This window comes from Actinoplanes sp. NPDC049598 (assembly GCF_040675435.1).
Taxonomy (GTDB): Bacteria; Actinomycetota; Actinomycetes; order Mycobacteriales; family Micromonosporaceae; genus Actinoplanes.
In genome coordinates, this window is record NZ_JBFAOX010000002.1 from 336,041 (window position 1) to 558,532 (window position 222,492).

Annotated in this window: 222 protein-coding genes, 1 pseudogene and 1 riboswitch (2 of these 224 only partly in view); of the genes and pseudogenes, 120 read left to right on the plus strand and 103 right to left on the minus strand. The window is 71.9% G+C overall.

Translation table 11 applies throughout. The features are described from left to right. The 3 genes in view from AB0J66_RS07415 to AB0J66_RS07425 are tightly spaced (at most 59 nt apart) and all read left to right on the plus strand, a layout consistent with a single transcriptional unit that may run on beyond the window. On the plus strand, positions 1-1,211 hold the 3' portion of the coding sequence (locus tag AB0J66_RS07415; protein WP_364656783.1) for a glycosyl hydrolase family 18 protein. Its footprint begins 169 nt before the window's first position; only the last 1,211 of its 1,380 coding nucleotides appear in the window; its start codon lies off the left edge, out of view; the stop codon is at positions 1,209-1,211. Between the two features lie 59 nt (positions 1,212-1,270). Further along, positions 1,271-1,777, plus strand: coding sequence for an LURP-one-related family protein (locus AB0J66_RS07420; protein ID WP_364656785.1), 507 nt, complete (start codon positions 1,271-1,273; stop codon positions 1,775-1,777). A 57-nt stretch (positions 1,778-1,834) separates the two neighbouring features. Continuing rightward, positions 1,835-2,470, plus strand: coding sequence for a hemerythrin domain-containing protein (locus AB0J66_RS07425; RefSeq protein ID WP_364656788.1), 636 nt, complete (start codon positions 1,835-1,837; stop codon positions 2,468-2,470). Here AB0J66_RS07425 and AB0J66_RS07430 read toward each other — a convergent pair. Further along, positions 2,460-6,080 (minus strand): BTAD domain-containing putative transcriptional regulator, encoded by a 3,621-nt coding sequence (locus AB0J66_RS07430; protein WP_364656790.1) that lies wholly within the window; start codon positions 6,078-6,080, stop codon positions 2,460-2,462. The genes AB0J66_RS07425 and AB0J66_RS07430 overlap by 11 nt on opposite strands. Before the next feature lie 319 nt (positions 6,081-6,399). Here AB0J66_RS07430 and AB0J66_RS07435 point away from each other — a divergent pair, with 319 nt between their 5' ends. Next, positions 6,400-7,344, plus strand: coding sequence for a patatin-like phospholipase family protein (locus AB0J66_RS07435; RefSeq protein ID WP_364656793.1), 945 nt, complete (start codon positions 6,400-6,402; stop codon positions 7,342-7,344). Positions 7,345-7,436: 92 nt separating this feature from the next. Here the strand turns inward: AB0J66_RS07435 and AB0J66_RS07440 are convergent, their stop codons facing one another. After that, on the minus strand, positions 7,437-7,958 hold the full coding sequence (locus AB0J66_RS07440; protein ID WP_364656795.1) for a hypothetical protein: 522 nt from the start codon (positions 7,956-7,958) through the stop codon (positions 7,437-7,439). Positions 7,959-8,021: 63 nt separating this feature from the next. Continuing rightward, the gene (locus tag AB0J66_RS07445) at positions 8,022-9,467 is read right to left on the minus strand and encodes an MFS transporter (RefSeq protein ID WP_364656798.1); all 1,446 of its coding nucleotides are present in this window, start codon (positions 9,465-9,467) and stop codon (positions 8,022-8,024) included. A gap of 72 nt (positions 9,468-9,539) precedes the next feature. Here AB0J66_RS07445 and AB0J66_RS07450 point away from each other — a divergent pair, with 72 nt between their 5' ends. The 7 genes from AB0J66_RS07450 to AB0J66_RS07480 all read left to right on the plus strand — a co-directional run bounded on the left by AB0J66_RS07450 (position 9,540) and on the right by AB0J66_RS07480 (position 16,675). Continuing rightward, positions 9,540-10,148, plus strand: coding sequence for a helix-turn-helix domain-containing protein (locus AB0J66_RS07450; RefSeq protein ID WP_364656800.1), 609 nt, complete (start codon positions 9,540-9,542; stop codon positions 10,146-10,148). A gap of 9 nt (positions 10,149-10,157) precedes the next feature. Further along, entirely contained in the window at positions 10,158-12,890 is a 2,733-nt protein-coding gene (locus AB0J66_RS07455; RefSeq protein WP_364656803.1) for an AAA family ATPase, read from the plus strand. 34 nt (positions 12,891-12,924) lie between these two features. Continuing rightward, positions 12,925-14,370, plus strand: a complete 1,446-nt coding sequence (locus AB0J66_RS07460; protein ID WP_364656806.1) for a BTAD domain-containing putative transcriptional regulator — start codon at positions 12,925-12,927, stop codon at positions 14,368-14,370. Between the two features lie 57 nt (positions 14,371-14,427). Next, entirely contained in the window at positions 14,428-15,216 is a 789-nt protein-coding gene (locus tag AB0J66_RS07465; RefSeq protein ID WP_364656808.1) for a hypothetical protein, read from the plus strand. Between the two features lie 12 nt (positions 15,217-15,228). Beyond that, the gene (locus AB0J66_RS07470) at positions 15,229-15,504 is read left to right on the plus strand and encodes a hypothetical protein (protein WP_364656811.1); all 276 of its coding nucleotides are present in this window, start codon (positions 15,229-15,231) and stop codon (positions 15,502-15,504) included. Beyond that, positions 15,501-15,845, plus strand: a complete 345-nt coding sequence (locus AB0J66_RS07475; RefSeq protein WP_364656813.1) for a hypothetical protein — start codon at positions 15,501-15,503, stop codon at positions 15,843-15,845. Before AB0J66_RS07470 ends, AB0J66_RS07475 begins: the two co-directional genes overlap by 4 nt. A 227-nt stretch (positions 15,846-16,072) precedes the next feature. Further along, positions 16,073-16,675: a TetR/AcrR family transcriptional regulator gene (locus tag AB0J66_RS07480; protein WP_364656816.1), complete on the plus strand. Its 603-nt coding sequence runs from the start codon at positions 16,073-16,075 to the stop codon at positions 16,673-16,675. Here AB0J66_RS07480 and AB0J66_RS07485 read toward each other — a convergent pair. Next, positions 16,652-17,614: an NAD-dependent epimerase/dehydratase family protein gene (locus tag AB0J66_RS07485; RefSeq protein WP_364656819.1), complete on the minus strand. Its 963-nt coding sequence runs from the start codon at positions 17,612-17,614 to the stop codon at positions 16,652-16,654. The genes AB0J66_RS07480 and AB0J66_RS07485 overlap by 24 nt on opposite strands. Before the next feature lie 43 nt (positions 17,615-17,657). After that, entirely contained in the window at positions 17,658-18,125 is a 468-nt protein-coding gene (locus tag AB0J66_RS07490) for an alpha/beta hydrolase (protein ID WP_364656822.1), read from the minus strand. 162 nt (positions 18,126-18,287) lie between these two features. Here AB0J66_RS07490 and AB0J66_RS07495 point away from each other — a divergent pair, with 162 nt between their 5' ends. From AB0J66_RS07495 to AB0J66_RS07535, 9 genes are all read left to right on the plus strand, one after another. Further along, the gene (locus AB0J66_RS07495) at positions 18,288-19,043 is read left to right on the plus strand and encodes an SDR family oxidoreductase (RefSeq protein ID WP_364656824.1); all 756 of its coding nucleotides are present in this window, start codon (positions 18,288-18,290) and stop codon (positions 19,041-19,043) included. A gap of 79 nt (positions 19,044-19,122) precedes the next feature. Continuing rightward, entirely contained in the window at positions 19,123-21,894 is a 2,772-nt protein-coding gene (locus tag AB0J66_RS07500) for a BTAD domain-containing putative transcriptional regulator (protein WP_364656826.1), read from the plus strand. A 48-nt stretch (positions 21,895-21,942) separates the two neighbouring features. Next, positions 21,943-22,935, plus strand: coding sequence for an NAD(P)-binding domain-containing protein (locus AB0J66_RS07505; RefSeq protein WP_364656829.1), 993 nt, complete (start codon positions 21,943-21,945; stop codon positions 22,933-22,935). Positions 22,936-22,969: 34 nt separating this feature from the next. Further along, complete coding sequence (locus tag AB0J66_RS07510) at positions 22,970-23,947, plus strand: DUF4331 family protein (RefSeq protein WP_364656832.1); 978 nt, start codon at positions 22,970-22,972, stop codon at positions 23,945-23,947. Between the two features lie 20 nt (positions 23,948-23,967). Next, positions 23,968-24,561, plus strand: a complete 594-nt coding sequence (locus AB0J66_RS07515) for a sigma-70 family RNA polymerase sigma factor (protein WP_364656834.1) — start codon at positions 23,968-23,970, stop codon at positions 24,559-24,561. Positions 24,562-24,584: 23 nt separating this feature from the next. Next, on the plus strand, positions 24,585-25,529 hold the full coding sequence (locus AB0J66_RS07520; RefSeq protein WP_364656837.1) for an alpha/beta hydrolase: 945 nt from the start codon (positions 24,585-24,587) through the stop codon (positions 25,527-25,529). A 12-nt stretch (positions 25,530-25,541) separates the two neighbouring features. Further along, positions 25,542-26,264 carry an alpha/beta hydrolase gene (locus AB0J66_RS07525; protein ID WP_364656839.1) on the plus strand — a complete coding sequence of 241 codons (723 nt, stop codon included), beginning with the start codon at positions 25,542-25,544 and terminating at the stop codon, positions 26,262-26,264. Positions 26,265-26,328: 64 nt separating this feature from the next. Beyond that, positions 26,329-27,210 (plus strand): alpha/beta hydrolase, encoded by an 882-nt coding sequence (locus AB0J66_RS07530; RefSeq protein WP_364656841.1) that lies wholly within the window; start codon positions 26,329-26,331, stop codon positions 27,208-27,210. A gap of 4 nt (positions 27,211-27,214) precedes the next feature. After that, a complete protein-coding gene (locus tag AB0J66_RS07535) occupies positions 27,215-27,697 on the plus strand; it encodes a sigma-70 family RNA polymerase sigma factor (RefSeq protein ID WP_364656844.1) in 483 nt (160 codons plus the stop codon). Between the two features lie 9 nt (positions 27,698-27,706). Here the strand turns inward: AB0J66_RS07535 and AB0J66_RS07540 are convergent, their stop codons facing one another. The 3 genes from AB0J66_RS07540 to AB0J66_RS07550 form a co-directional block, all read right to left on the minus strand. Beyond that, the gene (locus tag AB0J66_RS07540; protein ID WP_364656847.1) at positions 27,707-28,912 is read right to left on the minus strand and encodes a pyridoxal phosphate-dependent aminotransferase; all 1,206 of its coding nucleotides are present in this window, start codon (positions 28,910-28,912) and stop codon (positions 27,707-27,709) included. Positions 28,913-29,010: 98 nt separating this feature from the next. After that, positions 29,011-32,547: a S8 family serine peptidase gene (locus AB0J66_RS07545; RefSeq protein ID WP_364656849.1), complete on the minus strand. Its 3,537-nt coding sequence runs from the start codon at positions 32,545-32,547 to the stop codon at positions 29,011-29,013. Positions 32,548-32,650: 103 nt separating this feature from the next. Then, positions 32,651-33,202, minus strand: a complete 552-nt coding sequence (locus AB0J66_RS07550; protein WP_364656852.1) for a class I SAM-dependent methyltransferase — start codon at positions 33,200-33,202, stop codon at positions 32,651-32,653. Positions 33,203-33,219: 17 nt separating this feature from the next. On the opposite strand from AB0J66_RS07550, the gene AB0J66_RS07555 reads away from it, so the two are divergent. Continuing rightward, a complete protein-coding gene (locus tag AB0J66_RS07555) occupies positions 33,220-34,155 on the plus strand; it encodes a phosphotransferase (RefSeq protein ID WP_364656853.1) in 936 nt (311 codons plus the stop codon). Here the strand turns inward: AB0J66_RS07555 and AB0J66_RS07560 are convergent. Further along, the gene (locus AB0J66_RS07560) at positions 34,116-34,574 is read right to left on the minus strand and encodes a hypothetical protein (protein ID WP_364656856.1); all 459 of its coding nucleotides are present in this window, start codon (positions 34,572-34,574) and stop codon (positions 34,116-34,118) included. The genes AB0J66_RS07555 and AB0J66_RS07560 overlap by 40 nt on opposite strands. A 123-nt stretch (positions 34,575-34,697) precedes the next feature. On the opposite strand from AB0J66_RS07560, the gene AB0J66_RS07565 reads away from it, so the two are divergent. Together AB0J66_RS07565 and AB0J66_RS07570 are read left to right on the plus strand one after the other, a co-directional pair. Beyond that, a complete protein-coding gene (locus tag AB0J66_RS07565; protein ID WP_364656859.1) occupies positions 34,698-36,080 on the plus strand; it encodes a sensor histidine kinase in 1,383 nt (460 codons plus the stop codon). Continuing rightward, complete coding sequence (locus tag AB0J66_RS07570; RefSeq protein WP_364656861.1) at positions 36,077-36,727, plus strand: response regulator transcription factor; 651 nt, start codon at positions 36,077-36,079, stop codon at positions 36,725-36,727. Before AB0J66_RS07565 ends, AB0J66_RS07570 begins: the two co-directional genes overlap by 4 nt. 56 nt (positions 36,728-36,783) lie before the next feature. Here AB0J66_RS07570 and AB0J66_RS07575 read toward each other — a convergent pair whose 3' ends face one another. From AB0J66_RS07575 to AB0J66_RS07585, 3 genes are all read right to left on the minus strand, one after another. Further along, the gene (locus AB0J66_RS07575; RefSeq protein WP_364656864.1) at positions 36,784-37,227 is read right to left on the minus strand and encodes a hypothetical protein; all 444 of its coding nucleotides are present in this window, start codon (positions 37,225-37,227) and stop codon (positions 36,784-36,786) included. Positions 37,228-37,949: 722 nt separating this feature from the next. Continuing rightward, entirely contained in the window at positions 37,950-39,125 is a 1,176-nt protein-coding gene (locus tag AB0J66_RS07580; protein WP_364656866.1) for a site-2 protease family protein, read from the minus strand. 67 nt (positions 39,126-39,192) lie between these two features. Beyond that, on the minus strand, positions 39,193-40,215 hold the full coding sequence (locus AB0J66_RS07585) for a LacI family DNA-binding transcriptional regulator (RefSeq protein WP_364656869.1): 1,023 nt from the start codon (positions 40,213-40,215) through the stop codon (positions 39,193-39,195). Between the two features lie 137 nt (positions 40,216-40,352). On the opposite strand from AB0J66_RS07585, the gene AB0J66_RS07590 reads away from it, so the two are divergent. The 5 genes from AB0J66_RS07590 (at position 40,353) to AB0J66_RS07610 (ending at position 47,630) form a co-directional block, all read left to right on the plus strand. Then, entirely contained in the window at positions 40,353-41,615 is a 1,263-nt protein-coding gene (locus AB0J66_RS07590) for an extracellular solute-binding protein (protein ID WP_364656871.1), read from the plus strand. A 61-nt stretch (positions 41,616-41,676) separates the two neighbouring features. Then, positions 41,677-42,555: a sugar ABC transporter permease gene (locus AB0J66_RS07595; RefSeq protein ID WP_364656874.1), complete on the plus strand. Its 879-nt coding sequence runs from the start codon at positions 41,677-41,679 to the stop codon at positions 42,553-42,555. Continuing rightward, positions 42,552-43,391, plus strand: coding sequence for a carbohydrate ABC transporter permease (locus AB0J66_RS07600; protein ID WP_364656876.1), 840 nt, complete (start codon positions 42,552-42,554; stop codon positions 43,389-43,391). Before AB0J66_RS07595 ends, AB0J66_RS07600 begins: the two co-directional genes overlap by 4 nt. Before the next feature lie 41 nt (positions 43,392-43,432). Further along, complete coding sequence (locus tag AB0J66_RS07605; protein WP_364656878.1) at positions 43,433-44,662, plus strand: glycosyl hydrolase; 1,230 nt, start codon at positions 43,433-43,435, stop codon at positions 44,660-44,662. A 1-nt stretch (position 44,663) separates the two neighbouring features. Beyond that, entirely contained in the window at positions 44,664-47,630 is a 2,967-nt protein-coding gene (locus AB0J66_RS07610; protein WP_364656881.1) for a glycoside hydrolase family 38 C-terminal domain-containing protein, read from the plus strand. On the opposite strand, the gene AB0J66_RS07615 is transcribed toward AB0J66_RS07610, so the two are convergent. The 7 genes from AB0J66_RS07615 to AB0J66_RS07645 all read right to left on the minus strand — a co-directional run bounded on the left by AB0J66_RS07615 (position 47,631) and on the right by AB0J66_RS07645 (position 54,922). Continuing rightward, complete coding sequence (locus tag AB0J66_RS07615) at positions 47,631-49,223, minus strand: methyl-accepting chemotaxis protein (RefSeq protein WP_364656883.1); 1,593 nt, start codon at positions 49,221-49,223, stop codon at positions 47,631-47,633. It abuts the gene before it with no gap. Further along, entirely contained in the window at positions 49,220-50,281 is a 1,062-nt protein-coding gene (gene chvE, locus AB0J66_RS07620) for a multiple monosaccharide ABC transporter substrate-binding protein (RefSeq protein WP_364656885.1), read from the minus strand. Before chvE ends, AB0J66_RS07615 begins: the two co-directional genes overlap by 4 nt. 81 nt (positions 50,282-50,362) lie before the next feature. Continuing rightward, positions 50,363-50,902, minus strand: coding sequence for a GNAT family N-acetyltransferase (locus tag AB0J66_RS07625; RefSeq protein ID WP_364656888.1), 540 nt, complete (start codon positions 50,900-50,902; stop codon positions 50,363-50,365). Positions 50,903-50,978: 76 nt separating this feature from the next. Further along, positions 50,979-51,827 carry a hypothetical protein gene (locus AB0J66_RS07630; protein WP_364656891.1) on the minus strand — a complete coding sequence of 283 codons (849 nt, stop codon included), beginning with the start codon at positions 51,825-51,827 and terminating at the stop codon, positions 50,979-50,981. Between the two features lie 70 nt (positions 51,828-51,897). Next, positions 51,898-52,347, minus strand: coding sequence for an RICIN domain-containing protein (locus AB0J66_RS07635; RefSeq protein WP_364656893.1), 450 nt, complete (start codon positions 52,345-52,347; stop codon positions 51,898-51,900). 145 nt (positions 52,348-52,492) lie between these two features. Continuing rightward, the gene (locus tag AB0J66_RS07640) at positions 52,493-54,103 is read right to left on the minus strand and encodes a bifunctional diguanylate cyclase/phosphodiesterase (protein WP_364656895.1); all 1,611 of its coding nucleotides are present in this window, start codon (positions 54,101-54,103) and stop codon (positions 52,493-52,495) included. Positions 54,104-54,106: 3 nt separating this feature from the next. Then, positions 54,107-54,922: an SAM-dependent methyltransferase gene (locus tag AB0J66_RS07645; protein WP_364656898.1), complete on the minus strand. Its 816-nt coding sequence runs from the start codon at positions 54,920-54,922 to the stop codon at positions 54,107-54,109. A 407-nt stretch (positions 54,923-55,329) separates the two neighbouring features. Here AB0J66_RS07645 and AB0J66_RS07650 point away from each other — a divergent pair, with 407 nt between their 5' ends. Next, on the plus strand, positions 55,330-56,367 hold the full coding sequence (locus AB0J66_RS07650; RefSeq protein WP_364656900.1) for an excalibur calcium-binding domain-containing protein: 1,038 nt from the start codon (positions 55,330-55,332) through the stop codon (positions 56,365-56,367). Between the two features lie 132 nt (positions 56,368-56,499). Here the strand turns inward: AB0J66_RS07650 and AB0J66_RS07655 are convergent, their stop codons facing one another. Further along, complete coding sequence (locus AB0J66_RS07655) at positions 56,500-56,844, minus strand: DUF2255 family protein (protein WP_364656903.1); 345 nt, start codon at positions 56,842-56,844, stop codon at positions 56,500-56,502. Between the two features lie 206 nt (positions 56,845-57,050). Here AB0J66_RS07655 and araB point away from each other — a divergent pair, with 206 nt between their 5' ends. The 5 genes and pseudogenes from araB to AB0J66_RS07680 all read left to right on the plus strand — a co-directional run. Further along, entirely contained in the window at positions 57,051-58,682 is a 1,632-nt protein-coding gene (gene araB, locus AB0J66_RS07660; protein ID WP_364656906.1) for a ribulokinase, read from the plus strand. Further along, positions 58,679-59,365: an L-ribulose-5-phosphate 4-epimerase gene (locus tag AB0J66_RS07665; protein ID WP_364656908.1), complete on the plus strand. Its 687-nt coding sequence runs from the start codon at positions 58,679-58,681 to the stop codon at positions 59,363-59,365. Before araB ends, AB0J66_RS07665 begins: the two co-directional genes overlap by 4 nt. Beyond that, a complete protein-coding gene (gene araA / locus AB0J66_RS07670) occupies positions 59,362-60,840 on the plus strand; it encodes an L-arabinose isomerase (protein WP_364656911.1) in 1,479 nt (492 codons plus the stop codon). The genes AB0J66_RS07665 and araA overlap by 4 nt, the downstream gene beginning before the upstream one ends. A 98-nt stretch (positions 60,841-60,938) precedes the next feature. Next, a complete protein-coding gene (locus tag AB0J66_RS07675; protein WP_364656912.1) occupies positions 60,939-61,259 on the plus strand; it encodes a hypothetical protein in 321 nt (106 codons plus the stop codon). Next, positions 61,157-61,618, plus strand: a pseudogene (locus AB0J66_RS07680) (alpha/beta hydrolase fold domain-containing protein); the annotation flags it as partial. The gene AB0J66_RS07675 and the pseudogene AB0J66_RS07680, both read left to right, overlap by 103 nt. On the opposite strand, the gene AB0J66_RS07685 reads toward AB0J66_RS07680, so the two are convergent. Then, entirely contained in the window at positions 61,584-62,219 is a 636-nt protein-coding gene (locus tag AB0J66_RS07685) for an isochorismatase family protein (RefSeq protein WP_364656915.1), read from the minus strand. The pseudogene AB0J66_RS07680 and the gene AB0J66_RS07685 overlap by 35 nt on opposite strands. A 69-nt stretch (positions 62,220-62,288) precedes the next feature. On the opposite strand from AB0J66_RS07685, the gene AB0J66_RS07690 reads away from it, so the two are divergent. Both AB0J66_RS07690 and AB0J66_RS07695 read left to right on the plus strand, forming a co-directional pair. Next, positions 62,289-62,867 (plus strand): TetR family transcriptional regulator, encoded by a 579-nt coding sequence (locus tag AB0J66_RS07690; RefSeq protein ID WP_364656917.1) that lies wholly within the window; start codon positions 62,289-62,291, stop codon positions 62,865-62,867. A gap of 91 nt (positions 62,868-62,958) precedes the next feature. Continuing rightward, on the plus strand, positions 62,959-63,660 hold the full coding sequence (locus AB0J66_RS07695) for an alpha/beta hydrolase (protein WP_364656920.1): 702 nt from the start codon (positions 62,959-62,961) through the stop codon (positions 63,658-63,660). A 26-nt stretch (positions 63,661-63,686) separates the two neighbouring features. On the opposite strand, the gene AB0J66_RS07700 is transcribed toward AB0J66_RS07695, so the two are convergent. Beyond that, on the minus strand, positions 63,687-64,118 hold the full coding sequence (locus tag AB0J66_RS07700) for a heme-binding protein (protein ID WP_364656923.1): 432 nt from the start codon (positions 64,116-64,118) through the stop codon (positions 63,687-63,689). A gap of 143 nt (positions 64,119-64,261) precedes the next feature. Between AB0J66_RS07700 and AB0J66_RS07705 the strand changes: the two genes are divergently transcribed. From AB0J66_RS07705 to AB0J66_RS07735, 7 genes are all read left to right on the plus strand, one after another. Beyond that, complete coding sequence (locus AB0J66_RS07705; RefSeq protein ID WP_364656925.1) at positions 64,262-65,902, plus strand: glycoside hydrolase family 13 protein; 1,641 nt, start codon at positions 64,262-64,264, stop codon at positions 65,900-65,902. Positions 65,903-65,913: 11 nt separating this feature from the next. Beyond that, entirely contained in the window at positions 65,914-66,327 is a 414-nt protein-coding gene (locus AB0J66_RS07710; protein ID WP_364656927.1) for an ATP-binding protein, read from the plus strand. After that, positions 66,324-66,623 carry an STAS domain-containing protein gene (locus AB0J66_RS07715; RefSeq protein WP_364656929.1) on the plus strand — a complete coding sequence of 100 codons (300 nt, stop codon included), beginning with the start codon at positions 66,324-66,326 and terminating at the stop codon, positions 66,621-66,623. The genes AB0J66_RS07710 and AB0J66_RS07715 overlap by 4 nt, the downstream gene beginning before the upstream one ends. Then, entirely contained in the window at positions 66,620-68,185 is a 1,566-nt protein-coding gene (locus tag AB0J66_RS07720) for a SpoIIE family protein phosphatase (RefSeq protein ID WP_364656932.1), read from the plus strand. Before AB0J66_RS07715 ends, AB0J66_RS07720 begins: the two co-directional genes overlap by 4 nt. A gap of 185 nt (positions 68,186-68,370) precedes the next feature. Next, entirely contained in the window at positions 68,371-69,084 is a 714-nt protein-coding gene (locus AB0J66_RS07725) for a DUF6082 family protein (protein ID WP_364656934.1), read from the plus strand. 271 nt (positions 69,085-69,355) lie between these two features. Then, on the plus strand, positions 69,356-69,490 hold the full coding sequence (locus tag AB0J66_RS07730; protein WP_364656937.1) for a hypothetical protein: 135 nt from the start codon (positions 69,356-69,358) through the stop codon (positions 69,488-69,490). 154 nt (positions 69,491-69,644) lie between these two features. Further along, complete coding sequence (locus tag AB0J66_RS07735) at positions 69,645-72,350, plus strand: AAA family ATPase (RefSeq protein WP_364656939.1); 2,706 nt, start codon at positions 69,645-69,647, stop codon at positions 72,348-72,350. Here AB0J66_RS07735 and AB0J66_RS07740 read toward each other — a convergent pair. From AB0J66_RS07740 to AB0J66_RS07750, 3 genes are read right to left on the minus strand one after another with little or no spacing between them, the layout of a single operon-like run. Continuing rightward, the gene (locus AB0J66_RS07740; RefSeq protein ID WP_364656941.1) at positions 72,340-73,050 is read right to left on the minus strand and encodes an SDR family oxidoreductase; all 711 of its coding nucleotides are present in this window, start codon (positions 73,048-73,050) and stop codon (positions 72,340-72,342) included. The genes AB0J66_RS07735 and AB0J66_RS07740 overlap by 11 nt on opposite strands. Positions 73,051-73,074: 24 nt before the next feature. Further along, positions 73,075-74,502 carry a DHA2 family efflux MFS transporter permease subunit gene (locus AB0J66_RS07745; RefSeq protein ID WP_364656944.1) on the minus strand — a complete coding sequence of 476 codons (1,428 nt, stop codon included), beginning with the start codon at positions 74,500-74,502 and terminating at the stop codon, positions 73,075-73,077. Beyond that, positions 74,499-74,804, minus strand: a complete 306-nt coding sequence (locus AB0J66_RS07750; protein WP_364656946.1) for a muconolactone Delta-isomerase family protein — start codon at positions 74,802-74,804, stop codon at positions 74,499-74,501. The genes AB0J66_RS07745 and AB0J66_RS07750 overlap by 4 nt, the downstream gene beginning before the upstream one ends. 128 nt (positions 74,805-74,932) lie before the next feature. On the opposite strand from AB0J66_RS07750, the gene AB0J66_RS07755 reads away from it, so the two are divergent. The 8 genes from AB0J66_RS07755 to msrA all read left to right on the plus strand — a co-directional run bounded on the left by AB0J66_RS07755 (position 74,933) and on the right by msrA (position 79,765). Continuing rightward, the gene (locus tag AB0J66_RS07755; RefSeq protein ID WP_364656949.1) at positions 74,933-75,670 is read left to right on the plus strand and encodes an SDR family NAD(P)-dependent oxidoreductase; all 738 of its coding nucleotides are present in this window, start codon (positions 74,933-74,935) and stop codon (positions 75,668-75,670) included. A gap of 26 nt (positions 75,671-75,696) precedes the next feature. Further along, positions 75,697-77,013, plus strand: a complete 1,317-nt coding sequence (locus tag AB0J66_RS07760; RefSeq protein ID WP_364656952.1) for an NAD(P)/FAD-dependent oxidoreductase — start codon at positions 75,697-75,699, stop codon at positions 77,011-77,013. A gap of 70 nt (positions 77,014-77,083) precedes the next feature. After that, positions 77,084-77,260, plus strand: coding sequence for a hypothetical protein (locus AB0J66_RS07765; protein ID WP_364656955.1), 177 nt, complete (start codon positions 77,084-77,086; stop codon positions 77,258-77,260). 17 nt (positions 77,261-77,277) lie between these two features. Next, entirely contained in the window at positions 77,278-77,697 is a 420-nt protein-coding gene (locus AB0J66_RS07770; RefSeq protein ID WP_364656957.1) for a TIGR03618 family F420-dependent PPOX class oxidoreductase, read from the plus strand. A gap of 156 nt (positions 77,698-77,853) precedes the next feature. Further along, positions 77,854-78,438, plus strand: a complete 585-nt coding sequence (locus AB0J66_RS07775; protein WP_364656959.1) for an alpha/beta fold hydrolase — start codon at positions 77,854-77,856, stop codon at positions 78,436-78,438. After that, positions 78,435-78,698, plus strand: coding sequence for a hypothetical protein (locus AB0J66_RS07780; protein WP_364656961.1), 264 nt, complete (start codon positions 78,435-78,437; stop codon positions 78,696-78,698). The genes AB0J66_RS07775 and AB0J66_RS07780 overlap by 4 nt, the downstream gene beginning before the upstream one ends. 55 nt (positions 78,699-78,753) lie before the next feature. Next, the gene (locus tag AB0J66_RS07785; RefSeq protein ID WP_364656963.1) at positions 78,754-79,023 is read left to right on the plus strand and encodes a LysE family transporter; all 270 of its coding nucleotides are present in this window, start codon (positions 78,754-78,756) and stop codon (positions 79,021-79,023) included. Positions 79,024-79,258: 235 nt separating this feature from the next. Beyond that, positions 79,259-79,765: a peptide-methionine (S)-S-oxide reductase MsrA gene (msrA, locus tag AB0J66_RS07790; RefSeq protein WP_364656966.1), complete on the plus strand. Its 507-nt coding sequence runs from the start codon at positions 79,259-79,261 to the stop codon at positions 79,763-79,765. A 13-nt stretch (positions 79,766-79,778) separates the two neighbouring features. Here msrA and AB0J66_RS07795 read toward each other — a convergent pair whose 3' ends face one another. Then, entirely contained in the window at positions 79,779-80,255 is a 477-nt protein-coding gene (locus tag AB0J66_RS07795; protein ID WP_364656968.1) for a DNA polymerase ligase N-terminal domain-containing protein, read from the minus strand. 52 nt (positions 80,256-80,307) lie between these two features. On the opposite strand from AB0J66_RS07795, the gene AB0J66_RS07800 reads away from it, so the two are divergent. Further along, positions 80,308-81,030, plus strand: a complete 723-nt coding sequence (locus tag AB0J66_RS07800) for a TetR/AcrR family transcriptional regulator (RefSeq protein ID WP_364656971.1) — start codon at positions 80,308-80,310, stop codon at positions 81,028-81,030. On the opposite strand, the gene AB0J66_RS07805 is transcribed toward AB0J66_RS07800, so the two are convergent. Next, the gene (locus tag AB0J66_RS07805; protein WP_364656973.1) at positions 81,027-82,022 is read right to left on the minus strand and encodes a Ku protein; all 996 of its coding nucleotides are present in this window, start codon (positions 82,020-82,022) and stop codon (positions 81,027-81,029) included. The genes AB0J66_RS07800 and AB0J66_RS07805 overlap by 4 nt on opposite strands. 145 nt (positions 82,023-82,167) lie before the next feature. Here AB0J66_RS07805 and AB0J66_RS07810 point away from each other — a divergent pair, with 145 nt between their 5' ends. Both AB0J66_RS07810 and ligD read left to right on the plus strand, forming a co-directional pair. Further along, on the plus strand, positions 82,168-82,473 hold the full coding sequence (locus AB0J66_RS07810) for a hypothetical protein (RefSeq protein ID WP_364656976.1): 306 nt from the start codon (positions 82,168-82,170) through the stop codon (positions 82,471-82,473). A gap of 75 nt (positions 82,474-82,548) precedes the next feature. Continuing rightward, a complete protein-coding gene (gene ligD, locus AB0J66_RS07815; RefSeq protein WP_364656979.1) occupies positions 82,549-83,718 on the plus strand; it encodes a non-homologous end-joining DNA ligase in 1,170 nt (389 codons plus the stop codon). A 7-nt stretch (positions 83,719-83,725) separates the two neighbouring features. Here the strand turns inward: ligD and AB0J66_RS07820 are convergent, their stop codons facing one another. Both AB0J66_RS07820 and AB0J66_RS07825 read right to left on the minus strand, forming a co-directional pair. Then, a complete protein-coding gene (locus AB0J66_RS07820) occupies positions 83,726-85,666 on the minus strand; it encodes a beta-galactosidase (RefSeq protein ID WP_364656981.1) in 1,941 nt (646 codons plus the stop codon). Between the two features lie 17 nt (positions 85,667-85,683). Continuing rightward, positions 85,684-86,658, minus strand: a complete 975-nt coding sequence (locus tag AB0J66_RS07825; protein WP_364656984.1) for a substrate-binding domain-containing protein — start codon at positions 86,656-86,658, stop codon at positions 85,684-85,686. A 155-nt stretch (positions 86,659-86,813) separates the two neighbouring features. Here AB0J66_RS07825 and AB0J66_RS07830 point away from each other — a divergent pair, with 155 nt between their 5' ends. Beyond that, positions 86,814-87,200 carry a hypothetical protein gene (locus tag AB0J66_RS07830; protein WP_364656986.1) on the plus strand — a complete coding sequence of 129 codons (387 nt, stop codon included), beginning with the start codon at positions 86,814-86,816 and terminating at the stop codon, positions 87,198-87,200. On the opposite strand, the gene AB0J66_RS07835 is transcribed toward AB0J66_RS07830, so the two are convergent. The 4 genes from AB0J66_RS07835 to pdhA form a co-directional block, all read right to left on the minus strand. Further along, entirely contained in the window at positions 87,197-87,637 is a 441-nt protein-coding gene (locus tag AB0J66_RS07835; protein ID WP_364656989.1) for an RDD family protein, read from the minus strand. The genes AB0J66_RS07830 and AB0J66_RS07835 overlap by 4 nt on opposite strands. Before the next feature lie 203 nt (positions 87,638-87,840). Then, positions 87,841-89,070 (minus strand): dihydrolipoamide acetyltransferase family protein, encoded by a 1,230-nt coding sequence (locus tag AB0J66_RS07840; protein ID WP_364656991.1) that lies wholly within the window; start codon positions 89,068-89,070, stop codon positions 87,841-87,843. Further along, a complete protein-coding gene (locus tag AB0J66_RS07845; protein WP_364656992.1) occupies positions 89,067-90,059 on the minus strand; it encodes an alpha-ketoacid dehydrogenase subunit beta in 993 nt (330 codons plus the stop codon). The genes AB0J66_RS07840 and AB0J66_RS07845 overlap by 4 nt, the downstream gene beginning before the upstream one ends. A gap of 85 nt (positions 90,060-90,144) precedes the next feature. After that, positions 90,145-91,197, minus strand: a complete 1,053-nt coding sequence (gene pdhA / locus AB0J66_RS07850; protein ID WP_364656994.1) for a pyruvate dehydrogenase (acetyl-transferring) E1 component subunit alpha — start codon at positions 91,195-91,197, stop codon at positions 90,145-90,147. A 122-nt stretch (positions 91,198-91,319) separates the two neighbouring features. Here pdhA and AB0J66_RS07855 point away from each other — a divergent pair, with 122 nt between their 5' ends. From AB0J66_RS07855 to AB0J66_RS07865, 3 genes are all read left to right on the plus strand, one after another. Continuing rightward, positions 91,320-91,778: an Lrp/AsnC family transcriptional regulator gene (locus tag AB0J66_RS07855; RefSeq protein WP_364656996.1), complete on the plus strand. Its 459-nt coding sequence runs from the start codon at positions 91,320-91,322 to the stop codon at positions 91,776-91,778. Between the two features lie 44 nt (positions 91,779-91,822). Continuing rightward, positions 91,823-92,446 carry a hypothetical protein gene (locus tag AB0J66_RS07860; protein ID WP_364656998.1) on the plus strand — a complete coding sequence of 208 codons (624 nt, stop codon included), beginning with the start codon at positions 91,823-91,825 and terminating at the stop codon, positions 92,444-92,446. A gap of 62 nt (positions 92,447-92,508) precedes the next feature. After that, positions 92,509-92,658 (plus strand): hypothetical protein, encoded by a 150-nt coding sequence (locus tag AB0J66_RS07865; RefSeq protein ID WP_364657000.1) that lies wholly within the window; start codon positions 92,509-92,511, stop codon positions 92,656-92,658. On the opposite strand, the gene AB0J66_RS07870 is transcribed toward AB0J66_RS07865, so the two are convergent. The 3 genes from AB0J66_RS07870 to AB0J66_RS07880 form a co-directional block, all read right to left on the minus strand. Then, positions 92,655-93,545, minus strand: a complete 891-nt coding sequence (locus AB0J66_RS07870; protein ID WP_364657002.1) for an LLM class flavin-dependent oxidoreductase — start codon at positions 93,543-93,545, stop codon at positions 92,655-92,657. The two genes, AB0J66_RS07865 and AB0J66_RS07870, sit on opposite strands and share 4 nt — an antisense overlap. Before the next feature lie 61 nt (positions 93,546-93,606). Continuing rightward, positions 93,607-94,269 carry a carboxypeptidase-like regulatory domain-containing protein gene (locus tag AB0J66_RS07875; protein ID WP_364657003.1) on the minus strand — a complete coding sequence of 221 codons (663 nt, stop codon included), beginning with the start codon at positions 94,267-94,269 and terminating at the stop codon, positions 93,607-93,609. Positions 94,270-94,321: 52 nt separating this feature from the next. Beyond that, complete coding sequence (locus tag AB0J66_RS07880; RefSeq protein WP_364657006.1) at positions 94,322-95,269, minus strand: WYL domain-containing protein; 948 nt, start codon at positions 95,267-95,269, stop codon at positions 94,322-94,324. A gap of 62 nt (positions 95,270-95,331) precedes the next feature. Here AB0J66_RS07880 and AB0J66_RS07885 point away from each other — a divergent pair, with 62 nt between their 5' ends. The 8 genes from AB0J66_RS07885 (at position 95,332) to AB0J66_RS07920 (ending at position 101,162) form a co-directional block, all read left to right on the plus strand. Then, positions 95,332-95,883 carry a DinB family protein gene (locus tag AB0J66_RS07885; protein ID WP_364657008.1) on the plus strand — a complete coding sequence of 184 codons (552 nt, stop codon included), beginning with the start codon at positions 95,332-95,334 and terminating at the stop codon, positions 95,881-95,883. Continuing rightward, positions 95,880-96,341: a VOC family protein gene (locus AB0J66_RS07890; protein WP_364657010.1), complete on the plus strand. Its 462-nt coding sequence runs from the start codon at positions 95,880-95,882 to the stop codon at positions 96,339-96,341. Before AB0J66_RS07885 ends, AB0J66_RS07890 begins: the two co-directional genes overlap by 4 nt. Before the next feature lie 94 nt (positions 96,342-96,435). Beyond that, positions 96,436-97,737 (plus strand): phenylacetate--CoA ligase PaaK, encoded by a 1,302-nt coding sequence (gene paaK, locus AB0J66_RS07895; RefSeq protein WP_364657013.1) that lies wholly within the window; start codon positions 96,436-96,438, stop codon positions 97,735-97,737. Positions 97,738-97,742: 5 nt separating this feature from the next. Continuing rightward, on the plus strand, positions 97,743-98,420 hold the full coding sequence (locus AB0J66_RS07900) for a hypothetical protein (RefSeq protein ID WP_364657014.1): 678 nt from the start codon (positions 97,743-97,745) through the stop codon (positions 98,418-98,420). Continuing rightward, positions 98,417-98,926, plus strand: coding sequence for a hypothetical protein (locus AB0J66_RS07905; protein ID WP_364657016.1), 510 nt, complete (start codon positions 98,417-98,419; stop codon positions 98,924-98,926). Before AB0J66_RS07900 ends, AB0J66_RS07905 begins: the two co-directional genes overlap by 4 nt. Then, a complete protein-coding gene (locus tag AB0J66_RS07910; RefSeq protein ID WP_364657019.1) occupies positions 98,923-99,972 on the plus strand; it encodes an amidohydrolase family protein in 1,050 nt (349 codons plus the stop codon). Before AB0J66_RS07905 ends, AB0J66_RS07910 begins: the two co-directional genes overlap by 4 nt. A gap of 53 nt (positions 99,973-100,025) precedes the next feature. Then, positions 100,026-100,310, plus strand: a complete 285-nt coding sequence (locus tag AB0J66_RS07915) for a hypothetical protein (RefSeq protein WP_364657021.1) — start codon at positions 100,026-100,028, stop codon at positions 100,308-100,310. Positions 100,311-100,376: 66 nt separating this feature from the next. Further along, entirely contained in the window at positions 100,377-101,162 is a 786-nt protein-coding gene (locus tag AB0J66_RS07920; protein ID WP_364657023.1) for a hypothetical protein, read from the plus strand. Here AB0J66_RS07920 and AB0J66_RS07925 read toward each other — a convergent pair. From AB0J66_RS07925 to AB0J66_RS07935, 3 genes are all read right to left on the minus strand, one after another. After that, the gene (locus AB0J66_RS07925) at positions 101,144-101,818 is read right to left on the minus strand and encodes a transglycosylase family protein (RefSeq protein WP_364657025.1); all 675 of its coding nucleotides are present in this window, start codon (positions 101,816-101,818) and stop codon (positions 101,144-101,146) included. The two genes, AB0J66_RS07920 and AB0J66_RS07925, sit on opposite strands and share 19 nt — an antisense overlap. A gap of 2 nt (positions 101,819-101,820) precedes the next feature. Beyond that, positions 101,821-101,977, minus strand: a riboswitch (cyclic di-AMP (ydaO/yuaA leader). A 184-nt stretch (positions 101,978-102,161) separates the two neighbouring features. Beyond that, positions 102,162-102,527: a hypothetical protein gene (locus tag AB0J66_RS07930; RefSeq protein ID WP_364657028.1), complete on the minus strand. Its 366-nt coding sequence runs from the start codon at positions 102,525-102,527 to the stop codon at positions 102,162-102,164. A 57-nt stretch (positions 102,528-102,584) separates the two neighbouring features. Next, positions 102,585-103,337 (minus strand): (2Fe-2S)-binding protein, encoded by a 753-nt coding sequence (locus AB0J66_RS07935; protein ID WP_364657029.1) that lies wholly within the window; start codon positions 103,335-103,337, stop codon positions 102,585-102,587. Between the two features lie 66 nt (positions 103,338-103,403). On the opposite strand from AB0J66_RS07935, the gene AB0J66_RS07940 reads away from it, so the two are divergent. Continuing rightward, positions 103,404-104,300, plus strand: a complete 897-nt coding sequence (locus AB0J66_RS07940; protein WP_364657031.1) for an LLM class F420-dependent oxidoreductase — start codon at positions 103,404-103,406, stop codon at positions 104,298-104,300. 402 nt (positions 104,301-104,702) lie between these two features. On the opposite strand, the gene AB0J66_RS07945 is transcribed toward AB0J66_RS07940, so the two are convergent. From AB0J66_RS07945 to AB0J66_RS07955, 3 genes are all read right to left on the minus strand, one after another. Then, entirely contained in the window at positions 104,703-105,806 is a 1,104-nt protein-coding gene (locus tag AB0J66_RS07945) for a helix-turn-helix domain-containing protein (RefSeq protein ID WP_364657033.1), read from the minus strand. A 40-nt stretch (positions 105,807-105,846) separates the two neighbouring features. Further along, positions 105,847-106,821 (minus strand): alpha/beta hydrolase, encoded by a 975-nt coding sequence (locus tag AB0J66_RS07950; RefSeq protein ID WP_364657035.1) that lies wholly within the window; start codon positions 106,819-106,821, stop codon positions 105,847-105,849. Between the two features lie 111 nt (positions 106,822-106,932). Then, the gene (locus AB0J66_RS07955; RefSeq protein ID WP_364657037.1) at positions 106,933-107,739 is read right to left on the minus strand and encodes an SDR family NAD(P)-dependent oxidoreductase; all 807 of its coding nucleotides are present in this window, start codon (positions 107,737-107,739) and stop codon (positions 106,933-106,935) included. A gap of 82 nt (positions 107,740-107,821) precedes the next feature. On the opposite strand from AB0J66_RS07955, the gene AB0J66_RS07960 reads away from it, so the two are divergent. Next, entirely contained in the window at positions 107,822-108,730 is a 909-nt protein-coding gene (locus AB0J66_RS07960; RefSeq protein WP_364657039.1) for a LysR family transcriptional regulator, read from the plus strand. A 15-nt stretch (positions 108,731-108,745) separates the two neighbouring features. On the opposite strand, the gene AB0J66_RS07965 is transcribed toward AB0J66_RS07960, so the two are convergent. Both AB0J66_RS07965 and AB0J66_RS07970 read right to left on the minus strand, forming a co-directional pair. Further along, positions 108,746-110,842: a DUF6055 domain-containing protein gene (locus tag AB0J66_RS07965; RefSeq protein WP_364657041.1), complete on the minus strand. Its 2,097-nt coding sequence runs from the start codon at positions 110,840-110,842 to the stop codon at positions 108,746-108,748. Positions 110,843-110,917: 75 nt separating this feature from the next. After that, on the minus strand, positions 110,918-111,511 hold the full coding sequence (locus AB0J66_RS07970; RefSeq protein ID WP_364657043.1) for a TetR family transcriptional regulator: 594 nt from the start codon (positions 111,509-111,511) through the stop codon (positions 110,918-110,920). Between the two features lie 74 nt (positions 111,512-111,585). Between AB0J66_RS07970 and AB0J66_RS07975 the strand changes: the two genes are divergently transcribed. Continuing rightward, positions 111,586-112,524: an LLM class F420-dependent oxidoreductase gene (locus AB0J66_RS07975; RefSeq protein ID WP_364657046.1), complete on the plus strand. Its 939-nt coding sequence runs from the start codon at positions 111,586-111,588 to the stop codon at positions 112,522-112,524. Here the strand turns inward: AB0J66_RS07975 and AB0J66_RS07980 are convergent. After that, entirely contained in the window at positions 112,502-112,828 is a 327-nt protein-coding gene (locus tag AB0J66_RS07980; protein WP_364657048.1) for a TetR/AcrR family transcriptional regulator C-terminal ligand-binding domain-containing protein, read from the minus strand. The genes AB0J66_RS07975 and AB0J66_RS07980 overlap by 23 nt on opposite strands. 65 nt (positions 112,829-112,893) lie before the next feature. Between AB0J66_RS07980 and AB0J66_RS07985 the strand changes: the two genes are divergently transcribed. Beyond that, a complete protein-coding gene (locus AB0J66_RS07985; protein ID WP_364657051.1) occupies positions 112,894-113,121 on the plus strand; it encodes a hypothetical protein in 228 nt (75 codons plus the stop codon). A gap of 57 nt (positions 113,122-113,178) precedes the next feature. Then, positions 113,179-113,610, plus strand: coding sequence for a DUF3253 domain-containing protein (locus AB0J66_RS07990; RefSeq protein WP_364657053.1), 432 nt, complete (start codon positions 113,179-113,181; stop codon positions 113,608-113,610). On the opposite strand, the gene AB0J66_RS07995 is transcribed toward AB0J66_RS07990, so the two are convergent. From AB0J66_RS07995 to AB0J66_RS08010, 4 genes are read right to left on the minus strand one after another with little or no spacing between them, the layout of a single operon-like run. Continuing rightward, positions 113,587-114,837: an Nramp family divalent metal transporter gene (locus AB0J66_RS07995; protein WP_364657056.1), complete on the minus strand. Its 1,251-nt coding sequence runs from the start codon at positions 114,835-114,837 to the stop codon at positions 113,587-113,589. The two genes, AB0J66_RS07990 and AB0J66_RS07995, sit on opposite strands and share 24 nt — an antisense overlap. Before the next feature lie 14 nt (positions 114,838-114,851). Beyond that, positions 114,852-115,262, minus strand: a complete 411-nt coding sequence (locus AB0J66_RS08000; RefSeq protein WP_364657059.1) for a TCP-1/cpn60 chaperonin family protein — start codon at positions 115,260-115,262, stop codon at positions 114,852-114,854. Beyond that, the gene (locus AB0J66_RS08005) at positions 115,208-115,981 is read right to left on the minus strand and encodes an MFS transporter (RefSeq protein WP_364657062.1); all 774 of its coding nucleotides are present in this window, start codon (positions 115,979-115,981) and stop codon (positions 115,208-115,210) included. The genes AB0J66_RS08000 and AB0J66_RS08005 overlap by 55 nt, the downstream gene beginning before the upstream one ends. 49 nt (positions 115,982-116,030) lie before the next feature. Beyond that, positions 116,031-116,609 carry a helix-turn-helix domain-containing protein gene (locus AB0J66_RS08010; protein ID WP_364657064.1) on the minus strand — a complete coding sequence of 193 codons (579 nt, stop codon included), beginning with the start codon at positions 116,607-116,609 and terminating at the stop codon, positions 116,031-116,033. Positions 116,610-116,693: 84 nt separating this feature from the next. Between AB0J66_RS08010 and AB0J66_RS08015 the strand changes: the two genes are divergently transcribed. Next, a complete protein-coding gene (locus AB0J66_RS08015; RefSeq protein WP_364657066.1) occupies positions 116,694-117,575 on the plus strand; it encodes an SDR family oxidoreductase in 882 nt (293 codons plus the stop codon). Between the two features lie 126 nt (positions 117,576-117,701). On the opposite strand, the gene AB0J66_RS08020 is transcribed toward AB0J66_RS08015, so the two are convergent. Genes AB0J66_RS08020 through AB0J66_RS08040 form a run of 5 tightly spaced genes read right to left on the minus strand, consistent with a single transcriptional unit; the run spans position 117,702 to position 123,050 of the window. Continuing rightward, the gene (locus AB0J66_RS08020) at positions 117,702-119,330 is read right to left on the minus strand and encodes a tannase/feruloyl esterase family alpha/beta hydrolase (RefSeq protein ID WP_364657069.1); all 1,629 of its coding nucleotides are present in this window, start codon (positions 119,328-119,330) and stop codon (positions 117,702-117,704) included. A gap of 9 nt (positions 119,331-119,339) precedes the next feature. Further along, positions 119,340-120,350, minus strand: coding sequence for an amidohydrolase family protein (locus AB0J66_RS08025; RefSeq protein ID WP_364657072.1), 1,011 nt, complete (start codon positions 120,348-120,350; stop codon positions 119,340-119,342). Beyond that, on the minus strand, positions 120,347-121,318 hold the full coding sequence (locus AB0J66_RS08030) for a VOC family protein (protein WP_364657075.1): 972 nt from the start codon (positions 121,316-121,318) through the stop codon (positions 120,347-120,349). Before AB0J66_RS08030 ends, AB0J66_RS08025 begins: the two co-directional genes overlap by 4 nt. Further along, complete coding sequence (locus AB0J66_RS08035) at positions 121,315-122,364, minus strand: PrpF domain-containing protein (RefSeq protein WP_364657078.1); 1,050 nt, start codon at positions 122,362-122,364, stop codon at positions 121,315-121,317. The genes AB0J66_RS08030 and AB0J66_RS08035 overlap by 4 nt, the downstream gene beginning before the upstream one ends. Continuing rightward, positions 122,361-123,050 (minus strand): 4-carboxy-4-hydroxy-2-oxoadipate aldolase/oxaloacetate decarboxylase, encoded by a 690-nt coding sequence (locus AB0J66_RS08040; protein WP_364657080.1) that lies wholly within the window; start codon positions 123,048-123,050, stop codon positions 122,361-122,363. Before AB0J66_RS08040 ends, AB0J66_RS08035 begins: the two co-directional genes overlap by 4 nt. A 143-nt stretch (positions 123,051-123,193) precedes the next feature. On the opposite strand from AB0J66_RS08040, the gene AB0J66_RS08045 reads away from it, so the two are divergent. From AB0J66_RS08045 to AB0J66_RS08060, 4 genes are read left to right on the plus strand one after another with little or no spacing between them, the layout of a single operon-like run. Continuing rightward, the gene (locus AB0J66_RS08045; protein ID WP_364657083.1) at positions 123,194-124,153 is read left to right on the plus strand and encodes an ABC transporter substrate-binding protein; all 960 of its coding nucleotides are present in this window, start codon (positions 123,194-123,196) and stop codon (positions 124,151-124,153) included. Further along, positions 124,150-124,950: an ABC transporter permease subunit gene (locus AB0J66_RS08050; protein WP_364657086.1), complete on the plus strand. Its 801-nt coding sequence runs from the start codon at positions 124,150-124,152 to the stop codon at positions 124,948-124,950. Before AB0J66_RS08045 ends, AB0J66_RS08050 begins: the two co-directional genes overlap by 4 nt. Then, positions 124,947-125,714, plus strand: coding sequence for an ABC transporter permease (locus tag AB0J66_RS08055; RefSeq protein ID WP_364657089.1), 768 nt, complete (start codon positions 124,947-124,949; stop codon positions 125,712-125,714). The genes AB0J66_RS08050 and AB0J66_RS08055 overlap by 4 nt, the downstream gene beginning before the upstream one ends. Positions 125,715-125,716: 2 nt before the next feature. Beyond that, the gene (locus tag AB0J66_RS08060; RefSeq protein WP_364657092.1) at positions 125,717-126,502 is read left to right on the plus strand and encodes an ABC transporter ATP-binding protein; all 786 of its coding nucleotides are present in this window, start codon (positions 125,717-125,719) and stop codon (positions 126,500-126,502) included. Here AB0J66_RS08060 and AB0J66_RS08065 read toward each other — a convergent pair. The 13 genes from AB0J66_RS08065 to AB0J66_RS08125 form a co-directional block, all read right to left on the minus strand. Continuing rightward, positions 126,499-126,843: a cupin domain-containing protein gene (locus tag AB0J66_RS08065; RefSeq protein WP_364657095.1), complete on the minus strand. Its 345-nt coding sequence runs from the start codon at positions 126,841-126,843 to the stop codon at positions 126,499-126,501. The two genes, AB0J66_RS08060 and AB0J66_RS08065, sit on opposite strands and share 4 nt — an antisense overlap. A gap of 153 nt (positions 126,844-126,996) precedes the next feature. After that, positions 126,997-127,650 carry a response regulator transcription factor gene (locus tag AB0J66_RS08070; RefSeq protein ID WP_364657097.1) on the minus strand — a complete coding sequence of 218 codons (654 nt, stop codon included), beginning with the start codon at positions 127,648-127,650 and terminating at the stop codon, positions 126,997-126,999. Next, a complete protein-coding gene (locus AB0J66_RS08075) occupies positions 127,647-128,756 on the minus strand; it encodes a histidine kinase (protein ID WP_364657099.1) in 1,110 nt (369 codons plus the stop codon). The genes AB0J66_RS08070 and AB0J66_RS08075 overlap by 4 nt, the downstream gene beginning before the upstream one ends. Then, positions 128,753-129,265 carry a hypothetical protein gene (locus AB0J66_RS08080; RefSeq protein WP_364657101.1) on the minus strand — a complete coding sequence of 171 codons (513 nt, stop codon included), beginning with the start codon at positions 129,263-129,265 and terminating at the stop codon, positions 128,753-128,755. Before AB0J66_RS08080 ends, AB0J66_RS08075 begins: the two co-directional genes overlap by 4 nt. A 66-nt stretch (positions 129,266-129,331) precedes the next feature. Then, positions 129,332-131,476, minus strand: coding sequence for an FxSxx-COOH system tetratricopeptide repeat protein (gene fxsT / locus AB0J66_RS08085; protein WP_364657104.1), 2,145 nt, complete (start codon positions 131,474-131,476; stop codon positions 129,332-129,334). Further along, positions 131,473-132,165 (minus strand): response regulator transcription factor, encoded by a 693-nt coding sequence (locus AB0J66_RS08090; RefSeq protein ID WP_364657359.1) that lies wholly within the window; start codon positions 132,163-132,165, stop codon positions 131,473-131,475. The genes fxsT and AB0J66_RS08090 overlap by 4 nt, the downstream gene beginning before the upstream one ends. Positions 132,166-132,262: 97 nt before the next feature. Next, positions 132,263-133,582: a sigma factor-like helix-turn-helix DNA-binding protein gene (locus tag AB0J66_RS08095; protein ID WP_364657107.1), complete on the minus strand. Its 1,320-nt coding sequence runs from the start codon at positions 133,580-133,582 to the stop codon at positions 132,263-132,265. A gap of 68 nt (positions 133,583-133,650) precedes the next feature. Continuing rightward, positions 133,651-134,073: a hypothetical protein gene (locus AB0J66_RS08100; protein WP_364657109.1), complete on the minus strand. Its 423-nt coding sequence runs from the start codon at positions 134,071-134,073 to the stop codon at positions 133,651-133,653. A gap of 31 nt (positions 134,074-134,104) precedes the next feature. Beyond that, positions 134,105-135,790, minus strand: a complete 1,686-nt coding sequence (locus AB0J66_RS08105; RefSeq protein WP_364657111.1) for an alpha/beta hydrolase — start codon at positions 135,788-135,790, stop codon at positions 134,105-134,107. Beyond that, positions 135,787-136,095 (minus strand): hypothetical protein, encoded by a 309-nt coding sequence (locus AB0J66_RS08110; protein WP_364657113.1) that lies wholly within the window; start codon positions 136,093-136,095, stop codon positions 135,787-135,789. The genes AB0J66_RS08105 and AB0J66_RS08110 overlap by 4 nt, the downstream gene beginning before the upstream one ends. A gap of 37 nt (positions 136,096-136,132) precedes the next feature. Next, the gene (locus AB0J66_RS08115; RefSeq protein WP_364657115.1) at positions 136,133-136,294 is read right to left on the minus strand and encodes a hypothetical protein; all 162 of its coding nucleotides are present in this window, start codon (positions 136,292-136,294) and stop codon (positions 136,133-136,135) included. Between the two features lie 31 nt (positions 136,295-136,325). Beyond that, complete coding sequence (locus AB0J66_RS08120) at positions 136,326-137,927, minus strand: LuxR C-terminal-related transcriptional regulator (protein WP_364657117.1); 1,602 nt, start codon at positions 137,925-137,927, stop codon at positions 136,326-136,328. Positions 137,928-138,151: 224 nt separating this feature from the next. Next, entirely contained in the window at positions 138,152-138,571 is a 420-nt protein-coding gene (locus AB0J66_RS08125; protein WP_364657120.1) for a MarR family winged helix-turn-helix transcriptional regulator, read from the minus strand. A 58-nt stretch (positions 138,572-138,629) separates the two neighbouring features. On the opposite strand from AB0J66_RS08125, the gene AB0J66_RS08130 reads away from it, so the two are divergent. The 7 genes from AB0J66_RS08130 to AB0J66_RS08160 all read left to right on the plus strand — a co-directional run bounded on the left by AB0J66_RS08130 (position 138,630) and on the right by AB0J66_RS08160 (position 145,424). Further along, complete coding sequence (locus AB0J66_RS08130; RefSeq protein ID WP_364657123.1) at positions 138,630-139,589, plus strand: zinc-binding dehydrogenase; 960 nt, start codon at positions 138,630-138,632, stop codon at positions 139,587-139,589. A 60-nt stretch (positions 139,590-139,649) separates the two neighbouring features. Further along, on the plus strand, positions 139,650-140,675 hold the full coding sequence (locus AB0J66_RS08135; RefSeq protein ID WP_364657125.1) for a M15 family metallopeptidase: 1,026 nt from the start codon (positions 139,650-139,652) through the stop codon (positions 140,673-140,675). 67 nt (positions 140,676-140,742) lie between these two features. After that, positions 140,743-141,423, plus strand: a complete 681-nt coding sequence (locus AB0J66_RS08140) for a response regulator transcription factor (RefSeq protein WP_364657127.1) — start codon at positions 140,743-140,745, stop codon at positions 141,421-141,423. Further along, the gene (locus tag AB0J66_RS08145) at positions 141,416-142,717 is read left to right on the plus strand and encodes a HAMP domain-containing sensor histidine kinase (protein WP_364657130.1); all 1,302 of its coding nucleotides are present in this window, start codon (positions 141,416-141,418) and stop codon (positions 142,715-142,717) included. The genes AB0J66_RS08140 and AB0J66_RS08145 overlap by 8 nt, the downstream gene beginning before the upstream one ends. Positions 142,718-142,805: 88 nt before the next feature. After that, positions 142,806-143,765, plus strand: a complete 960-nt coding sequence (locus AB0J66_RS08150; protein ID WP_364657133.1) for a hypothetical protein — start codon at positions 142,806-142,808, stop codon at positions 143,763-143,765. A 23-nt stretch (positions 143,766-143,788) separates the two neighbouring features. Beyond that, entirely contained in the window at positions 143,789-144,874 is a 1,086-nt protein-coding gene (locus tag AB0J66_RS08155; protein WP_364657136.1) for a MerR family transcriptional regulator, read from the plus strand. A 61-nt stretch (positions 144,875-144,935) separates the two neighbouring features. Beyond that, a complete protein-coding gene (locus tag AB0J66_RS08160; RefSeq protein ID WP_364657138.1) occupies positions 144,936-145,424 on the plus strand; it encodes a hypothetical protein in 489 nt (162 codons plus the stop codon). On the opposite strand, the gene AB0J66_RS08165 is transcribed toward AB0J66_RS08160, so the two are convergent. Then, positions 145,411-146,472: a LacI family DNA-binding transcriptional regulator gene (locus tag AB0J66_RS08165; protein WP_364657141.1), complete on the minus strand. Its 1,062-nt coding sequence runs from the start codon at positions 146,470-146,472 to the stop codon at positions 145,411-145,413. The genes AB0J66_RS08160 and AB0J66_RS08165 overlap by 14 nt on opposite strands. A 218-nt stretch (positions 146,473-146,690) precedes the next feature. On the opposite strand from AB0J66_RS08165, the gene AB0J66_RS08170 reads away from it, so the two are divergent. The 4 genes from AB0J66_RS08170 to AB0J66_RS08185 are packed head-to-tail and all read left to right on the plus strand — an operon-like array spanning position 146,691 to position 151,326. After that, positions 146,691-148,046 (plus strand): extracellular solute-binding protein, encoded by a 1,356-nt coding sequence (locus tag AB0J66_RS08170; protein ID WP_364657143.1) that lies wholly within the window; start codon positions 146,691-146,693, stop codon positions 148,044-148,046. 2 nt (positions 148,047-148,048) lie between these two features. Further along, positions 148,049-148,981, plus strand: a complete 933-nt coding sequence (locus AB0J66_RS08175; protein ID WP_364657146.1) for a sugar ABC transporter permease — start codon at positions 148,049-148,051, stop codon at positions 148,979-148,981. Continuing rightward, entirely contained in the window at positions 148,978-149,829 is an 852-nt protein-coding gene (locus tag AB0J66_RS08180) for a carbohydrate ABC transporter permease (protein WP_364657149.1), read from the plus strand. The genes AB0J66_RS08175 and AB0J66_RS08180 overlap by 4 nt, the downstream gene beginning before the upstream one ends. Positions 149,830-149,838: 9 nt before the next feature. Next, complete coding sequence (locus AB0J66_RS08185; RefSeq protein WP_364657151.1) at positions 149,839-151,326, plus strand: alpha-N-arabinofuranosidase; 1,488 nt, start codon at positions 149,839-149,841, stop codon at positions 151,324-151,326. Here the strand turns inward: AB0J66_RS08185 and AB0J66_RS08190 are convergent. From AB0J66_RS08190 to AB0J66_RS08205, 4 genes are all read right to left on the minus strand, one after another. Further along, positions 151,319-152,818: a GGDEF domain-containing protein gene (locus AB0J66_RS08190; protein ID WP_364657153.1), complete on the minus strand. Its 1,500-nt coding sequence runs from the start codon at positions 152,816-152,818 to the stop codon at positions 151,319-151,321. The genes AB0J66_RS08185 and AB0J66_RS08190 overlap by 8 nt on opposite strands. A gap of 24 nt (positions 152,819-152,842) precedes the next feature. Beyond that, on the minus strand, positions 152,843-153,421 hold the full coding sequence (locus tag AB0J66_RS08195) for a sugar O-acetyltransferase (RefSeq protein WP_364657155.1): 579 nt from the start codon (positions 153,419-153,421) through the stop codon (positions 152,843-152,845). 24 nt (positions 153,422-153,445) lie between these two features. Beyond that, entirely contained in the window at positions 153,446-154,465 is a 1,020-nt protein-coding gene (locus AB0J66_RS08200) for a YbhN family protein (protein WP_364657158.1), read from the minus strand. Positions 154,466-154,537: 72 nt separating this feature from the next. Then, a complete protein-coding gene (locus AB0J66_RS08205; RefSeq protein ID WP_364657160.1) occupies positions 154,538-155,023 on the minus strand; it encodes a DinB family protein in 486 nt (161 codons plus the stop codon). A 75-nt stretch (positions 155,024-155,098) separates the two neighbouring features. On the opposite strand from AB0J66_RS08205, the gene AB0J66_RS08210 reads away from it, so the two are divergent. Beyond that, positions 155,099-155,773: a hypothetical protein gene (locus AB0J66_RS08210; RefSeq protein ID WP_364657163.1), complete on the plus strand. Its 675-nt coding sequence runs from the start codon at positions 155,099-155,101 to the stop codon at positions 155,771-155,773. Between the two features lie 308 nt (positions 155,774-156,081). Further along, complete coding sequence (locus tag AB0J66_RS08215) at positions 156,082-156,417, plus strand: hypothetical protein (RefSeq protein ID WP_364657165.1); 336 nt, start codon at positions 156,082-156,084, stop codon at positions 156,415-156,417. Positions 156,418-156,429: 12 nt separating this feature from the next. Here AB0J66_RS08215 and AB0J66_RS08220 read toward each other — a convergent pair whose 3' ends face one another. Beyond that, positions 156,430-157,071, minus strand: coding sequence for a hypothetical protein (locus AB0J66_RS08220; RefSeq protein WP_364657168.1), 642 nt, complete (start codon positions 157,069-157,071; stop codon positions 156,430-156,432). Between the two features lie 76 nt (positions 157,072-157,147). Here AB0J66_RS08220 and AB0J66_RS08225 point away from each other — a divergent pair, with 76 nt between their 5' ends. The 3 genes from AB0J66_RS08225 to AB0J66_RS08235 all read left to right on the plus strand — a co-directional run bounded on the left by AB0J66_RS08225 (position 157,148) and on the right by AB0J66_RS08235 (position 158,684). Then, positions 157,148-157,747 (plus strand): class I SAM-dependent methyltransferase, encoded by a 600-nt coding sequence (locus AB0J66_RS08225; protein WP_364657170.1) that lies wholly within the window; start codon positions 157,148-157,150, stop codon positions 157,745-157,747. A gap of 310 nt (positions 157,748-158,057) precedes the next feature. Next, positions 158,058-158,258, plus strand: coding sequence for a hypothetical protein (locus AB0J66_RS08230; RefSeq protein ID WP_364657173.1), 201 nt, complete (start codon positions 158,058-158,060; stop codon positions 158,256-158,258). A 3-nt stretch (positions 158,259-158,261) separates the two neighbouring features. Next, complete coding sequence (locus AB0J66_RS08235) at positions 158,262-158,684, plus strand: DNA-binding protein (protein ID WP_364657176.1); 423 nt, start codon at positions 158,262-158,264, stop codon at positions 158,682-158,684. A gap of 154 nt (positions 158,685-158,838) precedes the next feature. Here the strand turns inward: AB0J66_RS08235 and AB0J66_RS08240 are convergent, their stop codons facing one another. The 3 genes from AB0J66_RS08240 to AB0J66_RS08250 all read right to left on the minus strand — a co-directional run bounded on the left by AB0J66_RS08240 (position 158,839) and on the right by AB0J66_RS08250 (position 161,526). Beyond that, a complete protein-coding gene (locus AB0J66_RS08240; RefSeq protein WP_364657179.1) occupies positions 158,839-160,050 on the minus strand; it encodes a WD40 repeat domain-containing protein in 1,212 nt (403 codons plus the stop codon). Positions 160,051-160,272: 222 nt separating this feature from the next. Further along, on the minus strand, positions 160,273-160,665 hold the full coding sequence (locus AB0J66_RS08245) for an ester cyclase (RefSeq protein ID WP_364657181.1): 393 nt from the start codon (positions 160,663-160,665) through the stop codon (positions 160,273-160,275). Positions 160,666-160,674: 9 nt separating this feature from the next. Beyond that, positions 160,675-161,526 carry a helix-turn-helix transcriptional regulator gene (locus AB0J66_RS08250; RefSeq protein ID WP_364657183.1) on the minus strand — a complete coding sequence of 284 codons (852 nt, stop codon included), beginning with the start codon at positions 161,524-161,526 and terminating at the stop codon, positions 160,675-160,677. Between the two features lie 86 nt (positions 161,527-161,612). On the opposite strand from AB0J66_RS08250, the gene AB0J66_RS08255 reads away from it, so the two are divergent. Beyond that, complete coding sequence (locus tag AB0J66_RS08255) at positions 161,613-162,371, plus strand: SDR family oxidoreductase (protein ID WP_364657185.1); 759 nt, start codon at positions 161,613-161,615, stop codon at positions 162,369-162,371. A 12-nt stretch (positions 162,372-162,383) separates the two neighbouring features. Here the strand turns inward: AB0J66_RS08255 and AB0J66_RS08260 are convergent, their stop codons facing one another. Next, positions 162,384-163,979 carry a peptidase gene (locus AB0J66_RS08260; RefSeq protein ID WP_364657187.1) on the minus strand — a complete coding sequence of 532 codons (1,596 nt, stop codon included), beginning with the start codon at positions 163,977-163,979 and terminating at the stop codon, positions 162,384-162,386. A 118-nt stretch (positions 163,980-164,097) separates the two neighbouring features. Between AB0J66_RS08260 and AB0J66_RS08265 the strand changes: the two genes are divergently transcribed. After that, on the plus strand, positions 164,098-167,304 hold the full coding sequence (locus AB0J66_RS08265) for a BTAD domain-containing putative transcriptional regulator (protein ID WP_364657190.1): 3,207 nt from the start codon (positions 164,098-164,100) through the stop codon (positions 167,302-167,304). On the opposite strand, the gene AB0J66_RS08270 is transcribed toward AB0J66_RS08265, so the two are convergent. From AB0J66_RS08270 to AB0J66_RS08290, 5 genes are all read right to left on the minus strand, one after another. Beyond that, a complete protein-coding gene (locus AB0J66_RS08270) occupies positions 167,305-168,114 on the minus strand; it encodes an ABC transporter permease (protein WP_364657193.1) in 810 nt (269 codons plus the stop codon). Next, entirely contained in the window at positions 168,111-169,076 is a 966-nt protein-coding gene (locus AB0J66_RS08275) for an ATP-binding cassette domain-containing protein (protein ID WP_364657196.1), read from the minus strand. The genes AB0J66_RS08270 and AB0J66_RS08275 overlap by 4 nt, the downstream gene beginning before the upstream one ends. Positions 169,077-169,130: 54 nt before the next feature. Further along, positions 169,131-170,252: a 5-methyltetrahydropteroyltriglutamate--homocysteine S-methyltransferase gene (locus AB0J66_RS08280; protein ID WP_364657199.1), complete on the minus strand. Its 1,122-nt coding sequence runs from the start codon at positions 170,250-170,252 to the stop codon at positions 169,131-169,133. A 77-nt stretch (positions 170,253-170,329) separates the two neighbouring features. Further along, entirely contained in the window at positions 170,330-174,499 is a 4,170-nt protein-coding gene (locus AB0J66_RS08285; RefSeq protein WP_364657201.1) for a WD40 repeat domain-containing protein, read from the minus strand. Positions 174,500-174,545: 46 nt separating this feature from the next. Continuing rightward, a complete protein-coding gene (locus AB0J66_RS08290; protein ID WP_364657204.1) occupies positions 174,546-174,962 on the minus strand; it encodes a CU044_2847 family protein in 417 nt (138 codons plus the stop codon). A gap of 191 nt (positions 174,963-175,153) precedes the next feature. Here AB0J66_RS08290 and AB0J66_RS08295 point away from each other — a divergent pair, with 191 nt between their 5' ends. The 5 genes from AB0J66_RS08295 (at position 175,154) to AB0J66_RS08315 (ending at position 180,236) form a co-directional block, all read left to right on the plus strand. Continuing rightward, on the plus strand, positions 175,154-175,420 hold the full coding sequence (locus AB0J66_RS08295; RefSeq protein ID WP_364657206.1) for a DUF6412 domain-containing protein: 267 nt from the start codon (positions 175,154-175,156) through the stop codon (positions 175,418-175,420). Positions 175,421-175,453: 33 nt separating this feature from the next. Then, a complete protein-coding gene (gene yidC / locus AB0J66_RS08300; protein ID WP_364657209.1) occupies positions 175,454-176,239 on the plus strand; it encodes a membrane protein insertase YidC in 786 nt (261 codons plus the stop codon). Continuing rightward, positions 176,226-176,867 carry a transcriptional repressor LexA gene (gene lexA / locus AB0J66_RS08305; protein ID WP_364657211.1) on the plus strand — a complete coding sequence of 214 codons (642 nt, stop codon included), beginning with the start codon at positions 176,226-176,228 and terminating at the stop codon, positions 176,865-176,867. The genes yidC and lexA overlap by 14 nt, the downstream gene beginning before the upstream one ends. A gap of 90 nt (positions 176,868-176,957) precedes the next feature. Then, the gene (locus AB0J66_RS08310) at positions 176,958-178,145 is read left to right on the plus strand and encodes a GAF domain-containing SpoIIE family protein phosphatase (protein WP_364657361.1); all 1,188 of its coding nucleotides are present in this window, start codon (positions 176,958-176,960) and stop codon (positions 178,143-178,145) included. A 39-nt stretch (positions 178,146-178,184) separates the two neighbouring features. Beyond that, complete coding sequence (locus AB0J66_RS08315; RefSeq protein ID WP_364657214.1) at positions 178,185-180,236, plus strand: PAS domain S-box protein; 2,052 nt, start codon at positions 178,185-178,187, stop codon at positions 180,234-180,236. A 17-nt stretch (positions 180,237-180,253) separates the two neighbouring features. On the opposite strand, the gene AB0J66_RS08320 is transcribed toward AB0J66_RS08315, so the two are convergent. Beyond that, positions 180,254-181,081, minus strand: coding sequence for a class I SAM-dependent methyltransferase (locus tag AB0J66_RS08320; protein ID WP_364657217.1), 828 nt, complete (start codon positions 181,079-181,081; stop codon positions 180,254-180,256). A 41-nt stretch (positions 181,082-181,122) separates the two neighbouring features. Between AB0J66_RS08320 and AB0J66_RS08325 the strand changes: the two genes are divergently transcribed. Both AB0J66_RS08325 and AB0J66_RS08330 read left to right on the plus strand, forming a co-directional pair. Then, positions 181,123-181,563: a helix-turn-helix domain-containing protein gene (locus AB0J66_RS08325; RefSeq protein ID WP_364657219.1), complete on the plus strand. Its 441-nt coding sequence runs from the start codon at positions 181,123-181,125 to the stop codon at positions 181,561-181,563. Between the two features lie 82 nt (positions 181,564-181,645). Further along, positions 181,646-184,045, plus strand: a complete 2,400-nt coding sequence (locus AB0J66_RS08330; protein WP_364657222.1) for a transglycosylase domain-containing protein — start codon at positions 181,646-181,648, stop codon at positions 184,043-184,045. Here AB0J66_RS08330 and AB0J66_RS08335 read toward each other — a convergent pair. Beyond that, a complete protein-coding gene (locus AB0J66_RS08335) occupies positions 184,020-184,676 on the minus strand; it encodes a helix-turn-helix domain-containing protein (protein ID WP_364657225.1) in 657 nt (218 codons plus the stop codon). The two genes, AB0J66_RS08330 and AB0J66_RS08335, sit on opposite strands and share 26 nt — an antisense overlap. Positions 184,677-184,762: 86 nt before the next feature. On the opposite strand from AB0J66_RS08335, the gene AB0J66_RS08340 reads away from it, so the two are divergent. Then, the gene (locus AB0J66_RS08340; protein ID WP_364657227.1) at positions 184,763-185,554 is read left to right on the plus strand and encodes an NAD(P)H-binding protein; all 792 of its coding nucleotides are present in this window, start codon (positions 184,763-184,765) and stop codon (positions 185,552-185,554) included. A gap of 61 nt (positions 185,555-185,615) precedes the next feature. Here AB0J66_RS08340 and AB0J66_RS08345 read toward each other — a convergent pair whose 3' ends face one another. Further along, complete coding sequence (locus AB0J66_RS08345; RefSeq protein WP_364657230.1) at positions 185,616-186,146, minus strand: hypothetical protein; 531 nt, start codon at positions 186,144-186,146, stop codon at positions 185,616-185,618. A gap of 103 nt (positions 186,147-186,249) precedes the next feature. After that, positions 186,250-186,456, minus strand: coding sequence for a hypothetical protein (locus AB0J66_RS08350; RefSeq protein WP_364657233.1), 207 nt, complete (start codon positions 186,454-186,456; stop codon positions 186,250-186,252). Between the two features lie 37 nt (positions 186,457-186,493). On the opposite strand from AB0J66_RS08350, the gene AB0J66_RS08355 reads away from it, so the two are divergent. After that, positions 186,494-186,808: an EAL domain-containing protein gene (locus AB0J66_RS08355; protein WP_364657235.1), complete on the plus strand. Its 315-nt coding sequence runs from the start codon at positions 186,494-186,496 to the stop codon at positions 186,806-186,808. Between the two features lie 28 nt (positions 186,809-186,836). On the opposite strand, the gene AB0J66_RS08360 is transcribed toward AB0J66_RS08355, so the two are convergent. From AB0J66_RS08360 to AB0J66_RS08370, 3 genes are all read right to left on the minus strand, one after another. Then, complete coding sequence (locus tag AB0J66_RS08360) at positions 186,837-187,481, minus strand: ATP-binding cassette domain-containing protein (RefSeq protein ID WP_364657236.1); 645 nt, start codon at positions 187,479-187,481, stop codon at positions 186,837-186,839. 37 nt (positions 187,482-187,518) lie between these two features. Continuing rightward, positions 187,519-188,352 (minus strand): ATP-binding cassette domain-containing protein, encoded by an 834-nt coding sequence (locus tag AB0J66_RS08365; RefSeq protein ID WP_364657239.1) that lies wholly within the window; start codon positions 188,350-188,352, stop codon positions 187,519-187,521. Positions 188,353-188,522: 170 nt separating this feature from the next. After that, complete coding sequence (locus tag AB0J66_RS08370) at positions 188,523-191,252, minus strand: hypothetical protein (RefSeq protein WP_364657242.1); 2,730 nt, start codon at positions 191,250-191,252, stop codon at positions 188,523-188,525. A 206-nt stretch (positions 191,253-191,458) separates the two neighbouring features. Between AB0J66_RS08370 and AB0J66_RS08375 the strand changes: the two genes are divergently transcribed. The 5 genes from AB0J66_RS08375 to AB0J66_RS08395 are packed head-to-tail and all read left to right on the plus strand — an operon-like array spanning position 191,459 to position 197,424. Then, positions 191,459-192,619, plus strand: coding sequence for an aldose epimerase family protein (locus tag AB0J66_RS08375; RefSeq protein WP_364657244.1), 1,161 nt, complete (start codon positions 191,459-191,461; stop codon positions 192,617-192,619). Between the two features lie 53 nt (positions 192,620-192,672). Further along, a complete protein-coding gene (locus tag AB0J66_RS08380; RefSeq protein WP_364657247.1) occupies positions 192,673-193,803 on the plus strand; it encodes a sugar ABC transporter substrate-binding protein in 1,131 nt (376 codons plus the stop codon). Then, positions 193,796-194,776, plus strand: a complete 981-nt coding sequence (locus AB0J66_RS08385) for an ABC transporter permease (RefSeq protein ID WP_364657249.1) — start codon at positions 193,796-193,798, stop codon at positions 194,774-194,776. Before AB0J66_RS08380 ends, AB0J66_RS08385 begins: the two co-directional genes overlap by 8 nt. Continuing rightward, the gene (locus tag AB0J66_RS08390) at positions 194,773-195,516 is read left to right on the plus strand and encodes an ATP-binding cassette domain-containing protein (protein ID WP_364657251.1); all 744 of its coding nucleotides are present in this window, start codon (positions 194,773-194,775) and stop codon (positions 195,514-195,516) included. The genes AB0J66_RS08385 and AB0J66_RS08390 overlap by 4 nt, the downstream gene beginning before the upstream one ends. 15 nt (positions 195,517-195,531) lie before the next feature. Continuing rightward, complete coding sequence (locus AB0J66_RS08395) at positions 195,532-197,424, plus strand: hypothetical protein (protein ID WP_364657364.1); 1,893 nt, start codon at positions 195,532-195,534, stop codon at positions 197,422-197,424. On the opposite strand, the gene AB0J66_RS08400 is transcribed toward AB0J66_RS08395, so the two are convergent. Together AB0J66_RS08400 and AB0J66_RS08405 are read right to left on the minus strand one after the other, a co-directional pair. Then, complete coding sequence (locus AB0J66_RS08400) at positions 197,417-198,961, minus strand: alpha-amylase family glycosyl hydrolase (protein WP_364657253.1); 1,545 nt, start codon at positions 198,959-198,961, stop codon at positions 197,417-197,419. The two genes, AB0J66_RS08395 and AB0J66_RS08400, sit on opposite strands and share 8 nt — an antisense overlap. A 14-nt stretch (positions 198,962-198,975) precedes the next feature. Next, positions 198,976-199,125, minus strand: coding sequence for a hypothetical protein (locus AB0J66_RS08405; protein WP_364657256.1), 150 nt, complete (start codon positions 199,123-199,125; stop codon positions 198,976-198,978). A 53-nt stretch (positions 199,126-199,178) separates the two neighbouring features. On the opposite strand from AB0J66_RS08405, the gene AB0J66_RS08410 reads away from it, so the two are divergent. From AB0J66_RS08410 to AB0J66_RS08420, 3 genes are all read left to right on the plus strand, one after another. Continuing rightward, the gene (locus AB0J66_RS08410; RefSeq protein WP_364657259.1) at positions 199,179-200,492 is read left to right on the plus strand and encodes a VanW family protein; all 1,314 of its coding nucleotides are present in this window, start codon (positions 199,179-199,181) and stop codon (positions 200,490-200,492) included. A gap of 175 nt (positions 200,493-200,667) precedes the next feature. Then, entirely contained in the window at positions 200,668-202,026 is a 1,359-nt protein-coding gene (locus AB0J66_RS08415; RefSeq protein WP_364657261.1) for a gluconolaconase, read from the plus strand. Positions 202,027-202,062: 36 nt separating this feature from the next. Beyond that, the gene (locus AB0J66_RS08420) at positions 202,063-202,662 is read left to right on the plus strand and encodes an NAD(P)H-dependent oxidoreductase (RefSeq protein ID WP_364657263.1); all 600 of its coding nucleotides are present in this window, start codon (positions 202,063-202,065) and stop codon (positions 202,660-202,662) included. Here AB0J66_RS08420 and AB0J66_RS08425 read toward each other — a convergent pair. Both AB0J66_RS08425 and AB0J66_RS08430 read right to left on the minus strand, forming a co-directional pair. Further along, a complete protein-coding gene (locus AB0J66_RS08425; protein WP_364657266.1) occupies positions 202,659-203,270 on the minus strand; it encodes a DUF2461 domain-containing protein in 612 nt (203 codons plus the stop codon). The genes AB0J66_RS08420 and AB0J66_RS08425 overlap by 4 nt on opposite strands. Further along, the gene (locus AB0J66_RS08430) at positions 203,267-204,163 is read right to left on the minus strand and encodes a M48 family metalloprotease (protein WP_364657269.1); all 897 of its coding nucleotides are present in this window, start codon (positions 204,161-204,163) and stop codon (positions 203,267-203,269) included. The genes AB0J66_RS08425 and AB0J66_RS08430 overlap by 4 nt, the downstream gene beginning before the upstream one ends. A 242-nt stretch (positions 204,164-204,405) precedes the next feature. Here AB0J66_RS08430 and AB0J66_RS08435 point away from each other — a divergent pair, with 242 nt between their 5' ends. Next, on the plus strand, positions 204,406-205,878 hold the full coding sequence (locus tag AB0J66_RS08435; RefSeq protein ID WP_364657272.1) for an arabinofuranosidase catalytic domain-containing protein: 1,473 nt from the start codon (positions 204,406-204,408) through the stop codon (positions 205,876-205,878). Positions 205,879-205,925: 47 nt separating this feature from the next. On the opposite strand, the gene AB0J66_RS08440 is transcribed toward AB0J66_RS08435, so the two are convergent. Continuing rightward, the gene (locus AB0J66_RS08440; RefSeq protein WP_364657274.1) at positions 205,926-206,651 is read right to left on the minus strand and encodes a zf-HC2 domain-containing protein; all 726 of its coding nucleotides are present in this window, start codon (positions 206,649-206,651) and stop codon (positions 205,926-205,928) included. A gap of 49 nt (positions 206,652-206,700) precedes the next feature. After that, entirely contained in the window at positions 206,701-207,642 is a 942-nt protein-coding gene (locus tag AB0J66_RS08445) for a DUF1996 domain-containing protein (protein WP_364657276.1), read from the minus strand. A gap of 143 nt (positions 207,643-207,785) precedes the next feature. Here AB0J66_RS08445 and AB0J66_RS08450 point away from each other — a divergent pair, with 143 nt between their 5' ends. Then, entirely contained in the window at positions 207,786-208,265 is a 480-nt protein-coding gene (locus tag AB0J66_RS08450) for a MarR family transcriptional regulator (protein WP_364657279.1), read from the plus strand. Next, entirely contained in the window at positions 208,262-209,905 is a 1,644-nt protein-coding gene (locus AB0J66_RS08455; RefSeq protein ID WP_364657280.1) for an MFS transporter, read from the plus strand. The genes AB0J66_RS08450 and AB0J66_RS08455 overlap by 4 nt, the downstream gene beginning before the upstream one ends. 55 nt (positions 209,906-209,960) lie before the next feature. On the opposite strand, the gene AB0J66_RS08460 is transcribed toward AB0J66_RS08455, so the two are convergent. The 3 genes from AB0J66_RS08460 to AB0J66_RS08470 form a co-directional block, all read right to left on the minus strand. After that, on the minus strand, positions 209,961-210,095 hold the full coding sequence (locus AB0J66_RS08460) for a hypothetical protein (RefSeq protein ID WP_364657283.1): 135 nt from the start codon (positions 210,093-210,095) through the stop codon (positions 209,961-209,963). 56 nt (positions 210,096-210,151) lie between these two features. Further along, entirely contained in the window at positions 210,152-210,583 is a 432-nt protein-coding gene (locus AB0J66_RS08465; protein WP_364657285.1) for a MarR family transcriptional regulator, read from the minus strand. A 355-nt stretch (positions 210,584-210,938) separates the two neighbouring features. Then, the gene (locus tag AB0J66_RS08470; RefSeq protein ID WP_364657287.1) at positions 210,939-211,403 is read right to left on the minus strand and encodes a universal stress protein; all 465 of its coding nucleotides are present in this window, start codon (positions 211,401-211,403) and stop codon (positions 210,939-210,941) included. A 74-nt stretch (positions 211,404-211,477) separates the two neighbouring features. Here AB0J66_RS08470 and AB0J66_RS08475 point away from each other — a divergent pair, with 74 nt between their 5' ends. Together AB0J66_RS08475 and AB0J66_RS08480 are read left to right on the plus strand one after the other, a co-directional pair. After that, entirely contained in the window at positions 211,478-212,086 is a 609-nt protein-coding gene (locus AB0J66_RS08475; RefSeq protein ID WP_364657290.1) for a TetR/AcrR family transcriptional regulator, read from the plus strand. Between the two features lie 43 nt (positions 212,087-212,129). Next, positions 212,130-213,218, plus strand: coding sequence for an MBL fold metallo-hydrolase (locus AB0J66_RS08480; protein WP_364657293.1), 1,089 nt, complete (start codon positions 212,130-212,132; stop codon positions 213,216-213,218). A gap of 83 nt (positions 213,219-213,301) precedes the next feature. On the opposite strand, the gene AB0J66_RS08485 is transcribed toward AB0J66_RS08480, so the two are convergent. Beyond that, a complete protein-coding gene (locus tag AB0J66_RS08485) occupies positions 213,302-213,976 on the minus strand; it encodes an NADPH-dependent F420 reductase (RefSeq protein ID WP_364657295.1) in 675 nt (224 codons plus the stop codon). Further along, positions 213,976-214,995, minus strand: a complete 1,020-nt coding sequence (locus AB0J66_RS08490; RefSeq protein ID WP_364657298.1) for an LLM class flavin-dependent oxidoreductase — start codon at positions 214,993-214,995, stop codon at positions 213,976-213,978. Before AB0J66_RS08490 ends, AB0J66_RS08485 begins: the two co-directional genes overlap by 1 nt. A gap of 69 nt (positions 214,996-215,064) precedes the next feature. Between AB0J66_RS08490 and AB0J66_RS08495 the strand changes: the two genes are divergently transcribed. Further along, entirely contained in the window at positions 215,065-215,526 is a 462-nt protein-coding gene (locus tag AB0J66_RS08495; RefSeq protein WP_364657301.1) for a MarR family transcriptional regulator, read from the plus strand. Here the strand turns inward: AB0J66_RS08495 and AB0J66_RS08500 are convergent. Together AB0J66_RS08500 and AB0J66_RS08505 are read right to left on the minus strand one after the other, a co-directional pair. Beyond that, positions 215,512-216,663, minus strand: coding sequence for a class I SAM-dependent methyltransferase (locus AB0J66_RS08500; RefSeq protein ID WP_364657304.1), 1,152 nt, complete (start codon positions 216,661-216,663; stop codon positions 215,512-215,514). The two genes, AB0J66_RS08495 and AB0J66_RS08500, sit on opposite strands and share 15 nt — an antisense overlap. 26 nt (positions 216,664-216,689) lie before the next feature. Then, on the minus strand, positions 216,690-217,448 hold the full coding sequence (locus tag AB0J66_RS08505) for a hypothetical protein (protein ID WP_364657307.1): 759 nt from the start codon (positions 217,446-217,448) through the stop codon (positions 216,690-216,692). A gap of 261 nt (positions 217,449-217,709) precedes the next feature. On the opposite strand from AB0J66_RS08505, the gene AB0J66_RS08510 reads away from it, so the two are divergent. Both AB0J66_RS08510 and AB0J66_RS08515 read left to right on the plus strand, forming a co-directional pair. After that, the gene (locus tag AB0J66_RS08510) at positions 217,710-218,729 is read left to right on the plus strand and encodes a substrate-binding domain-containing protein (protein ID WP_364657310.1); all 1,020 of its coding nucleotides are present in this window, start codon (positions 217,710-217,712) and stop codon (positions 218,727-218,729) included. 52 nt (positions 218,730-218,781) lie between these two features. Next, positions 218,782-220,746 carry a right-handed parallel beta-helix repeat-containing protein gene (locus tag AB0J66_RS08515; protein WP_364657312.1) on the plus strand — a complete coding sequence of 655 codons (1,965 nt, stop codon included), beginning with the start codon at positions 218,782-218,784 and terminating at the stop codon, positions 220,744-220,746. 31 nt (positions 220,747-220,777) lie between these two features. On the opposite strand, the gene AB0J66_RS08520 is transcribed toward AB0J66_RS08515, so the two are convergent. Continuing rightward, entirely contained in the window at positions 220,778-221,218 is a 441-nt protein-coding gene (locus tag AB0J66_RS08520; RefSeq protein WP_364657314.1) for a hypothetical protein, read from the minus strand. 221 nt (positions 221,219-221,439) lie between these two features. On the opposite strand from AB0J66_RS08520, the gene AB0J66_RS08525 reads away from it, so the two are divergent. Further along, a protein-coding gene (locus AB0J66_RS08525) for a pyridoxal phosphate-dependent aminotransferase family protein (RefSeq protein ID WP_364657316.1) crosses the window boundary here: on the plus strand, positions 221,440-222,492 show its 5' portion. Its footprint extends 171 nt past the window's final position; the window shows 1,053 of its 1,224 coding nt (coding positions 1-1,053); it begins with the start codon at positions 221,440-221,442; its stop codon lies off the right edge, out of view.

The window sequence follows — 222,492 nt, forward strand, 5'->3', positions numbered from 1 at the left end:
GCATCCAGTACTCCAAGCTGACCCACATCAACTACTCGTTCGCCCTGCCGAACGCGAACGGCACCCTGCAGGCGATCGACAACACCGCCAAGCTCCAGCAGCTGGTCACCCTCGGCCACCAGAACAACACCAAGATCTCGCTGGCCATCGGCGGCTGGAACGACGGCAACGACTCCGCCTTCGAGTCGCTCGCCGCGAACTCCGGCACGCGCACGACGTTCGTCAACAACGTCATGAACACCGTCCGGCAGTACAACCTGGACGGCATCGACATCGACTGGGAGTACCCGGACCCCGGCACCTCCGGCAACAACTACACGGCGCTGATGCAGCAGCTCAGCACGGCCCTGCACAACGAGGGCAAGCTGCTCACGGCCGCGGTCGTCAGCGAGGGCAACACCGCCAACGGTGTCCAGCCCGCGGTCTTCGGCTACGTCGACTGGCTCAACATCATGGCGTACGACGGCGGCAGCCCGCACGCCAACTACGACTGGTCCATCGCGTCGGCCAACTTCTGGAAGAACCGGGGCCTGCCCAAGGCCAAGACGGTGCTCGGGGTGCCGTTCTACAGCCGTCCCGGCTACCTGACGTACGCCCAGCTGGTCGCCCAGGACCCGGCCAACGCGAACCGGGACTGCACCCCGTCCGGCGAGTGCTACAACGGCCTTCCCACGATCCGCCGCAAGACCCAGTGGGCCCTGGCCAACGCCGGCGGCATCATGAACTGGGAGCTGTCGCAGGACGTCACCGGCGCGAACTCACTGGTCAGCGCGATCTACGAGACCGTCGTGGGTGGCGGCGGCACCCCCACCACCCCTCCGCCGTCGGGCCGCACCGGGCGGATCACCGGCGTCGCCGGCAAGTGCGTCGACATCGCCGCCGCCAGCAACGCCAACGGCACGGCCGTCCAGCTGTACGACTGCAACGGCACCACGGCGCAGAACTGGACGATCGGCGCCGACAGCACGATCCGCGGGCTGGGCAAGTGCCTCGACGTGGCCTCGGCCGGCACGGCCAACGGCTCGCTGGTGCAGATCTACGACTGCAACGGCACCAACGCGCAGAAGTGGACCGCCCAGTCGAACGGGACGCTGCTCAACACCGGCAGCAACAAGTGCCTGGACGCGTCGAACAACAGCTCGGCCAACGGCACCCGCCTGCAGATCTGGGACTGCTTCGCCGGCGCGAACCAGCGCTGGGTCCTTCCCTGACAGTAGAGACGCAGCGCGGCCCGCTTTCGCCGTGGCGGGCCGCGCCGCACACTTGAGCCATGTATGTGATCAAGGAACGTTTCTTCTCCATCGGCGACGACTTCGACGTGGAGGACGAGAACGGCAACCGGGTCTACCACGTCGACGGCAAGGTCTTCAGCGTCCGCAACCGGGTCGTCATCGAGGACACGAACGGCGACGAGGTGGCCTCGGTCCACCGCCACCTCGTCGCGCTGCGCCCGACGTACGAGATCCGGATCGGCGGCGAGAAGGCGGCGGAGGTACGCAAGAAGCTGTTCACCCCGTTCCGGGACAAGTTCACCATCGACGTGCCGGGCCCCGACGACCTGGAGATGAAGGGCAACCTGCTCGACCACGAGTACGTCATCGAGCAGGACGGCCGCGAGGTGGCCGCCGTCTCCAAGCGCTGGCTGACCATCCGCGACACGTACGCCGTGCAGGTCTCGGCGGGCGTCGACCCGCTGTTGATCATCGGTAGCGTGCTCGCCCTGGACCTGGCGCTGGAGCGGGACAAGGACAAGAAAGACGGCGACTCGGACGACTGACCGGCGCTTTAAGTGACTGTTAGGTGGGCAGCAGGCGGCACCGGAGACGGTATCGGCATGAACAACGAACCGACCGGGCTCCTGCTCGCCCACCGCGCCATGCTCAAGGACCTCGACCGCCTGGCCGACCTGACCGCCGCTCTCGCCGCTTCCGGTTCCCGGCTCGACCGCAAACGGGCCACCGCGATCGCCGACTACCTGAGCGACTTCTGCGACAGCATCCACCACCACCACAGCGCCGAGGACGACGTGCTGTGGCCGGTGCTGGAGCGGTCGGCCGGCGCGCACGTCGACCTGACCGAGCTCACCGACGACCACGCCGTGCTCGACCCGAAGCTGACCCGGGTCCGCACCGGCGCGGCCCAGCTCCGCGACACTCAGGTCGTTCCGGCCGAGCTGGCGGCCGACATGAAGGATCTGCGCGACACGCTGCACGAGCACATCGCCGACGAGGAACGCACGATCGTCCCGCTGATCAAGACGTACGTCTCGGACGGCGAGTGGAACCGCGTCGAGGCGTCCATCCGCAAGCGCGGCGCCAAGATGACCTTCGAGGTGCCGCGGATCCTCGCCGTCAGCACCCCGGCCGAGCTGGCCGAGGCCCGCAAGGAGGGCGGCCTCCCCGTCGCCCTCATGATCAAGCTGTTCCCGCTGTCGTTCCGCAAGCGGGAGCGCCTCGTCTTCAGCTCCTGAGCCGCTCCGTCAGTTCAAGGGCACTTCGGCGGTACGCCGGGTCGCCGGTCAGCGCATACAGGGCGGCGTCGACCGGCCCGGCGTACAAGGTCCCGGAGTCGAGCCCGGCCACCCGCCCGGCGAACGGCAGCAGCTCGGCCGCGATCCGCCGGCCGGTCTCCTCGTCGCCGAGCCGGGCCGCGGCCAGCCCACGCAAGGTGGTGAAGCCGAGCCAGTAGTAGTTCCGGTCGATCTCCCCGCGGCGCTGCCAGACCTCCCGGGCGGCGGCCAGGTCACCGGCATCGACCAGGGCCAGTACGAGGGCGTCGGTCACCCGGCCCGGATAGACGGCCTCGATCGCGGTTAGCTCGTCGCGCAGCGGGGCGAGATCGCCGCGGGCCACCCCGGCGCCGATCCGCCCGACGGTGGCCATCGCCGCCCCGTTGAGCGCCCCGTGCTCGGCTAGGCGCCGGCTGACCTCGGCGTACCGCTCCAGCGCCTGGTCGATCCGCCCGGCCAACAGCTCCAGCAGCGCCTCGAAGATCCCGACGACCGCGAGCAGCCCGCTGAGCTGCCCGGTCGTGGACCGGGCGACGGCCCGCCGCATCTCGGCCCGCGCCCGGTCCAGCTCGGTGTGCGCCGCCGAGTCGAGGAAGAGCAGCCAGTGCGCCACCGCCTCGTGATCGATCTCCCCGGCCGCCACCGCGGTCGCCAAATACTCCTCGGCAACCGCCCGCCGCTCCTCCCGCAGGTCCGGCCCGAGCGCCGCGTAGGCCCGCGCGTTCAACGCCGCACAGAGCAACCGAGCGGGCCGGGCCGTTTCGCGGGCCAAGGTGAGAGCCTCCGCGCTGACCTCGGCCGCGGCCGCGTCGTCGTAACCCTCCAGCTCGCGGAAGAGCGCGAGCAACAGCCGCACCCGAATCTCGCTCGGATGCGGCCTCGCCAACTCGCGCCGGATCGCGGCGATCGTGGCGGCGGACGGCTCGCGGCCGTCGCGGGTGGTCCAGATCAGCGGGGCGTCCCACGCCGTGAGCACGTCGAGGTTGTCACTCCGCAGATAGATGGTGCGGGCCCGAATGATGTCACCAGCACGAGCGTGCGCGGTCACCGCCGCGGCCAGAAGGGCGGACTTCTCACCGGTGGCGCGGCTGCCGGCCAGCTCGTGCAGCCGCAACGCCTCGCGCCACTGGGCGGCCGCCTCCCGCCAGGACCCGGCCCGCTCGGCATGCCGGGCGGCGTCGATCGCATATCGCACCGCGTCACTCGCCGTAGCCGGGTTCGCGGCCGCCGCGGCATGGCGTGACAGCGTCGCCGCCTCGACCGTGCCATCGAGCACCCGCAGCGCCCGCTCGTGCAGCCGTGCCCGCCTCAGCAACGGCGTGTCCTCGTACAGCGTGTCCCGAACCAGAGCGTGGGTGAACCGCACCCGCCCCGGCACCGGCTCCTCGAGCAGCCCGGCCAGGACGGCCACCTCGAGCGCGTCGAGCAACTCGTCCGGGTCCCGCCCCGCCACGTCGGCCAGCACATCGAGGTCGGCCTCCCGGCCCAGCACCGCCGCCTGCCGCAACGCGCTCGTCACCGCGTCCGGCAGCCGCGCCACCCGCCGGCGCAGCACCTCCCGCACACCCTTCGGCACCGCGGTCTCCGCCGCCGTGGCTCCCTCGGCCGCGATCAGCCGCGCCAGCTCACGAACGAAGAGCGGATTCCCCTCCGTACGCTCCGCCACCAGCGCCAGCAGCTCCGGCCCCGCCTCCTCGAGCCCGTACCGCCGCGCCAGCTCGGCCACCGCCGCCGGCTCCAGCCCACTCAGCGTGAGATGAGCCGACGTCACCGACAGCAAGGCCCCGATCGTCGCCTCCAACTCGTCACCGAGGTCGCTGCTGCGATAAGTGAGCAGCACCAGCAGCGGCGTGCCCTGCGCCACCACCTGCCGTACCAGCTGCAGGGTCAGATCGTCCGCCCGATGGACGTCCTCCAGCAGCACCACGGTCCGCGCCCCGGCCAGATCCGCCGCGATCCGCCGCCCGAGCCGGAACGCGTTCGGCTCGTCCCCCTGCAGCAGATCGACCCCGAGCGCCTCCGACCACGCCCACCCCGGCGGCGCCCCGTCCACTTCCGGGCAGCGTCCCGTCCGGGCCCGCCACCCGGCCTCGACCAGCCCCGCCACCGCCACCTCGGCCAACGTCGTCTTCCCCGCCCCCGCGTCCCCGCCGACCAGCACCACCCGCGCCACCCCGGACGCGACCTCTCCGGCCGCGCCGGCAATTGCCGCGAGTTCCGCTTTTCTTCCCCAAGCTGCTGTACGGACCCCCGCGCCCCCGGACCCACCAGCAGAACCCCACCGAACAGCGGCCGAATCCAGCACAGCCGCGACGGGAGCGACCAGATTCGGCCCGGACGCGTCGGAGGGGGCCGGGCCTAGCGCAACCGAAGCAGGCCCGCCCGAATCCGGCGCGGCCGCGACGGGAGCGACCGGGCTCGGCCCGGCCGGCACGAGAGGGGCCTGGCCTGGCGCGGCCGAAGCCGGATCGCCCGAGACCGGCGCAGCCGCGACGGGAGCGACCGAGTTCCGCGCGGCCGGGACGGAAGTGCCGTGGCTCGGCGCACTCGATGGAGAAGTGCCGTGGCTCGGCGCACTCGATGGAGAAGTGCCGGAGCTCGACGCCGAAGCGTGAGTACCGAGGCCGAGCGCGGCTGGAGTGGCGGAGTCTTCGGTCGGACGGGTGGAAGGGTGCGACGGGTTGGCATCCCCCGCCGGGGTGTGTTCGGCTGCATCAGGCTCCGCCGAAGCCGCCGCGCTGCCGGCGGATGTGGGATGTGTGGGCGGCGCCGCGGGCCGGGGTTGCGGACTCGGTCCGGCCAGGGTTGCGGCGTGGGTCAGGATGTCGGCCTCGAGAGTGCGCAGCTCCCGGCTCGGGTCGACGCCGAGCTCCTCGGCCAGGTGGTCGCGGGTGCGGCGCAGGGTGGCCAGGGCGTCGCCCTGACGGCCGGTCCGGTAGAGGGCGAGCGCCAGCAGCCGGACCGCGCCCTCGCGGGCGGGATGGTCGCGCAGGTGCCGCTCCAGCTCGGCGATGACCAGGGCCGGACGGCCCAGCTCGAGGTCGGCCTCGGCCCGCGACTCGACAGCCAGCAGGCGCAGCTCGGCCAGGCGGGCCGCCTCGGGCGCCGCCCACGGTTCGTCGGCGACCTCGGCGTACGCGTCGCCCTGCCAGCGGGCCAGCGCCTCGCTCAGCAGGGCATGCCGGTCGGCTGGACCGGCCGTGGATGCCCGCCGGACCAGGTCACCGAAGTGCCACGCGTCCACCGCCTCGGCCGGCAGCCGCAGCGCATAGCCCGGCGGCGCACTGACCAGGACCGACGCCGGTGTGCGCCGGGCCCGCGCCGGTTCTAGCGCACGGCGAAGATGGGAGATGTGTACTTGGAGTGAGGCCAGGCCGCGGGCCGGGACGTCGGCGCCGCCCCATAGATCGTCCACGAGCCGGTCGGCCGAGACGACCTCACCACCGGCGACGGCCAGCCGCGCGAGCACCGCCCGCTGCCGTGGCCCACCGAGATCGGCCACCACGCCGCCGACGTCGGCCCGCACAGGCCCGAGCACGAAGAGCCGGACGGCCGGTGCGAACTGTGCCACGTTGCCCTTTCCGCGGTTGACCTGTTCAGGGACAAGTTACCGGCCGCCCCGCGCCGGGCGGCCCACCGTTCGGCTCGCCTCGCGAATCCACTCGCAGGAGGCGCCCCGAGCAGCGCCCGAATGAAAGCCCCCCGCGCCGGGCCGCGCCGTCCCGCCGCCAGGCCTGCTTCAGCCAGTTGGCGCACGTGATAGTGATTACCTGGAGTCTCATGATCGGCCACCCTTCTTTGGTCTCTCACGTGGAAAGACGCCTCGACGAGGGCGATGTGCTTACCTCCGGAGTCGGTTCTTGAGAAAAATGCTTCGCTAGCATCGGGGCATGTCCGGGGGACGGCGGGTGGCACTGGCGCTCGGGTCCGGTGGGGCGCGGGGGTTCGCGCACATCGGGGTCGTGCAGGTGCTCGAGGAGCGCGGCTTCGAGGTGTGCTCGGTGGCCGGGTCGTCGATGGGCGCCCTGGTCGGGGGCGTGATGGCGGCGGGCCGGCTCGAGGAGTTCACGGACTGGGCGGTCAAGCTCAAGCAGCGGGACATCCTCCGCCTGATCGACCCGAAGTGGGCGCTGCCGGGGGCGATGGCGGCCGACCGGCTGATCAATCATCTGAACGACTTCCTGGGTGACGCGGAGATCGAGCATCTGCCGATTCCGTACACGGCGGTGGCGACCGACATCAACGCGCGGCGTGAGGTGTGGTTCCAGAAGGGGCTGCTGCGGTCGGCCATCCGGGCTTCGATCGCCATTCCGGGGCTGATCACGCCGGTGGTCATCAACGGGCGGCTGCTGGCGGACGGTGGGCTGCTCAACCCCGTACCGATCGAGCCGACCGCGGCCTCCGGGGCCGATCTGACCGTGGCCGTCTCCCTGCAGGCCCCTCGCCCGCAGGGCGAACCGGCGTCACCGATCCGGGCCGCCGCCGCGCCGCACTGGTACGAGGACTGGCGCGACCGTCTCCGTCAGGTCTTCCACACGCGGAACGGCACCGCCGAGGCCGCCGCCATGCCGGTCCTGCCGGAAGCGATGACGCTGACCGAGAAGACGGAGGATCCGCTGCCCGGCGGGCTGCGCATCGCGGATGTGCTGTCGTCCTCGCTGGACGCCATGCAGGACATGATCGCCCGTTATCGGATGGCCGGCCTGCCGCCCGACGTCCACATCGCCGTCCCGGTCAGCGCCAGCCGCGTCATGGACTTCCACCGGGCCGGCGAGATGGTCGCCCTCGGCCGCCGGCTGGCCACCAAGGCGCTAGACGACGCCGCTCTTCACTAGAGCGTCGACCGTGCGGTCGACGTCGTCCTCGTCGGTGGACCAGTTCGAGACCGAGATGCGGATGGCCGCGGCCCCGTTCCAGGTGGTGCCGCTCATCCAGGACGTGCCCTCCGCCTGAATACGGCGCAGCGAGCGCGTCCCGCTCCCCCGACGCGGCGTGCTGCAGATAGCTCGCCCGGACCCCCATGGCCGCCCGGTGCTCGTCCGGGTGCACACAGATGACCAGCCCGGAGTCGTACAACGTCCACCAGCCATCCCGCCGCCGTCTCCTCGACGACGCCGGCGGCCGGCCCGAGCACGTACAACCCGGCGTTCTGATCCCAGGTCGAGGTCAGCCAGTCGGCGGCCAGCGCGGCCGGCGTCGCCCCGCCGATCACGAAGCCGAAGAACCGGCCGCTCGACGAGGCCATCACCCCCGGCGAAGCCGCGGCGACGAGGTCGGCCACCACCTTCTCCGGCCGCAGCGACCCGGTCTGCAGCTTCCCGCCCAGCGCCGCTCGCAGCGACTCGAGCGACGCCGAGGGCCGCACCGGCCGCTCCGGTAGTCCACCCAGGTACGCGGTCGCGTGATCGAAGGCCACTCCGAGCGGCCCCTGCCAGTCCGGACGCTCCATGACGCCAAGGCTAGGACCGCGATGGCCCCGGGCCGGCCGACAAGCGGGTGTCCGACATCAGAGCTAGGACCGGGCGGGCTCCAGGTCGGCGGTCGTCGGCGCGACCGGTACGGGAGCGGGCTGGTCGCGCTTGATGAACAGCAGGACCAGCGCGCCGCCGATGGCGAAGACGATGGCGCCCAGCACATAGCTGATCCGGAACGCGTTCTCGGTCGGCAGGGCGGCGGCGCCGACGAGGCGGGTCTGCCCGGCCAGGATCGTGATCACCAGGGCGCTGCCGATGGTGCCGCCGACCGTGCGCATGATGGAGTTGACCGAGTTGGCGATGCCCGTCTCGGCCGGCTGCACGTGGCTGACCAGCAGCGCCGGCATGGACGCGTAGGCCATGGCGATCGCGCAGCTCGCCACCACGAAGGCGGCGATGGTCTCGACCTTGTTGTCGTGCAGGAAGGTCAGCGAGGCCAGACCGGCCGCGCCGATGCCGCAGGCGGCGGCCAGCACGATGCGCGGCCCGAGCTTGCCCACGAGCACGCCGGCGAGCGGCCCGACCACGACGCTGGCCGCCGCGCCCGGCAGCAGGTAGATGACGCTGGTCTCCAGGACGGTGGCGCTGAACCCGAAGCCCGTGTACGCGCTCGGGCTCTGCACGAAATAGCTGGTGGCCAGCTGCAGCGCGAACATCGCGAAACCGACCGCCATCGCGGCCAGGTTGGTGACCAGGATCGGGCGGTGGCGCAGCATCTCGACCGAGACGAGCGGCGCGGCCGTACGCCTCTGGAGGAAGTAGAAGCCGACGAGGATGATCACGGCCGCCGCGAAGAGGACGAGCACGCGGGCCGAACCCCAGCCCCAGGTGTGCCCCTGCGAGATCGGCAGCAGCAGGCTGACCAGCCCGGCCGCCAGGACCACGGCGCCGAGGTAGTCGACCCGGCCGCCCGCGCCCGAGCGCCGGGGCAGGGTGACCGCCAGCGCCAGGGCGATCGCGCTGATGGCGGCGGTGAGCCAGAAGATCCGCCGGTAGTCGGCGTCGCCCTGGGTGAGCAGCCCGGCCGCGACCAGCGCGACCCCGCCGCCGACGCCGAGGGTGGAGGCGACGACGGCCATGCTGTGGGTGAGCTTGGCCGGCGGCAGCTCGTGGCGCAGCAGGCTGATGCCGAGCGGGAACAGGGCGAAGCTGGTGCCCTGCAGGACGCGGGCGACGATCAGCCCGCCGATGTCGTGGACCGTGGCCGCGAGCACGCTGCCGGCCAGGGTGACGGCCAGCGTGGCGATGAAGACCGGCTTGATGCCGAGCACGTGGCCGAGCCGCCCCAGCAGCGGCGTACAGGCCGAGGCGGCGAGCAGCGTCGCCGTGGACACCCAGCCGACGGTGGTGGCGTCCGCACCGAGCTGAGCGGCGATCTGCGGCAGCACCGGCACCGGGATGGACTGGATCAGGGCCAGCAGGAAGCTGGCGGCCGCAGCCGCCAGAAGCAGCAGGCCAGGCCGTACGCGTACATGTGAGGTCACGTCCGGCTACGCTATCAACGCAGTGACCACAAAACTCGACACAGCGTCGATGATCACAGGAGGAGGGCCCTGATGAGCCAGGTGACGCGGCGCCGGACCGGCCCGTCCAAGGGCGATCGGCGCGAAGCCGCGATCCTCGACGCCGCCCGGGCGCTGTTCTCCGAGCGGCCGTACGAGTCGGTCACCATCGACGACCTCGCGGGCGGCGCCGGTATCTCGCGGACGAGCTTCTACTTCTACTTCCCGACGAAGACCGCGGTGCTGACCGCGCTGATGTCGCACGTGTGGGACGAGCTCGCCGCCTCGCACGTCTGGTTCGACGCCGACGGCCCCGCCCCCGAGCTGCTGCGCGTTCAGCTGGAGACGTCCGCCACACTCTGGCGGGCCAACGCCGGCATCCTCTCCTGCGCCGCCACTGCCGTCGCCACCTCCGGGGAGCTGCGCTCCTTCATCGGCCGGATCAAGGCGCGGTACGACGAGCGGGCGGCCGAGAAGATCCGCCGTGACCAGGACAACGGCACGGCCACCACGGCCATCCCGGCCCACCGGCTGGCCGAGATGATCTCGGCTATTCGCGACGCCCGATACGGGCAACTGGCCGGCGCCTCCGACGCCGAGCTGCGCGAGGCGGTCGGCGATCTCGCCGAGGCGATTGATCGTCTGGTCTACGGACGGGCTTAAAATACCTGGGTGACTGGGGAGCGGAGCATGATCGGCCGAGAGACCGAACTCCGCCTGACCCGGGGTCTGCTGGCCGAGGCGGCCGCCGGCAACGGCACCGCGCTGCTGATCCACGGACCGGCCGGGGTCGGCAAGACGGCCCTGCTGCGAGCCGCGCGGGCCGACGCGCTCGAGCGCGGCTTCACCGTGCTGTCGACAGCCGGCGTCGAGACCGAGCGCTGGTTCCCGTTCGCCGCGCTCAACCTGCTGCTGCAGCCCCTGCTCGGCGAGATCGAGCGGCTTCCGGCCGGGCACCGGGCGGTGCTGCGGGCCGCCTTCGGCGCCGACGACGTCGAGCCCGACGTCTACCGGGTCGGCCTGGCCGTGCTCGAGCTGCTCGCCGACGTCGCCACCCGGAGCCCGGTGCTGGTGGCCGCCGACGACCTCCAGTGGATCGATCCGTCCACCCGGGACGCCATGCTGTTCGTGGCCCGGCGGGCGCACGGTCATGCCCTTCTCGTCCTCGGCGCGACCCGGCCGGACGGCACCGGGCGGGTCGGCTCCGGCTACACCCCGGAGCTGGCCCTGGCCCCGCTCGACGGCCCCGCCGCGGCCGAGCTGCTCGACGCCGGCGCGCCCGCCCTTCCCCCGCACCTGCGGGCGCTGATCCTGGACCGGGCCGCCGGCAATCCGCTGGCCCTGATCGAGCTGCCCAAGGCCGTGCCGGACACCCCGGCCAACGCCGGTGACCTGCCGTTGACCCAGCGGCTGGAGAGCGCGTTCGCCGCGCGCACCGACTCGACGAGCCCGTCCAGCCGGGCGCTGCTGCTCGTGCTCGCGGCCGAGCCGACCGCGTCGCTCGATCGCCTGCTGGAGGCGGCCCGGCAGGTCACCGGCTCGATCGTGACCATCGACGCGCTGCAGGAAGCGGTGGACGCGGATCTGATCGCGATGACCGCGGACGGTCCCGCGTTCCGCCACCCGCTGATGCGTTCGGCGATCTACAACCGGGCCCGCGTGACGCATCGGCTCGCCGCCCACCGCGCGCTCGCCGCCGTGCTGGCCGATCAACCGGACCGCCGGCTCTTCCACGAGGCGGCAGCCGCCATCGGCCCGGACGACGATCTCGCCGACCGGCTCGAACGGTCCGCGGAGGCGGCCCAGGCCCGGGGCAAGGTCGCTGCGGCCGTTCCGGCCCTGCAGCAAGCGGCTTCGCTGGTACGGGATCCGCGCCGCCGGACGGGCCTGCTGGTGCGGGCGGCCGAGCTGTCGGGCCAGCTCAGCGATCGCCGCCGGACCCGGGCGCTGCTGGCCGGGGCCGACCCGGCCGTGATGGGCCCGGTCGAGCGGGCCCGCCTGCTTCTCGTCTCGGACAACGCGGCGTTCGAGCCCGACGAGCCGCAGCGGCGCATCCACGACATGGTCACCGCGGCCGCCGCCGCAGACCGCGCCGGTGCCCACGACGTGGCCGACAACCTCCTCTGGCGAGCCGCTTCCCGCTGCTACTTCCAGGACGGTGACGCCGGCACGAGGGCGGAGCTCGCCGCCGCGGCGGACCGCAGGGACGTGGGACCGGACGATCCGCTCCTGCTGGCCGTGCGGGCCTACGCGGAGCCGTACCGCTTCGGCGCGGAGGTGCTCGACCGGATCAGCCACCTCGACCCGGACCGGCACGACGGGCGGATCCTGCACTACCTCGGCAGTGGCGCCATGGGCTTCGGCGACTTCACCCACAGCACCCGGTTCCTGGCTCAGGCGGGCGCCGTCTGGCGGGCCCAGGGCCGGCTCGGGCTGCTGGCCCGCTCGCTCGCCGGCTCCTGGCCCCGCTTCTACCTCGGTCAGCTCGACCGGGCGCGGGCCGACGCCGCGGAGGGCGTCGCGCTGGCCAAGGAGACCGGCGAGGCGATCGTGCTGCTGGGTGTGCGGTCCGTCGCCGGTCTGGTGGCGGTGACCCGCGGCGAGCACGCCCAGGCCGAGGAGATGGTGCGGGAGCTGCGCGCGGACCCGCTGCTGCCGGGCATGCCGTTCGCCTCCTCCATCACCCGGCAGGTGGAGGGGCTGCTCGCCCTGCTCGGCGGGCGGGTCGAGGAGGCGTACGACCTCCTGGCCCGGGTCTTCGATCCGGGCGATCCGCACTTCCACTCGGTGGGCCGCTGGCTCGTCGCCCCCGATCTGGCCGACGCCGCGCTCGCCGCGGGCACGGTCGAGCAGGCCCGGGCGCTGGTCGCGGAGCTGCCGGCGCTGGCCCGCAGCCTGCCCACCGAGATGATGACCATGGCGTACGCCTACACGAGCGCCGTCCTGGCGCCGGACGACGAGGCGGAGCAGCGGTACGCCGACGCGTTCGCCACGCTGCCGGCCGGGGTGCAGCTCGTCCGGGCCCGGCTGCACCTCAACCACGGCCGTTGGCTGCGCCGGCAACGGCGGCAGGTCGACGCCCGGGTGCCGCTGCGCACCGCCCGCGACGAGTTCGACCGGCTCGGCGCCCGGCCCTGGGCCGAGCTGGCCCGTGACCAGCTGCGAGCGACCGGTGAGTCGAGCGGGCGACGCCACGAGAACCTGAGCGACCAGCTCTCGGCCCAGGAGATGCAGATCGCCACGCTGGCCGCCGAGGGCCTGACCAACCGCGAGATCGGCCAGCGGCTGTTCATCTCACACCGCACGGTCGGGGCGCACCTCTACCGCATCTATCCCCGTCTGGGGGTCAGTGGCCGCCGTCACCTGGCGGCGGCCCTGGGCGGCGCGGCGCAGTCATCGTACTGATGTTTTCCGCACCCCCGGCCGACAGGCTGAGGAGGTGATCCGCTTTACGATCCTCGGCCCGGTCGTCGTCCGCGACGGCGACCGGGAACTGCCCGCGGGCGCCGGCCGCCAGGGCACGGTGCTGGCCCTGCTGCTGGGCCGGGCCGGCTCGGTGGTCGGCCAGTCCGAGCTGGTCGAGCTCGTCTGGGGGGACGAGCCGCCGGCCAGCGCGGCCAATGTGCTGCACCGCTCGATCGGCCGGCTCCGCCGCCTGATGGAGCCGCACCTGCCGATCCGCTCGGCCGGCTCGCTGCTGTCCCGGGTCGGCGACGGTTACCTGCTGCGGGCCGACCGGTCCACTCTCGACCTGCTGGCCTTCCGCGATCTGGTCGCGGCGGCGCCGACCGGCCCGGATCCGGTCGAGCGTTATCTGCAAGCCCTCGCCCTGTGGCGCGGGCCGTGCGCCGAGGGCCTCGACCCGAGCCCGGTCTTCGAGAGCATCGACGGCGAACGGTCACGGGCGGCCCGGGACGCGGCCGACGCCGCCCTGCGGGCCGGCCAGGCGGCCCGGGTGCTGCCGGCGCTGCGCGAGGTCGCCCGCGACCAGCCGCTGGACGAGCCGTTGCAGAGCCGCCTCATGCTCGCCCTGGCCGCCGACGGGCAGCGCGACCGCGCCCTGGCCATCTTCCACGCGGTCAGCGAACGCCTCGGGGACGAGCTCGGCATCGACCCCGGCGCCGAGCTGCGCGCCGCCCGCGACAGCTTGCGCCGGCGACCACCGGCCAAGCCGGCCCAGCTGCCGTCCGACCACCCGTTCCTGCTGCCCCGCCGGGCCGACGAGGCCCACGCAGAGATCGAACGCCGGCGGGCCACCGGTCCCGCCGTCCTCTCGATCGACGGACGCCCCGGCGTCGGCAAGTCCACCCTCGCCCTCCATCTGGCTCACCGCCTGGCCGTCACCTGCCCCGACGGCCAGCTGTACGCCGACCTGCGCACCCCCATCGCCCCGGCCACCGTCCTGCGCGGTTTCCTCACTTCCCTGGGCGAGCGCCCCCGCGACCTGCCGGACGATCTCGACGCGCTGACCGGCCGCTGGCGTTCCGTGCTCGCCGGCCGCCGCATCCTGCTGGTCCTGGACAACTGCGAGTCGCTCGACGCGCGTCTGCTCCCGTACACCCCGGGCAGCGTCGTCATCACGACCAGCCGCACCGGCGGCGACTTCCACCTGACCCTGCCCAGCTTCGCGGAGGCCACCGCCATGCTGCGCCTGCGGCTCGGCGCGGACCGCGCCACCGCCGAACCGGCGGCGGTGGCCGAGATAGTCGACTACTGCGGCCGGCTGCCCCGCGCCTTGGCCGAGGCCGCCGTCTTGGCTGCGGTCGAGCCCGATCTCCCCTTGGCTCATATCGCCGCCGACCTCGCGCCCGAGTCTCCCGCACACCTCGGCACGCAGCCTCCCGCACACTTCGCCGCCGGGCGTCTCGCCGGCCTCGCCGGCTGATCCGGCCGCCCGCAACTCGGTTGCCGCCGCCCTTCGCCGGCGGCGAGGATCGCGGCCATGACCGGCATCGTTCTGCGCTTCCCGCCCAGCCTCACGCCGGAGCGACGTGAGTTGCTCACCGACCTGGCCGACCGCCACGAGGCCTCCCACGGCGACAATTTCCTGGGGCTGGTTCTCTCCGGGTCGGCGGGCCGGGACCTGGCGACCGAACGATCCGACCTCGACGTGTTCGTCGTCCTGGGCGATACCGGCGGCCAGGGCCCGCAGACGAGCCGCTCGGCCGCGCTCGACGAGACTCAGGTGGCGCTCGCCGACCTGGAGCGGGTGCCGCCGTTCGGCTCCGGCGGGTGGTGGTTCCGCTGGTCGTTCGCGTGGGCGCCGGTGCTGTTCGACCGGTCGGGCGGGCGGCTGGCCGCCGCGATCCGGCGGCAGGCCACGGTCACGGCCGGCGAGGCGGCGGCGATCCTCGTCGAGCCCGACCGGCTCGACGGGTGGCTCAACTTCGCGTACCGCGCCCTGAAGAACCACCGCGACGGCCGCGAGCTGGAGTGTCGCCTGGACGCCGCCGAGTCGGTGCCGTGGCTGCTGGACGTCATCTTCACGCTGGAGGGACGGGTCCGGCCCTACAACAAGTACCTGCCGTGGGAGCTTCGCCGGCATCCGCTGGAGCACTGGCCCGCTGAGGAGTTGCTGCTCCTGTTGACCGCCACGCTGGAGGGAGACGCCGCGGCCGTTCGCGCGACGTTCCGGCGGGTCGAGGCTTTGTGCGCGGCGTTCGACCGGTCGCGGCCCGAACCGGTTCTCACGCCGATAATCGCGGACTGGGATGACGTATTACGCGCGTAGTACGCTGGCGGGGTGCCGTACGAATGGGAAGACTGGGCACTGGCCGCCCTGCTCGGCATCGAGGCGTACGAGGTGCGGCAGGCGCTGGATGCCCGCGGGCGGTGGCCGCGGCGGGCGGTCAGCGCCACCGGCGTCCCGGTCCTCACCGTGTGGAGCCGGACGGCGTCGGGGCGGCCGCTGATCGTCGCGGTCTACCAGACCACCGGGTTCACCTGGAAGATCATCGGGGCCCGGGGCATGACGGACGAGGAGCTGACCGAGTTCAGCGGGTGGGAGAAGGCGCGATGAGTCACGACAACGACGTACCGCAGACGCCCGAGCAGGTCGCCGCGTTCATGGCCGGGCTGTCCTTCGAGCCGCCCCCGGCCCCGCAGGAGGAGCAGGCCCTGCTCGACTCCTTGCCACCGGCCGGATCCCCGGTCATGGTGGTGCGCTCGCTGCGCCTGCCGACCGAGCTCGATCAGGCCGTCGCGGCCGCGGCCAAGGCGGCCGAGGTCCCCAAGACGACCTGGATCCGCCAGGCGATCGAAATGGCCCTGGCCGTGCAGGCCGAGGACGACCAGCCGATCTCCCGCTCCGAGGCCCTGCGCGCCCTCACCCTTCTGCGCCCGGCCCGCCACGTCGCCTGACCGACCCGACCGTGACCGGCCACCCCGCGCCGCCGAAATCCGGAGCCGCGCGACCGGCCACCCCGCGCCGCCGAAATCCGGAGCCGCGCGACCGGCCACTCCGCGCCGCCGGGACTGCACTCCCGCATGGCCCGCCAACCCGCGCCGCCCGGACCGCACTTGCGCATGGCCCGCCAACCCGCGCCGCCGGGGCCGGAGCCCGTTCGGCTGGGCCGTATGCTGACCCGATGCCCGCGGAGCAGCCGAAAGTGCGACGCAGCCGGCTGTCGCCCGAGCGGGAGCGCGAGCTGCTCGACACGGCCCTGCGGCTGGTGCGGGAGCGCGGCTACGACAAGGTCACCATCGATGACATCGCCGAGGCGGCGCGGGCCAGCGTGGCCACGCTCTACCGGCGGTGGGACTCCAAGGCCAAGCTGATCATCACGGCCATCCAGGTGACCAAGCCGGAGTCGGCGGCCGGCATCGACACCGGCAGCCTGCGGGGTGACCTGCTCGCGGTGGCCGAGCGCGCCGCCGGCCCGATCCGGCTGCGCGATCCCGGCACGGCGACCATGACCGGGCTGGCCCGGGACGCGCTGCTCGACCCCGAGCTGATGCGGGCCATGCGCGACATCCTGGTCGAGCCGGAGGTCGAGGTGCTGCGCGCCGTGCTGCGCCGGCACGCCGAGGCGGGCCGGATCGCCGCGGACAGCCCGGTTCTAGACATCGTGGACCGGCTGATCTTCGGCCCTCTCCTGTTCGAGCAGCTCTTCGCCGGCGACGCCCCCGGCCTGCCCGAGCACATCGTCGACGATGTGCTGCTCCCTCTACTCATCCCGGGCGGGAGCTGAGAAGCCGCCGAGGCTCCCGGCGGGAGCTGAGAAGCCGCCGAGGCTCCCGGCGGGAGCTGAGAAGCCGGCGAGGCTCCGGGCGGTGTCGAGGAACATCTCCGCGGCCGGGCGGGGGTGCCAGTCGAAGGTCGTGACGGCCTTCGCGTTCGTGGTGTGGCGGGGGCGGTCGCCCGGGCCGACGGGCAGGTCACCCCGGCCCAGCAGGGCGGCGACCGATGACAGCGTCACCTCGTCCGGGCCGCAGGCGATGTAGCGCTCCCCCGCCGCGTCCGGACGGGTCATCGCGAGCAGGTGCAGGTCGGCCAGGTCGCGGACGTCCACCGGGGTGATCGTGATGTCGGGGACGCTGGTCATCGCGCCGGTGAGGATGCCGGCGACCAGGTCGACCGAGCTCGACCAGGCCGGGCCCAGCACCGGCCCGAAGATGCCGGTCGGGTTGAGGACCGTCAGCTCGGGGCCGCCGCGGGCGGCGAAATCCCAGGCGGCCCGCTCGGCCAGGGTCTTCGACTTGACGTACGGCGAGACACCCGGCCCGGCCACGTCGGTCCAGTCGCGCTCGGTGAAGACCCGGCCGGTGTCGCCGTGGCCGTAACCGACCGCCGCGAACGACGAGGTGAGCACCACCCGGCGTACGCCCGCGGCGCGCGCGGCCCGCAGCACCCGCAGCGTGCCCTCCCGGGCCGGGACGATCAGGTCGTTCTCGTCCTCGGGCTGGGCGGCCGGGAAGGGCGAGGCGACATGCAGGACGTACGAGGCGCCGGCGACCGCGGAGTCCCAGCCGTCGTCGGAGAGCAGGTCGGCCCGGACCGACTCGACGCCCTTTAGCGGGCGACTTCGCACGGTCGTACGGACGCGGTAACCGGCGGCGAGCGCGCGCCGCACGACGTATGAGCCGACGAAGCCGGAGCCGCCGGTCACCAGGACCAGTTCGTTTGTCATACCCCGACGTTAGCGAGAACGCGTTGTCGATAACCAGTTCTCTTTATGTGGCGTCGGTTACCACGTCGATGAACTCGGAGACGGCACCGGTGAAGGCGACCGGCTGGTCGAGATGCGACCGGCTGCCGCTGTCGGGGAGCACGAGCAGGGCCGACCCGCGGATCCGCCCATGCAGCAGGGCGGCCCGGGACGGGCTGCAGACCGCGTCGTGGGCGCCGGTGACGATCAGCGTCGGCAGGCTCAGGGCGGTCAGGTCCTCGCCGTCGGGGGCCGGCGAGTAGAGCACCAGCCCGGCCACGGTCGTGGGGTGGTCGAGCGCGAACCGCAGGACGACCGGGCCGGCGGCCGCGTGACCGAGCAGGATCACCGGGTGGCCGGCGAATCCGGTCACCAACCTCAGGAGCTGGCCTTCCGGGTCGGCGTAGACGACCCGGACGTGCTGCTCGACACCGCCCAGGCTCAACCGCTCCGAGCCGGGGTGCACGACGCACACGGGTTCCTTCGTTCTCATGTCCTGCTGCCCTTCGCTTCGGTCGGCCGGTGGGGGGAGCGGCCACCCGCGCACAACGACGACGGGCGGCGCCGGTTCACCGTCACTCGTTAGTCACCGAACCCGCACCCGTGCTCCCTAGCTTCAGTGCCGACACAACGAAGACGAGGAACGGAGCAGGACATGAAGATCGTGGTCATCGGAGGCACCGGCCTGATCGGCTCGAACGTCGTCCGGCGGCTGGCCGGCCAGGGGCACGAGGCCGTCGCCGCGGCGCCCAACACCGGCGTCAACACGCTCACCGGCGAGGGCCTCGCCGCCGCCCTGGACGGCGCGCAAGTGGTCGTCGACGTCTCCAACTCACCGAGTTTCGCCGACGACGCGGTGATGAGCTTCTTCCAGACCTCGACCGGCAACGTGCTCGACGCGGAGGCCGCGGCCGGTGTACGCCACCACGTCGCGCTCTCCATCGTCGGCGCCGAGCGGCTGCGCGACAGCGGCTACATGCGGGCCAAGGTGGCCCAGGAGGAGCTGATCAGGGACGGTCACACCCCGTACACCATCGTCAAGGCGACCCAGTTCTTCGAGTTCGTCAAGGCCATCGCCGAGACCGGGGCCGACGGCGACACGATCCGGCTCACCCCGGCCAAGCTGCGCCCGATGGCCGCCGACGACGTGGCCGCCGTGGTGGCCGAGGTGGCGCTGGCCGAGCCGGCCGACGGCGTGGTCGAGGTGGCCGGGCCGGAGGCGATCCCGCTGGACGAGCTGGGCCGGCAGATCCTCAAGGTCGACGGCGACCCTCGGACGGTCGTGGCCGACCCGAAGACGGCCTACTTCGGCGCGGTGCTCGACGACAACTCGCTCACCCCGGACGCCGGCTTCCGCACCGCCCCCACGCGGTTCGCCGACTGGCTGGCCAAGCGGGCCGCGGGCCGGTGACGTAGTCACTCGACTGATGTTTTCACCCGGCTGTACGGACGAGAGTGGAGGACGTCCGATACGGCGAAAGGGTTGATCGATGGGCACGACGCCGGTGCGATTCACCGTTCTCGGTCCCGTCCGGGCGTGGCGGGGCGGCACCGACCTGGACCTCGGCGGGCGGCAGCAGCGGCTGGTCCTGGCCCTGCTGCTGGCCCGGGCGGGCACGGTCGTGGGCCTCGGTGAGCTGGTCGACGCCATCTGGGAGCAGGACCCGCCGACCAGCGCGGTCAACGTCGTGCACCGCTACATCGGCACGCTGCGCCGGCTCATCGAGCCCGACCTGCCGGTCCGGGCCGTCGGCGACCATCTCGTGCGGCACGCCGCCGGCTACCAGCTCAAGGTCGGCGAGGACATGCTCGACCTGCTGCGGTTCCGCCGCCTGGCGGCCCGGGCGCGCCAGGAGCCGGAGCCGGGCCGGGCCGTACGGCTGTGGACCGAGGCCCTCAAACTGTGGAACGGGCCGTGCGCGGCCGGCCTGGAGCGGGGCCACCCGACGTTCGTGGCCATCGACGGCGAGCGGTCGCAGGCCCTGCGCGACGCGGCCGACACGGCGCTGGCCACCGGGCAGGCCCGCGAGATCCTCCCGGCCCTGCGGCAGGCCGTCGGCTGGTCGCCGCTGGACGAGCCGCTGCAGGCGAGGCTGATCGCCGCGCTGACCGCGGACGGGCGGCAGGCCGAGGCCGTCGAGGCCTATCAGGACGTCCGCCGCAGGCTCGCGGACGAGCTCGGTATCGACCCCGGTCCGGAGCTCGCCGAAGCGTACGACCGGTTGTTGCACCAGAAGGGCGGCCCGGCGCCGCAGGAACCGCCCAAGGCCGTTGTGCCCGCGCAGCTGCCACCCGATCAGCCGTTCTTCAGCGGACGCGAATCGGTGCTGTCCCGGGCGATCGACCTGGTCACCGAGGGTCATCGGCGGGGCCGGGCGGCGGTCGCGCTGGCCGTGGACGGCATGCCCGGCATCGGCAAGACCACCTTCGCCGTGCATCTCGGGCACCGCCTGGCCGGGTCCTACCCGGACGGGCAGCTCTTCGCCGACCTGCGGGGCTTCACCGCGCAGGGCACGGCGATGACGCCGGACGAGGCGCTGCGCGGCTTCCTGGGCTCGCTCGGGGTGCCGCAGGAGACGCTGCCGGCCGAGCTGCACGCGCTGGCCGGTCTCTACCGCAGCCTGCTGGCCGGGCGCCGGGTGCTGGTGGTGCTGGACAACGCCCGCGATTTCGAGCAGGTGCGGCACCTGCTGCCGGCCGCGCCGGGCAGTCTCGCCGTGGTCACCAGCCGGGTCCGGATCACCGGCCTGGTCACCACCGGCGGCGCCCACCCGGTGCCGCTGGACCTGCCGTCGCCCCACGAGGTACGTGAGGGCCTGGCCAACCGGCTCGGCGCGCGCCGGATCGAGGCCGAGCCTGAAGCGGTCGATCAGATCATCGCCCGGACGGGCCGTCTGCCGCTGGCCGCCTCGGTCGTGGCGGCGCGCGCGGCCGCCCGGCCCGACCTCCCCCTGAGTGACATCGCCGGCGAGCTGGCCGCGGCCGGGGCCGGGCTGGACGGTTTCGGCGCCGACGAGGACACCGACCTGGCCGCCATCTTCTCCTGGTCCTACCGGGCGCTCACCCCCGGCGCGGCGCACCTGTTCCGCCTGCTGTCGCTGCATCCAGGGCCGGACGTGTCGGTGGCCGCGGCCGCCTCGCTGGCCGCGGTCGGCCCCCGCGCGGCCCGGATCCTGCTGGGCGAGCTGGCCACCCACATGCTCACCCAGTCGCGGGCGGGCCGGCACCACACCCACGATCTGCTGCGGGCGTACGCGGCGGATCTCAGCGCGCGGCAGGACAGCCCCGAGGAGCGGCGCGAGGCGCTGGGCCGGCTGCTCGACCACTACCGCGCCGGCGCATACGAGGCGCAGGAGCTGCTGTCCCGGGCCCTGCCGCCGCCGGCCCCACCCGCGCCCCGGGCGGGCACGATCGTGCCGTCGTTCACCGGCCCGGCCGACGCGATGGCGTGGTTCGACGCCGAGCGGCGGGTGCTCGACGCGATCGTCGACAGCGGCCCGCCGGACGTCGCCTGGCACGTGGCCCTGACCCTGCAGACCCACTTGCACTTCACCGGCCGGTTGCCGGCCTGGGAGGCCACCATGCGGCGCGGGCTGGCCGCCGCGGAGGCCGACGGCGACCTCGCGGGGCAGGCGCATCTGCACCGCAGCCTGGCCGGCGCGCTGTTCAACGCCGACCGGGACGACGAGGCGCCCGAGCACCTGACCCGGGCGGCCGCGCTCTTCGAACGGCTGGGCGACCGCAACGGCGTCGCGATGGTCGAGCTGAACTGGGCCTACATCCGTCAGGAGCAGGACGAGCATCACGAGGCGGTACGGCACAGCGAGCGCGCGCTGGAGATGTTCCGTGCCACCGGCAACCGGGGCAACCAGACCCGGGCGATGCGCACGCTGGCCGGCAGCACGGCCCGCCTCGGGGACACCCGGGCCGCCCAGGAGCTGCTGCGCGAGACGCTGTCGATCTCCTGGGACCTGGGCGACCCGCTCGGCGCCGGCCACAGCTGGGACCTGCTGGCCACCCTCTACCGCGAGATGGGCCGGCCCGAGGAGGCGATGGCCCGCTGGGAGGAGGCGGCCGGCGCCTACCGGAAGGCGGGCAGCCCGGCCGCCCTGGCCGAGGTGCAGCTCGCCATGGGCGACGCCTGCCGGGCCGCGGGCGACGCCGGGGCGGCCCGGGAACACTGGCGCGGGGCGCTGGAGGCGCTGCCGGAGCCGGTCGGCCCGGTGGCCCGGCAGCTGCGCGAGCGCCTAGGTGACAGCTGACACAGCGATGCCGTGAACGGTGATCCGCACCGGTCGTTGAACGGGAGCATGGCAACGATCGGTGTGGTCACCCAGGGCGAGCGGGGCGCAGCCTTCGCCCGCAATCTGACCGGGCACGGCTACCGCGTCGCGGTGGCCGACCAGCACGGGGCGCCGGAGATGGTGAAGGCGCTCAACGGTCCCCGCATCGTGTTCCTCCTGCAGGAGTACGAACTGGCCGAGCTGCTGCCGCTGCTCGGCGAGGGAGACGTGGTGGCCGACGGCTGCGCGGCGCGGTCCTCGGACACGGGACGGCGGGCCGCGTGGATGCGCGGCGCCGGGGTGCCGTTCGCGGGCTGTGCCATCACCGGACGCCCGCGCACGATCGAGCGCGGGCCGTCCTATGTGGTCGGCGGCGACCGGCCGGCGTACGACCGGATCCACCCGATCCTGGCCGCGACGGCGGCACGTTTCCAGAACGTGCCGTGCGTGGCCTACGCGGGCGCGGGCAGCGCCGGGCACTTCGCCGGCCAGGTGTACGAGGAGCTGGCCGGGGCCGAGGCGGAGCTCGCCGCCGAGGCGTACGCCCTGGTGGCTGACCGGAGGATCCTGGCCGCGTGGCAGGCCGACGAGATGATCACCGAGGCGGCCGTGCCCAAGGACCAGCCGGCTCCGGTGCTGCCGCTCAGCGTCACCGTGGCCGAGGTCCGGGCGGCCTGGAACGCGGCCCGGGTCGTGGCCTACGCGCGCGGCTTCGAGCGGTTGCGGGTGGCCGGCGCGGCGTACGGCTGGGGGATGGATCTGGCCGCGGTGGCCTCGGCCTGGCGCGGCGGCACGGCCTTGGCGGGCCGGCTGCTGACGTACGCGCGGGAGGCGCTGCCGGCCGGGCCGCTGCTCGACGACCCGTACTTCGCCCTCAGGATGCGTGAGTGGCAGCCGGCCTGGCGCAAGGTCGTGTGTGCCGCGACGAGGGCCGGCGTGCCGGTGCCGGCCCTGGCCACGGCGGCCGAGCCGCCGGTCACTGCATCGTCAGTCGATGTACACCCCCGGTTCCTACGGTGACCGCGACACCGCAGGAGCAACGGAGGGAAACCCCATGTCGCACCACCTGGACTCGCCGCAGGCCCGGCAGGATCCGCGCCTGAACGTCACCGACCAGTACGTCTTCGACGACCTGGACGCCACCGTCTTCATCATGAACGTGCGGACCTCGCTGGCCGGGGACGCGACGCCGGACGGCTTCCACCCCGAGGCGCGCTACGAGTTCCGGATCCATCTCGACGACTCCCCGGCCGAGAGCCTCGTCTTCGGCTTCACCTTCGCGGACGGCGCGGTACGCGTCACCCGGGACGGCGCCGAGATCGCCTCGGGCCCGCTGGGCACGCCGATCGACGGCGCCGAGGGCCTGCGGGTCTGGGCCGGGCGGGCGTACGACCCGTTCTATCTGGACCTCTCGCAGCTGGCCGCGGTCGACCGGCTGGTCATCGAGGGCGAGGACGCCGAGATCACCGGCTACCTGCCGGGCAAGGCCACCAACACGTTCGAGGGGTCCACGGTCTGGAGCGTCGTGCTGCGCGTGCCGCACCGCGACCCGCAGCTGTTCCCCGACCGCATGATCCGGGTGTGGAGCGCCTCGCTGCTGGCCACCGACGCCGGCGGCTGGCGCCAGACCGGCCGGGCCGGGCTGCCGATGATCTGGCCGATCTTCCGCGACGCCGCCGGCGATGAGGCGAGCGCGGCCAACGGCACCCACCCGGGCGAGGACTGGGCCCGGTACGGCGGGCAGGTGCGCGGCCTGGTGGCGGCGACCGTCCGGCGGCTGGGCACCTCGGCCCGGCCCGAGGCGTACGCCCTGGCCGTCGCCCTGCGCCTGCTGCCCGACAGCCTGCCGTACCAGATCGCCACGAGCGCCATCTTCGGCTTCACCGACTTCAACGGGCGGCACCTGAGTGACAACGCCCCCGAGGTGATGTTCTCGCTGGCCACCAATTCGGCGGTCAGCACCGGGCTGTCGGCGAGCCGGGTGAGCGACGAGTTCCCGTACGTCACTCCATCGGCACTCGACACGCACTGAGCCTCCCTAGCGTTCCCGGCATGCGAGGAACCATGACGATCGACGACGGACTGCACGACTTCCTCGACGTACGCGATCGGCTGCTCCGCATCGCCCGGGGCATCGCCGGCCCGGACGCCGAGGACGTCGTGCAGGACGCGTGGCTGCGCTGGAACGGCACGGACCGCACGGTCGTCCGGGACGCGCCGGCCTTCCTGAGCCGCACCACGACCCGCCTGTCACTGACCCGGACCCGGACGGCCTACGCCCGGCACCAGAGCCCGGCCGGGCTCAGCCCCAGCGACCGCGGCCACTCGGGCGACGACCCGGCGGCCCGGGTGGTCGAGGCGGACGAGCTGCGCGGCGCGATGGCGCTGCTGCTCGCCCGGCTCGGGCCCCGCGAGCGGGTCGCCTATCTGCTGCGGGAGGCCTTCGCGCTGCCCTACCGGCAGATCGCCGGCCTGCTCGGCGTCACCGAGGCGCACGCGCGCCAGCTCACCCGCCGGGCCCGGACCCGGCTCACCGGCTCCGGCGACCACCAGGTGTCGCCGGTGGACCAGCTCGACCTGCTCACCGCGTTCGCCGAGGTCTCCCGTACGGGCGACCCGGCGCCGCTCATCAGCCTGGCCGCATAGGCCGTCACAGAAGGAGCACCGAAGTGTCCGACATCGTTCTGGAGCCCGCCGCGCAGGCCTTCGGCGAGGCCGCCGCCCAGCCGCCGCTGCTCTACCAGCTCTCCCCCGTCGAAGCGCGCAAGGTCCTCGACGGCGTGCAGGCCGGCCTGACCGATCTCCCCGCGGTCGACGAGAAGTGGATCACCGTGCCGGCCGAGGTGGGTGACGTGCGGGTCCGCATCGTCAAGCCGGTCGGCGCGACCGGCCCGCTGCCGGCCGTGCTCTACATCCACGGCGGCGGCTGGGTGCTGGGCAACGCCGGCACGCACGACCGGCTGGTCCGCACGATGGCCGTCGGCACCGGCTTCGCGTTCGTCTTCGTGGAGTACACGCCGTCGCCCGACGCGCACTACCCGGTCGCGATCGAGCAGGCGTACGCCACGGCGCAGTGGATCGTCAAGGAGGGTGCGGCCGAGGGCCTGGACGCCTCGCGGCTGGCCGTGGCCGGCGACTCGGTCGGCGGCAACATGACCGCCGCCGTCAGCATCCTGGCCAAGCAGCGCGGCGACGTGGCCTTCAGGCACGTGTCGATGTACTACCCGGTCACCGACGCCCGGATGGACACCGGCAGCTACCAGCAGTTCGCGAACGGCCCGCACCTGACCGCGGCCGCGATGGCCTGGTTCTGGGACAACTACGCGCCCGACAAGTCGGTCCGCTCGGAGATCACCGCCTCGCCCAACCAGGCCTCGATCGAGGACCTGAAGGGCCTGCCGCCGACCTTCCTGCTCGTCGACGAGGCCGACGTGCTGCGTGACGAGGGCGAGGCGTACGCGGCCAAGCTGCGCGCGGCCGGCGTGCCGATCACGACCGTCCGCTACGACGGCACGATCCACGACTTCATGATGCTCAACCCGCTCAAGGACACCCGCGCCTCCCGGGCCGCCACCGCTCAGGCGATCGCGGCCATCAAATTCGGTCTGGCCTAAGGAGCCACTGTCATGTCTGAGAAGCCCACAGTCGTTCTGGTCCACGGCGCCTTCGCCGACTCCACCGCCTGGAACCCGGTCATCTCCGAGCTGGCCAAGCACTACATCGACGCCGTCGCCGTGGCCAACCCGCTGCGCAGCCTGGCCGGCGACGCCCAGTACGTGCGCGACGTCGTCAACGGCCTCGGCACCCCGGTGATCCTGGTCGGCCACTCGTACGGCGGCATGGTCATCACCGAGGCGGCCACCGGCCTCGACCCGGTACGGGCGCTGGTCTACGTGGCCGCGTTCGTCCCCGACCACGGCGAGTCCGCCTTCTCGCTGTCCGGCAAGTTCCCCGGCGGCACCCTGGGCGAGGCGCTGGTGACCTTCCCGCTGTCCGGCGGCGGCACCGAGCTGAAGATCGATCCGGCCAAGTTCCCCAGCCAGTTCGGGGCCGACCTCGAGCTCGAGGACGCCATCCTGCTCGGCCGCACCCAGCGCTCGGTGACCCAGAAGGCGCTCACCGACGAGCTGGTCACCGACAAACCGGCCTGGAAGACGCTGCCCACGTGGGAGGTCTACGGCGACGGCGACCGCAACATCCCGGCCGCGGTCTTCCGCTGGCAGGCCGAGCGGTCGTCGCCGCGTGGCGTGCGCGAGGTGGCCGGGGCGTCGCACGCCATCGCCACGTCCCGCCCCGGCGAGGTGACCGCCGTGATCGAAGAAGCGGTCGCCTACACCGTCGCCAACTGATCCCTGGGGCGCCCGCCGTCAACGGCGACGGCGGGCGCCCCGGTTCCGCCGGAGGAGGCGCCCCATGTCGGGATTCGAGGGGTACGAGCTGGAGCAGATCACGGTCGGCGATCAGGCGCTCCGGGTTCGCCGCGGTGGTTCCGGGCCGCCGCTGCTGTTGCTGCACGGCTACCCGGAGACCCATCTCGGCTGGGCCGGCGTCGCCGGGGAGCTGGCCCGTGACTTCACCGTGGTGGCGCCGGACCTGCGCGGCTACGGCGGGAGCTCGAAGCCGGAGCCGGACGCAGAGCACCACGCGTACAGCAAGCGGTCGATGGCCGGCGACGTGCTGGGCCTGATGGCCAAGCTCGGCCACGACCGGTTCGACGTGGCCGGGCACGACCGCGGCGGCCGGGTCGGCTACCGGCTGGCGCTGGACCACCCGTCGGCCGTACGGCGTCTGACCGTGCTCGACGTGGTGCCGACGGGTGACGTGTGGGCCCGCGCGGACGACCGGTTCGCGCTGGTCTACTGGCACTGGGCGCTGCTCGCGCAGCCGTACCCGGTCCCGGAGATCCTGATCGTGCACGACCCGGACTGGTTCTTCTTCGACATCCAGTTCGGCGGGGCGCTGCGCAAGCTTCCGCCGGCCACGCTGGCCGAGTACTCACGTTTCGCCAACGACCCGGACGTGGTCCGCGCGATCTGCGAGGACTACCGGGCGGGGGCCACCGTGGACCGGGCCGCCGACGACGAGGACCGGGCGAACGGGCGCCGGATCACGTGCCCGGTGCAGGTGCTGTGGAGCGCCGGCGGGCCGGTCGGCACGTGGTACGACCCCCTCGCCGTCTGGCGTGGGTGGGCCGGCGACGTGGTGGGTGAGGGCCTGGCCGGCGGGCATTTCCTGCCGGAGGAGAACCCGGCGGCCGTTCTCGCGGCACTGCGACGATTTCACGGGGCCGGGTGACGGCATGGACGCCGAGGCCCGCATGACGGCCCTGCACGCGGAGCACTCCCGCGACGTGTACTCCTTCATCCTCCACCTCACGCGGGGCGCCCGGCAGACGTCCGAGGACCTCACGCAGGAGACGATGGTGCGGGCCTGGCGTCACCTGCACGGGCTGCCGCCCGATGTGGAGGAGGAACGCCGCTGGCTGTTCACGGTGGCCCGCCGGCTGGTCATCGACTCGGTGCGGGCCCGCCGCCACCGCCCGGTCGAGGTCGGCGTGGCCGACCTGACGTGGGCCGCCACCGGCTCGGACGAGACCGGCGACACCGCCCTGCTGCACGCGGCGTTCGCCGGGCTCAGCACGGCCCACCGGCGCCTGCTGCAGGACGTCTACCTGCGCGGCGAGCCGATCGAGCGGATCGCCGACCGGCTCGGCGTGCCGATCGGCACGGTCAAGTCCCGCACGCACTACGCCCGCAAGGCGCTGAAGGCGGCGCTGACGTGACGGTGACCGCTACTGCTCATAGGTGGAGAGGAAGGTGCGCAGCCGGCCGACGGCGTCGTCGAGCACGTCCGTGGCGGCCAGGAAGACCAGGCGCAGGTGGTCCGGTGTGCCGAGGTTGAAGCCGGTGCCGTGGGAGACCAGGAGGTGCTGCTGCTCCAGGAGGTCGATCACCAGCCGCTCGTCGTCGTGGATCTTGTGAACCTCGGGGTCGAGACGGGCGAACAGGTAGAGCGCCCCGGCCGGCTTGACGCAGTCCACGCCGGGGATCGAGACGAGCTCTTTCCAGGCGTGGTCGCGCTGCTCCAGCAGGCGCCCACCGGGGCGGATCAGCTCCTCGATGCTCTGGTAGCCGCCGAGCGCGGTCTGGATGGCGTGCTGGGCCGGCACGCTGGGGCAGATCCGCATGTTGGCCAGCAGTTGCAGGCCGTCCAGGTAATCGGAGTCGGCGCCGGTGAAACCGCTGGTCGCGAGCCACCCGGAACGGAAACCGGCGGCCCGGTGGGTCTTGGAGAGCCCGCCCATGCTGACCACCGGCACGTCCGGGGCGAGGGCGGCCAGCGTGTGGTGCCGGGCCCCGTCGTACACGATCTTGTCGTAGATCTCGTCGGTGAAGATCAGCAGCCCGTGCCGCCGGGCCAGCTCGACGATGCCGAGCAGGGTCTGCTCCGAGTAGACCGCCCCGGTCGGGTTGTTCGGGTTGATCACCACGATGGCCCGGGTCCGCTCGGTGATCAGCGACGCCATGTGCTCCAGATCGGGTGCCCAGCCCGCCGACTCGTCGCAGCGGTAGTGCATCGCGCGGCCGCTGCACAGGTTCACCGCGCCGGTCCAGAGCGGATAGTCCGGGCTCGGCACGAGCACCTCGTCACCGGTGTCCAGCAGCGCCTGGAGCACCATCATGATCAGTTCGGAGACCCCGTTGCCGAGCAGCACGTCGTCCGGCTGCACGCTGGTCACGCCGAGGCTCTGGTAGTGCTGGGCGACCGCGACGCGGGCCGAGTAGACGCCTCGCGCGTCGCTGTACCCCTGAGCGGCCACGATGTTCTGCACGACGTCGGCCACGATCGGCTCCGGGGTGGCCAGCCCCCACGGCGCCGGATTGCCGATGTTCAGCTTGAGGATCCGGTGCCCGGCAGCCTCCAGCTCCTGCGCCCGGCGCAGCACCGGGCCGCGGATGTCGTACCGGACACTCTTCAGCCGCTGCGCCTGCCGCATCGGACCCCCTCCGCGAAACGTCGTGTCCCGACGATCTTAGGGGCCGCTCCCTCCCGGCGACCGGCATCACGGTCGCCGGGAGGGAGCGGGCCGGCGTCCTAACGCAGGCCGAAGGCGCGGATCACCGTCTGGGTCACCTGGCCGGTGACGGTCGCCCGCACGCTGACGTAACTCGCCGATCGTGGGGCGTCGAGCCTGCCCCGCGACGTGCGCCACGTACGGCCGTCGTCAAAGGAGACCTCGACCTTCACCGCCGTACGCAACGGCGTGCCGTCGAGACGGCTCGCGGTCACGGCCAGCGCCGCCTGACGGGCGGCCCGGCCGGCCAGGTCGGTCGCCACGGCGTAGTCGAGCTGGGTGAGCTCGAGCGGCTCGATCTCCACGTCCTGGTCCGGGTCGACGGCGGGGGCGACGAACGACCACTCCGTCCTGGTCTTCGTGCTGTACGGCGTCTCGGTGCCGTCGTTGGCCGTCTCGGTGACCAGCCGCAGCGGCACGGCGCCGTAGCCGATCACGGCGTCCAGTCCGTCCCCGTCGACCCGGGCCAGCTCGGTGCCGCCCTGGTAGAGCGCGGTGGTCTGGGTCAGGCCGGCGTACAGGACGCCCTGGTGGTGCGGGTCGCCGTCGCCGAAGGCGGGCAGGCCGAACGAGACGACCAGCTCGCCGATGCGCGACGGCGGCATGTACGTGCCCTGCGCGAACAACCGCGGCCGCCCGACCGGGGCGAACCAGGCGACCTTCGTGGTGCGGCCGGCCGGGTAGGAACGGGCGTCGGAGTAGGTGGTGCGGTTCTCCGAGCCGGCCTGCTCGGCCCAGGTGCCGGCCGAGACCCAGTCGGTCCGGTGGCCCTGCAACGGGATCACCAGCGACGGGCCGTACAGGTAGGAGCCGGGGCGGTCCGGTCGCACGTCACCGCGGGCCATCCGGCCGGTGCCGGGCCGCAGACCTCGGAAGTCCTGCTCGACGCGGGCCAGGTCGCGCGGCCGGGGCTGCCAGCTCAGGGTGGCCGGCACGGATCCGTCGTACCAGCGGCTGAGGTCGTAGAGGTAGCGGGCGACGGGGTGCGACTCGACGGTGATGTCGCCCTTTCCGATCCGGGCGATGAGCTGCTCCCCCTCGTCCGGCGCGAGACCGGCGACGGGCAGCGGGGTGACCGGGTCGCCCACCTCCCACCACGCGTCGAGGCGGCCCCGGCCGGTGTTGACGATCAGCAGCAGCGTGGCGCCGGCCGCGGCGGCCGCGGCGGCCTGCGCGATGGAGGTGTCGACGCCGGCGTAGCGTACGACCGCGACCTTGCCCTTGGCCCGGGCGAAGGACTCGCCGGGCCGGACGAGCACGACCCGGCCGCGGCGGAGGCCCTCGGGCAGCTGCGGCGAGCCGGACTGGATCAGCAGGTCGTCGAACTGCTTGCCACCGACGTTGACCGACAGCGGCGGCTGCACGGCGCTCCAGCGGGTGCCGAAGGTGAACGAGCCCTGGGTGACCTTCTTGCCGGTCGGATTGGCCCAGATGCTGTCGTACTGCGGGCCCACGGTGTAGTCGTCGCCGAACGGGAAACGGTCCGGGTAGGAACGGAACAGGTCGACCCGCAGCTGGGCCATGCTGGTGCGCTCGGGCGTGGTGGCCCGGGCCGGCACGAGCCTGGCGCCGTCGAGGGTGAGCGTGCGGGCGGCGCTCAGCACCACCTCGGGGGCGACCAGCACGGCGCGGCCCAGCGAGCGGGGCCCGCGGAGGCCCGGCACGTCGGCGTAGAACCACAACGACCAGGTGCTGGTGGGCAGGCGCATCGTCACCGAGCCGGTGGCTTCCACCTCGTACGCCCGGGGTGTGGTGTTGTTCTTGACGTCCTTGATGATGAGCAGCCCGGCCAGTGGCCTGCCGTCGGGGCCCTTGGTGTTGACCGTCAGGTCGGCCCGCTCGCCCTCACGGTTGACGCCGACGGTCGTGCGCACCGTCTGATCGCCGCCGGTCGCCGTGACCGAGCCGATGGCGTACGTGTCGTCGGGCATCGCGTCCAGCGGCGCGACCACCTTGGCCGTGGCGGCGCCGTGGGCGGGAACCGTGACCTGCTTCTGCGGCAGGGTGAAGGCGGTGCTGGACGAGGTGAGGCCGAGCGTGACCGCGCGGTCGCCCAGGTTCGTGTAGGTGATGGTCTGCTCGGCCCGCTGACCGGGCGAGTACGGGTACGTCAGCGCGGCGAACGTCGTGCCGGTGGCGAACAGCGTGCCGTGCACCGCGGCCACGGTGTCAACGCGGCCGGCCCCGCCGAACTCGATCGGCGAGCGCGGAGTGGCCCGGGAGGTGCTCATCAGCGCGTCCTTGAGCCGCGCGCCGGTCCAGTCCGGGTGCTCCGCGGCGAGCAGCGCGGCCGCGCCGGCGACGTGCGGCGTGGCCATCGAGGTGCCGCTCATCGTCTGGTACGGGCCCTCGCCCTCCGGGGCGTACTGCGAACGGGCGGCCAGGATGTCCACGCCCGGCCCGCTGATGTCCGGCTTCGGGGCGTTGTCCTCGGCCCGCGGGCCACGGCTGGAGAAGACCGCGAGCCGGTCCTGGCTGTCGACCGCGCCCACGGTGAGGGCGTCGTCGGCCGCGCCGGGCGCGCTGACTGTCTGGGCGTCGGGGCCGCTGTTGCCGGCCGCGATGACGAACAGCGCACCGGTCTGTTCACTGAGCCGGTTGACGGCGACGCTGAGCGGGTCGGTGCCGTCGCTCGGGCCGCCACCCAGGCTCATGCTGACGACCTTGGCCTTGGCCGTGCGGGCGGCCCATTCCATGCCGCCGATGATCCAGGAGTCCTGGCCCTCGCCGGCGTCGTTGAGCACCTTGCCGATGTGCAGCTCGGCCCCGGGCGCGACACCCCGCTCCTCACCCGCGGAGGCGGCGCCGGTGCCGGCGATGGTCGAGGCGACGTGGGTGCCGTGGCCGTGCCGGTCGGTGACCTCCTCGCCCGGCACGAAGCTGGCGGTCTCGGCGATCCGCCCGGCCAGGTCCGGGTGCCCGGTGTCGACGCCGGTGTCGAGGACGGCGACGTCCACCCCCTGACCGGTGTCGCCGCCGGCCCAGACCTGCGGGGCGCCGATCTGGGCGACGCTGTCGGCGAGGGTGGCCCGGGCCTTGCCGTCGAGCCAGACCCGCTTCATCGAGGTGCCCTTGCGGGCAGCCGCCAACGTGCCGAAGAAGTCGGCGGTCCGGTCGTGGGCGACGGTGACCGCGGCGCCGCCGATGCTGGCCAGGGTCCGCACCGGGGTGACGCCGGCCGGCTGTTTGCCGGTGGGGGCGACGCCGCCGGCGTACTCGACGATCAGGGGTGTGGCGTCGGTGTGCGCGTCGTCGTAACCGTCGGCGATGAGCTTGGTGACGTTGAACAGGTCCTCGTCGAGCAGACCCGATGCCACGTACGGCATGGCGGCGTCGGGATAGGCGTACGTCTCACCGCCGTACGTGCTGATCCGGACACCGCCCCGGGCCCGGGCGACGCTGACCGACGTGCCGGTGACGGTGAGCCGGTCGCCGGTGATGAGGGTGACGGACGTCGCCCGCCCCGGGGGCGCGGCGACGGGAGCCGGCGCGGGGTGACCGGCCGGCGCCGTCGCCAGGGCGGCGGTCGTGACGACCGCCAGGAATGAGTGGAACAAAGCGCAACTCCTGTGGATCGAGGGGTTGCGGTGAAGCATGTGGATATTTGGTTACGCCGTCGTGAGAAATCGCCTGACCACAAAGCGACATGACACCTGTGCGTCAGAGCCGCGGTTTCAGCCAGCCCAGGTAGAGGCCCTTTCCGACGGCGGCCGTCCCGCCGATGAAGCTCTCCTCGGCCAGCGCGAGGAAGTCGGCGGCCGCGTCCGGATCGTCGACCACCAGGACGCCACCCGGCCGGAGCACGCGAGCCGGGTGCGGCCACCAGCCGGCGTACCGGGTGTGCTCCGCGTCCAGGAAGAGCAGGTCGATCTCGGCGTCGGCCCGCCCGGCCAGGTAGGCGCCGCCGTCGGCGATGACCCGCTCGACCGAGACGCCGGCCGCGGACAGGTTGCCGGCCACACCGGGCCACTCCTCGACGTCGACCGTGGTCACGTGACCGCCGGTGTCGCGGGCGCCCTGAGCGAGCCAGATGGCCGACCAGCCGTTCCCGGTTCCGATCTCGACGACGTCCCGCGCCCTGGCGATCCGGACCACCGTGGCCAGCAGCTCGGCGGTGGCCGGGTCCAGGTTGCTCAGGTGACGACGGCGGTCCGGTTCGGCCGCGTCGTGCTCGGCGCCACGGCGGTAGAGGTCGTCCAAAAAGGAATTCACGGCGATACCGTACCGGGATGGATGCCGCGCAGATCGCCGCCCTGTACGACCTCGGTCGCGCCCGCGCGTTGTCGGACGGGCCGGTGGCGCGCGGCCGGCAGGGTGAGGTGTGGCGGCTCGACACGTCGGACGGGCGCTGGGCGGTCAAGGTGCCCTTCCACGACGCCGGCGAGGGTGGGGCGGCCTTCCAGGAGGCCGCATGCGCCGCGGGTGTCCCCGCGCCGGTCGTCCGCCGCACGACCGACGGCGCGGTCGTGGCTCGGGTCGGCGGGCGGACGGTCCGGGTGTACTCCTGGGTCGAGCTCGGGCGGCCCGACGCCATGGTGGACCCGGAGCTGGTCGGGGCGACGGTGGCCGCGATCCACCGGGTTGTCCTGCCCGCGGCCGGGCCGGTCGAGCCATGGCATACGGCCCCGGTCGGCGCCGACCGGTGGGACGAGCTGATCGGGTCGCTGCGGGCGGCGGGCGCACCGTTCGCGGACCGGCTGGCATCCTTGCGGGACGAGTTGGTGGCGCTCGAGGGATGGCTCCGGCCGCCGTCGGCGCTGCGGATGTGCCATCGCGACCTGTGGGCCGACAACGTGCTCCCGGCGCCGGGTGGTGGGTTGTGCGTCATCGACTGGGAGAACAGCGGGCCGGCGGAGCCGCTTCAAGAGCTTGCCTGCGTGCTGTACGAGTTCGGGCGCACCGACACCGGGCGGGCGCGGGCGTTGATCTCCGCCTACGAGGCGGCGGGCGGGACGGCCCGGTTGACCCGGCCCGCGGACTTCTCGATGCTGATCGCTCAGCTCGGGCACATCGCCGAGACGGCCGCCGCGGACTGGCTGGCGCCCAACGTCCGCAACCCCGACCGGTCCGGCGCGGCGGAGTGGATCGGCGAGATGCTGGACGATCCGCACACCCGCGGGCAGCTTCAACTCCTGCTGCGCGCGATCCGGCCCCACGGCTTGTAGACCGACAGCACGGTGGCCACGCTCAGCGCGGTCAGCGAGACCGTCGGCGGGAAGATGAGGCTGCTCGTGTCGAGGCCCTCCTCGTAGGCGCGGATCTCCGGCATCATCGGCCGCAGCAGGACCAGGATCAACGTGCACAGAACCAGGTTCAGTACGAGTTTCACGGCGACCCACCAGTAGCGGACCAGGCCCCACTTCGTCTCCAGGCCGAGCAGGACGCCGGTGATCAGGCAGATCAGGGCCGAGGTCAGCATCGGCCAGATCACGAAGGTGCCCAGCGCCCGGTAGGCCAGCGCCCGGCTGTCCCCCTCCTGGACAGCGCCGGCGCCGACCAGCACGGCGACCATGACGTCGACGCCGATCCAGATCCCCCCGGAGAGGATGTGCAACAGCAACCAGAGTTTGCGTCTTCGCACCATGCGGTCCAGCTTGTGGCTTTCGGCGAGCCGTCACGTCCGTCGCGCGGCGGCTTCCGGCATACGACAGCGAACGTACGACCCTGGGTTGATGTGCACCCCGGCCACATGCGGCAGGGTGGACGCATGTCGAGGATCCAGCGCCTGCGAGACGTGGCCGTTCCGGTCGCGTTGCTGGTCATCGGGCTGGTCACATTGCCGCTGCTGCACGGCTTCTCCGGTTCTTTCACTCCGATCGGCCCGCTGGCCGCCGCGTTGGTCGTCATAGCGGCCACGGTCACCGCGCTGCGCCGCCGCTGGCCCGGGCCGGCGCTGATCGCCGCCGCCGCCGCCACCTCGGCCTACCTGATCAGCGGCTATCCCTATGGGCCGATCCTGATCTCGTTCGGCGTCGGCGTCTATTCCGTGGCCCGCCTCCTGCCGCTGCGCCCCGCCGTCCTGTGGTCGTCGGCCGCGCTGGCCATCATGCTGGTCCACACGGTCACCGGGCCGCTGGGCCTGGCCGGGCTGGCGCCGGGCGCGGCCTGGGTGATCGTGCCGTTCACGGTCGGCGCGGCCCGCCGGCTGGTGGTGGAGGCGCAGGTCCGCGAGCGGGCCGCGACCGAGCGGCGGATCGCCGACGCCGAGCGGCTGCGCCTGTCGCAAGAAGTGCACGACGTGGTCGGCCATGGACTGGCCGCGATCCAGATGCAGGCCGACATCGCGCTGCACCTGCGCGACACCCGTCCCGAGATGGCCCACGAGGCGCTGACCGCGATCAGCGCCGCCAGCTACGAGGCCCTCGAGGAGCTGCGCGCGACCCTGGCCGGCGTGCCGCCCTCGCCCGGCTTGTCCGGGGTGGAGGAGCTGTGCGCCCGCATCCGCACCGCCGGCGTCTCGGTGACCCTGACCGTCTCCGGCGCGCCCGCCCCGCTGTCCCCGGCCGCCGACGTGGCGGCCTACCGCGTGCTGCAGGAGTCGCTGACCAACGTCGTCAAACACGCCTCCGAGCGCCGCGCCACAGTGACCATCCACCACACCCCCGAAGCCGTCGACCTGCACGTCACCAACCCGGCCCTGCCCGTGCCCCACCACGACGGCTTCGGCCTGACCGGCATGCGCCGCCGCGTCGCCCAGCTGGGCGGCCACCTGACCGCCGCCCCGTCACCCCCAGGCACCTTCACCGTCCACGCCACCCTCCCCTCCGGCGCCGACCCCACCCCACCGCCGCCTGTCCTCTCCCCCACCGTCCGGCAGTCGTCCCCCACCCCACCGCCGCCTCCGCTGTCCCCCGCCACCCGGCCGCCGACCCCCGGTGACGCGCCCCCCGCATCACCGCGGCCTCCGGCGTCCCCCGCCCCACCGCAGCCTTTGGCGTCCCCCGCCGCTCACGAGCCGCTCCCCTGCGACACGCCCTTTGCCCCGCCGCAGCCTCTGGCGTCCCCCGCCGTCGGGGAGGCGCCAGCCTGCGACGCGTCCCCTGCCTCATCGCCTCCTCTGGTGTCTCCTGCCGTTCGGGAGGCGTCGTGATCTCTGTGCTCATCGCCGACGATCAGGATCTGGTGCGGCTCGGGTTGCGGGCGCTGTTCGAGAGCTCGGACGGCTTCACGGTCGCCGGGGAGGCCGCGGACGGGCTGGCCGCGGTCGGCGAGGCCCGGCGCACCGGCCCCGACGTGGTGCTGATGGACATCCGGATGCCCGGCATCGACGGCCTCGAGGCGACCCGCCGCATCGTCGGCGACCCGGCGCTGCCCGCCACCCGGGTGATCGTCCTGACCACGTTCGAGCGCGACGAGTACGTCTTCGACGCGCTGCGCTTCGGGGCCAGCGGCTTCCTGCTCAAGAACACCAAACCGGCCGCCCTGCTCGACGCCGTCCGCACGGTGGTCGACGGCGGCGCGCTGCTGGCCCCGTCGGTCACCAAGACCCTGATCCGCGAGTTCACCGACCGCGAGATCCGCCCGACCTCACCCCACCCGCAGCTCGACCGCCTCACCGACCGCGAACGCGAGATCGTCACCCTGGTCGCCCGCGGCCTCAACAACCAGGAGATCGCCGAACACCTGGTCGTCAGCCCCGCCACCGCCCGCACCCACGTGAGCCGCTCCATGATCAAGCTGGGCGCCCGCGACCGCGCTCAGCTGGTCGTCTTCGCCTACCAGTCCGGCCTCGCCTGACGCCCGGCCGAACTGCCCGGCCAAGCCGCCCGGCCGCCGGATCGCCGGCATTCGGCTCAGTCGCCGGGGGCGGTGACCCAGCGGCCGTCGGAGTCGACGGTGATGCGGTAGGAGCCCTGCACGCCGCCCTCGAAGTCGACCAGGCACTGGTAGGCGCCGGCGCCCTGGGAGTCCACCGACGCCGCCACGCGGGTCGCGTCGGTCGCCTTCAGCACCTTGCCGTCGTCGTTGGTCACCTTGGCCTGCGCCACGATCGGCTCCTGCAGCCATTGCGGGGTGATCGGGTCGCTCGCGTTGACGAACGCGAGCACGCTGACGATGACGCCCACAAGCCACGTGACGCCGAGCGTCACACCGAAGGCGACCCAGTAGCGGGTGCTGGAAACACCCACCGCGGCGGCCTTCTTCGCCTTGGACAGGGCGATGAACGCCCCGAGCGCCCCGATGACCGCAGTCCCGACGATGACCCAGCCGAGCCCGGGCGGCTTCCCGACCGACATCACCGAGCGGTAGCCCTGCCGCGGATAGCCCCCGGCATAGCCCGGCCGCCCGGCCGGCTGCGAGTATCCGGGATACCCCGGCGGCGGGTAGCCGCCCGGCAACGCACCCGCCGTTGCGTAACCAACTTGAGGCGCACTCAACTCCGGATAGCCAACCTGCGACACACCCGCCGCTGCGTAACCAACCTGCGAGGCACTTGAACCCGGGTGGCCGACCTGGGAGGCAACCGAGCTCGTATATCCGAACTGCGACACGCCCGACTCCGGGTAGCCGATCGGCGACACACCCGCCGCCTCACCGAGCTGCGGCGTACCCGCTGCGGTGAAGCAGGCCTGCGACGCACTTGACCTTGGATGGCCGAGTTGTGGCGTGTTCGGCTGGGCAATGTCCGAGCTCGGATACCTCGGCTCGGGCGGCCCTTCCTCGGCATGACCGCGGGCCCATCCGCCTGGCTCGGGGCTTGGATATCGGTGCTCGGGGACGCCCGCATACGACGCGCCCGGCTGCGGGTAGGGCGACCGGTAGTCGTGGGCCGTTGGATCCGGGGCCGGCGCCGCTGAGGGTGGCACGTAGCCGTACGACGGGAGGCCTGAGGGCGGGGCCTGACCCCACGGGTCGCCGGGCTGTGGTTCGGCTGTCATGGCTTCCGTCCCCGAGGTGAGCTGCTCCGTCGGCGCAACTGATCGGATACGGGATCGGCAGCTGAGGGTTCCGGCGCGGGTCAGGACAGGTGGATCGGGTTGACCAGGTCGGCGGTGACGGTCAGGAGCATGACGGCGCCGCCGAGGATGACGGCGGCCATCGTCACAGGGAGCAGCCGGGTGTAGTCGACGGGGCCGGCGGCGGTGCGGCCGCGCAGGCGGCGGATGGTGTCGCGGATGCGCTCGTACCAGGCGACGGCGATGTGGCCGCCGTCGAGCGGGAGCAGCGGCAGCAGGTTGAAGACGGCCATGAACAGGTTGAGGCTGGCCAGCAACAGGACGAAGACCTCCCACAGGCCGCGCTGGACCGCCTCCCCGCCCAGGCGGCTCGCGCCGACCATGCTGATCGGGGTGTCGGGGTGCCGTTCGGCGCCGCCGATGGCCTCGATCACCGACGGGAGGCGTTGCGGGAAGGAGGCCAACTGCCCGGCCGTACGGGTGATGAGGTCCCCGGTGAAGGCGAGCGTGGCCCCGGTCGCGGCGAGCGCGTCGTACGTCAGGTACGCCGGCGGCGGCTGCGCCGTCGCGCCGATCATGCCGACCTCGCCGGCCGCCGTCGTCACCCGCGCGACGTCGACCGAAAGGGTCAGCGCCTCGCCGCCCCGTCGCACGCTGACCGTCGTCGGCCCGCTCGCGGCCCGAACGGCGCCCAGCACGTCACTCCACAGCGGGGTGGGCGTGCCCCCGACCGCGACGATCCGGTCCCCCGCCCGCAGTCCCGCCGCCGCAGCCGGGCACGACTGCGCGCCACCGCCAGGCTGGGTGGGGGTGAAGCAGCTGGTCGAGGCCACGATCGGCTCGTCGACCGGGTCGAGGTTGGGCAGGCCGCTGCTGATCGCCATGGTGTAGAGGACGGCGAGGGCGATCAGTACGTGCACGACCGAGCCGGAGGCCATGACGACCGTTCGCTTCCAGGTCGGGAAGCGCCACATCGCCCGCGGCCGTTCCTCATTGGTCAGCTCGTCGAGCGCGGTCAGGCCCGCGATGTCGCAGAAACCGCCGATCGGGAGGGCCTTCACCCCGTACTGCGTCTCGCCCCTCCGGAAGGAGAAGACCGTGGGGCCGCGGCCGACGAAGAAGCGGCGCACCTTCATGCCGAACACGCGCGCGGTCACCATGTGCCCGGCTTCGTGCAGCGCGACCGAGACGGTCAGCGCAAGCAGGAACAGCACCACTCCGACGAGGTAAGCCGCCATGCGCGGCATCCTACGAGGCCCAGGCACGCCCGAGCCGGGGAAGGGCGCGCCTCGGCGGGAGGAAGCTTCAGCCGGCTGGGCGGGCGGTGCTGCTGCGTACGACCAGGCGCGGGGTCTCGGTCTGTACGCTGCGCCGCGACGCCGGGTCGGCGATGGCCTCCAGCAGGGTGGTCGCCACCTGGGCGCCCAGGGCGTGGGTGTCGCGGGACAGGCAGGTCAGGGCCGGGTGGACGATGCGGGTCAGCACCGAGTCGTCGAAGGAGACGATGGACAGCTGTCGGGGCACCTCGATGCCCATCTCCAGGGCCACGCCGAGCCCGGCCGCGGCCATGAGGTCGCTGTCGTAGACGATCGCGGTCGGGCGGTCGGCCCGGGACAGCAGCGCCCGGGTCGCCGCGGCGCCTTGCGCGTCGCTGAAGTCGGTCGGGACCGACTCGCCCGCGTGCAGGCCGCGGGCCTCGACCTGTGAGTGCAGGGCGGCGGCGCGGCGGGCGGTGTGCTGGTAGACCGGCGGGCCGGCCACGTGGGCGATGCGCCGGTGGTCGAGCGCGGCCAGGTAGTCGACGATCGTGGTCATCGCCTCGGCGTCGTCGGCCCAGACGCTGGGCAGTTGGTCGGGTTCGCCGGGCAGGCCGAGCGTCACCGCGGGCAGGCCGAGCTCGCGAACGACGGCTATGCGGGGGTCGTCGAGCTGCAGGTCGACCAGCACCAGGCCGTCGACGCGGTGCTCGGACGCCCAGTGCCGGTAGAGGTCGATCTCGGCGGGAGTGTCGCGGACGAGCTGCATCTGCACGGCCGAGGAGCGGGCGGACAGCACGTCCTGCATGCCGTACAGGATCTGGGTGTAGAACTGCTCGGAGCCCAGGGTGCGCGGGTCGCGGGCGAGCACGAGCCCGACGACGCCGGCCTGGGCGCCGCCGAGGGCCCGGGCCGCCCGGTGCGGCCGCCAGTTCATCTCGCGGGCGGCCTCGAGGATGCGGGCGCGGGTCTGCTCGCTGACGCCGGGCCGCCCGTTGAGCGCGAACGACACGGCGCCCGGTGACACCCCGACGCGCTTGGCGATGTCCGCGATGGTCGGCCTGATTCCCACGGCGCGCACGCTACCCCAGCTATAGCGATTTAGCCAGTTAAACCGAGCAAAACAAAATGAACAGCAGCTGTTGACTATAGCGCTTTAGTTCCACACGATGATGTTTCGCCGACGTTTCCGGCTCAGGAGCTTTCATCATGCGAATCGCCAAAGCAGCCGTCGCCACCGTGGCGGCTCTGTCCCTCGGACTGACCGCCGCCTGTGGTGGCGGCGACGGTGACGACGCCAAGAGCGACGCCATCACCGGCAGCATCACGCTGCAGACCTGGGCTCTGACGCCCAAGTTCACCGACTACCTCAACGAGGTCATCGCCGGCTTCCAGTCGAAGTACCCCGGCACCAGCGTCAAGCTGCTCGACCAGCCGGGCGACGGCTACTCGGAGAAGGTGCTGGCCCAGGCCTCCTCCAACTCCCTGCCGGACGTCATCAACCTGCCGCCGGACTTCGCGCTGCCGCTGGCCCGCCAGGACCTGCTGACCGACGTCAGCAAGGACAACGACCTGACCAAGACGTACGTGCAGGGCGCGGTCGACGCGTACAAGTTCACCGGCCTGGACGGTGTCTACGGCTACCCCTGGTACCTCAACACCGATCTGGACTACTGGAACGCCCAGCAGTTCACCAAGTGCGGGCTCGACGCCGACAAGCCGCCGGCCACCACGCAGGAGCTGTTCACGCAGGCCGCGACCATGAAGTCGAAGTGCCCCGAGGACTTCCTGATGAGCCGCAAGCCGGACGTCTCCGACTTCGTCCGGGCCGGCATCAAGATCACCGCCGACGACGGCAAGAGCTTCGTCTTCAACACCGACCAGGCGGCGGCGCTGGTCGACCAGTACCGCGACGCGTACGCCAAGGGCTACATGCCGCCGAGCGTGCTCAACAGCGACTACCAGGGCAACTCGAAGCTGTTCACCCAGGGCAAGGTGGCCTGGACGACCGGCGGCGCGACCGGGCTGGCCGACTTCGAGAAGGACAACCCGAGCCTCAAGGGCCACATCGCGGTCAGCAAGGCGCTCGACACTCCCCCGCTGTACGTGCAGGGCATCAGCGTCTCGGCCAAGAGCAAGCACCCGGCCACGGCCAAGGCGTTCGCCGAGTGGATCACCAACGCCGACAACCAGAACAAGTTCGGCCACATCGTCAACGTCTTCCCGTCGACGATCTCGTCGGCCTCGGACGACTACTTCGGCAAGGACGACGGCACGCCCGGCGGCAAGGCCCGGGCGCTCGCCTTCGCCGAGCTCAAGGACGCCAAGAACCTCATCCCGTACGAGGTCAACTCCGACATGCAGACGCTGCTCGACCAGCAGATCGCGCTGGCGGTCAAGGGCGACGAGACGAGCAAGAAGGCGCTCGACGACGCCGTGGCCCGGATGAACCAGCTGCTGAGCAAGCAGTGACAGCCGGTGGCGGCCGGCGGGTCCCCCCGATAGCGCCGGCCGCCACCCCAAGGAGACCTTTGTGAAGACACACCGTTGGTTCACGCCGTGGGTGCTCACCCTGCCGGCCCTGGCCTTTCTGCTGGTGTTCAGCGTCTGGCCCTCCATCAACACCCTGCGGCTCTCGTTCACCGACGCCAAGCCGCTGGGCGGTGACACCGACTTCGTCGGCGTCGAGAACTACACCGAGCTGCTGCACGACAGCCAGGTCTGGACCGCCCTGCTCAACAGTGCGATCTACATGGCGATCTGCCTGCCGCTGCTGACCGTCCTGCCGCTGCTGCTGGCCGTTCTGGTCGAGCGCAAGCTGCCGTTCATCGCCTTCTTCCGGACCGCCTTCTACGTGCCCGTCATCGCCAGCGCGGTGGTGGTCGGCCTGATGTGGACCTGGTTGCTCGACGACCGCGGCCTGATCAACAACCTGGCCGAGTGGCTGCACGTCATTCAGGGACCGGTGCCGTTTCTGACCGACCGCTGGCTGGTGCTGATCAGCGCGATCAGCCTGACCGTCTGGAAGGGGCTCGGCTACTACATGATCGTCTATCTGGCCGCGCTCGGTAACGTCCGCAAGGACCTGCACGAGGCCGCGGCGATCGACGGCGCCGGGCCGGTGCGCCGCTTCCTGACGGTCACGGTCCCGGGCGTACGGGGGACCATGTTCCTCGTGGCCGTCCTGGTCAGCGTCGCCGCGTTGCGCGTGTTCTCCGAGCTGTACATCCTGACCGGCGGCAAGGGCGGCCCGGGCGGCCAGGACCAGTCGCTGGTCATGCTCATCCAGCAGTACGCGGGCGGTTTCTACGGCAACCTCGGGTACGCCTCCGCGCTGAGCGTGCTGCTGTTCGTCGTCACCGTGGTCCCGATGGTGGTCCTCGCGCGCCTGAACAACCGGGGTGAATCGTGAAGAAGATCGGCGAGCCCTCGACCGGCGAGAAGGTCCTGCGCTACGTCCTTCTCCTGGTGGTCCTGCTCATCACGGTGGGCCCGTTCCTGTGGCAGCTGTCCACCTCGCTCAAGGGCGCCGGCGAGGACATCTACACGTCCACCCCGAGCTTCATCCCGCGCGAGCCCACGCTGAACAACTACTCGCAGGTGGCCGACGCCATCCCGGTCTGGCGCTACATCTCCAACTCGCTGCTGGTGGCCCTGCTGACCGTGGGCGGCAACATCCTGTTCGCCACCGCCGCCGGCTACGCGATCGCCCGGCTGCGCTTCCGCGGCCGCAAGATCGTGCTCGGGCTGTTCCTGGGCACGCTCATCCTGCCCGGCGAGGTCACGATCATCTCCCAGTACGTGACCGTACGGGACTTCGGCCTGGCCGACTCGCTGATCGGGGTGGCCCTGCCCGGCATGGTGGCCGCGCTCAACGTGCTGCTGATGTTCAACGCGTTCCGCTCGCTGCCGCAGGAGATCGACGAGGCGGCGATCGTCGACGGCGCCACCGTCCCGCAACGGCTGCTGCGGGTCTCGCTGCCGGCCGTGCGCGGAACGCTCGCGGTGGTCGCCATCTTCTCGTTCATCCAGGCCTGGGACGACTTCCTGTGGCCGCTGATCGTGCTGACCTCGCCCGAGAAGTACACGCTGACGGTGGGCCTGCAGTACCTGTCCGGCACGTTCACCCAGGACCAGCGGCTGATCGCGGCCGGCACGATGATCGCCTTCATCCCGATCGCGATCCTGTTCAGCGCGCTTCAGCGCTACTTCTTCAAGGGTGTCGAGGAGGGCGGCGTCAAGGGCTGACCACCGGTTTCCGCCATGATCACTCGACGAGAAAGCGCACCATGAGATTCGGCGTCAACTACACCCCCTCGGCCGGCTGGTTCCACTCCTGGCTCGACTTCGATCCCCGCGCGGTGAGGAGGGACCTCGAGGCGATCGCCGGGCTCGGCGTGGACCACATCCGCCTCATGCCGCTGTGGCCGCACGTGCAGCCCAACCGTGGCCTGATCCGCCCGCGCGCGCTCGAGGACGTGGTCACCGTCGTCGACGTCGCCGCCGAGTGCGGCCTGGACGTCAACGTCGACGGCCTGCAGGGCCACCTGTCCAGCTTCGACTTCGTGCCGGCCTGGCTGTCGAGCTGGCACCGGCGCAACATGTTCACCGACCCCGACGTGGTCACCTCGACCGCGCACTACCTGCGCCGGCTGACCGCAGCCGTGGCGGATCGGCCGAACCTGCTCGGCGTGACCATCGGCAACGAGGTGAACCAGTTCGCCGCGGCGCCGCACCCGTTCCCGCACCCGGTGACCGAGGAGGGCGCCGGGGTGTGGCTGTCCCGCCTGACGGCGGCCATCCGGGACGAGGTCCGCGGTTCCGCGCTGGTCACCCACGCCATGTACGACGCCGCCTGGTACGACGACACCCAGCCGTTCGGGCCCGCGCACGCGGTGGCCCACGGCGACGAGACGGTCGTGCACTCGTGGGTCTTCAACGGGGCCGCGCAGACCCACGGCGGGATGGGCGCGGGATCCGTACGGCATGCCGAGTACTTGTGCCGTCTGGCCGCGGCCTGGCACACCGACGCGGCCCGGCCGGTATGGCTGCAGGAGGTGGGCGCGCCGACCAACGTGGTGGCCGAGCAGGACGCCCCGGACTTCCTCGAGGCCACCCTGCGGCACGTCGCGCGGATCCCCGAACTGTCCGGCATCACCTGGTGGTGCTCGCACGACGTCTCGCGCGACCTGCTCGACTTCCCCGAGCTCGAGTACGACCTCGGCCTGATCGCCAGCGACGGCCGGGTCAAGCCGACCGGTGAGCGGTTCGCGACGACGATCGAACAGATCCGCAAGCAATCTCACACGGTGGAACAATCCGTGGCGCTGGTGCTCGACGACACCGAGCCGGGCTACCGTGCGGCATCCGGGCCCACCCGCGAGTTCTACCGCTCCTGGCTGGAGCTCGCGGGCGACGGCGCCGGCCCGCAGATCGTCCTCGCGTCCCGGGCCGGCGACACCGGCCTGCTCACCGCCCGGGGCATCACCGACCTCCGCCGTCCCACCGAAAGGCGCTGACATGCACGACGACATCCCGCTCACCGTCGGGCGCGCGACCCGCGTCCTGGCCGAGCGCATCCGGCCCGCCGTCCACCTCGGTGGCGTGCCGCTCGAGGTCGAGTTCCACGCCCTGCCCGGCGAGCCCGTCCCGCCCGCCGAAGGCCTGGCCCTGTCGTACGAGCCGTACACCGTCGGCACGCCGTGGGGCCCGGCCTGGAACACCACCTGGTTCCGGCTGCGCGGCACCGTGCCCGCCGAGTGGCGCGGCAAGCATGTCGAGGTCGTGGTCGACCTCGGCTTCGACGCCAACATGCCCGGCTTCCAGTGCGAGGCGCTGGTCTACCGCCCCGACGGCAGCCCGGTGAAGTCGCTCAACCCGCGCAACCAGTGGATCCCCGTCGACGGGGAGACCGTCGAGTTCTACCTGGAGGCCGCGGCCAACCCGGTCCTGCTCGACTACCACCCGTTCCTGCCCACGCAGGAGGGCGACATCCAGACCTCCTCGCCGCGGCCGCTCTACACGACCCGGCGCATGGAGCTGGCGCTGTTCGACGAGCCGACCTACGAGCTCGCCCTGGACATCGAGGTGCTGCTGGAGCTGCAGGCCGTGCTGCCGGCCACCGCCCCGCGCCGGATGCGGATCCTGCAGGCCCTCGACGACGCGCTCGACGCCCTCGACCTGCAGGACGTCGCCGGCACCGCGGCCGCCGCCCGGGCTCAGCTGACCGAGGTCCTCGCCGCGCCGGCCGAGCACAGCGCGCACCACCTGTCGGCGATCGGGCACGCGCACATCGACTCGGCCTGGCTCTGGCCCGTGCGCGAGACCATCCGCAAGGTGGCCCGGACCGCGGCCGGCATGACCGAGCTGATCGACCTGGACCCCGACTTCAAGTACGGCATGTCCAGCGCCCAGCAGTACGCGTGGCTCAAGCAGCACCGCCCCGAGGTCTTCGAGCGGGTCGTCAAGGCCGTCGGCGAGGGCCGGTTCATCCCGCTCGGCGGCATGTGGGTCGAGAGCGACACCGTGATGCCGACCGGCGAGGCGCTGGTCCGCCAGTTCACGTACGGCCAGCGGTTCTTCCGCGAGGAGTTCGGCGTCGAGTCGCAGGGCGTGTGGCTGCCGGACAGCTTCGGCTACTCCCCCGCGCTGCCGCAGCTGATCCGCCGGGCCGGCTTCCAGTGGTTCTTCACCCAGAAGATCTCCTGGAACCAGGTCAACCGGTTCCCGCACCACAGCTTCCTGTGGGAGGGCATCGACGGCTCGCGCGTGTTCACCCACTTCCCGCCCATGGACACCTACAACTCGCAGCTGTCCGGGGCCGAGGTGGCCAAGGCGACCAACCAGTTCCGGGAGAGCCGGGTCGCGTCACGCTCGCTGGCCCCGGTCGGCTGGGGCGACGGCGGGGGCGGCACCACCCGGGAGATGGCCGGCCGGGCCCGGCGGCTGCGCGACCTCGAGGGCAGCGCCACCGTGCAGTGGGAGCACCCCAACGACTTCTTCGCGAAGGCCCGGGCGGAGATCGAGCACCCGGCGGTGTGGGTCGGCGAGCTCTACCTGGAGCTGCACCGGGCCACGCTGACCAGCCAGCACAAGACCAAGCAGGGCAACCGGCGCAGCGAGCACCTGCTCATCGAGGCCGAGCTCTGGGCGGCGACCGCGGCGGTACGGGCCGGGGCCGAGTACCCGTACGACGAGATCGACGCTCTGTGGCGCGACGTGCTGCTGCACCAGTTCCACGACATCCTGCCCGGTACCTCGATCGCCTGGGTGCACCGGGAGGCCGTGGCCGCGTACGACCGGATCCGGGCCTCCGCCTCGGCCCTGATCGAGGCGTCCCAGGCCGCCCTGATCGGCGACGGCAGCGCGTCGATCGTCCTGAACGCGTCGCCGTTCCCCCGCGACGGCGTGCCCGGCCTGGCGGCGGCGGTCGCGTCGTCCCCCTCGGGCGAGGTCACGATCGACGGCAACGTGCTGTCCAACGGGATCGTGTCGGTCACCGTCTCCGACGAAGGCCTGATCACCTCCGCGGTCGACCTGGCCAGCGGGCGCGAGACGATCGCGGCCGGGCAGGAGGCGAACCTCCTGCAGCTGCACCAGGACTTCCCGAACCAGTGGGACGCCTGGGACGTCGACCGCTTCTACCGCAACCGGGTCACCGACCTGCGTACGGTCGTGTCGCTGGACTTCTCGCAGGACGCCGAGGGCGCGCACGTGACCGTCGTGCGGGAGTTCTCCCAGTCGCGGGTCAAGCAGACCCTCACGCTGGCCCCCGGCAGCCGGACGCTGCGCATCGACCAGGAGACCGACTGGAACGAGACCGAGAAGTTCCTCAAGGTGGCGTTCCCGTTCGCCATCCAGGCCGAGCACGTGGCCGCCGAGACCCAGTTCGGTTACCAGAAGCGGGTCACCCACACGAACACCAGCTGGGAGGCGGCCAAGTTCGAGGCCTCCATGCACCGCTTCGTGCTCGTCGAGGAGCCCGGTTTCGGCGCCGCCCTGGTCACCGACTCCACGTACGGCTACGACCAGACCCGCGACGTGTCGGAGGAGCACGGCGTCACCACGACCGTACGGCTGTCGCTGCTGCGGGCCCCGCGCTTCCCCGACCCGGCGACCGACCTCGGCCCCCAGACCTGCTCGTACGGGCTGGTCGTCGGCGCCGACGTCGCGGCGGCGACCGAGGCGGGCCTCGCGATGAACTTCGCGCCGCGGGTGGCCACCGGTGACCACGGTTTCGAGCCGCTGGTCTCGGTCGCCGGCGACGGCATCGTCGTCTCGGGCGTGAAACTGGCCGACGACCGCAGCGGCGACCTGATCGTCCGGGTCTACGAGTCGCGCGGCCGCCGGGCCACGGGCACGCTGAACGTCCACACCGACGTGCGTTCGGTCCAGGCGGTGTCCCTCCTGGAGAAGCCGCTCGGAGCGGGTTCGCTCTCCCTCGAGCTCACGCCGTTCGAGGTGCGCACGCTCCGGTTGTCCTTGTAGTCACACCCTGAAGTGGCCCACCAGCGTCTGCAGCCGGTGGGCCATTTCGCTGAGGTCGTTGACGGCGTCGCGGGACTGGGTGACGCCGTCGTTGGTGACCCGGGAGCTGCCGGCCAGCCCGTCGATGGTGGCCGCGATGCCACCCACGCCCTCGGCGGCCGCCGCGACACCGCGGTTCATCTCCGAGGTGGTGGCGGTCTGCTCCTCGACGGCGCTGGCGATGGTGGTCTGGAAGTCGTTGATCTGCGTGATGACCGAGGTGATCTCGCTGATCGCCTCGACCGCGCCGGCCGTGTCGGCCTGGATCTGCTGCACCCGGGCGGAGATGTCCTCGGTGGCCCGGGCCGTCTCCTGGGCCAGTTCCTTGACCTCGCCGGCGACGACGGCGAACCCCTTGCCGCTCTCGCCGGCCCGGGCCGCCTCGATGGTGGCGTTGAGCGCGAGCAGGTTGGTCTGCTGGGCGATCGCCGTGATGACCCGGATCACCGTGGCGATCTCCGCGCTGGAGTCGCCCAGCTTGCCGACCTGCTCCGTGGTCCGCTCGGCGATCGAGACGGCCTGGTTGGCCACCCGCGCCGCCTCGGCCGCGCTCTGCGCGATCTCGGTGATGGCCACGCCCATCTCCTCGGCGCCGGCGGCGACCGTCTGCACGTTGTGCGAGACCGTCGCGGCGGTCTCGGCCACCAGCTCGCTCTGCCGGGCGGTCTCGGCGATGGCGCCGGTCATCGACTCCGAGGTCGACGACATCCGGGCCGACGCCCCGGAGACCTCGCCGGCCGCGCCGGTCACCGCGCTCACCACGCCGCGCAGGTCGGCCAGGGCGGTGTCGAGGTCGTGGGCCATCAGGCCGACCTCGTCCCGGGTGGTCACGTCGGCCGAGACGGTCAGGTCGCCGCGGGCGAGCCCCTGCAGGGCCGTGCGCACCCGGACGAGCGGCTTGGTCACGGACAGGACGACGATCCAGGCCAGGACGATCACGGCCAGCGCGGCCAGACCGACCGCCACCCACATCACGTGGTTGCCGTTGGCTCGCTGGGCGGCCGACGACTTCTCGGCGGCCGCGACGACCCGGGCGAACTCGTCCCGCGCGTTCTCCAGCACGGCCGACACGAGGTAGTTGTCGACGCCGATCTGCGCCCAGCCGAGCCGGGCGGTCTGCGGGTCGCTGCCGGCGCCGGCCACATAGCGGTCGATCACGTCGATGTACTCGGTGTACACGTCGGTCAACTTCGCCACGGTCGAGCTCTGCGCCGCCGGCACCGCGATGCCGGCCAGGCTGGTGAGCAGCTTCCTGGTCCGGTCGATCTGATCGCCGAGCTTGTCCGCCTCGGCGGCCGGGTTCTCGCGCACGATCGCCTCGAGGCCGCTGGATTTGAGCTCGCTGGCCATCCGGTCGAGCTGCAGTACGTACGTGCCGGCGAGGTTGAGTCGTTGCAGGCGCTCGGCGGTGCGGTTGGCCTGCGACGACGACCACGTGCTGACGGCCAGGCAGGTGATCAGGCCGAGCACGCTCACCACGACGAGGCCCGTCAACTTCACGGCGACGGGCCGGTCGAGGAACGCCGCCGCCATCCGTGTCTGAAAGCGGCTCACGCCAGATCCGATTCCTTGTAGTAGCCCCCGTCGATCAGGACGGTCTTCAGATTGCTCTTCTCGACGCTGACCGGCTGGAGCAGGAACGCCGGAACGACCTTGACCCCGTTGGCGTACGTCTTGCTGTCGTTGATCTCCGGGGTCTCGCCGGTCAGCACCTTGTCGGTCATCTGCACCGCCACTTTCGCGAGCTCGCGGGTGTCCTTGTAGACGGTCTCGGTCTGCACGCCGGACTTGATGAGTTTGACCGAGTCGAGTTCGGCGTCCTGCCCGGTGACCACGGGGACCTTCCGGCCGCGTTTCTGGAAGGTCTCGATGATGCCGCGGGAGATGCCGTCGTAGGGCGAGAGGACCGCGTCGAACGTGACATCCCGATCGAGCAGCTTCGCCATCCGCGCCGCGGCGATCTTTCCGTCCCACTGCTGGGTGGTGACTTGGGAGAACTGCGTCTGGCCGCTCGGCACCTCGAGGGTTCCGCTCTTGAGGTACGGGTTCAGGACGCTCATCGCGCCGTTGAAGAAGAACCGCGCGTTGTTGTCGTCGGCCGACCCGGCGAAGAGCTCGACCCGGTACGTACGTTTCGCCTTGGCCAGATCGAGGTGCTTGGCGATCGTCTGGCCCTGCAGCACGCCGACCTTGTAATTGTCGAAGCTGGCGTAGTAGTCGACGTTGGCCGAGTCGCGGATCAACCGGTCGTACGAGATGACCGGGATGCCCTTGTCGTGGGCCTCCTGCAGCTGCTGTTTGAGCTGAGTGCCGTCGATCGAGCCGATGACCAGGGCCCGGTCGCCCTCGGCGATCATCGCGTCGAGCTGGTCCTGCTGCGTTCCGACGTCGTTGTCCGCGTACTGCATGTTCACCTTGTAGCCGAGCGCGGCGAACTGCTTGACCATGTTGTCGCCGTCGGCGATCCAGCGGGCGCTGTCCTTGGTCGGCAGCGCGATCCCGACGGTGCCGGGGTCGGGCGCCGCCACGCTCTCGATCTCGTCGCCCGCGCACGCGGACACGCCCGCGAGCAGCAGCACGACAGCGACAATCGCCGTACGGCGCCTGACCATCCCGGCCTCCCGACGTTGGGCTCGTTGCCCTGTTCGGCCGGTTCCCGCCTTTCCTGAGCGCCGATGATTTTCCTGGGACGCCTATTGGTGGCGGCGCTCCCGGATCACATCGACGCCGCTCTCGCCGGCGGCCTGCGGCTCCCGACGCTCCCGCCCGACCTCGGCGAAGCCGGCCTTGGCGGCGACCGCGGCCGAGGCGCCATTGGCGGCGTCGTGCCGGATGACCAGCCGCTCGATGCCCGGCAGGCCGAAGGCCACCTTGCTCAGGGCCCGGACGGCGGCGGTCATGTAGCCACGGCCGGTGAACGAGGTCCGCAGCCAATAACCGATCTCGAGGGCGCCCGGCTCCACCCGCTCGGTCATCAGACCGATCGAGCCGATCGCCTCGCCGTCGGCGGTCAGGATCGCGTAGTTGAACTGCTTGCCCTCGTCGCGCCCGATGGCCGACCGCGCGATGAAGTCACGGGCCGCGGCCACATCGTACGCGTCGGTCGCGAAGGGCAGGAACGGGCTGAGCTCGACAACTGACGCCCGGACGGCCGCGGCCAGGTCTTCCGCGTGCTCGGGCGCCCAGCTCCGGAGCACGATCTCACCGGCGTCGATAGTTTCAGGTGGCTGCATGGCGGACAGCCTGCTCGCCGCGCCCGGCCCGGGCAACCGCTTTAGACAGCAGCCGCCCTACCGGCGCGGTCCAGCGTCAGGGCGCCGGCCAGAGACGGTTCCCGTTGCCCGAGCCCTGGTAGAGCTCGAGGTTCTCGCCGAGCAAACCGGCGGCGCGGAGGGTGCCGAGGACCTGTTCACGCTGCTGCGCGGTCAGCGCCCCGTAAACGCGGATTCGCAGGCGCGGAGCCCGATCGCGGCCCACGACCGAGACGGCCCCGACACCGCGAATGGCGGCCAACTTCTCCGTCGCCGCCAGCACCGGCCCGGTCAGCGTCCCGCCGCCGTCGCTCTCGACGCTGACCTGTTCCGTCGGCTCCGCCTTCAGATCGACCTGGGCCGGGACAAGACCGGCGCTCGCGCTGAGTTCGGCCATTCGGCGGTAAGCGCCGGAAGCGGCCGGGCGGCTGTTCGGGTCACCGGTCCAGCCCTGCAAGAAGATCAGGAACCGCCGGTTCGGCTGCATCATCGCCCCGACCCGCCGGTAATCGCCGCTCTCGATCGTCCGCCCCCACAGCTCGGCCTGCCGGTCGAAGTCACCGGAAGCCGCCGTGCCGTCGTACCACCGGCCGTCGTGCTCGTTCGGCCCGCGCTTCACGATCAGCTTGAGCGAGACCTTGTCGACTTCCGACGGCTTGGTGAGCGCCGCCCGCACCTGCTTGAGGCTGGACGCGGCCTGTCCCGGGGCCGGCGTCATCGTGACTTCGGCGTCGACCGAGATGCCGTTCTCACCAGCGCGGGGATCCACCGACCAGCGCTCGACGCCGGGCACCGGCTTGATCGCGGCGATGATCTCCGCCTGGACCGACGCCTCTTTGTCCTCGTCGCTCCGGCACCCGGTCAGGGACGCCAGGATGACCAACAAGACCGCCGCGCGTCGCACCACGCGACCCACCGTATCGAGCGCGGGCGAACACCGGGGAGACGGTGGCCGGCCGTCTTCCCGTTGTCAACGGTCAGTACCACTGCTGGTTCGCGCCGCCCCAGCAGTCCCAGGTCACGACCTTGGCGCCGTTGTTGGCGTTGAACGCGTAGATCTCCAGGCATTTGTGGTTCATGACGCTGCGAATCTGTTTGCCGTCGCGGTACCACTTCTGATTGGCGCCGCCCCAGCAGTCCCAGAGCACGACCTTGGCCCCGTTGTCGCCGTTGAATCCGTAGATCTCCAGGCATTTGTTGTTCATCGCGTTGCGAATGTATTGGCCGTCCCAGTACCAGCCCTGGTTGGCCCCGCCCCAGCACTGCCAGGTGACGACGTCGGCGCCGTTGGCGTTGTTGAAGGCGTACAGCTCAAGGCACTTGTGATTGAGCTCGCTGCGGATCGTGGTGGTCGCGGCCTGAGCGGCGGTGGTGGGCGCCGTCACGAGGACGGCGGCCGAGGCCACGACGGCGACACGGCGCAGCATGGAATGGATTTTCATGGCGTTTCCCGATCTCGAATGGGATTGGTTGTCGCCGCGGCTTGGTTCTTCCCGGGAATTCCCATTCAACATATTCTTGTTCCGCCCGCGAAACCGGCGAACGGCGTCTATGTCGGATGGCGGACAGGCGCTACGGAAGGCGCGGCTCCGGCCGGCCGAACAAATAGCCCTGTCCGTGGTCGCAGCCGAGCTCCCGGAGCACCCGCTCCTGCTCGGCGGTCTCGATCCCCTCGGCCGTCACCGTCATCCCGAGCGCATGACACAACCCGACCACGTGCCGCACGACCTCCGCGGCGGACCCGGGCGGGTCGGTGAGGAACTCGGCGGCCAGCTTGACCTCGGCGAAGGGCAGGGTGACGAGCTCGGCCAGGCTGGAGTAACCGGTGCCGAAGTCGTCCAGCGCGAGCCGCAGACCGAGGCCGGCGAGCTGGGTCAGGACCGCCCGGTGCTCGAGGACGGCGGCCGTCTCGGTGATCTCCAGTTGCAGGCGCCCGGCGGGTAGGCCGGTGCGGTGCAGGATGTCGGCGACCTCGGCCACCAGGCCGGGCGCGGCCAGCTGGAGCGGGGACATGTTGACGCTCATCCGCAGATCGGGCCGGGCCGCCGCCCGGCGGCAGGCCTGTTCCAGCAGCGCGCGGCCCAGCTCGGCGATGACGCCCGTACGCTCCGCGATCGGAATGAACTGACGCGGCTCGAGCCGGTCCCAGCGGGCCAGCGCCTCCACCCCGATCACTGCGCGGTCGGTCAGCCGTACCAACGGCTGGTAGTCCAGGGTGAACTCCCCCGCGGCCAGCGCGGCCGGAAGCGTGGCGGCCAGCCGCTGCCGGCGCCGTTCGGCCTCGGCCCGGCCGGGCTCGAAGACCCCCGGCCCGCGCCCGTCCTGAGCGGCCCAGCGCAGCGCGAGCCGGCCGTCGTGCAGCCAGCCGTCCGGGTCGGTGCCCGCGGCCGCCCGCTCCACCACCGCGGCCGTCACCGGCACGTCCCGCGCGAGCAGCCGGGCGGCCCGGTCGGCCACCTTGATGACGTCGTCCACCCCGCTGGTCCCGGCCAGCAGGATCGCGAACAAGCCGTCGGCCGGATGCGCCAGGAACCCGAGCGGCCGCAGCCGCCGGGCAACCTCGGACAGCAGCAGCACGCCGTTCTCGGGGCCGAGGGTGCCGGTCAGTTCGTCGTAGCGGTCGAGGCTGATCAGGCACAGCCCGAGCCGCTCGCCGGGCCGGGCGGCGATGGCCTCGGCCAGCTGCTTCCGCAGGTGCTGCTCGTTGGGCAGGCCGGTGTCGGGCCGGTGCAACAGCGCCCGCTGGAGCCGCTGTTGCAGATCGACCTGGACCCCACGCCAGTGGATCTTCTCCGAGCGGTTCATCTCCTCCGCGGCCCGCAACGCGGCGTCCCGCTGCGCGGCCACGAAACCGGTCGTCAGCGTGTCGAGCAGCGCGAGCACCCGGGCCCGGGTCTCGCCGTCGTCCGGCTCACCGATCGCGGCCGGCAGGCGGCTCGCCAGCAAGTGGACGGTCGTGCCGATCACCGGCGGCGCGGACATCCGGAGGTCGACCAGCTCGGCCCCGATCCGGGCCCCCGGGGCGGGATCGAACGGCTCGGCCCGGACCGCCGCCACGAACTCCTCGAGCAGATCACTCAGGGCGGCCCGCGCCCGACCGCGTACCCCCGGAACGAAGCCGGCCGCCGCCACCCCGCGCAACCAGTCGTCGACGATCCCCGCCAGGGGACCCCACCCGGTCATCCGTCACTTTTTCCGCGCGACGGCCACCAGCGCGGTGTGCTGCGGCGGGTCGTCGCGCTCGTCCGGGTCGGCGTGCCACACGGTCGCGCTGACCACACCCGGCTCGACGATCGCGAACCGGTCGTCGATCAGCGCGGCGACCTCTTCTCTGGTGCGGATGACGACCGGGGTGGGCGTCTTCTCGTACAGCTTGCGGGCCCGCTCCTGGGCCTCCCGCCCCTGCGGGGTCACCTCGGGCCCGAGGTGCGAGACGACCAGATAGCTCCCGGAGACCAGCGGCTCGCCCAGCCGGCGCAGGATGCCCGCCGGGTCGGCCTCGCCGGGCACGAAGTGCAGCACGGCCACGGTGAGCACGGCGACCGGCTCGGAGAAGTCGAAGAGCTCCAGGACCTCCGGGTGGTACAGGATGCCGTCCGGCTTGCGCAGATCGGCCTCGATGACCCGGGCGTACGGATTCCCGGCGAGCAGGCTGCGACTCTGCTGGACGGCGATCGGGTCGATGTCGACGTACATGACGCGGGCCTCCGGATCGGCCTCCTGAGCCACTTCGTGCACGTTGCCCAGCGTCGGGATGCCCGACCCGATGTCGAGGAACTGCCGCACGCCCTGCGCGCTCAGCCACCGCACGGCCCGCCCCAGGAACGCCCGGTTGGCCCGCGCCACGAGCCGGGCCTCGGGGAACATCGTCTCCACCCGGTGCCAGAACTCCCGGTCGACCGCGAAGTTGTGCACCCCGCCGAGCGTGTAGTCGTAGACCCGCGACGCGTCCGGGACGGTGATGTCCACACCCTCCGGCACCCAACCGTACGACTCGGTCATGCTCGCCCCCACGCTCGGCCAACGGACACCGATCATTGAAGTACGCGGATGCCCGCAAAGCCAGCAACTATGTCCGATTGAGACAGTCGGCCCCGGGGGCGGCCGTGTTGCCGCGACTCCGCCACCGCGTCGCTGTCCGGCCCACCGGGCGCGCACCGTCGTTCGGCCCGCGGGGCGTGCCGTGTCACCCGGCGTGGAGCGTCCTAGGAGGCTAGCCTAGTGCCCTGGGCCGCTGCCTTACCCGCGCGGGTGATGTGTTCTGAGAGAGACAAGGTCCATCCGCGACGCACTTCCCGGACGACCAGGCGGAGATCGCCCATTCGGCAGGAGAAGTCGCCACGCATGGGCGACGGTCGCAGCCGGTCGGCGGGTTATGCGGCGAACAACCCTTCACGAAGCTCACGCGGGTGAACCCGCCTCCCGCGCAGGACCCGTGGTCCAGCCACGGCGCCGTCCCCCCGGACCGGCAGCCGCCGACCGCGCCCGGCTACGACCCGGCCGCCGTCCCGCCCCCGCCGCCCGGCTACGGCCCGTCGGCCGCTCCCCCGCCGCCGGGCTACGGTTCGCCGGCCGCTCCCCCGCCGGCCGGTGGCGAACCTCCGTTCACCTCGACCCCGCCGGGGTACGGCCGGCCCGTTCCCGGATACGTCCAGCCTGGACAGGGCTGGGGTCAGCCGGCCTCGCACGGCGCGGCCATGGACGCCTATGGGCAACCTGTGGACGCGTACGGCCAGCCGGTCGAGGGTTATGACCCGAGCAGCGGCGGATCACCCGTTCCGGGGTTCGGACCACCCACCGCGCCGTACCCGGTGGGGCCGGGAATCGCCCCGCCCAAGCCGCCGTCGCGATGGAAGACGTGGCACAAGGTGACCCTGGGTGCGATCGGGGCTCTGTCGCTCTGCTTCTGCGGAGTGGCGATCTTCGCGCCCGACTCGAACAGCGGGGATCCCGCCCAGCCGGAGCAGACCAACGCGGCTCAGCGGGTCGCCGGGGCGCCGAGCACACCGGCGGCCGAGCCGACGACCACGGCTCCGGCCACCGCGCCGGTGACAACCGTCCCGGCCGCGGTGGAGCCGACGACCCCCGCGCCGGCGACCACGAAGCCGTCGCCGTCCCGCAAACCGGCCGCCAAGCCCACGACGACTAAGGCCGTCTACTACGCCACCTGCGACGACGCGCCCGGGCCGCTGCGTACGGGCCAGCCTGGTTACCGCAAGGCGCTCGACCGCGACGGCGACGGCGTCGCCTGCGAACAGGGCGGCGGAGACGAGGAGCCACCGGCCGAGGACCCGGGTGACGACGACAGCGGGGGCGGCGGCACCGACCCCCGCTACAGCAGCTGCACCAAGGCCAAGGCGGCCGGCTACGGCCCCTACTACGAGGGCACGGACCCGGAGTACGACTGGTACAGCGACCGCGACAACGACGGCGTCGTCTGCGAGTGACAACGGCTTGTTGCCGTTGCCGGCGGCGTGATGCCCGCGACATTCGCGGGCGTCACCCCGCCGGCCCGCCCGCGCGACGCTGCGGCCCGCTCGCCGCGCCCGATGAGCCGGCCTGCCGCGGAGCGACCCCGGTCAGGCCGGGGTGACCAGCATGGTCGTGGCCCGCGCGGGCGGGGCGACGAGCAACGGCAGGAACTGCGGCCGGTCGCCGTACTTGTCCTGATAGGCGTGGTCGACGAGTTCCTTGGTGGCCTCGTCGGTGACCAGACTGATGGCGACCGGAACCGCGCCCTGAGGTGTCACGAACGAGAGCTGGCCGGCGGTGGCCACCCGCTTGTACCAGGCGGAGGTCGTGCCGTGCGAGGAGCGGATGTAGGCGGAGCCACGCGTCTCGACGGCCCAGATCGGGGTGCGACGACCGTTCGCCTCGATGACGACCGTGTCGGTGTCCCGCAGATATTCGAGCAAGGTAGACATGCCACCAGGCTGAGCCCGGCGACGCCGCCCGGCATGAGCAGAACGACTGGGGACCCCTTCCCTTAACATCCCGGCAAAATCAGGGATACCGTTCGGGCCGATCCTCTGTTAGCGTTCACACGACCTACGGCGCTCCCCTTTACGCGTCGCGTCGCCGCGTGATGTTATCGCTAACACCACGCGCCTCGTGGAGGTGCTCCCCCTTTATGCCTGATCAACCGCGCTACACCGTCGGGGTCGACTACGGGACGCTGTCCGGCCGGGCGGTCGTCGTCCGGGTGCCGGACGGCGCCGAGCTCGGCTCCGCGGTTCACGACTACAAGCACGCCGTCCTCACCGAGGCGCTGCCGGACGGCACGCCGCTCGGGCCCGACTGGGCGCTGCAGGTGCCGTCCGACTATGTCGACGTCCTCAAGCACGCCGTCCCCGCCGCCATCGAGGCTGCCGGCATCGACCCGGCCCACGTGGTCGGCATCGGCACCGACTTCACCGCCTGCACGATGGTGCCCACCCTCGACGACGGCACCCCGCTCAACGAATTGCCCGATTGGGCCGGCCGCCCACACGCGTACGTCAAGTTGTGGAAGCACCACGCCGCCCAGCCGCAGGCGGACCGCATCAATGCCCTGGCCGCCGCGCGTGGCGAGGCCTGGCTCCCCCGCTACGGCGGCCTGATCTCCTCGGAGTGGGAGTTCGCCAAGGGCCTGCAGATCCTCGAGGAGGATCCCGAGGCGTACGCCACGATGACCCGCTGGGTCGAGGCCGCCGACTGGATCGTGTGGCAGCTGACCGGCAGCTACGTCCGCAATGCGTGCACCGCCGGCTACAAGGGCATCCACCAGGACGGCGCCTACCCGACACCCGAGTTCCTCGGCGCGCTCAACGAGGGTTTCGCCGGCTTCGTGGCCGACAAGCTCGACCAGCCGATCGGCGAGCTGGGACAGAAAGCGGGCACCCTGAGCGCCCAGGCCGCCGGGTGGACCGGCCTGCCCGAGGGTATCGCCGTGGCCGTCGGCAATGTCGACGCCCACGTGACCAGCGCCGCCGCCCGCGCGCTGGACCCGGGCCAGATGGTCGCCATCATGGGCACCTCGACCTGCCACGTGATGAACGGCGACGAGATCCGCGAGGTCCCCGGCATGTGCGGGGTCGTCGACGGCGGCATCGTGGCCGGCCTGTACGGCTACGAGGCCGGGCAGAGCGGCGTGGGTGACATCTTCGGCCACTACGTCGACCGGCTCGGCCCGGAGTGGACCCACGCGCGGCTGACCGAGCGTGCCGCCGCCCAGCGGCCGGGCCAGCACGGCCTGATCGCGCTCGACTGGCACAACGGCAACCGGTCGGTGCTGGTCGACCACGAGCTCTCCGGCCTCCTGATCGGCGAGACCTTGGCGACCAAGCCCGAGGACATCTACCGCGCGCTGATCGAAGCCACCGCGTACGGCACGCGGAAGATCGTCGAGACGTTCGCCGAGGCCGGCGTGCCGGTCCGCGAGTTCATCGCGGCCGGCGGCCTGCTCAAGAACCGGCTGCTGATGCAGATCTACGCCGACGTGCTGAACATGCCGCTGTCGGTCATCGGCTCGGATCAGGGGCCGGCCCTGGGCTCGGCCATCCACGCCGCCACCGCCGCCGGGTGCTTCCCGGACGTGCGGACGGCGGCCGAGTCGATGGGCCGCGTGGAAAGAGCCGTCTACCAGCCCGATCCGGCCGCGGCCGCGGTCTACGACGAGCTGTACGCCGAGTACTCGGCCCTGCACGACTACTTCGGGCGCGGCGGCAGCAAGGTGATGCGCCGCCTGCGCGCCATCCAGCGGAAGGCGTGGGACCACCGATGACCGTCACGACCGACGTCCGCGAGACGATCGCCCAGTTGCGGGTGCAGGTCGCCGACCTGCACGCCGAGCTGCCCCGCAACCAGCTGGTGGTGTGGACCGCGGGCAACGTCTCGGCCCGGGTGCCCGGGCGCGACCTGCTGGTCATCAAGCCGTCCGGCCTGTCCTACGAGAAGATCACGCCGGAGGCGATGGTCGTCACCGACCTCGAGGGCCGGCTGGTCGACGGCGAGCTCAGCCCCTCGTCCGACACGGCCGCGCACGCCTACGTCTACCAGCACATGCCGCACGTGCAGGGCGTCGTGCACACCCACTCGACGTACGCCACCGCCTGGGCCGCCCGCGGCGAGGCCATCCCCTGCGTCCTCACGATGATCGCCGACGAGTTCGGCGGCGAGATCCCGGTCGGCCCGTTCGCGCTGATCGGCGACGACTCGATCGGGCGCGGCATCGTCGAGACGCTGCGCGGGCACCGCTCCCCGGCCGTGCTGATGCGCAACCACGGCGTCTTCACCATCGGCAAGTCGGCCCGCGACGCGGTCAAGGCCGCCGTGATGTGCGAGGACGTGGCCCGCACGGTGCATCTCTCGCGTCAGCTCGGCGCGCCGCTGCCGATCGAGCAGCACCACATCGACTCGCTCTACGAGCGCTACCAGAACGTCTACGGACAGGAGCCCACCAAGTGAAACCGCAGATCTGGTTCCTGACCGGCAGCCAGCACCTGTACGGCCCGGAGACGCTGCAGCAGGTGGCCGACCAGTCGGCCGACATCCAGCAGCAGCTGGTCGCGGGCGGGCTCAGCGCCGAGATCGTCGGCAAGCCGGTGCTGACCGACTCGATCGCGATCCGCCAGGTCATGCTGGAGGCCAACGCCGACCCGGCCTGCCTGGGCGTCATCGCCTGGATGCACACGTTCTCCCCGGCCAAGATGTGGATCACCGGGCTGGACACGCTGCGCAAACCGCTGCTGCACCTGCACACCCAGCACAACCGGTCGCTGCCGTGGGCCACCATCGACATGGACTTCATGAACCTGAACCAGGCCGCCCACGGCGACCGCGAGTTCGGTTTCATCCAGGCCCGGCTCGGTGTGCCCCGCAAGACCGTCGCGGGTTACGCCGGTGATCCGGCCGTGGTGGCCCGGGTCGACGGCTGGATCAAGGCCGCCGCCGGCTACCAGCACCTGCGGACGCTGCGCCTGGCCCGCTTCGGCGACAACATGCGGGACGTCGCGGTCACCGAGGGCGACAAGGTCGAGGCTGAGTTGCGCTTCGGGGTCTCCGTCAACACGTACGGGGTGAATGACCTGGTCGAGGTGGTCGACGCGGCCGCCCCGGAGGCGATCGACGCCCTGCTGGCCGAGTACGCCGACCTCTACGAGCTGGCGCCGGAGCTGGCCAAGGGCGGCGAACGGCACGAGTCCCTCCGGTACGCGGCGCGGATCGAGGCCGGCCTGCGCCAGTTCCTCACCGAGGGCGGCTTCGGCGCGTTCACGACCAACTTCGAGGACCTGGGCGGGCTGCGGCAGCTGCCCGGCCTGGCCGTCCAGCGCCTGATGGCCGACGGCTACGGCTTCGGCGGCGAGGGCGACTGGAAGACCTCGGCCCTGCTGGCCGCGGTGAAGGCCATGGGCGGCGCCGCGTCCTTCATGGAGGACTACACCTACCACTTCGGGCCGGGCGACCAGAAGATCCTCGGCGCGCACATGCTCGAGGTCTGCCCGTCGATCGCCGCCGACCGGCCGCGCGTCGAGATCCACCCGCTGGGCATCGGCAACCGCGAGGACCCGGTACGCCTCGTGTTCGACGCGGCGCCCGGCCCCGGCACCGTTATCGGCCTGGTCGACCTGGGCGACCGTTTCCGGCTGGTCGCCAACACCGTCGAGGTGACCGCGCCGGACGAGCCGCTGCCCGCGCTGCCGGTGGCCCGCGCGGTGTGGAAGCCCGCGCCGTCGCTCTCCACGTCCGCCGAGGCCTGGCTCACCGCCGGCGGCCCGCACCACACCGTGCTGACGATGTCCGCCTCGACCGAGACCCTGCGCGACTTCGCCACCATGCTGCAGACGGAGCTCCTGCTCATCGACGAGACCACCACCACCCACGACTTCACCGACCGGGTGCGCTGGAACTCGGCGTACTACCGCCTGTCGCGTCCCCTGTAGACAGCCGGCTCCACCCGGCGCGGTGGGCCGCGACCGCGGCCCACCGCGCCAGTCAAAGGACTCAAGTCGAGGCTCGTCCGGCGGCGGACTCTGTGGACATGACTACTGAACCCCGCCTGGTCCTCGAACCGGAAGCGCAGCAGATCGCCGACTCCACGAGCAAGCCGCCGTTCCTCTACGAGCTCGGCCCCGACGGCGCCCGCAAGGTGCTCGACGACATCCAGGCCGCCCCGATCGACCTCCTGCCCGTCGACGAGCAGTCGTCTTCGTCGAGTACGACCGTTCGCCCGAGGCCCGGTTCCCGGTCGCCGTCGAGCAGGGCTACGCGACCGCCCGATGGATCGGACGGGAGGGCGCCGCCTACGGCCTGGACGCCTCGAAGCTCGCGGTCGCCGGTGACTCGGTCGGCGGCAACATGACCGCCGCCCTGGCCCTGACGGCCAAGGACCGCGGCGACGTCACCTTCCTCCACCAGTCGATGTACTACCCGGTGACCAGCGCCGCCCAGGACACCCCGTCCTTCACCGAGTACGCCGACGGGCCGTTCCTGACCGCCAAGGGCATGGCCTGGTTCTGGGACGCTTACACCACCGACCCGGCCCAGCGGGCGGACAAGTACGCCTCGCCGCTGAACGCCACGCTCGGCGAGCTGGCCGGGCTGCCGCCGGCCTTCGTCATCATGGACGAGGCCGACGTGCTGCGCGACGAGGGCGAGCTCTACGCGGGCAAGCTGCGCGAGGCCGTCAGCCGGCGGCGGGGGTCTGGGCCACTCCGTTGAAGTAGGTGCGGCCGCTCATCGTCATGGCCGGCTGGAACTCGGTCATCAGCCGCAGCCGGTTGGGCGAGTCGGCGAAGCGCGGGTCGAGCTGGAACTCGGCCGCCACCGACCACCAGGTGACCGGCACGATGCCGGCCATCGCCATGCGCTGGATCGCGGTGTCGTGCGCCTCCTTGCTCAGCGAGGCCGAGGCGTCCGCGACCACGTACGTCTCGTAGCCCGCCCGCACCGCGCCCAGCGCGGTCTGCAGCACGCAGCCGTCGGTGGCGATGCCGCCGATGAGCAGCCGCCGCCGGCCGGTCGCCTCGACCGCCGCCGCGAAGGCCGGGTCGAGGAACGAGTTGAACGCCGTCTTGCGCTCGATGACCGGCTGGTCGCCGAGCGCGGCCAGCAGCTCGGGGTAGAGCGGGCCGGACGGCTTGCCGCTCTCGCCGTTGGTGACGACCAGCCCGGCGCCGTAGAGCTTGGCCGTCTTGGCCAGCCCCACCGTGTTGTTCAGGTGCTCGCGCAGGTCATGCGAGCGGAGCAGGTTGGCGAAGCCGACGGCGTAGTCGACCAGGACGACGGTGCTGTTGGCCGGCGACAGCGGCTCGAGGTTCATGGAAACTCCCAACTAATGAACGCTTGGTCATTACATTAGCTCGCTAATGAACCGGCGTACAGTTGTGCCATGTCAACTGCCTCACAGCCGCGCCGCCGCACCCGGGACCCCGAGGCCAAGCAGGCCGCGATCCTGGCCGCGGCCCGCGCCGTCTTCGCCGAGCACGGCTTCGAGAAGGCCACGATCCGGGAGATCGCCCGGCGGGCCGGCGTGACCCACGGGCTGGTGATGCTGCACTTCGGCAGCAAGGAGCGGCTCTTCCTGGCCGCCGTGCCCGGGCCGCGCGACCTGGCCGAGGCCGTGGCCGGTGACGTCGACGGGCTGCCGGAGCGGATCGCCCGCTCGTACGTCGCCCGGATGGAGAGCGCCGACCGGGCCGACCCGTTCGTCGCCCTGGTCCGGGCCGCGGCGGCCGACCAGGAGGCCGCGAAGGCGTTGCTGCGGGCCATGCGGGAGGAGAGCGTCACCGCGTACCGCCAGGTCTTGACCGATCCTGGGGTGGACGAGCGCGTCGACCTGCTCGCCTCGCTGCTGATCGGGGTGACGATGAGCCGGTACGTGCTGGCCGACGGCCCGCTCGCCGTCATGCCGGCCGACCGTCTCGCCCGTTACCTCACGAATGCCCTGGGCGCGATCCTGCTCGGCTGAATCTCATCAGTCGAGTTACGGATGCCGTCGCGGCGCCGGCCCCGCAGGATCGGTGTGACGAGAAGTAACGACTGATTCACCTGGGGGAACAATGAGCAAGCCCACCATCGTGCTGGTGCACGGCGCGTTCGCCGAGTCGGCCAGCTGGAACGGCGTCGTGCAGGGCCTGCGGGCCGCCGGCTTCCCGGCCGTCGCCCTGGCCAACCCGCTGCGCGGCGTCGGCAGCGACGCCGCGTACCTCAAGGCCACGCTCGCCTCCATCACCGGCGACGTCGTGCTGGTCGGGCACTCCTACGGCGGCATGGTCATCACCAACGCCGCCGGCGGCAACCCCAACGTCAAGGCCCTGGTGTACGTGGGCGCGTTCGCCCCCGACGCCGGCGAGAGCGCCGGGGACCTGGCCGGGAAGTTCCCGGGCAGCTCGCTCGGCGACACGCTCAACCCGGTCCCGCTGCCCGGTGGCGGCGCCGACCTCTACATCAAGCAGGACCTCTACCACCACCAGTTCGCGGCCGACTCGCCGGCCGAGGACGCGGCGGTCTGGGCCGTGACCCAGCGGCCGATCACCGACGCCGCCCTGGGTGAGAAGTCGGCCGAGGCGGCCTGGAAGACCATCCCGTCCTGGTTCCTGTTCGGCAGCGACGACCTCAACATCCCGGTCGCCGCGCACCGCTTCATGGCCGAGCGGGCCGGCTCCAAGCGGACCGTCGAGCTGGCCGGCGGCTCGCACACCGTCGCCATCCCGGAGGCGGCCCAGCTGGTCGAGCTCATCAAGGAAGCCGCGGGCGAGTAGGACACCCGGGCGCGGCGGCGGAGCTCTTACAACGAGCCCGCCGCCGCGACCGCGATGTCGTGGTCCTGCCGCGGGGAGCCGCCGGCGGCGCCGAGGGCCCCGACGACCAGCCCGCCGGCGTCCTTGACCGGGATGCCTCCGGCGACGAAGACCAGTGGCAGCGTGGCCCCTGAGGCGATCGTGAACAGCGGCCCGCCCGGCTGGACCATCGCGACCAGATCCGCGGTGGCGGCCCCGAAGTGCACCGCCGTCCGCGCCTTGGCGACCGACGAGTCGAGAGCGGCCAGGGCCGCCCCGTCCATCCGGGTCAGCTGCACGAGATGACCGCCGCCGTCCAGGACGGCGAACACGTACGGGATGCCGGCCTCCTGCGCCCGCGCGACGGCCGCCTCGACGAGCGCCTGGGCGGTCGAGAGCGGCAGCGTGGTCGGCGAGATCTGCACCACTGCTTCGGTCACCGGGGAACCTCCGTCAACAAAACCCATCCGTCGATGCTGGCCGGGCATCCGCACCGGGGTATACGTAAAGCGACTGGCTGCAAGTGGGTTGCACCTCGGTGCGACCCCGCGACCACGGGCGGCCCCGGCCGATCGTGCCGGGCATGTCAGCTGAGCCGATCCTCCAGACCCGGGCCGGGCGGGCCACCGGCGCCGAGAAGGCCGCCTGGTGGCGCGATGCCGTGGTCTACCAGGTGTACCTGCGCTCGTTCGCCGACGGGAACGGCGACGGGATCGGCGACTTCGCCGGGCTGCGGTCGCGGCTGGGCTACCTGAAGTCGCTCGGCGTGGACGCCGTGTGGGTGACCCCGCACTACCCGTCGGGCGGGGCCGACGGCGGGTACGACGTCATCGACTACAAGGCCGTCGACCCGGTCTACGGCGACGTCGAACAGGTACGTGGCCTCGTCGAGGACGCGCACGGGCTCGGGCTCAAGGTGCTGCTCGACATCGTGCCCAACCACACCAGCGATCAGCACGCCTGGTTCCAGGAGGCGCTGCGCGACCCGGACGGCCCGGCGGCGGCGCGCTACCACTTCCGGCCCGCGAGCGAGGCGCCGCCGAACAACTGGCAGAGCATGTTCGGCGGGTCCGCGTGGTCGCGTACGCCCGACGGCCGTTGGTATCTGCACTTGTTCACGCCGCAGCAGCCGGACCTCAACTGGGACAACCCGGAGGTGGCGGCGGACTTCGACGACACGTTGCGGTTCTGGTACGACCTGGGGGTCGACGGGTTCCGCGTCGACGTCGCGTACGGGCTGTTCAAGGACCCGGAGTACCGCGACAACCCCGGCGTCTACTCCCCCACCCTGTTCGGGCACGGGCCGGAGCAGGTCATGACGACCAACCAGCCCCGGGTCCACGAGATCTGGCGGCGCTGGCGGGCGGTCGGCGACTCGTACGCCCAGGGGCGCATGCTGGTCGGCGAGGTCTCCCTCGCCGATCTGGAGCAGGTCGGTCTCTACGCGCGGCCGGACGAGCTGCAGCACGCCTTCCAGTTCCGGCTGCTCAAGAGCAAGTGGGACGCCACCGCGTTCGCCGACACCATGGCCGAGGCGCTCGAGGTGTTCGAGTCGGCCGGCGCGCCGGCGCCCTGGGTGCTGGGCAACCACGACAAGGCGCGGCAGGTCACCCGGTACGGCTCGCTGCGCCGGGCCCGGGCCGCGGCGCTGCTGATGCTCGCCCTGCCGGGCTCGGCCTACCTGTACGCGGGTGAGGAGCTCGGCCTGCCCGAGGCGCCGGTGCCGGACGCGGCCAAGCAGGACCCGATCTTCTTCCGGTCCGGTGGCACGCGGGCCGGGCGCGACGGCTGCCGGGTGCCGATGCCGTGGGACGACCACGACCCGCTCGTGGGCTTCTCCGCCGCGGGCAGCGCCGAGCCCTGGCTGCCGATCCCGGCCGACTGGCCCGGATACGCGGTCAACCGGCAGGCCGCCGATCCGGACTCCACGCTGTCGCTCTACCGGCAGGCGATCTCGATGCGGTCGCTCTACCCGGCGCTCGGCTCCGGGCTGGGCGCGGTCTCGCGGATCGGCGATGTCGTACGGATCGATCTGGTGGCCCGCGCCGGTGACCCCGACCCGGTCACGTGCTGGATCAACATGAGCTCCTCGACCGCGTACGTCCCCGCCCGACGACTGCTGCTGGCCTCGGACCGCGACGGGGTGACCGAGCGGGACGGAATCGTGTCGCTGCCCGCCGATACGGCGGTTTGGGTGACCCCGAACGCGACCGATCTGGGGTAGCGTCCTGACCCATGGCCCAGCGCAGCCTGCGGTTCGACGTGCCGGTCGGCCCCCAGGCACCCGGCGAGGCACGTCACCGCGTGGTGACGTGCCTGCGCGAGTGGGGCTTCGGCGGCAGCGGCTGGCTCGACTCGGTCGCGGTGGTCGTCAGCGAGGTCGTCACCAACGCGGTCCAGCACGGCGGCGACGGCCCGCTCATCGCGGTCGCCCTCGACGTGCAGGCGGCCCGGGTCGCGCTCTCGGTGGCCGACTCCTCGGCCGTGGCCCCCCGGCGGCGCGAGCCCGACGACCGCGGCGGGCGCGGGCTGCTGCTGCTCGACGCGCTGACCGACCGGTGGTACGTGGCCGACGACGGCGACGGCAAACGTGTGCACGTCGAGTTCCGCCGGGCCGAGGTCACCCCGGGGCAGGAGGAGGCGAAGTGAGAATCGCCCGGCGCCAGGACGGCGACGCGGTCCGGGTCACCCTCTCCGGCGAGCTCGACCTGGCCAGCAGCGACGAGGTCCGGGCGTACATCGAGGAGGCGCTGGCGGCCACCCGCCCGGCCCGCGTGCTGATCGACATGGACGAGGTCGCGTTCTGCGACTCGACCGGCATCGAGGCGCTGATCCGGGCCCGCGCCGCCGCGGTGGCCCAGGGCTCCCGGATCGAGCTGGTCAACGTCCACGGCATCGCCCGGACGACCCTCGAGATCACGGGCGTGCTCCCCCTGTTCTCATGAGGTTCCGGGTCCTGGCGGCCGTCGCCGTCGCGTACACGGCCGGCGCCCAGCTCGCGTTCCTCGTGTTCGACGCCCACTCGATCGTGGTGCTGTTCCTCCCCGCGGGGGTCACGCTGTCGGCGCTTCTGCTGCGCCCGCGCCGCGACTGGCCGTGGATCCTGCTCACCGTCGCGATTCTCGAGCTGCTCATCGACATGAGCCACGGGCTTGACGGGCTGTACGCGATGGGTTTCGCGGCCGCCAACACGATCGAGCCGCTCGTCGGCGCGTCCCTGCTGCGCCGGGCCGTCCCCGGCCGGGTCGACCTGGCCCAGCGCGCGCACCTGCTCGCCTTCCTCGCCTTCGGGGTGATCGCGGGCCCGGCCGTCGGGGCCGTCATCGGCGGCACCACCATCGCCCTCGATCAGGACCGTGGCTGGCTGGAGTCGTTCCTGCCGTTCTGGGCGGGCGACGCCACCGGCGCCCTCACCGTGGCCGGCACCGTCCTGGCCTGGCGCCGGCCACCCCTGACCCGCCTGGCGTCGGCGGTGACGGCCACCGTGGCCGTCACCGCGATCGGCTTCTGGCCCCAGCATCTCCCGCTGTTCTACCTGCCCCTGCCGCTGCTGTTCGGCCTCGCCTTCACCCAGCCGCCGGCCGTCACCATGGCCTCGGGCCTGGCCATGACCGTCACGGCCAACACCCTGACCGGCGCCGGCCACGGCCCGTGGGCCGCCCTCGACGGCCCGATCGAGCTGAAAACCGCCACCCTGCAACTGTTCCTGGCCGTGGCCGTCCTCGGCGCCTGCTTCCTCGCCGTCGGCGTGGCCGAACGCGACCGCGCGGTCAGCGCCGCCCACCAGCTCCAGCAGGCCCTGCTGCCCGAGGTCGGCCCGGACCGGCCCGGCATCCGGGTCAGCGCCGGCTACCGCCCGGCCGACCTGACCCACCACGTCGGCGGCGACTGGTACGACGTCTTCGCCGTGCCGGGCGACCGCATCGGCTTCGCCGTGGGCGACGTGGTCGGCCACAACCTGGCCGCCGCCGCGGCCATGGCCCGCCTCCAGTCCGCCCTGCGGATGCTCGCCCAGACCGCCCCCGACCCGGCCGCGGCCCTCACCGCGCTCGACCGAGCCGGCGCCGTCATCGAGGGCGCCCACATGTGCACAGTGGCCTACGCCGACTACCACCCGGCCACCCGCCACCTGCGGTACGCCTGCGCCGGCCACCCACCCCCGCTGCTGCTCACCGACACCGGCGGCGACTTCCTGTGGGCCGGCCGCTCCATGCCCCTGACGGTCGAGCCCGGCCCCCGCCCCCTGGCCGAACACACCATCCCACCCGGCGCCCACCTGATCCTCTACACCGACGGCCTCATCGAACGCCGCGGCGAAACCCTGCACACCAGCCTCGCCCGCCTGGCCACAACCGCCACGGCCATCACCCGCCGCTCCCACCCCGACCTGGCCCGGGCCCTGCTCGACCGAATCCCGCATGATGGCCCCGCCATAGACGACGCCGTCGTCCTCCAGGTAACTTTCGACAGCATTACCGAAGCCGTTCCAAATGGTCTTGCCAGCTAGCGATCTGCTATTTGCCTGCCTGCCACATGGCATGACGGACAATTAATCACTCACTTCTCGGCAGTAGCCCTTTCGGGCCGCCGTACCGCATTATGTGGGTGAGGAAGTGGCTCCGCCCGCCGACGGAGGGGCACCCGCCGAACAGATCACCTCCTCAGCGGACACTCGGCCGGGAGGTGCTCGTGATGGCGGAGCCTGCGAGACGGAACCGCTTCTCCTACTGGCTTGCCGGCACGCTCGTGGTGTCGGTGCTGACCCTGGTCGCCGGCGTCGGAACGGCCGCGATCCTGGGCGGGCAGGGCGCGGCCGAGGATTGGAGCCGGTGGGGCGACGTCGGCCAGAGCTTCGGGGTCCTCAGCGCGATGATCAGCAGTCTTGCCTTGATCGCGGTGGTGCTCAGCACCCGGGCCCAGAACCGCGAGATGCAGCGCAGCTCCGCCGCCAGCCTCAGCATGCTGCACCTGGAGATCATCAAGATGAGCATTCATGATGCGCAGCTGGCGGAAGTCTGGCCAGAATTCCGGCCGGGGCTCACCGAAGTGGAGAATCGCCAGTTCCTCTACGCCAATATCATCTACCAGTTCCAACTGACTTCGCTGCAACTTGCAAAAGCAACCGACGAAGAAGTCTTGCTTCACATGCGCTACTTATTCAGGAGTCCAGCGATCCGGGAATACTGGGAAGCCTCCGCCGGAGCGCGGAGCACACTCGTCCCAGGCAGTTCCGAGCATCGCTTCGCCAACAAGATCGACAAGCTGTGTCGAGACATGAACGCGGCGGTCGCCTCGACCGGCCGCAGCTCCGTGGAAAAACTTCGCAAGAACGCTCGCGGGGACTGTGACACTCCGTTGCACCGCCCGGGCAGCGTCGAGCCGACGAGGCCGCGACAGCAAGCCTGACCGGACATCGGAGCCAACTCTTAACCCGGACAGGTGAATCCGCCGCACATACTGTCCGCGCGACAGTTCGCCAGTTGCGCGAAGCTGGACACCGCGAACGGCTGACCGTACTATCCTGACACCGCAAACGGGGCATACCGACCCCAAGCGCAACAGGAGGGGCAGCCCAGTGAAAATCGTACGTCGACTCGGGTTGTCACCCCAGCAGCGCGGTTCCCTCGGAAATGCCACGTGCCCGGACATCTTCGAACTGTCCAATGGGGACTTCGCCGTGATCGGTACCGATATGACGCAGGACCTCGAGGGCGCGCTTCCCGCTGACGCCGGCCGGGCCGATTACGAGCGCATCGTCGTGGTCTCCCGGGCGACGCTCGTCGCGGCGCGCCGCGACATCCCCGAAGCCTGACCCGTTCTCCCGGGCCTCCCCACAGGGAACAGTGACGCACGTCATAGGCCGCGCCTCGCGTAGTGGTCAAGACTGATGCGTCATCGCGTTGGGCCTGCTCAGCCCGGGGGGAGCGTGTGCGGCAGAAGCGGTACGACAACGGGTGGGCCGCCGCATGACCGGCGCCCGGCTGATCAATCGCGCCGCTGAGCGGGCCGCGCTGGATGAGCTTGTGGCCGCGGTGCGGGCCGGGGAGAGCCGCGTGCTCGTGTTGCGGGGTGCGGCCGGCATCGGCAAGACGGCGATCCTGCAGTACGCCGACTCGGCGGCGGCCGGGTTCCGGGTGGTGCGGACGGTCGGGGTCGAGTCCGAGATGGAGCTGGCCTTCGCCGCGCTCCATCAGCTTGTTCTGCCGCTGCTGGACCGGCTGGCGTCGCTGGCCGCGCCGCGGCGGGAGGCGCTCGAGACCGTGTTCCGGCTGCGCGACGGGGCGCCGCCCGACCAGTTCCTGGTCGGGCTGGCCGTGCTGGATCTGCTGGCCGGCGCCTCCGAGAAGGAGCCGCTGCTCTGTGTGGTCGACGACGCCCAGTGGCTCGACCGGGCCTCGGCCCGGGTGCTCGGCTTCGTGGCCCGGCGGTTGCTGGCCGAGGCGATCGGGGTGCTCTTCTCCGCCCGGGAGCCGGGGCCGGAGCTGCGCGGGCTGCCCGAGCGGGAGGTCACCGCGCTGAGCGACGCCGACGCCCACGACCTGCTCGACTCGGTCACCCACGCGCCGCTGGACCCGGGCATCCGGGAGCGGATCGTGGCCGAGACGCACGGGAATCCGCTCGCCCTCCTCGAGTTGCCGCGGGGTGCGGCCACGGCCCGGCCGGACCTGCCCGATCCCGGCACGCTGCCCGGAAAGATCGAGGAAAGCTTCCTGGAACGGGTCCGGGCATTGCCCGCCGCGGCCCAGACACTGTTGCTGGTCGCGGCGGCCGAGCCGGTGGGCGACCCCGTTCTGGTGCGGGCCGCGGCGGCCCGGCTCGGCGTCGGTGTCGACACCGGCGACACGGACGGGCTGCTGACCGTCGACCACCGCGTGACGTTCCGGCATCCGCTGGTGCGCTCGGCCGTCTACCGGGCCGCCACCCCGGCCCAGCGCCGCGCCGCCCATCTCGCGCTGGCCGAGGTGACCGACGCCGGGACCGATCCGGATCGCCGGGCGTGGCATCGCGCCTCGGCCGCGGCCGGGCCCGACGAGGCCGTCGCGGTCGAGCTGGAGCATTCGGCCGGCCGGGCCCAGGCCCGCGGCGGGGTGGCCGCGGCGGCCGCCTTCCTCAAGCGGGCGGTGGCGTTGACCGCCGATCCGGCCCGCCGCACCGACCGGATGCTGGCCGCCGCCGAGGCCAGCTTCCAGGCCGGCGACCTCGACGACGTGTCCCGGATGCTGAACGCGGTGGCCGGCCGGCCGCTCGACGATCTGCAGCAGGGCCGGGCCGGTGTGCTGCGCGGGCAGGTCGCGCTGGCCACCGGCGACGGCGGCCACGGGACCGGGCTGACCATCGCGGCCGCCCGGAAGCTGGAGACGATCGCTCCGCGTCTCGCGCGTGAGACCTACCTGACCGCGTACGGCATGGCAGTCAGCGTCACCGATCCGGCCGCCCTCCTCACTGTCTCGCGGGCTGTCCGGCGGCTGGAGCCGCCGGACGAGCCGGGCCCGCTCGATCTTCTTCTCGACGGCTACACCTTGATGGTGACCGAGGGCCGGGCGGCGGCGGCCGAAACCCTGGGGCGGGCCGCGCTGGCCCTGGCCGACCTGCCCCCGGCCGACGTGCTGCGCTGGGGCTGGGTGGCGACCGGGGTCAACGCGGCCGTCTGGGACGACGAGGCCATGCGGGCGACATCGGCCCGGTGGATGCGGATCGTGCGGGACGCCCACGCGCTGCGGGAGCTGCCCTACCTGCTGACCGTCGTCGGCTATGCCAGCTCGTGGACGGGCGACTTCGAGGCGACGGCGGCCTTCATCGCGGAGGCCGACGCCGTCGCGGCGGCGAGCGGCATTCCCCTGCCGCCGTACGCGGAGTTGCGCCTGCTGTCGTTGCGGGGCCGGGAGGCCGAGACCGCCGCGCTCGTCGCGGCCACCGTCGAGAGCTCGGCCGCCGCCGGGCTGGGCATGGGCAACACGGCCGCGCAGTGGGCGGCCGCGGTCCTCTACAACGGACTGGCCCGCTACCCGGAGGCGATGCGGGCCGCGCAGTCGACCACGTACGTCATCGAGCCCGGCCTGTCCACGTGGCTGCTGCCGGAGCTGGTCGAGGCGGCCAGCCGGGCCGGGGAGGCGGAGGTGGGCCGGGCCGCGCTCGACCGGCTGATCGAGGCGACGCAGCCGTTCGGCACCGACTTCGCGGGTGGCGTCGAGGCGCGCAGCCGGGCCTTGATGGCCGACGGGGCCGAGGCCGAGCGGCTCTACCGGGAAGCGGTCGAGCGGCTCGGCCGGACCCGGCTGCGGACCGAGCTGGCCCGGGCCCACCTGGTGTTCGGCGAGTGGCTGCGCCGGCGCCGGCAACGCCTCGAGGCCCGGGAGCACCTGCGCACGGCGTACGACCTGTTCACGGCGATCGGCATGGAGGCGTTCGCCGAGCGCGCCCGTCGCGAGTTGCTGGCCACCGGGGAACCGGTCCGCCGGTCCGCGGCGGCGTCGGCCCGGGGCGGCGAGCTGACCGCCCAGGAACGGCAGATCGCGGTGTTGGTCCGCGACGGCTTCTCCAACCCTGAGGTCGGCGAGCGGCTGTTCCTGAGTCCCCGTACGGTCGAATGGCACCTCCGGAAGGTCTTCGCCAAGCTCGGCATCGAGTCCCGCCGCCAGCTGCGCGACGCGCTGCCCGCCGTCACCGGGTGAGCTGCTGGCCCCCGTCGACGTCGTAGGTGGCGCCGGTCAGCGCGTCGTTGGTCATCAGCTGGATGATGAGCGCGGCCACGTCCTCCGAGCCGACGACGCGGCCGATCGGCAGGGTCGCCCGCAGCTCGGCCCGGCGCGCCTCGAGCTGGTCGCCGAGCAGGCGGGCCGACAGGGGCGTGTCGACGAAGCCGGCGGCGACCGCGTTGACCCGGAGCGGCGCCAGTTCCAGGGCGGCGTTGGCGGTGATGGCCGACAGCGCGGCCGTTCCGATGGCGGCCAGGACCAGGCCTTTGCCGGGGCGGCGGGCTCCCGTACCGGTGATGAGGGTGAGGGAGCCGCCGGGCCGGACCCGGGCCGCGGTCTCGCGGGCCACCTGCAGGGCGCCGATCAGGTGCTGGTCGAGCTGCTCACGGGCCACGTCGAAGTCCATGTCGGCGATCGGCGCGTAGGCCGGGCCGGGCCCGCTGAGCAGCACGTGGTCGATCGGCGCGGGCAGCGTGTCGAAGAAGCCACCCAGCTCGGCCAGGTCGAGGCGGTACGCGGTCGCGCCGAGCTCGTCGGCGACCTCCTTGAGGCGGCCCTCGTCGCGGCCGGTGACCACGACGTTCGCGCCGCCCGCGCGGGCCTGGCGGGCGGTCTCCAGGCCGATGCCGGAGGTGCCACCGATGACGACGACGGTGCTCTGCTCGAGAGTGATCATTTCGCTTCTCCCTGAGAAAACGGCCTAGACGGCGCAAGCCTGCAGACGGGGGTTGGGTGCGAGGGGCTGCGGGGTGGTCCGGCGGCTGGGCACGAAGACGGCGGTGAGCACGGCGGCCGCGGCGGTCACCCCGGCCAGGACCAGCATCGCGAACCGGTAGTTGTCGGCCAGCGGCTGCGTGAGGTCGGTGGCGCCGCGGGCGCCGAGCAGCAGCGGCACGAGCGCGACGAGCACGACCCCGCCGACCCGGGACGCGGCGTCGTTGACGGCCGAGGCCTCGCCCAGATCGCTGTCGTCCACGGCGGCCAGCACACCCGCCGTCAGCGGCGCGACGGCCAGCCCGAGCCCGAGGCCGAACAACAGCGCGCCGGGCAGGATCGACTGGGCGTACGGCTGGCCCGGGCTCGCGCCCGAGAGCCACGCGAAGCCGGCCGCGACCACCAGGATGCCGCCGGCCATCGGCCAGCGCGTGCCGACCCGGGCCACCAGCCCACCGACGAACGGCGACACCGCCAGGAAGACGGCCGACTCGGGAATGAGCGCCGCCCCGGCCTCGGTCGCGCTGTAGCCCAGGCGCAGCTGGCACTGCAGGATCACCAGATAGCTGACCGCGGCCAGGGCGCCGTAGAAGAGCACGGTGGCCGCGTTGATGGCGTCGAACGGCCGCGACCGGAAGAGCTCGGGCCGCAGCATCGGCCGGCTCAGCCGCCGCTCGACCGGCACCAGCGCGGCCAGGCAGGCCAGCCCGAGGACGGCCGGGATCAGCACCGGCCCGCGGCCCCAGCCCGACTCCGCCCCCGCGGTCAGCGCGTAGATGAGGCCGCCGAGCCCGACCACGGCGAGCAGCGCGCCGGCCACGTCCACGCTCAGGGGGCGCCGCTCGGTGTCCACATCGGGCACGTATCGCAGCAGCACCAGCGCGGCCAGGATCAGCGGCACGTTGAGCAGGAAGACGTAGCGCCACGAGGCATGGTCGACGAGCCAGCCCCCGCCGTACGGGCCGAGGGTCGTGCCCAGCGTGGAGATGCCGGCCCAGATGCCGATGCCGCGGGCCCGGTCCGGCCCGCGCAGCGTGCCGTTGAGCAGCGACAGGCTGCTCGGCACGACCAGCGCCCCGCCCGCGCCCTGCACGACCCGGGCCGCGATCAGCGCCGCCACGTTGGGGGCGGCCGCGCAGGCGACCGAGGCGGCGAGCATCACCAGCAGCCCGGCCGCGAGCACCCGGCGGCGGCCGAAGTGGTCGGCCAGCGCCCCCGAGAGCAACAGCAGCGACGCCACGGTGACCAGATAGCCCGTCAGGACCCACTGCAGCTCGCTGACGCTCGCCTGCAGGTCGCGGCCGATCGCCGGGATGGCCACGTTGATCATGTACGCGTCGATGAAGCCCACGGCCGACGCCAGCACCGTCGCCGCGATCAGGGCCCGGCCCACCGGGCTGCGCAGCGCGATCACCGGGCCGCGGCCAGGATCACCGGGTCGCTGGGGTGCGGTGTCAGCGGCGTGACCTCGTCGGTGCGCCACGCCCGCAGCGGCATCGTGGCCAGCACGGCCTCCAACTCCTCGGCATCGGCCGCCGCGAACAGGCCGATCGAGCGCCACTCCCCCGGGGCCAGCGGCGGCCGCCACAGTCGCAGCACCCGCCCTTCGGCCGCGAGACGGGCGGTGTTGCGCGCCTCGCGGGCCCGCATGTCGTCCACCTCGTCCGGGGTCGTGCCGGCCGGCACCTGGGTGGTCATCGTGACCAAAAATTCCATGTCGCCCCCTCGTTCCGCCTTCACTCTGCGGCCGTCGAGGGGCCGTGGAACCCGTGGCACACCCTGGCCCGGGATCCCAGGGTGTCTCACTGGTGTCGCCCGGGGGTGGCGGGCGGGAGGCTCGGTGCATGACAGAGAAGCTCCTGAGCGGGTCGGTCGCGCTCGTCACGGGCGCCAGCAGCGGCATCGGGGCGGCCACGACGCGGCGCCTTGCTCAGGAAGGCACGGCGGTGGCGGCGGTCGCCCGCCGCCGCCACCGGCTCGACGGCGTCGTCCAGGACGTGATGGCGCTGGCCGGGCACGCGGTCGCGGTGGAGGCCGACCTGACCGACCCGGCCCAGGCCGAGCGGGCCGTGGACGACACGCTCGACCGGTTCGGCCGCCTCGACATCCTGGTCAACAACGCCGGCGTGATGCTGCTGGGCACGGCGCTGCACACCACCGTCGAGGAGTGGGACCGGATGGTCGCGCTCAACGTCTCGGCCCTGCTGCACGTCACCCACGCCGCGGTGCCGCACCTGATCGACGCCGCGGCCACCTCGCACCGCCAGGTGGCCGACATCGTCAACGTCAGCTCGACGGCGGGCCGGGTCGCCCGGCCCGGCAGCAGCGTCTACAACCTCACCAAGTTCGGCCTCAACGGCTTCACCGAGTCGCTGCGCCAGGAGCTGGCCGAGGAACGGGTGCGGGTCGGCGTGGTCGGGCCCGGCCCGGTCGTCACCGAGGGGGCGGCCGTGCGGCGGTCCGCCGGGAGCGAGCCGCTGCACGCCGAGGACATCGCGGACGCCATCGTCTACATCGTGACCCGTGAACGCCGGGTGGCCGTCAACGAGATGCTCGTCCGCGCGTCCGACCAGACCTGGTAGCACCACCATCGAGAGAGGCATCGGTTGTGACTGATTACGACGTCATCGTGGTCGGCGGCGGATCACCGGGCGAGCACTGCGCCGGGGCCGTCGCCGAGGGCGGGTTGCGGGTCGCGCTGGTCGAGCGGGAGCTGGTCGGGGGCGAGTGCTCCTACTACGCCTGCATCCCGTCCAAGACCCTGCTGCGCCCGGGCGAGGCGGTCCAGGCGGCCCGCGACGCCGAGGCCACCGCCGAGGTCGACGTGAAGCGGGCGCTGGCCTGGCGCGACTTCATGGTGTCGGACTACTCGGACGCGGGGCAGGAGCGGTGGCTGGCCTCGGCCGGGATCGCGCTGATCCGCGGCACGGCGCGGCTGGACGGTCCGGGAGCGGTGCTGGTCTCCGGCGTCCGCTACACGGCCGAGCACATCGTGCTGGCCAACGGGGCGTCGCCGATCATCCCGCCGATTCCGGGGCTCCGGGAGCTCGAGGGGGTCTGGACCAACCGTGAGGTCACGGGCATGAAGGAGGTGCCACGACGGCTCGTCATCCTCGGCGGCGGGCCCGTGGGGGTCGAGATGGCCCAGGCCGTACGCCGTCTCGGCGGCCAGGTCGTGCTGGTGGCCCCCGCGGATCGTGTTCTGCCGCGGGAGCCCGCCGAGCTCGGCTCCGCGCTGACCTCGGTGCTGCGGCGCGACGACATCTCCGTCGTGCTGGGAGCTCGCGCCGTGGGCGCCCGGCGGGACGGCCCGGACTATGTCCTGACCATGGACGACGGCCAGGAGCTGCGCGGCGACCGGCTGCTGGTGGCCACCGGGCGGGCGCCCCGGGTCGAGGACATCGGGCTGGACACCGTCGGCGTCGTCGCCGACCGCAGGGGCGTCCCGGTCGACGCGCGTCTGCGGGTCGCGCCCGGGCTGTGGGCCGTCGGGGACATCACCGGCCAGTGGATGCTGACCCACGTCGGGAAGTACCAGGGCGAGGTCGTGGCCGACAACATTCACGGCCGGCCGCGCCAGGTCGACTACACGGCCGTGCCGCGCGTGGTCTTCACCGATCCGCAGGCGGCCGCGGTCGGCGCCACCTCGGGCGCCCTGACCTCGACCGTAGCCCTCAAGGACGTGGCGAAGACGGCGGCCTACAACCGGCAGTACGCGGAGTCGAACGGGTTCCTCACCCTCTACAGCGACGGCGACGTGCTCACCGGCGCCTGCGCGCTCGGCCCCGAGGCCGGCGAGTGGCTTCAGCAGGCGACCCTGGCCATCCGGGCCAAGATCCCGCTTGCCGTGCTGCGGGACACGATCCAGCCGTTCCCCACCTTCTCGGAGATCTACGTGGCCGCGCTGCACGGCTTGCGCAAATGACCTGATCCGTTCACCGCCCGGTCACCGGTGGTTGGGCCCCCCGGGTGCTTGCGACCGGCAGTCTGGGCCGATGTTCGGCTTCGTTCTCGGCGCCCTGGCCGTCTCCTGGGGTGTGCTGGCGGCCTTCCTCGACCAGCCCGGCGCGGCCGGCCACCGGCGGGCCGGTCAGATGTGCACCGCCCTGCTGACCGCCTGCACCGCGGCGACCGCGGTCGGCGGCGTCGCCGCGCTGACCGGCGCGTGGTGACGCGGTAGGTTCGTCGCATGACGATGACGGTGGAACAGGCGTGGGAGCTCAGCCGGCCGGACTCCGGCCTGGCCGTGGTCGCCACCCTGCGGGCGGACCAGACGATCCAGAGCTCCCTGGTCAACACCGGCATCGTCCAGCGCGGCGGCCCGGTCCTGGCCTTCGTGACGTACGGCAAGGTCAAGTTGGCCAATCTCCGCGCCCGTCCCCAGCTGACGGCGACGTTCCGCAACGGCTGGCAGTGGGCCGCGGTCGAGGGCCGGGCCGAGCTGATCGGCCCCGGCGACACCGACCCGGAGACGCTGCGCCTGCTCCTCCGCGAGATCTTCTCCGCCGCCGGCGGCACCCACGACGACTGGGACGAGTACGACCGCGTGATGCGCGACCAGGGCCGCACGGCGGTCCTGATCGCCCCGGCCCGCGTCTACGCCAACTGAACCGCCACGGCTGACCCCAGGACCAGGGCCAGACCAGGGGCGGCGCGCGACCGGCACATCCGGCGCCGGCCCGGCAGCCACCGGCCACGTCACCTCTACCCATGGTCGCAAATCGATGCCTACGGGGCCGCCTCCGCGTGGCCTATCCTTCCCGGCATGGAGCAGAAGGCGATCATCTTCCACGGCACCGGCGGCAACCCGGGCGTCGCCTGGTACCCGTGGCTGGCCGCCCGCCTCACCGCCCGCGGCTACGCGGTGGAGGTCCCGCACTACCCCGGCCTCAACGTCGAGCCGATCGACGCCTTCCTCCCCCGCGTCCTGGCCGCGCACGAGTTCGACCCGCAAACAGTGCTGATCGGCCACTCCGGCGGCGCCGCCCTCCTGCTGGCGATCCTCGAGCGGGTGGCCGTCGACCAGGCCTTCCTCGTGGCCGGCTACTGCACGCAGCCCAACACTGAGGACGAGCCCGTGCTGCGCCCGTCGTACGACTGGGACGCCATCCGGGCCAACGTCCGGGATCCTTACTTCATCAATTCCGCCTCGGACCCGTACGGCTGTGACGCCACCCAGGGCCGGGCCATGTTCGACCGCGTCGGCGGCACCCAGATCGTCCGCAACGACGGCCACTTCGGCGACTACAACCAGACGTACGACGAGTTCCCCCTCCTCGACGGCCTGATCCGCCCTCAGCTGGCCGGCGGCGGGGTGGCGTCGGGCGGGACAATCGAATCAACGACGTGACATTCGACGCGGCCCTCTGGCGCCGTCAGGACATGCTCAGCGATCTGCGGGAGTGGATCGAGGCCCGGCCCGGCCTCGGGACCAGCGGCTACATCACCGATATCAACGACCCGGAGGCCGGCTCCACCGTGCTGGTGTGGCACGCGCCGCCCGACCACGTCCAGCGGCAGATGCTGGAGGGGTCACCGTCATCGGCGACCACATCCGGCCCCCGGCCGAGGGCGTCGCCGCCGCGGACGCCACCCTCGCCAAGGCTCTGAGCATCACCACCGGCGTCGCGGTGGCGATCGAACACCCGGGCTCGACACGGCCCTGGTGCTGCGCTCCGCCGTCACCGGTGGCCGCCGGCCGGCGTTCTTCACCGCTATCGGCATCTGTCTGGGCGCTCTCACCTGGGGCACGGCCGCCGTACCTCCCCAGACCGCCCGCGCCGCCCTGACCCGCGGCGCCCTCACCAACCTTCTGAACCCCAAGGTCGGCGCCTTCTACCTGGCTGTGCTCCCCCAGTTCATCCCCGACGGCACCTCCCACCTGGCCGCCGGCCTGCTGCTGGCCTCGGTCCACGTCGCCGAGAGCATGCTCTAATTCACCGCTCTGATCCACCGCGGCCACCCTCAGCCGCTTCCTGCGGACTCGCCGAGCCCAGCGCACGGCGGACGCCACCACCGGGACGGCTCTGATCGGCTTCGGCCTGAAACTGGGCCTCTCCCGGTGAGAGGGAACGAACGGACCCGTTTCAGCGTTCAGGTGAGCGATATGACAGTGCCCCGGCGGCGCCGAAGGGTGATGCTGGGGACAACCGACGAATGAGGTGTGCGCCATGGCCACGGAGAAGGCGATTCTTGCCGGCGGCTGTTTCTGGGGGATGCAGGATCTGATCCGCAAGCGCCCGGGGGTGATCTCGACGCGGGTCGGCTACACCGGCGGCGCCGTGCGGAACGCGACGTACTACAACCACGACGGGCACGCCGAGGCGATCGAGATCGAGTTCGACCCGTCGGTCACGTCGTACCGGGATCTGCTGGAGTTCTTCTTCCAGATCCACGACCCGACGACGCTCAACCGGCAGGGCAACGACGTCGGCACCAGTTACCGGTCGGCCATCTTCTACGAGACCGACGAGCAGAAGCGGGTCGCCGAGGACACGATCGCCGACGTCGAGGCGTCCGGGCTGTGGCCGGGCAAGGTGGTCACCGAGGTGACCGCGGCCGGCCCGTTCTGGGAGGCCGAGCCGGAGCACCAGGACTACCTGGAGCGCATCCCGAACGGCTACACCTGCCACTTCCCGCGCGCGGGCTGGGTGTTGCCAAGGCGCGCCAACGCCTGATCAGGGCGGGAAGTCAGCGCACTTCGTCGTTCGTGCGTCCGCTGAGGACCGACCGCGGGTGGTCCTCAGCGTCCCAGCCGTCGACGGCGAAGTCGTCCCGCTTGTGCAGCAGGAGCCATTCCTGCTTGCCGTTCTTCCCGGTCCGGGTGCGGACGAGCACGAACCGCCCGCGCAGCTTCTCGCCGTGCAGGTCCATGTGCAGCTCGCCGTCGGCGACCGCCCGCCCCGGATCCCCTTGCGGCTCGTACGTCCCGGCGTCCCACACGATGACGTCGCCCCCGCCGTACCGGCCGGGGGCGATCACTCCCTCGAAGTCGAAGTACGACAGCGCGTGGTCCTCGACCTGGAACGCCGCCCGCCGGACCTTCGCGTCGAGCGTCGGCCCCTTGGGCACCGCCCAGCTGGCCAGCACCCCGTCGATCTCCAGCCGGAAGTCGTAGTGCAGCCGCCGGGCCCGGTGCCGCTGCACCACGAAACGCAACCCCGTCACGGACCCATTCTGCCCCGGAATCGACGTTAGCCCCATGACGTATCATTGATTCATGCAGGCTATCGACGAGGCCCGGCGCCGGGGCGACGACTCGGCGGTGCGCGAGGCGCTGATCCAGGCGGCGGAGCGCCAACTGGCGGCCTCGGCCGACGGCGACATCGCGACGCGGGCCGTCTGCGAGGAGGTCGGCGTCACGCAGCCGGTGCTCTACCGGCTCTTCGGGGACAAGCGCGGGCTGCTCGACGCCGTGGCCGACGCCGGGTTCGAGCGGTACGCGCGGCGCAAGGCGGCGCTGGAGATCACCGACGATCCGGTCGCGGACATGTATGTGGGCTGGGACGACCACATGACGTTCGCGGCCGAGAATCCGGCGCTGTACCAGCTGATGTTCGCGCCGCGGGCGGGGGCGGCCTCGAGTGCGCACCGGCGGATCCTCGAGCTGCTCGAGGCGACGCTTGTGCGGACGGCAGCGGCCGGCGCGCTGACGACCACGCCGGAGCTGGCGGCCCAGCTGATCCTGCCGGCCAACATCGGGGTGGCGCTGAGCCGCATCGCCCAGCCGAGCCTCTTCGACGATCCTGGCCTGTCGCACCGGGCGCGGGATGCCGTGTTCGCCGCCGTGCTCACCGAGGCCCCGAAGACCCAGGGCCCGGATCCGGTACGGGCCCTGGCGCGCCAGTTGCGCTCGCAGCTGTCCCTGACCGGGACGGAGAAGCTCGAGCCGGCCGAGACGGCGTTGCTCGACCGGTGGCTCGAGCGGGTCGGCGAACCCTAGGCCGCCTTCCGCTGGGCCTTGCGGACGGCCTTCTCCAGTTCCGGCCGGCTCATCGTGGTCCGCTTCGGGATGTCCAGGTCGCGGGCCAGCTTGAGCAGGTCGCTCTTCGAGACCTCCTTGAGGTCGGCCGCCTTGGCCGGCTTCCCACTCTTGGCGGGCGGCTTGCGCTGGGGAGCGGCTTTCGGCGGTACGGAACCGGAAGCCGCCCGGCCCTTCTTGGCCGCCTCGACGCTGCGGCGCAGCGCCTCGAAGAGGTCGGTGGCGGCCGTCGGCTCGGGCGCCTCGGCGGCAGGCGTGATCTCCTTGCCGGCCTTCTTCTCGTCGATCAGCTTGTTCACGCGGTCGGTGTAGGTGTCCCGGAAGTCGGCGGGCCGCCACTTGCCGGCCATCGAGTCGATGAGCTGCTGGGCCATGTGCAGTTCGGCCGGCTTGGCGGCGTTGCGGCGGGGCAGCGAGTCGATCTGGTCCTTGGGGTCGCGCACCTCGTCGGCGAAGTACATCGTCTGCAGCACGAGCAGATCGCCGTCGGCGCGGATGGCGGCGAGATATTCCTTGCTGCGCATGACGAGCGTGCCGATCGCGGCCCGGCCCGAGTCGGCCATGGCGTCGCGCAACAGGCCGTAGACCTTCGCGGTGTCCTCGTTGCCGGGGCCGAGGAAGTACGTCTTGTCGTAGTAGAGCGGGTCGATGTCGTCCAGCTCGACGAAGCGGTCGATGTCGAGGCTGCGGGAGCGGCCGGGCGCGACCGAGTCGAGCTCCTCCTGGTCGAGCATGACGTAGTCGCCGCCGCCGACGTCGGCGCCCTTGACGATGTTGTCGTAGTCGACTTCCTTGCCGGTGCGCTCGTTCACCCGCTTGTAGCGGATGCGGTCGGCGGTGCCCTTCTCGAACTGGTGAAAACTGACCTCGTGCTCGTGGGTGGCGGAGAACATCGCCACCGGCACCGACACCAAGCCGAAGGTGATCGCCCCTGTCCAGATCGGTCGCGCCATACCCTGCCCGTACCCGCCGGTGGCCGGGTCGAATCTGTGAAGCGGCTATGAGTCGGCAAATCCTGCGCAAGTGGGCCTCTCCCCGGCCGATGGGCTCCCCGTGCGGGGCGAACGAGCGGCCCGCCGAACTCAGGAGAGTGCGGACATGACTGCGATCAGCGCCATCGGCTCTTACCCCTCTTACCCCTCTTACCCCTCGGCGCCGGCCCGGCCGGAGAGCGCCGCGCCGGCCGGCCCGCCGCCCGGCGGCCCCAAGGGCGAGAACTCGTTCGTCGCCGACCGGAGCAAGCTGAGCCAGGTCAGCGACCTGCTGCAGACCGACGAGGCCGAGGTGACCGAGCAGGCCACCAACGCGGCCACCCTGATCGGGATGTTCCAGAACAAGGGCGTCGACCTGCAGCAGCTGCGGGGCGTGCTCAGCAACGGCGACCTGCTGGACGTCTCGGCCTGAGCCGAGCCATAACTACTCCGGTGTAATTCCTGGTCAGGGGGTATCACCCGGGCGCGGGCGGGGTAGCCCGAACTGATGAAGATCGACGGCGAACTCGTCCGGCCGATGCTGGCCGCGCTCGGCCCGCTGCCGGCCGGGCCCGGGTGGGCGTTCGAGTTCAAGTACGACGGCGTCCGCGCGGTGACCTACGCCGACGGCGCCACCGTGCGGGCGCTGACCCGCAACGACAACGACGTCACGAGCACCTACCCCGAGCTGGCCGAGGTCGCCGCCCTGCTGCGCGGCCGCCCGGCGATCCTGGACGGCGAGATCGTCGCCCTGGAGGCCGGCGAGCGGCCGTCGTTCGCGCTGCTGCAGAACCGGATGCACGTGGCCGCTCCCCCGCCGTCGCTGCTGCGGGTCGTGCCGATCCGCTACTACGTCTTCGACGTGCTCGAGCTCGACGGCGAGAGCACGATCGACCTGCCCTACCGGCGCCGCCGGGAGCTGCTCGCCGGGCTGCGGCTCGACGGCGCCGTGGTGCGCACACCGGCCGGCTTCCCGGACGCCGACGGCGCCACCGTGCTCGACGCGGCCAAGCTCTCCGGCTTCGAGGGCGTGGTGGCCAAGCGGCAGGACGGCGTCTACCGGGCCGGGCGCCGCTCGGCCGAGTGGACCAAGGTGCCGCTGATCCGCACCCAGGAAGTGGTGATCATCGGCTACGAGCCCGGTGAGGGGCGGCGGGCGGGCACGATCGGCTCGCTTCTGCTCGCCGTCCCCGATCAGGATCAACAGCTGCGGTACGCGGGTCAGGTGGGCACCGGCTTCACGGACGCGATGCTCGACCACCTGCTCGCCCAACTCGAGCCCGACCGGCGCCCCACCGCGCCCGTCCCCGGTGTGCCCCGGGACCACGCCCGCCACGCCCGCTGGGTCGAGCCCACCCTGGTCGGCGAGGTCGCCTTCCGCAACTGGACCGTCGACGGCCGCCTCCGCCACGCCTCCTGGCGCGGGCTTCGCCCCGACCGCCGGCCCCTGATCCCGCCGCCGCGTCCGAAGCCGGCCACCCCGGCCCCGGAGGAGGTGACCGGCACGGTCATGACCGCGGATGCGGCCTGGCGCGTCGAGGCGGTGCGCCGGGACGGCCGCCAGTGGTACCGGATCGTGCACGGCGACAACGTCGTGGACGGCCTCTCCCTCGACGACGTCCAGCGCGTCCTCGAGAAGGCCGGCATCGACTTCGCCGACCTCACCGAGGCCGCCTGACCAGGTGCTACCGGCGGACGACGGCCACGCCGTACTGCGGTAGCTCCAGGCCACGGGACGGCTTGCCGGTGAGCAGGTCGGTGCCGTCGAGCTCGATCACGTGCGGGTCCGGGTTGTGGTTGATGACGTACGTGTCGGCCTGACTGGTGATGTTTTCCACGCCGGGCGCCGGGCGGGGCAGCTCGAGGCCGAGGCGGGCCAGCAGCGTCTCGACCAGGGCCGCCTTGCCGTCCGGGGCCAGGTCGGCCGCGACGTACCAGGCGGTGCCGTTGCTCGTGACGGCCGGCCCGCCCGCGGCCGGGCCGTCGGTGAACTCCGACTCGACCGTGGCCCCGGTCAGGCGCACGATCTCGCTCCACGTCGCCGAGGACGAGGTGACGGTGCCGGCCAGCGACGCCGGGCGGCCGGCCGTCGGGGTGAACTCCTCGATCCACAGACCCAGCGTCTGCTGCAGCGGGCCGAGGTAGCCGCCGGCCCGTACGCGCAGGTTCTCGTCGACGATGCCGCTCTGGAACGTCACCACGAGCGTGCCGCCGCCACGGGCGTACGCGTCCAGGTTGTGCAGATCCTCGTCCTTGACGAGGAAGAGCGTGGGGGCGACGACGACCTGGTACGCGGTGAGGTCGTCGCCCGGCCGCACAAAGCGGACGCGGACGCCGGCCCGGGCGAACGCCTGGTACCAGGCCGAGATCTGGGCGACGTAGTCGACGCGGGTCGGGCGGGCCGGCTGTTCGAGGGCCCACCAGCTCTCCCAGTCCATGACGATCGCGGCCTCGACCGGCGGGGCCACCACGGTGGCCGGAAGCACGTCGCTCAGCTCGGCGAGCTCGGCCCCCAGGGCGACGATCTCGCGCCAGACCCGGGTGTCCGTGCCGCTGTGCGGAACCATGCCGGAGTGGAACTGCTCGGCCCCGGCCACGGACTGGCGCCACTGGAAGTACATGATGCCGCGCGCCTCGCGGGCGATGGCCTGGTACGACCAGGCGCGCATCTGGCCCGGGCGCTTGACCGCGTTCTCGGGGCGCCAGTTGACCGCGCTCGGCGCCTGCTCCATCAGCACCCACGGCTTGTCGCCGGCCAGCGAGCGCATCAGGTCGCGGGTCATGGCCGAGGTCAGGTACGCGCTGTCGTCGGCCGGGTCGGGGTAGCTGTCGTCGGAGATGAAGTCCATCTCCCGCGCCCACTGCCAATAGTTCGCGGGCTTGAAGAAGCCCATGAAGTTGGTGGTGACGGGGATCTGCGGGGTCGCCTCGCGCAGCAGGGTGGCCTCGGCCCGGAAGCAGGCGAGCAGCTCGTCGGAGGTGAAGCGGTCGAAGTCGAGGAGCTGGGCCGGGTTCTTGAAGGTGGGTGCGTCCCGGGGCGGGAAGACCTCCTCGAACGCCGAGTACTGCTGCGACCAGAACGCGGTGCCCCACGCGTCGTTGAGGCCGTCGATGCTGCCGTACTTGTCGCGCAGCCACGAGCGGAACGCGTCGGCCGAGACGTCGCAGTAGCAGCGGCTCACATGGCAGCCGTACTCGTTGTTGATGTGCCACATCTCCAGCGCCGGGTGGGAACCGTAATGCTCGGCCAGCGCCTTCACCAGGCGGGTGGCATACCTGCGGTAAATCGGCGAGCTCGGGCAGTACTGCTGCCGGCTGCCGGTCGACAGCCGTACGCCCGAGGCCGTGACCGGAAGGATCTCGGGGTGCTCGGCCGTGAGCCACGGGGGCGGCGAGGCGGTCGCCGTGGCCAGGTCGGCCCGGACACCGGCGGCGTGCAGCTTCTCCAGCACCACGTCGAGCCACTCGAAGTCGAACTCGCCGTCGCGCGGCTCGAGCTTCGACCACGAGAAGACGCCGACGGTGGCCAGGTTGACGCCCGCGGTCCGCATGAGGGAGGCGTCCTCGTCCCACACCTCGCGCGGCCACTGCTCCGGGTTGTAGTCCCCGCCGTACCAGATCGGCATGTCTGACCCTTCCTTGCCTATGCGCGTCGCGCGGCCGTGGAGCCGCGCACTATCAGGTGGTCCTCGACCGGGGGCAGCGGCTCGCGCGGCACGTCCGGCTCGAGCCGCTCCAGGACCCGGCGGAACGCGTGCGCCCCGTGCCGGGCGAAGTCCTGGCGGACGGTGGTCAACGGCGGCGAGAAGTACGCGGCCTCGGGCATGTCGTCGTAGCCGACGACACTGACGTCGGCCGGCACGCCGAGCCCGCGCTCGATCAGGGCCCGGGTGACGCCGAGCGCGATCTGGTCGTTGGCGCAGACGACCGCCGTGGGATCGGTCAGCGACCGCGCGGCTTCGTAACCGGCGGCGGCCGACCAGTCCCGGGCGAACAGCCGATCGTGGTGCAGGGCGGTCGCGGCCTGCTCGAAGGCGTGCAGGCGGGTGCGGGCCGAGCGCCAGTCGCGCGGCCCGGCCACGTACGTCACCCGGCGGTGCCCGAGCTCGCGCAGATGGCCGGTGATGGCCAGGTGGGCCTCGACGGTGTTGGCGCCCGGCGCGTCCCCGGTGACGGTGATGAACGGGTCGGGCAGCTGCCGCTCGACCGCCTCGCGCAGCTGGTCGGTGTCGGCGATGGCGAGCACCCCGGCCACCTGCTGGCGGCCGATGCCGGCCAGCGTCCGCTCCAGCTCGAGCGGGTCGTAGGTGACCACGTCGAGCAGGTAGCCGGCCTCCCGGGCGGCCCGGCGCACGCCCTCGACGAGCTGGACCGTGCCGACCTCGAGAAGCTCGCCGGTGAGGGCCACGACCGTGCGGGACTCGCCGCGGGCCAGCAGGCGGGCGGTGAGGCTGGGCCGGTAGCCGAGCTCGCTGATCGCCCGCTCGACCCGCTCCCGCGAGGCCGGGCGCAGCGGGGAGACCCCGGACAGGTAACGGCTGACCGTCTGGTGGGAGACCTCGGCCACGCGCGCGACGTCGTAGATCGTCGGCGCTTTGGGCACTCGATCCTTACGCACCACGGGCCTGCTCCCGCCTTCGTTACCGGTAACAATTCGCACGCTAGCAGAACTGTTACCGGTAACAGAAGAGGTGGAGGGCCGCCCTCGGCGCTAGGTAAACGAGCCGGCGGCCGACGCCGGTTCGCCGGCGGCGACCGGGGTAAGAGGGGCGGATGCCCAAGACTCGCAATCTCGGCCAGGCCGCGCTCGGCCTGGTGCTCCTGACGGCCGGCACCGGCCATCTGACGACGCAGCGCGAGGAGTTCCAGGCGCAGGTGCCGTCCTGGATCCCCCTCGACCCCGACTTCGTCGTGGTCGCCTCGGGCCTGGTCGAGCTCGGCCTCGGGGCCGCGCTGCTCTCCACGTGGCGCCAGCCGGCCCGGGGCCGCCTGGGCAAACTCGTGGCGGCCTTCTTCGTCGGGGTGTTCCCCGGCAACATCGCCCAGTACGCCGAGCACAAGGACGGCTTCGGCCTCGACACCGACCGCAAGCGCGCCCTGCGCCTGCTCGGCCAGCCGGCGCTGGTGGCCTGGGCCCTGGCCGCGACCCGGAAGGGTTAGCCGCGGACGACCTGCGTGCGGGCGACGATGTCACCGATGCGGCGGCGGCTCGGCGAGGCCAGGACGACCACGAAGGCGACCAGGTAACCGAAGATGCCGTCGATGAGGCGGAAGATGGTGCGCAGGATCGCCTTGCCCACGCCCGGCGGCGTGCGGCCCGACTCGCCGTCGATCACCCGGATGCCGGTGACCATCTTGCCGACCGTGCGGCCCAGGTACGCCTCCATCAGCACGTAGTAGAGCGCCGCGACCACGAACAGCAGCAGGTTGCCGCCGGTCGCGAGCCGGGTCAGCTCACGGTTGTCGACGACGACGTCGAAGCCGAACAGCGCGGCCAGAATGTTGCCCAGCACGCCGAGCACGATGCCGTCGATGATGGTCGCCACCACCCGCCGCCCGGTCACGCGGACGTCCGGTCCCCCCGATACATAAGCCATGCAAACCATCCTCACAGGACCCACAGCCTTTAGTCGAATTAAGGGTGGTGGCGGGGTGGTCGGACGGGCTTTAGTCGAATCAAGGGCGGTGGCGGGGTGGCCGGACGGGCTTTAGTCGAATCAAGGGCGGTGGCGGGGTGGTCGAACGGGCTTTAGTCGAATCAAGGGCGGTGGCGGGGTGGTCGGATGGGGATCAGATCAACTCATAGGCGGGCGATGGCGGCCGCCGGGTTCTCCATCGCGTCGGCCACAGCGCGCATGAAGCCGGCGGCCGTGCCGCCGTCGCAGACGCGGTGGTCGAAGACGAAGCTCATCTGCGTGATCTTCCGGACCCGGATCTCGCCGTCGACCACCCACGGCCGGTCGATGATCCGGCCGAAGCCGAGGATCGCGACCTGCGGGTGGTTGATGATGGCGGCGCTGCCGTCCACATCGAACCCACCGTAGTTGTTCAGTGTGAACGTCCCGGCCGGCGCGCTCACGTTCCCCTCCCGGGCGCTCGCGGTCACCTTCCGGATCTCCTCGTCGAGCCGGGTCGTCGTCATCGACCCGGCATCGGTCACCGCCGGCACCACGAGCCCGCGGGCGCCCTGGACGGCGATGCCGAGGTCGATCCGGTCGTACTGGACGATCTCCTGGCGCTCGGTGTCGAGCCGCGAGTTCAGCACCGGGTATTCCTTGAGCGCGGCGACCACGAAACGCGCGATGTAGGCGAGGATCCCGGGTCCGGGGCGCAGGCTCTCGCGCAGCTCCCACAGCGGGGTGGCGTCGACGTCGACCCAGACCGTCGCTTCGGGGATCTCGGCCCGGCTGCGGGTCAGGGCGGCCGACACCGCCTTGCGGAAGCCGTTGAGCGGGATGCGGCGCTCCCCCGCCGTCACCTCGGCGGCGGCCGGCGGGGCGACGGCCGGCGTCAGGGCTTTCACCACGTCGGCCCGCACGATCAGCCCGCCCGGCCCGCTGCCCACCACCTTCCGCAGGTCCAGCCCGCCCTCGCGGGCGAGCCGGCGCACCAGCGGCGACACCACCAGCGGCACCCGGGAACCGGTGTGCGCGACGGCGACGGCGGCCCGCGAGGGACGGCGGCGGCGCCCGGACGGGGCCGGGGCGGCGCTGGTTCCGTACCCGATCAGGACGTTGCCGGAGCCGGCCCGCTCCTCCTCGCGGTAGGTCTCGGCCGGCGTCGCCGGGGCGACGGCCCCGACGGTCAGCAGCGGCTTGCCCACCTCGAGCACACCGCCCTCGGGCGCGTGCCGGATCGCCACCCGGCCCGCGAACGGCGTCGGCACCTCGACGAGCGACTTCGCCGTCTCCACCTCGACCACGGGCTGGTCGACGGCGACGGTGTCACCCTCGTTCACCAGCCAGCGCACCACTTCCGCCTCGGTCAGCCCCTCGCCGAGGTCGGGCAGCAGGAAGACCTGGTCCGTCACGAGTCCTCCCACTGCAGGTCGTCCACCGCTTCGAGCACCCGGTCCACATTGGGCAACTGGAAGTGCTCCAGCTTGGGCGGCGGGTACGGGATGTCGTAGCCGGTGACCCGGCGGATCGGCGCGGCCAGCGAATGGAAGCAGCGCTCGGTCACCCGGGCCACGATCTCCGAGGAGACGCTGGCGAAGCCGCTCGCCTCGGCCACCACCACGGCCCGGCCGGTCGACCGGACGGCCGCGCACACCGTCTCGTCGTCGAACGGCACGATCGAGCGCAGGTCGACCACCTGCAGGCTGCGGCCCTCACGGTCGGCCACCTCGGCCGCCTCCAGCGCGACCGGCACCGACGGGCCGTAGGCGATGAGCGTGGCGTCCGTGCCCTCACGGCGTACCACCGCCCGGCCGATGCCGGCCGGCGGCTGACCCGAGAGCTCGACCTCCTCCTTGCTCCAGTAGAGCTTCTTGGGCTCGAGGAAGACGACCGGGTCGGGCGAGGCGATCGCCTCCCGCAGCAGGCCGTACGCGTCGGAGGGCGTGGCCGGCGCGACGACGTGCAGCCCGGGAGTGTGCGCGTAGTACGCCTCGGACGAGTCGCAATGGTGCTCCACGCCGCCGATGCCACCGGCGTACGGGATCCGGATGACCATCGGCAGGCAGACCTTGCCGCGGGTCCGGTTCCGCATCTTGGCGACGTGGCTGACGATCTGCTCGAAGGCCGGGTAGGCGAACGCGTCGAACTGCATCTCGACGACCGGGCGGAGGCCGTTCATGGCCATGCCGACCGCGACGCCGACGATGCCCGACTCGGCCAGCGGCGTGTCGAAGCAGCGGTCCTCGCCGAACTCGGCGGTCAGGCCGTCGGTGATGCGGAAGACGCCGCCGAGCGGGCCCACGTCCTCACCGAAGACGACCACCGACGGGTCGGCCGCCATCGCGTCGCGCAGCGCCCGGTTGAGCGCCTGCGCCATCGAGAGCTTCTCGTGGACGGTCATACTGAGCCCTCCTTCGGCATGCCCTTCTGGCCCTCGCCTGCGACGCCGTAGGTCGGTGCGGCTGAGTGCCGCTCGGTGCAGGCGGTCATACCTGCGCCCCCTGCTCCAGAAGTTGCGGCGTCGGCTTGGCATAGACGTGCGCGAAGAGATCGGCCGGGTTGGGCTCGATGTCGCGGTTGATGCCGTCGCGCATGTGGGCCGCCTTCTTCTCGGCCGCCTCGCGCATCTCGGCCGCGGTGGAGTCGGTCACCAGGCCACGGTCGCGAAGGTGCTTCTCCAGACGGACGATCGGGTCGCGGGCCACCCACGCCGAGACCTCGTCGTCGGTGCGGTAGCGGGTGGCGTCGTCGGCGTTGGTGTGCGCCTGCATGCGGTAGGTGTGGGCCTCGACCAGCTGCGGCCCCTCACCGGCCCGGGCCCGCTCGACGGCGCCGGTCAGCACGGACAGCAGGGCGGCGGCGTCGTTTCCGTCCACGCGCTCACCCTTGATGCCGTACCCGATGCCCTTGTGGGCCAGGGACGGGGCGGCGGTCTGCCGGGACAGCGGCACGCTGATGGCGTACTCGTTGTTCTGCAGCAGGAAGACCACCGGCGCCTTGAGGACGGCGGCGAAGTTCAGCGCCTCGTGGAAGTCGCCCTCGCTCGTGCCGCCGTCGCCGCAGAGCGCCATCACCACCGTCGGCTCGTGCCGCAGCCGGGCCGCGTGGGCGACGCCGACCGCGTGCGGCAGCTGCGTGGCCAGCGGGGTGGTGTGCGGGGCGACCTTGTGCTCGTACGGATCCCAGCCGCAGTGCCAGTCGCCCTTGAGCAGGGTGAGCGCTTCGACCGGGTCGACGCCGCGCTCGACGATCGCCGCCGTGTCTCTGTAGGTCGGGAACAGCCAGTCGCCGTCGGCGAGCACCTGGGCCGCCGCGACCTGGCACGCCTCCTGCCCGTGGGACGACGGGTAGACCGCCAGCCGGCCCTGGCGGACCAGCGCGTACGCCTGCTCGTTGAGCCGTCGCGCGCTGATCAGGCCCTGTAGGGCCGTGAGCAGCGCCGCGTCGTCCGGCAGGTCTTCTCGTACGGCCCGGCCGTCGACGCCGATCAGCGTCACCGGCGTGGCCGAGGGCAGAAGGTGGTATGCGTCACCTGTCATGTGAACATGCTTCGCTCCTGGCCAATTGGTTTCCACTATCGGGGGAAAGCCGAGAAGATGTACTTTCCAAGGCAGTGATCCGGAGCCGAACGTCTCGCGGAGCGGCCTAGTGGATCGGACGGGTGAGACAAGTGGTCGACGACATCGATCGCCGCATCCTGGCCGAGCTGACCCGCGACGGGCGCATGTCGATGCGCACCCTGGCCGAGCGGCTGCACATCTCCCGGGCCAACGCCTACGCCCGGGTCGAGCGCCTGCGCGACGCCAACGTGATCCGCGGCTTCCGGGCCGACGTCGACCCGGTCGCGGCCGGCCTCGGCACGTCGGCCTACGTCACGGTCAACCTCAACCAGGCCGAGTGGCGCGACGTGGCCGACCGGCTGCGAGCGCTGCCCGGCGTCGTGCACATCGCCCTGGTCGGCGGCGAGTTCGACGTCATCATGCTGGTCCGCGCCCCGGACAACGCCGCCCTGGGCCGCCTCGTCCTCGACGAGATCCAGGGCATGCCGGGCGTGGTCAACACCCGCACCCTCCTCGTCTTCGAAGAGGCCGAACCCCCGGGCCTCGAGCCCACGGAGTGACGTCCATCTTTGCCTTTACATAGCATTGTCTCTATCTTTGACGGATGGATGACGAACCGACGGTGTTCGAGGCGCTTCCGGGGCGGCCGGCCGGGCGCAAGGACGCGTTCGAGGCGCTGCAGCGCGAGCTCGCCCAGTTGGTCGGCGTCGAGGCCGAGGTCGGGCACCGGATCAAGATCAAGCGAGCGGTCGACGCCCGGGTCAAGCAGGGCGGGCCGGTGCCGGAGGAATGGTTCGCGCCGTTGATCCGGACCGCGATCCACGATCCCGACCCCAGTTTCGTCCGGTTCTTCATCCTGCCGGCCATCCGCGCCTTCGGGCGCGAACGCGTCATGGTCGCGCTGATCGAACAGCTCGAGACCGGCAGCGCGGCCGACGCCGCGGGGGCGGCCCGCGCCTGGTACGCGGCCGCCGCCGGGGTCGAGTACAGGCGGGTCGACACCGAGATGGCCCTGGTCCGCTGGTATTTCGGCACCGCCCTGCGCCGGTTCGTCACCGACGAGGACCTCGACGTCCGCCGCTGCATCCTCCCGCTGCTTCCACTGCGGCCCGGCCACTACCCCGAGGAACTGCACGACCTGGTCACCCAGGCGGTCGCGATCGCCCGCACCTCCGACGACGGCTACCTGCGCCACCGGGTCGAGATCCAGGTCCGCTCGCGGGGCTGAGCTGCGCATGAGCGGCCCCGAGCGGGGTATTTGAAGATCGCACAACGACGGACGGAGACACCATGAGCGACGAGAAGACCGAACGCCCCGCGGTGGAGGCGGACGACGGCACGCCGATCGAGCGGGAGAAGCCCGAGCAGAGCGGCGCCGAGGAGCGGCCCGACCTCAAGGAGCACGGCAAGGCCGACTCGGCCAGCGGCACCGACGCCTAGAGCTCGGCCAGCACCTGGCCCAGCCACTCGATCGACTCGACCGTGATCGGGTCGACCACGAGTTGCAGGTGGGTCGCGCCCGCCTCGGCCATCGCGGCCAGGTGGCGGGCGATGTCGCCGGGCGGGCCCTCGACGGCCGGGGTGCGGCCGGCCCGGCCGGTGTCGCCGGGCGCGCGGACGAAGACGGCCGCGGTCGCCTCGACCTCGCCCGGTGCGCGGCCGGCGGCCGCGGCGGCCTCCTCGACCCGCGCCCGGAGGGCCGCGAAGCCCTCGGGGGTGTTCCCGTACTCGGTCGTCCAGGCGTTCCAGGCGTCCACGTGAGGCAACCCGATGCTGAGCATGCGCGGGCCGACCGAGCCGAGCCACAGCGGCGGTCCGCCCGGGCGGACCGGCGGCGGGTCGAGCGTGCAGTCGGCGGCTTCGTAGTACGTGCCGTGGAAGTCGATGTGCCCGTCGCGCAGCAGGCCGCGCACGATCGTCAGCGCCTCCTCGAAGCGGGAGACGCGGTGGTCGTACGGGAAGCCGAAGGCGTCGAACTCCCTCTTGTTCCACCCGGCGCCCAGCCCGAGGATGAGCCGGCCCCCGGAGATGGCGTCGACCGTGGCCGCCTGCTTGGCCAGCATGGCCGGGGTGTGGAAGGCGGTCGCCGCGACCAGCGGGCCCAGCTCGATGCGCTCGGTCACCGCGGCCAGCCCGGCCAGCGTCGTCCACGCCTCCCACGGGCCGCGCACGCCGCCGTCGGGCAGGTCGTAGAGCAGGTGGTCGCCCACCCAGAGCGAGTCGAAGCCGGCGTGCTCGGCGGCGCGGGCCATGGCGACGAGCTCGGCCCAGTCCACCCGGCGCTCGATCTCGGGCAGCTGGACGCCGACGCGGTACGAACGGGTCATGTCTGGAACGTACGCGAGAGCGGGGGCGGCCGAACCGGCCACCCCCGCTCTCGTCCGTCGGTTACTGAGCCAGCAGGGAGTCGTTCACCGTGGTCACCCGGCCAAGGCGCAGCGTGTAGGCGTCGGCCTCGTCGTAGGTGGCCTTCTGGTGGGCCCACTGGCGGCGGCCGTCGAGGGCGTGGAAGGAGACCTTGACCGAGCCGGGGGCGAGCTTCTCGAAGCGGAAGGAGCCGTCGGCGGCGGTAGTGGTCTGGAACTCGTTGGCGGTCTCGGTGTTGATGATGCCGACCGTGGCCCCGGCCACCGGGGCGCCGTTCTCGTCGGCGAGGTGGCCGGTCAGGGTCGCGGTCCGCAGCAGCCGCTCGTTGACGCGCAGCTTGCGGCCCTCGACGACGGTGTAGACGCGGGCCTGCTCGTAGGAGGTCACACGCGGCGAGTACTGCCGCAGGTGGCCGTTGACGAAGCTGACGACGTAGGCGTCGCCGGCCGGCACCTCGATGGAGTAGCGGCCGTCGGCCGCCGTGGTGGTAGTGAACGGGCGGGCGATCTCGGTGTCGTCGACGGTGACGGTGATGCCGGCGGCCGGACGGCCGTTCGGGGTGGTGACGAGGCCGGTGATGACGCCGGTGTCTCCATCGGATTCGGCGGCCTGCGCCGGGGCGGCGAAGGCGGTGGTGGCGACGATGGCGGCCAGGGCGGTGGTGATGACTTGACGACGGTGCACTTTCGGTCTCCCCCGTGAAGAAGTGGTGTGCGAGGAACGCTATGCGGCAAGGTCAGCGAGCGGAGTCGATGTCGTCGGCAGGTGGCACGAAACCGGTAGCTGCGAGCAATCGAGCCGCTACCAATCGACACCTCTCCGACAGTTCGGGGGGATCCAGGACCTCGAAGTCATGTCCCAGCAGAACCATGTGCATGAGGATGAAGTCGAGATTGTCGGCCCCACTGACCACTTCGGACTTCCCGTCGTCGCGCTCGTGGACGGCCGCCGCGGAGGGCGGAACGGCTGCCCGCACCACGGATGCCGGTGCATGCACCAGGAACCGGCCCTGATGCTTGTAGACCCGGCTCGCCACTCCCTCTTGGACATACGTCGCCGCGTCCGGCGCCGGGCGCGGGGTGAAGCGCCACGTCCGCGCACCCACCTCGCTCATCCGGTCGACCCGGAACGTCCGCCAGTCGTCACGCCCCAGGTCGTACGCGAACAGGTACCACCGCTTGTCCGAGGCGACCAGCCTGTACGGCTCGACCCGGCGCGGCCCGGACGGGTACGCGAAGTCGATCAGCACATGGTCGCGACAGGCCCGCGCGAGGGTCATCAGCACCTCCGGGTCGCCGGCCAGGCGGGCGCCGCCGAAGGACGAGACGGAGCCGGAGAGCGCCTTGACCGACGGCCGCAGCCGGGCCGGCAGCACCTGGTCGAGTTTCGACAGCGCGCGCAGCCCGGCCTCCCCGCCCACCCCGGCCAGCAGCGAGACGGCGGTCGCGATGGCCTCCTCGTCGTCGAGCAGCAGCGGCGGCAGCGCCTGGCCGGGGCCGAGCTGGTAGCCGCCGCCGGCGCCCTGGCCGGCGTTGACCGGGTAGCCCAGCGTGCGCAGCCGCTCGACGTCGCGGCGCACCGTGCGTGGGGTGATGCCGAGCTTGCCGGCCAGCTCGGGGCCGGTCCAGACGCGGCGCTGCTGCAGCAGGCCGAGCAGGGTGAGCACCCGTTCGGTCGTGTCCATGTCACCCACCTTGGCAGAGATAGCGGACCGATCCTGTCCGCCTGGGATGGCAGGGTGAGGGCATGGACCTCAACCGCGTACTTCGTGAGCAGTGGGAATGGCACTGGGAGAACCAGGTCGGCCCTCGGCTGGACGGGCTGACCGACGACGAGTACTTCTGGGAGCCGGTCAAGGACGTCTGGAACGTGCGGCCCCGCGGCACGTCGACGGCGCCCGTACAGGCCGGCTCGGGCGATTTCACCATCGACTTCGCCTTCCCGGAGCCGGTGCCGGCGCCCGTCACCTCGATCGCCTGGCAGCTCGGGCACGTGATCGTCGGCGTGCTGGCGATGCGGAACGCGGCGCACTTCGGGGCGCCCGCGGCCGCGTACGAGACCTGGAACTATGCCGGAAGCGCGGCCGAGGCCCGGCGGCAGCTCGACGAGCAGCTGGCGGTCTGGCTGGCCGGCGTGGCCGCGGCCGATCTCCAGCAGCCGGTCGGCCCGAAGGAGCCGTACCCGGAGGCGTCGATGGCCGAGCTCGTCCTGCACATCAACCGGGAGCTGATCCACCATCTGTCCGAGGTCTGCCTGCTACGGGACCTCTACCTCCACGCGAACGGAGCAAACCTGTGAGCAGCGAATTCCAGGTCACTTTCGACGCCCGCGACCCCAGGGCTCAAGCCGAGTTCTGGCGGCAGGTCCTCGGCTATGTCGTGCCGGCGCCGCCGGGCGTGGAGCTGCCCGAGGGCGCGGACGTCTGGGCCGCGTGGGAGGAGGCCCTCGACCGGTTCGGCGTGCCCGAGGAACGGCGCAACGGCCAGTCCGCGATCGAGGATCCGGGCGGTACGCGGCCGCGTGTCTTCTTCCAGCAGGTGCCCGAGGAGAAGGTGGTCAAGAACCGCGTCCACCTCGACGTCCGGGCCGCACCCGGCCTGCGGGGCGACGAGCGGATGGCCGCCCTCGAGACCGAGCACGACCGGCTGGTGGCGCTCGGCGCCAAGCGGTTGCGCCGGGAGGAGCCCGCTCCCCCGCTGAGCTTCGGCTTCATCGTGATGGCGGACCCCGAGGGCAACGAGTTCTGCCTGGACTGACCGCCTTGCCCGGTTGTGCGGGATCGGTCCTCCGAGTTGCGAACCGCGTTTCCTGGGGATTACGTGGGGGAAGCACCCGATCGGAGGACCCCCCATGACGTTCGGCGACGCGCCCGACCCCGCCCAGCTCGACGACACCGAGCGGATGAGCGCGGACGAGCTGCGGGAACTCCAGCTACGGCGGCTGCGGTGGACGCTGCGGCACGCGTACGACAACGTGCCGCACTACCGGCGGGCGTTCGACGCGGCCGGCGTCCACCCGGACGACTGCCGCGAGCTGGCCGACCTGGCCAAGTTCCCGACCACGAGCAAGGCCGACCTGCGCGACAACTACCCGTTCGGCATGTTCGCCGTCCCCGGCGACCGGGTGCGGCGCATCCACGCGTCGTCGGGGACGACCGGCCGGCCCACGGTGGTCGGCTACACCGAGCGCGACCTCGACACGTGGTCGACCGTGATGGCGAGATCGATCCGGGCGGCCGGCGCGCGGCCCGGGGACCGCCTCCACAACGCGTACGGCTATGGGCTTTTCACGGGGGGTCTGGGCGCCCATTACGGCGCGGAGAAGCTGGGCTGCACGGTCATCCCGGTCTCGGGCGGGATGACGCCGCGGCAGGTGCAGCTCATCACCGACTTCCAGCCGCGCGTCATCATGGTGACGCCGTCCTACATGCTCACGGTCATCGACGAGTTCGAGAAGCAGGGCCTGGACCCGCGCAAGTCGAGCCTCGAGATCGGCATCTTCGGGGCCGAGCCGTGGACCGAGCAGATGCGCCTGGAGATGGAGGAGCGGGCCGGCATCCACGCGGTCGACATCTACGGCCTCTCCGAGGTGATCGGGCCCGGCGTGGCCCAGGAGTGCGTGGAGACCAAGGACGGCCTGCACATCTGGGAGGACCACTTCTACCCGGAGATCCTCGACCCCGAGTCCGGCGAGCCGGCGGAGGAGGGCGAGTTGGTGTTCACCTCGCTGACCAAGGAAGCGATGCCGATCATCCGGTATCGCACGCGCGACCTGACCCGCCTGCTGCCGGGCACCGCGCGACCGGGGATGCGGCGGATGGAGAAGATCACCGGCCGCTCCGACGACATGATCATCCTGCGCGGGGTGAACCTCTTCCCGACCCAGATCGAGGAGATCATCCTGCGTACGCCCGGGCTGGCCCCGCACTTCCAGCTCGTGCTCACCACCCGCGGCCGGATGGACCACCTGACCGTCCAGGTCGAGGCCCGGCCCGACTGCCCGGGCGACCGGCGCGAGGCGGCCGGGGCCCAGGTGGCCCGGACCGTGAAGGACACCGTCGGCACCAGCGTCGAGGTGGTCGTGGCCGAGCCCGAGACCCTCGCCCGCTCGGCCGGGAAGATCCAGAGGCTGGTCGACCGAAGGGAGCGCTGAGGCTCATGAGCTGGTATTACCCGAAGGGCTGGACCGACCGGCAGGACGACGTGGAACAGGTCCTGATCCATTACGCGGCAACGCCTCCGGGCCAGTGGCCGGACTGGAGCTGGGGCCACGAGACGCGGGTGCTGCAGGACCTCGGCGGGTACCCGAGGCAGCGGCTGAAGGTGCTGCGGATGCCCCGCGGCGTCCGGGATCTGGAAAGCGGCCGGTCCGCGCCGGAGTACCGCTTCCACTACTACTTCGAGGTGTTCCAGGGCGGCCACCGCTGGACCACCGACCTGTTCACCGAGGACATCGTCTACCGGGACCTCGAGTACACCGACGAGAACGGCTGGATCACCCACATCTGCATCTACTGGGCGGTGGGCGACTGGGTGGCGCCGGTCTACAGCCCGATGGAGGACCCGCGGATCCCGCCGGACTCCGAGTTCCAGGCCAAGAACTACTACACCTATCAGGACAAGGAGCGCTTCCACCACGAGAAATACCAGATGCTGTACGGGCTCGACCTGCCGCACCGGTTCCATTCGCGGATGTGGGGCCCGCGCGGGGCGACCCTCGTGCAGCAGTACCACGTCGGGCGGATGTTCCCGCCGGAGGAGAAGAACGAGACCTGGCTGGGGCCGGACGGCACGTCGGCGCCGGGAGGGGGCAACTGTTGGTACCACCACCTGTGAGCGTCTTCGGCCTGCGCAAGACGTGGATCGACCCGGTGCCCGGCATCGCCATGGTGCAGGCCCACTACACCTGCTCCCCCACCGGCGTGCCGCCCGACTGGGCCGGGGCCGAGCAGGTCGTGCTGTCGCCCGGTCCTTCTAGAAGCGCCGTCTTCGAAGTGCCCCGGACGGTCGACGGCTCGACGGAGTTCTCGCTGCACCACTTCTTCTTCGTGGTGGGCGAGCACGACCGTACGACGTCTCCGGTCTTCACCGAGCCGATCGTGGCCCGCGAGGTCGTCTTCGATGACGCCACCGGCGCGTACAGCTCGGTGGGTTTTATCTGGAGCGAGGCCGACTCGCCGGTGCCCAACTACACCAGTGGGGTCACGGACGTGCCGCACGTGTTCCGGGGGCTGGTGTGGGGCGTGCGCGGAAGCACCGTCCGCTACGGCTTTCATCTCCTGGTGGGCGACGGCGAACGCTGGGACGACAACGGCGGTCACGGCTGGACCATCACCCTGTGAGGCGCTACGACCGGCCGATCCGGTGGGCCGGGAAGGGCCTGATCCGCTACACCGGCGCCCTGGACGGCCCCCTGACCCTGCACTACGGGTACGACGGCTGGTCGTCCCCGCAGGACGTGCCGATGGAGCGCGACGACGCCGGCTGGCTCGCCGCCGTGCCGGTCGGCGGGCGCCACGTCGTCGACTGCGTGGTGCGCTCGGCCCGATCCGAGCAGTGCGACAACAACGACGGGGCGGACTACCGGCTCTGGATCTCCCTCGACCCGGTCGACGCGCACACCCACGTCCGCGCCCCCGGCGGCGGGCAGCTCGGCTTCGACAGCCTGCGCACGGCCGCCTTCTCCGGTGGCATGACCCACGCGCTGGTCTGCTGGACCGAGAACGACCTGGTCGAGATCGTCGCCGAGGCCACGCCGTGGCTCACCCCGCTGGTCTGGGTGCGGCCCGGCGGGCCCGATCCGGCCGGCGTCCGCAGGCGGCTCGGCGCCGGCGCGGCGGGGCTCAAGCTCCACCCGGCGTACGACGGGTATCCGGCCGACACGCCAGGTCTGGACCCGTACCTTCGCGTGGCCGAGGAGGCCGGCGTCCCGGTGACCGTGCACAGCGCGCCCGGGCCGGCCGATCCCGACCTGATCCGGCGGCTGGCCGAGCGCTTCCCGGCAGTGCGGTTCGTGCTCTACCACACGTATCTCGGGCCGCCCGAGGGCCGGCGGCGGGCCGCGCGGCACGCCGCCGCCCTGCCCAACCTCTACCTCGAGACGTCCTGGTGCCGGTCGGCCGAGGCCGAGCGCCTGATCGACGAGGTCGGGCCCGAGCGGGTGCTGTTCGGCTCGGACGCGGCGACGGACGGGCCGGACCACTTCGTACGGCGGCCGCCGAACATCGAGATGACCGAGAACTACAACACCGGTCTCCTGCGGCTGGCGCAGCGCCTGGCGCCTTCGGTTTTCCGTGCTTTCGCGGAGTCGAACGCCCGGCGGCTCTTCGCGCTGCCACCTGGGCGTTTGGCCAAGCGGCGGCGGCTGACGCGGCGGCCGTCACTCTGACGTGGCGGTGTGGCGGGCGGGCAAGATCTCCCATGGCTCGCTATGTTGGGTCCATGACGACGACCGGCGACCGCAGGACACTCCTGCTGCGCTCGTTGTTGTCCGTTCTGCTGTTCGTGTTGCTGGCGCAGGTCGCCACGCCGCAGCGGCCGTCCGCGACGTCTTCCCCGCGGGCCGCTGTCTCCTCCTCCGCTGTGTCCGATCCCTCGTCCTCGCTCACCGAGCCCGACGAGTCCGCGGAGTCCGAGCAGGCGCCGATCGACCGCGCCACCGTCCTCAGCACACAGTTCACCGCGGGTGTCCGCGGTTCTCGCGCGCCTCCGGCCGCGTCCGCCTGATCAGCGCCTTCCCGCGCTGATCGCAGCTGCCCACGGTGGACTCGACACGCGGACGGATTGACGATCATGAACGTTGTAGCGGAGATGCTTGTTTCCTCACCGGCGCCGGCCATCTGGGCCACGCTGATGCTGCTCACCCTGCCGGCCCTGCTCCTGCTGGGCAGCCCGCAGGCGATGCGCCACCCGCGCAAGGCGGCCCAGGAGACCGTGGCCGTGCTGCGGGCCCGGAGCGCTTTCAAGAACCGCCAGGCCGAGGAGGCCGCCCAGGCGGCGCAGTTCGCCTCCGAGATCCAGGTGGCGGCCGAGCGCGCCGCGGCGAGCGCCGGCCGCTGGCAGGAGGTCTGGGAGCAGGCCGCCCAGGCGGTCAACGTCGCCTACGACGCCTGGCTGGAGGCGGACGCCCGGGTGCGCCGGGCCGCCGCGGGCGCCGTCTGGGGCACGCCCTGGTCGGCCCGGACCTGCGCGGAGTACGCGGACCGGGAGAGCTTCCTGCACCGGGCCGTCGAGGCCGCCGTCGGCCGCGGGGAGCTGCCCGCCTCGGCCCTGGCCGACGCGATGGCCGAGCGCAACGGCTGGGACGCCCGGCTCCACCAGGTCGAGCAGGAGCTGGTGATCGCCCGGGCCTCGGCCGCGTGGCTGCGTCAGCGGTACGAGCTGGCCACGGCCGCCGAGTCGGCCGCCTGGCACGATGTCTCGCTCGCCCGCAGCACCGCGAGCAGCCTGCGCGACGAGGCGCAGGCGGCCGCGATGCTGGCGGCGGCCTCGGCCCCGGTGCGGAAGAGCACCGAGGTCCGGGCGAGCCGCCGGGTGGTTCTCGCTGCGGGGAGCCTTGCTCAGATCGCGATGCGCTGACCCGGGAAGATCAGGTTCGGGTCGTCGATGATGCTCTTGTTGAGCTCGGCGAGCCGCTCCCAGCCGCCGTCGATCTGGTAGCGGTTGGCGATCTTGGCCAGGGTGTCGCCGGCGCGGACGATGTAGAAGTCGCCGGTCGTCTTCGTGGTGCTCCGGGGCGCGGCGGTCGTCGACTTGTGGGTCGTGGACGACTTGTGCGTCGTCGCCGACTTGTGCGTCGCCGACTTCTTGCTGGTCGTCGACTTCTTGGCGGTGGAGGACGACTTCTTCTCCGAGGCGCCGCCGGTGTTGGTGCCCTTGTAGCTCTTCGACGAGCCGGCCTTCTTGCCGCAGACCGGCCAGGCGCCGATGCCCTGACCGTCGAGGACCTTCTCGGCGATCGCGATCTGCTCGCCCCGGCTCGCCTTGTTGGCGGTGCTGGCGTACTTGCCGCCGCCGTAGGCCTTCCAGGTGCTCTTGGTGAACTGCAGGCCGCCGTAGAAGCCGTTGCCGGTGTTGATGCTCCAGTTGCCGCCGGACTCGCACTGGGCGACGGCGTCCCAGTTGACGCTGCCCGCGGCCTGGGCCGGCTGGGCCGCGCCGAAGAGGGCGAACGCTCCGGCCACGCCGGCGGTGGTGAGGCCGAGCGCGACGGTGTGCTTACGGTTTTGTGCCATGGAAGAACAACCTCCACGCCTACGAGGTGAGCTGTCGGGTTCGGGCTGAGGTGCCCGGCCGCGCGAGGCGGCTTCACCCCGAGGCACGCGCGGTGGCGTGCCGGAGAACGTTTGGGTCCCCCGCTCCATGCCTGAGTTGAATTCCGTCGGGCGGCGGCAGGACTCGGCGTTCCGCCCGCGGTGCCCACGATCGTGGGACCGGCCGACCGTAACCACGCCGATCGACCCTCGGCAAAGCCACGAAGGGCGATCGTGACGTTGTTCTCAGTGCGCCCGGCCGGGGAATGCGCCCGGTTCTGCCCCGTTTTGCCGTGATCACCGATCAAGGCTGCGACCAGGCCGATCAGTCCGGCGTTACCAGGCCCTGGAGCCCGACGACAACGGCGATGATGCCGAAGACGGCCAGCAGCAGCCCTCGCCCGAACGGCGCCTCCGCGGTCTTGCGGCCCGTCAGCCGGTCCCACAGCAGGGCGACCCCGACCGCGATGCCGACCACCTCGAAGTGGAAGACGTGCGGCCCGTCGAAGAGGTGGACCAGCAGGTAGTAACCGCCGGCGACCAGGGCCACGACGCCGACCACCCAGCCCCACGGCGCGACCCGGTCGGCGAACGTGCCGAACCCGCCGCCGACGCGCGGAATCTGCCGCAGCAGGGCCGCGGCGAGCAGCAAACCGCCGAGAATGTTCGCGAGATCCAGCAACAGCGCCATCAGCATGCCTCCCGGTTACCCATACGGGAGCGCTCCCATGTCGGGTTCAACGCTTCATCACTTCCAATACGAGCAGTCGGCGCAGAACCGCTGATGCGGGATCGTGAAGGCCAGGCAGCAGGTCCGGCGGCGCACCCGCTCGGTGTTCCAGTCGACCAGGTGGGCCACGTCGAGCATGCGCAGCACCTGGCCGGTCGTCTCCCCCGGCGGCGCGCCCGCCACCGTCGAGGCGCGCTGGGCCGCGTGGGCGATACCCGCCGACAGCGAGCCCAGAAGCAGGCGGCGGCTGACCCGGGCCGCGCCCTGGACCGCGTCCAGCAGCGGCGTGACGTGCTCGTCGAGCAGGGTCCGGCGCAGGGTGGCCAGCAAGGCGGCCTCGTCGCTGACCACGGAGACCCGCGGCTCGCCGCGGCCGGCCAGCGGGTCGTCCGGCAGCACCGAGACCGGGATGTCCTCCCGCAGGCCGAGCCGCGCCGGGGCGTACCGGTCGTCGAACCGCACCAGAACCTGGGCCGTCGTGAGATGCGGCACCCGGCGCGCGGCCACCCAGCCGAAGACGGCGGGCACCCCCAGCCAGTAGGAGTACGCCTTCCAGATCAGCGCCGCCGACACGTGCGGTTGCGCGGCCCGCCAGCGCCGGCGGCCCGCCTCGAGCAGCACCTCGACGCCGTCCCCCGCGAAATCACCGGCCGGGATCCAGCCATCGAGATCCGTCACCAGCAGATCGGCCGCGAGCCCCGGCACCCGGGTACTGGAGCCGTACCCACCCGCGATCGCGGCAAGAATCGGCGCGTCCACGAGATCTCCCACCGCTCAGGTATACCCGCCGCGCCCCTGCGGTATCCGACGCTCCGCAGTGGACGCTAGTTTGACCAGGTGAAGATCGGCGTCAACCTCCCGCAGACCACCACATACGACCTAGCGCACGACGTCACCGCGTTCGCCCGCGCGGCGGAAGACCTCGGCTTCGACAGCCTGTGGGCGTACGAACGGGTGCTGACACCGGAGGACCAGAGCGGCTCCCACGGTTTGTACGGAATGCCGGACGTCCCCTGGCCGGAGCGGTACGGCTACACGACGGATCCCCTGGTCACCCTGACGTTGGCGGCGGCCGTGACGTCGCGGGCCGAACTGGGCACCGGCGTCCTCGTACCGCCGCTGCACCTGCCCGTCCGCCTGGCCAAGACCCTCGCCGCCCTCGACGCCGCCGGCAACGGCCGCCTCATCGCCGGCCTCGGCGCCGGCTGGTCCATCGACGAATTCGAAGCCACCGCTCCCCGCCCGCTGACCGAGCGCGGCGCCGCCCTCGACGAGTTCCTCGACGTCGCGGACGCCGTCTGGTCCCCCGACCCCGTCTCCTTCGACAACGGCCGGTACCACATCAAATCGGCCCGCATCAACCCGAAACCGACCCGGCGCATCCCGCTCTTCCTCGGCGGCCGCGGCGAGCCGGCACTGCGCCGCATCGCCCGCCGCGCCGACGGCTGGCTGCCCACCGCCACCCCGCCCCCGCAGGTCGCCGACACCCTCGGCCGCCTCCGCGACATGGCCTCCGCCGCCGGCCGCGACCCCGCGGCGATCTCCTGCATCTTCCAGGTCGGCGTCGCCACCACCCCGTCGATCCCCCAGCTCATCGACGACATCGGCGCCCTGTCCGAAGCCGGCGTCGACCACGTCTATGTCACCCTGCCGTCAGCGCTGTCGTCCCTCGCCGAGCTGACCGACACCGCGGCCGCCCTGATGTCCGCCGCCACCGACGCCAACCTCCACTGACTCCCACCGCCGCCCCCGCTGTCGCAGACCTCGCTCACGCCGGAAGCGCGGCCGGCGCGACGGGATGCGCCGGACCTCGCCCACCCCGGCAGCGCGGCCGCCACGGCGGGATTTCGCTCGTGCCAGGGCACGACGGGGGCGGCGGATGTCGCGGACCTCGCTCACGGCGGCGCGACCGGGACGACAAGATGCCGCGAACCTCGCTTACCCGGGGCGCGGCCGAGACGACGAGATGTCGCTCATGCCAGGGCACGACCGTGGCCACGGATGCCGTAGACCTCGCTCACGGCGAAGGCGCTACCGGGCCGACAGGAGCACGCGGACCTCCCTCACGGGGCGCGGCGGGGCGGGGCGATGGATGTCGCTCACGCCGGGGCGCGACCAGGCGCGCCGCGCGGGGAGTCAGGAGACCGGGTTCCGGTGCAGGCGGCGGAGCGCCAGCGCAAGTTGGAGGCGCAGGCGGCCCTGGGGTTCGCGCGGATCCCAGCCGAGCAGGGGCTGGGAGTGGGCGAGACGGTCCTGGAGCGTGGAGTGGTGCACACGCAGAGCGGAGGCGGCCGCGCGCAGGCTGGCCGCCTCGGCCACGGCGTCCAGGGTGCGCAGCATCCAGGGGGCCGACGCGGCGGCCCGCTCGAGGGCCCGGACGTCCGGGTGGGGCTCCGTGGCGGGTCCGATCGCCGGGGCCAGCAGCACCAGGCCCCCCAGCTGCTCGGCGTGGACCACGCGACGGCCGGGGTCCTGGTCGGTGTCTTCGGCGGTGAAGCGGAGTGCGACCTGCGCCGCGGCCCAGGACTCCGGCAAATCCTTCACCAGCACGGCCGGGCCGACACCAGCCCGCTCGGCGGCGAGCACATCGGCCGGATCACCCCGGCGAGCGCCGTCGCCGTGCGGGGAGTTCGGAGGGCTCACCGCCGGGACCACACGCGGCACGCCGTCCGACGGCGCGGCGGGACCCCGAGCCGGCGGGTTCGGGGGGCTCGCCGCCGGGATGAGGCGGGGTATGCCGCCGGGGAGGGCTACGGCTCGTACGGCGTCGGTGGGGTGGAAGCCGAGGCGGGACGCCGCGCGCAGGCGGAGGGGCTCGAGGGCCTCGCGGTCGACGGCGAGCTCGGCTGAGGCCGGGTCGGGGCGGGCGGCGTGGCCGCGGGTGCGGTCGAGGACCGCGCGGGCGGCCGCTGCCGCCCGCTCCAGCACCATCGCCTCGATCGGGCCGGGGGTGCCGGGCCGCTCGAGCGACAGGGTGGCGCCCTCGCCGACCGGCGCCGACATCCAGATCGGGTCGGCGGGGCCACCGGAGGCGGAGGAGCCGTCCGGCTCGACCCGTACCCGGACGTGGCGCTCGTCGTCGTCCAGCCGGGCCGGGCAACCGGCCAGGACGGCCGCGCCGCGGACGATGGCGCGCAGCCCGGCCCGTTCCTCGGCCAGCCGGTCGAAGTAGGCGATGACGCGTACCGCCGCGCCGGCATCGGGGTCCAGCGCGGCCAGGCGTACGGCAAGGTCTTTCACCCTCGTCATCCTCCCCCGCCGCCGCCGTCGTGACCAGGTCTCAGACCCCCAGCAGCCGCTTCAGCCAGCGCAGGCGGGCGGCCCGGGCCTCCTGGGAGATGGCGGCCTGCGGGGCGAGGCCGTCGAAGCCGTGGAAGCCACCCGGCCAGACGTGCAGCTCGGCGCGGCCGCCGGACTGCCAGATGCGGCCGGCGTACGCGACGTCCTCGTCCCGGAAGGTCTCGGCCGAGCCGACGTCGATGAAGGCGGGCGGCAGGCCGGACAGGTCGGTGGCGCGGGCCGGGGCGGCGTAGGGGGAGACGTCGGGGCCGCCGCGGGCGTCGCCGAGCAGAGCGGTCCAGCCGGTGTCGTTCGCGGTGCGGTCCCAGACGCCCAGGCCGGCCATCTGCCGGGCCGACGGGGTGTCGTTGCGGTCGTCGATCATCGGGCAGAGCAGCATCTGGCCGGCCAGGCCGGGGCCGCCCCGGTCGCGGGCCATCAGGGCCACGGCCGCGGCGAGACCACCGCCGGCGCTGGCCCCGGCGATCACCAGCTGGGCCGGGTCGATGCCGAGCTCGGCCGCGTGGGCGGCGGTCCAGACCAGGCCGGCGTAACAGTCCTCGACCGGTGCCGGATGCGGGTGTTCGGGGGCGAGGCGGTACTCCACCGAGACGATGACGGCCGGCACCTCGGTGGCCCAGTCCTGCAGCGCGTCGACGCCGGACCGGTTGTTGCCGACGATCATGCCGCCGCCGTGCGTGTGGTAGATGCCCGGCAGCGCGGTGGTGGCGCCGGCCGGGGTCAGGATCAGCAGCTCGACGTCGGGGTCGCCGGCCGGGCCGGGCACCAGGCGGCGGGCCACGGTGAACGTGCCGTCGCGGGACAGCTGCTCGTCGCTGAGGTCGGCCATGACGCCGCCCTCCCGCATCGACGGGATCATCTCGGCGGTCCACGCCGACGGCAGCTGCTGGCTGATCACGTCGAGCGCGGCGGCCAGCTCGGGATCGAACGGCGGAGGCGGCAGAACGGTCGTCACGGGAACCCCTTTGTTGCGGGAATGTTTCCCCCATCCTGGGTCCCGGCCCCCGCCGTTATCGAGCGCCGGGCGGCGGAACTTTCCCGCCACCCGGCGGATCCGGCCGGTTCCTCACGCACCGAAGGCGGCGCGGGTGATCGGCTGCCAGTCGCGCCAGGTCTTCAGGCGGTCCTCGTAGATGGCCTCGATCTCCGGGAAGACGTCGCCCAGGATGAGTCGGCGCGGCGGATCGGCGGCGTCGACGAGGGTGAAGATGGCCGGCACGGTGGCGGCCGGGTCGCCCACCCGGAACTCCGGCGCGGTCGCTTCACGGGCCCGGTCGTAGTCGGATAGCGGAGCGCTGGTCCGCAGACCGCGCGAGGCGAAGTCGGTCGCGTACGGCCCCGGCTCGACCATCGTGATGTGGAAGCCGAAACCCTCGGTCTCCAGCGCGAGCGCCTCGCTGAGGCCCTCGACCGCCCACTTGGAGGCGTGGTAGGCGCCGAAGCCGGGGTAGGCCCGGACGCCCCCCTCGCTGGTCACCTGCAGCAGATGCCCGCTGCCCTGCCGGCGCAGGACGGGAAGCACGGCCTGCGTCACCCAGACCGTGCCGAAGAAGTTGGTTTCCATCTCCTGGCGCAGCTCGCGCTCGGTGACCTCCTCGACCATGCCGACGTGGCCGAAGCCGGCGTTGTTGACGACGACGTCGATGCGGCCGAAGCGCCGGACCGCGTCCTCGACGGCCGCGAAGACACCTTCGCGGTCGGTGACGTCGAGCTCCCGGGCCAGGACGGACTCACCGAAGCGGGCGACGAGGTCGTCGAGCGGAGCTATGTTCCGAGCGGTGGCGACGACGCGGTCGCCTCGCTGCAGGGCGGCCTCGGCCCAGAGGCGGCCGAAGCCGCTGGACGTACCGGTGAAGAACCAGACTTTGCTCATACCCTTGAGTCAAGAGCAGATCGCTCCATGCCACCAGCGAATGTCTGGCAGATCAGGTATTCCAGACAGGCATACTGGCGGCATGAGCCTCGATGTTCATCCGCAATTGCTCCGGGCGCTGCGGGCGGTCCTGGAGACCGGGTCGCTCACCGCCGCGTCGGAGCGGCTCGGGTTCACCCAGTCGGCGCTCTCCAAGCAGATCACCGCGCTCGAGGCGGCCGCCGGCACTCAGCTGTTCCGCCGCGGCCCGCGTGGAGTGGAGCCGACCGAGGCGGGGCACCGGCTGGCGGCCCGGGCCGTCACGGTCCTCGACGAGCTCGACGCGGCCGGGCGCGAGCTGGCGAACCTGGCGGCGCCGATCGGGGGCCGGGTCGTGCTCGGTGGCTTTCCCACCACCGCGATGCGGCTGGTGCCCCGGACGGTCGCGCGCGTGCGTTCCGCGTACCCCTCGGTTGAGATCGAGTTCCTGGAGTCGTCGACGCCGGTGCAGTTGCGGCGGTTGCGGGCCGGCCGCCTGGATCTCGCGCTGCTGGCGTCGGGTGAGGGCCTGCCCGGCTGGGACCTGACCGGCGTCGAGACCGAACGGCTGCCGGCCGGCCCGCTCCTGGTGGCCGTCGGCCGCCGGCACCGCCTGGCCCGGGCCGAGCGGGTCACGGTGGCCGACCTGGAGGACGAGGAGTGGATCGCCGGGCGCGGCGCTCGCGGCGAACCACAGTTCGGGCCGTGGCCCACGCTGCGGCAGCCGAAGGTGGTGGCCGAGCTGGGCGAGTGGTCGACCCGATTCGGCTTCGTCGCGGCCGGCCTCGGCATCACCACCGTGCCCACGCTGGGCGCCGGTGCCCTGCCCGACAGCGTCGTCGCCGTCGAAGTGGACGACCCCGGCTGGACGGGCCGTTCGCTGCTGCTGGCCCGCATCGGCGCCCTCACCGGCCCGTCCGCGGCCGTCCGCTCGGCCTTGTTCGCGGAGGCCCGCACCATCGCCGACCGCTGACCAGCGCGGCCGGGATCAGGTGCAGGAAAGGGCGGGTGTGGTGGCGGCGCCTTCGCCCATGAAGCCGAAGGTTGTGGTGGCGCCCGGGGACAGGGTGCCGTTCCAGGCGGCGTTCCGGGCGGAGGCGGTGGTGCCGCTCGTGGTGACGGTGGCGCCCCAGGACTGGAGGATGCGCTGGCCCGAGGCCAGCGGCCAGGTGGCGGTCCACGCGGTAGTTCCGGTGGCGCCGGCGGTGATGGTCACTTCGCCCTGGAAGCCGTTGGTCCACGTGCCGGTGACGGCCAGCCGGGCCGAACACGCGCCGGCGGGTGCGGGCGTGGTCGGCGTGGCCGGGGTCGTCGGCGTCGGGGTGGGGGTGGCGGTGATGGCCGGGGTCGTCGGCGTCGGGGTGGGGGTGGCGGTGATGGCCATCTCGGCGTCGGTGAACGGGGTGTAGGACGGGTTGACGTCGGTTTCGCCGGGGCGGCCGTCGCACGTACGGCTGGGGTTGAACAGTAGGTAGGTGCCGGAACCGCAGGTGGAAGCCAGCTCGGCATCCCCACCGACCACAATGGAGCCGAACAGGTCGGCGCCGCCCTGGATGAGGGCGTTGTCCTTGACGACGGCGTTGCCGCTGATCCGGGCGCCCGAGTTGACCCAGGCCAGGCCCTCGATGCGGGCGTTGCCGCCGACCGTGCTGGCGCCGAAGACGGCGGCGCGGGGGCCGACGTAGGCGGTCGAGGCGACGGTGGCGCGGTTGTCGACCCAGCCGCCGCCGTTGCTGTGCCAGTGACCGCCCCCGGTGGCGGCCGGCTTGGTGTAGCCGGGCTCGTGACCGGACGGGGTGGCGCCGGCGACCGAGAACTCGTACGGGTAGCGGTAGTTCTTGGTGTAGCCGTCGAGGAAACCGTAGTGGTGCACGGCCGTGGGCGCGCCCAGCACGACCAGATAGAGCTCCGTCTCCCCCGCTTGGAGCTCAATCGAGATCTGCCCGTCGGCCGCCGTCGAGACCGGGCCGTACCGGGGTGTGCCGTTCTTCAGCGCGACGAAGCCGTAGCTCCACCCGGATCCGGCCGCCGCGTCGACGTGCCCCTTGAAGCGCAGCTGAACGAGGGACGAGGTGGGCACCAGCTTGATCTTGTTGTAGCCGTAGTCGGAGGGCGCCAGCGCGGGCGGGATCGCGTAGTGGTGGCCGACCGCGTCGACCGGGACCCCGTTGTACGCGTTGATGAAGCCGGCGCCGTACACGCTGTCGGCGAACCGCTGGAAGTGGCTCTTGTTGCTGTAGTCGTACGTGACCTGCCGCTGCGCGTACCCGGCCAGGTCGGCGTTGAGCTGCTCCTGGCTGAAGCCCCTGAGGCGCCGGTACGTCTCCAGTGGATGCTCGGTGGAGCGGGCCTCGTTCCACAGCCGGTTGAAGATGGACACGCCACCGTTGCGGTCGGCCAGGTATTGGATGAGCATCCAGGCGCCGTAGTGGTGCCGGCTGGACGAGTAGGCGAGGTTCTCGGTGCGCAGGAAGCGCGTCAGGTCACCCGCCCCGCCGTCCGGATAGACCTGCATGGCCATGTATTCGGCGCCGGCTTCCCAGAACGTGCCGGCGGACGCGTCCGTGAAGCCGTACCCCTGCCGTCCCAGGAATGTCAGGTTCTGGAACACGTGGCCGAGCTCGTGGGCGAGACCCCACGACCCGGGCCGGGCCGCGGCCGGCGCGATGTTGATGACGCCGACCTTGCCGTCGGCGCTGCCGCCGGTGGCCCAGGCGTCGAGCTCCGTGCGGTTCCAGGTCTGGGTGACGATCACGTCGATCTTGTAGGTGGCGAGCGCACCGGTCTCCGGGGTGAACTTCATCGTGTTCACGTAGTAGGAGTACAGCGACTCCAGCTGAGACAGGATGTCGTTCGGGTCGAACGTGTAGGGCGAGGGTGCGCTGACCGGGTCGGTGCCCGCCTTCTCGCCCCAGAGCAGGATGAAGTTGGCCGACTCCCGCGTGCGGTCCTGGCTCCACGGCACCTCCCCGGTGCTCTTCCATGAGGCGGGGAGGTAGACGGTCTTGGCGGCGGCGAGCGCCGGCTGGGGCACACCGACGACGGCGAGGACCACCGCGGCGACCAGAGCGAACAGGCGGGACATGGGGACAGCCCTTCAGGACGGCGAAAAGGCCCCCACGATGGCCGACGCCCATCCTGACGTGCTGATTGATCGGTGTCAATGCCGCTGAACGAAAACGTTTTCGGCCAGGGCGCGCGCCGCGTCGACGGCCCGGTCGGCGATCTCACCGAGCGAACGGTCGGTGCGCGCGAAGAATCCCTCGGCATACAGCGAGACGTAGCCGTGGGCCACCGCCAGTGTCGCCTCGAGAAGGCGTACGGCCGCCGGGAAATCCGCGCAGGCGGTGGCCAGGTCGAGCAGCGTGGTCATCAGGGCCCGCGTCTCCGACCGGCGGGTGTCGTCGGGCACCTGGTACAGCTCGGCGGCGAAGATGACGCTCATCCCGGCGCCCGTCCCCGCGACGTACCGGACGTAGGCCCCGGCAACGGAGGCCACTCGGGCGACGGGGTCGTTCTCCGCCTCGCCGGCGGCGGCTTCGATGGCCGTACGCAGATCACGCGCGGCCGCCGCCGACACGGCGCTCAGCAGATGGGCCCGATCCGGGAAGTGCCGGTACGGCGCGGCGGAGCTCACGCCGATGCGCCGGGCGACCGCCGCCACCGAGAAGCGCTGCAGCCCGCACTCGGCGAGCGACTCGAAGCTCGCCTCGACCAGCGCCGCCCGGAGATCGCCGTGGTGGTAGCGCGTCACGGTTGCCTCCATGTAAGGGGTCTCTTACATTACCGGAGTAAGAGCCCTCTTACATATCGCGCTCGGGAGACATCGTGACCATCCGGCTCGGCTACCAGATTCCGAACTTCACCTACCCCGGCGTCCCGGTCGAGGACCTCTTCGACACCGTCGCCGCCCAGGCCCGCGAGGCCGAGGCCGTGGGCTTCGACACCGTGCTGGTGATGGACCACTTCTACCAACTGCCCGGCATCAACACGCCGGAGAACCCGATGATGGAGGCCTACACGACGCTGGCCGCCCTCGCCGCCTCGACGTCCACGGTGCAGCTGTCGACGCTGGTCACCGGCAACACGTACCGCAACCCGGCCCTGCTGGCCAAGACGGTGACCACCCTCGACGTGATCTCGAAGGGCCGGGCCGTCCTCGGCATCGGCGCCGGCTGGTTCGAGCGCGAGCACCACGACTACGGCTTCGAGTTCGGCACGTTCGGCCAGCGCTTCGAGCGCCTGGAGGAGGCCCTGAACATCATCGCCCCGATGCTCAAAGGTGAGGAGGCCACCCTCGACGGCAAGTGGTACCAGGCCCGCGGGGCGATGAACCACCCCCGGCTGCGCACGGTGCCGATCATGCTGGGTGGCTCCGGCGAGCAGAAGACGTTCCGGCTGGCGGCCCGCTTCGCCGACCACATGAACATCATCTGCGACCTCGACGACCTGCCCCGCAAGGTCGCCGTGCTCAAGCAGCGGTGCGAGGAGATCGGCCGCGACCCGGCCACGCTGGCCACCTCGTACCTGGCCATGGGCCTGGTCGGCGAGACCGAGCAGGAGGCCAAGGAGTTCGAGGCCGGCATCCCCGAGGACCGCCGGGCCCGCGCCTTCGCCGGCACGCCGCAGCAGGTGGCCGAGAAGCTGCAGGAGAAGGTCCTCGGCGCCGGCATCGACGGCCTCACCATCAACCTGATCCGCAACGGCCACCGCCCCGGCGTGGTCACGGCGGTCGGCGAGGCCCTCAAGCCGCTAGTGACCGCCTGATCAGCGTCTGCGGGTCGCCGGGCTCGACGACCTCCTGCAGGAACACGACGCGGTGGACGATGTAGCCCAGCCAGGACTGGGCGGTGAGGTGGACGGGGAAGTCGCGCGGCAGCTTCCCCGTCGCCACCCCGCGGTCGAGGATCGTGACCAGGCACTCGAGCCACGGGTGCAGAATGTCGCGCAGGTCGGCCAGGCCGGCCTCACCCCGGGAGCTCATGGCTCCGGCGACCACGCTGGCGTCGCCGTAGAGCGTGAGCGTGCCCAGCACCGCCGCCAGCTGAGCCTGGGCGTCGGCGGCGGCCACATCGCCCGCTGAGACTGTCTCAGGATGAGACACCACAACGCGGAGGCGGCGAGTGAGATGACCGTATGGAAGCAACGACGTTCGGCGAGCTGGCCGCCCTCGTCCTGCGCCTCGGCGTGCTGGGCATCCTGGTCGCCGTCCTGAACGCCGTTGCCCTTCGGGTCGTACGCCCCGACGAGGTGCCCAGCTGCGCGCGGGGCCGCATCCGCTGGTGGGGCGCGCACAACCCCGCCCTGTTCGTCAGCAGCGTCGTCATCACCCTGATCGGCCTGGCCGGCGTGATCGCCGTCTGATCCGGCCAGCCGTTCGGCACCGGTCGCGCGATGACGTTCGCCCAGGATAATGGGTCGGTGAGTGTGGGTGATGACGCTGCGGGAGTGCCGGAGCCGTTGCGGCGGGAGCTGATGAAGGAGCTGACCGCCGCTCGGGAGCTTGCCGTGGGCGATCCGGAGGCGGCCGCTGACCGGGTGAACGACGCCGAGGTTGCGCTGGGACATCGGGACCAGCCCGGGCGGGAGCGGTTGGCGGCCTCCATGCGGGCGTTGCTGCGGCATCGCCGGCCCGAGGCGACCATCTGCCCGAGTGATGCGGCCAGGGTGGCCGGTGGGGGGTCGTGGCGGGATCTGATGGACGCGGCGCGGCAGGTGGCGGGCGAGCTGGCGCGGGACGGCATCATCGTCGTCCGTCAGCGTGGTGAGGACGTGGATGTGGAGACTGCGGTGGGGCCGGTTCGGCTTGCTCGCGGGCCGGCGTGGGGGTCAGAGGACGAAGGTCTCGAGTAACAAGAACGCGTTGAGGCCGATGATCAGGGCGGCGACCGTGGCGGCGGCGGCGTTCGTCCAGGGGTTGTTGACGAAGACGCCCATGATGTCGCGGCGGCGGGTCAGCATCAGCAGAGGTATCAGGGCGAACGGAATGCCGAAGGACAGCACCACCTGGGAGATGACCAGGCTGTCGGTGGGTGGCAGGCCGAGGCCGAGCACCAGCAGGGCGGGGGCCATCGTCACGGCGCGGCGGAGGAAGAGCGGGATCTGGCGGCGGATGAAGCCCTGCATGACGATCTGACCGGCGTAGGTGCCGACACTGGAGGACGACAGGCCCGAGGCGAGCAGGGCGATGGCGAAGGCCAGGGCCGCTCCCCCGCCGACCATGGCGGCCAGGCCGTTGTGGGCGGACTGGATGGCGTCGCCCTCGGCGAAGGGGACGCCGGCGTCGTGGAACAGCGATGCCGCCACGACGAGCATGGACAGGTTGATCAGGCCGGCCGCGCCGAGGCCGATGAGCACGTCGAGGCGCTGGAAGCGGAGCAGTTCCGAGCGTTCGGCGTCGTCGCGGCAGGCGACCCGGGCCTTGGTCAGGGCCGAGTGCAGGTAGACGACGTGGGGCATGACCGTGGCGCCGATGATGCCGCAGCCCAGGAGCACGCTGTCGCTGCCGGCCAGCCGCGGGACCAGCCCGGAGGCGATGCCGGCCGGGGAGGCGCCGACGACCAGCAGGTCGTACAGGAAACCCAGCAGGACGATGCCCAGCAGGCCGGCGATCGCCAGTTCGAAGCGGCGATAGCCGCGTTGTTCGAGGGACAGGATGGCGAACGCGACGACGGCTGTGATCAGGCCGGCGGCGAACAGGGGCACGCCGAAGAGCAGGTAGAGGCCGATCGCCGCGCCCACGAACTCGGCCAGGTCGGTGGCCATGGCGACGATCTCGGCCTGCACCCAGAGGCCGCGGGAGACCGGCCGGGGCAGATGCCGCCGGCACAGTTCGGGCAGGTCCTGGCCGGTGGCGACGCCGGCCTTGGCCGAGAGGTACTGCACGAGCATGGCCGTGCCGTTGGCCGCCACGATGACCCAGATCAGCGTGTATCCGTAGTGCGCGCCGGCGGTGAAGTTGGTGGCGAAGTTGCCGGGGTCCACATAGGCCACCGCGGCGACGAACGCGGGGCCCAGCAGGGCGATCGTGCCGCGGACGCGCCCGCGGGAGAGGGCGACGGCCAGGCCGTCGCCCTTCATCGGTCCCATGCTGTCTAGCCGACCGAGGGACCGAGGCCCAGCGACTGCGGGGTGCTCGAGTCGGGCGACGGCTGGCGCAGGCCCTCGTCGAGCTCGCCGATCTCGGTCATCAGGGCGGGGCTGCCGCCCCACGGTGTCTGCTCCTCGGCGACCAGGGTGTTGGTCGTGAGCAACAGGCCGGCCACCGACGCGCCGTTCTCCAGGGCCGAGCGGACCACCCGCAGCGGGTCGACCACACCCATCTCGATCATGTTGCCGTAGCGGCCCTGCAGCGCCTCGAAGCCGTCGTCGCGGCCGAGTTCGCCGATCCTGGCCACGGTCTCGGCGCCGGAGTAGCCGGCGTTGGTGGCGATGAGGAACGCCGGTTCGCTCAGCGCCCGCCGTACGATCTCGACGCCGATGCCGTAGTCGTCCTTGAGGTCCATGCCCTCCACGGCGTCCTGCGCGTGCAGGCGGCGACTGGACGGCGACGCAGCTCAGTAAGCCTGCCGCGGCGAGTAGGACGCTGCCGGCGAGCAGGACCGAGCGCAGGCCGAAGGCGTGGGCGAGGACTCCCGCCGCGGCCGCGCCGGCCGGCATGGCGGACAGGCCGACCAGGCGGTAGCTGCTGGTGACGCGGCCGAGCAGGTGGGGCGGCACGATGCTCTGGCGCGGCGAGACGGTGACGACGTTCCAGGCGGAGGTGGCCAGGCCGATCACGGCGAGGCTGGTCACGGCGGCGGCCATGGTGACGACCAGGCCGGTGGCCGCGAGGGCGGCGGCCTGCAGGAACACGCAGGCGAGGAGCAGCGCCGGCAGGGGCAGGTCGCGGGCAGGTCGCGGGCGGGCGGCCGGCGATCGAGACGGCGAACAGGCCCAGCACGACGGCCCGGCCAAGGTCGACGCGCCACATGAGCACGCGGCGGTCGACCCGGTCGGCGACCGCGCCGCTGATCAGCCCGAACAACAGCCGCGGCAGATAGCCGGCCGCGAAGACCGGGGAAACACCGCGCGGGTCGGTGGTCAGGTCGGCCGCGAGCAGCGGAAAGGCAACGTATCGGACGCCATCGCCGAAGGCGGAGACGGTGGCCGCGGTCCATAGCAGCCGGAAGGAACGCCCGAGCCGATGATCGGTTGCCGTGGTCACCCCGATCGCGCCGCCCATCCGTCGACGGGCCTCAGCCTAGCCGCGGCCACCGCGGCTCACCGCCCCGTCAGGACAGAGATGCCGCAGCGGCGCGCAGGTCCTTGAGAGCGGCCAGGGCATGAGGCGCCAGGCCGCCGGCGTCGTCGCGATCGGTTTCGGACCAGGTGGTGTAGCCGCGCTTGAAGGCGAGGACCCCCAGCTCAGCAGCGACCTGAGCGACGGGGTCGGTGATGCCACGGGCGATCAGGGCGGCGCTCATGGCGGCGGCCATGCCGACACTCTTCAACGCGTCGCGTTCCTGCAGCTCGGTGCTCGCGGCGACGGCGGCCTTCAGGCGGGGGCCGAGCTCGCGGTTGGCCGGGCCCATCTCGGCGGCGGCGCGCTCCAGGCCGGCGGCGACGGCGTCGAGGGGGGCGGTGCCGGGTGGGGCGTCGCGGATGCCCTCGGCCAGCAGGCGGCTCAGGGTTTCCTGGCCGGCGACGAGCAGCTCGCGCTTGTCGGAGAAGTGGCGGAAGAAGGTGCTCTTGGTGACGCCGGCGCGTTCGGCGATCTGGGCGACCGTGGTGGCGTCGAAGCCCTGCTCGATGAACAGGTCGACGGCGGCCACGACGAGCCGCTGGGTCGTCTCGGGTTGCCAGCGGGCCATGGGGCCAGGATAGCGATGGGACTTTGGTCCCGTCACAGTGCTACGGTGATGGGACAAGAGTCCCATCGCTTTGGGGAGCACAACATGCACGTCTTCGTCACCGGCGGCACCGGCACCATCGGCTCGGCCGTGGTCGCCGAACTGCTCGCCCACGGTCACACCGTCCTGGCCCTCGCCCGCTCCGACAACTCGGAGCAGGCCCTGAAGGGAGCCGGGGCCGAGGTCCTGCGCGGCGGTCTGGCCGACCTGGAGGTCCTGCGGACCGGAGTGGCGCGTACGGACGGGGTGGTCAGCCTTGCCTTCGGGCGCGACTACGGCAGCCCGGAGAGCCTGGCCGCGTCCATCGCCGAGGAGAGCGCCGCCATGGCCACCCTCGGCGAGTCCCTGATCGGCAGCGGGCGGCCCATCGTGACCGTTTCCGGGACGCCGTGGGTGCCGGGCCGCGCCTCCACCGAGGCCGACCCGGTGCCGACCGACGGGCCGGTCGGTCAGCGCGGCCGTTCGGTCAACGCGCTGCTGGCGCTGGCCTCGCAGGGCGTTCGGGCCACGTCCGTACGCATGCCGCGCACGGTTCACAACAACGGCGAGGGCGGGTTCGCCGGTCTGTTGACGGATGCGGCCCGCCGCAGCGGGATCGCCGGTTACCCGGGCGACGGCGCCCAGCGCTGGCCGGCCGTGCACGCCCTCGACGCGGCCGTGGTGTTCCGCCTGGCCCTCGAATCGGCGCCGGCCGGCACCGCCTGGCAGGCCGTGGCCGACGAGGGCGACGCCGTCCGGGACATCGCCGCCGTCGTCGGCCGGCGGCTGGGCCTGCCGGTCGAGTCCGTGCCGGAGGAGACCTTCGGCCCGTTCGGCCCGATCTTCGCGATGGACCAGCCGGCCTCCAGCGCCTACACCCGCGAGACCCTGGGCTGGCAGCCCACCCACCCGAGCCTGCTGGAAGACCTCGAAAACCTTCAACCCTGAGACGTGCGGCGGAACGGCTCACCGGTTAGAGCCGCGCCACACGCGAGCTCCGCGCACCGCAGCCGGCCCGGAGACCGATCTCGCCGGGCGGGGTCCGCCCCCACCCGGCGAGCACCACCCGGGCGGTCAGAGAATCAGCTTGCCGTTCTTCACGCGGGGCCAGGTCTGGTAGTGCGAGGAGTAGAGGGACTGGCCGACCCAGGTGGCGTCGGTCGCCACCGGCTTGCGCGGGGTGGAGGCGACGAAGTTGCTCGCGTCGTCGGTCGAGCCGGTGCCGTCGTAGCGGGCCACGGCCGGGTAGGGGAAGACCGGGCGGGTGCGGGCCGCGGCGGTGGCGACGATGCGGCCGGGCCGGTGGCCGGTCTCGACCCAGGACATGACCGGGGTGAGGACGTCGAAGCTGTTCGGGCCCTCGCCGCCACCGCAGTGGGCCATGCCGGGGAAGAGGTACAGCTTGGCGAAACTGTCCGGATTGGACACGGCCTGGCGCAGGGCGTCGTAGTAGATCAGGGTGCCCTGCGGGGAGATGTGCTGGTCGTTCCAGCCGTGCCAGAGGATCAGTTTGCCGCCGCCGCGCTTGAAGGCGGTCAGGTCAGGATCCAGGGCGGCCATGTACGACGACGAGGGCAGCACGGCCTTCCCGAAGGACTCGATCGTCAGCCTGAGGTCGGTCAGCTGGAAGGAAGGCCGGGGATTGTTCGGCTGGGCCAGGTAGCGCAGGTAGGACAGCGCGAAGTTCTCGCTCGCCACCGTCTGGCCCTGGGCCGTGGGCACGAACAACGTCCATTCGAGCTCGGAACCCCACTCGTGCGAGATGTACGGCTCGAGGCGGTTGCCGCGGGCGTCGGTGGCGCCGTCGTGCAGCTTGCGGACGACGGCGGCCTCGGCCTTGGTCAGACAGGTGGCCGGGTCCGGGCAGACCAGCGTCGACGGGTTGAAGTCGCACAACCGTGGGTCGTCGATGAGCCCGTCCTTCAACCCGTCGAGGCTGTCGCACTTGGCCAGCACCGCGGCGTGAACGAGCGGCAACTTGCCGGCCAGCAGGATGTAGTTGCCGTTGGCGTCCTTGTTGGCGAGCACGTTCCAGGCGTGGTGGAAGGTGTTCTGCACGGCCATGTTGTTGGCGGGCGCGCCGGCCGCGATGCCGTCGAAGTCGTCCGGGAAGCGCTGGGCCTCCATCAGCGCCTCGCGACCGCCGTCCGAGCAGCCGGTGAAGTACGAGTAGCGGGGCGCCCGGCCGTAGAACGCCTTGATGAGCGCCTTCGTGGTCTGCGCGGTGACGTGGACACCGCGGTAGGCGAAGTCGATCTGCGCCTGCGGGTTGTTCGCGGCCCAGGAGCCGTCGTTGAGGCCTTGGTGGCCCATGTCGGTGGTGGCGCTGGCGACCTCGCCGTTGACCACGGGTTCGCAGCCGGCGGCCTGACCGTAGTTGATGTTCGCGCTGCCGCAGAGGCCACCGCAGCCGGTCTGCACGTAGCGCTGCGTCCAGCCGTTGAGGGGCAGCCGGGCCACGATCGTGTTCGCGGGCGCGATGGTGCCCCGGACTTCACAGTTCGGGCCGACGACGGTGGCGGACGTGATGGTGACCGGAGCCCCGGCGGCCCGGCTCAGGTCGAGCCCGCGGACGGCCGAGCAGTCGATCTTGGGTTTGAGGGCCGGCAAGTCGGCCAGCCCGTCCCTGGGGGGAGCGGCAGCCGCGAACGCGGAGGCGGCCACCAGGAGGACGGGGAGAAGGAGGGAGGACGGACGGCGCATGGACGTCACCTACTCTGGGCGGGGAACGGTGAGCCGCGGGAAGACGCGGCGGGCGTTGCCTTCGTAGACCTTGAAGCGGTCCTCGTCGGAGAGCCCGAGCGCGTCCACGTAGCGCCGGGTGTCGTCGAAGTGATGGCCGGTCTCGGGGTCGATGCCGCGCACAGCACCCACCATCTCCGACCCGAAGAGGACGTTGTCAACACCGATCACCTTGACGAGGAGGTCGATGCCGGGCTGGTGGTAGACGCACGTGTCGAAGAAGACGTTCGTCATCACGGTCTCGTCGAGCGGCGGCCGGCCGAGCATGTCGGCCAGGCCGCGGAAGCGCCCCCAGTGGTACGGCACCGCTCCCCCGCCGTGCGGGATGATGAACCGCAGCCCGGGGAAGCGCTGGAACAGGTCCGACTGCAGGAACTGCATGAACGCGGTGGTGTCGGCGTTCAGGTAGTGCGAGCCGGTGGCGTGGAAATTGCCGTTCGTCACGGCCGAGACGTGCACCATGGCCGGCACGTCGAGCTCGACCATCGCCTCGTAGAACGGGTACCACGACTCGTCCGTGAGCGGCGCCGAGGTCCAGTGGCCGCCGCTCGGGTCGGGGTTGAGGTTGCAGCCGATGAAGCCGAGCTCCTCGACGCATCGTCGCAGCTCGGCGATCGAGTGGGCGATCGGCACGCCGGGCGACTGCGGGAGCTGCCCGACACCGGCGAACTTGTCCGGGTAGAGCGCGGTGACCCGGGCGATGAGGTCGTTGCAGGCGGTGGTCCAGGCCTCGCTGACCGCCTCGTCGCCGAAGTGGTGGCCCATGGCCGAGGCCCGCGGGGAGAAAATGGTCAGGTCGACGCCGCGCTCCGCCATGAGCCGCAATTGGCTGCCCTCGACGGATTCCCGGATCTCGTCGTCGGAGATGCGGGGGTAGGCCGGAGCGGCCAGCCCGGACGAGAACGCCTCCTGCTGCTGCGATCGCCAGGCGGTGTGCGCGGCCGGGGCGGTGGTGTAGTGGCCGTGACAGTCGATGATCACGCGTCGGCCTCCTCGACGGGCACGACCGGCGTGCCGTGGGTGTGGAAGGTGTCGATCGTCTTGAGGCCCCAGGCCTGGCCCTTGGCCCGTTCCTCACGGGTCCAGCTGATCGTGCGCCAGTCGGGCGCGAGGATCAGGCGCGCGCCGGCGTTGCAGATCTCGATGCGGTTGCCGCCGGGTTCCCAGACGTAGAGGAAGAAGGTCTGCTGGATGGCGTGCTTGTGCGGGCCGGTCTCGATGTGGACGCCGGCGTCGAGGCAGACGTCGGCCGCCCGCAGGATCTCCTCGCGGGTGTCGGTGGCGAAGGCGATGTGGTGCAGGCGCCCACGGCTCCCGGTCCAGTCCTCGGTGTAGACCAGGTCGTAGGTCTTGTTGCCGAGCGAGTACCAGACGGCCTGGGGCGACCCGTCGTCCTTGACGATCTGTTCCGTGCACCGGGCGCCGAGCGTCTCGCTCAGGAACGTGCTCGTCTCCGGCACGTTCGCGGTCAGGTAGTTCACGTGGTCGAGCCGGCGCAGATTCGCGCCCCGCCCCGGATACCGGGCCGCCTGGTTCTTGAGCGCGGGCTTGTCGGAGCCGTCGGGCTCGTACCAGTCGACGTCCCAGTAGAGGCCCATCTCGTGGCCGTCCGGATCCTCGAACAGGAAGACCTCGCCCAGCCCGGGAACGTCCTTTACTGATGTGCCCGCGCCGAGCGCATCGCGCAGCCGGTGCAGCGCTTGCGGGCTCGCCGCGCGCAGATAGGTGCGCCCGATGCCCGCTTGCGGGTTCCGGACGAGCCGGATCGTCCAGGACTGGTAGTCGTCCCAGGTGTGCAGATAGATCGAGTCGGCGTCCCGGCGCACCTCCCGCAGCCCCATGACGTCGACGAAGAAGTCGCGCGACTCCTCGAGCACCGCCGTCCGCAGCTCGACCGGCCCGGCGTGGGCGATGTCCCGCCGCCGGTCCGGGTCGTGGGTGACGCTCATCCGGTTGCCTTTCCCGTGCGCGGCCACACCAGGCCGTCGGACAACTTGCGGGCCGTGCGCACCACGGTGCTGCGGACCAGACGGGCCTTCGGCCCTACACCTTCGAGCTGGACGTACGCGTCGAAGAAGCCGCTCGGGTGCTCGACGCGAACCAACCGGTTGTTGGCCTCACCCCGCGCGCGCAGGGCGGCCGCGACCGAGACCGCGCCGAGGACGCCGATCGCCGCGTGCACCCGATGCGGGATGAACGTGCGCGTGGTGACCGTGCCGCCGTGGCGGGGCGCCGAGATGATGCTGACCTTCGGGACGGTCGTGTCGCGGACGTCGCCCAGGCCCATCTTCCGGCCGGCCTCGACCCGCAGCGCCTCGACCTTCGCCCGAAGCGCCTCGTCGGCCTCGAGCACCGCCGGCTCCTCGTCGCCCGCGAGCCCCAGGTCTCCCGCCCGGACGAGGACGACGGGCATGCCCGCGTCGACTGCGGTCGCCTCGACCCCGGCGAAGAAGTCAACCACCTGCCCGGTGGGGAAGAGCGGAGCATCGCCGCCAGGAAAGGCCAGATCGATCGGCGCGGCCGGGAAGGGCGTGCCCGCCATGACCGTGTCGCCGTCGTACTGGACCTGGCCGGCGGGTGTGCGCACCGTGGCCTCGGCCAGGCTGACGGTCGGGTTCATGATCCGGATCCGTACGGTCGTGGTCTCCCCCGCCGGCGCGACCAGACCCCGCTCGATCGCGAAGGGGCCGACCCCGGCCAGGAGGTTGCCGCAGGTCTGGGCGTCGGTGACGATCGGCCGGTCCGGCACCACCTGCAGGAAGAGGTAGTCGACATCGGCGCCGGGCGACTCCGACGGGCCGACCACCGCCACCTTGCTCGTCAGCGGGTGGCCGCCGCCGAGACCGTCGATCTGCCGTTCGTCGGGCGACCCCATGATGCGCAGCAGCAGGTCGTCCCGCTCGGCCGGGTCCGCCGGCAGATCCGCCGCCAGGAAGTACGCGCCCTTCGAACTGCCCCCGCGCATCTGCATGCACCGGATGCCCTGGGACGTCACGGGAGGTCGTCCACGTACTCGACGCCGAGTTCCGCGAGCAGGGGGCGCAGGTTGTAGAGGTCGACGCCGAGGGTGCCGTCGGCCAGCGTCTTGCGTTTGGTCTCCTCGGCGGCGAGGCGCTTGCGGGCCGCCTCGACGGTAGCCGGGCCCTGGGCGATGGGCAGGGCCAGCACGCCGTCGTCGTCGGCCACGATGATGTCGCCGGGGTGGACGATCTGGCCGTCGGCAACCACCGGGACGTTCACCGAACCGGGGCTCGCCTTGACCGTCCCTTGTGCGTGCACCGCCCGGGACCACACCGGGAAGCCGAGAGAACGGAGCGCCGCGATGTCGCGTACGCCCGCGTCACTCACCAGACCGATGACGCCGCGCGCCATCAGCGACGTGGCGAGAAGGTCGCCGAACATGCCGTCGGTCGACGGCGAGGTCGTCGTGACGACCAGGACGTCGCCGGGCCGGCACATCTCCACGGCGGCGTGAATCATCAGGTTGTCGCCGGGATGACACGAGACGGTGACGGCCGAGCCGGCGATCGCCGCGCCCTCCTGCCGGGCCTGGATCGCCGGGCCCAGCAGGCCGATCCGGCCGGCCGCCTCGTGCACGGTGGCCACCCCGGCGGCGCGCAGGGCTTCGATGGTCTCGGCGTCGGCCCGGTTCACGTTCCGGACCACGTAGTGCGATGCCACGGCGTCCCTCGCATCGATATCGGTGGTGTTGCCGACATGTCTACGGCTCCTGAAGATCGGAGTCAAGATTGTCTTCCAAATTGTTGACAATATCGGTAACGTCCGCGGCGTCGGCCCGCTCCCGTCGGCTCCCTGGAGGAGAAATGCTCCGCCGCTCGTTCGCCTTGGTTCTCGCCTCCGCCCTGTTCGCCACCGCCGCGTGCGGTGGCGACGGCGGCGACGCCACCACTTCGCCCGACGGCACCACCGCGCTCAAGGTCGGTGTCATCCCCATCGTCGACGTCGCGCCGATCTACCTCGGCGTCAAACAGGGCTTCTTCAAATCCGAGGGCCTGGACGTCACCCTCGAGACCGCCCAGGGCGGCGCCGCCATCGTGCCCGGCGTCGTCAGTGGCCAGTTCCAGTTCGGCTTCAGCAACACCACATCGCTGCTGCTCGCCTCGTCGCAGGGCCTACCGCTCAAGGTGGTCTCGGCCGGTGTCGCCTCGACGGGCGAGACCGGCAAGGACTTCGGCGCCGTCATCGTCAAGAAGGACAGCCCGATCAAGACGGCGGCCGACCTCGCCGGTAAGCGCATCGCCGTCAACACGCTGAAGAACATCAACACCACGACCGTCAACAAGGTCGTCCGCGACGCCGGCGGCGACCCGTCGACCATCAAGTACGTGGAGCTCGGCTTCCCGGACATCGCAGCCGCCGTGGCCAAGGGCGACGTGGACGCGGGCCAGGTGGTCGAGCCGTTCCTGACCATCGCCGCCGGCCAGGGCGACCGCCAGGTCGTCTCGAACTACGCCGGCACCGACCCCGATCTGATGGTCGGCCTGTACTTCACCTCGCAGCAGTTCCTGTCGAAGAACCCCGAGGTGGCCCAGAAGTTCACGGCCGCCATGGCCAAATCCCTCGAGTACGCCTCGAGCCACGGCGACGAGGCGCGGGCGGTCCTCAACGACTACACGAAGATCGACCCCGCCGTGCAGAAGAGCCTGGTCCTGCCGAAGTGGCCGAGCACGGTCGGCCAGGACTCGGTGCAGGTCCTCTCCGATCTGGCGCTCCAGGACGGGCTCATCACCAAGCAGCCGGACCTCGGGACGCTGCTTCCGTGACTGTCTTCCTCAATGCGCCGGCCGGCCAGGTGACCGCTCGGCCGGCCGTCCTGGGGCTCACCGGCCTCGCCATCGCCGTCGGCCTTCTCGAGGCGCTCCCCCGACTGGGCATCGTGGACAGCCGGTTCCTTCCGCCGTTCAGCGCGATGGCCCGTTCCCTGGCCGGGCAGCTGACCACCGGCGGCTTCTGGACGGCCACGGGGCAGACATTGCGCGGCTGGGCGCTGGGCCTGGCCATCGCGATGACGGCCGGCATCGTCGTCGGCGTGGTGGTCGGCAGCGTCCCGCTGCTGCGCGCGCTGACCGCCTCGACCATCGAGTTCCTCCGGCCGATCCCGTCGGTCGCGCTGATCCCGTTGGTGGTGCTCATCTACGGCAGCGAGATGCCGTCGGCGCTCGTGCTGGTCGTCTACGCCGCGTTCTGGCAAGTTCTGGTTCAGGTGCTGTACGGGGTGGCCGACGTGGACCCGGTCGTCCGGGACACCGCGCGGTCGTACCGCTTCTCGCGCCGCGCGATCGTCCGGACCGTCATCTGGCCGACCGCGATGCCTTACGTGGTAACGGGTTTCCGGCTCGCTGCCTCGGTCGCGCTGATCCTCGAGATCACCGCCGAGCTCATCATCGGCGTGCCCGGCCTCGGCCGGTCGATCGGGGTGGCCCAGAGCTCCGGGGCGGTCGCCGAGACGTACGCCCTGGTGTTGGTCGTCGGGGTCATCGGGGTGCTGGTCAACGTGCTCGCGCGGGCCGTGGAGAAGCGGGCCCTGCGGTGGCACACGTCGGTACGGAGGGATCTGTGAGACGCGCACTCCTGGCTCTGGCCCTGCCGTTGGTGTTGCTCGCCGCGTGGTGGGTGGCGTCGGCCGGCAGCACCAGCTTCTTCTGGCCGCCGCTGCGCACCATCGTCGAGGCGTTCCCCCACACCTGGACGGCCGATCCGCTGGTCAACGACGTGCTGCCCAGCCTGGCCCGGCTCGCGATCGGCTATCTCGCCGCGGTCGGGATCGGGGTCGCGCTGGGCGGGGCGATCGGCGCCTCGCGGACCCTGCGCGAGCTGTGCGAGCCGGTGCTGGAGTTCCTGCGGGCCGTGCCGCCGCCGGTTCTCATCCCGGTCATCGCACTGTTCGCCGGCTACACCGGCTGGACCTCGAAGATCATCACGATCGCGCTCGGCTGCGTGTGGCCGATCCTGCTCAACACCATCGAAGGCGTCCGCTCCCTGGACGAGGTGCTGCGCGACACGGCCCGGTCGTACCGCTTCGGCCGAGGGGCGACGCTCTGGCACGTCGTGCTGCGCGGCGCCAGCCCGCGCATCGCCACCGGCGCCCGGCAGGCGCTGTCCATCGGCGTGATCCTCATGGTGATCAGCGAGCTGTTCGGGGCCGACCGCGGCCTCGGCGCCGCCGTCGTGCAGTTCCAGCGGGGCTTCGCCATCCCGCAGATGTGGACCGGCATCATCCTGCTCGGCCTGATCGGCGTCGCCCTGTCCGGGCTGTTCCGCCTGGTCGAGCACCGAACCCTGGCCTGGTACCGCGGGCTGCGCCAGGCCGAACGAGGAGCGTAGAGATGACCGTCATCCTGGACGTCGACGGCCTGGCCAAGACCTACACCGGCCACGGCCGCGAGGTCGAGGCCATCCGCGACCTCACCTTCCAGATCCATCAAGGCGAGATGGTGTGCATCGTCGGCCCCTCCGGCGCCGGCAAGACGACCCTGCTGCGGTGCATCGCCGGCCTGCTCTCCAGCTCGGCGGGCAAGATCGTGCTCGACGGCTCCCCCGTCACCCAGCCCCCGCCCGGCATGGCCGTGGTGTTCCAGGAGTACGGGCGCAGCCTGTTCCCGTGGCTCACGGTCCGCAAGAACGTCGAGCTTCCGCTGCGCGAGAAGGGCCTCGGCAAGGCCGACCGCGCCGCGAGAGTGGACGCCGCCCTGGAGGCGGTCGGCCTGAGCGAGAGCGCCGACGCCCACCCGTGGCAGCTCTCCGGCGGCATGCAGCAGCGGGTGGCCATCGCCCGCGCCATCGCGTACGAGCCCTCGGTCCTGCTGATGGACGAGCCGTTCGCCGCCGTGGACGCCCAGACCCGGGCCGACCTGGAGGACCTGGTCCGCCGCCTCTGGCTCCAGCTGGGCGTCACCGTCCTGTTCGTCACCCACGACATCGACGAGTCGGTCTACCTGGGTCAGCGCGTCCTGGTCCTGTCCAACCGCCCCACCGTCGTCCTGGAGGACGTGCGGGTCGACCTCCCGGCCGAACGCGACCAGCTGGGCACCCGCTCCTCCGCCCGCTTCGCCGAGTTGCGCAGCCACGTCTACGAACTGATCCAGCTGGCCAAGAAGGGCCATCGCCCCTAGCGCGGCTTGGCCACGGTGAGCAGGATGACGCTGTCATCCAGAGCTTCGAGACTGTGCCGCGCGGCGGGGATGACAAGGAGATCACCGGCCTCGCCGTCGATGGTCCCGGCCCCGGCGGGCTCGGCCGCGGCGAGGCGGACGCGGCCGCTGAGGACCTGCAGGGTGGCGTCGCCGGGGCTGTTGTGCTCGTGCAGCAACTGCCCGGCGGCGAGCGCGATGACGGTCTGCCGCAGGGTCGTCGTGTGGTCGCCGAAGACGGTGTGGGCGCCGCGGCCGCTCGACGCGTCCCGGGCGGTCACCGCCTCCTTGGCGGCGAGCTCGGTCAACGAGATCTTCTCCATGCCCCTCACCCTCCCCTCGGCCCGAGCCGGCGAGCAGAGGCGAAAGTCCCGAACGCGCGATAAGGGGACGCGTGGTCAGCCCCGCGCGGAGCGAGCCCTTGGTCAGCCCCGCGCGGAGCGGGCGCGGGGTCAGCCCGCGGAGCGGGCGCGGGGTCAGCGGGCGCGGCCCGTGCGGAAGGCGTAGGCGACCAGGGCGGCGCGGTCACGGCAGGCGGTCTTGGCCAGGAGGTGGTTGACGTGGGTTTTGACGGTGGCGTCGGAGACGTGCAGGCGGGTGGCTATCTCGCTGTTGCTGTGGCCGAGCGCGATCTCGCGCAGGACGTCCTCCTCGCGGGCGGTCAGGCTGCTGTCGCCGGGCGGGGCGGGGGCCACACCGTACGGGGCGCCGTGGGCCAGCGCCTCCAGGAGACGCCGCTGCACCGTGGGGTCCAGCTGGGCCTCGCCCGCCGCCACGGTCAGGATCGCCTGCTGGATGTCTTCGGCGCCGGCGTCTTTGGTCAGGTAGCCCCGGGCGCCGGCCTGCAACGCGCGGAAGACGGTGCTGTCGTCGGCGTACGTGGTCAGGACGACCACCCGGGACCGGGACCCGGACGCCGTCAGGCGTGACGTGGCCTCGACACCGTCGACGCCGGGCATGTTCAGGTCCATGAGCACCACGTCCGGGTCGAGCTCGGCCACCCGCCGCAGCGCGTCGGCCCCGTCGAGCGCGGTGCCGACGACGGTCAGGCCGTCGAGCAGGCCGAGCATCATGGCCAGGCCGTCGCGTACGACCTTCTGGTCGTCGGCGATCAGTACGGTGACGGTCACTTCTCCCCCAGCGGCATGCTCAGCGATACCCGCCAGCCCGTGTCGGTCGGGCCGGCCTCCAGGTGGCCCCCGGCCAGCGCCGCCCGTTCGGCCAGCCCGGTCAGGCCGAGGCCGCCCGAGGGCAGCGCGGCGCCCGGGCCACCGGTGTCGGTCACCACGACCGAGACGGCCTCGACGGCCCACGAGAGGTCGACGGTGACGGCCGCGGACGGGCCCGCGTGCTTGGCGGCGTTGGTGAGCGCCTCCTGGACCGTACGGTAGAGGGCCAAGCCGTTCTCGGGCGGAAGCGGCCGCGGTGTCCCGGTGACCGTGAGCGTCGCGCCGGGGTGCCGGGCGACCAGGTCGGGGATGAGCGACGGGCCCGGCAGCCGGTCGCCGCGCAGGGTCTCGACCACCTGGCGGGCCGAGGTGAGACCGTCGCGGGCCATGCCGTGGGCGCCGGCGATCTGGTCGAGCAGGCGCGGGTCGGCGTTCGTCTTCGCCGCGAGCAGCCGGGCCCCCTCGAGCTGGACGGCGAGACCGGCCAGCGTGTGCGCGAGCACGTCGTGCAGTTCCCGGGCGATGCGGCCGCGCTCGGCCAGGCGGGCCGACTCCTCGCGGGCGGTGCGGGTGGCCGACTCCTGGGCCAGGCGCTCCTCGGCCTGCTCGCGGGCGGCCCGGTTGGCCTGGGCGAAGGCCGAGGCCAGGAAGAGGAAGAAGCCGCCGACGGCCAGGTTGAGGAAAGCGCTGACACCCTCGGAGGCGTTGAACGACTCGGCCAGCGCGGTCAGCACCACCACGAGCCCGCCGAGGATCAGCGCCGGCCGGCGGGACAACCGCAGGCCGATGCCGGCGACCGCCATGAAACTGAGGACATAGCCGGGGCCCGAGGGGCGGATGAGGTCCATCAGCGCCCCGCATGCGCCGGCCGCGGTGAAGCAGACGGCCGTCAGGCGCGGGTCGCGCAGCCGGGAGAACGTGCCGAGCAGCCAGAACGCGATGCCGGCCACTACCACGACGGGGAACGCGGTCCGGGCGCCCCCCGAAGCGGGAAGGCCGGCCAGGACCGCGTCCACAGCGATCACCGCCGCGCTGACCCAGACCAGCACCCGGAACGTTTGTCTCACCGGGCCATTGTCAGGGACGGCCGGCGCAGGCGGGCGGCCGAGATCACCATGACCACCAGCCGGGAGAGCACCATCGCCAGCGAGAGCACCACGAAGGCGGCGGTCCAGGCGTCGGCGCCGGTGATCAGATGCGTACGGCTGAAGTCGACCAGACCTTGGGTGAACCAGTGGTCCGCCCCGTAGATGAAGAGCATCCGCCCCGCGGTCACCGCGATCCAGATGGCCGCGAAGCCGAAACCCGCCGTCGTCAGGATCCGGCCGGTCGACGCGTCCCGCGACACCCGCACGAACAGGCCCGACACGATGCCCAGCACCACCCCGGCGGCCAGCCCGGCCAGCACCAGCGGCACGTCGTTGCCCGCCGTCGGGAACGAGTGGAGATAGAAGGCCGCCACCGCCAGCACGATGACCACCGGCCGGACGAGCCGCTTGCCGGTGAACTCGTGCGTGCCGAGCGCGGTGGTGAGCATGAGAACGAGAATGCCGAGGCTGATCAGGTAGTTCGTCATGGGTCAAACGATCCCGGCTCTGCCCCACCGCCGAATCGGAGCGTGGATGGAACTGTCGTCTCCACCCTAGGGTTGAGACCGCGGCTGGTCCTCCACCAACGGCTCCAACAGCTTCCGTACGGAGTTGAGATCGCCCTGCGCCCGCAGAACGCTGACCAGGTTGTTGCGCAGGCGCGCGACCGTCGGGTGGGTGGCGCCCAGCGCGGCCTCGGCGATGTCCAGGGCCCGCTCGCCGCTGGCCCGCGCGGCCGGCAGGTCGCCGAGGCTCTGCAGCACGTTGCCGAGGTTGTTGTGCCAGATGCCGACGGTCAGCGGATCCGCTTGCTCCCCGGCCTCCAGCGCCTCTTCCAGCTGCTGCCGCGCGCCCTTGAAGTCGCCGAGGTCGCGCAGCACCATCGCGAGGTTGGCCCGGCAGTTGCCGACGGCCGGATGCCGGGCGCCGAGCGCGGCCTCGCTGATCCGCAGCGCCTCCGCCATCTGCTGGCGCGCGCCGTCCAGGTCACCGAGATCGCGGAGCACCATGCCGAGATTGCCACGGCGCAGCGCGGCCGTCGGATGCCCGGCGCCGAGCGCGGCCTCGCTGATCCGCAGCGCCTCCTCCATCTGCTCACGCGCGCCGTCCAGGTCACCGAGATCGCGCAGGACCATGCCGACGCTGCCGTGCCGCAGGGCCACGATCGGATGCTGCGGGCCGAGAGAGACTTCCCCGACGCGCAAGGCGAGCTCGTACTGCTCACGGGCCCCCGTCAGGTCGTGCAGGTCGTGCAGCACGTTGCCCAGGTTGTTGTGCCAGACGCCGACCTCGACGTGCTCCGGGCCGAGGGCGGCCCGGCCGATGCGCAGCGCCTGCTCGTACTGTTCACGCGCGCCGTCCAGGTCGCCGAGCTCGTGGCGAACCTGGCCCAGCTCGTGGTGATGCCGGGCCAGCTCGGGATCGGCGCTCGCCATCGCGACCGCCCGTGCGGCCAGCGGGCTCGCCTGCCGGTGCTGCGCACGCTCCCGCAAATAAGCGGACACTCGTCCCAGCAGCCAGCTGGCCGGCTCGCCCGCGATCTCGAGCCGCTCGGCGTGCTCGGTCACGGCCAGGACGTGCGGGAGCAACCGCGCGCAGTCGGGCCAGCACGCCTCGTCCTCGACGTCGGCCGGAAAGGCGGCGCGGACCAGATCGACGGCGGCAGCGGCGGTGGACAGGCTCGCCTCGTGGGCCATACCGGTACGCACGACGAGCTGCACCAGCGGATGCATGCTCACTTCGTCGGCCGTCAGCGACACCAGCGAATAGCGCCCGGCCGCGGCAAGCGTGCTTTCGTAGTTCAGCCGGTCCCGCACGGCCGAGGCCAGTGGCGCCGGAAGGGCGGCCGCCTGCTCGTGGAGCAGGGTGCGGGACACATGCGGGGCGAGGAAGGCCAGGAGGGACAGGACGCGGTGGGCGGCGGGGGCTTCCGTACGGACCCGGTCCAGCGAGACGGTCCACACGGTGGCGAGGCGGTGCTGGGTGTCGACGTCGGCGTCCCATTCGCCGCGGCCGAACAGATCCCACATGCTGTCCCGGACCAGGCTGATGTAGTCGCCGGCGTCGAGCTGGGACTCCTCGAGGAAGGCGGCCGCCTCCTCGAGCGCGAGCGGCAGATCGCCGAGCAGGGCGGCGATCTCGCCCAGGCGGTCCGCGGTCGCGGTGCCGCTGCGGCGATGCAGCATCTCGACGGATTCGGCCCGCGGAAGCACACCCAGATCGACGGAGACCGCGTGCCGGCGCCAGTGCGACCAGCGGGACGTGATCAGCACGTGGCCGCCGCCGCCCGCCGGCAGCAGGTCGCCCAGACGGTCCGGCTTCTCGACGTCGTCCAGCACGAGCAGCCAGCGGTCGCGTTCGCGCAGGTGGTCGAAGACGTGGCCGGTCAGCTCGGTCTCGTCCTTGGAGGTGAGGCCCAGTTTGGCCGCGAGCGCGGCGTAGGCGGCGACGGCCGAGGTGGGACGATCGGAGGGCACCCACCAGATCAGGTCGTAGTCGGCGGTGTGGTGGTGCGCGTACTCGAGCGCGAGCTGCGTCTTGCCGACGCCCCCGAGGCCGTGCACCGCCACGACGACCGGGCTGGTGGGTGACGGCTCGGCGCGTAACGCGGCGGTCAGCCCGTCCAGAGCGCGGGCCCGGCCGGAGAACTGCCGGTTTCGGGCGGGGAGGTTGCAGATCTCGGGAACCTTGTAACTCACCGCGACCCCTCAGAACTCGGCGCGTCGGGCGCTTCGAGCAGGCCGAGGCGCAGCGCCGTCATCAGCGCCTGCGCCCGGTTGGCCGCCCCGAGCTTCTCGTAGAGCTTGGAGATGTGCGTCTTGGCGGTCGATTCCGACACGTGGAGCTGCTTGGCGATCCCGGCGACGCTCTTGCCCTCGGCCAGAATCCACAACACCTGTTCCTCCCGCTTGGAAAGCTTCGGGCCGGCAGGCGCGAGGCGGCGCTTCATCGCCTCAGCCAGGTCAGCCGCGGTGAAGGCGCTCGGATTCGACGCCGCGTGCCGGGCGGCGGCCACGACCTCGTCCGCGGGCGCGGTCTTGGGGACGAACGCGCTGGCGCCCGCCTCGAGCGCGCCGAAGAGCTGGTCGTCACCCGCGTACATGGTCAGGATGACGATGCCCATGCTGGCGCTGTTCCTGCGCAGGGCCCTGGTCGCCTCGAGACCGCTGCCGTCGGGCAGGCGCAGATCCATGATCACGACGTCCGGTTGGAGCGCGCCGATGGTCCGCACTCCGTCGGCGGCGGTGGCCGCCTCACCGACCACCATGAATTGCCGGTCACGCTCGAAAGCATGCCGCAGCCCTTTGCGGACCAGATCGTGGTCGTCGACCGTGACCACCGTGGTGCGCGACAAGGCGCGGCCGAGAGCCCGGTCGCCGGCATGCATCGCTTTGCGGACCGTGTCCGGGTCGGCCCGTTCACGCAACTGCGAGGCACCCAGCTGGGCCAACGACGTCTGCTCGATCAGGCGCTGGGCATGCGAGTCATACATCGCCGGCCTCCTTCCAGTACTGCGCGGCGGCGCGCGTCACGCTCAACTCGTCCGGCATGCCGAGCACTTCGGCGACGGCGGCCGCGCTGTAACCGAGTTCCAGGAGCACAGCCGCCGAACGGCCCGGCCCGTAATGGGAAGGCGCCGCTTCCGGCGGTTCGTAACCGCGGAGCGCGTCGGGCAACGCCTCGGCGCACCTCGCACAGAGCTCGTGCGCGAGCGTGTGCTCCCCCGACGACTCCCAGCCGCCGGTCGTCAGGCTGACCAGCGCGCGGCCGGCCACCTGGGAGGCCACCAGAGTCAGCTCGCCGTCGGACCAGGATCGGGCCGCGCTGGCCCGGGTGGCGTCGTCCAGGCCGGCCTCCGGCGGCAGGTGGCCGGACCGCAGCCAGGCCTCGACCGTGGCCACGCAATATTCGGTGGCCGCGCGGGCGACGGCCTCCCAGGCCGGGCCGTCGAACTGGGCACGGGCCAGCAGGTCGCGCAGGGTCCGCTCGGCGCCGACCACGCCCGGCACGACGGGCGGCTCGTCGTCGAGGGACAGCGCTTTGCGGCGGGCGAAGACCTCGTGGGCCGCGACCACCCGGTCCCACAGCTCCTCCTCGGCCTCGGCGTCCAAGCCGCCGGCGTCCGGCCACTCCTCCGCGATCTCGGCCAGCCGGGCGCTGGCGTCGTACTGCCGGACGTCGACGTCGGCCAGCCGACCGGCCTCCTCGGCCAGCGCCCGTTTCCGTGCGGCCCCGGCGCCGACCGCCGGGCTGGACGTTCGCGTTCCGCGCCGTCCACGGACCTGCGCTGCCCGTCGCCGTACGTCCTCCGCACCATCCCGAAGATCCTGTGGGCCGGCGACCGCCGTGCCGACCACCTCGCCCACCCGGCGCAGGACGATCTCCTCACGCTCGCGCCCCTCCGCCTCCGCGGCCAGGAAGCCGAGCCGCTCCACCGCCTGCCGCAGGTACGACCGGGCGGTCCGCACCTCCACCCCGAGCACCGTCGCGATCGTGGGCGACGGGTAGCCGTCGATCGACCAGGCGAGCGCCTCGCGCTGCCGTTTGGACAGCCCCAGCAGCACCTTGATGACGAGGTCGTCCGACTCGGCCGGCTTCAGGCCGCGTACCTCCGGCAGTCTGTTCATCGCGGTGTGGCGCAGCCACGGCGCCGGAAGGCGCACCGCCCCGAAGACCGGAAACAGGTCGGTGAAGGCACGCTGAGCCACCTCGCGGGCGTCGCCACCGGCCGCACCGAGGGCGCCGGCGAAGCGCGCGAGGCCGGGGAACTGATCCCGGTAGTAGTCGTCGAACTGATCGCCCACCACGGCATATGATTCATCGCCCCGGCGAACCCACCCCGCAACTGTCAGCTAGGCGACAGCAAGACCGCTCACGCGGGGTTCTTGAAGCAGGGCGTATGGATCAACAAGGACATCGCCTTGGGTGGGGCGGTGCTCTCCAGGGTGACGTAGAAGTCGTCCGGGTCGACGGCGGTCAGGACGGAGCCGCCGCTGACGGTGCGGTCGTCCTTGATGGTCCAGCCGGCGGCCTGCCAGGAGTCGCGGAGCTTGGCCGCGGTGGCCGCGTGCCGGTCGGCGGCGAGCGGGATCTGCCAGGTGCCCTGCATGAAGTACGTGTCGCTGCTGTCCTTGCTGCCCTCGCAGCCGGCCGGGGCGAAGCCGCCGTTGGTCAGCTCGCCGCCGGCCTGCGCGGCCACCTGGGCGGCCAGGGTCTGCACGGCGGCCTGGGCGTCGGCCTTGGACTTGGACTGCACGTCCTTGCTCCCGTCGTCGGTGCAGGCCGCGATGGACATCGCGGCGATCAGCGCGAGGGCCGGTGCGGCCCTACGGGACCACGTCCGGCGGCGGGTCGCCGTGGACGCGGGTCGTGAAGCTGTACTGGCCGGCCAGGACGCGGGCCTGGTTGTCGAGGCTCTCACTGTTGGGCTCCCAGTAGTGCGTGTGACCGGAAGTGTCGACACGGTACTCGTTGGCCCCGAACGAAGCCTCGTGCGGGCTGACACCGTGCCCGTCGTCGTACGCGTCGCCGATGAACGGCCCGACGATCGGGGCGAACTGCGTCCACTTGGTGACGTTGCTGGTCTCGGCGACCGGATCATTGCCCGCGGAGCCGGCCCAGACGTGCCGCGGGTCGGCCATCAGATCGGCGGCGTGCTCGGTGTGCATGCCGGGGCTGCCCTGGACGAGGATGTCGTCCACCGGCAGTTGCTTGGTCAGGGCCGCCTCGGCCACCACCGTCGATCCGTACGAGTGCCCCATGGCGACCAGATGCGACGGCCCCGCGTCGTGCGTGGCCCGCATGCCCTCCATGAAGTTGAGGTACCGCGGCCCGCCCTGCTCGGATCGGCCCTCCATGGCCACGGAGAGGTTGTTCAGGTCGGGGGCATCGTAGCCGAGCCAGTACACGGTCGACACGTCACCGGCCTCACCCAGCGTGTGCCGGTCAGCGGCCAGGTTGAGTTGCTGCATCCGCTCGACGTTACCGACCGTGTTGCCCTCCATCGTGGTACCGAGACCGGGCACCCAGACGCCGGTGTGCCGGGCCGTGTCCGGGTCGTTGACCGCGATGACCACGCGCCCGTCGCCGGCCGGGTCGACGCCGAGCAGCAGACCCTGCTCGCCGAGCGACTGCAGCGCCCGGTCGACCTCGGCCAGCTTGCCGAGCTGGTCCTGGGCCGCGTTCATGGCCTCGGTCTCGCGCTGGATGTCGATCTCGTTGTACGGGTCGTCGACGAGCAGCCGGGCCAGGCGCGCCGCGTGTTGGTCGGCCGCGGTCTGCAGCGCGCCCTTCCGGTCGGCCAGCACCAGGCGGTTGGCCACGTCGCGGTCGCTGGACGGCACGCCGTCGAGCCAGCCCACCAGCTCCGGATGGTCCTGGAGGGCCCGCTCCTGTTGCTCCGGGGTCAGGCTGCGCCACCAGTCGTTGACCTGCCTCGGCGTACGCCCCTGCTGATCACGCAGCGTCTGTTCGCTCACCGGGGGCATACCGAGCGTGCCGAACCCCTTGGCCGGGTCGGGCACGTTGACCGCGATGGTGTTGGCCGTGCTCGCGTCGGACTCGGCGGCCCGGGCCAGAATGGCCTGGAACTCGTTGACGTACGCGTTGATCGACTGGGCCACGATCTGCGGTGACGCCGATTCGGTGAACATGTGCGAGGGCGCCTGGACCGTACCGGTGGTGACGTCGACCGAGAAGCCCCGACCGGAGGCTTCGGCGGCCACGGCGCGTACCTGGTCCTGCAGACCGCGAAGCGTGTCGGCATGAAGTCGCAGAGCGTCACCGATGCGCCGGCAGGGTGGATAGGAGTTGCTGGCCTCGGCCCGCAGATCGGCCGAGCGCCGCACGGCGGTATCGCCGGACGGCCAGACGTTCTCCAGGTCACGGCTGGCGCGGATGAGCTCTTCGCAGGCGTCGTCGAGGCTGTTCGCCATGCGCAGCCAGCCCTCGGCACGCCGGCCGATCGCCGCGGTGTCCACGTCGAACAGCATCCGCAGCGTGATCTCGCTCATCGAGGACCGCCGGCGCCGCTCACGCGTTCGGCCGACGCCTGGTCGCTGGCGGCCAGCTCCCGGGCCGACTGGCTCAGGCCGTCGCCGAACGCGCGCACCTGGCCGGCGAGCTCGCCGCTGAAGGCGCGCCAGGCCTCGCCGGCCCGGGTCACTGCGGACGCGGTGGCCCAGCCGTCCGCGACGGTTCCGCTGGTCAGGTCGGCTTCATTCCGGCTGTACGCCGTACGGAAGCCGGCCGAGGCGGCGGTGACCGCGCTGCCCATCGCGGCCAGGCCCGGAAGGTCTACCTGTATCGGCTGTCCCACGCGGCGCACGGTACAACAGGTGAGCACACCATCACGGTCAGAGCTCGCCGCCCAGCGCCTCGGCCAGCCGGTCCGGCGTCAGCCCGAGCTCGAAGAGGATCTTGGAGTCGGCCGGGTCCTCGAGATCCAGCCGCTCCGGGATGCGGTCCACCAGGGACTGCGCGTGGTCGGGCCCGTACACCCGGGTCAGAACGTGCATTGCGTGAGCCTTCGTGATGACAGCCATACCGCTAGGACCAGGTAGCCGGCTCGTTCGTGACAGCCAGGATCCGGCCGGCCAGCTGCGCCCGCGACGTCACCGCGAGCTTGGGGAAGATCCGGTAGAGGTGCGAGCCGATCGTGCGCGGCGACAGGAACATCCGCTGCCCGATCTCCCGGTTGGACAGCCCGTCGGCCGCGAACCGCGCGATCTCCCACTCCTGCGCGGACAGCACCCCGCTCGGCGCCCCGCCCGACGCCCGCAGCTCCCGCCCGGCCCGCCGCGCCCACGTGGACGCCCCGAGCACCTCGAACGTGTGCCGGGCCGACTCGACCGGTAACCGCGACTCGGTCACCCTGCGCTGCCGCCGCAGCCAGCTCCCGTACTCCAGGTCGACGCGCGCCGTCACCCACGGCGATGGGGCGCTTGCCCGCGCCCGCACGAACAGCTCCTCGTCGCCCTCGGCCAGCGCCCGCGCGTACAGATCGGTTGTCTCCGGCATGCGCTCCCCGCATCGCAGCGCTGCCTCGGCGACATGCCCGTCGGCGTCCCGCGGCCGCGGGCCGGCCATCAAAGGCAGCAAGACGGTGTACGCGTCGCGGTAGCGCTCGGCGCTCAACAATGCCACCCCACGGGCGAACCGCGCGGTGGTGGCGATCAGCGCGCCCCCGTTGACCTCGGCCTCCGCCGCGTGCCGGCCCGCGCTCTCGCCGTCCCCGCGCACCGCCTCGACCAGGGCGATCACCGCGGTCGCGCAGGCCTGCCAGACCGGCTGACCGGTGCGCTCGGCCAGCACCCGGCACTCGGTGGCAGCCCCCGCCGCGGCGGCCCAGTCGCCACCCTCGACCGCCGCCTGCGCCCGCAACGCCAGCACGTGCACCAGCACCCCGAGCCGCCCGCCCCGGCGCAGCGCCGCCGCCTCGGCCCCGAGCAGATCCCCGGCCGCCACCGCTTCCCCGCGCGCAAGCGCAGCCAACCCGCCGGCCAGGCCCCCACTTGCCGGATCCACGCTGCCGGCCGGCGCCGGCCGATCGGCGAGCGCTGCTGGGTCGCCGATCTCAAGCGGCGCCAGCCGGTCATTGTCCGCCCCCGCCGCGACCGCCGCCGGGCCGCCTTCCGTGAGTGGTGGCCGCCGATCAGCGACCGCCCCCACCGCCACTGCTACCAGGTCGCGTTTCTTAGGCGGCGCCAGCCGATCGGCGACCGCTCGCACGGCCACCGCTGCCGGGTCGCTGCTGCTGACCGGCCCAGCGGCGGCCAGGACTGCGCGCAGCGGCTCGGCGGCTGTCACGTCCCAGGTGACCAGTGCCAGCGCGGCCGCCGCGCCCGACATCTCGAGGGCCGCGCCGTGCTCGCCGGCCTCGGCCAGGTCTGCCGCGGCGCGGGTCATCGCACTGACCGCACCCTGCGGCCGGGCCGCGAAACGGGCCCGCAAGGCCCGTACGTGCAAGTCGTCACCCGTCCCGACGCCGCCGTCGAGCAGGGTCTCGGCGCGCTCGTGCCAGCCGTGCTCGAACGCGCGGCGCACCTCGGCCACGAGGCCGCCGCCGTCGGCCGGCTCGCGGCCCGCCCACCGGAGCACCTTGCGGCGCCGGCGCCGCCGGTCCCTCTCCCGTTCGATGATCGCGCTCATCGCGCCCCCTCTCCCTGCTTGATCTACGGAGAAGCTAGGACCCCGCAGTAGAGGACTAGTGACCAACGAGTGACACCTCAGAGATGCGCTCACCGGCCAGTCCACGACCGCGGCGCGGGTGATCCGGCGGCGCAGTGCCCGGGTCGCCTCCAAGGGAGGAGCTCATCGAGTCGACGGTCGGCCGGCTGCACACGACGACGACCGCCTGCACGCGGGAGCTCGGCTCATAGCTCGAGGATCCGGGTGATCACGCGGTGCATGGCGGCCAGCTCGCCGTCGGTGACCGCGCCGGCAAGCAGCTCGGTCACGGCGGCGTCGTAGGTCGCGGTGGCGGCGGCCAGCATGGCCCGGCCGGCCGGGGTCAGGCTGATCCGGCTGGCCCGGCGGTCGCCGGGGTCGGCCGTACGCTCGATCAGGCCGGCGGCGCGGACCCGGTCGGCCAGCTTGCTGGCGCCGCCCATCGTGATGCGCAGCTCGCGGGCCAGGTCGCCGACGCGGGCCACGTCGCGGTCACGCAACACCCACAACGTCTCAAAGCTGGCCAGGGGCAGGTCGTGGGCCTGCTTGAGGCGCGCGTCCAGGTGATCCCAGAGGACGATCTCCAGGCGGACGAGGTCATGCGCCCAGCGCACCTTCTGTGTCACGCCGCACATCGTAGCAAAAATGATTCCATGGAAACCAATTCCGTGGAAACTAAGAGGCATGAGAGCAATCGTGCTGAGCGCGCCCGGGCCGGTGGAGAACCTCGAGATCCGCGACATCCCGCTGCGGGATCCGAAGGACGGCCAGGTGCGGATCCGGGTCAAGGCCTTCGGGATCAACCGGTCCGAGCTGCACCTGCGGCTGGGGTACGCGGAGAACGCGCGCTTCCCGGTCGTCCCCGGGATCGAGGCCGTGGGGGTGGTCGACGAGGCGCCCGGCACCGACCTGGTCCGGGGGCAGCAGGTGGTGGCGATGATGGGCGGGATGGGGCGCTCCTTCGACGGCGGCTACGCCGAGTACACGGTGGTGCCGCGACGGCAGGTGATCCCGTTCAGCTCGGCCCTGCCGTGGGCGACGGTGGGCGCGGTGCCGGAGACGCTTCAGACCGCGTACGGCTCCCTGGCTGTCGGTCTTGACCTGAAGAAAGGCCAGACCCTGCTGATCAGGGGCGGGACCTCGGCCCTGGGGTACGCGACGGCGGCGCTGGCCCGCGGCATGGGCGCGACGGTCCTGGCCACCACGCGCCAGGCGGAGCGCCTTGAGGAGATCAAGGATCACGCGCTGCTCGACGACGGGCAGGTCGCGCGACAGGTGCGCGAGCTTTATCCCGAGGGAGTGGACGCGGCGCTGGAACTGGTGGGCACGCCGACGCTGCCGGACACGCTCGCGGCGACCCGGGTGCACGGAACGGTGTGCTTCGCCGGGATGCTGTCGAACCAGTGGATCATCCCGGACTTCTATGCGATCGGCTACATCCCGAGCGGCGTGCGGCTCACCGGCTACAGCGGCGACGCGACCTCGCTGCCGCCGGCCGTGCTGCAGGACAGCCTCGACCGGATCGCGGCCGGGACGCTCGACCTCGGGCCGGCCACGGTCTATCCGTTCGAGCGGATCCGGGACGCCCACCGCGACATCGAGGAGAACAACGTAAGCGGCAAGGTGGTGGTCGTGGTGCCCTGACACCCTGTTTGCACCCGGGACGAGCCGGGGACTGCACCCCGGCGACAACATCTTGGTCGGGTGACGAAACGACAGAGAACCCGAGCGACCGCGATCGTGGCTGCCGCCCTCGCCACCACCGCCATCATGTCGTCCCCGGCCGAGGCCGCCGTCCCGGCCGCCGCGCAGAGCTGGACGAGCCTGATGTACCAGAGCCTCACGGTGACCGCGACCGGCGCCCAGCTCCGGCAGACCCTGGCCACCCAGCGCACCACCGTGACCACCCGCGCCGCCGAGGTCACCAAGGCCACGGCGGCCCTGACCGTGGCCCAGAACCAGGTCACCGCCGCCACCAATGCCGACACGGCGGCCAAGACCCGGGTCACGGCGGCCAAGGCGGCGGTCGCCGCCGCCAAGAAGAAGCTGTCCAAGGCCAAGCCGAAGGGCCGCACCAGCGCCAGGAACGGGGTCACGGCCGCACAGAAGACGCTCACGTTGCGTACCACCCAGGCCCGGGACGCGGCGACGGCCCTGACCACCGCCCGGTCCTCCGCGACCGCGGCGACCGCCGCGGTGACCACGGCGAACAACTCGGTGAAGTCGGCCTCGGCGGCGGTGGTGCTGACCCAGCAGAAGATCGCCGCGCTGAAGACGCCGGCTCAGCTGGCCGCCCAGGCCGCGGCGGTCAGCAAGAGCGCGGTGACCGCGGTCCGGCCTGTGTTCACCACGGCCGACACGGTCGTCGTGTACGGCACGACGGTGCACCACAGCGTCTCGTTCGCCTACCGGCGCATGGTCGACGACGCCAAGAAGGCCGGCATCGCCATCTCGGGCGGCGGCTTCCGCACCAAGCAGCGCCAGATCGAGCTCCGCAAGATCAACGGCTGCCCGGACGTCTATACGGCGCCGTCGTCGTCGTGCCGCGTGCCGACGGCGGTCCCGGGCCGCTCGCTGCACGAGCTCGGCCTGGCCGTCGACATCACGTCGGGCGGCAAGAGCCTGACGTCGAAGAGCCCCGCCTTCAAGTGGCTGCAGCAGCACGCGGACGAGTACGGCTTCGTGAACCTGCCGTCGGAGCCGTGGCACTGGTCCATCACCGGCAGCTGAGTCCCGGTACGGCAGGTCTTACATTGCCCGAACATCGCCCGGCCGTCCGCTTGGGCACAATGGGCCGGTGACGGAGAAAGGGCTGGTCCTGGTCGTCGAGGACGAGCGGCCGATCGCCGACCTGGTGCGGCTCTATCTGGCCCGCGACGGCTTCGGCGTGCATGTCGAGCACGACGGCCCGGCCGGGCTGGCCGCGGTGCGCAAGCTACGGCCGGTCGCCTGCGTGCTCGACATCGCCCTGCCCGGCCTGGAGGGCACCGAGATCTGCCGGCGGCTGCGCGAGGACGGCGACTGGACGCCGGTGGTGTTCCTGACCGCCCGCGACGACGAGGTCGACCGGATTCTGGGGCTGGAGCTGGGCGGCGACGACTACCTGACCAAGCCGTTCAGCCCGCGCGAGCTGGTGGCCCGGGTGCGGGCGCTGCTGCGCCGGGCGGCCGGGCCCGGGGAGGGCGACCGGGTCCGGCAGCTGGGCCCGGTCTCGCTCGACCCGGGGCGCCGGCTGGTCACCGTCGCGGGCCGGCCGCTCACCCTGACCGCGACCGAGTTCGACCTGCTCGGGCATCTGCTGCGCCGCCCGGGCCGGGTCTTCACCCGCGAGGAGCTGCTGGCCGGGGTGTGGGGGTACGCGTCGCACGCCGGGACCCGCACGGTCGACGTCCACGTGGCCCAGTTGCGGGCCAAGCTGGGCGACTGCGCCCACCTGATCCGCACGGTCCGCGGCGTCGGCTACACCGCCCATGATTAGGACCCTCACCGGCCGGGCGGTCCTGGTCACCGCGGCCACCGCGGTCGTCTCGGTCATCGTCACCGCGCTGGTCGCGCTGCCCATAGCCGTACGCTCCGCCGACAACGCGGCCCGGGCCGACCTGGCCGAGAAGTCGGCCCTGGCCGTCGAGCTGCTGACCAGCGAGCGGGCGCCGGCCCGGACCCGCATCGTGAACCGGCTGCGCGACGACGGCATCGCGGTCTACCTGATCCGCCGCGGCGCCGCCGACCGGCCGGGCCTGCCGCCGCGGGTGGTCGAGCAGATCGCGGCCGGGCAGGCCGTCGACTCCCGCGGCATGGTCGGCGGCACGGCGGTGCTGATTTCGGGGCGCCCGCTGACCGGCAACGACGCCGGTGTCGTGCTGACCCGTAAGGCGGGCTCGGGCACGGCCGCGCGGGTGCTCGGCGGGGTCTGGTTCGCGCTGCTGGCCGGCCTGCTCGGCGGCGTGGTGGCGGGCGCCCTGCTGGCCCACTTCGTGGCCCGGCCGCTGCGGCAGGCGGCGCTGGCGGCCAAGCAGCTGTCGGCCGGCGACCGCTCCGTACGGCTGGCCGTGCGCCCACCGGCCGAGGCGGCCGAGCTGGCGACGGCGCTCAACCAGCTCGGCGCCGCCCTGCAGCGCAGCGAGGGCCGCGAACGTGAGTTCCTGCTGTCGGTCTCGCACGAGCTGCGTACGCCGCTGGCCACGATCCGCGGCTACGCCGAGGCCCTGGCCGACGGGATGGTCCCGGCCGAGAGCGCCGGCCGCACGATGATCGGCGAGGCCGACCGGCTCGACCGGCTCATCTCCGACCTGCTCGTGCTGTCCCGCCTGGAGGCGGCCGACCTGCCGGTCGACCTGGTCCCGGTCGACCTGGCCGACCTGGTCGGCTCGGCGGCCGAGGCGTGGGCGCCGCGCTTCGGCCCGCGCCTGACCACCGAGCTGCCCGAGCGGCCGGTCATGGTCGTCACCGATCCGGGCCGCATCCGCCAGGTTGTCGACGGCCTGTGCGAGAACGCCCTGCGGGTCCTGCCCCCCGAGGCGCCGCTGATCCTGGCCGTGCGGGACGCCACTGTGGAGGTCCGCGACGGCGGCCCCGGCTTCACCGACGAGGATCTGGCGGTCGCCTTCCAGCGCGGGGCGCTGCAGCAGCGTTACCGGCACGAGCGCCCGACCGGCAGCGGCCTCGGCCTGGCCCTGGCCGCCCGCCTCGTCGAACGCCTGGGCGGCGCCATCGAGGCCGGCCACGCCCCGGAGGGCGGCGCCCAGTTCCGCATCACGCTACCCACCGCGTGACCGCCGGACCCGCCCGAATTGGCGTGAGCCGCCGTCGTCACTCATTCACGCATCTAAGGCTTTCGATGACGCTGCCTACGCTCGCGGCATGCCACCTGTCCTGCACCGAGCCCTGGCCGCCACCGCGGTTTTCGCGCTCGTCCTGACCGCAACGACCGCCCCCGCCGCGGCCGCCCTGCCCACCCTGGCCGTGGGCGCCACCACCTCCGTCAACGACGTCGTCGGCAGCGGCAACACCTGCGCCGGCTTCCTCGACGAGCGGGCCCACCTGGGCAACCTGGGCATCCGCCGGGTCTTCGCCAACGCCGGCCAGCTGCCCCCGGCCGACGCCGTCGACTGCCACACCAACCAGGGCGCGATCCTCTGGTACTCGTTCAAGACGTCCTGCACGCCGGCCGCGGTGGCGCTCGGCGCCTGCGACAGCGAGATCGCGAACATCGCGGCCGCGATGCCGCCGGGCAGCTTCCTCACGTACTTCCACGAGCCCGAGGACGACATGACCGGCACGCAGTTCGTGGCCGCGTTCTCGCACGTCTACCTGATCGCCAAGGGTCTCAACCCGGGCATCAACGTGGTGCCGATCCACATGTCGTACCAGTGGCGGCCCGGCTCGCCCAACGTCACCAACAACGGCACCGGCGGCGACCGCGAGATCCAGGACTGGATCGTGCCCGCGGGCTCGGCCGACGCCTACGGTTTCGACCTCTACTGGCAGGCCAGCACCCGCGGCAGCGAGCCCGACAACCCGGTCAGCGTCGGCAGCGACCCGCGCATGCTGCGCTGGTACAACGCCTTCTCCGGCCTGGGCCGCCCGCTCACCCTGCCCGAGTGGGGCATCGACGACGACCAGGGCGTCCGCGCGTCCCGCGGCCCGGCCATCCGGGCGTCCCGCACGTGGCTCGCCGCCCGCAACTTCCGGGTCGTCGCCTACTGGCAGATGGACAACTGGTATCTCGGCGCCTCCTCGGTCCCGGCCGGCGGCTATCTCGACCCGGACGGCGTGGCCGCCTACCAGGAGCTCGTGGCCTCGGCCTTGCCCCTCACGTGACGTGATGCCCCATAGTCTCCGGTGTGGCGGAGAACCTGACCGTGGGACGGGTGGCCGAACTGGCCGGCGTGACCGTCCGCACGCTGCACCACTATGACGAGATCGGCCTCCTGCGGCCGTCCACCCGCACCGCGGCCGGCCACCGGGCCTACTCCGCGGGCGACGTGGAACGGCTGCGGGAGGTCCTGGCCTACCGGCGGCTCGGCTTCGGGCTGCGCGAGATCGCCGCCCTGGTCGACGACCCGGCCACCGATGCCGTGGCCCACCTGCGCCGGTTGCGCGGCCTGCTGGTGGAGCGGCGGGCCCGGGCCGACGCCATGATCACGGCCATCGATCACGAGATAAGCCGGTCAACCCCGAAGGATCAACTGAAGATGCTGTACGACGTGATCGGCGCCGCCTACCCGGCCACCCGCCGAACCGAACCCCGTATCGCCGCCCGCATCTGGGACGCCCTGGGCGACGCCCGCACGGTGCTCAACGTCGGCGCCGGCACCGGCTCCTACGAGCCCCCGGACCGCGACGTCACCGCCGTGGAGCCGTCGGCCGTCATGCGCGCGCAACGCCCGCCCGGCGCCGCCCCGTGCGTGGCCGCCGCCGCCGGAAACCTGCCCTTCGAGGACCAGTCGTTCGACGCCGCGATGGCCGTCAGCACCGTGCACCACTGGCCCGACCCGGTCGCCGGCCTGCGCGAGATGCGCCGCGTGGCCCGCCGCGTCGTGGTCCTCACCTACGACGGCGACAGCCCCGGCTGGCTCGACCGGTTCTGGTTGACGCGCGACTACCTGCCGGAGTTCGCCGGCCTGCTCACCGGCCGCCCGTCGCTGGCCGATCTGGCCGCCGCGATCGACGCCCGTACGCGACCGGTCCCCATTCCCTGGGACTGCGCCGACGGCTTCTTCGAGGCCTACTGGCGCCGCCCCGAGGCCTACCTCGAGGACGACGTCCGCCGCGCCGTCTCCGTCTGGACCCGCGTGGGCCCGGCCGCCGAGCACCGCGCGGTCACCGCCCTGCGCGACGACCTGGCCTCGGGCCGCTGGTCCGCCCGCAACCACGCGCTGACCACCCTCGACGAGGCCGACCTGGGTCTGCGCCTGCTCATCGCCTGACTTACACAACCCGAACATTCCCCTGACGCGGCGCACGCCGGCCGGGCGGAGAGTCGACGGCATGACACGTTTGCGGATGGTGACGGCGATGACGGCGGCCGGCGTGGCCGGGATGCTCGCGCTGAGCGGGTGCGGCGCCCCGGCCGCGACGGCGGATCTCGCTGATGAAACGTACGCGCTGACGGCGGTCGGACTTGGCGAGGCGACACCGTCCGCCTCGGCCTCGGCGGCACCAGAGAGCAAGGCCCCCAAGGAGAAGGGGCATCGGAAGGCAGGCCGCGCCTACCTGCGGCAGAACACCCTGCACGGGGAGATCGCCGTGCAGGGCAAGGACGGAACCAGGACCATCGTCGTGCAGCGGGGCACGGTCACGGCGAGCGACGACAAGACCATCAGCGTCAAGTCGAGCGACGGGTTCGCGCTCACGTGGAGCAGGGGCGAGAAGCTCACTGTCCGCGGCGAGCTGAAGAACGGGGCCGAGGTCGGCGTGGCCGGTGGGAAGGACGGCGACAAGGCCGTCGCGCGCCTGGTGGTGGTCAAGAAGAAGTAGTGCCCGGTGGCGGCCGGGAAGAGGAGGCCCTGGCGGCGCCCAGGGTGCTCTCCCGCGCGATCAGCCGGTGCTCGGCCCGCAAGTCCAGGCCGGGCACCGGCTCCGTGCCGGCGATGCGTTTGATCAGGCGGTCGACGGCCATCTGGGCGATGGCCCTCTTGTCGGGCTGGATCGTGCTGATCGTCGGGCTGCTGTAGCGCCCGTCCTCGATGTCGTCGTAACCGATGATGGCCACGTCCTCCGGCACGCGCAGTCCGCGCTGGTGCAGCGCGTGGATCGCGCCGGAGGCGACGAGGTCGCTGTAGCAGAAGACCGCGTCCGGCGGGTCGGCCCGGTCGAGCAGGGCGGCCATGGCGGTGGCGCCGTCGGCGCGGTTGAAGCGGGCCGTGCTGATGATCAGAGACTCGTCGACCGGACGGCCGGCAGCCGCGTGCGCGGCCCGGAAGCCCTGGGTGCGCAGCTGCGCGGCCTCGCCCGTGGGGTACGGCTGGTCGCCGATGGCCGCGATCCGGCGCCGGCCCAATGAGATCAGGTGCGCCACCGCGTCCGTCGAGGCGGCCACGTCGTCGATGCCCACGTGGTCGAAGGTGCCGTCCGAGGACCGCTCGCCCAGCACGACCAGGGGCAGGTCGGGATCCCGGACGGCCAGGTCCTCCTGGGAGAGACCGAGCGGACTGAAGATCATGCCGTCGAAGAGGAAGCGCCGCGAGCCGCGGCCGATCAGCTCGCCCTCGTGGTCGCGGTCGCCGTCGGTCTGGTCGACCAGCACGTTGTAGCCGACCTTGCGCGCCGCCGGGATGATGCCCTGCAGCAGTTCGGCGAAGTACGGGGTGTCCAGATAGGGCACGACCACGACGATCTGGCCGCTGCGGCCGGTGGCCAGGTTGCGGGCCAGCACATTGGGCCGGTAGCCGAGCTGGGCGATGGCCCGTTCCACTTTCTCGCGGGTGGCGTCGGTGACGCGGGCGTAGCCGTTGACCACGTTCGAGACCGTGCGCGGCGAGACGCCGGCCAGCTCGGCGACATCACGGAGCGTAGTTTCGCGCATGGTCCCCCCTGAAATTTTCACGAGAATATTTCCGGCAGGTTGCCTCTTGCCAGAGCCGAACGGCCGGGGCATAGTCCTTTGCAGCGCTGCAAAGCGCAATCTACATCACACCGACCCCCACGAGTGGTGTACTCCCCCGCCATTCGGCTCCAGATCCATAGATCGCGCCGACGTCACCGTCGGTTATTTCGGCGCGCCCGTGAACAGGAGACCGGACCATGCGAATCCTGACCAGAGCCGCCGCCACCACGATGAGCCTCGCGCTGCTCACGGCAATGGCGGCATGCGGCGGCGATGACAAAGACACCGGAACCGCCGCCAAGCCCACCAACTGCACCAACAAGATCGTCAACGAGGCCGCGCCCCGGGTCCTGGTCTGGGCCTGGTACCCGAACATGGCCAAGGTCGTCGACAACTTCAACAACCAGCACACCGACGTCCAGGTCTGCTGGACCAACGCCGGCCAGGGCCAGCCCGAGTACGAGAAGTTCCAGACCGCCATCTCGGCCAAGAAGGGCGCGCCCGACGTCATCATGCTCGAGGCCGACCAGCTCGTCGGCTTCGAGATCCAGGACGCCCTGGTCGACCTGGTTCCGTACGGGGCCAACGACGTGAAGAAGAACTTCAGCGCGGGCGCCTGGAAGGACGTCTCGCAGGGCGACAAGGTGTTCGCGGCGCCGGTCGACGGCGGGCCGATGGCGCTGATCTACCGCACCGACGTCTTCGACAAGTACAAGATCAAACCCCCGAGGACGTGGGCCGAGTACGCGGAGTCGGCGGCCAAGGTGAAAGCGGCCGGCGGGCCGGTCTTCGGCGACTTCGGCAGCAACGTGCCGGCCGTGACGACCGCGCTGATGATCCAGAAGGGCGCGCAGCCGTTCGTCTACGACCTGGCGGACAAGCAGAACATCACCGTGAAGCTGGACGACCAGGCCACCAAGGACGTGCTGGGCTTCTGGGGCGACCTGTCCAAGAAGGGGCTGGTCGGCAAGGAGGACCAGTTCACCACCGACTACATCGCGGGCATGGTCGGCGGTAAGTACGCCACCTACGTCTCGGCCGCCTGGGCTCCCGGTTATCTGACCGGCGCCGGCGTCGGCAACGGCAAGGAGAAGGGCAAGTTCGCGGTCGCCCCGCTGCCCCAGTGGGACGCGGCGAGCCCGGTCAGCGTCAACTGGGGTGGCTCGGCCTTCGCGGTCACCAGCCAGGCCGCCGACAGGGCGAACGCGGCCAAGGTGGCGCTGGGTCTCTACGCCGACGAGGCGTCCCTGACCGACGGCTGGAAGACGCAGACGATCTTCCCGCTCAACCAGAGCGTGCTGACCTCGGACGAGTTCGTCAACGCGAAGGTCGACTTCTTCAACGGCCAGACGGCCAACAAGGACATCTACATCCCGGCCGAGAACGCCTACAAGGGCGCCACCTACAGTCCCTTCACCGTCTACTACTACGCGCAGCTGCAGGCCCAGATCGTGAAGATCAACGAGGGCAAGACGTTGGGCGAGCAGGCCGCGACCGACCTGCACAACCAGATCGTCCAGTACGCGAAGTCGCAGGGCTTCCAGGTGAAGTGACCATGACTCAGCTCCAGACGGCGCCGGCCGCCGTACGGCAGGAAAGGGCGCCGAGAACCAAGCGCCGGAGAAGAACAGCGGGCTGGCTCTTCATCCTGCCGTTCCTGGTGGTGTTCCTGGCCTTCCTGGTGGCGCCGCTGTTCTACGCCGGCTATCTGAGTCTCTGGACCAAGGGGCTGGCGACCGGGACGACCTTCGCCGGCTTCGACAATTACACGCGTGCCTTCGCCGACCCGTCGTTCCGTAAAGGGCTCTGGTTCGTGCTGCGGTTCAGCGTCGTGGTGATCCCCCTGCAGATCATCGTGGCGCTGGTCGCGGCGCTGGTGCTGGACGAGGTGACCGGTCGCCTGGCCCGTTTCTCACGGCTGGTCATCTTCCTTCCGTACGCCATTCCGGCCGTGCTCGGCGCGCTCATGTGGGGCTTTCTCTACAGCCCCAGCTTCGGCCCGATCGAGCAGATCGCGACCGCGTTCGACGTGCGGGCGCCGTTCCTGCTCAGCCAGGGCAACATCTTCTACGGCCTGCTCAACGTGGTCACCTGGCAGTGGTCCGGCTACTACATGATCATCATTTACGCGGCCCTGCGCAGCATCGACACCTCGATCTACGAGGCGGCCCGGATCGACGGGGCGAGCGCCCGGCAGATCGCCTTCCGCATCAAGGTGCCGATGGTCTCGTCGGCGCTGGTGCTGATCCTGGTCTTCTCGCTCATCGGCACGCTGCAGTTCTTCACCGAGCCGCAGATCCTCGGCCCGATCGCCAACGGGTCGGTCACGCCCGACTTCACGCCGAACATCTACGCGTACAACCTCGCCTTCCGCTACGCGCAGTTCAACTACGCCTCGGCCATCTCGTTCTCGCTCGGCTTCGTGGTCTTCCTGGCGGTGGGCATCTTCATGTTCGCCACCCGCAAGAAGGGGAGCATCTTCACGTGACCAGACCCCGCCACGTCTGGGCCAAACTGCTTCTTCTGGCCCTGGTGTTCTACTTCCTGATCCCGGTGTGGTGGCTGCTGGTGGCCAGCACCAAGAACGCCGAGGGGCTGTTCGCCGGCCACGGGGCACTGTGGTTCTCCCACGGTTTCCATTTCTTCGGCAACCTCGGCGACCTGTTCACCTACAACAACGGCGAATACCTGCGCTGGCTCGGCAATTCCGTGCTGTACGCGGGCGCGGGCGGCCTCGGGGGCACGGTGATCTCGGTGCTGGCCGGCTACGGCTTCGCGAAGTTCCGCTTCCGCGGCCGCAACCTGGTCTTCGCGGCCGTGCTCGGCTCGGTCATGGTGCCGCTGACGGCCCTGGTCATCCCGACCTTCGTGCTCATGTCGAACGCCGGGCTGACCGACACCGTCTGGGCCGTCATCCTGCCGTCGCTGCTGAGCCCGTTCGCCGTCTACCTCATGCGGGTGTACGCGTCGGCCTCCGTGCCCGACGAGCTGCTCGACGCGGCCCGCATCGACGGCGCCGGCGAGCTGCGCACCTTCGTCCGGGTGGCGCTGCCGCTGATGCGCCCCGGCGTCATCACCGTGCTGCTGCTGTCGGTCGTGTCGACCTGGAACAACTTCTTCCTGCCGCTGACCATGCTCTCCACCTCCAAGCTGTACCCGATCACGGTCGGCATCGGGCTGTGGGAGCAGCTGGCCAGCTCCAACAACGGCGGCGGCCAGTCCCTGTGGAACCTGATCATCACCGGTTCGCTGGTCTCGATCGTGCCGTTGATCGTCGCCTTCCTCACCCTGCAGAAATACTGGCAGGGCGGTCTCGCCGTCGGCAGCCTCAAGTAAGGAATCCAGGTGCTCAACGCCAAACTTCAGCTCGACTCCACCCGCATCGTCGCCCCGGTCTCGCGCCGCACCTTCGGCTCGTTCGTCGAGCACATGGGCCGCTGCGTCTACGGCGGCATCTACGAGCCCTCGCACCCGTCGGCCGGCGCCGACGGCTTCCGGCAGGACGTGCTCGCCCTCGTCCGCGAGCTGGGAGTCTCGCTCGTCCGCTACCCCGGCGGCAACTTCGTCTCCGGCTACCGCTGGGAGGACGGCATCGGCCCGGTCGCCGAGCGCCCGGTGCGCCGCGATCTGGCCTGGCACAGCCTGGAGACCAACGAGGTCGGCGTGGACGAGTTCATGCGCTGGGCCGGCCAGGCCGGCGTCGAGGTGATGTACGCCCTCAACCTCGGCACCCGGGGCGTCCAGGAGGCGCTCGACGTGCACGAGTACCTCAACCAGCCCGACCGGACGCACTTCGCCGAGATGCGCCGCCGGAACGCGTCGGAGAAGCCGTACGGCATCTCGATGTTCTGTCTCGGCAACGAGATGGACGGGCCCTGGCAGACCGGCCACAAGACCGCGTACGAGTACGGGCGGCTGGCCGCCGAGACGGCGCGGGCACTGCGGTCGGCGCAACCGGAGGCCGAGCTGATCGCCTGCGGGAGCTCGGGCTCGTCCATGCCGACGTTCGGGGCGTGGGAGGCCGAGGTGCTCGAGCTGGCGTACGACCAGGTCGACTACATCTCGGCCCACGCCTACTACGAGCCGCTGGACGGCGACGTCGACTCGTTCCTGGCCTCGGCGGTCGACATGGACCACTTCATCGACAGCGTGGTCGCCACGGCGGACAGCGTCGGCGCCCGCCTGAAGTCGAGCAAGCGGATCAACATCTCGTTCGACGAGTGGAACGTCTGGTATCTGAGCCGGCACCAGGCGCAGCAGGCCACCGTCACCGAGTGGGAGGTGGCGCCGCGGGTCATCGAGGACTGCTACGACGTGACCGACGCGGTCGTGGTGGGCAGCCTGCTCATCTCGCTGCTGCGGCACAGCGACCGGGTGACCGCCGCCTGTCAGGCCCAGCTGGTCAACGTGATCGCCCCGATCCGCGCCGAGCCCGACGGCGCGGCCTGGCGGCAGACCATCTTCCACCCGTTCGCGCTGACCTCGCGGCTGTCCCGGGGTGACGTGCTCGACGTGGTGGTCGACTCCCCCACGTACGAGACCAAGCGCTTCGGCCCGGTCCCGGTGGTCGACGCGGTCGCCACGCACGACGACGGTGAGGTGGCGGTCTTCGCGGTCAACCGGCACCGCAGCGAGAGCGTGTCGTTCTCGTTCCCGCTGCCGGCCGGCTCGGTGGCCGAGGCCTGGGTGCTCAGCGACGACGATCCGGCGGCGAGCAACACCCAGGACGCGCCCGACCGGGTCACCCCGCGCGAGCTCGCGACCCACGTCGCGGACGGCGTCGTCACGGTGACGCTGCCGCCGGTCTCGTGGAGTGCCATCCGGTTCAGCTGACCGGCACGGCCTCGTCCCGTACGGCCCGGGTCCAGGTGCCCTTGCCCTCGCGCTTGGCCGCGTACATGGCCAGATCGGCGTCGCGGAGCAGGCTTTCCACGTCGTCGCCGAGGACGGCGCAGGCGATCCCGATGCTGGCGTTGGCGCGCACGGCCGAGTCCTCGAACACGACGGGCTCGGCCAGCTCGCGCAGGATCCGCTGCGAGGTGTGCTCGGCGCCCTCGCCGTCGCACTCGCGCAGCAGCACGGCGAACTCGTCGCCACCCAGCCGCGCCACCACGTCGCCCGGCCGCACACAGGCGGTCAGCTTCGACCCGACACCGGCCAGCAGCACGTCGCCGGCCGCGTGGCCCAGCGTGTCGTTGACCGTCTTGAACCCGTCCAGGTCGATGAGCAGCAGCGAGACGTCCTCCCGCCGGACCTGCAGCAGGGCCGACCCGACCTGCTCGTGGAAGTGGGTGCGGTTGGCCAGGCCGGTCAGCCCGTCGTAGAGGGCCTGGTGCCGCAGCCGGGCCTCGTGCTCGCGGAGCTGGTCGATCAGGCGGTTGTTCTCGTGGAAGGCGCTGAGCTGGCGGCACACGACCAGCACGACGATGACGCCGAGGCCGGCCATCGCGCCCCACAGGCGGGGATGCGGGCCGTCCGGCGTCTCGGCCACCACCGTGGTGAAGGCGACGGCGATCGATCCGTACGGCAGGAGGCTGTAGGAACGGCGGCGGCGCGAGCCGAACGCCGATTGCTCGTCGAAGCGGGCCACGTTCTCCTGCAGCCGCGCGCCCAAGGTGATCAGCAGCGACGGCAGCAGGCGCATGACGAAGACGTAGGTGGGCAGCGACCCGTCGTCGTTGGGCTCCAGGAAGAAGCTGACGCAGTTCACGCCGGCCGAGATGAGCATCGGAGCGGCGGCGGCCTTGTGCAGCGGCGCGTTGCCGCTGAGGATGAGCTTCACCGCGGCGAAGCTCGCGGTGAGGATGACGCAGCCGGCGGCCAGGGTGCCGGCGACGTTCGTCCCGTCGTGCTGCGACGGCTCGATCGCGAAGCAGTACGCGACCACGGCCCCGCCCACCAGCACGGTGGACGAGTCGAGCCAGAACGCGATCTTCTCCTGCCGCGAGCTGCCCGGCAGCGGGTACAGCAGCATCGCCACGATGATCGCGCCGAGGCCGACCGCGAACAGCAGCCCCTGCACTCCCCCACCGGCCGTCGTGGTCTGACCGTGCCCGGTCAGGGCGGTGATCGCCTGGGTGGTGTCGCCGACGGTGAACAGCACGCCGGCCACCGTCATCACCAGCCAGAACCGCCGGATGGCCCCGGTCGCCATCCGGTGCACCCGCCAGGCCGACCAGGCCAGCAGCGCGTCGAGCGGCGGCTGGAACGCCCAGAAGGCCCGCACCTGGTCGTTGGCGTGGTCGAGGGAGCACAGCATCCCGACACCGGCCAGCGTCCACAGCACGGCCGCCAGCATGAGCGGATCGCGGAGAAGACGGTTCACCTCTGCGGTATCGGTCGCCGCCGCTCAGGCCTGAGGATTACCATGCACCGATCGCAGGACCCGGGCCGGATTGCCGACGGCGACCACGTCGGCCGGGATGTCCTTGGTGACGACCGCGCCGGCGCCGATCACCGAGTTGTCGCCGATGGTCACGCCCGGGCAGATCACCGCGCCGCCCCCGATCCACACGTTGTCGCCGATCGTGATGGGCCGGGCCGCCTCCCACTTGTCCCGCCGCGGTTCCGGCTCGACCGGGTGGGTCGGCGTCAGCAGCTGCACGTTGGGCCCGATCTGGGCGTCCCGGCCGATGCGGATCTCGGCCACGTCCAGGGCCGTCAGCCCGAAGTTGATGAAGGACCGGTCCCCCACATGCAGGTGGCGGCCGTAGTCGACCCGCAGCGGCGGGCGGATGTCGACCTCTTCGCCGATCGAGCCCAGCAGCTCGCGCAGCACCCGGCGGCGGCCCTCGCCGTCGCGCGGGTCGCTGTCGTTGAACTGCTTGGTCAGCACCATCGCGTGCAGCATCTCGGCTTCCAGCTCGGGGTCGGCGCCCCGGTAGAGGTCGCCGGCCAGCATGCGTTCCCGCATCGAGCGTCCGTCCATGTGTACGAGCGTACACAGTCTTTCTCAGCCCGGAGCGGTGGCCAGGTAGGCCCGGTGCCGGCGCCGCATGACGAGCCAGCTGACCCACCCGGCCCCGATGATGAAGCCGAAACTGATGATGCGGTAGAGGACCACGGCGGCGATCGCGGTGGCCGTCTCCACGCCACCGGCGACCAGGCCGAGGATCAGGGCGCTGTCGATGATGCCGAGCCCGCCGGGCACGATCGTGACCGTGCCGGCCGCCATGCCCGCGCAGAAGGCGAGCAGCACCTCGGTGCCGTCGATCGGCTGGCCGGTGACCGCCCGCAGGCACAACCACAGACAGACCGCGTCCAGCCCCCAGTTGAGCACCGCGGACACGGCGGCAGCAGTGCCGAGCCCGGGCGTCAGGCGGGCCGAGCCGAGCTGGGCGACGAACACGCGCACCGGCTCCAGACCCTGCTCCGGCGGCCGCCGGCGCAGCCGGTTGACCCGGGCCAGCACGGCCCGCACCGGGGGCTCCACGCAGTCCGGCCGCCGGGTCACCTGGCGGATCCCCAGGACGATCAGCCCGGTCAGCGCGGCCAGCCCGGCCAGGCTGTACCAGTGCGGGGTGCCGTCCGAGGCCAGCGCCCCGACCGCGGTGACCAGGGCCAGGGCCGCGGTGGAGAGGACACCCGACAGCGCGATGCACCACGACGCGACCGCCGGCGTGGCCCCGAACCGGCGCAGCTGCTGATAGTTGAACTGCGTCGAGAACGCCGGCCCACCCGGCAGCGTCTCGTTGAGCGAATGCGCGGCGTAGGCCAGGGCGACGTTCTTACGGATCGGCACGCGCAGGCCGGCCGAGAGCAGCAGGAACTGCTGCATGCGGGCGTACGCCCCCATGGCCGCCATCTCCGCACCCAACGCGGCCACCAGCCAGCCCGGGTGGGGCGCGCTGAGCTGCGAGAACGCCGACGACAGGGACGACCAGCCGAGCACCAGCTCGACCGCGAACAACCCGGTCACCGCGGCGACCAGACCCCGCCGGATCCAGGCACGCGCGGCGGTCGGGCTGGTCACGGTCACATCTTCCGCTTCGGCCGGATCGGGCGTCTGCTGACATTTCACCACCGATTTCCGCCCGCTCCGGAGTCAGCGGCCGGTGCTGCCGTCGATCTGCTCGCGCAGGATGTCCGCGTGGCCGGCGTGGCGGGCGGTCTCCTCGATCATGTGGGTGAGGACCCAGCGGCGGGTCGGCGGCAGGGCCCGGCCGGGCGGGCGCGGGGCCTCGAGCGTCAGGTCGTCCCAGGTGGCGACGACCGCATTCGCCTCCTCGGCGGCCCGGCGGTAGCCGGCGAGGAGCCCGTCGACGGTCTCGCTCCGGGTCGGTTGTAGAGTGCGGCGCATGGCGGTGATCGGCTCGCCGAGGAAGTAGAAACGCTCGACATACGTCAAGTGTTTGATCAGCCCCAGCAGGTTCGTGCCCGAGGGCACGCCGCCCGTGCGTACCGCCGGCTCGGGCACGTCCGCGACCTTCCCCGCGATCGAGGCGCGCAGGTAGTCGAGGAAACCCAGCAGGCTGCTCCTCTCGTCCGTGCCCACGAAGCCCGGGCCGGCGTCCTTCTTTCTGGTGACCATCGGGCCAGGGTCGTTGCCGTTGGGGCGCGCCCGCAAGGGAAGTTGCGGATCCGGCAAATGCCCTAGGATCACCGGATGCGCAAGCGGCTGCGGTGGCTGATGGCCGGCGCGTTGCTGGTGGTGCTGCTGACGGTGGGCGGGCTGGTGGTCGCGTACCCGTCGGTGGCGGCGACGGCCTGTCCGGGCTGCTACGGGATGAAGCGCGTGGCGGAGGGCGTGTACGGGGAGCGCGGGCTCACAGCCGTACAGCAGGGGCAGCTTGTGGCCCTCGCTGTTGACGCGCGGCGGCGGGTGGAGGCGTTCTACGGGAGCCGCGCTTCCGCGCCGCGCCTCGTCGCCTGCTTCACCGAGAAGTGCTACCAGCGGATCGGCGGCGGCGGTGAGAAGGGTGTGGCCGTGCTGAACCGGGCCGTCATGCTGTCGCCGCGCGGGCTCGACCCGGTGATCGCCTCGCACGAGATGGCGCACGTCGAGCTTCACGAGCGGCTCGACCGCGACGCGCCGCAGTGGTTCGACGAGGGCCTGGCCGTCGTCGTCTCGGGCGACTCCCGCTACCTGGGCGAGCACTGCCGGGTCCCGTTCGACGGCCCGCTGCCCGAGACCCTGCGAGCGTGGCTCGACGCCGCGACCGCCGACGAGCAGGTGTACTCGAAGGCCGCGTGCCGCGTTCAGCGCTGGCTGGACGCCACCGGCGGCCGCGACGCCGTCCTGGCCCTCGCCGGCGGCGCGGCCTTCCCGGCCAACGGCTGACCACAGTGGAGCCGCTCATCATCGCGACGGCCCGGGCTGCTTCTGGCCGCGGGCGCCGACCCCGAACGGCTGGTGCTGTTCGACCTGGCGAACCGCCGGACCGTGGCCGAGGCCGAGGCCGGCGAGCGGACCGACTGCGTGAGCTTCTCCCCCGACGGCACGCTGCTCGCGACCACCTGCTCGTTCCAGGGCGGCGCCCACGTACGCCTCGACCGCGTCACCGCCGGCCTGGAGCCGGTCGCCGAGATCGAGCCGCTCGCCGGTGACACGGTCTCGGCCGCCGTCTTCACCCGGACGGGCGACGGCTGGTGCTCTGGGCTCCCTCGGCGGGCCGCTCTCCCGGCCTGCGCGGCCACCTGCTGCTGGCCGGCGCCGACGGTTCGATCGTCTGGGAGCGCCCGATCGACGCCGCCACGACCGGCCTGCGGGCGCCGTCGAGCCGGCCCACCCGGCCGGGCCTGACCCCGGACGGCGCGACGATCGTGCTCGGGCTCGACGGCGTCGTCGTCCTGCTGGCCACCGAGGACGGCCGGGCCCTGGCCGTACGGCCCGTCGACGGCCGGGTCGACACGGCCGCGGCCACCGGCGACACCCTGATCCTGGCCACCGATCGAGGGCTCCGGCTGATGCCGTTCCCGCGTTGAGCAGCTCCCGGGTCAACCGGCGCGGAACAGGACGCGCCCGTTCAAGGTGATGACCATCGTGCCGTCGGCGCGCAGGGTGAGGACCGCGCCCGGGTGGCCGGCGGTGCCGCTGCTCCAGGCGGTGCCGTTCTCCGCGTCGTACAGCACCAGATGCCCGTCGTTCTGCATGACCAGCTTGACGCCGGTCGACGTGCCGGTCTGCCAGACGAGCCGGCCCTGGTCGCGCAGCTCGAGGTTCCCGCCGGCGGTCACGGTGAGCCGGAGGCGGTTGGTCGCCCAGCTCTGCCCGGTGGTGAGCACGCTGGTGCTCACGATGGTCCGCTCGGCCCAGGCGGGAGTCATCGTCTTCGTGGCCGGCGGAGCTGTCGTCTTCCTGGCCGGCGGTGAGGTTGTCTTCGTGGCCGGCGGTGAGGTTGTCTTCGTGGCCGGCGGCGTGCGGAACACTGATGACGGAGCCGGCGGCTCGGGTGCGACGGAGACCGGGACCGCAGCCGGCGGATAGCTGCCCGGCGCCGCCCTCGAGTACTCCGGAAGGGCACCGCCGGCCGGCCGCTCCTCGTCGTGACCGAGCCGGAAGCCGGCGTAGGCGGCCACGCCGACGCTGACCAGGACGGCGCCCGCCAACAGCACCGCCGTCCCGTTTCGCTGAACCATAGGCGCCTTTGTACGTCGTCGCGGCGGCCCGCGGCTCCCCCACTCGGGGCGGACCGGCCACCTATATAGTCGCGCCGTGACTGCCGAGAAGGTCCGGGACGCGTACGCATCGGTGGCCGGCCTCTACATCGAGTTGTTCGGCTCGAGCGAGAAATCGCACCCCGACGACCTGGCCTTCATCACCCGTCACCTGGCGGGCCGCCCCGGCCCCGTGCTCGATCTGGGCTGCGGCCCGGGCCACCTCACCGCCCACCTGCGGTCGGCCGGCGCCGAAGCCATCGGCATCGACCTCGTCCCCGGCTTCATCACCCACGCCCGGGCCACCCACCCCGGCGGCGACTACCGGCTGGGCTCGCTGACCAGCCTCGACTTCGCGGACGAGTCCGTCGGCGGCATCCTGGCCTGGTACTCCCTCATCCATCTGCCCCCACCCGACCTGGACCGGGCCTTGGCCGAGTTCCATCGGGTCCTCACCCCGGGCGCCCCGCTGGTGACCGGCTTCGTCCACGGCGACGAGCCCGGCCCCTTCGACCACAAGGTGACGACCGCCTACCGCTGGCCCGTCGACGACTTCGCCACCCGCCTGACCCGCGCCGGCTTCACCGAGCGAGCCCGCTCCACCCGCCCCGCCGACGACACCCAGCGCCCCCAGGCCGCCCTCGCCGCCACCGCCTGACTCAGCCGGTCCAGCAGTAGAGCGGGCGCAGGCTCCAGACCGCGGGTGCTCACTGGGGCACCAAGCGATTCGCACCTCGGCCGAGATGCTTGCGATGAGGATCCGGTCGCAAGCATCGGCTGTGATCAGCTCCACCGCAGTCGCCAGGTCCGGCTCAGCGAGACCGAGTTCGGCGGCGACCGCCCCGGGCGCCGGTTCGCGTCATGCGCGACAGCGTGCGAGCTGACTCCGCCGCGAGCACCACCACGGCGTCGCCGTTGACACCAGCCACCAGGTCACGGGCCAGCCTCACCGCACGGTGCGGTTCTGCGTGGTAGATAAGTGCCCGGGCCTGTTCGGCCCGGAGGCGGCGGAGAAGGCGGTCATCCACGGGCCGGTTTTCATGGCTCTCGCGGTCGATGCATCGGTGCCAAGCGCGCTGTCGTCTGCTGATCTTGACCGCGAAGCGAGCCCAGCCTCCGGCCATTCTCAACAGAACGTTGAAGAGTTTCCGTTGATCAGCGATGATTGACAAATGGCGAACCTCTTTGCCCGGCCGGACTCTGCGGCGCAGCGGGCCGAACGCACCTTTCAAGCCCTGACCCACCTGGCCGAGCGGCATGCCGGCACCGATGCGCGGCGGGCGCGGCAGGTTCATCCCGCCATGGCGGGGCCGCACGAAGTGGTTCGGCTGGTGGCGGGAATGGCGGGCGGAACGATCGGGCGGGAGCCGGATGAGCCCGATATCGATCAGGACGACCTGGTGGCGGCGCTGACGCTGATGCCGAGCGTGCGAGCCGATGTCGACGCGACCGAGCTGCACCTGATGAAGATCGCCCGGAGCCGGGGGCTGACGTGGCAGGACATCGCGTTCAGCCTGGGGCTCAACACGCCACAGGCCGCCAAGCAGCGGTACGAGCGCCTGCAATCACGCTCCGACGACCCGTCACCGAGCTGATGTCCCGGCGCCGGGCGCCGGCCGCCGATCGAGTTAGAGGTGCTGCTCGCGCCGGCCGGCCGCCACCAGGCGCCCGCCGAGGACCACCACCCGCTGCCGCAACAAAGGAGGCCATGTCCATCGCTGGACATGGCCTCCGGGTCTTGCTGTCGGGTCAGGCGGCGGCCTTGGTCAGGCGCCACAGGCGGGCCTTGCTGTCGGCGCCGGCGGTGATCAGGCGCTTGCCGTCGGGGCTGATGCGCAGGGCCCAGACCGGTCCGGTGTGGCCGGTCAGCGGGGTGCCCTGGAGCGCTCCGCTCTTGGTGTTCCACAGGCGGACGGTGCCGTCGTCGCTGCCGGTGGCCAGGCGCTTGCCGCCGGGGGCGAAGCGCATGGCCCGGACCGGGCCGGTGTGGCCGGCCAGGGGCTCGGCGGCGGCCTCGCGGGTCTTCGTGTTCCACAGCTGTACGGTGTTGTCGCCGCCGGACGAGGTGGCCAGCAGCTTGCCGTTCGGGCTGAACGTGAGGGCCAGGACGGGGCCGGCGCTGCTGATCAGCGGGTCGCCGGCGGGCTCGCCCGTGGCCGGGTCCCACAGCCGTACGGCATTGCCGCCGCCCGAGGTGGCCAGGAGCTCACCGTCGGGGCTGAAGCTGGTCGCGTACACCGGGCCCGGTGTCACCCGCAGCGCTTCGCCGATCGGCCGGCCGAGGCCGGTGCGCCACAGCCGTACGGTGTTGTCCTCGCCGTCCCCGGTGCTGGCGATGGTCCGGCCGTCCGGGCTGAACACGACGAACCGGACCGCGCCGTCGTGGCCGCGCATGGTGTAGATCAGTTCCCCGGTGGCCACGTTCCACAGCCGGACGGTGCGGTCGTTGCCGGCCGTGACCAGGAGCGTGCCGGGTGGGTTGAAGGCGACCGAGCGCACCGCCCCGGTGTGCCCGGTCAGCGGCGTCGCGGACTTCTCCCCGGTGGCGGCGTCCCACAGCGCCACCTCCCGCGCGGTCGCGACGGCCAGCTTCTTGCCGTCGGGGCTGTAGGCGACCGAGTTGACGGCGCCGGCGTGCACGGCCAGCGGCGGGCCGGCCTTACGCCCGGTCGCGATGTTCCACTGCCGCACGGTCTGGCCGCTGACGGTGGCGAACACCTTGCCGTCGGGGCGCACGGCGATGATCCCGGCCAGGCCGGGCAGAACGGTCCGGGCGCGGGCGCCGGCGACATCCGCGACCTGGTTGTGCGCGACGGGCGGGGTGGCGGCGGCCGCCGTCGCCGCGGCGGTGGGTGCGAGCAGCCCGATCATGGCCACGGCGACGGCCCGGCCGGCGCCTCGCCGGAGACCTCCGAACGGAGTCTCACTGCACGTGTCTTTGAGATCTCTCTGGGTAGTCACTCCCGCACCGTAACGACCCGTTTCCGCCGCTGTTCGGAGTCTTCGCCCCGGTTCATCCGGCCGGGTTGCCCTCCGGCCGTCCCGGCCCCCCACCCCCGGGCCGATCAGCCGAGGCCGGCCGTCTGATGTGAGCCGAGCGCCTGGTCAGCAACCGCCTCAGACAGGGCGCAAGCATCGGGCGCGTCACCACCACACCCACCGGCCCCAAGGGCGCGCGGACGGTCATGTTGCGGCCTGTTGCCGCCGGATGCTGTCGGTGTCGATCAGCGACCAGACGTGTTCGATCCGGTTGGCGCGGAAGCGGTAGAAGACGTGCTCGGCGAACGAGACGCGGCGGCCGTCGGGGGTGAGGCCGAGGAACTCGTGCCGCGGGGCGCAGTCGAACCAGAGCCGGGCGGCGACGTGGTCCGGGCCGGTGACGAGCAGCTGCACCTCGTAGCGCAGGTCGGGAATGTTCCGTACGTCGTCGGTCAGCCGGGCCTGGTATCGCTCCCGCGACCACTGCTCGCCGTTGTAGGTGAGGCGGTCGTGCACGAACTGGCCGAGGTCGTCGAGGCGCCGGTCGTTCAGGGCGGCGATGTAGTCGCGATAGATGCCCTCGAGCTGATCACCCATCGGCCCACGCTACGACGAGGGCAGGCCCGAGGTGAAGGTCTCGGCGCCCAGCACGTCGAGCAGGGCCAGGGCCTCGGCGTCCGGGGAGCCCACCGGGGCGCTGTAGAGGACCAGGTGCTGGTCGCGGTCGGTGAGGCTCATGGAGTCGCAGTCGACGGTGATCCGGCCGACCACGGGGTGGTGGAAGGTCTTGGTGAGCGCGGTGACGGCCTGCACGTCGTGGCGGTCCCAGAGGCGGGCGAAGTCGGCGCTGCCGGAGCGCAGGTCCTCGATCAGGGTGGTGACGGCCGGGTCGGTGGGATAGCGGGCGAGGGTGGCCCGCAGCTCCATGACGACGTGATGACGGAACTCGGCGCCGTCCGACACCCCGTACAGGTTCCGGTCGGAGTCGAGGAAGGCCCGCCGGGCCAGGTTGCGCTCGGCCGGCGGCCGGGCGCCGAAGTCCTCCATCAGGGCGGCGGCCAGGTGGTTCCAGGCGAGCACCTCGAAGGTGGCCGAGGTGACGAAGCCGGCCGTCTGGGGCAGGCGTTCGAGCAGGGCGAGGATGCTCGGGCGGACGTCGCGGCGGTGCCGGCCGCTCCGGGCCGGGGCGGTGCCGGCCAGCACGTGCAGGTGGTCGGACTCGGCGTCGGTCAGGCGCAGCGCGGCGGCGATGCCGGCCAGCACCTCGGCCGACGGGCGCGGGGCGCGGCCCTGCTCGAGGCGGACGTAGTACTCGGTCGAGATGTGCGCGAGCACGGCCACCTCCTCGCGGCGCAGGCCGGGGGTGCGGCGGCGCGGGCCCGCGGGCAGGCCGGCGTCTGAGGGGTGAAGACGCTCCCGGCGGCTGCGGAGGAAGGCTCCGAGCTCCTGCTTGTCCATGGGCTCAGTGTGCCCGCTTTCCCACCGCGAAGCCTGGTACGGATGGTGCCTGTATCCGGTCCGGCGGCGCGGCCAGGCTTCGAGGCATGACAGACATGTTGACCGGCAAGGTCGTATTCATCACCGGCGCCAGCCGGGGCATCGGGGCGGCCGCGGCCCGGCTCTTCGCTCAGGAGGGCGCGGCCGTGGTGCTCGCCTCCCGCGGCGCCGACGCGCTCGACCGTCTCGTGAGCGAGATCCGCGACAAGGGCGGGGTGGCCGACGCCGTGGCGCTGGACCTGGCCGACCGGGCGAGCATCCGGGCCGCCGTGCAGCGGGTGGACGAGCTGCACGGGCGGCTGGACGGGGCGTTCAACAACGGCGCGGCCCTCCAGCAGCCGGGTCCGCTCGAGACGACCAGCGACGAGGATGTGGACGAGCAGTTCGCGGTGAACTTCCGGGCCCATTGGACGGCCATGAACGCCGAGGCCGAGCTGATGCGCCGCCGCGGCGGCGGGGCGATCGTCAACACCTCCAGCATCGGCAGCCGCCGGGCCAATCCGGCGCTGCCCGCCTACGGCGCCATGAAGCGGGCGCTCAACAGCATCACCGAGACCGCCGCGGTGACGTGGGCGCCGCAGGGCATCCGGGTCAACGGCATCACCCCGGGTGGCACGGCCACCGAGATGATCGACGCGTGGGAGGCGGCGACGCCGGGCGTGGTCGAGCGGATCAGCGCGTCGACCCCGCTCGGCCGGATGGGCCGGCCCGAGGAGGTCGCCGAGGCGGCCCTCTGGCTGCTCAGCGACCGCGCCTCGTTCGTCACCGGCGCCATCATCCCGGTCGACGGAGGCGCCGGCGCCTGAGAAACACCGGGTCTACGACGCGGATCGGCGACGCGTCGCCAGGAGCAGCAGGACGCCGACCACCGTCATCGCGACGCCCGAGCCGGCCGTCAGGGCGACCGGTCCGCCGGTGATGGGCAGCGAACCGCCGCCACCGGCCCCTCCCCCGCCGCCACCGCCGCCACCGGTGGCCGGCGGGGTGGCGGGCGGCGGGGTGGCGGCCGGCAGGACGATCGCGACGGTGTTGTTCGACCATTTGGCCTCGGTGGAGCCAACCTCCGTACCGCGAACGGTGATCCTGCCGCCGCCGCCCGGGGCCGACTTGACGCGCAACTGCAGCGCCCGTTCCTGCGGCACCAGCTTCGAGTGCACGGTCGGGAACGGGCTGAACGTCCGGCAGACCAGCGCCGCGGACTCCTCGGCCAGCGAGCCCGGCGTCCCCTTGGTGTAGCACCCGTCGGCCCCGGCCTGGATGAACACGGTCCCCCGGGGAGCGGTCGCCTCATAGACCAGGGCCCCACTGTCCGACGGCCCGTTGTTGAGCAGCGTGAACTGCACTCCGACGACGTCGTCGCCGGCCGGGAAGTACGTGGGCCTGCTCAGCGCGATGTCGAACGTGTTGGCCTGGGCGAAGACCGAGAACGGGGTCATCCCGATCTCGCCGGGCAGCCCGGGCGGCGCCGCGTCGAGCAGCGGCAGCTTCGCGACGGCCTCGGCGAACGACGGCCCGGTGCCGTTGTCGGGCCGGTGGGGGTCGGCCTCGTCGATGGCGGTCAGCAGGCCCTGGTGCTCGTCCGGCCCGGACAGGTTGCGCCCGAACGCCGCGTGGAACAACGACTTCCGGGTCTCGGGGTCGAACAGCGGCAGCGTCTTTCCGGGCGGCAGCGTCAGGGACAGGTGGCACTCGACCTGGGTCGGAAAGTAGAGGAAGCCTTGCCCGCCACCGTTCGGGAAGGAACTGCTGTAGCCGCAGTCGCGGTAGCGCTCGACGACCGCGGCCCCGATCGGCAGCAGCAGCGAGACGCGGAACTCGGTGAGCGGCGCGTCGCCGTCGTTGCGCACCGCCGCGTAGACGGGCCGCCTGTCCCCCGGGCCGACCCGGCTCCGCGCGGTGTTCAGATCGGCGATGAGGGCGATCGCGTTGGGCCGGGGCTCGGTGCCGGTGACGATGGTGACCGGCGCGGTGGAGACGTTGTCACCCGGTGTCTGGTCGTCCTGCTCGCCGGCGATGGTCGCCACCATCTCCCCGGCCGCGCCCGGGGCGGCCCCCGCGGCCGTGGTCAGAGTGATCGGGATGAGCTGCCGGCCGTTGTCGGGCTCGAGCGTGCCGACATCGCACGTCACCTTGCGCGCGGCCAGCGCACAGATCGAGTTCTCGCCGGCGATGGCCACCTCGACCCGGTCGTCGACGCCGGTCAGGTCGATCGTCACCGTCACGCCGGTGCCGGCGGCGGCGCCGTGGTTGTTCACCACCATGCCGGGCACGGCGCCCTGCGGCCCGATCGTGCCCGTGCCGTGATCCCACTGCACCCGCAGGTCGGGCAGGTCGGCGGCGGCCCTCGCGGGCGTTGCCGGGACGGCCCCGACGACGGCGGCGGCCAGCAGGGCGAGCACAGGCGTACGCTTCATGGTCGACTCCGCTGCAGACGGTGACGTTCCGCGCACCCTAACCCACCGCGGTCTTCCTGTGTGACCCGTCGCACATGCCGGTTTGGGCGCGTCGGCGCGGGCGCGAGAGGATCGGTGCGTGGACCTGCGTGTGACCCTGCTCGGCGCTTTCCGGGTGACCTCCGGCGACACCGTCGTCGACGTTCCCGGGGCCCGGCTGCGCGGATTGTTCACCCGCCTGGCCCTGGCCGGTGGCCGGCCGGTCGCCCCCGACGCGCTGGTCGACGCGCTGTGGCCGGCCGACCAGCCGGGCGCCCCGGCCAACGCCCTGCAGTCCCTCGTGTCGCGCCTGCGGCGGTTGCTCGGCGACGCCGCGTCCGTGGCCCAGGTCCCGGGCGGCTACCGCCTGGCCGTCACCGACGACGACGTGGACGCGCTGCGCTTCGAGCACCTGGCCGCGACCGGGCGCGACCGGCTGCGCGCCGGCGACCCGGAGGCCGCGGCCGCCCTGCTCGGCGAGGCGGCCGGGCTCTGGGGCGACCCGGCCCTGATCGCCGAGGTGGCGCCACCGGCCGCGACCCGCCTGGCCCTGACCGCCACCGAGGTGGTGGCCGGTCTGGCCGAGGCCGAGCTGGCCATCGGCCGGGCCGACGCCGCCGCGGACCGGCTGACCGGGCTGCTGGCCGAGGACCCGGTCCACGAGCGGGCGGCCGCGCTGCTGATGGACGCGCTGGCCGCGCAGGGCCGGCAGGCCGAGGCGCTCGCCGTCTACGAGCGGGTCCGGGCGGCGCTGGCCGAGCAGCTCGGCGCCGACCCGGGCGCCGCGCTGCAGGAGCAGCATCTGCGTCTTCTGCGCTACACCCCCGAGGTGGCGCCGGAGGCGAAGGGCAATCTGCCCGCGCCGGTCACCAGTTTCGTCGGGCGCGACGACGACCTGGGCCGGGTCGGCACGCTGCTCACCACCGGCCGGCTGGTCACCGTGGTCGGGCCGGGCGGGGCGGGCAAGACCCGGCTCGCCTTGGAGGCGGCCCGTCGCCACCGCCACGAGTACCGCGACGGCGCCTGGCTGACCGACCTCTCCTCGGTCACCGAGCCGGCCAAGGCCGGCGCGGCCCTGCTGGCCTCGATCGGGCTGCGCGGGTCGGCCATGTTCGACGCCCGGCTGCGGGCCGACGGCGACGAGCTCGACGTGCTCACCGACGAGCTCCAGGGCCGCGAGCTGCTGCTGGTCGTCGACAACTGCGAGCACGTGATCGACGCGATCGCGCATCTGATCGCCGCGCTGCTGCCGCGCTCACCGGGGCTGCGGGTGATCGCCACCAGCCGCGAGCCCCTCGCCATCGACGGGGAGGCGCTGGCCCCGCTGGGCCCGCTGGCCCTGCCCGATCCGCGGGACGGGGTCGCCCAGGCGCGGCGAGCGGCCTCGGTCCGCCTGTTCACCGAGCGGGCGGCGGCCGTGCGCCCGGGCTTCGATGTGGACGATCAGACGCTGGGCGGGATCCTCGAGGTGGTGCGCCGCCTCGACGGGATGCCGCTGGCGCTGGAGCTGGCGGCGGCCCGGCTGCGCACGATGTCCCTCGAGGAGCTGGCCGGCGGGCTGTCCGACCGGTTCCGGCTGCTGACCACGGGCAGCCGGACGGCCTTCCCCCGGCACCGGACACTGCGGGCGGTCATCGCCTGGAGCTGGGATCTGCTGGGCGAGCACGAGCGTACCGTCGCCGAGCGGGTCTCGATCCTGCCCGGCGGCGTGACCCCGGCCTCGGCCGCCGCCGTCTGCGCGGGCACCCCCGTGCCGCCCTACGACGTCCCGGAGCTGCTGGCCGCCCTGGTCGACCGCTCGATCCTGCAGCTCGCGCCGGAGCCCGGCCGCTACCGCATGCTGGAGACGCTGCGCGAGTACGGCATCGAACGGCTGGCCGAACAGGGCACGCTGAGCGCCGCCCGCACCCACGCCGCCGGCCATCTGGCCCGGCTGGTGGCCCGGCACGACCCCGACCTGCGCGGGCCCGGTCAGCTGGAGGCGCTGGGCCTGCTGCGCGCCGAGTACGACAACGCCCTGGCCGCCCTGCGCCACCTCTGCGACTCCGGCGACGGCGACGGCGCGATCGGCCTGGCCCTCGATCTGACCTGGTACTGGCAGATGCTCGGCCGGCACCGCGACGCCGTCTACTGGCTGAGCGAGGCGCTGGCCGTGCCCGGCGGCGGGCAGTCGCTCGACCGGGACATCGCCGAGGTGGTCCTGCTGCTGAACGGCGCCGACGACAACGGTCCCTTCCTCGGCGCGACGATGGAGCGGCGCCGCACCGAGCTGCGGGTCATCACCGGGCGCCTGCTCGCCTACGAGGAGCTGCCCGGCCTGGCCGGCCCGCTCACCGCGGTGGCCCTCGGCCTGCTGCAGGAGAGCGAGGCGTCGCTGGCCGTCATCGAGCGCATCCTGGCCGGCCCCGACATCTGGCTGCGCGGGCTGGCCCACATGTTCCGGGCCCAGTTCGCCGAGAACAACGGCGACCTCGACCAGGTACGGATCGACGTGGCGGCCGCGCTGGACTGCTTCGGCCGGATCGGCGACCGCTGGGGGCTGGCCACCGTGCTGCCCACCCGGGCGATGGTGCGGCAGTACGACGGCGACCTCGACGGCGCGCTGGACGACCTGCGGCGGGCCCGTTCGCTGGCCCGCGAGTTCGGCTCGCTCAGCCTCACCGACGAGATCTTCCTGGATCTGCGCTGGATCGACCTGAACATGCGGCGCGGCGAGAACGAGCTGGCCATCGCGATGCTCGACGAGGCCCGGGAACGGGCGCAGCACGCGGTCTCGTACGACTTCCTGATCCTGGTCAACGCGCTCGAGGCGGGCGTCTGGCTACGGCTGGGCGAGGTGGAGCGGGCCCGCGAGCTGGTCGAGCGGGCCGAGGCCGGGATGGGTGAGCGGTACTCGTTCGGCGGCGACCACGGCCGGGCGGTGATCGGGTCGGTCCGGGCCGCGCTGTGCATCGCGCTGGGCGATCTCGACGGCGCCGGGAAGGCCCTCGAGCGGGCCTACGAGGCGGCGCTGGAGAGCCAGGACTTCCCGCTCATGTCGATGGTCGCGGTCACCGCGGCCCGGCTCGCGGACGCCTACGGGCGCGGGCACGACGTGGGTCTGCTGCTGGGCGCGGCGGCCCGGCTGCGCGGCAGCCACGACCACACCGATCTGCAGATCCGCGAGCTGAGCGACCGGGCCCGCCACGCGATCGGCGGGAACGCCTTCGACGAGGCGTACGGCAAGGGGTGGAAGCTGGACGGGAAGACGGCGCTGACGCAGGTCGACCCCGCCCGGCTCAGCCGGGCGGGGCTCCCGCAGCCCTAGTCAGGCGCGGCGCGAGTAACCGCGCAGCGCGAGCGGCACGAAGACCACCAGCAGACCGGCCATCCAGGCCAGCGTGACCCACAGGTGCTCCGCGACGGAGCCGCCGAGCAGCAGCCCGCGGATCGTCGAGACCAGCGGCGTGATCGGGTTGACGTGCACGAAGGCCTGCAACCAGCCGGGCAGCGTGTCGGTCGCGACGAAGACGTTGCTGCCGAACGACAGCGGGAAGACGATCAGGAACATCAGGCCCTGTACGGCGCCGGGGGTACGCACCAGCATGCCGACCCAGACCGAGATCCAGCAGAAGCAGAGCCCGAACCCGACCGAGAGCGCCACCGCGGCCACCGCCGGCAGGAAGCCGGTCTCGATCCGGAAGCCCATGATCATGCCGAAGCCGAGCATGACCACGCAGACGGTCAGGTAGCGGATGATGTCGGCCGCGACCGCGCCGACCAGCGGCACCGCACGGGAGATGGGCAGCGAGCGGAACCGGTCGAAGACGCCCTTCTCGATGTCGGCGTTGAGGTTCTGCCCGAGGGCGATGCCGCCCATGGCCAGTGACTGCGCGAGCATGCCGGGCAGCAGGAACTGCAGGTAGGTGTGCCGGTCGCCGGTGATGGCCCCGCCGAACAGGTACGTGAAGAGCAGCAGGAAGATCACCGGCTGCAGGGTCACGTCGAGGAGCGCCTCGGGCGTCCGCGCCGTCTTGATCAAACTTCGGCGCGCGAGCGCGACGCTGTGCCGGGCCAGCGCGGCCACCGACCCGCCGCGCGGGGAGTCGCTGACAGTGCCCAGAGTCAAGGTCGTCATACCAGTTCTTCTTTCTTGGCGGTGAGGGTGTGGAAGACCTCGTCGAGGCTGGGCAGGTGCAGGCCGAAGTCGTTGAGCTCGACGCCGGCCTCGTGCAACGCGGGCACGACCTCGACGAGCGCGCTGTCGTCGGTGACCGGGACGCTCACGGCACCCGGCCGGGCCCCCGCCGTCGCGTCGGCCGTGGCGGTCGACCCGGGGGCGGCCACCTTGTCGAGCACGCGCAGCACGTCCGGCACGCGGGCCGGGTCGGCCGGGCGCACCCGCAGGGTGAGGCCGCCGACGCGGCGCTTCAGCCCGTCCGGGGTGTCGTGGGCGATGACCCGGCCCTTGTTGATGACCACGATCTCGTCGGCCAGGGCGTCCGCCTCCTCCAGGTACTGAGTGGTCAGCAGCACGCTGGCCCCCTGGGTGACCTGGCTCCGGACGACACCCCACATGTCCTCGCGCTTGGCCGGGTCGAGACCGGTGGTCGGCTCGTCCAGGAAGATCACTTCGGGGTGGCCGACCAGGCTCGCGGCCAGGTCGAGGCGCCGCCGCATGCCACCGGAGTAGGTCTTGGCCATCCGGCCCGCCGCCTCGGCCAGGTCGAACCACTCGAGCAGCTCGGCCGCCCGCCGCTTGGCCTCGACCGTCGTCAGGTCGAGCAGCCGGCCGATCAGCACCAGGTTCTGCGTGCCGGTCAGGTCCTCGTCGACGCTCGCGTACTGCCCGGTCAGGCCGATCCGCCGGCGGACCCGCTGCGGCTCGCGCAGCACGTCGATGCCGGCCACCTCCGCCTGGCCGGAATCCGGGCGCAACAGGGTGGCCAGGACGCGTACGGCCGTGGTCTTGCCCGCGCCGTTGGGCCCGAGAACCCCGAGCACGGTGCCGCGGCGCATCGCCAGGTCCACCCCGTCGAGCGCCTGTGTCTTACCGAATCGCTTGCGGAGACCCTCCGCACGCACCACGAAATCGCTCATGGGGCTTACTGTCGCCCGGCCCGCTGACACCGGGCGCACATGCCGCTGACACGGTTACCGCCAGACCTCGTCAGCCGTCTCAGCGATCAGTCTCAGCTTGGCGACTTCCTGGTCGTACGACAGCACGTTGCCCTCGACCGTGGAGGAGAAGCCGCACTGCGGGGACAGGCAGAGCTGCTCGAGCGGGACGTATTTGGCGGCCTCGTCGATGCGGCGCTTGAGCGTGTCCTTCGACTCCAGCTCGCCCCGCTTGGTGGTCACCAGCCCCAGCACCACCATCTTCCCCTTGGGCACGAACCGCAGCGGGGCGAACGTGCCCGACCGCTCGTCGTCGTACTCCAGGAAGAAGCCGTCGACCGCGAGCTCGTTGAACAGCGCCTCGGCGACGAAGTCGTACCCGCCCTCGGCCGCCCACGACGACCGGAAGTTCCCCCGGCACATGTGTGTGGTGATTCTTGTGTCCTGCGGTCGATCGGCCAGGGCGGCGTTGATCTGCCGGATGTAGCGCAGATGCTGGTGCTCGGCGTCGTCCCCGCGGTCGGTGAGCAGCTTCCGCTGAGCCGGATCATTGAGGTACGCGAAGCTGGTGTCATCCAGCTGCAGATAGCGGCACCCGAGCTCGGCGACCCGCTTGACCTGCTCCTTGTAGGCGGCCGACAGATCCGCCCAGAACTGCTCCTCGTCCGGGTAGACGGCCGGATCGATGGCGGCCCGCCCACCCCGGTAGTGCACCATGCTCGGCGACGGGATGGTCAGCTTGGCCGTCTGCCCCTCTTCAGTGATCGACTTCAAGAAGGAGAAGTCATCCCCGAAGATCGTCTCGGTCAGCCGCACCGGCGCGTCGATCCTGAGCGCGGCCGACTCGAAGTCGAGCTCCCCCTGCGCGTTACGGAAATGCACCTGGATCTTCTCGTCGGTCGGCCGCACCCCACCCAGCCGGTAGATGAAATCCATGTGCCAGGAGGTCCGCCGAAACTCCCCGTCGGTCGCCGTCCGCAGCCCGGCATCCCGCTGCATCCGCACGACATCCCGGATCGCCGCGTCCTCGACCTCACGCAACTCCTCGGCGCCGATCTCCCCGGCCGCCCGTCGCTCCCGCGCCGCCAGCAACTCCCGCGGCCGCAGAAGACTCCCCACATGATCGGCCCGAAACGGCGGCGTGTCGCGCAGCGTCATGGTCTGGTCCTCCCTCGGCCCGGCATCCCGATGCAGCCAACCTAGCCTTTGTATCGACTCATGGCGATGCCGCTCGATCAGCAGGTCTCGCGGTAGGGCAGATCGGGGACATACTCCGACCACTCGGACGGGCTCAAGCCCCGACCCACGGTCTCGCAGGCGACGCGGCCCGGGTCGGCGGCGACCCTCATGACGTCGGCCACGTCCCAGATCAGGGCCGGCCCGCTGGGGCTGCCCGACACCACGGACTGCTCGCCCGGGCCGAAGACCGCCGAATAGACGGTGTTCGTGTGGCCGGTCAGCGCGGCCAGCCTTTTCGGGATCTCCGGGTAGTGGACGTCCCACACTGTCACGGTCTGGTCCTCGCCACCGAGGAGGAGAGTCTCGCCGGCAGTGCCGAACGACGCTGTCTCGATGGCCCCGTACAGTCCCGGCACAGTACTGAGGCGCCGAACATCGCCCACATCGGTGACATCCCAGAGATAGGCCGACGACGTAGCGCTGCCGGAGACGAGCATCCGTCCCGTCGCGTTGAAGGCGACCGGGCTGCTTGCGCCGCGCAGCGCATCGGCGACCCGGCGGGGACGAGCCGGATCCGCCAGGTCCCACAAAGCGACGGTCGGCGGATCGTCCTCATTGTGGTAGATCTCCGTCGCGGCCAGCCGGCCGTCCGGGCTGACCGCGGCTCCGACGACGACCGCCCCGGGGACCGGCAGCTCGCTCATCCGCCGAGGTTCCTGCGGGCGGCTCACGTCCCACACCGTCGCCCGCCCCGAAAGATGATTGTCGTCGCCCCGGGTGGCCAGCGCGGGAACGACAGCGATGTGAGCGCTCCGGTCGAGGCCCAGCCGCCCCACCCCGTCGAAGCCCACCGCCAGCGAACTCAAGCGCCTGGGACGAGCCGGGTCGGCGACATTCCAGACAGTGGTGCCGGCCGGTCCGGAGACCAGCGCGATATGCCGATCAGGGGCCGTCGCCAGCTCGGTGATGCCCACGTTCCCGTCGGGGAGCCTGGCCACCATTCGCGGCGCGGACGGCTGCGTCAGGTCCCACAACTCCGCGCTGCCGATGTCACGGGAACCGATGGCGACCACCTCGCCGTCGCGTCCGATGGGTGCGGCCCACTCCCGCCCCGAATCCACAGCCGCCTTGATCTGACCGACCCGGGGCACCGACGACATGGGCCGGAGGGCCCAGACCTGGAGGGAGCCGGTGGCTGTCAACGCCAGCCGCCCATCCGAGCTCACGGCGACCGCACGCACCTCGTCGAACCGGCCGAAGACGCCGGTCCGGCTGGGTTGGCCCGGATCACGGAGGTCCCACAGAGCGAAGGGACGGCCGGGCACTGCCACTACCGCCGTTCTTCCGTCGGGCGTCAGGGCAACCGAGCCTCCGCCCGCATCGGGGTCGTCGGCCGACGCCTTGAGGGTGCCGGAACGGCGCGGTCGCCGAGGATCACTCAGGTCGTACACCGCACCCTCGGAGGTGACCGCGAGCCGGCCGTCGCGGGCGAGAGCAATGGTCTGCTGGCCCATGGACGGCGCGCGGAGGCGGCCGAGGCGGCGAGGACGATGCACATCGCGGATGTCCCAGACCGACAGGCTGTCGTCCGCGGTGATGACCGCGATCTTCCCGTCCCCGCTCATGTTGTAGTTGGGGACTGCAGTCCCCGGGCGCGGAAGGCGAGCCGCCTGGCGAGGCTTCGCGGGGTCGGTGAAGTCCCACAGGCGGATCGCGGCATCGGCGTTGCCCAGCAGCATTCCGGCGCGTGCGCCGGCGTCCATCTCGGCCGCGTCGGTCCCGGGAACAGCACCGATCTCTCTCGCCCGGAACCGATCGTCGAGTTGCCACAACTCGGCTCCCTGGTCCGTTGCGATCAGGAGACGGCGCCCATCGGCGCTGATCGCCGCCGAGGACACCATCGATCCGGTCTCGAACCGGCTCACCACCTGAGGACGGTGCGGGTCGTGGAGATCCCACACCGTGACCCCGCCCGTCTCATCGCAGACCAGGGCGACCGGGCGGCCCGGCACAAAGGTCACGGCCGTGACGGTGGTCGCGTCGTCCGCCAGGGTGGCCGCGAACCGGTTGTTCAACACCGTTTCCTGCAAGCTGCCGCGGGTGTCGGGCGCGGGCGCGATGCCGTGGGCTGCGATGCCGAGCCGAAGGGCGATGTCCGGGGCGGACTCGCGGACGGCGGCCGCTTCGGAGGCGAGCCTGCGCGCGATGGCCACTCGCTGTTGCCGGGAGGCCTGACCCGACTCCCGTACCGCGACGGCGGCCGTACCGGCCGCCAGGACCAGCAGGGTGGCGAGCGAGGCGACGACACCCCGGCGAACTCTGGCCTTTCGTCGCGCGGAAGCATCCCGAGCGAGCGCCAGACGTTCCGCCACGGCAGCGCAATGGGCAACGAATGGGGCGACATGCTCGGTCTCGGACGGACGGTCCGCGACGATGGCGACCGCCCGGGCGAGCACCGCGCCGCGCAGGACCGAGTCGTCGCCGTGCTCGGACCACTCGCGGCGGGCCACCTCCGTCCGGTCGAGCCGGCTCAGGAAGTCGGCGTCGTCGTCCCGCCAGGCTTGGAGTCGCGGCCAGTCGCGCAGGAGGATCTCGTGGGCGATCTCCGCCGTCTCCACGCCGGTGGCCGAGTCACGAGCGAGCGTGACCAGCCGGCGCGGCGGGTCAGCGAGCTTGCCGGCGACGGCCCAGTCCGCGGCCGGCAGTTCGGTGCGCAGAACCGGCCGGCCGACGCCCTGAAGGTCGGTCCGGGTGAAGCGGCAGAAGACGTACCGGGCTCGCCGCTGCTCGTCCTCGCTCAGGCGGTCGTAGCACTCGTCGGCGTGCAAGATCAGACCACGGCGCAGGCCGCCCATGTCGCGGTACGAGTCCAGGGTGAGCCGCCGGTCGCGCTGTCCCGCCCACAGCTGGTGCAGCGTGAACTGGACCAGCGGCAGGTCACCGGCCTGCCCGGCGAAGTCCTCGACGATCTGGGCGACAAGACGCTCGTCGAGACGTATCGGCCGGTCCGTGTCCGCCGCCCGGGCTGGTTCGGCGATCGCGGACCGCAGGTCGGACTCGTCCATGTGCCGCAGAGGCCGCGCGTGACGCTGCATGTAGTCGCCGACCCGGCGGTCGAGCGTGACGAACCGGCCGTAGTAGTCGTCGCGGACGCCGAGCGCGACCACCGCGGACGGGTGGCGGCCCTGCTCAATGAGGTCGGCGAGCAGGCCGACGAGCCGGTCGAGCTCGTCCGCGTCGTGGCGGTGGGAGAGAGCCTGCTCCAGCTGGTCCAGGACGAGAACGGCACGGTCGTGGCCGGTGATGGTGGCCAGCTCGCCCAGCGCGCCGGCCAGACCCCAGGTGGAGAGGCGGGTCTGCCACCGTTCGAGGTCCGGGTGATCGGCGGCCCGGCTCATCGCGGCCGCGATCGCCGTGACGACCCGGTCGCCCGGGCGCACGAACAGTTCGATCTGGGATGCGGTGGACCGGAGCCGGGCCACCAGACCGGCGGCCAGGACCGACGACTTCCCGCTTCCGGAGGCGCCCATGACCGTCAGCACCGGCCGGCGTTCCACGTCGGCGAGCAGCTCGTCGACGAAGCCGTCGCGGCCGTGGAACCGCTGGGCGTCGTCCACGGTGAAGGACCGTAGGCCCGGATACGGCGAGGGAGGTGGCTGGTACAGCTGAGTCGGCCACATGTCGACGGCGACGCCGGAGTGGATGACGTAGACGTCGGTGCCGTCCTCGCCCGCCGCGTGCAGAATCCCGGCCACGCGGTCCGAGCCGGTCAGCCACACCGGTCCGCCACTGAACCCGCCGCCGACCGCGAACGCTCCCCGGACGACCTGGTCGATCTGGGTGCGTCCCTTGTCGATGTCCCCCATGAGCTCGCCGCTGACGTGGCCGGGGTTGCGCCGGTTCGGCGACGGGCCCCACATCTGGACGGCGGCACCCGAGCACCGGTCACCGTGCGCGAGCGTGAGGGCCGGCACGCCCGTGGGCAGGGGCTGCCCGGCCACGAGGCCCGCGACGTCGTGGGTGAGGAACTCGCCGTCGTCCGGCCCCCAGGCGGCGACCGCCGCCCGGCCGACGGGCGCCTCGTCACCCTCGCCGCCGAAGGGGAAGTCGAGGAGTACGTGCACGACCCCGGTGGGCCGGTCCGCGGTCCGCCGCGGCCGGCCGAGCGCGGTATTGATCACGTGGGCGGCGGTCAGCAATTGCCGATCGCCGACGACGAAGGCCAATCCGACCGGCGTTTGATCTTTTCCCAGAACCCTCGCGATGGAGTGCTCAGGGGCGGTCACCGTCGGCCGCCCTCTCCCAATTCATCGTGATCTTCATGGTGGCCTCAGCGGTGCCTTTGGTGAGAATCACGCCGGTCTCCCCCGCGAATTTCACCCCCAGCTCCACGGACACTTTGTCGGGCGCGTTCCCGTGGCGCCGAACCCGCGTGATGATCGACTCAACGGCGGGCAGAAGCCGGTCGACCGAGCCGGCCAGAGAACGGGCGGCCCGAAACGTACGGCGGCCGTCGGCCGAGGTCAGCTCGACGTCGTCGGCACCCACGTCCCGCGGGTCGACCTCGATCTCCACACAGTCGCTGCCGTCTTCTTCCACCGGCACCCGGAGCAGCACTGTCGCCACGAAAAACTCCTCATTGGACAGGGTTAAAATGATCGAGAATCGGGATCGAATTCGGCCATCCATTCGATCCGACACATTTACTACTCGGGTCTCGGCAAGGCTGTCAACGACCCTTTATCCGCCAACAAAGATCTTTACCGCCCGGTTACCGTCAATACGATTTGCGCTACGGGAGCGTCACTCTCCCGGCTCGCCGACGATTTTGTCGGGAGAGCCGGCCATCGGCCTTGCGGCGCGGAGCTATCGTTGTCGGCGTGATCTGGTCGGTGGCCCTCTGGCACCTGATCGGCGCGCTGACCGATGTCGGCCCGGCCGGTCTGGTGGTCGGCGCGCTGCTGGTCGCCGTGCTGGCGGCTGTTGCCGTGGCCGGCCGGCGGGTGCCGGTGGGCGGCGCGCGGATCACTCCGGGGGTGCTGCGGCAGCGGGCCGCGCGCATCCTGCCCCGGCACCGCGACCCCGACGCCGCGGGCCGCACCCGGCCTCGAGGACCAACTGCCTGGCGGCTCGTCTCCGCCCGGTAGTTCTCCGTCTCTTCCTCGAGGGGTTCCTTCTTCATGTCTGCCGTCTACACGGCGATCTCCGCCGTGCTCCTGTTCTGGCATGCGCTCTGGGAGCGCGTCCTGTCCGGCCCGGATTGGCCGTGGATCCTGGGCATCGTCTTCCTGGTTCTCACCATCCGTACGCTTCTGCTGCCGCTCGCGATCCGCTCGGTGAAGTCGCAGCGGCGTGTGCAGGCCCTCGCCCCGCGCGTCAAGGAGCTGCGTGACGACCCCGCGGCCGTGGTCGAGCTGTACCGCTCCGAGAAGGTCAGCCCGTTCGCCGGGTTCCTGCCGCTGCTGATCCAGATCCCGGTCTTCATCGGACTGCTACACGTGCTGCGCCACATCCGGCCCGGCTCCACCACGGCCACCCTCTACGGGTGGACGCAGACGCAGTTCGACAGCGCCGCCCACGCCAAGTTGCTCGGCGCGCCCATCGCGGCCACCTTCAGCCACCATCTCGGCGCGCCCGCCCTCACCGTCCAGCTGGTCACGGCGGCCCTGATCGCCATCATGATCGTCACGACGTACCTGTCCACGCGGCAGTCGATCCTGCGCACCGGCTGGGCCGAGGACACGGTCACCCGCACAGTTCAACGGCTCATGCTGTACGGGCTACCGGTCTCCCTGCTCGTCTCGGGCGCCGTCTTCCCGATCGGTGTGATCGTCTACTGGGTGACCCAGAACCTGTTCGGCCTCGCCCAGCAGGCCTGGATCATGCATCGTCACCCGGTCCCGACCGGCGAGCCTCCGCGCGCGCCCGGGGACGATGAGGCAAGATCACGGGGTGCTACCGGATGAGGATCTTGATACGTCGACCCTGAACGAGCGGCAGCGCCAGATCCTCTCGGTGATCCAGAAGTGGGCGCTGCGGCACGGCTACTCCCCCTCGACGCGCGAGATCGCCGACGCGATCGGCCTGGCCTCCACCTCGACGGTCAGCCGGCATCTGCGCGTCCTGGAGGAGTACGGCTTCCTGCGCCGCGGCCGCTCGACCCGCCCGGTCGACGTCCGGATGTTCCTGCCGCCAATGCCGCAGCAGCGCGGCGAGACGACCACAGTGGGCGTGCCGGTGCTCGGCGACATCGCCGCCGGCACGCCCATCCTGGCCGAGCAGAACTCCGACGAGGTGCTGCCGCTGCCCCGCGACCTGGTCGGCCGGGGCACCCTGTTCGGTCTGCGGGTCCGCGGCGACTCCATGATCGACGCCGCCATCTGCGACGGTGACCTGGTCATCGTCAAGCAGCAGCCGGAGGCCTACAACGGCGACATCGTGGCCGCCATGATCGACGACGAGGCCACCGTCAAGGTCTATCGCCGCCGCTCCGGCCATGTCGTCCTCGAACCCCGCAACCCCGCCTACGACGACATCGACGGCGACCACGCCACCATCCTCGGCAAGGTCGTCTCGGTCCTGCGCCGCACCTGAGCGGCCGGCGGCCGACACGTCCGGGCCAGGATCGCACTTCCCTCCTCCCGCGCGGGCAGCCCGGCCATCTAGGGTGGTTCCGTGGGGGCAATGCGTGACGACGAGCGGCTGCGCCGCCTGGAAGCGGTCACCGACGCCGCCCTCTCCCGGCTCGACGTCTCCGACCTTCTCGACGAGTTGCTCGAGCGGGTCCGGGATCTGCTCGACGCCGACACGGCGGCCATCATGCTGCTCGACCCGCACGCCCAGCAGCTCGTGGCGACCGCGGCCAAGGGGCTGGAGCAGGAGATCCGCCAGGGCATCCGGGTGCCGGTGGGCCAGGGCTTCTCGGGCCGGGTCGCGCAGGGCCGCCGGCCGGTGGTGCTGCACGACGTGACGGCCGCCGACGTGGCCAGCCCGGTGCTCATCGAGAAGGGCGTCCGGTCCCTGCTGGGGGTGCCGGTGCTGGCCGGCGGCGAGGTCATCGGGGTGCTGCACGTGGGCACCTGCTCGCCGCGGCAGTTCACCGGCGACGACATCCGGCTGCTCGAGGTGGCGGCCGACCGGGCCGGCGCGGCCGGGCAGATCCGGGCCCGCAAGCTCGACCGGGCGGCCGCGCTCGCCCTGCAGCGCAGCCTGCTGCCGTCGTTGCTGCCGGAGCTGACCGACCTGTCGTTCGCCGCCCGCTACGTGCCCGGCCACGACTTCGGCCTCGGCGGCGACTGGTACGACGTGTTCCGCCTGCCCTCGGGCCCGCTCGGGCTGGTCATCGGCGACGTCTCGGGCCACGGCCTCGCCTCGGCCGTGGTGATGGGCCGGGTCCGGAGCGCGCTGCGGGCGTACACCCTGATGAGTGACGATCCCGCCGAGGTCCTCACCCTGCTGGACCGAAAGGTCCGGCATTTCGAGGCGGGCAGCCTGACCACCGCGTTGTACGCGACGATCGCGCCCGGTCACGACTCCGTCCGCATCTCCTCGGCCGGGCACCTGCGGCCGGTGCTGGCCGCGCCCGGCGGGGTGAAGGGCCTGGTCGAGATGCCGGTCGACGCCCCGCTCGGAGTCGGCGGCAAGCGCCCGCGGCACACGACGCGGCTGGAGCTGCCGCGGGGCGCGGTGATGCTGTTCTACACCGACGGGCTGGTCGAGCGGCGGGACCGGGTGATCGACGTGGGCATCGACGCGCTCATCGACGCGGTCCGGCCGGCCGGGCCCGAGCAGGTCTGTTCCGAGGTCATGACGAGCATCGGCCTCGACCAGCCGACCGACGACGTCGCCGTGCTGGCCGTGCACCGCAGGTAGCGCCGCTCAGCAAGCCGGCGGAACGGCCGATCAGTCGACGTGGGGTTCGCGCGCAGGATCAGGCCGGCGCTGGTCCCGCTGCTGATCTGGCTGGTGCTGGTCGCGGTGGGCACCGCGGTGCTGTTCTGGCAGCAGTGCGACAGCCGCCAGTCGCTGGCGCAGCGCTTCAGCCTGCGCGTGGGCCTGATGGGCGACTTCGTCACCAGCTACACCGCCGACCTCATCGAACGGGAGCGGGTGCAGGCCCGGGCCTCGCTGACCGACGCGACGGTGGACGAGCGCGACTTCGCCAAGGCCGTCGCCGGCTTCGGCTACCCGGCGGCAGTCCTGCTCGATGCCCGGGGCCGGGCACTGCAGGTGGTGCCGCACAACGAGACGATCATCGGCAAGGACCTGGCCGGGCGGTACTCGCACCTGTCGACCGCTGTCACCGAGGGCAAGGCGGCGGTCTCGCCCGTGGTGCCCTCGGCCGTGCGGGGTCTGCCGGTGGTCGCGTTCGCCGTGCCGTTTCAGACCACCTCGGGGCGGCGGGTCTTCTCGGGTGCGGTGGAGATCCGCGACAGCCCGCTGTCGGCCTATCTGTCCAGCGCCCTGACCTATGCCGGGGCCAAGGTGCAGCTGGTCGACGGCAACGGCAGCATCGTGGCCGCCAACCGGGCCCTCGACGGCGGGGTGCCCACCCTGGCCGGCGACAACGAGCCGCTGGCGGCGGCCCTGCGGCAGCACAGCAGGGGCGCCTACGAGGACGGCGGGCAGCGGTGGCGGTACTCGTCCACCCCGATCAGGGGCACGCCGTGGCGGCTGTCGGCCACCGTACGCGAGGACGTGCTCTTCGCGACGCTGGCCGGCAACGAGGTCGCCGGCCGGGCCGGGCTGGCCGGGGCGGCCGTGGTCGGCCTGCTGGTGGTGGCCGCGGCCGGCCGGGCCCGGCGCAGCCGCCAGGACCTGCGGCTGAGCGAGGACCGCTTCCGCAAGGTGTTCGACGGGTCCCGGATCGGGATGACCCTGACCGACACCGAGGGCCGCTACGTGCGGGTCAACCCGGCCGCGGCCGAGCTGTTCGGCCGCTCCGAGCAGGAGCTGATCGGCCGGCGCACGGACGACATCACCCACCCGGACGACGTGGGCCGGGCCGCCGAGTCGGTCCGGGACTGCCTGTCGGGCCGGATCGACGGTTTCGACCTGGACAAGCGGTACGTGCACGCGGACGGCCGGATCATCGACGCGTCGGTCACCAGCGCCCTGCTGCGCGACACCGAGGGCCGCCCGCAGTACTTCGCCATGCAGATCGTCGACACGACCGAACGCCGGGCGCTGGAGCAGGCCCGGCGCGCCGGCGAGGCCGAACTGGCCGAGCGGGCCGAGCAACTGCAGCAGGTCAACGCGCACCTGGGTGACGTCATGGCGATGCTCAGCCACGACGTCCGCCAGCCCCTGACCCGGATCATCGGGCTGGGCGAGCTGCTGCTCGACGAATGGGCGGAGTCGAGCCAGGAGGAGAAGCTGCACGACGTACGCCGGATGACCGCGGCCGGGCACAGCGCGAGCGAGCTCGTCACCGACATCCTGACCCTGGCCCAGGTCGACGCGGGGGCGATGGTGGCCCGGCCGGTCCGGGTCGACCTGGCCCACCTGGTCCGCGCGGCGGTGGCCGGCGAGCAGGTCACGGTGGTGGCGCCGGACGAGCTCCACGGCTTCGCCGACCCGAAGCACCTGCAGCTCATCCTGGGCAACCTGCTGGCCAACGCCGTCAAGTACGGCGAGCCGCCGGTCACCGTGACCGTGGCCAACCGGCGCCACCACGTCGAGATCAAGGTGGCCGACGAGGGCGAGGGCGTGCCCGAGGCGTTCGTCGAGCACCTGTTCGACCGCTTCGCCCGCGCCGAGAGCGGCGTGGCCACCACGACCAGCGGCACCGGCCTCGGCCTGTACCTGGTGCGCCAGCTGGCCCAGGCCGGCGGCCTCGACGTCAGCTACCAGCCCAACCAGCCGCGCGGCGCCGCCTTCGTGGTCACCGTGCCGCACCCCTACGAGCCACGCGCCGACGACACGAAGCGCGTCACTTCACCCCGCCGGACCCCGGCCGGCTGAGACAGCCGTTCCCCCTTTCACCCGGCCCGGGCGGTGATCAGCCAACAGGCCGCGGTGAAACGGACTTCCGAGCCCAGGACGTACGGGTCGAAAGCAGCGCGCACCGTCTGGACGATCGTGGCGCGCCGCGGCCCGGGCACGCTCGGCAGGAGCCGGCTGACCGGGCCGAGCCGGGTGAAGTAGCCGGTCAGCTCGCTCACCGGCATCGACAGCCCGACATCCAGCGGCGCCAGCTCCACGTCCGACCAGCCACTCTTCGCGAGGATCTTGCCCGTCCGCTCAGGGTCGGCCAGCCCGAACTGCCCCGGCGCGTCCGGCACCCGCTCCGGTAGCTCGGGCAGCAGCGGCCGGGCGGCCCGCTCGGCCGTGGTCATGAACGGGTTGTCGGCCGGCTCCCGCCACACGATCAGACGGGCGCCGCCGCCGGCCCGCACCGCCCGCCGCAGATTGCCGAAGGCCCGAACCGGGTCGGCGAAGAACATCACCCCGAATCGGGAGACGATCGTGTCGAAGCCGGCGGGCTCGAACCCGTACGTCTGGGCGTCGGCCTCGATGGCCTCGACCCCGCGCTCGCGAGCGGCGGCGACCATCAGGGCCGACACGTCGATCCCGACCGCCCGGGTGCCGGGCCGCCGCGCGATCGCCGCCGTCGTGCTCCCGGTCCCGCAGCCGACGTCCAGCACGTCGCCCGGCGGCAGATCCACGACCAGCACCTCCTCGAGCGGCCGGAACAGCTCCTCCAGCACCTCCTGCGAGTCGATCCAGCCCTGCCCGCCCGGCCCGTTCCATCGCGCCGCCTGATCCACCGTGGTCTCCCTCTTGTGCTGCCGCGTCGTTCGTGCCACCGTTCCACCTCAAGTCGGCTTGAGGTCAAGGGAGACCCGCGGTGGACCTGGACATCGGTGAGGTGGCCCGCCGCTCCGGGCTGCCCGTTTCCGCCCTGCACTACTACGAGGAAAGAGGCCTGATCGCCCCGGCCGGGCGGCGCGGCCTGCGACGGCAGTACGACCCGGGTGTGCTGCAGCGGCTGGCCCTGATCGCCCTGGGACAGGCGGCCGGTTTCTCGCTCTCGGACATCGCGCGGCTCATTCCGGCCTCCGCGGACGAGGCGCCCGGGCTCGACCGCGGGATGCTCACCGCGAAGGCCGACGAGCTGACCCGGACCATCGAGGAGCTGACCGCGCTGCGCGACGCCCTGCAGCACACCGCCGCCTGCCGGGCGCCCAGCCACGCCGCGTGCCCGACGTTCCAGGCCGCCCTGGCCTCAGCCCGCCCGCACCCCGGCCGAAATGCTCCTTTTCGGGGGAAGCGCAGCTTGACAAAATGAGGTTTGATTGACGCGGCTCGCTCAGTCGGGGCCGCGGTGATCATGACGCCTAGTTGCGGGTGGTGGTTCTGTGGGTTCCTGGATGCGGCGGCGCGATCACAACATCTTCTTCAACGGGTTCGCGTTCCTGCTCTGTGGACTGCTGGCCGGGGTCGTGGTGGCGGCGGCCGCCTTCCCCGTGGTGGCGATGTCCGGGCTGGCCGCCAAGGCCGGCGGCCAGACCTTCGCGAGCCTGCCGGGCGAGCTCAAGGCGTTCAGCTCCCCGCAGATCACCCGGGTCTACGCGTCGGACAACAAGACGCAGCTCGCCCAGTTCTACGACGAGTTCCGCAGCGACGTGCGCCTCAAGGACATCTCGAAGTTCATGCGCGACGCCATGGTCGCTGCCGAGGACCGCGAGTTCTACCACCACAACGGCGTCGACCTCAAGGGCGTCGCCCGCGCGCTGGTCAACAACAACAACGGCAAGTCCAAACAGGGCGCCTCGACGATCACCATGCAATGGGTGCGGATGTCCCTGGCCTACTCGGCGACCAGTCCCCAGGAGGTCGTCGACGCGACCGAGGACACCCCGAAACGCAAGGTCACCGAGATGAAGTACGCGATGCAGGTCGAGAAGGAGCTCACCAAGGACCAGATCATCGAGCGGTACCTCAACATCGCGCCGTTCGGCAAGCAGACGTACGGCATCTTCGCCGCCAGCCAGGTCTACTTCAACAAGAAGCCCAAGGACCTCACGATCGGCCAGGCCGCCCTGCTGGCCGCCGTGGTCAAGGCCCCGTCCGCGTTCGACCCGACCACCGCCGAGGGCTACAAGGCGATCAAGCTGCGCCGTGACACGTACGTCATCCCCGGCATGGTCGAGATGGGCGCGATCACGCAGGCCCAGGCCGACAAGGCGATCAAGGAGGCGATCCCGCGGACGGTCAAGCCGATCGGCAACGGCTGCGTCTCGGTCGCCCGCAACGAGTGGGGCTTCTTCTGCGACTTCTTCTACCGGTGGTGGATGGATCGCGAGGAGTTCGGCGCCACCCCGTACGACCGGGCCCGCCGGCTCAAGAGCGGCGGCTACCGGATCACCACGACCATCGACGTCAAGGCGCAGAGCCAGGCCCGCAAGCGGATCGCCCAGCTGATCTCCGAACGCGACACGAACGCGCTGCTGCTGGCCGCCGTCCAGCCCGGCACCGGCAAGGTCCGGCTGCTCGCGGCGAACCGCCGGTTCAAGCTGGACGAGTCGAAGAACTACATGAACTCCGACCCGGCCAAGCGGAAGCGCGGCCTGCGCGGCACCTACCCGAACACGACCAACCCGCTGCTCACCGGGGGCGGCGACATCACCGGCTACCAGGCCGGCTCGGTCATGAAGATGTTCACGATGGTGGCCGCGCTGGAGAAGGGCGTCCCGCTCGCGTACCAGATCAAGACGGAGAAGCAGTACCGCACCCGCTACATCATCAGCTCCCGCAGCGACTCCGCCTGCGAGGGCACCCACTTCTGGTGCCCGGGCAACTCCGGCGGTGGCGGCGAGGGCGTCTTCAACATGTGGACGGCCTTCGGCAAGTCGATCAACACCTACTTCGTGCCGCTCGAGGAGCAGATCGGCGCTGATCGCGTGGTCGACGTGGCCAAACGCTTCGGCATCAAGTTCCGCTCACCGTCCGACGCCAAGCTGGCCTCGCCCGGCTACTCCCACCAGTGGGGCGCGTTCACCCTCGGCGTCTCGGCGACCACCCCGCTCGACATGGCCAACGCGTACGCGACCCTGGCCGGCGACGGCATGTACTGCGAACCCACCCCGATCGAGCAGATCGTCACCAAGGACGGCCAGAAACTCGACATCGGCAAACCCCAATGCAACCGCGCCACCAGCGCCGACGTGGCCCGGGCGGCGCTCGACGCGACCCGCTGCCCGGTCGGCGACTCCGCCCGCCTCGGCAGCTGCGACGGAGCGACCGCCCCGCAGACGCGCGACGTGGTCGGCCATCCCGTCTTCGGCAAGACCGGAACCACCGACCGCGACCGGACCGCCTCGCTCATCGCCGGCACGACCTCGCTGGTCGTGGCCGGCTACCTGGTCAACCCCGACTACCAGGCCCACAAGGACCGGATGCAGCACTCCCAGGTCAACCCGGCCGTCTACCGCACCCTTGGCGACTACATGCAGGGCAAGCCGTCGGTCCAGTTCAAACGCCCGGAAAGCCGCAAGATCGTGTACGGCGACCAGCGCCGCATCCCCGACGTGGCCTGCGACCCGATCGACAGCGCCCGCGACCGCCTGCGCGACCTCGGCTTCCGCGTCTACATCGGCCAGGACGTCGACTCCAAGTGCCCGCCCGGCACCGCCGCCGGCACCAGCCCCAGCGGCCGTACGATCAAGGGCGGCATCGTCACCATCGAGGTGAGCAACGGCAAGGACGCCACGAAACCCACCCTGCCGGGCTTCCCCCCGATCATCACCCCGCCGAGGCCCGGAGAGTAAGACAGGGGGTCGTGGCCGGGAGGCGCCCGGAGACGTACGCCCCCGGCGAGACCCCCATGACCGAGCGGAAGTCCCCGATCATGTGGGCCTGGTCGAAATAGCCGGCCGCGTCGGCCACGGCCGCCCAGCGCTCCCGGCCAGCCAGCGACAACACCCGGCGCACCCGGCTGATCCGCGCGAAGTGCTTGGGTGACAGGCCGACTTCCCGGGCGAAGAGCGTACGCAGATAGCGCTCGCTCACGCCCGCACGCCCGGACGCCTCCCCCAGCCCCGCCGACTCGGACAGCGCCCCGATCGCCGCGGTCACGGCCGGGTCGCCGCGCCCACCGAACACCTCGGCCAGCCGGGACGGATCCGCCAGCAGCTCGCCGGTGAGCCGCCGGCCCTCGTCACCCCAGAGATCAGCCAGCCTTACGGCCCGGTCGACCAGCGTGGAAACGGGCACCCGGAGAGCGGCCCGGGCATGACCGGGCGGCAGCATCATCCGGACGCACACGGGGGTGGGCCGGGACGGGTGATAGCTGCCGCGGGTGCGCGGACCCGTCACGATGACGTCGCTGCGCCCGTCGGCCGTCGTGCGGAGAACCACCGCCGCGGCCACCTCGGGCTCCTGCACCACGGTCGTCTCCACGATCCCGACCCTAGCGACGCCGCCCGCCCGCCGGCAGTGCCGATTCTTCCAAGACGATCCCGCCCCGGCCGGGTCACCCTGATCCAATGATCCTTGTTACGGGCGCCACCGGCACCACCGGCTCCGCCCTCGTCGACGAACTGCTCGCCCGCGGCGCCGAGGTCACCGCCGTGACGCGCGACGCCCGCCGCATCGAGCCCAGGCCGGGCCTGACGGTCACCACGACGATCGTCCCGGCCGAGGCGCTGTACCTGCTCGCCCCGGCCGGCCCCGGCGTACCCGGCCACGACCTGGCGACGTTGCGAGCGGCCCGCTCGGCCGGCATCCGGCGCGTGGTGAAGCTGTCCGCGATCGGCACCCCGGACGAACCCAGCGACCGGCCCGGCAGCTGGCATCAGCCCGGCGAACAGGCGGTCCGCGACAGCGGCCTCGAGTGGACGATCCTACGGCCGACGACCTTCGCCACGAACTCGCTGTGGTGGGCCGCCGACATCCGAGCCGGACGGCCGATCACCAACCTGTTCGGCGAAGGCCCCCAAGGGATAATCGACCCGGCGGACATCGCCGCGGTAGCAGCCGAAGCCCTGACGACCAGCGAACACAACGGGCGGACGTACACGCTGACCGGCCCCGAGCTCCTCACCGTGCCCGACCAGGTCGCCCAGCTCGGCTCGGCCCTCGGCCGCACCCTCACCACGGTCGACGCCGAACCCGGCGTCTCCCACTTCCCCCGCGAGATCGCCGAGGCCGCCCTGGCCGGCGCCCAGCTGGTCCGCCGAGGCGGCAACGCCATCATCACGGACGATGTGGAGCTTGTGCTGGGGCGTGAACCGGGCACGTATGCGGCGTGGGCCGAGACGAACCGCAACCGGTTCTGAGGGCGCGGCCGGCAGGCGCTTGCGGCTCGTGGGGCGGGCCTACCCGCTCATCGGCGTCCGGTCACGCCCAGGACCGCCCCAGCACGCGGTCGGCCAGCGCGGGGCTGTGAAAGCGCGAGAATCCGGAAGCCCGGTCCAGCAGTTGCCCGGCGAAGTCCCGGGCCGCCCGGCGAAGAGGTGCTTCGGCCAGAGCCCGGACCACATCCTCCGACGAACCGAAGACCTGGACCTGATCCTCGCCACCCTTCTTGTAGGGCGACGGATAGATGATCAGGCCGAGGCGCTGAAGGTTGACACCGGACGCTTTCAGCGACTGCTTGGACACGAAGACGTGTGCGGTCGGTACGCCACCGCCCCGGGGCCGGAAGACGGCGAACGTCTCCTGGCCGGCCATCGAGAGGGTGGAGAACCGGCTGTACCCGTTCGTGGCGGGCAGACAGCTCAGCGCCCAGTGGTCCCGCTCTGTGGCCAGCGCATCCGGGACTGCCGCCGAGAGATACAACCGGTTCGCTGCCACCACCTGGTCGCCGTAACCGCTCTCGAAAAGCTCCTCGAAACGTCCACGGTCGGAGGTCCGCACCTTGTTCGTCAAAGTGACTCCTGAGCCTCGATGCCGATTGTTGATCGACACCATCGGCTGACACCCCAGCGGCTTGAGCAAACCGCAAACAGCGGTTACGGCAGGATGGGCGTCGTCAGGAGACGCCGAACTCGTCGTTCATGACCTTGGCTACCGGCGAATCGGGGCGGTGCCGGGGCACGCCGTCGACGGTTACGTCGACGGCCTCGTCGAAGAAGGCGACCAGGCCGGCGAGCGGTGACACCTCGGGGAGCGGACCGCGGGGGTGGGAGAACACGGGCTCGTCCTCCTCCGTCCAGTCGAACGCGCCGAAATCGAACACGACGTGGCCGGCGTCGCTGCTACGCCTCGACGATCTCGTGCATGCGATCGGCAACGGGGTCGCGTCGGACGATGTGGGCGCCGATCCCGCGTCGCTGGCGTTCCTGCCGCTGATCGAACCGGATGTCGTGAAGCTCGACATGCACCTCGTCCGCGATCCGTACTCGGCGCACACGCAGGCCACGGCCGACGCTGTCGCGGTTTACGCCGAACGCAGCGGGGCGATCGTCCTGGCCGAAGGCATGGAGGAGCCCGAGGACGCGGTGAACGCCGCGGCGCTGGGCGCGATGAGGCCAGGGTTGGCTGTTCGGCCGGCCGGGTCCGCTGTCGATCGGGCGGATCGGTCACCATGATGCGCCGATTCGCAACCTGGTGAAGGCGTCACGGGCTGGTGGTGCCGAGCTTCTCGACGCGTTCGAGGCGGCCCGAGGTCAAGCGGGCCACGACCGTGGCTATGTCGATGACCCGCTGGTCGTGGGTGGCTATCAGGACGAGGGTGCCGGTGGTGGTCGCTGTGGTCAGGGCGTCCAGGACCAGTTGAACGTGTTCATCGTCTTGGTGGGCGGTGGGTTCGTCCAGGACGGCGATCGCGGGGTTGAGGATCAGGGATCGGGCCAGGGCGGTGCGCTGCTGCTCGCCCAGGGAGGTGTCGCGGGCGGGGCGGGTGGCGATCGAGGCCAGGCCCAGGCGATCGAGCAGGGAGCGGTCGGGGACGGAGCCGCGGAGGGCGGCCGGGAGCAGGATGTTCTCGGCGACGGTGAGGGTGGGGTCCAGGGCCAGGCGTTGTGGGAGCAGGGAGACGGTGGCCCAGTCGGGGGCGGGATGCGCGGGGCGGCCGGCGACCAGCACACGGCCGGTTGCCGGGGTCATGACGCCGGCGACCAGGTGACACAGGGTCGACTTGCCCGAGCCGGAGCGGCCGGCCAGGACGGCGGTGGTCGCGGCGTCCAGGGTGAGGTTGATGTCGTCCAGGACGCGGGTGCCGGCTCGGGTGTGGCCGACCTCGTGGACTTCTACCAAGGACACGAGCGGCTCCCGGGGCGCGGAGGGGTGGCGGGCATGGTCAGCTGCCGGGGCGGGGGTGCAGTTCGACGTGGCCGTCGACCAGGGTGACGACTACGCGGCCGTCGGGGAACAGGGGCAGGGCGTCCTCGGGGAGCTGGAGGCGGCCCAGGCCGTCGATGGTGGCGGTGTGGGTCTCGCCGGCGCTGTGTTCGCCGGACAGGACGCCGTGGCGCAGGCGCAGGACGGTGTCGGCGGCGGCGACGGCCCGGGCGTCGTGGGTGGCTATGACCACGGCGCTGCCCTGGTCGGCCCGGGTGCGCAGCAGGCGCAGGACCAGGGCGGCCGAGTCGTCGTCGAGTTCGGCGGTGGGCTCGTCCGCGACCAGCAGGGCCGGTGGGCCGACGGCGGCCGCGGCCACGGCGAGGCGCTGCTGCTCGCCTCCGGAGAGCACGGCCGGGTGGGCGGTCGCGCGCTCGCTGAGGGAGACTTCGGCCAGGGCGGCGTCGATGTCGGCGCGGACGCCGCGGAGCCGGGCCATCTGGGCGATCTGGCCGCGGGCGTCGAGCTGCGGGAAGAGGCTGTGGGTGGGGCGCTGGGCGATCCAGCCGATCTCGCGGCGGCGCAGCCGGTGCAGGTCGCGACGGGATAGCCCGGCGACCAGGCGGCCCCGGTGCCGCAGCTCGCCCCCCGCGGGGCGTTCACGGAGAGCCAGTACGGCCAGCAGGGTCGACTTGCCGCTGCCGGACGGGCCGGTGATGGCGCTGATCCGCCCGCCCTGCACGGTCACGTCGACGCCGCGCAACGCCTGGGTGGCGCCGGTGGGGGCCGCGTAGAGCTGCAGCAGCTCCCGCCCCTCCAGGAGCGAGCCCGGTTGCGCCTGGTCAGGCTGCATCAACAACGGCCTCCTCGAGGCAAGGACGGGCGGAAACGAACAGACGGCAAGAGCGAACCGGCCCGACCTGGCGATAAGGGGCTGGACGACAAGGGGCCGGGGAGACGTGGGTGGTAGTGATTGGCCGGGCGGATGCGGGGGCGGCGCGGACCCGTGCGGCCGGGGTGAAGTCAGTCGTCACGGTAGGCGGCCTCCTCGGCGGAGGAGCGGGTGCTGCCGATGGCGATGGCTAGGAGGCAGGCCACGGCGGCGGCGACGGCGGCGATGAGGAAGGCCGGCGCCGGGATCTGGAAGGCGAAGCGGGGCAGCAGGGCGGGCTGGTCGTCGAGCAGGCGGGCGCCCAGCGGGACCAGCAGGAAGACGCCGGCCACGGCCGCCGCGAAGGCGACGAGGGTCAAAAGCAGGAACTCCAGGGCCCGGGCACGCCGTACGCGGGCGGGGCCGAGCCCGATGCGGGCCAACATGAGGTCCGTGGGGCGACGCAGCGTGGCCGTGCGCTGCGCATAGATGCAGAGCGTGAGGACGGCCAGCAACGCCAGGTAACCGGCCACGGCCAGTTGATAACCGCGGGCCCGGCCGGTGGCCACATAAGCGGCGTCCTGCCGGAGCTTGGCCGCACCGTCGATGCGCGACGGCGTGACGTTCACGGGGGCGGTCACCTGCTGGATGTGGTCGGTGTCGACCGCGTACAGGAAGGTCTGGGCGAACAGCGCGTTCGGGGCGCTCCCCCGGGGCTTCAGCCGGGGGTCGTCGATGCCGAGGCTGCCGAGGATCGGGTCGTGGGCCACCACGTACATGGGGCGGCCCTGCATGCCGGGGAAGGCGGGCGCGCGGGCGGCGATCGTGAGGTCGGAGACGGCGAAGCCGATGTTGATGCGGATCGAGTCGATGTGGTCGGTGGCCGGGTCGCCGATCGCGAGGGCGCGCGGGCGGCCGAAGTCGTCGGCCGGGGCGGCGGCCAGCGTGGCCAGGGCGGCACGGGCGGCGGCCAGGTCGGGTCCGGTGCCCCACAGGGCCACGGCGTCGAAGCGGGCCGGGTCGATGATCAGCAGGTCCTTCTGGGTGGAGTCGGTCGGGGTGTCGACGTCGGTGCGCCAGACGACGGTGCTGCCGGGTGGGAGCGACGGCGAGTGCACGCCGGGGACGGGGCCCTCCGGCACCGGCTTGGTGGGATCTTCCTTCGGTACGGGGGTGGCCGTCGGGTCGATCTCCCACGAGCCCTCGAGGGTGGCGACAGCCTCGGCGCCGGCCGCCACGGCGACCCGGTCGTCCGCCGCGACCTGGGTGGAGTCGACGGCGGCCAGGGCGAACAGCAGCATGCCGAGGCCGGCGGTCATGACCAGGACGGCGATGCGGCGTTCGGCCCCGGTCTCGCCCAGGCGGCGCCGGGCCAGCCAGAGCACGCCGCGCGCGGGTGACCGGGGCAGGCCGGCGCCACCGGCGAGCAGGCCGGGCAGCCAGCCGGCGAGGCCGCCGACGGCGATCAGCACGAGCAACGGGACCAGCAGGTCGACGCCGCCGGCCGCTCCCCCGGCGCCGGCCAGGCCACCGGCCGCGGTCAGCGCGACGAGCACCAGCATCGTGGTCCACGGCAGCTTGCGGCGGACGGTCACGGGCGGCGCCGGCCGTACGCGCCGGGACGCGGCCGCCGCGCCGACGAGCGACACGGTCACGAGACCGGCCAGACCGGCGGCCGCCGCGGACGAGCCGGCCGGGGCCAGGGACGAGCCCAGGTCGCCCGGCGGGCCGAACCGTACGACCAGCTGCCAGGCCACGACCCAGCCGAGCGCGGCCCCGATGATCGCGGGCAGCAGGTGTTCGAGCAGCCAGAGGCCGCCGAGCCGGGCCGGGGCGATGCCGACGGCGACCGTGTGGCGGATCTCCCGGTCCCGGCGTCGGGCGCTGAGCAGGCCGACCGCCAGCACCGAGGCCAGGCCGACGGCGACCGCGGCCCATTCGACCGGGCGGATGCGCTGCTCGACGACAGCCGAGGTGACCCGGGCGTTGGCCGCGATCTGGGCGATGCCGCTGGCGAAGCGCATGCTGCGCGGGCTGTCGCGGTCGAACTCGAGCCCGCTCGCGTAGCCGCGGCGCATGAACTCCACCTCGTCGGCGGTGTGCTGGGCCTCGGCCAGGGTCACGCCCGGCTCCAGGGCCGCCTCGACCGACCAGAAGATCTCGTCGTCCAGGGCCAGCGCCAGCTTCTCGATCGTGGCGACGTCGCCGATCAGCAGGTACGACGGCAGAGTCTCGTACTCGGTGTCGGGTGGGGTGTCGCCGGTACGCAGCGTCCAGGCCGGCCCGGCCGGCAGCCGGCCCCCGGCGTCGACCGCGTAGACGCCGTCCACCTTGGCCGTCGCGCTGCGGGTTCGCGCGGCCGTACCCACCGTGATCCGGATGGTGATCGTGTCGCCGGCCTTGGCCCCCAGCGCCGACGCCACCGGCTCCGGGATCCACACCCCGCCCGTGCCGGCGGCCCGGCCCTGGAGCTCGGCCGCGGGTGAGCTGACGGCGAAGAGCCGGGCCCGCTCGAATTTCGAGCCCAGGTAGACCTTGGAGCCCCAGAACGTGGGGGCGATCAGCTCGGCCCCGATCGAGCCGCCGGTCAGGTCGGGTGGGGTGAGATGCGGGATGCGGCGCAGGTCGTCGACCACCCGCTGATGGTCGGCGCTGGCCCGGCCGACCGGGGCCGACATGCGCACGACGGCGGCGTCGGCCTGCCGGGCGGTGGCCGGCACCGCGTCCCGCCCGACCTGGAAGGCGGCGTTGTCGGAGGCCTCGGCGAACATGGGCCCGGCCGCGCCCGCCGCGCCGAGCACGAGAAAGGCGGCCGTGATCAGAACCGACCACGCCCGTTGTCTCAGCCCACCGAGGAGGGCCGCCCCCGTCAAACGATCCATGTGCACGTTAACCATTCGGCCGATCGGACGATTGGTGTCGATCTTTTCACCTGCTTACGGTCCGCAGCGTACTCGTATCCCGGGCCGCGCTCGGTCCCCGAGCCGGCCCTGTCTGGGCCGATGGCCGGCCGTCCTCGGCATCGGCAAAGGCTTCGCACCGCCACGCCCGTGGCGGCGTGGCGTCACGCCCGAAGGAACGAGGCACCATGACAGCCACCGTCAAAACGCTCGTCCGCGCCGGGGCAGCGCTGCTGCTCGGCGCCGGCCTCGGCCTGGCCGGGGCCTCCGCGTCGGAGGCGGGCAGCAAGTTCTCCATCAGCAAGGAGCCTTTCGGCAGCGTCGGAGGGCAGGCCGTCGACCGCTACACCCTGGTCAACGGCAAGTTCCGGGTCAAGATCCTGACGTACGGGGGGATCCTGCAGTCCGTGGAGACGCCGGACCGGCACGGCCGGCTGACCAACGTCACCCTCGGCTTCAAGACCCTCGACCAGTACGTGACCACGAAGAACCCGGCCTACTTCGGCGCCCTGATCGGCCGATACGGCAACCGGATCGCCCAGGGGAAGTTCACCCTGGACGGCAAGACGTATCAGCTGGCCGTCAACAACGATCCGAACAGCCTGCACGGGGGCGACATCGGCTTCGACAAGCGCGTCTGGGGCGCCACCCCGGTGTCCAACGGGCTGCGGCTGACCTACGTGAGCCCGGACGGCGAGGAGAACTACCCGGGCACGCTGCGCACCACGGTCACGTACACGATCACCCGCGACCGGGGCATCCGGATCGACTACCAGGCCACCACGGACAAGGCGACGGTCGTCAACCTGACCAACCACGCGTACTGGAACCTCGGTGGCGAGGGCACCGGCACCATCGATGACCACAAGCTGCAGCTCAACGCGTCGCGGTACACGCCGGTGGACTCGACGCTGATCCCGACCGGCAAGCTCGACACGGTCGCCGGCACGCCGATGGACTTCCGCAAGGCGACCGCGATCGGCGCCCGCAACCGGAGCGACTTCCAGCAGATCGTGTACGGGCGCGGATACGACCACAACTGGGTCCTCGACCGGCGCGACACCTCGTACCGCGAGCTGGAGACCGCGGCCCGGGTCACCGACGCCGCGAGCGGCCGCACGCTGACGGTCGCCACGACCGAGCCGGGCATCCAGTTCTACGGCGGCAACTTCCTCGACGGCACGCTCTACGGGACGAGCGGCCGCGCGTACCGCCAGGGTGACGGGCTCGCGCTGGAGACCCAGCACTTCCCCGACTCGCCCAACCACGCGAACTTCCCGTCGACCGTCCTGCGCCCCGGCCGGGTCCTCAGGTCGACCACGGTCTACCAATTCGGCACCACTCGATAGGTCTTTTACCCGGGCCGTGCCCGACGCCTCGGGCATGGCCCCTGGAGGCTGACATGTCCAAGATCCATCCGAAGGTCGAGGAGGCCGTCGAGACCCTGCGCCTCCCGGCCACGACGCGCCGCCGGCTGCTGACCGGCTCCGGGTTGTTCGGCGCCTCGCTCGCCGCCGGGGCGCTGCTCAGCGCGTGCAGCGACGACAAGGCGGCCGCGGCCGGGGCGATCGGGAACTTCCCCGAGACCCCCAAATGGAAGTTCACCTTCGTCAATCACGTGACCACCAATCCGTTCTTCACCCCGACGCAGTACGGGATGGAGGACGCGGCCGTGCTCCTCGGTCTGGAGAAGCCGCAGTGGACCGGGTCGCAGAACTCGATCGTGGCCGAGATGGTCAACGCGACCAACACCGCGATCAGCGCCAAGGTCGACGGGCTGGCGGTGGCCGTCGTCGACAAGGACGCGTTCAAGGCGCCGGTCGACCAGGCCCTCGACGCCGGCATTCCGGTCGTGTCGTACAACGCCGACGGGGCCCGCGGCGACCCGGGCACGAACCGTCTGGCGTACATCGGCCAGGGTCTTTACGAATCGGGCTATTCGCTCGGGCAGCGGGCGCTGCAGACGGTCGACTCGGGCGACGTGGCGGCGTTCATCGCGACGCCCGGCGCGCTGAACATCCAGCCGCGCATCGACGGCGCGCAGCAGGCCTTCAAGGACTCCGGAAAGGCGATCACCTTCACCGCGGTGGCGACCAACGCCGATGTCACCAAGGGCCTTTCCATCATCGACGCGTACGCGGTGGGACACGCCGACCTGAGCGGCATGCTGGCCGTGGACGCGGGTTCCACGTCGGCCGTCGGACAGGTCGCGAAGAAGTACAACATGCGCTCGAAGTCGCTCAAGGTGGCCGGCGGCTTCGACCTGATCCCGGAGACCCTGACCGGGATCGCGGAGGGCAGCCTCGATTACACGATCGACCAGCAGCCGTACCTCCAGGGCTTCCTCCCGGTGTTGTACCTGTATTTCTTCAAGCTCTCGGGCGGGCTGATGGCGCCGAGCGAGACCAACACCGGCCTGCTTTTCGTGACCAAGGACAACGTCGGGCCCTACCAGACCACGAAGTCGCGGTACGAGGGATCGACGACCGACAAGGTTCTCGTGCCGCGCACCGGGCCGATCGCGCATGCGTAGAGCCCTATCGGCCTTCACCGACGCCTTCCTGCGCCGGCGTGAGGCGAGCGTGCTGCTGGTCGCCCTGGGGTTGATGGTGTACTTCCGGGCGGCCAGCGACGTCTTCCTCACCCGCGACAACCTGGTCAACATCGCCCAGGCCACGGCGCCGACCGCGATCGTCGCCGTGGGCATCGTCCTGCTGCTGGTCAGCGGGGAGATCGACCTGTCGGTGGGCATCGTGGCCGCGTTCGCGCCGTTCCTGCTGCATTTCGCGATCGACTTCCACCAGGTGCCGGCGTTGCTCGCCTTCGTGATCGCGCTGCTGCTGGCGGCGGTCATCGGGCTCGTCAACGGCCTGATCGTCACGCAACTGCACGTGCCGTCGTTCGTGGTCACGCTGGGGACGTTCTTCGCGGTCCAGGGACTGCTTCTGATCACCTCACACGCGTACCCCGTACCGATCCCGGAATCTATGCAAGGCCGGTTCCAGACCTGGATCGGGGCCGGCTCATGGGCGTCGATCACCTGGGCCGTCCTCATCGTGGCGATCTTCCACGTGGTCCTCACCCGGACCCGCTGGGGCCTGCACACGATCTCGGTCGGCGGCAACCCGGTCGGCGCGACCGAGGCCGGCATCCGCGCCTCCCGCATCAAGATCGGTAACTTCATGATCACCAGCGCGCTCGGCGGCCTGGTCGGCATCATGGAGGCGGCCCGGATCAACACGATCGACCCCAACATCGGCGGCGGCACCACGCTGACCTTCTACGCCATCTCGGCCGCCGTCATCGGTGGCACCGCCCTGGCCGGCGGCTCGGGCACGGTCGCCGGCGCGTTCCTCGGCGCCCTGGTCCTGGCCGAGCTGCAGAACGGCTTCAACCTGATCGGCTACAGCGCCAACACCATCTACCTGATCCTCGGCCTGGCCATCCTGGCCTCGATGATCGCCAACCAGTACCTGTCCCGGCTGCGGAGAGCGGGCCGAACATGACCGCATCGCTGGAAGTCACCGGAATCGCCAAGCGGTTCGGCGCCCTGACCGCCCTGCGCGACGTCAATCTGCACGTCGACCCGGGCGAGGTGCTCGGCCTGATCGGCGACAACGGGGCCGGCAAGTCCACTCTGATCAAGATCCTGTGCGGCTATCACCGCCCCGACGCCGGCGAGATCCTGGTCGACGGGACCGCCGTCACCTTCAAGAGCGTCGATCACGCCCGCTCGCTGGGCATCGACACCGTTTATCAAGACCTGGCCCTGATCAACGAGCTGTCGGTCTACCACAACATGTTCCTCAACCGGGAGATCATCCGCTGGCCGCTGCTGAGCAACCGGATCATGCGCCGCCGGGCCGCCGAGCACCTCAGGGACATGGGCGTGAACCTCCCCGACGTGACCGTGGAGGTGGCCAAGCTCTCCGGCGGCCAGCGTCAGGCCATCGCCGTGGCCCGCTCCGTCTACTCCGACGCCCGCGTCCTGCTGCTGGACGAGCCCCTGGCCGCGATGGGGGCCAAGGAGGGCATGCTGATCCTCGACGTGATCCGCGACCTCAAGCGCCGGGGCACGGTCTCGGTCATCATCATCGCCCACAACTACGCCCAGGTCCTCGACGTCTGCGACCGCGTCAACCTCCTCCAGCACGGCCGCATCACCTTCGACAAACGCGCCACCGACACCTCCCTGGAGGAATTGACCGACCTCGTCGTGGCCGAGTACCGCCGCCGCAGTACCTGAGGGCAAGATGGCGGGATGCTGAGTTGGTGGGGCCGCCACGTCTGGTGGTTCGCCGGCGGCGGTCTCGCCCTCACCGTCCTGGGCGCCCTGGCGCTCGTCGTGACCCGCTCGGGGTCCACCCTGGAGGTCGGCGACCAGGTGGCGAGCATGGTCGGCGGCACCACCGCCCTGCTCGGGCTGCCCGTGAGCCTGGCCTCCCTGGTGATCGCCGTACGGCAGGAACGCGCCCGCCCCGGGCCGTCGCCGGCCGAGCTCACCGACCAGCTGGCCCGGGCCGTCGAGCGCCAGTGGAGCCGGGAGGGTGCGGCCCGTGGGCTGTTCCGGCCCGATCCGCTTGAAGTGCGCTGGCGCAGCACCGACCGGCCGGTCGGGCCGGCGCCGGGCGAGGTGGTGCCCTCGCCGGCCGGGCGCGTCACCCGTCTCAAGTTCAACGGCGACGTCCGGGGCGCGGCCGCCGCCTTCCGGCGGCTCCCCCGCCGGCAGCTGGTGGTCATCGGCGCTCCGGGCGCCGGCAAGACGTCGCTGGCCGTGCTGCTGGTCCGCGACCTGGCCCGCGACCGGCCGTCCGGCGAACCCGTCCCGGTGCTGCTGCCCCTGGCGGGCTGGCTTCCGCGGCACGATTTCGGCGAGTGGCTGGTCCAGGGGCTCCGGGCGGAGTATCCGTTCCTCGGTGATCTCGCGGGTGAGCTCGTGGCCGGCGGACAAATCCTGCCCGTGCTGGACGGACTCGACGAGATCCCGGCCGAGCTACGGGCGCGGGCCGTCGAGGAGCTCACCGCGGCCATCGGTGACCGGCCGGTCGTCGTGACCTGCCGGGCCGAGGAGTACGCCGAAGTGATCGCCGTCGTCGGCACGCCGCTGGCCAGCGCCGCCGTCATCGAGCTCGAGCCCGTGGCCGTCCCCCATATCATCCGCTACCTGCCGGCGGGCCAGATCGACGGCGAGCGACGGTGGGACCCCGTCGTCCAGCGTCTGCGATCCGAGCCGGACGGGCCGCTGGCCACGACGTTGTCGACGCCCCTGATGGTCTTCCTGGCCCGGACGGCCTACACCGCCCCGCCGGCCGACCCGCGGGAGCTCCTGCGTTTCCCCTCGTCCGAGGAGCTGGTCACGCACCTGCTCGCGGGTTTCCTGCCCGCGGTCTACGGCGACGGGTCGCGAGCCGAGCGGTGGCTCGGGCATCTCGCCCGGATGCTGAAAGCCCGCGGCACGACCGACATCGCCTGGTGGCTGCTGGACCGGCCGAAGCCGCCCGAGCGATCGCGGAGCCTCATGGCCACCGTGCTCGATCCACCGCCCCGGCCGACCCGGCTGGCTTTCCAGCCGCCGGCGTTCTTCCTGCCGATCGTGATGTCCACCGTGCTCACCCCGATCGTCCTGCCGGTCGTGCGGCTGCTCTCGGGCGAACCGGTCGGCTCTCTGAAAGAGGTCGTCGCGCAGGGTACGGTCGTGGGCTTCTTCCTCGGTCTGACCTACGCGTCCCTGCTCGGCTTCCGCGCGCCCGTCTCCGACGACGAGATCACCGATCCGCCGGCCTCGCTGCGAGCCGATCGGCTGGTCACGTTGTGGGCCGTGACCGGACCGGGCGCCGTGGCCGCCACGCTCAGCGGCCTCGTCTTCGGGGTCACGGACGGTGCGGCGGCCGGTGCCCGCGCGGCCGTCACCTTCGGACTGATCACGGCCGGGGTGACGACCTTCCTGCATCTCTGGTTCTCGAGCTACTCGCGCTGGCCGGCCTATCTCCGGTACTGCCTGCGCCACAGTCTGCGCCGGCGGCTTCCCGTGCGGCTGATGACCTTTCTGGAGGACGCGTACCGCCGGGGCGTGCTCCGCAAGGTCGGCGCCGTCTACCAGTTCCGGCACCTGACCCTGCAGGAGTACCTCGCCGAGCGGCCGCGGGTCAGATGAGCCGGAAGATGCCGTAGCCGAAGCCGTCGACCCGGTCGGCCCCGACTCCCCGGCCCAACAGGAGTTCGGCCGGGGGCAGGGTGAAGGCGGCCGGGTCGCGGCGCGGGTTCACGACGACGAGGTGGGTGCCGCCGCGGACGTACGCCAGGGGGTAGGTGTCGTTGAGGATCTCGGCGGTGACGCGGGAGCGCAGGGCCGGCGTCTGTTTGCGCAGGGCGATGAGCTGCCGGACCAGGGCCAGGGTGTCGTTCTGCTGGGCGACGGTTGGCCGATTCGGATCAGGGTCGACCGGCAGGTACAGCCGTGACGGGTCGGCGGTGGAGAAACCCGCGTTCGGGGTGTCGTCCCATTGCATGGGGGTGCGGCAGCCGGCGCGGTTGTAGAGGGGGTTGCAGACGGCGCCCTCCACATTGGGCATGCCGGGCAGATAACGCATGCCGATCTCGTCGCCGTAATAGAGACACGGGACGTTGCCCCAGGTGAAAAGGAAGGTCAGGGCGGCGCCCAATTGCTCCGCGGTGCGGGGGCCGCAGCAGAGCCGGTCGAAATCGTGGTCGGCCGTGCTCATGATGATCGGGCGCTCGGGATCGACCGCCCGCATCTCGTTCCACGCGGCCAGGAAGGTCTGCGTGCTCCCTTTGCCCTCGGCGTCGAAGAACGGATCGCGCGGGGCCTGGAACGGCAGGATGCCGGCCGCGTGATTGTCGAACAGGCTGGCGTGGGCCTCCTTGATGACCAGGGCGAAGTCGGCGTCAAAGGCCAACTTCCGGCCCGTACGCGGTTCCGTGCCCTCCGGGATGAGAACGGCGTCCGGATAGGCCTCGGCCATCCAGTCCCGGATCTCGCGCCAGATCTCGGTCGACGCGGCCACCCCCTCGGTCAGGTGGTAGTCCTTGACCAAGGAGAACGCCATGTCGACCCGGAAGCCGGACACGCCTTTCGAGAGCCAGAAGTCGATGATGTCCCGCAGCGCGCGGCGATTACGAAGGGCGCCGGGCTCGGTCAGGTCGGACACCCAGCCGAAGTTGAGGGCCGGCTGCTCGTCGTAGAAGTTCTTCAGATACCAGCCGGGGCGCGGGCCGGGCGACGGCACCCAGGCCGGGGTGCCGGGAATGTCCACCGCCCAGCCCTCGGCCGGCGGGTCCGTACGCCAGTAGTAGCGGTCGCCCTCCGGGTCGGGCCCGTCGGCGGTCAGCTCGCGCTGGAACCACGGGTGCTCGATCGACGTGTGCCCCGCGACCAGGTCGAGGAGCACGCGGATGCCCCGGGCCCGGGCGGCGGCGACCAGCTCGATCATGTCGTCGTTGGTGCCGTAGCGGGGCGCGATCCGGAGATAGTCGGACACGTCGTAGCCGGCGTCGACGAACGGGGACGCGAAGCACGGGTTGAACCAGATCGCGTCCACGCCGAGCGACGCGATGTGGTCGAGCCGCTCGATCACCCCGCGCAGGTCGCCGACGCCGTCGCCGTTCGAGTCGGCGAACGACTGCGGGTAGATCTCGTACAGGACGGCGTCGGCCAGCCAGTTCTCGCGCATCCCGCCAGGCTATGTCAGGGCTTGGGGGCGACGCCCCCGAAGGGCGACACCCCGGTGTCGAGCTGCGCCGAGCCTTCCACATCGGACATGCGGGCCGGGTTGGCCGACACCAGCGAGGCCCGTGGGACAGGTGGGGCCGCACTGTACGGTGCGGCGCGCGTCACGGGCAGTCGTTCTACCGATGCCGATGCTTGATCCTTCAAGTCATGATCGACTTATGACTGTGCCCGTGGTGCCCGAGGATCAGCGCTGGACCGGGTCGGCGGCGGTGCCTCCGCGCCGGCCCCGGCGACACTGGTGGTGGGTGCTCGGGGTGGTGGCCGGGCTGGTCGTGATCGCTATCGGGCTTGGTGTCGCTTTTGTCCGGCCGGCTGGGGAGGTGGCGGCCGAGACGTACGTGGCGGGGGTCGCGGTCGGCGGTCTCGACGAGGCCGAGCTGAGGAAGACGCTCGACACCACTGTGCGGCAGAAGGTCGAGCGGCCCGTCACCGTCGAGGCCGGCGACGACAAGTTCGCCGTCAATCCGGGCGAGGCCGGCATCAAGCTTGACGTCGAGGCGACCGTACGGGACGTCGAGATGACCCGTCTGCGACTGCCCGGATCCAGGTCGCGGCATGACGTGACACCGGTGATCACGGTCGACGAGAGCGCGGCCAAGAGCGCCCTCGACGCCAAGGTGAAGCCGTTCAACCAGGCCGCCCGTAACGCGTCGGTCAAGTTGGCGCCGCCGCCGACGGTGATCGACGGCAAGGGCGACCTGTCGTACACGGCCTCGGCCAAGGGGGTGACCGTCGACAAGGGCACGCCCGGTCGCGGGGTGGACACGAGCGACGCCGTGACGAGGCTCGCCGACACCGTCCGTGACGGGGGCACGTCGCTGAGGCTCTCCGTGACGACGCTGAAGCCGGGCCAGGCGAACCCCAAGCTGGCCGGGGTCGACCAGCTCATCGGCACCTTCACCACGTACCACCCGTGCTGCGCGCCCCGGGTGACCAACATCCACCGGATCGCCGAGCTGATCGACAACACGGTGGTGCCGGCGGGCGGGACGTTCTCGCTCAACGACGCGGCCGGCGAGCGGACCAAGGCCAACGGCTTCGTGGCGGCCCCCGCGATCGTCGACGGCGAGCTGGAGGACCAGCTCGGCGGTGGCGTCTCGCAGTTCTCGACCACGCTGTTCAACGCGGCCTGGTTCGCCGGGCTCGACATCGAGAAGCACCAGCCGCACTCGCTCTACATCAGCCGCTATCCCCCCGGCCGCGAGGCGACCCTGGACTGGCGCTCCATCGACAACGTCATCAAGAACGACACCGACGCGCCCTTCGTCATCCGTGCCCGCACCACCGACACCTCGGTCACGGTCGGCATCTACGGCCACACCGGCGACCGCACGGTCTCGTCGGTCACCGGCCCCCGCCAGCCCCGCGGCGACACCGGCGGCTTCCGCGTCTCCGTCAAGCGCACCATCACCGACGCTGGCGAGGTCACCGGCACCAACACCATCAGCTGGACCTACCAGGGCCTGGACTGATGCAACCTCGACCCCGCCCACGGCCCTGACCCCCGCGCTCCACCGCCACACCTCATCCCCACCCTGCGGCCGCAACCCGCCGCACCCACCTCCACCCGCGGCCCAACCCACCGCGACCCCCACCTCCACCTCGCGGCCTGGACTGACCGCGGCGCGAGTGGGTACAAATGCACCGGTGAAGACCATCGCGCGCGCGGTAGTGGCCGGAGGCCTCGTCCTTTCCCTGGCCGCCTGCAGCTCCAACGAGCCCGCTTCGTCCGGAGCAAATCCGACAAATTCGAATTCGGACCAGGCGGGCGGGTCGGCGGCAAGCGGGTCGGCGGCAAGTGGGCCCGCCGGGAACGGCCCGGCCGGCAGCACGACCACGGCGAACGTCACCCTGGCGGCGACCCTGGTCAGCGGCGGCAACGGCCAAGCGCCCTTCGACCAGCCCCGTCAGCTCCAAGCCCCCACGGGCTGGAAGGTCAGCGTCTACGCCCGCATCCCCAGCGCCCGCCTCCTCGCCTGGACGCCCGACGGCAAGCTGCTCGTCTCCCGGCCCAAGTTCGGCGACGTCCTCTCCGTGCGCCAGGGCACCCAGACCACCCTGCTCAAGGGCCTCAACCAACCGCACGGCCTGGCCTTCCAGGGCGCCACGCTTTACGTCGCCGAGAGCGACAAGGTCAGCACCTACACGTACGCCGACGGCCGCGCCACCGGCCGGAAGACCGTCGCCGACGGCCTCCCCGACGCCAAGAGCCCGGATCTCGGCGGCGCCTACGCCCACGCCCTCAAGTCGGTCGCTGTCGGCCGGGACGGCGCCGTCTACATCTCGATCGGCTCCACCGGCAACGTCTCCGCCGAGGACCGCGACGCCAGCCCCGCACGCGCCGCGATTCTCCGCGTCCCGCCCGGCGGCGGAAAGCCCACGACTTTCGCCAGCGGTGTCCGCAACGGCACCGGCCTGGCGATCGCCCCCGACGGCTCGGTCTGGACGGCCGTCAACAACCGCGACAACATCGCGTATCCGTACGAGGGCGACGACCAGGGCAAGGTCATCACGTCGTACGTCAATGACCACCCGCTGGAGCCCCTGGCCAAGCTCACCCAGGGCCGCGAGCTGGGCTGGCCCTACTGCAATCCCGACCCGGACCTGAAGACGAACAACTACACCGACCGTCCCTTCGTCCGTGACTACGAGATGAACCGCGACGGCAGCAAGCTCGACTGCTCGAAGCTCCCGCCGGTCGAGCAGGGTATGGGCGCCCACTCCGCTCCCCTGGGCCTGGCCTTCGGCGACGCCGGCGCGCTCGGCGCCGGCGCCCTGGTCGGCATCCACGGCTCGTGGAACCGGCAGCCGCCGCGTGCGCCCGAGGTGTCGTTCTTCGCCTGGCGCGACGGCACGCTCGGCCCGCAGCAGACGATCCTGACCGGCTTCCAGGCCGGGGACGGGTCGCGCTGGGGCCGGCCGGTCGCGGCCGTCGTGGGTCCGGACAAGGCGCTGTACGTCAGTGACGACTACGCCGGCGCGATCTACCGGGTGACCATGTCCTGACGTTTGCGGCCGGCGCCTCAGGGCACTTCGGGCCCCATGCGTGCTTTGGTCCTGGGCTGTTCCCTGAAGTCGTCCGACACCGAGTCGAGCAGCGAGTTGCTGGGCCGCGAGGTGCTGGCCGCCCTGGCCGATCACGACGTCGAAGGCGAGATCCTGCGCGTCGTGGACCTGGGCGTCAAGTTCGGGGTGACGACCGACGAGGGCGACGGTGACGGCTGGCCGGGCGTACGGCGGAAGCTCCTCGACTCCGAGATCCTGGTCATCGCCACGCCGATCTGGATGGGTCAGCCGTCCAGCGTGGCCAAGATGGTGCTGGAGCGGCTGGACGCGGAGATCTCCGAGACCGACGATCAGGGGCGGCCGTCGATGTACGGGAAGGTGGCGGCCGTGGCCATCGTCGGCAACGAGGACGGCGCCCACCATGTGACGGCCGAGGTGCAGCAGGCGCTCAACGACGTCGGTTTCACCATCCCGGCCGGTGGGGCCACCTACTGGGTGGGTGAGGCGATGGGGTCGGTCGACTACAAGGACGCCGGCCCGAAACCGGACACGACCGGCGCCACCACGAAGAAGCTCGCGGCGAACCTGGCGCACGTCGCCCGGCTGCTGACCGACAACCCGTACCCCGCTTCTTAGCGCACGTTGCCGTCGAGCCAGGCGCGGATCGGCTCGCTCGCGCGGAAGAAGTCGACGACGCGCTTCTTGGCCGCGGCCGTGCCCAGCCAGGGCGCCGGCGCCCAGTCCTTCCAGGTGGAGAGCCCCTTGTGGCGCAGCAGCTCGATCCGCGGGTGGTCCTTGGGGTAGCCGCGGGGCGCCGTCTTGAGGCTGTCGTGCCCGACGACGTCGACCGTGCCGTCGGCGATGAGTTTCGCGAGGTCGCCGCCGGTCAGGTCGTTGTCGACGGCCCGGCGGTAGCGGTCGAGCTGCTCGGGCTCCATGTGGTAGATGCCCGAGCCGGCCGCGAGCCCGTCGGCCGACAGCTGGATGTAGCCGCCGAACTCGAGCCACGCCCCGAGATGCGTCTTGTACGGGGTCTTGTCCTTGCTGAACCGCACGTCCCGGTACGGCCGGAAGATCTTGCCGGGCCCGAACTCCGGCTCGAGCTCGTCCAGCAGCTCCCGCATGGGCCCGCGCACCTGCTGCTCGTAGAACTCGAGGTGGGCGGTCCAGTACGTCTTCGAGTTGTCGGCGCCGAGCCCCTCGTAGAACTCGAGCGCCTCGCTGGGCCAGCCGCGGAAGCTCATGAGCGGGCCGCGCTGACGAACAGCTCGACCAGGTCGAGGGTGGCCTCGCCGGTCCAGACGATCGAGGCGAGGGCGAGGGCGATCGGCACGGCGTAGAGGATACGGGGCGTGCGGGCGGCGCCGGGTTGCAGGAGCCGGGCCACCCGTCGCGGGATCACCCCGCCGGCCGCGGCCGCGTGCAGGTGGGCCGGGGTGCGCGGGGCCGTCCCGGCCAGCGCGGCGGCGCCGATCGCGCGGGCCACGAGGGTGCGGCTGCCCAGCTCGGCCGCGGCCCGCTCGTCGGCCGCCCGCTCGATCAGGTAGTCCACGTGACGCCCGACCCACCACAGGGCCGGGTGGGCCGCCACCGCGAGGTCGGCCGCGCGGGCCAGCCGGTGGTGGCGCTCGGTCAGGTGCGCGTTCTCGTGCGCGAGCAGCGCCTCGAACTGACGCTCGGTGAGCGCCTCGCGCATGCCGGTCGTGACCACGACCCGCCCCGGTTGCCCGGGCACCGCGAACGCCCGCGCTTCTTCGTCGTCGACCATGAGCAGCCCGGCACCGCCGGCCGGGATCGCCGCCAGCACCCGCCGGTGCCGCCGCAGCCGCCAGGCCAGGGCGACCACCGCGTACGCGAGCAGGGCGATGCTCAGCCAGGGCACGAACGGCACCCGCTCGGTGTCCTCGTAGACCACCCGGGTCGACCAGCCGAGGAGGCCGCCCACCACCGGGATCTCGGCCACCGCGTGCAGCGCGAACAGCACCAGGTTGAAGGTGCTGGCCGCGGCCACCGCCAGCGCCGACCAGGCCACCGCCCGGGCCGCGGCGGCCGGGGCGAGCCGGTCGGCCAGCCACCGCACGGCCAGGACCACCAGCGGCGGCACCACGACAACGGACCAGAGGAAGTGATCCAGCATGCTTCTCCCCCTCCACAGACTGACCCGACTCTAGCCCTCGGCCCCGGGACCACCATGGCATCGCGGTGCGGTGCGACACGGTCTGCCCATCGGGGAGTTCGCGATCGGCTGGCCGGTGTTCCGGCTGACCAGTGTCCATTGACATGTGTGAATTGATGGCGTAAACCGTTGTTAACGTTCACACCCGCGTGACTCCCCAGGCAGCGGTGGCTGCTTCGCGCGTACAGCGAGAGAGGGTCATCATGCGTTTACGGTCACTGTGGCGGGCGGTCGCCGCGGCCGGGCTGGTAGCGGCGGGGCTGGTCGCCGGGGGTGGTGCGGCGAGCGCGGCCGGGACCGGGCCGTGCGACATCTACGCCGGCGGCGGCACCCCGTGCGTCGCCGCCCACAGCACGACGCGGGCGCTGTTCGGCGCGTACGGCGGGTCGCTCTATCAGGTCCGTCGCTGGTCCGACGGCGCCACCTCGAACATCGGGGTGCTCAGCGCCGGCGGCTATGCCAACGCCGCCGCGCAGGACTCGTTCTGCTCCGGCACCTATTGCACGATCGTGCGGATCTACGACCAGACGTCGCGGCACAACGACCTGACCATCGCGCCCGGCGGCGGGGCCAACCCCACCGCCGACCAGGGCGCCAACGCGGCCGCGCTGCCGGTCACGGCCGGTGGGCACAAGGTCTACGGCGTCTACATCTCGGCCGGCAACGGCTACCGCAACAACGCGACCAACGGCATCGCCACCGGCAGCGCGCCCGAGGGCATGTACATGGTCACCGAGGGCACGCACGTCAACGACCGCTGCTGCTTCGACTACGGCAACGCCGAGACCAACAACATGGACACCGGCAACGGCGACATGGACGCCATCTACTTCGGGAACCTGTGCTGGTTCTCGCCCTGCTCGGCCGGCCCGCGGGTCGCCGCCGACCTGGAGAACGGCCTGTTCGCCGGGGGCAACGGCTCGTGGACGGCCAACACCGGCCGCAACAGCGCCTTCGTGACGGCCGTGTTGAAGAACAACGGCACGTCGACGTACGCCATCAAGGACGGCAACGCTCAGTCGGGCGGCCTGAGGACCCAGTACAACGGGGCGCTCCCGACCCAGTCGGGCTACCGGCCGATGACCAAGCAGGGCGCGATCATCCTGGGCATCGGCGGCGACAACAGCAACGGCTCGGTCGGCTCGTTCTTCGAGGGCGTGATGACCAGCGGCTACCCGTCGGACGCGACCGAGAACTCGGTGCAGGCCAACATCGTGGCGGTCGGCTACGGCAAGAGCGTCACGTTCCCGGTCGACGGCGCCACCTACCGCCTGACCAACCTGGCCGCGGGCAAGGTGCTCGACGCGGTCGACTGCGGCACGGCCAACGGCACCGGCGTCCAGGTGTGGCAGTCGCTGGGCAACACATGTCAGCAATGGCGCTTCACCAGCGTCGGCGCCAACAAATGGACCATCACGAACGTCAACAGCGGCAAGGTGCTCGACGCCGTGAACTGCGGGCTCGCGCTCGGCACGGCGGTCAACCTGTGGCAGTCGCTCGGCAACACCTGTCAGCAGTGGGCCGTCATCCCGGCCGGCAACGGCCGTTACGAGCTGGTCGTCGAGAACAGCGGCATGGTCCTGGACGACCAGAACTGCGGCACCGCCAACGGCACGAAGGCCCAGCTCTGGATGTGGCTGAACAACACCTGTCAGCTCTGGTCGATAGCGCCGTAACGATCGCCGGGTTGCCGTGGGCGGGTCGCCGGCCCGCCCACGGCGCGTCAGACGTCGACGCTGGTGAACTGCTTGCCGGCCGTGTTGACGACCCGGACCGACGCCACGTCGGCCGGGGCGATCAGCGCGCTGCCGTTGAGGGTGGTGCCGCCGGTCTCACCGGCCGGTGACACCATCCAGCTGCCGGCCTGCACGGCATAACCGTCCTTGCCCACCACCTCGAGGATGCACTTCTCCCCGGCCGGGATGCCGGAGACGGCCGCGGTGACCCGCACCCAGCCCGGCGCGGGGGCCACCGCCGCGGTGATCCGGGCGCCGGTGGCGGCGTCGACCGCCGTCCCGGTCCGCGTCCCGGGAACGTCGGTGGGCAGCACGGAAGGGATCGGCGGTTGCGCGACGGGGGCCTCCGGAGCCGTGAGCCGGCCGGCGATCACCCCGCCCCCGATCACCGCGACCGCGACGACCGCGGCGGCCGAGGCGAGCAGCGCCGTGGATCTCCGGCGCCGCCCGGACGACTCCTGACGAACCTGCCGCAGCGTGCGCTGCAGCAGGAGGTCACCGCCGTCGGGCGGCCCCTCCATCAGCATCTCCTCGGGCACCGCTCCCAGGGCGGCCTGCCAGCTGCGCAACGACTCGACCTCGTCGCGGCACTGCGCACACCCCGCGAGGTGCTCCTCGACTTCCCGGCGCTGCTCCGGGCTCAGCGTCTCGACCAGGTAGCCGGCCAGATCGACGTGCTCGCCGGACGGCTCGGTCTCCGACCAGGGCCTCATGGTTTCACCTCCCTCACCGCTGTAGACACGACGTGGGTACGCCGGCGGTTCATCCTGATCTCGCGCCGGCGGTGTCGTCGCACGCGCGTCCGCTGTTGAGGCAGGTCACCACTCTTTTCATCAGGGGGTCGGGCATGAGGTTGACCATGAAGCCGTGGTCGGTGAGCGGGCTGTAGCGCTGCCCGTCGAACGCGTCGATCCGGTAACGGGCGCCGGCCGGCACGGCGTACGTCATGGAGATCTCCAGGTGCGGCACGGCGAAGGTGCCGGCCGCGCAGCCCCCGCCGGCGGCCGGGAAGCTCATCTGCTGCCGGTGGTTGGGGCTGTCCAGCTGGCGCCCGTCCCAGCAGCTCGGGAAGTCGAAGATCCGTACCACCTCGGCGCCGTCGTCACACATGGGGTACTTCATGGTCGTCTTGTCCGGGGTGTTCGAGCAAGACCAGGCGGCCCGGGCCTGGGCGCCACCGTCGCTGTACGCGTACGCGTCGCCCACGGCCACCACGAGCAGGCGCGGCATGGCGACGACCGGTCCGCGCGGGTTGCCGCGATAGGTCATGGTCAGCGACGTCGGCGCCAGCGCCGGGCCGTGGTGCTGCTCGGTGCCGCCGAGCCGCAGGACGGGCCAGTAGTATGTCGACTCGTCCCCGTTCGTACAGGTGGTGGGCTGCCCGGGCAGGTCGTCCACGCTGGACCCGGGCTGCACCGCACGGTTGCCGACGAAGTCGTGCTCGTGGTGGGCCGGACCGGGGACGCCGGGCGTGACGACCGGGTTGCCGGTGTTGCGGTGGCCGATCTGGTTGCGGCCACAATCCCAGACGTACGAGCCGGTGGAGGCGCCGTCGACCGGCTGCGCGGCCGCCGGCACGGGTGCGGCGTCCGACATGGACGTGTAGAAGTCGCGGTCGTCGTCGCGTACCCCCAGGAACGTGACCGACGCGCTCAGAACGACCACCGCCAGCGCGGCCTCGACCGCGAGCCAAGGTCGTCCCATCGACATCCCTCTACGGTACGCAGCGCGCCGCCATGGTCACTGTCCGGCCACGAAATTTCTCGATGAGAAAACTTGCGCATTGGGCATACATTGAGGAAACTTGTCTGCAGCACTCATCGAATCTTCAGGAAAGGCACAGGGCCATGGACGGCGCGACGCAGGTGATCGGCGACCGCCTGCAAGACCTGCTCAAGGTCATCCGGCTGCTCAAGCAGCAGCGCTCGGCGGAACGGCCGGCGATCCCGGCCGGGCTGGTCGGGCTGCTCGGCCAGATCGACCGCACCGGGACCGGCTGCCACGCGCGCGAGTTGGCCATCCGGACGTCGCTCGACCCGTCCACGATCAGCCGGGCCGTGGCCACGCTCGTCACCGACGGGCTGGTCGTGCGCGAGCCCGACCCGCACGACGGCCGGGCCAGCGTGCTGGTCACCACCGAGAAGGGGCGGCAGGCGATGGCCGAGGCCCTGCAGTGGTACCTCGGCTCGATCGGACAGGCCCTGGCGGACTGGACACCCGCGGAGATCGAGGCGTTCAGCGCCGGACTCGCCCGCTTCACCTCAGCGCTTTCCTCAGCTTCAACCACTGCTCCAACCACGCAAGACCGCACGGAGGCCGCGGCATGACCACTGCTCCACCCCAACCGGCGACCACGGGCGCCGCCGAGCCGATGAACCACCGGCAGACCCTCGAGGCCCTGAGCGGCCTGCTGCTGGTGCTGTTCGTCGCGATGCTCAGCAGCACCGTCGTCTCCACCGCGCTGCCGAAGATCATCGGCTCGCTCAACGGGTCGCAGACCCAGTACACCTGGGTGGTCACGGCCACCCTGCTCACGGCCACCGCGACCACGCCCATCTGGGGCAAGCTGGCCGACCTGTTCAGCAAGAAACTGCTAATCCAGCTCTCCATCGTGATCTTCGTGGTCGGCTCGGTGGTGGCCGGCTTCAGCCAGTCGGCCGGGGCGCTGATCGGCGCCCGCGCCTTCCAGGGCATCGGCGTCGGCGGCCTGCAGGCCCTCGTGCAGGTGGCGATCGCGGCGATGATCCCGCCCCGCGAGCGCGGCCGCTACAACGGCTACCTCGGTGGCGTGATGGCCCTGGCTACGGTCGGCGGCCCGTTGCTGGGCGGCCTCATCGTCGACACGTCGTGGCTGGGCTGGCGCTGGTGCTTCTTCATCGGCGTGCCGGTCGCGGTCATCGCGCTGATCCTGCTGCAGCTGACGCTCAACCTGCCGGTGATCCGGCGGGCCAATGTGAAGATCGACTACCTGGGCGCGACGCTCATCGCGGCCGGGGTCAGCCTGCTGCTCATCTGGATCTCGTTCGTCGACAGCTCGTTCGCCTGGCTCTCCTGGCCGACGTACGCCATGGTCGGCGGCACGATCGTCCTGCTCGGCCTGGCCGTGTTCGTGGAGTCCAAGGCGGCCGAGCCGATCGTGCCCCTGCCGATCATCCGCGAGCGCAACACCGCGCTGGCCATCATCGCGAGCCTCGCGGTCGGCATGGCCATGTTCGGCGGCGCCGTCTTCCTCGGCCAGTACTTCCAGATCGGCCGCGGCTACAGCCCGACCGAGGCCGGCCTGCTGACCATCCCGCTGATGGCCGGCGTGCTCGTCACCTCCATCATCAGCGGCCGCCTGATCACGGCCAGCGGCAAGATCAAGCCGTACATCGTGGCCGGGGCGATCCTGCTGGTCGGCGGCTTCGCGGTGCTGTCGCCGATCGACCACGAGACCCCGTTGTGGTACATGGGCGCCGGCATGTTCCTGATCGGCGCGGGCGTCGGCATGAGCATGCAGAACCTGGTCCTCGCGGTGCAGAACAGCGTCTCGCTCAAGGACATCGGCGCCGCCAGCTCGACCGTCGCGTTCTTCCGCTCCCTGGGCGGCACGATCGGCGTCTCGGTGCTGGGCGCGGTGCTGGCCCGCCGCGTCGCCGACCAGATCACCCAGGGCCTGACCGCGGCCGGCATCCCCGCCTCGGGCAGCGGCGACGGCAGCAGCAGCCTCAACCTGGCCGCCCTGCCCGACCCGATCGTGCACATCGTGCGGGCCGCCTACGGCGACGCCACCGGCCACATCTTCCTGATCTCGGCCGTCATCGGCGTGGTCGGCATCATCGCGGCGATCCTGCTCCGCCCGGTCATGCTCCGCACCAGCATCGACCTCCCCGACGAGCTGAAGGCCGCCGCCGTGGCCGCCGACGCCGCCGACGGCGCGGGCATCGACCTCAACCGCACCGACAAGGACACCCCGGCCCGCAGCTGAGCTCAGCGCATCACCCGGCGGACCCGGAGGCCCACCCCTCCGGGTCCGTTCTCTGTCAGTAGCCGACATCCCGGCGGCGCACACCCGTGTAGCCGGCCGTCACGAGCCAGACCACGGGCAGGTAGGTGACCCCCATCCCGGCGAGCCTCGGCACCTGACCCAGGTCGGACACGGTCAGCCCGTCCGCCATGCCGGCGCGGCCTGATGACGGCTGAGGCTCGCCGCAGCGCGGCTGGGCGGCAAGGGTCAGCCCTGGTGGGCGGCCTCGGCCAGGCGGGTCAGGGCGGGGAGGGCCCCCACGATGGCGGCCTTGTCGTCCGGGTCGAGACCGTCGAACAGCTTGTCGAGGGTCGCCTCGTAGTGGGCGTGGGTGCGCTCGACGAGGGCGCGGCCGGCGGCCGTGGTCTCGACGAGGACGCCGCGGCCGTCGGTCGGGTCGGGGAGGCGTTTGAGCTGGCCGGCCTTCTCCATGCGGCCGACCAGCTGGGTCATGCCGGGCTGGGAGGCGCGCTCCAGGCGGGCGAGATCGGTCAGCCGGATCGGGCCCTCGCGGCCGAGCCGCCGCAGCACCGAGAGCGCCACCGGGCTGGGGTTGTCCGGTCCTTCGAGCTGGCGCAGGAAGCGCACCAGCTGACCGAGCACCGGCAGCAACTGCGCTCCGCGACTGACGTGTTCCATAATCTCATTATGCACACCGGGTCCAGCGCGGGAGATCACGGCCAGGAGCACCGGTGAACAGGCAGCCTACCGCCTGAGAGACGACAGCACCCGCCGGCCGGAGCGCGGATCATGGGCGCGGACAGGATCAGGACCAGGCCGGGTGCGATCGCCGGCGGGACGCTGGTTCGCACCGGCGACGGCACGATCGTCGTGGTGGCCGGAGGCGCGGCCGCCCACGAGGCCTCGCCTTCGCCGACGTGCCGTCCGCCCGCGAAGCCTCGCCTTCGCCGACGTGGCGTCCGCCCGCGAAGCCTCACCCGCAACGACGTGCCGTCCGTGCGCCCGGCCGAGCCCGACTGACCGTGCGGGGCGGTCAGGGGACGACGGTGACCGGCCAGCGGCCGCAGCGGACCAGTTTCACGGCCAGGGAGCCGGCGATGCGGTGCAGGAGCTTGGCCGAGCGGCCGACGATGACGGCGTCGGCGCGGGCCTCGCGGGCGGCCTCGATGAGCTCGCTGAAGGGCTCGCCGGTGCGGATCACCAGGCGCGCCTCGATGCCCAGCTGCGGGGCCTGGGCCAGGAAGGCCGCGCGGAGCTCGCGTTCGATCTCGTCCTGGGCCGCGATGGCGGTGACGGCGGCGGCGCCGCTGTCGTCGGCCAGCGGGACCATGGCGGCGGGGGCCTTGCGGACGTAGACGGCGACCAGCCGGCAGCGTTGCCGGCGGGCCAGGCCGGCCGCGTAGGCCGCGGCCCGCAGCGACGACGTCGAACCGTCGATGCCGACCAGGATCGCCCCGGGGCTGTCGGCGTGGAACTCGGACACTCGCTCGCCGCCCATACTGAACGCCTTCCGTTCACTTACCGCCAAGGGTAACGTGACGGTAACCGTTCAGCAATGGAAGGGAGGGGCCGATGAGCGCGACGCCGTCACCGGGGCGGCCCCGCGACCCGGAGGTCGATCGCCGGATCGCCCGGGCCGCCCTGGACGTGTTCGGCGACGCCGGATGGGCCGGGTTCGCGATGGAGGTGGTCGCGCGGCGGGCCGGGGTCGGCAAGGCCTCGCTCTATCTGCGGTGGAGCAACAAGGAGGCGCTGCTGGCCGACGCGCTCACCGAGGGTCTGCCGCGGGTCAGCGACGTCGACACCGGCACCCTGCACGGCGACCTGGTCGAGCTGGCCACGCAGATGCTCGACCTCTACTCGGGGCCGGGCAGCCGGGCCGCGATGCGGCTCTCCCTGGAGGCGGGCGCGATCCCGGGCATCGCCGAGCACTACCAGGCGACGCGTACGGCCCAGATCCTGGCCGCCCGCGCGATCGTGCGCCGCGGCATCGACCGGGGCGAGCTGCCGGCCACGGCCTCGGTGACGTTGCTGCTCAACACGTTGATGGGCGGGGCCATGATGCACGCGCTGACCACCCCGCCGGAGAAGCGGGCCGCCCTGGCCCGCAACACCACCACGCACGCGCGCAAGCTCGTCGACTTCCTCGTCCACTCCGTCACCGCGGGAGCCGGCGCGTGACCGACAAGACACCCCAGGACCGGACCAGCGCGGGAGCCGGCGCGTGAACCACAAGACACCCCGGGGCCGGGCGAGCGCGGGAGCCGGCGCGGCAGAAGTCACGGGGCAGGCTCAGTGGCGGGCGTGGCAGGAGCGGGTGCTGCCGCCGGTCGAGCAGGTGCGGCCCGACGTGTGGTCGATCCCGGTGCCGATCCCGCACAACCCGCTGCGCTACACCATCAGTTACGCGTTCCTGGACGACGGCGGTGTCCTGCTGGTCGATCCGGGCTGGGACTCCCCCGCCGGCCGGGCCGCGCTGGCCGGCGGTCTGGCGGTGGCGGGTGCGGCCACGCAGCGAGTGGCCGGGATCGTGCTCACCCACGTACATCCTGATCATCATGGGTTGAGCGGATGGGTGCGGGAGCAGAGCGGGGCCTGGATCGGCATGCACCCGGCCGAGGCCCGGGCGCTGCCGAGCCGGCTGTGGAGCGACCGGCGGCCGGAGCAGGACCGGGACTGGCTGCGGGGCAACGGTGTGCCCGAGGACGAGCTGGCGGCCGTGGCCATGGCGGCCGACCGGATGAGCGGTCTGCTGGCCATGGCCGAGCCGGACCGGGCCGTCGAGGACGGCGATCTGCTGCCGCTGGCCCGCCACGAGGTCCGCGCCGTGTGGACGCCGGGGCACACGCCCGGGCATCTGTGCCTGCACGACGCGAACGCCGGCGTGCTGCTGACCGGTGACCACCTGCTGCCGCGGATCAGCCCGACGGTCGGCATCCACCCCGGTAACGAGGGTGACCCGCTGACCGCCTACCTGGAATCGCTGGAGCAGACCGGCAAGTTCGCGGCCGAGGAGGCGCTGCCCGCCCACGAGTACCGGTTCCGCGGCATCGACGGGCGGGCGGCCGCCCTCGTCCGCCACCACGGCGACCGCAACCACGAGATTCTGCGCGTCATCGCCGAGCTGACGGCGCCCACGGCGTGGGACATCGCCGCCGCGCTGACCTGGTCGCGTGGGTGGGCGAGCCTGCACGGCCTGATGCGCCGGATGGCGCTCGCCGAGACCCTCGCCCACCTGCACCACCTGGCACAGACCCAGGCTGTACGCCCGTCGCCCGGCCCACCCACGACATGGAGCCTCGCGTCTCGCTGACGACGCGCCCCGCCGATGAAGGTGCGCGCCTCAATGACCAGGCGCCCGCGGACGAGGTGCAGGCCTCACTGACCACGCCCCGCCTACGAGGCGCGCGCCTCGCTCACCACCCGGCCCCGCTCGGAGGCCGGGAAGCGGTCGAGCATGGCGCGGACCTCGGTGGCGTCGGTGTTCGCGCCGAACAGCTCGGTGCCCGGCTCCATCCGTACGCCTTCGGCCAGCAGCCCGGCCACCACCGGGTCGAAGCCGAGCGTGTCGATGAGGGCGGCCACCTCGGCCACGGCGCCCGGGTCGTCGCCGGCCAGCGCGATCGCCTTGCGGCCCGGCTCCCCGGCCGGCCGGGACTCGCCCTCGACGTCGTGGTAGCCCATGTGGTTGAACGCCTTCACCACGCGCGAGCCGGGCAGGAACTCCTGCACGATCTCGCTGGAGGAGGTGCGCGGGTCCGTGAGGTCGTCACGGATCCCGTCCACCTCCCACCAGTAGTTCATGGCGTCGACGACCGTCTTGCCGCTGAGCGCCCCGACCGGAAGAGTCGTGTACTTGCCGAGCGGCAGGGCGAGGATCACGATGTCCGCCCGCTCGGCCGCCTCCAGGGCGGTCACCGCGACCGCGCCGGGCGTGATGATCTTCACGATCAGCGCGATCTTCGCCGGGTCGCCGGAGCCGGCCACCAGGACGTCGTACCCGTGGGCCAGGGCCAGCCGGGCCAGCACGGTGCCGAGCTTGCCGGCGCCCAGGATGCCAACGGTCGTCATCAGTTCTCCGTCATCATGTCGCGGACCATGGGCGCCACCTTCGAGCCGAACAGCTCGACGGCGTGCGAACGGTTGCTGACCGGCTGCGCGCCCACCGTGTAGATCAGGTCGAAGCGGCCCACGCCGAGCGCCTTGACCGCGTGCGTGATCTTGCGGGCAACCGTATCCGGCGAGCCGACGTAGAGCGAACCGTGGCTCACTTCCTGGTCGAACTGGGCCCGCTGCAGGGGCGGCCAGCCGCGGAGGGCGCCGATCCGGTCCATCTGCGTCTTGTAGTACGGGTAGAAGCGCTCCTTGGCCTCCTCGTCCGTGTCGGCGATGAAGCCGGGCGAGTGCATGCCGACCGGGTGCGCCACGGTGCCGAGTTGCTCGGCCGCGCGCTGGTAGAGGTCGACGTACGGGGCGAAGCGCTCCGGCTGCCCGCCGATGATGGCCAGCATGAGCGGCAGCCCGTGCTGGGCCGTGCGCACGACCGACTGCGGCGAGCCGCCGACACCGACCCAGGTGGCCAGCCGGCCCGACTCGGTCTTGGGGAAGACGTCGGCGTCGGTCAGCGGCGCCCGGGTCGTACCGCTCCAAGTGACCGGCTGCTCGTCGAGCAGCTTCACGAACAGGTCGAGCTTCTCCTCGAACAGCACGTCGTAGTCGCTCAGGTCGTAGCCGAACAGCGGGAACGACTCGGTGAAGGAGCCGCGGCCCAGGATCACCTCGGCCCGGCCGTTGGACAGCGCGTCGACGGTGGCGAAGCGCTGGAAGACGCGGACCGGGTCGTCCGAGCTGAGCACGGTGACGCCGGAGCCGAGCTTGATGCGCTTGGTGCGCCCGGCGATGCCGGCGAGCACCGTCTCCGGGGTGGAGATGCTGTACTCGGGCCGGTGGTGCTCGCCGAGCGCGATGGCGTCGACGCCGAGCTCGTCGGCCATGACGGCCTCGTCGACGACCTGCCGGATCGCCGCGGCGTGCGAGAGACCCTCCGGGACGTCGCCGAACGTGTCGAGACCGAGGATGAGATCGGTCATGGCCTGCCTCCAGGTGATTGACGTGTCAATCGCTATGATGGACGTGTCAACGACCGGAGGTCAAACTTTATGCCCGGCACCCGTCGCCTCCCGACGAGGGAGCAACTCACCGCGTGGCGCGACTTCTTCGAGACGACCGAGGTGCTGCGCTCGCGCATCGGCACCCGCCTGCACGACGAGACCGGCCTGTCGCCGGGTGACTATTCCGTCCTGCTGGCCCTGACCGAGGCCGATGGCGGCCGCTTGCGCTCCTCGGAGCTGGCCGCCGAGATCGGCTGGGAACGCAGCCGGCTCTCCCACCACCTCGGCCGCATGGAGCGGCGGGGTCTCATCCGCCGCGAGGAGTGCGTCACGGACAACCGCGGCGCGCATGTCATCGTCACGACCGCCGGTAAGACCGCGTTCGACGCGGCCACCATCCCGCACCTGAAGGCCATCCGCGAGCTGTTCGTCGACGCGCTCACCCCGGAGCAGATCAGCGCGGCGGCCGAGATAGCCGCCGCACTGCGGGCGCGCCTAGGTCAGCCGTAACGTCCAGCGGTAGGCCTGGACCAGGCGGGTGTCGAAGCCGGAGGCCGAGCCCCACAGGAAGATGCGGAAGCGGCGGTAGAGCTCGTCACCCCAGCGGGCCACGATCTCCTCGCGGCGGGCGTCGAGGCGCTGGGCCCAGGCGCGGCAGGTCAGGAAGTAGTTGTGCCGGTCGTCCTCGACGTTGAGGAGCTCGAACGGCGAGTGCGCCACGTGCCGCAGGTACGAGTGGAGCAGCAGCGGGGCCGAGCGGCCCGGGTAGACGTACTGCTTGAAGAAGGTCGAGGCGGTGTGCTTGCGCCGCATCGCGAGGGCGTCGAGGTAGACCTTGCCCTCGGGGCGCAGCAGACGCGCGTAGGTCTGAAGTGTCGCCCTGTAGTCCGGGAGGTGCTCGGTGACACCCATGTTGACGATGGCGTCGAACGGCCGGTCGTTCTCGTAGCGCAGGATGTGCTGGCGGACGACCGTGACCGGCAGTTGCTCGCGCTCGAAGAGGTCCTTGAGGAAGCGCTCGGACTCGGCGGCCAGGGTGACCGTGGTGACGTCGATGCCGCGGCGGGCCGCGTGCTCGGAGAACGCGCCCCAGCCGCCGCCGACCTCGAGGACCCGGTCGCCCGGCTTGACGCCGATGGCGTCGAGCGCGATGTCGAGCTTGCGGGTCACGGCGTCTTCCAGGGGCTCGTCGTCCGCGGCGAAGACGCCCTGGGTGTAGCAGCGGTGCCGGGAGTCCAGGAAGGTCAGGAAGAAGTCGGAATCCTCGTCGTAGTGCTGGGAGATGGCCCGGTTGTCGTGCTCCGTCCTGCCGTGCCACAGCGACGGCATCCAGCGCCCGAGGAAGGCGATCGGATGCAGGTCGGAGAAGAAATCCCGCATGCTCAGCACCGCGGCCAGGTCACCGTCGACGTCGAGATGACCGCGGAGGTACGCCAGCGCGACCTGCAGCTGATCGAGGGAGAGCAGGGCGTCGCGGCCCTCCTCGTCGCGCACGATCACCGTGTAGCGGGGTGGGGCGTCGCCCGTGACGCCGAAACTGTGGGTGGCGCCGTCGTGGTCCAGGACCTGGAACGGCACGGGGGTGCGCTCACGGAAGAACTCGTCGTAACGCCGGCCGATGACGTCGGCTGTGGCTCGCCGCCTCATGCCGCGATCATTACACGATTCCGGTCTCAATTGAACGGTGGCCGATTGACCCCGTAGCGGGCGTGGATCTGGGAGGCCCGCAGCTCGGTGCGCGCGACCACCATGCCCACGGTGGCGAGCACGATCGCGGCCCCCAGCAGCCCCCAGAAGAGCGGATTGAACGGCATCAGCGCGGCGAACAGGCCGCACCAGCCCACGGTCATCGCGCCCAGCCCGGCGGTCAGCCGCAACTCGTGCAGCAGGTCGTGCAGCGTGCGGTGGGCGCCGGTCTCGTCGCCGAAGTGCGACGGCGGCGACCATTTCTTGGTGATCCACAAACCGATGAAGGTGCCGAACCAGAACGCGCCGAGCCAGAGATTCCACGCCTTGGCGTTGCCCAGAAAGAACGCGCCGGGGATCTCCAGGGAGGCGATGGCGAACGGCAGGAAACAGTCGAGAAAGGAGGGTGCCCAGCGCAGCAGAATGCTCATCGTCAGGTAGTAATAGAACACCGAGACGAGCACCATCAGCATGGCCGCGCTCTGCACACCCACCAGGAGGCTGGGCCGGGCGAACGTGTTCTGCGCGAGCAGGCCCAGCGCCACGCCCTGGATGATGCTGATGATCGTGATGAAGGCGGTCGGCGAGACGTCGAGCGAGCGGCGGATCAGCACGTCCCGGGTGAGCGCCTGAATGGCCTCGCCGCGCTCGGGCAGATCGGCCGGATAAACCGGCGCGGCATGCGAGCGCCGGGCCGGCGCCGGGATGAACTCGCGCGGATTCACCGGCCGCCGGTCATACGTCATCGGGTCCGGCCGGCGCCGTCTTCCCGTTCGCGATTCCGCTGTCACGACAAGCATCATGCCGACCCGGTCAATAGACCGACTTGACTAGCCAGGATGCTATGGAAAATGCGATTTCCCAGCTCGCGGCAAAGGTGGCGCCGAACACCCATCACGCACCGTCGTCCACTCACCACGGACGCGAATGTTTAGGCCTTGAAGGCTAGTACTCGCCGCACAAACCGACATTTGACGTCGGCTTCGAAACGTTGCGATAGTTTTCGAATGAGTGGAGCTGAGCGACGGGCCACCCTGGCGGCGGTGGCCCGGGAAGCGGGCGTCTCGGTGCCCACGGTCTCCAAGGTCGTCAACGGCCGGACGGACGTGGCCGCCGACACCCGGGCCCGGATCGGCGCGCTGCTCGCGAAGCACGGCTACGTCGGCCGCACCCAGGGCACGCCCACCGGCGTGCGGACCGTCGACATGGTCTTCGACGCCATGGAGACGCCCAACAATCTCAAGATCCTCAAGGGCGCGCTGGAGGCCGCGGCCGCCGAGGACGTGGACGTCGTGGTCGGGCTCGTGCCGCAGGACCCGCGCGGTGCGGCCTGGGCCCGGCGTACCGCCAGCGCCCACCGCGAGGGCGTCGTGCTGGTCACCTCGAGCATCACCTCGAAGCAGTGGGAACACTTCGTCGAGCGCGGCATCCCCATCGTGACCATCGACCCGGTCGACGTCCCCTCCCCGGAAATTCCGAGCGTCGGCGCCACCAACTTCCAGGGCGGCATGGCGGCCACCACGCACCTCACCGGCCTCGGGCACCGGCGGATCGGCTTCATCGAGGGGCCGCCGGAGCGCGGCGTGAGCATCGCCCGGCTGCACGGTTACCAGGCCGCGCTGTCGCAGGCCGGCCTCACGCCCTCCCCCGGCCTGGTCCGTTCCGGCCCGTTCACCTTCGACGCCGGATTCGCCGCGGCCACGGCCCTCCTGACGTCGGACGAGCAGGTCACGGCCCTGTTCGCCTGCAACGACACGCTCGCGCTGGGGGCGATCGAGGCCGCCCGCACGCTCGGCCGGCGCATCCCGGAGGACGTCAGCATCGTCGGCTTCGACGACATGCCGGTCTCCCAGTGGTCGGCGCCCCCGCTGACCACCGTGCGCCAGCCCTTCGCCGAGATGGGCCGGGTGGCCATGCGGCGGCTGCTGCGGCTGGCCGGCGGCGAGCCGCTGGACTCGCCCCGGGTGGAGCTGGCGGCCGAGCTGATCGTCCGGAAGTCGACCTCGAAAGTTTCGAACGTTGACTGAGAATGTTTCGCAAAGTTACGTTGGAGGCCGCCCCCTTTGAGAAAGGCCTGACATGACGCTCCTCCACGTGGCGACCACCGGATCCGATGACGCCGAGGGCTCGGAGAAGCAGCCCCTCCGGACCATCAACCGCGCCGCCGAGCTGGCCCGCCCCGGTGACACCGTCATCGTGCACGCCGGCGAGTACCGGGAATGGGTCACGCCCCGCCGCGGCGGCCTCAGCGACGCCCGCCGCATCACCTACACGGCCGCCGAGGGCGAGCACGTGGTGATCAAGGGCTCCGAGCGGATCACCGACTGGGTCTCCGACGGCGGCACGGTCTGGAAGGCGACGGTCCAGAACAAGATCTTCAACGGCTTCAACCCGTACGCCGAGGAGGTCGCCGGCGACTGGATCGTCTACCCGGCCGGCGCGCCCCGCAAGCACCTCGGGGACGTCTACCTGAACGGCCTCAGCTTCTACGAGGCCGCCTCGCGGGCCGACCTCGACAACCCGGCCGCGCGCACCACCGTGCTCGACAACTGGACCGCCCTCGACGACCAGGTCCGCAACGTCGAGCAGACCAAGCTGGTCTGGTACGCCGAGGTGGGCGCCGAGACCACGACGATCTGGGCCAACTTCCAGGGCGCCGACCCCAACACCGAGCTGGCCGAGATCAACGTCCGGCGCTCGGTGTTCTACCCGCTCGTGCCGCACCTGGACTACATCACCGTGCGCGGCTTCGAGCTGGCCCAGGCGGCCACCCCGTGGACCCCGCCCACCGCCGACCAGCCCGGCCTGATCGGCCCCAACTGGGCCAAGGGCTGGATCATCGAGGACAACGTCATCCACGACGCCAAGACCTCGGCCGTCTCGCTCGGCAAGGAGGCCTCGACCGGGCACAACTACGCCACCGAGCGCGGCGACAAGCCCGGCTACCAGTACCAGCTCGAGTCGGTCTTCTCGGCCCGGCAGATCGGCTGGGACAAGGAGCACATCGGCTCGCACGTGGTGCGCCGCAACACCATCTACGACTGCGGCCAGAACGGCGTCGTCGGCCACCTCGGCTGCGTGTTCTCGACGATCGAGGACAACCACATCTACAACATCGCGCTCAAGCGTGAGTACTACGGCTACGAGATCGGCGGCATCAAGCTGCACGCCGCGATCGACGTGCAGATCCGGCACAACCGCATCCACGACACGTCGCTCGGCATCTGGCTCGACTGGCAGACCCAGGGCACCCGGGTCACCCGAAACGTCTTCTACAACAACAACCGGGACCTGTTCATCGAGGTCAGCCACGGCCCGTTCCTGGTCGACCACAACGTGCTGGGCTCCCGCGCGTCGTACGAGTCGTTCAGCCAGGGCGGCGCGTTCGTCGGCAACCTGTTCGCCGGCACCGTGCGCCTCGAAGCGGTGATGGACCGCGCCACCCCGTACCACCAGCCGCACAGCACCCAGGTCGCCGGCTACGCGTACATCCGCGGGGGTGACGACCGCTACATCGGCAACATCTTCGGAGGCGGCGAGCTCACGCAGGCGTACGGCCACGGGGGTGACGGCGAGGCGCTGCCGTCCTACGGCCTCGGGGGTTACAACGAGCACCCGGCCTCGTTCGACGAGTACCTCCAGCGCATCAACGACCAGCCGCCGGGCGACCACCAGCGCTACCTGGACGTGCTGCAGGCCGTGTACGCCCGCGGCAACGTCTACGCCACCGGCGCCGAGCCGTTCAACGGCGAGACCGGCCCCCGGGTGATCGGCGACGCCACGTTCCGCGTGGTCGAGGAGGGCGACGAGGTCTACCTCGAGACCGACCTGCCGGCCGCCTTCGACGAGGCCCGCTTCACCGCCGTCGGCGGCCGCGACCTCGAACGGGTCCGCTTCGCCGACGCCGACTTCGAGGAGCCGGACGGCACCCCCGCCGTCATCTCCACCGACCTGACCGGCACCCAGCGCCCGTCGGACCAGCCCGCCGCGGCCGGCCCGATCTCGACGCTGGCCTCCGGAAGCACCCGCACCCGCATCTGGTGATCCAGGTGCCACCGCGGCGCCTGATTCGTCCTCAGGCGCCGCGGTGGATGCGGTTGCGGCCGCCGGCCTTGGCGGCGTACATGGCCGAGTCGGCGCGGCGAAGCTCGCCGTCCGGGTCGGCACCGGTGGCGGCGGTGATGACGCCGATGCTGGCGCCGATGTAGACCGGGCGGGCCGGCGCGGTCAGGCTGGCCACGGCCAGGCCGGCCACCCGCAGGCGCGGGGCCGCACCCTGGGAGGCCGGCGGGCCCGGGCGCGACAGCGCGGTCACCGACGGGTACAGCGCCGCCGCGCCGCCGAAAGCCTGCATGGCCGGCCAGCCCAGGTCGACGATGCTGCCCGGCTGGTAGACGCCCATCAGGCCGGTGACGGTGTACGCGATGTCGGCCACCAGCAGCGCCAGGACGCTGCCGACGAACAGGAAGAACGCCGGCGGCCGGTCGCCGCGGCCGGTCACCAGGCGGGCCAGCACGGCCAGGACCAGCAGGAGCCGAGACTGCCGTCACGGACGTACGGCACGATCAGGAAGACCTGGATCCAGTAGACGATCTCGCCGAGCGCGAAGCAGGCCCGGTCGGCCGCCGCGGCGGCGCCTTGAGCCGGGTGTCGGTCTGACGTTTTTCGGTTGATCGACGATCACCCGGGTAGGTGCGAGAGTGATCCAATGGTGAAAGGGGTTCACAAGTGCCGGCGATGACGCACGATATCGAGGACCTTCGTCAGAACAGCCGCATGTACGACGCCGTGATCGAAGAGATCGACGGTCGCCGGATCCGGATCGGCCAGGACTGGCTGGTCGACTGGGCGTCCTGCAACTATCTCGGCTTCGACCTCGACGAGGAGATCATCCAGGCCGTCGAGCCGCAGCTGCGCCGCTGGGGAACGCACCCGAGCTGGTCGCGCATGCTGGGCAGCCCGAAGATCTACCCGGATCTCGAGGACCGGCTGACCGAGCTGCTCGGCGCCGAGGACGTGCTGCTGCTGCCGACCATCTCGCAGATCCACCTCGGCGTGATCCCGGCCCTGGTCGGCCAGGGCACGGTCATCATGGAGAGCCGGGCCCACCGCACCATCTACGACGGCTGCGTCTTCGCCCGCGGCCAGGGAGCGACCATGAAGCGCTTCCGCAGCGGCGACGTCGAGGAGCTGACCCGCCTGCTCAAAGAGGCCACGGCCCGGCCGGTCATGGTCGCCATGGACGGCGTCAACAGCATGACCGGCGACATCCCGGACCTGAAGGTCTACGCCCAGCTGTGCCGGGAGTACGACGCGACGCTCTACGTCGACGACGCCCACGGCATGGGAGTCATCGGCGAGCGCGGGCCGGACGAGACCTCGCCGTACGGCCTGCGCGGCAACGCGATCGTCAAGCACTCGGGCGAGACGTACGACAACGTCATCCTCGTGGGCGGCTTCTCCAAGGCGTACAGCTCGCTGTTGGCCTTCCTGGCCCTGCCCACCGCGGTGAAGAACCAGCTCAAGGTGGCCGCCCCGACCTATCTCTACTCCGGGCCGTCGCCGGTGGCCTCGCTCGCGACCGTCTGGGCCGGGCTCGACGTCAACGACAAACGCGGCGACGAGCTGCGCGGTCACCTCTACCGGCTGACGAACCAGCTGCTCACCCACGTCCGCGGGATGGGCGTGCACACGCTCAACGTCGACGACACCCCCGTCGTGGAGATCCCCATCTCGCCCGAGCACGACCTGATCGCGGTCTCCGAGAAGCTGTGGGCGGCCGGCCAGTAC

What these genes read in the sequence shown, in the direction of transcription:
- AB0J66_RS07960 (WP_364657039.1), top strand. Translation starts at nt 107,822, where the DNA reads ATGAGCCTCGATGTTCATCCGCAATTGCTCCGGGCGCTGCGGGCGGTC.
- AB0J66_RS07720 (WP_364656932.1), top strand. Translation starts at nt 66,620, where the DNA reads ATGAGGTTCCGGGTCCTGGCGGCCGTCGCCGTCGCGTACACGGCCGGC.
- AB0J66_RS08280 (WP_364657199.1), bottom strand. Translation starts at nt 170,252, where the DNA reads ATGACGCTGCGCGACACGCCGCCGTTTCGGGCCGATCATGTGGGGAGT.
- AB0J66_RS08015 (WP_364657066.1), top strand. Translation starts at nt 116,694, where the DNA reads ATGCACGTCTTCGTCACCGGCGGCACCGGCACCATCGGCTCGGCCGTG.
- AB0J66_RS07525 (WP_364656839.1), top strand. Translation starts at nt 25,542, where the DNA reads ATGTCTGAGAAGCCCACAGTCGTTCTGGTCCACGGCGCCTTCGCCGAC.
- pdhA (WP_364656994.1), bottom strand. Translation starts at nt 91,197, where the DNA reads ATGACAGGTGACGCATACCACCTTCTGCCCTCGGCCACGCCGGTGACG.
- AB0J66_RS08210 (WP_364657163.1), top strand. Translation starts at nt 155,099, where the DNA reads ATGCGCAAGCGGCTGCGGTGGCTGATGGCCGGCGCGTTGCTGGTGGTG.
- AB0J66_RS08160 (WP_364657138.1), top strand. Translation starts at nt 144,936, where the DNA reads ATGACACGTTTGCGGATGGTGACGGCGATGACGGCGGCCGGCGTGGCC.
- AB0J66_RS07835 (WP_364656989.1), bottom strand. Translation starts at nt 87,637, where the DNA reads ATGGCTTATGTATCGGGGGGACCGGACGTCCGCGTGACCGGGCGGCGG.
- AB0J66_RS08330 (WP_364657222.1), top strand. Translation starts at nt 181,646, where the DNA reads ATGCGGCGGCGCGATCACAACATCTTCTTCAACGGGTTCGCGTTCCTG.
- AB0J66_RS07665 (WP_364656908.1), top strand. Translation starts at nt 58,679, where the DNA reads ATGACCGTCACGACCGACGTCCGCGAGACGATCGCCCAGTTGCGGGTG.
- AB0J66_RS07490 (WP_364656822.1), bottom strand. Translation starts at nt 18,125, where the DNA reads ATGAGAACGAAGGAACCCGTGTGCGTCGTGCACCCCGGCTCGGAGCGG.
- AB0J66_RS07770 (WP_364656957.1), top strand. Translation starts at nt 77,278, where the DNA reads ATGACGATGACGGTGGAACAGGCGTGGGAGCTCAGCCGGCCGGACTCC.
- AB0J66_RS07930 (WP_364657028.1), bottom strand. Translation starts at nt 102,527, where the DNA reads ATGGCGCTGTTGCTGGATCTCGCGAACATTCTCGGCGGTTTGCTGCTC.
- AB0J66_RS07425 (WP_364656788.1), top strand. Translation starts at nt 1,835, where the DNA reads ATGAACAACGAACCGACCGGGCTCCTGCTCGCCCACCGCGCCATGCTC.
- AB0J66_RS07420 (WP_364656785.1), top strand. Translation starts at nt 1,271, where the DNA reads ATGTATGTGATCAAGGAACGTTTCTTCTCCATCGGCGACGACTTCGAC.
- AB0J66_RS07510 (WP_364656832.1), top strand. Translation starts at nt 22,970, where the DNA reads ATGTCGCACCACCTGGACTCGCCGCAGGCCCGGCAGGATCCGCGCCTG.
- ligD (WP_364656979.1), top strand. Translation starts at nt 82,549, where the DNA reads ATGAAGATCGACGGCGAACTCGTCCGGCCGATGCTGGCCGCGCTCGGC.
- AB0J66_RS07450 (WP_364656800.1), top strand. Translation starts at nt 9,540, where the DNA reads ATGAGCCAGGTGACGCGGCGCCGGACCGGCCCGTCCAAGGGCGATCGG.
- AB0J66_RS07530 (WP_364656841.1), top strand. Translation starts at nt 26,329, where the DNA reads ATGTCGGGATTCGAGGGGTACGAGCTGGAGCAGATCACGGTCGGCGAT.
- AB0J66_RS08000 (WP_364657059.1), bottom strand. Translation starts at nt 115,262, where the DNA reads ATGGACCTCAAGGACGACTACGGCATCGGCGTCGAGATCGTACGGCGG.
- AB0J66_RS07515 (WP_364656834.1), top strand. Translation starts at nt 23,968, where the DNA reads ATGCGAGGAACCATGACGATCGACGACGGACTGCACGACTTCCTCGAC.
- AB0J66_RS07925 (WP_364657025.1), bottom strand. Translation starts at nt 101,818, where the DNA reads ATGGCACAAAACCGTAAGCACACCGTCGCGCTCGGCCTCACCACCGCC.
- AB0J66_RS07690 (WP_364656917.1), top strand. Translation starts at nt 62,289, where the DNA reads ATGTCAACTGCCTCACAGCCGCGCCGCCGCACCCGGGACCCCGAGGCC.
- AB0J66_RS08220 (WP_364657168.1), bottom strand. Translation starts at nt 157,071, where the DNA reads ATGGTTCAGCGAAACGGGACGGCGGTGCTGTTGGCGGGCGCCGTCCTG.
- AB0J66_RS08045 (WP_364657083.1), top strand. Translation starts at nt 123,194, where the DNA reads ATGCTCCGCCGCTCGTTCGCCTTGGTTCTCGCCTCCGCCCTGTTCGCC.
- AB0J66_RS08410 (WP_364657259.1), top strand. Translation starts at nt 199,179, where the DNA reads ATGACTGTGCCCGTGGTGCCCGAGGATCAGCGCTGGACCGGGTCGGCG.
- AB0J66_RS08500 (WP_364657304.1), bottom strand. Translation starts at nt 216,663, where the DNA reads ATGAGGCGGCGAGCCACAGCCGACGTCATCGGCCGGCGTTACGACGAG.
- AB0J66_RS08425 (WP_364657266.1), bottom strand. Translation starts at nt 203,270, where the DNA reads ATGAGCTTCCGCGGCTGGCCCAGCGAGGCGCTCGAGTTCTACGAGGGG.
- AB0J66_RS07775 (WP_364656959.1), top strand. Translation starts at nt 77,854, where the DNA reads ATGGAGCAGAAGGCGATCATCTTCCACGGCACCGGCGGCAACCCGGGC.
- AB0J66_RS08440 (WP_364657274.1), bottom strand. Translation starts at nt 206,651, where the DNA reads ATGAGGCCCTGGTCGGAGACCGAGCCGTCCGGCGAGCACGTCGATCTG.
- AB0J66_RS07920 (WP_364657023.1), top strand. Translation starts at nt 100,377, where the DNA reads ATGAACGTTGTAGCGGAGATGCTTGTTTCCTCACCGGCGCCGGCCATC.
- AB0J66_RS07590 (WP_364656871.1), top strand. Translation starts at nt 40,353, where the DNA reads ATGCGAATCGCCAAAGCAGCCGTCGCCACCGTGGCGGCTCTGTCCCTC.
- AB0J66_RS07955 (WP_364657037.1), bottom strand. Translation starts at nt 107,739, where the DNA reads ATGAGCAAAGTCTGGTTCTTCACCGGTACGTCCAGCGGCTTCGGCCGC.
- AB0J66_RS07495 (WP_364656824.1), top strand. Translation starts at nt 18,288, where the DNA reads ATGAAGATCGTGGTCATCGGAGGCACCGGCCTGATCGGCTCGAACGTC.
- AB0J66_RS08400 (WP_364657253.1), bottom strand. Translation starts at nt 198,961, where the DNA reads ATGCGCGAGAACTGGCTGGCCGACGCCGTCCTGTACGAGATCTACCCG.
- AB0J66_RS08005 (WP_364657062.1), bottom strand. Translation starts at nt 115,981, where the DNA reads ATGGGCGGCGCGATCGGGGTGACCACGGCAACCGATCATCGGCTCGGG.
- AB0J66_RS07805 (WP_364656973.1), bottom strand. Translation starts at nt 82,022, where the DNA reads ATGGCGCGACCGATCTGGACAGGGGCGATCACCTTCGGCTTGGTGTCG.
- AB0J66_RS08420 (WP_364657263.1), top strand. Translation starts at nt 202,063, where the DNA reads ATGCGTGCTTTGGTCCTGGGCTGTTCCCTGAAGTCGTCCGACACCGAG.
- AB0J66_RS07610 (WP_364656881.1), top strand. Translation starts at nt 44,664, where the DNA reads ATGCACGACGACATCCCGCTCACCGTCGGGCGCGCGACCCGCGTCCTG.
- AB0J66_RS08115 (WP_364657115.1), bottom strand. Translation starts at nt 136,294, where the DNA reads ATGCACGTTCTGACCCGGGTGTACGGGCCCGACCACGCGCAGTCCCTG.
- yidC (WP_364657209.1), top strand. Translation starts at nt 175,454, where the DNA reads ATGTCTGCCGTCTACACGGCGATCTCCGCCGTGCTCCTGTTCTGGCAT.
- AB0J66_RS08380 (WP_364657247.1), top strand. Translation starts at nt 192,673, where the DNA reads ATGTCCAAGATCCATCCGAAGGTCGAGGAGGCCGTCGAGACCCTGCGC.
- AB0J66_RS08465 (WP_364657285.1), bottom strand. Translation starts at nt 210,583, where the DNA reads ATGGAACACGTCAGTCGCGGAGCGCAGTTGCTGCCGGTGCTCGGTCAG.
- AB0J66_RS07565 (WP_364656859.1), top strand. Translation starts at nt 34,698, where the DNA reads ATGTCGAGGATCCAGCGCCTGCGAGACGTGGCCGTTCCGGTCGCGTTG.
- AB0J66_RS07765 (WP_364656955.1), top strand. Translation starts at nt 77,084, where the DNA reads ATGTTCGGCTTCGTTCTCGGCGCCCTGGCCGTCTCCTGGGGTGTGCTG.
- chvE (WP_364656885.1), bottom strand. Translation starts at nt 50,281, where the DNA reads ATGGTCAGGCGCCGTACGGCGATTGTCGCTGTCGTGCTGCTGCTCGCG.
- AB0J66_RS07580 (WP_364656866.1), bottom strand. Translation starts at nt 39,125, where the DNA reads ATGGCGGCTTACCTCGTCGGAGTGGTGCTGTTCCTGCTTGCGCTGACC.
- AB0J66_RS07560 (WP_364656856.1), bottom strand. Translation starts at nt 34,574, where the DNA reads ATGGTGCGAAGACGCAAACTCTGGTTGCTGTTGCACATCCTCTCCGGG.
- AB0J66_RS07645 (WP_364656898.1), bottom strand. Translation starts at nt 54,922, where the DNA reads ATGACCGAGTCGTACGGTTGGGTGCCGGAGGGTGTGGACATCACCGTC.
- AB0J66_RS08145 (WP_364657130.1), top strand. Translation starts at nt 141,416, where the DNA reads ATGATTAGGACCCTCACCGGCCGGGCGGTCCTGGTCACCGCGGCCACC.
- AB0J66_RS07985 (WP_364657051.1), top strand. Translation starts at nt 112,894, where the DNA reads ATGGAAGCAACGACGTTCGGCGAGCTGGCCGCCCTCGTCCTGCGCCTC.
- AB0J66_RS07695 (WP_364656920.1), top strand. Translation starts at nt 62,959, where the DNA reads ATGAGCAAGCCCACCATCGTGCTGGTGCACGGCGCGTTCGCCGAGTCG.
- AB0J66_RS07465 (WP_364656808.1), top strand. Translation starts at nt 14,428, where the DNA reads ATGACCGGCATCGTTCTGCGCTTCCCGCCCAGCCTCACGCCGGAGCGA.
- AB0J66_RS07505 (WP_364656829.1), top strand. Translation starts at nt 21,943, where the DNA reads ATGGCAACGATCGGTGTGGTCACCCAGGGCGAGCGGGGCGCAGCCTTC.
- AB0J66_RS07485 (WP_364656819.1), bottom strand. Translation starts at nt 17,614, where the DNA reads ATGACAAACGAACTGGTCCTGGTGACCGGCGGCTCCGGCTTCGTCGGC.
- AB0J66_RS08170 (WP_364657143.1), top strand. Translation starts at nt 146,691, where the DNA reads ATGCGAATCCTGACCAGAGCCGCCGCCACCACGATGAGCCTCGCGCTG.
- AB0J66_RS07435 (WP_364656793.1), top strand. Translation starts at nt 6,400, where the DNA reads ATGTCCGGGGGACGGCGGGTGGCACTGGCGCTCGGGTCCGGTGGGGCG.
- AB0J66_RS08205 (WP_364657160.1), bottom strand. Translation starts at nt 155,023, where the DNA reads ATGGTCACCAGAAAGAAGGACGCCGGCCCGGGCTTCGTGGGCACGGAC.
- AB0J66_RS07750 (WP_364656946.1), bottom strand. Translation starts at nt 74,804, where the DNA reads ATGGAATTTTTGGTCACGATGACCACCCAGGTGCCGGCCGGCACGACC.
- AB0J66_RS07725 (WP_364656934.1), top strand. Translation starts at nt 68,371, where the DNA reads ATGGCGGAGCCTGCGAGACGGAACCGCTTCTCCTACTGGCTTGCCGGC.
- AB0J66_RS08090 (WP_364657359.1), bottom strand. Translation starts at nt 132,165, where the DNA reads ATGCATGCCGGCGACCGGGCTCTCGGCCGCGCCTTGTCGCGCACCACG.
- AB0J66_RS07655 (WP_364656903.1), bottom strand. Translation starts at nt 56,844, where the DNA reads ATGTCTACCTTGCTCGAATATCTGCGGGACACCGACACGGTCGTCATC.
- AB0J66_RS08270 (WP_364657193.1), bottom strand. Translation starts at nt 168,114, where the DNA reads ATGACGACCTTGACTCTGGGCACTGTCAGCGACTCCCCGCGCGGCGGG.
- AB0J66_RS08510 (WP_364657310.1), top strand. Translation starts at nt 217,710, where the DNA reads ATGAGTGGAGCTGAGCGACGGGCCACCCTGGCGGCGGTGGCCCGGGAA.
- AB0J66_RS07500 (WP_364656826.1), top strand. Translation starts at nt 19,123, where the DNA reads ATGGGCACGACGCCGGTGCGATTCACCGTTCTCGGTCCCGTCCGGGCG.
- AB0J66_RS07800 (WP_364656971.1), top strand. Translation starts at nt 80,308, where the DNA reads ATGCAGGCTATCGACGAGGCCCGGCGCCGGGGCGACGACTCGGCGGTG.
- AB0J66_RS08235 (WP_364657176.1), top strand. Translation starts at nt 158,262, where the DNA reads ATGGCGAACCTCTTTGCCCGGCCGGACTCTGCGGCGCAGCGGGCCGAA.
- AB0J66_RS08435 (WP_364657272.1), top strand. Translation starts at nt 204,406, where the DNA reads ATGCGTTTACGGTCACTGTGGCGGGCGGTCGCCGCGGCCGGGCTGGTA.
- msrA (WP_364656966.1), top strand. Translation starts at nt 79,259, where the DNA reads ATGGCCACGGAGAAGGCGATTCTTGCCGGCGGCTGTTTCTGGGGGATG.
- AB0J66_RS07860 (WP_364656998.1), top strand. Translation starts at nt 91,823, where the DNA reads ATGGATGACGAACCGACGGTGTTCGAGGCGCTTCCGGGGCGGCCGGCC.
- AB0J66_RS08395 (WP_364657364.1), top strand. Translation starts at nt 195,532, where the DNA reads ATGCTGAGTTGGTGGGGCCGCCACGTCTGGTGGTTCGCCGGCGGCGGT.
- AB0J66_RS07535 (WP_364656844.1), top strand. Translation starts at nt 27,215, where the DNA reads ATGGACGCCGAGGCCCGCATGACGGCCCTGCACGCGGAGCACTCCCGC.
- AB0J66_RS07605 (WP_364656878.1), top strand. Translation starts at nt 43,433, where the DNA reads ATGAGATTCGGCGTCAACTACACCCCCTCGGCCGGCTGGTTCCACTCC.
- AB0J66_RS08370 (WP_364657242.1), bottom strand. Translation starts at nt 191,252, where the DNA reads ATGGATCGTTTGACGGGGGCGGCCCTCCTCGGTGGGCTGAGACAACGG.
- araB (WP_364656906.1), top strand. Translation starts at nt 57,051, where the DNA reads ATGCCTGATCAACCGCGCTACACCGTCGGGGTCGACTACGGGACGCTG.
- AB0J66_RS07540 (WP_364656847.1), bottom strand. Translation starts at nt 28,912, where the DNA reads ATGCGGCAGGCGCAGCGGCTGAAGAGTGTCCGGTACGACATCCGCGGC.
- AB0J66_RS07575 (WP_364656864.1), bottom strand. Translation starts at nt 37,227, where the DNA reads ATGTCGGTCGGGAAGCCGCCCGGGCTCGGCTGGGTCATCGTCGGGACT.
- AB0J66_RS07440 (WP_364656795.1), bottom strand. Translation starts at nt 7,958, where the DNA reads ATGGAGCGTCCGGACTGGCAGGGGCCGCTCGGAGTGGCCTTCGATCAC.
- AB0J66_RS08080 (WP_364657101.1), bottom strand. Translation starts at nt 129,265, where the DNA reads ATGACGAACTACCTGATCAGCCTCGGCATTCTCGTTCTCATGCTCACC.
- AB0J66_RS08290 (WP_364657204.1), bottom strand. Translation starts at nt 174,962, where the DNA reads ATGGATGGCCGAATTCGATCCCGATTCTCGATCATTTTAACCCTGTCC.
- AB0J66_RS07900 (WP_364657014.1), top strand. Translation starts at nt 97,743, where the DNA reads ATGAGCTGGTATTACCCGAAGGGCTGGACCGACCGGCAGGACGACGTG.
- AB0J66_RS07555 (WP_364656853.1), top strand. Translation starts at nt 33,220, where the DNA reads ATGGATGCCGCGCAGATCGCCGCCCTGTACGACCTCGGTCGCGCCCGC.
- AB0J66_RS07870 (WP_364657002.1), bottom strand. Translation starts at nt 93,545, where the DNA reads ATGACCCGTTCGTACCGCGTCGGCGTCCAGCTGCCCGAGATCGAGCGC.
- AB0J66_RS07820 (WP_364656981.1), bottom strand. Translation starts at nt 85,666, where the DNA reads ATGCCGATCTGGTACGGCGGGGACTACAACCCGGAGCAGTGGCCGCGC.
- AB0J66_RS08515 (WP_364657312.1), top strand. Translation starts at nt 218,782, where the DNA reads ATGACGCTCCTCCACGTGGCGACCACCGGATCCGATGACGCCGAGGGC.
- AB0J66_RS08010 (WP_364657064.1), bottom strand. Translation starts at nt 116,609, where the DNA reads ATGGCCCGCTGGCAACCCGAGACGACCCAGCGGCTCGTCGTGGCCGCC.
- AB0J66_RS07880 (WP_364657006.1), bottom strand. Translation starts at nt 95,269, where the DNA reads ATGGACACGACCGAACGGGTGCTCACCCTGCTCGGCCTGCTGCAGCAG.
- AB0J66_RS07475 (WP_364656813.1), top strand. Translation starts at nt 15,501, where the DNA reads ATGAGTCACGACAACGACGTACCGCAGACGCCCGAGCAGGTCGCCGCG.
- AB0J66_RS08275 (WP_364657196.1), bottom strand. Translation starts at nt 169,076, where the DNA reads ATGAGCGATTTCGTGGTGCGTGCGGAGGGTCTCCGCAAGCGATTCGGT.
- AB0J66_RS08150 (WP_364657133.1), top strand. Translation starts at nt 142,806, where the DNA reads ATGCCACCTGTCCTGCACCGAGCCCTGGCCGCCACCGCGGTTTTCGCG.
- AB0J66_RS08445 (WP_364657276.1), bottom strand. Translation starts at nt 207,642, where the DNA reads ATGGGACGACCTTGGCTCGCGGTCGAGGCCGCGCTGGCGGTGGTCGTT.
- AB0J66_RS08375 (WP_364657244.1), top strand. Translation starts at nt 191,459, where the DNA reads ATGACAGCCACCGTCAAAACGCTCGTCCGCGCCGGGGCAGCGCTGCTG.
- AB0J66_RS07845 (WP_364656992.1), bottom strand. Translation starts at nt 90,059, where the DNA reads ATGACCGTCCACGAGAAGCTCTCGATGGCGCAGGCGCTCAACCGGGCG.
- AB0J66_RS07625 (WP_364656888.1), bottom strand. Translation starts at nt 50,902, where the DNA reads ATGCAGCCACCTGAAACTATCGACGCCGGTGAGATCGTGCTCCGGAGC.
- AB0J66_RS08450 (WP_364657279.1), top strand. Translation starts at nt 207,786, where the DNA reads ATGGACGGCGCGACGCAGGTGATCGGCGACCGCCTGCAAGACCTGCTC.
- AB0J66_RS08455 (WP_364657280.1), top strand. Translation starts at nt 208,262, where the DNA reads ATGACCACTGCTCCACCCCAACCGGCGACCACGGGCGCCGCCGAGCCG.
- AB0J66_RS08495 (WP_364657301.1), top strand. Translation starts at nt 215,065, where the DNA reads ATGCCCGGCACCCGTCGCCTCCCGACGAGGGAGCAACTCACCGCGTGG.
- AB0J66_RS07965 (WP_364657041.1), bottom strand. Translation starts at nt 110,842, where the DNA reads ATGTCCCGCCTGTTCGCTCTGGTCGCCGCGGTGGTCCTCGCCGTCGTC.
- AB0J66_RS08030 (WP_364657075.1), bottom strand. Translation starts at nt 121,318, where the DNA reads ATGAGCGTCACCCACGACCCGGACCGGCGGCGGGACATCGCCCACGCC.
- AB0J66_RS07885 (WP_364657008.1), top strand. Translation starts at nt 95,332, where the DNA reads ATGGACCTCAACCGCGTACTTCGTGAGCAGTGGGAATGGCACTGGGAG.
- AB0J66_RS08390 (WP_364657251.1), top strand. Translation starts at nt 194,773, where the DNA reads ATGACCGCATCGCTGGAAGTCACCGGAATCGCCAAGCGGTTCGGCGCC.
- AB0J66_RS08130 (WP_364657123.1), top strand. Translation starts at nt 138,630, where the DNA reads ATGAGAGCAATCGTGCTGAGCGCGCCCGGGCCGGTGGAGAACCTCGAG.
- AB0J66_RS08485 (WP_364657295.1), bottom strand. Translation starts at nt 213,976, where the DNA reads ATGACGACCGTTGGCATCCTGGGCGCCGGCAAGCTCGGCACCGTGCTG.
- AB0J66_RS07740 (WP_364656941.1), bottom strand. Translation starts at nt 73,050, where the DNA reads ATGATCACTCTCGAGCAGAGCACCGTCGTCGTCATCGGTGGCACCTCC.
- AB0J66_RS07755 (WP_364656949.1), top strand. Translation starts at nt 74,933, where the DNA reads ATGACAGAGAAGCTCCTGAGCGGGTCGGTCGCGCTCGTCACGGGCGCC.
- AB0J66_RS08385 (WP_364657249.1), top strand. Translation starts at nt 193,796, where the DNA reads ATGCGTAGAGCCCTATCGGCCTTCACCGACGCCTTCCTGCGCCGGCGT.
- AB0J66_RS08490 (WP_364657298.1), bottom strand. Translation starts at nt 214,995, where the DNA reads ATGACCGATCTCATCCTCGGTCTCGACACGTTCGGCGACGTCCCGGAG.
- AB0J66_RS08245 (WP_364657181.1), bottom strand. Translation starts at nt 160,665, where the DNA reads ATGGGTGATCAGCTCGAGGGCATCTATCGCGACTACATCGCCGCCCTG.
- AB0J66_RS07995 (WP_364657056.1), bottom strand. Translation starts at nt 114,837, where the DNA reads ATGAAGGGCGACGGCCTGGCCGTCGCCCTCTCCCGCGGGCGCGTCCGC.
- AB0J66_RS07635 (WP_364656893.1), bottom strand. Translation starts at nt 52,347, where the DNA reads ATGCTGCGCCGTGTCGCCGTCGTGGCCTCGGCCGCCGTCCTCGTGACG.
- AB0J66_RS08060 (WP_364657092.1), top strand. Translation starts at nt 125,717, where the DNA reads ATGACCGTCATCCTGGACGTCGACGGCCTGGCCAAGACCTACACCGGC.
- paaK (WP_364657013.1), top strand. Translation starts at nt 96,436, where the DNA reads ATGACGTTCGGCGACGCGCCCGACCCCGCCCAGCTCGACGACACCGAG.
- AB0J66_RS07480 (WP_364656816.1), top strand. Translation starts at nt 16,073, where the DNA reads ATGCCCGCGGAGCAGCCGAAAGTGCGACGCAGCCGGCTGTCGCCCGAG.
- AB0J66_RS08310 (WP_364657361.1), top strand. Translation starts at nt 176,958, where the DNA reads ATGCGTGACGACGAGCGGCTGCGCCGCCTGGAAGCGGTCACCGACGCC.
- AB0J66_RS07735 (WP_364656939.1), top strand. Translation starts at nt 69,645, where the DNA reads ATGACCGGCGCCCGGCTGATCAATCGCGCCGCTGAGCGGGCCGCGCTG.
- AB0J66_RS08340 (WP_364657227.1), top strand. Translation starts at nt 184,763, where the DNA reads ATGATCCTTGTTACGGGCGCCACCGGCACCACCGGCTCCGCCCTCGTC.
- AB0J66_RS08195 (WP_364657155.1), bottom strand. Translation starts at nt 153,421, where the DNA reads ATGGACGGACGCTCGATGCGGGAACGCATGCTGGCCGGCGACCTCTAC.
- AB0J66_RS07640 (WP_364656895.1), bottom strand. Translation starts at nt 54,103, where the DNA reads ATGACCGGGTGGGGTCCCCTGGCGGGGATCGTCGACGACTGGTTGCGC.
- AB0J66_RS07685 (WP_364656915.1), bottom strand. Translation starts at nt 62,219, where the DNA reads ATGAACCTCGAGCCGCTGTCGCCGGCCAACAGCACCGTCGTCCTGGTC.
- AB0J66_RS07865 (WP_364657000.1), top strand. Translation starts at nt 92,509, where the DNA reads ATGAGCGACGAGAAGACCGAACGCCCCGCGGTGGAGGCGGACGACGGC.
- AB0J66_RS08065 (WP_364657095.1), bottom strand. Translation starts at nt 126,843, where the DNA reads ATGGAGAAGATCTCGTTGACCGAGCTCGCCGCCAAGGAGGCGGTGACC.
- AB0J66_RS08120 (WP_364657117.1), bottom strand. Translation starts at nt 137,927, where the DNA reads ATGAGCGCGATCATCGAACGGGAGAGGGACCGGCGGCGCCGGCGCCGC.
- AB0J66_RS07710 (WP_364656927.1), top strand. Translation starts at nt 65,914, where the DNA reads ATGGCCCAGCGCAGCCTGCGGTTCGACGTGCCGGTCGGCCCCCAGGCA.
- AB0J66_RS08260 (WP_364657187.1), bottom strand. Translation starts at nt 163,979, where the DNA reads ATGAAGCGTACGCCTGTGCTCGCCCTGCTGGCCGCCGCCGTCGTCGGG.
- AB0J66_RS07675 (WP_364656912.1), top strand. Translation starts at nt 60,939, where the DNA reads ATGACTACTGAACCCCGCCTGGTCCTCGAACCGGAAGCGCAGCAGATC.
- AB0J66_RS08165 (WP_364657141.1), bottom strand. Translation starts at nt 146,472, where the DNA reads ATGCGCGAAACTACGCTCCGTGATGTCGCCGAGCTGGCCGGCGTCTCG.
- AB0J66_RS08100 (WP_364657109.1), bottom strand. Translation starts at nt 134,073, where the DNA reads ATGTCCATCGCGGCCTGCACCGACGACGGGAGCAAGGACGTGCAGTCC.
- AB0J66_RS07915 (WP_364657021.1), top strand. Translation starts at nt 100,026, where the DNA reads ATGACGACGACCGGCGACCGCAGGACACTCCTGCTGCGCTCGTTGTTG.
- AB0J66_RS08020 (WP_364657069.1), bottom strand. Translation starts at nt 119,330, where the DNA reads ATGCGCCGTCCGTCCTCCCTCCTTCTCCCCGTCCTCCTGGTGGCCGCC.
- AB0J66_RS08470 (WP_364657287.1), bottom strand. Translation starts at nt 211,403, where the DNA reads ATGGGCGGCGAGCGAGTGTCCGAGTTCCACGCCGACAGCCCCGGGGCG.
- AB0J66_RS08430 (WP_364657269.1), bottom strand. Translation starts at nt 204,163, where the DNA reads ATGCTGGATCACTTCCTCTGGTCCGTTGTCGTGGTGCCGCCGCTGGTG.
- AB0J66_RS08255 (WP_364657185.1), top strand. Translation starts at nt 161,613, where the DNA reads ATGACAGACATGTTGACCGGCAAGGTCGTATTCATCACCGGCGCCAGC.
- AB0J66_RS08505 (WP_364657307.1), bottom strand. Translation starts at nt 217,448, where the DNA reads ATGACGTATGACCGGCGGCCGGTGAATCCGCGCGAGTTCATCCCGGCG.
- AB0J66_RS08475 (WP_364657290.1), top strand. Translation starts at nt 211,478, where the DNA reads ATGAGCGCGACGCCGTCACCGGGGCGGCCCCGCGACCCGGAGGTCGAT.
- AB0J66_RS08365 (WP_364657239.1), bottom strand. Translation starts at nt 188,352, where the DNA reads ATGCAGCCTGACCAGGCGCAACCGGGCTCGCTCCTGGAGGGGCGGGAG.
- AB0J66_RS08250 (WP_364657183.1), bottom strand. Translation starts at nt 161,526, where the DNA reads ATGGACAAGCAGGAGCTCGGAGCCTTCCTCCGCAGCCGCCGGGAGCGT.
- AB0J66_RS08105 (WP_364657111.1), bottom strand. Translation starts at nt 135,790, where the DNA reads ATGAGCGAGATCACGCTGCGGATGCTGTTCGACGTGGACACCGCGGCG.
- AB0J66_RS07705 (WP_364656925.1), top strand. Translation starts at nt 64,262, where the DNA reads ATGTCAGCTGAGCCGATCCTCCAGACCCGGGCCGGGCGGGCCACCGGC.
- AB0J66_RS07810 (WP_364656976.1), top strand. Translation starts at nt 82,168, where the DNA reads ATGACTGCGATCAGCGCCATCGGCTCTTACCCCTCTTACCCCTCTTAC.
- AB0J66_RS08460 (WP_364657283.1), bottom strand. Translation starts at nt 210,095, where the DNA reads ATGGCGGACGGGCTGACCGTGTCCGACCTGGGTCAGGTGCCGAGGCTC.
- AB0J66_RS07830 (WP_364656986.1), top strand. Translation starts at nt 86,814, where the DNA reads ATGCCCAAGACTCGCAATCTCGGCCAGGCCGCGCTCGGCCTGGTGCTC.
- AB0J66_RS08175 (WP_364657146.1), top strand. Translation starts at nt 148,049, where the DNA reads ATGACTCAGCTCCAGACGGCGCCGGCCGCCGTACGGCAGGAAAGGGCG.